The 221,956-nt window shown below is 70.7% G+C and carries 217 protein-coding genes, 1 tRNA gene and 1 pseudogene (1 of these 219 cut by a window edge); 96 read left to right on the plus strand and 123 right to left on the minus strand.

Features of this window, described 5'->3' with window-relative positions:
- Window positions 1-4: 4 nt before the first annotated feature.
- From ACFQZY_RS07445 to ACFQZY_RS07455, 3 genes are all read right to left on the minus strand, one after another.
- Complete coding sequence (locus ACFQZY_RS07445) at window positions 5-760, minus strand: electron transfer flavoprotein subunit beta/FixA family protein (RefSeq protein WP_377414565.1); 756 nt, start codon at window positions 758-760, stop codon at window positions 5-7.
- Window positions 761-890: 130 nt separating this feature from the next.
- Window positions 891-2,138, minus strand: a complete 1,248-nt coding sequence (locus ACFQZY_RS07450) for a mechanosensitive ion channel family protein (protein WP_377414567.1) — start codon at window positions 2,136-2,138, stop codon at window positions 891-893.
- 7 nt (window positions 2,139-2,145) lie between these two features.
- Window positions 2,146-3,105 (minus strand): histone deacetylase family protein, encoded by a 960-nt coding sequence (locus tag ACFQZY_RS07455; protein WP_377415239.1) that lies wholly within the window; start codon window positions 3,103-3,105, stop codon window positions 2,146-2,148.
- A gap of 47 nt (window positions 3,106-3,152) precedes the next feature.
- Between ACFQZY_RS07455 and ACFQZY_RS07460 the strand changes: the two genes are divergently transcribed.
- From ACFQZY_RS07460 to mltB, 4 genes are read left to right on the plus strand one after another with little or no spacing between them, the layout of a single operon-like run.
- Window positions 3,153-4,073: an AAA family ATPase gene (locus tag ACFQZY_RS07460; protein WP_377414569.1), complete on the plus strand. Its 921-nt coding sequence runs from the start codon at window positions 3,153-3,155 to the stop codon at window positions 4,071-4,073.
- Complete coding sequence (locus ACFQZY_RS07465; RefSeq protein WP_377414571.1) at window positions 4,070-5,023, plus strand: DUF58 domain-containing protein; 954 nt, start codon at window positions 4,070-4,072, stop codon at window positions 5,021-5,023. The genes ACFQZY_RS07460 and ACFQZY_RS07465 overlap by 4 nt, the downstream gene beginning before the upstream one ends.
- Window positions 5,017-7,053, plus strand: coding sequence for a transglutaminaseTgpA domain-containing protein (locus ACFQZY_RS07470; RefSeq protein ID WP_377414573.1), 2,037 nt, complete (start codon window positions 5,017-5,019; stop codon window positions 7,051-7,053). The genes ACFQZY_RS07465 and ACFQZY_RS07470 overlap by 7 nt, the downstream gene beginning before the upstream one ends.
- Window positions 7,053-8,165: a lytic murein transglycosylase B gene (gene mltB / locus ACFQZY_RS07475; protein ID WP_377414575.1), complete on the plus strand. Its 1,113-nt coding sequence runs from the start codon at window positions 7,053-7,055 to the stop codon at window positions 8,163-8,165. The genes ACFQZY_RS07470 and mltB overlap by 1 nt, the downstream gene beginning before the upstream one ends.
- 43 nt (window positions 8,166-8,208) lie before the next feature.
- Here mltB and ACFQZY_RS07480 read toward each other — a convergent pair whose 3' ends face one another.
- From ACFQZY_RS07480 to aroC, 3 genes are read right to left on the minus strand one after another with little or no spacing between them, the layout of a single operon-like run.
- Window positions 8,209-8,445 (minus strand): DUF167 domain-containing protein, encoded by a 237-nt coding sequence (locus ACFQZY_RS07480; RefSeq protein ID WP_377414577.1) that lies wholly within the window; start codon window positions 8,443-8,445, stop codon window positions 8,209-8,211.
- Window positions 8,442-9,632, minus strand: coding sequence for an MFS transporter (locus ACFQZY_RS07485; protein WP_377414580.1), 1,191 nt, complete (start codon window positions 9,630-9,632; stop codon window positions 8,442-8,444). The genes ACFQZY_RS07480 and ACFQZY_RS07485 overlap by 4 nt, the downstream gene beginning before the upstream one ends.
- Window positions 9,632-10,729 carry a chorismate synthase gene (aroC, locus tag ACFQZY_RS07490; protein ID WP_377414582.1) on the minus strand — a complete coding sequence of 366 codons (1,098 nt, stop codon included), beginning with the start codon at window positions 10,727-10,729 and terminating at the stop codon, window positions 9,632-9,634. The genes ACFQZY_RS07485 and aroC overlap by 1 nt, the downstream gene beginning before the upstream one ends.
- 96 nt (window positions 10,730-10,825) lie before the next feature.
- On the opposite strand from aroC, the gene ACFQZY_RS07495 reads away from it, so the two are divergent.
- A complete protein-coding gene (locus tag ACFQZY_RS07495; RefSeq protein ID WP_377414584.1) occupies window positions 10,826-11,248 on the plus strand; it encodes a cupin domain-containing protein in 423 nt (140 codons plus the stop codon).
- 3 nt (window positions 11,249-11,251) lie between these two features.
- Here ACFQZY_RS07495 and ACFQZY_RS07500 read toward each other — a convergent pair whose 3' ends face one another.
- Window positions 11,252-11,908 (minus strand): glutathione S-transferase, encoded by a 657-nt coding sequence (locus tag ACFQZY_RS07500; protein ID WP_377414586.1) that lies wholly within the window; start codon window positions 11,906-11,908, stop codon window positions 11,252-11,254.
- 117 nt (window positions 11,909-12,025) lie between these two features.
- On the opposite strand from ACFQZY_RS07500, the gene ACFQZY_RS07505 reads away from it, so the two are divergent.
- Window positions 12,026-13,237: a polyhydroxyalkanoate depolymerase gene (locus ACFQZY_RS07505; protein ID WP_377414588.1), complete on the plus strand. Its 1,212-nt coding sequence runs from the start codon at window positions 12,026-12,028 to the stop codon at window positions 13,235-13,237.
- 28 nt (window positions 13,238-13,265) lie between these two features.
- Here ACFQZY_RS07505 and ACFQZY_RS07510 read toward each other — a convergent pair whose 3' ends face one another.
- The gene (locus tag ACFQZY_RS07510) at window positions 13,266-13,730 is read right to left on the minus strand and encodes a CBS domain-containing protein (RefSeq protein ID WP_377414590.1); all 465 of its coding nucleotides are present in this window, start codon (window positions 13,728-13,730) and stop codon (window positions 13,266-13,268) included.
- 93 nt (window positions 13,731-13,823) lie between these two features.
- On the opposite strand from ACFQZY_RS07510, the gene ACFQZY_RS07515 reads away from it, so the two are divergent.
- The gene (locus ACFQZY_RS07515) at window positions 13,824-15,131 is read left to right on the plus strand and encodes an O-acetylhomoserine aminocarboxypropyltransferase (RefSeq protein WP_377414592.1); all 1,308 of its coding nucleotides are present in this window, start codon (window positions 13,824-13,826) and stop codon (window positions 15,129-15,131) included.
- An 11-nt stretch (window positions 15,132-15,142) separates the two neighbouring features.
- Entirely contained in the window at window positions 15,143-15,949 is an 807-nt protein-coding gene (locus tag ACFQZY_RS07520) for an alpha/beta fold hydrolase (RefSeq protein ID WP_377414595.1), read from the plus strand.
- A gap of 7 nt (window positions 15,950-15,956) precedes the next feature.
- Here ACFQZY_RS07520 and ACFQZY_RS07525 read toward each other — a convergent pair whose 3' ends face one another.
- Window positions 15,957-17,162, minus strand: coding sequence for a YihY family inner membrane protein (locus ACFQZY_RS07525; protein WP_377414597.1), 1,206 nt, complete (start codon window positions 17,160-17,162; stop codon window positions 15,957-15,959).
- Window positions 17,163-17,185: 23 nt separating this feature from the next.
- On the opposite strand from ACFQZY_RS07525, the gene ACFQZY_RS07530 reads away from it, so the two are divergent.
- From ACFQZY_RS07530 to ACFQZY_RS07550, 5 genes are read left to right on the plus strand one after another with little or no spacing between them, the layout of a single operon-like run.
- Window positions 17,186-17,593 carry a DUF2069 domain-containing protein gene (locus ACFQZY_RS07530; protein ID WP_377414599.1) on the plus strand — a complete coding sequence of 136 codons (408 nt, stop codon included), beginning with the start codon at window positions 17,186-17,188 and terminating at the stop codon, window positions 17,591-17,593.
- The gene (locus ACFQZY_RS07535) at window positions 17,590-19,002 is read left to right on the plus strand and encodes an FAD-binding oxidoreductase (protein WP_377414602.1); all 1,413 of its coding nucleotides are present in this window, start codon (window positions 17,590-17,592) and stop codon (window positions 19,000-19,002) included. The genes ACFQZY_RS07530 and ACFQZY_RS07535 overlap by 4 nt, the downstream gene beginning before the upstream one ends.
- 11 nt (window positions 19,003-19,013) lie before the next feature.
- A complete protein-coding gene (locus ACFQZY_RS07540) occupies window positions 19,014-19,832 on the plus strand; it encodes a thymidylate synthase (RefSeq protein WP_377414604.1) in 819 nt (272 codons plus the stop codon).
- Between the two features lie 51 nt (window positions 19,833-19,883).
- Window positions 19,884-20,378, plus strand: coding sequence for a dihydrofolate reductase (locus ACFQZY_RS07545; protein WP_377414606.1), 495 nt, complete (start codon window positions 19,884-19,886; stop codon window positions 20,376-20,378).
- Between the two features lie 5 nt (window positions 20,379-20,383).
- Window positions 20,384-20,971, plus strand: a complete 588-nt coding sequence (locus ACFQZY_RS07550; RefSeq protein ID WP_377414608.1) for a DUF4337 domain-containing protein — start codon at window positions 20,384-20,386, stop codon at window positions 20,969-20,971.
- A 51-nt stretch (window positions 20,972-21,022) separates the two neighbouring features.
- Here ACFQZY_RS07550 and ACFQZY_RS07555 read toward each other — a convergent pair whose 3' ends face one another.
- Window positions 21,023-21,355, minus strand: coding sequence for an ArsR/SmtB family transcription factor (locus ACFQZY_RS07555; protein WP_377414610.1), 333 nt, complete (start codon window positions 21,353-21,355; stop codon window positions 21,023-21,025).
- 72 nt (window positions 21,356-21,427) lie between these two features.
- Between ACFQZY_RS07555 and xth the strand changes: the two genes are divergently transcribed.
- Window positions 21,428-22,207 carry an exodeoxyribonuclease III gene (gene xth, locus ACFQZY_RS07560; protein WP_377414612.1) on the plus strand — a complete coding sequence of 260 codons (780 nt, stop codon included), beginning with the start codon at window positions 21,428-21,430 and terminating at the stop codon, window positions 22,205-22,207.
- A gap of 69 nt (window positions 22,208-22,276) precedes the next feature.
- Here the strand turns inward: xth and ntrC are convergent, their stop codons facing one another.
- The 14 genes from ntrC to ACFQZY_RS07630 form a co-directional block, all read right to left on the minus strand.
- On the minus strand, window positions 22,277-23,770 hold the full coding sequence (gene ntrC, locus ACFQZY_RS07565; RefSeq protein ID WP_377414614.1) for a nitrogen regulation protein NR(I): 1,494 nt from the start codon (window positions 23,768-23,770) through the stop codon (window positions 22,277-22,279).
- 34 nt (window positions 23,771-23,804) lie between these two features.
- Window positions 23,805-24,893, minus strand: coding sequence for a nitrogen regulation protein NR(II) (glnL, locus tag ACFQZY_RS07570; protein ID WP_377414616.1), 1,089 nt, complete (start codon window positions 24,891-24,893; stop codon window positions 23,805-23,807).
- Window positions 24,894-24,898: 5 nt separating this feature from the next.
- Window positions 24,899-25,417, minus strand: a complete 519-nt coding sequence (locus ACFQZY_RS07575) for a hypothetical protein (protein WP_377414618.1) — start codon at window positions 25,415-25,417, stop codon at window positions 24,899-24,901.
- Window positions 25,418-25,541: 124 nt separating this feature from the next.
- Window positions 25,542-26,960, minus strand: a complete 1,419-nt coding sequence (glnA, locus tag ACFQZY_RS07580; protein WP_377414620.1) for a type I glutamate--ammonia ligase — start codon at window positions 26,958-26,960, stop codon at window positions 25,542-25,544.
- 200 nt (window positions 26,961-27,160) lie between these two features.
- Window positions 27,161-27,994 (minus strand): competence/damage-inducible protein A, encoded by an 834-nt coding sequence (locus ACFQZY_RS07585; RefSeq protein WP_377414622.1) that lies wholly within the window; start codon window positions 27,992-27,994, stop codon window positions 27,161-27,163.
- A 10-nt stretch (window positions 27,995-28,004) separates the two neighbouring features.
- Window positions 28,005-28,961: a sterol desaturase family protein gene (locus tag ACFQZY_RS07590; protein ID WP_377414624.1), complete on the minus strand. Its 957-nt coding sequence runs from the start codon at window positions 28,959-28,961 to the stop codon at window positions 28,005-28,007.
- Window positions 28,962-28,973: 12 nt separating this feature from the next.
- Window positions 28,974-29,813 carry a polysaccharide deacetylase family protein gene (locus tag ACFQZY_RS07595; RefSeq protein ID WP_377414626.1) on the minus strand — a complete coding sequence of 280 codons (840 nt, stop codon included), beginning with the start codon at window positions 29,811-29,813 and terminating at the stop codon, window positions 28,974-28,976.
- Window positions 29,779-30,804 carry a YncE family protein gene (locus ACFQZY_RS07600; RefSeq protein ID WP_377414628.1) on the minus strand — a complete coding sequence of 342 codons (1,026 nt, stop codon included), beginning with the start codon at window positions 30,802-30,804 and terminating at the stop codon, window positions 29,779-29,781. The genes ACFQZY_RS07595 and ACFQZY_RS07600 overlap by 35 nt, the downstream gene beginning before the upstream one ends.
- A gap of 124 nt (window positions 30,805-30,928) precedes the next feature.
- On the minus strand, window positions 30,929-31,651 hold the full coding sequence (locus tag ACFQZY_RS07605; protein ID WP_377414630.1) for a pseudouridine synthase: 723 nt from the start codon (window positions 31,649-31,651) through the stop codon (window positions 30,929-30,931).
- A 37-nt stretch (window positions 31,652-31,688) separates the two neighbouring features.
- A complete protein-coding gene (locus ACFQZY_RS07610; protein WP_377414632.1) occupies window positions 31,689-32,285 on the minus strand; it encodes a hypothetical protein in 597 nt (198 codons plus the stop codon).
- A gap of 8 nt (window positions 32,286-32,293) precedes the next feature.
- Window positions 32,294-32,812: a carboxymuconolactone decarboxylase family protein gene (locus ACFQZY_RS07615; protein WP_377414634.1), complete on the minus strand. Its 519-nt coding sequence runs from the start codon at window positions 32,810-32,812 to the stop codon at window positions 32,294-32,296.
- A 10-nt stretch (window positions 32,813-32,822) separates the two neighbouring features.
- Window positions 32,823-33,818, minus strand: coding sequence for a Bug family tripartite tricarboxylate transporter substrate binding protein (locus tag ACFQZY_RS07620; protein WP_377414636.1), 996 nt, complete (start codon window positions 33,816-33,818; stop codon window positions 32,823-32,825).
- A gap of 33 nt (window positions 33,819-33,851) precedes the next feature.
- Entirely contained in the window at window positions 33,852-34,670 is an 819-nt protein-coding gene (locus ACFQZY_RS07625; protein WP_377414638.1) for an SDR family NAD(P)-dependent oxidoreductase, read from the minus strand.
- Entirely contained in the window at window positions 34,667-35,590 is a 924-nt protein-coding gene (locus tag ACFQZY_RS07630) for an amidohydrolase family protein (RefSeq protein ID WP_377414640.1), read from the minus strand. Before ACFQZY_RS07630 ends, ACFQZY_RS07625 begins: the two co-directional genes overlap by 4 nt.
- A 44-nt stretch (window positions 35,591-35,634) precedes the next feature.
- Here ACFQZY_RS07630 and ACFQZY_RS07635 point away from each other — a divergent pair, with 44 nt between their 5' ends.
- From ACFQZY_RS07635 to ACFQZY_RS07655, 5 genes are all read left to right on the plus strand, one after another.
- The gene (locus ACFQZY_RS07635) at window positions 35,635-36,522 is read left to right on the plus strand and encodes a LysR family transcriptional regulator (RefSeq protein ID WP_377414642.1); all 888 of its coding nucleotides are present in this window, start codon (window positions 35,635-35,637) and stop codon (window positions 36,520-36,522) included.
- 51 nt (window positions 36,523-36,573) lie between these two features.
- Window positions 36,574-37,383 carry a cyclase family protein gene (locus tag ACFQZY_RS07640; protein WP_377414644.1) on the plus strand — a complete coding sequence of 270 codons (810 nt, stop codon included), beginning with the start codon at window positions 36,574-36,576 and terminating at the stop codon, window positions 37,381-37,383.
- Window positions 37,384-37,567: 184 nt separating this feature from the next.
- Window positions 37,568-38,143, plus strand: a complete 576-nt coding sequence (locus tag ACFQZY_RS07645) for a hypothetical protein (RefSeq protein WP_377414646.1) — start codon at window positions 37,568-37,570, stop codon at window positions 38,141-38,143.
- 118 nt (window positions 38,144-38,261) lie between these two features.
- Window positions 38,262-38,624, plus strand: coding sequence for a PA2779 family protein (locus ACFQZY_RS07650; RefSeq protein ID WP_377414648.1), 363 nt, complete (start codon window positions 38,262-38,264; stop codon window positions 38,622-38,624).
- 7 nt (window positions 38,625-38,631) lie between these two features.
- A complete protein-coding gene (locus tag ACFQZY_RS07655) occupies window positions 38,632-39,600 on the plus strand; it encodes a PA2778 family cysteine peptidase (RefSeq protein WP_377414651.1) in 969 nt (322 codons plus the stop codon).
- Between the two features lie 48 nt (window positions 39,601-39,648).
- On the opposite strand, the gene ACFQZY_RS07660 is transcribed toward ACFQZY_RS07655, so the two are convergent.
- The 4 genes from ACFQZY_RS07660 to ACFQZY_RS07675 are packed head-to-tail and all read right to left on the minus strand — an operon-like array spanning window position 39,649 to window position 43,010.
- Window positions 39,649-40,629, minus strand: a complete 981-nt coding sequence (locus ACFQZY_RS07660) for a Bug family tripartite tricarboxylate transporter substrate binding protein (RefSeq protein ID WP_377414653.1) — start codon at window positions 40,627-40,629, stop codon at window positions 39,649-39,651.
- Window positions 40,626-41,297 (minus strand): RraA family protein, encoded by a 672-nt coding sequence (locus tag ACFQZY_RS07665; RefSeq protein ID WP_377414655.1) that lies wholly within the window; start codon window positions 41,295-41,297, stop codon window positions 40,626-40,628. Before ACFQZY_RS07665 ends, ACFQZY_RS07660 begins: the two co-directional genes overlap by 4 nt.
- Before the next feature lie 3 nt (window positions 41,298-41,300).
- Window positions 41,301-42,287 carry a Bug family tripartite tricarboxylate transporter substrate binding protein gene (locus tag ACFQZY_RS07670; RefSeq protein ID WP_377414657.1) on the minus strand — a complete coding sequence of 329 codons (987 nt, stop codon included), beginning with the start codon at window positions 42,285-42,287 and terminating at the stop codon, window positions 41,301-41,303.
- 33 nt (window positions 42,288-42,320) lie between these two features.
- The gene (locus tag ACFQZY_RS07675) at window positions 42,321-43,010 is read right to left on the minus strand and encodes an RraA family protein (RefSeq protein ID WP_377414660.1); all 690 of its coding nucleotides are present in this window, start codon (window positions 43,008-43,010) and stop codon (window positions 42,321-42,323) included.
- 87 nt (window positions 43,011-43,097) lie between these two features.
- Between ACFQZY_RS07675 and ACFQZY_RS07680 the strand changes: the two genes are divergently transcribed.
- The 3 genes from ACFQZY_RS07680 to dinG are packed head-to-tail and all read left to right on the plus strand — an operon-like array spanning window position 43,098 to window position 46,939.
- Entirely contained in the window at window positions 43,098-44,057 is a 960-nt protein-coding gene (locus ACFQZY_RS07680) for a LysR family transcriptional regulator (RefSeq protein ID WP_377414662.1), read from the plus strand.
- Window positions 44,054-44,770 carry a hypothetical protein gene (locus ACFQZY_RS07685; RefSeq protein ID WP_377414664.1) on the plus strand — a complete coding sequence of 239 codons (717 nt, stop codon included), beginning with the start codon at window positions 44,054-44,056 and terminating at the stop codon, window positions 44,768-44,770. Before ACFQZY_RS07680 ends, ACFQZY_RS07685 begins: the two co-directional genes overlap by 4 nt.
- Before the next feature lie 30 nt (window positions 44,771-44,800).
- A complete protein-coding gene (gene dinG / locus ACFQZY_RS07690) occupies window positions 44,801-46,939 on the plus strand; it encodes an ATP-dependent DNA helicase DinG (protein ID WP_377414666.1) in 2,139 nt (712 codons plus the stop codon).
- Between the two features lie 61 nt (window positions 46,940-47,000).
- Here dinG and ACFQZY_RS07695 read toward each other — a convergent pair whose 3' ends face one another.
- Window positions 47,001-48,104, minus strand: a complete 1,104-nt coding sequence (locus ACFQZY_RS07695) for an FUSC family protein (protein WP_377414668.1) — start codon at window positions 48,102-48,104, stop codon at window positions 47,001-47,003.
- Between the two features lie 110 nt (window positions 48,105-48,214).
- Between ACFQZY_RS07695 and ACFQZY_RS07700 the strand changes: the two genes are divergently transcribed.
- A complete protein-coding gene (locus ACFQZY_RS07700) occupies window positions 48,215-49,201 on the plus strand; it encodes a Bug family tripartite tricarboxylate transporter substrate binding protein (RefSeq protein ID WP_377414671.1) in 987 nt (328 codons plus the stop codon).
- Here ACFQZY_RS07700 and ACFQZY_RS07705 read toward each other — a convergent pair.
- Entirely contained in the window at window positions 49,188-49,613 is a 426-nt protein-coding gene (locus ACFQZY_RS07705; RefSeq protein WP_377414673.1) for a hypothetical protein, read from the minus strand. The genes ACFQZY_RS07700 and ACFQZY_RS07705 overlap by 14 nt on opposite strands.
- Before the next feature lie 286 nt (window positions 49,614-49,899).
- On the opposite strand from ACFQZY_RS07705, the gene ACFQZY_RS07710 reads away from it, so the two are divergent.
- Complete coding sequence (locus ACFQZY_RS07710) at window positions 49,900-50,295, plus strand: DUF2306 domain-containing protein (protein ID WP_377414675.1); 396 nt, start codon at window positions 49,900-49,902, stop codon at window positions 50,293-50,295.
- On the opposite strand, the gene ACFQZY_RS07715 is transcribed toward ACFQZY_RS07710, so the two are convergent.
- From ACFQZY_RS07715 to ACFQZY_RS07750, 8 genes are all read right to left on the minus strand, one after another.
- A complete protein-coding gene (locus ACFQZY_RS07715; protein ID WP_377414677.1) occupies window positions 50,289-52,376 on the minus strand; it encodes a TonB-dependent receptor in 2,088 nt (695 codons plus the stop codon). The genes ACFQZY_RS07710 and ACFQZY_RS07715 overlap by 7 nt on opposite strands.
- A 16-nt stretch (window positions 52,377-52,392) precedes the next feature.
- Window positions 52,393-54,726 carry a TonB-dependent receptor gene (locus tag ACFQZY_RS07720; protein ID WP_377414679.1) on the minus strand — a complete coding sequence of 778 codons (2,334 nt, stop codon included), beginning with the start codon at window positions 54,724-54,726 and terminating at the stop codon, window positions 52,393-52,395.
- 51 nt (window positions 54,727-54,777) lie between these two features.
- Complete coding sequence (locus ACFQZY_RS07725) at window positions 54,778-55,134, minus strand: DUF2946 domain-containing protein (protein ID WP_377414681.1); 357 nt, start codon at window positions 55,132-55,134, stop codon at window positions 54,778-54,780.
- Window positions 55,135-55,217: 83 nt separating this feature from the next.
- On the minus strand, window positions 55,218-59,036 hold the full coding sequence (locus ACFQZY_RS07730) for a CHASE domain-containing protein (protein WP_377414683.1): 3,819 nt from the start codon (window positions 59,034-59,036) through the stop codon (window positions 55,218-55,220).
- A 379-nt stretch (window positions 59,037-59,415) separates the two neighbouring features.
- Window positions 59,416-62,001, minus strand: coding sequence for a bifunctional aconitate hydratase 2/2-methylisocitrate dehydratase (locus ACFQZY_RS07735; RefSeq protein ID WP_377414685.1), 2,586 nt, complete (start codon window positions 61,999-62,001; stop codon window positions 59,416-59,418).
- A 29-nt stretch (window positions 62,002-62,030) separates the two neighbouring features.
- Window positions 62,031-62,570: a hypothetical protein gene (locus tag ACFQZY_RS07740; RefSeq protein ID WP_377414688.1), complete on the minus strand. Its 540-nt coding sequence runs from the start codon at window positions 62,568-62,570 to the stop codon at window positions 62,031-62,033.
- A gap of 2 nt (window positions 62,571-62,572) precedes the next feature.
- Window positions 62,573-63,553 carry an HpcH/HpaI aldolase/citrate lyase family protein gene (locus ACFQZY_RS07745; RefSeq protein ID WP_377414690.1) on the minus strand — a complete coding sequence of 327 codons (981 nt, stop codon included), beginning with the start codon at window positions 63,551-63,553 and terminating at the stop codon, window positions 62,573-62,575.
- A gap of 14 nt (window positions 63,554-63,567) precedes the next feature.
- Window positions 63,568-64,554: a malate dehydrogenase gene (locus ACFQZY_RS07750; RefSeq protein ID WP_377414693.1), complete on the minus strand. Its 987-nt coding sequence runs from the start codon at window positions 64,552-64,554 to the stop codon at window positions 63,568-63,570.
- A 165-nt stretch (window positions 64,555-64,719) separates the two neighbouring features.
- Here ACFQZY_RS07750 and ACFQZY_RS07755 point away from each other — a divergent pair, with 165 nt between their 5' ends.
- The 11 genes from ACFQZY_RS07755 to ACFQZY_RS07805 all read left to right on the plus strand — a co-directional run bounded on the left by ACFQZY_RS07755 (window position 64,720) and on the right by ACFQZY_RS07805 (window position 74,597).
- Window positions 64,720-65,505: a GntR family transcriptional regulator gene (locus ACFQZY_RS07755; protein ID WP_377414696.1), complete on the plus strand. Its 786-nt coding sequence runs from the start codon at window positions 64,720-64,722 to the stop codon at window positions 65,503-65,505.
- 100 nt (window positions 65,506-65,605) lie between these two features.
- Entirely contained in the window at window positions 65,606-66,040 is a 435-nt protein-coding gene (gene sdhC / locus ACFQZY_RS07760; RefSeq protein WP_377414699.1) for a succinate dehydrogenase, cytochrome b556 subunit, read from the plus strand.
- A gap of 22 nt (window positions 66,041-66,062) precedes the next feature.
- On the plus strand, window positions 66,063-66,428 hold the full coding sequence (sdhD, locus tag ACFQZY_RS07765; RefSeq protein WP_377414701.1) for a succinate dehydrogenase, hydrophobic membrane anchor protein: 366 nt from the start codon (window positions 66,063-66,065) through the stop codon (window positions 66,426-66,428).
- 16 nt (window positions 66,429-66,444) lie between these two features.
- Entirely contained in the window at window positions 66,445-68,253 is a 1,809-nt protein-coding gene (gene sdhA / locus ACFQZY_RS07770; protein ID WP_377414703.1) for a succinate dehydrogenase flavoprotein subunit, read from the plus strand.
- Window positions 68,254-68,280: 27 nt separating this feature from the next.
- Entirely contained in the window at window positions 68,281-68,982 is a 702-nt protein-coding gene (locus ACFQZY_RS07775) for a succinate dehydrogenase iron-sulfur subunit (RefSeq protein ID WP_377414705.1), read from the plus strand.
- Window positions 68,983-69,004: 22 nt separating this feature from the next.
- Entirely contained in the window at window positions 69,005-69,268 is a 264-nt protein-coding gene (locus ACFQZY_RS07780; RefSeq protein ID WP_377414707.1) for a succinate dehydrogenase assembly factor 2, read from the plus strand.
- 15 nt (window positions 69,269-69,283) lie between these two features.
- On the plus strand, window positions 69,284-70,594 hold the full coding sequence (locus tag ACFQZY_RS07785; RefSeq protein WP_377414709.1) for a citrate synthase: 1,311 nt from the start codon (window positions 69,284-69,286) through the stop codon (window positions 70,592-70,594).
- 224 nt (window positions 70,595-70,818) lie between these two features.
- On the plus strand, window positions 70,819-71,520 hold the full coding sequence (locus ACFQZY_RS07790; RefSeq protein ID WP_377414711.1) for a haloacid dehalogenase type II: 702 nt from the start codon (window positions 70,819-70,821) through the stop codon (window positions 71,518-71,520).
- Window positions 71,521-71,561: 41 nt separating this feature from the next.
- The gene (locus ACFQZY_RS07795; protein ID WP_377414713.1) at window positions 71,562-73,238 is read left to right on the plus strand and encodes an MFS transporter; all 1,677 of its coding nucleotides are present in this window, start codon (window positions 71,562-71,564) and stop codon (window positions 73,236-73,238) included.
- A gap of 65 nt (window positions 73,239-73,303) precedes the next feature.
- Window positions 73,304-73,990, plus strand: coding sequence for a GntR family transcriptional regulator (locus ACFQZY_RS07800; protein WP_377414715.1), 687 nt, complete (start codon window positions 73,304-73,306; stop codon window positions 73,988-73,990).
- Window positions 73,991-74,159: 169 nt separating this feature from the next.
- Window positions 74,160-74,597, plus strand: a complete 438-nt coding sequence (locus tag ACFQZY_RS07805) for a PACE efflux transporter (RefSeq protein ID WP_377414718.1) — start codon at window positions 74,160-74,162, stop codon at window positions 74,595-74,597.
- 94 nt (window positions 74,598-74,691) lie between these two features.
- Here the strand turns inward: ACFQZY_RS07805 and ACFQZY_RS07810 are convergent, their stop codons facing one another.
- Window positions 74,692-75,171 carry a MarR family winged helix-turn-helix transcriptional regulator gene (locus ACFQZY_RS07810; protein WP_377414721.1) on the minus strand — a complete coding sequence of 160 codons (480 nt, stop codon included), beginning with the start codon at window positions 75,169-75,171 and terminating at the stop codon, window positions 74,692-74,694.
- Window positions 75,172-75,315: 144 nt separating this feature from the next.
- Between ACFQZY_RS07810 and ACFQZY_RS07815 the strand changes: the two genes are divergently transcribed.
- The 3 genes from ACFQZY_RS07815 (at window position 75,316) to ACFQZY_RS07825 (ending at window position 78,436) form a co-directional block, all read left to right on the plus strand.
- A complete protein-coding gene (locus ACFQZY_RS07815) occupies window positions 75,316-76,224 on the plus strand; it encodes an alpha/beta fold hydrolase (protein ID WP_377414724.1) in 909 nt (302 codons plus the stop codon).
- 40 nt (window positions 76,225-76,264) lie between these two features.
- Complete coding sequence (locus tag ACFQZY_RS07820) at window positions 76,265-77,260, plus strand: Bug family tripartite tricarboxylate transporter substrate binding protein (RefSeq protein WP_377414727.1); 996 nt, start codon at window positions 76,265-76,267, stop codon at window positions 77,258-77,260.
- Window positions 77,261-77,686: 426 nt separating this feature from the next.
- Window positions 77,687-78,436, plus strand: a complete 750-nt coding sequence (locus ACFQZY_RS07825) for a GntR family transcriptional regulator (protein ID WP_377414730.1) — start codon at window positions 77,687-77,689, stop codon at window positions 78,434-78,436.
- A 76-nt stretch (window positions 78,437-78,512) separates the two neighbouring features.
- Here ACFQZY_RS07825 and ACFQZY_RS07830 read toward each other — a convergent pair whose 3' ends face one another.
- The 4 genes from ACFQZY_RS07830 to ACFQZY_RS07845 form a co-directional block, all read right to left on the minus strand.
- Window positions 78,513-79,511 (minus strand): Bug family tripartite tricarboxylate transporter substrate binding protein, encoded by a 999-nt coding sequence (locus ACFQZY_RS07830; protein WP_377414732.1) that lies wholly within the window; start codon window positions 79,509-79,511, stop codon window positions 78,513-78,515.
- A 47-nt stretch (window positions 79,512-79,558) separates the two neighbouring features.
- On the minus strand, window positions 79,559-80,260 hold the full coding sequence (locus tag ACFQZY_RS07835) for a fumarylacetoacetate hydrolase family protein (protein ID WP_377414735.1): 702 nt from the start codon (window positions 80,258-80,260) through the stop codon (window positions 79,559-79,561).
- Between the two features lie 80 nt (window positions 80,261-80,340).
- Complete coding sequence (locus ACFQZY_RS07840) at window positions 80,341-81,387, minus strand: cupin domain-containing protein (RefSeq protein WP_377414738.1); 1,047 nt, start codon at window positions 81,385-81,387, stop codon at window positions 80,341-80,343.
- A 39-nt stretch (window positions 81,388-81,426) separates the two neighbouring features.
- Entirely contained in the window at window positions 81,427-82,665 is a 1,239-nt protein-coding gene (locus ACFQZY_RS07845) for a 3-hydroxybenzoate 6-monooxygenase (protein WP_377414741.1), read from the minus strand.
- Between the two features lie 109 nt (window positions 82,666-82,774).
- Here ACFQZY_RS07845 and ACFQZY_RS07850 point away from each other — a divergent pair, with 109 nt between their 5' ends.
- The 13 genes from ACFQZY_RS07850 to accD all read left to right on the plus strand — a co-directional run bounded on the left by ACFQZY_RS07850 (window position 82,775) and on the right by accD (window position 96,361).
- Complete coding sequence (locus ACFQZY_RS07850; protein WP_377414744.1) at window positions 82,775-83,257, plus strand: MarR family winged helix-turn-helix transcriptional regulator; 483 nt, start codon at window positions 82,775-82,777, stop codon at window positions 83,255-83,257.
- Window positions 83,258-83,386: 129 nt separating this feature from the next.
- Window positions 83,387-84,322, plus strand: a complete 936-nt coding sequence (locus ACFQZY_RS07855) for a LysR substrate-binding domain-containing protein (RefSeq protein WP_377414747.1) — start codon at window positions 83,387-83,389, stop codon at window positions 84,320-84,322.
- Window positions 84,323-84,353: 31 nt separating this feature from the next.
- Window positions 84,354-85,775, plus strand: coding sequence for a 3-isopropylmalate dehydratase large subunit (gene leuC / locus ACFQZY_RS07860; protein ID WP_377414750.1), 1,422 nt, complete (start codon window positions 84,354-84,356; stop codon window positions 85,773-85,775).
- A gap of 11 nt (window positions 85,776-85,786) precedes the next feature.
- Window positions 85,787-85,909 carry an entericidin A/B family lipoprotein gene (locus ACFQZY_RS07865; RefSeq protein ID WP_377414753.1) on the plus strand — a complete coding sequence of 41 codons (123 nt, stop codon included), beginning with the start codon at window positions 85,787-85,789 and terminating at the stop codon, window positions 85,907-85,909.
- 5 nt (window positions 85,910-85,914) lie between these two features.
- Complete coding sequence (leuD, locus tag ACFQZY_RS07870; protein WP_377414756.1) at window positions 85,915-86,565, plus strand: 3-isopropylmalate dehydratase small subunit; 651 nt, start codon at window positions 85,915-85,917, stop codon at window positions 86,563-86,565.
- Window positions 86,566-86,571: 6 nt separating this feature from the next.
- Window positions 86,572-87,642: a 3-isopropylmalate dehydrogenase gene (gene leuB, locus ACFQZY_RS07875; RefSeq protein ID WP_377414759.1), complete on the plus strand. Its 1,071-nt coding sequence runs from the start codon at window positions 86,572-86,574 to the stop codon at window positions 87,640-87,642.
- A 314-nt stretch (window positions 87,643-87,956) separates the two neighbouring features.
- Window positions 87,957-89,087 (plus strand): aspartate-semialdehyde dehydrogenase, encoded by a 1,131-nt coding sequence (gene asd / locus ACFQZY_RS07880; RefSeq protein ID WP_377414762.1) that lies wholly within the window; start codon window positions 87,957-87,959, stop codon window positions 89,085-89,087.
- A 221-nt stretch (window positions 89,088-89,308) separates the two neighbouring features.
- Window positions 89,309-91,894 carry a FimV/HubP family polar landmark protein gene (locus ACFQZY_RS07885; RefSeq protein WP_377414765.1) on the plus strand — a complete coding sequence of 862 codons (2,586 nt, stop codon included), beginning with the start codon at window positions 89,309-89,311 and terminating at the stop codon, window positions 91,892-91,894.
- A complete protein-coding gene (gene truA / locus ACFQZY_RS07890) occupies window positions 91,891-92,721 on the plus strand; it encodes a tRNA pseudouridine(38-40) synthase TruA (protein WP_377414768.1) in 831 nt (276 codons plus the stop codon). Before ACFQZY_RS07885 ends, truA begins: the two co-directional genes overlap by 4 nt.
- Window positions 92,718-93,386, plus strand: a complete 669-nt coding sequence (locus ACFQZY_RS07895; RefSeq protein WP_377414771.1) for a phosphoribosylanthranilate isomerase — start codon at window positions 92,718-92,720, stop codon at window positions 93,384-93,386. The genes truA and ACFQZY_RS07895 overlap by 4 nt, the downstream gene beginning before the upstream one ends.
- Entirely contained in the window at window positions 93,383-94,648 is a 1,266-nt protein-coding gene (gene trpB / locus ACFQZY_RS07900; RefSeq protein ID WP_377414774.1) for a tryptophan synthase subunit beta, read from the plus strand. Before ACFQZY_RS07895 ends, trpB begins: the two co-directional genes overlap by 4 nt.
- The gene (gene trpA / locus ACFQZY_RS07905) at window positions 94,645-95,454 is read left to right on the plus strand and encodes a tryptophan synthase subunit alpha (RefSeq protein WP_377414777.1); all 810 of its coding nucleotides are present in this window, start codon (window positions 94,645-94,647) and stop codon (window positions 95,452-95,454) included. Before trpB ends, trpA begins: the two co-directional genes overlap by 4 nt.
- 34 nt (window positions 95,455-95,488) lie before the next feature.
- On the plus strand, window positions 95,489-96,361 hold the full coding sequence (accD, locus tag ACFQZY_RS07910) for an acetyl-CoA carboxylase, carboxyltransferase subunit beta (protein WP_377414780.1): 873 nt from the start codon (window positions 95,489-95,491) through the stop codon (window positions 96,359-96,361).
- Window positions 96,362-96,457: 96 nt separating this feature from the next.
- Here the strand turns inward: accD and ACFQZY_RS07915 are convergent, their stop codons facing one another.
- Window positions 96,458-97,003, minus strand: a complete 546-nt coding sequence (locus ACFQZY_RS07915; protein ID WP_377414783.1) for a YggT family protein — start codon at window positions 97,001-97,003, stop codon at window positions 96,458-96,460.
- A 59-nt stretch (window positions 97,004-97,062) separates the two neighbouring features.
- On the opposite strand from ACFQZY_RS07915, the gene ACFQZY_RS07920 reads away from it, so the two are divergent.
- Window positions 97,063-97,704: an LON peptidase substrate-binding domain-containing protein gene (locus tag ACFQZY_RS07920; RefSeq protein WP_377414786.1), complete on the plus strand. Its 642-nt coding sequence runs from the start codon at window positions 97,063-97,065 to the stop codon at window positions 97,702-97,704.
- A gap of 37 nt (window positions 97,705-97,741) precedes the next feature.
- On the opposite strand, the gene ACFQZY_RS07925 is transcribed toward ACFQZY_RS07920, so the two are convergent.
- From ACFQZY_RS07925 to ACFQZY_RS07990, 14 genes are read right to left on the minus strand one after another with little or no spacing between them, the layout of a single operon-like run.
- A complete protein-coding gene (locus ACFQZY_RS07925; protein ID WP_377414789.1) occupies window positions 97,742-99,547 on the minus strand; it encodes a polysaccharide biosynthesis protein in 1,806 nt (601 codons plus the stop codon).
- On the minus strand, window positions 99,534-101,048 hold the full coding sequence (locus tag ACFQZY_RS07930; protein ID WP_377414792.1) for an aminotransferase class I/II-fold pyridoxal phosphate-dependent enzyme: 1,515 nt from the start codon (window positions 101,046-101,048) through the stop codon (window positions 99,534-99,536). The genes ACFQZY_RS07925 and ACFQZY_RS07930 overlap by 14 nt, the downstream gene beginning before the upstream one ends.
- Window positions 101,045-101,665, minus strand: a complete 621-nt coding sequence (locus tag ACFQZY_RS07935) for an acetyltransferase (RefSeq protein ID WP_377414794.1) — start codon at window positions 101,663-101,665, stop codon at window positions 101,045-101,047. Before ACFQZY_RS07935 ends, ACFQZY_RS07930 begins: the two co-directional genes overlap by 4 nt.
- Window positions 101,666-101,680: 15 nt before the next feature.
- A complete protein-coding gene (gene neuC / locus ACFQZY_RS07940) occupies window positions 101,681-102,823 on the minus strand; it encodes a UDP-N-acetylglucosamine 2-epimerase (protein ID WP_377414797.1) in 1,143 nt (380 codons plus the stop codon).
- Window positions 102,820-103,851 (minus strand): N-acetylneuraminate synthase, encoded by a 1,032-nt coding sequence (gene neuB / locus ACFQZY_RS07945; protein WP_377414800.1) that lies wholly within the window; start codon window positions 103,849-103,851, stop codon window positions 102,820-102,822. The genes neuC and neuB overlap by 4 nt, the downstream gene beginning before the upstream one ends.
- Window positions 103,844-104,551, minus strand: coding sequence for an acylneuraminate cytidylyltransferase family protein (locus tag ACFQZY_RS07950; RefSeq protein ID WP_377414803.1), 708 nt, complete (start codon window positions 104,549-104,551; stop codon window positions 103,844-103,846). The genes neuB and ACFQZY_RS07950 overlap by 8 nt, the downstream gene beginning before the upstream one ends.
- A complete protein-coding gene (gene hisH / locus ACFQZY_RS07955; RefSeq protein ID WP_377414806.1) occupies window positions 104,548-105,186 on the minus strand; it encodes an imidazole glycerol phosphate synthase subunit HisH in 639 nt (212 codons plus the stop codon). Before hisH ends, ACFQZY_RS07950 begins: the two co-directional genes overlap by 4 nt.
- Window positions 105,183-105,950, minus strand: a complete 768-nt coding sequence (hisF, locus tag ACFQZY_RS07960; protein ID WP_377414809.1) for an imidazole glycerol phosphate synthase subunit HisF — start codon at window positions 105,948-105,950, stop codon at window positions 105,183-105,185. Before hisF ends, hisH begins: the two co-directional genes overlap by 4 nt.
- Window positions 105,951-105,964: 14 nt before the next feature.
- Window positions 105,965-107,281 (minus strand): N-acetyl sugar amidotransferase, encoded by a 1,317-nt coding sequence (locus ACFQZY_RS07965; RefSeq protein ID WP_377414812.1) that lies wholly within the window; start codon window positions 107,279-107,281, stop codon window positions 105,965-105,967.
- Window positions 107,282-107,331: 50 nt separating this feature from the next.
- Window positions 107,332-108,531 (minus strand): UDP-glycosyltransferase, encoded by a 1,200-nt coding sequence (locus tag ACFQZY_RS07970; protein ID WP_377414815.1) that lies wholly within the window; start codon window positions 108,529-108,531, stop codon window positions 107,332-107,334.
- A 5-nt stretch (window positions 108,532-108,536) separates the two neighbouring features.
- A complete protein-coding gene (asnB, locus tag ACFQZY_RS07975) occupies window positions 108,537-110,318 on the minus strand; it encodes an asparagine synthase (glutamine-hydrolyzing) (protein WP_377414818.1) in 1,782 nt (593 codons plus the stop codon).
- A gap of 1 nt (window position 110,319) precedes the next feature.
- A complete protein-coding gene (locus ACFQZY_RS07980; RefSeq protein WP_377414821.1) occupies window positions 110,320-110,874 on the minus strand; it encodes a sugar transferase in 555 nt (184 codons plus the stop codon).
- Window positions 110,871-111,695: an aldolase/citrate lyase family protein gene (locus tag ACFQZY_RS07985; protein WP_377414824.1), complete on the minus strand. Its 825-nt coding sequence runs from the start codon at window positions 111,693-111,695 to the stop codon at window positions 110,871-110,873. Before ACFQZY_RS07985 ends, ACFQZY_RS07980 begins: the two co-directional genes overlap by 4 nt.
- A 7-nt stretch (window positions 111,696-111,702) precedes the next feature.
- Window positions 111,703-113,238 (minus strand): lipid II flippase MurJ, encoded by a 1,536-nt coding sequence (locus ACFQZY_RS07990; RefSeq protein WP_377414827.1) that lies wholly within the window; start codon window positions 113,236-113,238, stop codon window positions 111,703-111,705.
- 80 nt (window positions 113,239-113,318) lie between these two features.
- Between ACFQZY_RS07990 and lysS the strand changes: the two genes are divergently transcribed.
- The 3 genes and pseudogenes from lysS (at window position 113,319) to ACFQZY_RS08005 (ending at window position 116,902) form a co-directional block, all read left to right on the plus strand.
- Window positions 113,319-114,863, plus strand: a complete 1,545-nt coding sequence (gene lysS / locus ACFQZY_RS07995; RefSeq protein ID WP_377414829.1) for a lysine--tRNA ligase — start codon at window positions 113,319-113,321, stop codon at window positions 114,861-114,863.
- A gap of 62 nt (window positions 114,864-114,925) precedes the next feature.
- Window positions 114,926-115,435 carry a M48 family metallopeptidase gene (locus ACFQZY_RS08000; protein WP_377414832.1) on the plus strand — a complete coding sequence of 170 codons (510 nt, stop codon included), beginning with the start codon at window positions 114,926-114,928 and terminating at the stop codon, window positions 115,433-115,435.
- A 618-nt stretch (window positions 115,436-116,053) separates the two neighbouring features.
- Window positions 116,054-116,902, plus strand: a pseudogene (locus ACFQZY_RS08005) (aldolase/citrate lyase family protein).
- Between the two features lie 24 nt (window positions 116,903-116,926).
- Here the strand turns inward: ACFQZY_RS08005 and ACFQZY_RS08010 are convergent.
- The 23 genes from ACFQZY_RS08010 to ACFQZY_RS08120 all read right to left on the minus strand — a co-directional run bounded on the left by ACFQZY_RS08010 (window position 116,927) and on the right by ACFQZY_RS08120 (window position 137,157).
- Window positions 116,927-117,979: a Gfo/Idh/MocA family protein gene (locus tag ACFQZY_RS08010; RefSeq protein WP_377414835.1), complete on the minus strand. Its 1,053-nt coding sequence runs from the start codon at window positions 117,977-117,979 to the stop codon at window positions 116,927-116,929.
- A 40-nt stretch (window positions 117,980-118,019) separates the two neighbouring features.
- Complete coding sequence (gene nagZ, locus ACFQZY_RS08015; protein WP_377414838.1) at window positions 118,020-119,102, minus strand: beta-N-acetylhexosaminidase; 1,083 nt, start codon at window positions 119,100-119,102, stop codon at window positions 118,020-118,022.
- Window positions 119,103-119,504, minus strand: a complete 402-nt coding sequence (acpS, locus tag ACFQZY_RS08020; protein ID WP_377414841.1) for a holo-ACP synthase — start codon at window positions 119,502-119,504, stop codon at window positions 119,103-119,105.
- Window positions 119,501-120,253 carry a pyridoxine 5'-phosphate synthase gene (locus ACFQZY_RS08025; protein ID WP_377414844.1) on the minus strand — a complete coding sequence of 251 codons (753 nt, stop codon included), beginning with the start codon at window positions 120,251-120,253 and terminating at the stop codon, window positions 119,501-119,503. The genes acpS and ACFQZY_RS08025 overlap by 4 nt, the downstream gene beginning before the upstream one ends.
- Window positions 120,250-121,002 (minus strand): DNA repair protein RecO, encoded by a 753-nt coding sequence (recO, locus tag ACFQZY_RS08030; RefSeq protein WP_377414847.1) that lies wholly within the window; start codon window positions 121,000-121,002, stop codon window positions 120,250-120,252. Before recO ends, ACFQZY_RS08025 begins: the two co-directional genes overlap by 4 nt.
- A gap of 26 nt (window positions 121,003-121,028) precedes the next feature.
- Window positions 121,029-121,976, minus strand: coding sequence for a GTPase Era (era, locus tag ACFQZY_RS08035; RefSeq protein WP_377415241.1), 948 nt, complete (start codon window positions 121,974-121,976; stop codon window positions 121,029-121,031).
- A gap of 71 nt (window positions 121,977-122,047) precedes the next feature.
- Window positions 122,048-122,743, minus strand: coding sequence for a ribonuclease III (gene rnc, locus ACFQZY_RS08040; protein ID WP_377414850.1), 696 nt, complete (start codon window positions 122,741-122,743; stop codon window positions 122,048-122,050).
- 11 nt (window positions 122,744-122,754) lie between these two features.
- The gene (locus ACFQZY_RS08045; protein WP_377414853.1) at window positions 122,755-123,117 is read right to left on the minus strand and encodes a DUF4845 domain-containing protein; all 363 of its coding nucleotides are present in this window, start codon (window positions 123,115-123,117) and stop codon (window positions 122,755-122,757) included.
- A gap of 37 nt (window positions 123,118-123,154) precedes the next feature.
- Window positions 123,155-124,123 carry a signal peptidase I gene (gene lepB, locus ACFQZY_RS08050; protein WP_377414856.1) on the minus strand — a complete coding sequence of 323 codons (969 nt, stop codon included), beginning with the start codon at window positions 124,121-124,123 and terminating at the stop codon, window positions 123,155-123,157.
- Entirely contained in the window at window positions 124,123-125,931 is a 1,809-nt protein-coding gene (gene lepA / locus ACFQZY_RS08055) for a translation elongation factor 4 (protein WP_377414859.1), read from the minus strand. Before lepA ends, lepB begins: the two co-directional genes overlap by 1 nt.
- A 516-nt stretch (window positions 125,932-126,447) precedes the next feature.
- The gene (locus ACFQZY_RS08060) at window positions 126,448-127,935 is read right to left on the minus strand and encodes a DegQ family serine endoprotease (protein ID WP_377414861.1); all 1,488 of its coding nucleotides are present in this window, start codon (window positions 127,933-127,935) and stop codon (window positions 126,448-126,450) included.
- 54 nt (window positions 127,936-127,989) lie between these two features.
- Entirely contained in the window at window positions 127,990-129,018 is a 1,029-nt protein-coding gene (locus ACFQZY_RS08065) for a MucB/RseB C-terminal domain-containing protein (RefSeq protein WP_377414864.1), read from the minus strand.
- Between the two features lie 11 nt (window positions 129,019-129,029).
- Window positions 129,030-129,611: a sigma-E factor negative regulatory protein gene (locus ACFQZY_RS08070; RefSeq protein ID WP_377414867.1), complete on the minus strand. Its 582-nt coding sequence runs from the start codon at window positions 129,609-129,611 to the stop codon at window positions 129,030-129,032.
- Between the two features lie 27 nt (window positions 129,612-129,638).
- On the minus strand, window positions 129,639-130,274 hold the full coding sequence (gene rpoE, locus ACFQZY_RS08075; protein ID WP_377414870.1) for an RNA polymerase sigma factor RpoE: 636 nt from the start codon (window positions 130,272-130,274) through the stop codon (window positions 129,639-129,641).
- Window positions 130,271-130,735 carry a hypothetical protein gene (locus ACFQZY_RS08080; protein WP_377414873.1) on the minus strand — a complete coding sequence of 155 codons (465 nt, stop codon included), beginning with the start codon at window positions 130,733-130,735 and terminating at the stop codon, window positions 130,271-130,273. The genes rpoE and ACFQZY_RS08080 overlap by 4 nt, the downstream gene beginning before the upstream one ends.
- Window positions 130,736-130,751: 16 nt before the next feature.
- On the minus strand, window positions 130,752-132,002 hold the full coding sequence (gene fabF, locus ACFQZY_RS08085; RefSeq protein ID WP_377414876.1) for a beta-ketoacyl-ACP synthase II: 1,251 nt from the start codon (window positions 132,000-132,002) through the stop codon (window positions 130,752-130,754).
- Window positions 132,003-132,009: 7 nt separating this feature from the next.
- Window positions 132,010-132,246, minus strand: a complete 237-nt coding sequence (acpP, locus tag ACFQZY_RS08090) for an acyl carrier protein (RefSeq protein ID WP_377414879.1) — start codon at window positions 132,244-132,246, stop codon at window positions 132,010-132,012.
- A gap of 131 nt (window positions 132,247-132,377) precedes the next feature.
- Window positions 132,378-133,127, minus strand: coding sequence for a 3-oxoacyl-ACP reductase FabG (fabG, locus tag ACFQZY_RS08095; protein ID WP_377414882.1), 750 nt, complete (start codon window positions 133,125-133,127; stop codon window positions 132,378-132,380).
- Window positions 133,124-134,074: an ACP S-malonyltransferase gene (gene fabD, locus ACFQZY_RS08100; protein WP_377414885.1), complete on the minus strand. Its 951-nt coding sequence runs from the start codon at window positions 134,072-134,074 to the stop codon at window positions 133,124-133,126. The genes fabG and fabD overlap by 4 nt, the downstream gene beginning before the upstream one ends.
- 60 nt (window positions 134,075-134,134) lie before the next feature.
- On the minus strand, window positions 134,135-135,112 hold the full coding sequence (locus tag ACFQZY_RS08105; RefSeq protein WP_377414888.1) for a beta-ketoacyl-ACP synthase III: 978 nt from the start codon (window positions 135,110-135,112) through the stop codon (window positions 134,135-134,137).
- Between the two features lie 9 nt (window positions 135,113-135,121).
- Window positions 135,122-136,171 carry a phosphate acyltransferase PlsX gene (plsX, locus tag ACFQZY_RS08110; RefSeq protein ID WP_377414891.1) on the minus strand — a complete coding sequence of 350 codons (1,050 nt, stop codon included), beginning with the start codon at window positions 136,169-136,171 and terminating at the stop codon, window positions 135,122-135,124.
- 117 nt (window positions 136,172-136,288) lie between these two features.
- Window positions 136,289-136,471 carry a 50S ribosomal protein L32 gene (gene rpmF, locus ACFQZY_RS08115; RefSeq protein ID WP_093376052.1) on the minus strand — a complete coding sequence of 61 codons (183 nt, stop codon included), beginning with the start codon at window positions 136,469-136,471 and terminating at the stop codon, window positions 136,289-136,291.
- 143 nt (window positions 136,472-136,614) lie between these two features.
- Entirely contained in the window at window positions 136,615-137,157 is a 543-nt protein-coding gene (locus ACFQZY_RS08120) for a YceD family protein (RefSeq protein ID WP_377414894.1), read from the minus strand.
- A 25-nt stretch (window positions 137,158-137,182) separates the two neighbouring features.
- On the opposite strand from ACFQZY_RS08120, the gene ACFQZY_RS08125 reads away from it, so the two are divergent.
- Together ACFQZY_RS08125 and ACFQZY_RS08130 are read left to right on the plus strand one after the other, a co-directional pair.
- On the plus strand, window positions 137,183-137,791 hold the full coding sequence (locus tag ACFQZY_RS08125) for a Maf family nucleotide pyrophosphatase (RefSeq protein WP_377414897.1): 609 nt from the start codon (window positions 137,183-137,185) through the stop codon (window positions 137,789-137,791).
- Window positions 137,788-138,546 (plus strand): SAM-dependent methyltransferase, encoded by a 759-nt coding sequence (locus ACFQZY_RS08130; protein WP_377414900.1) that lies wholly within the window; start codon window positions 137,788-137,790, stop codon window positions 138,544-138,546. Before ACFQZY_RS08125 ends, ACFQZY_RS08130 begins: the two co-directional genes overlap by 4 nt.
- Before the next feature lie 9 nt (window positions 138,547-138,555).
- On the opposite strand, the gene ACFQZY_RS08135 is transcribed toward ACFQZY_RS08130, so the two are convergent.
- Genes ACFQZY_RS08135 through ACFQZY_RS08150 form a run of 4 tightly spaced genes read right to left on the minus strand, consistent with a single transcriptional unit; the run spans window position 138,556 to window position 141,558 of the window.
- Window positions 138,556-139,557 (minus strand): S49 family peptidase, encoded by a 1,002-nt coding sequence (locus ACFQZY_RS08135; protein WP_377414903.1) that lies wholly within the window; start codon window positions 139,555-139,557, stop codon window positions 138,556-138,558.
- Entirely contained in the window at window positions 139,554-139,928 is a 375-nt protein-coding gene (locus ACFQZY_RS08140; protein WP_377414906.1) for a Rieske (2Fe-2S) protein, read from the minus strand. Before ACFQZY_RS08140 ends, ACFQZY_RS08135 begins: the two co-directional genes overlap by 4 nt.
- A 6-nt stretch (window positions 139,929-139,934) precedes the next feature.
- Window positions 139,935-140,597 carry an HAD family hydrolase gene (locus ACFQZY_RS08145; RefSeq protein WP_377414909.1) on the minus strand — a complete coding sequence of 221 codons (663 nt, stop codon included), beginning with the start codon at window positions 140,595-140,597 and terminating at the stop codon, window positions 139,935-139,937.
- A complete protein-coding gene (locus ACFQZY_RS08150) occupies window positions 140,575-141,558 on the minus strand; it encodes an RluA family pseudouridine synthase (protein ID WP_377414912.1) in 984 nt (327 codons plus the stop codon). Before ACFQZY_RS08150 ends, ACFQZY_RS08145 begins: the two co-directional genes overlap by 23 nt.
- Window positions 141,559-142,087: 529 nt before the next feature.
- Between ACFQZY_RS08150 and ACFQZY_RS08155 the strand changes: the two genes are divergently transcribed.
- Window positions 142,088-145,207: an Rne/Rng family ribonuclease gene (locus tag ACFQZY_RS08155; protein WP_377414915.1), complete on the plus strand. Its 3,120-nt coding sequence runs from the start codon at window positions 142,088-142,090 to the stop codon at window positions 145,205-145,207.
- Window positions 145,208-145,275: 68 nt separating this feature from the next.
- Here the strand turns inward: ACFQZY_RS08155 and ACFQZY_RS08160 are convergent, their stop codons facing one another.
- Genes ACFQZY_RS08160 through hemC form a run of 4 tightly spaced genes read right to left on the minus strand, consistent with a single transcriptional unit; the run spans window position 145,276 to window position 149,304 of the window.
- A complete protein-coding gene (locus ACFQZY_RS08160) occupies window positions 145,276-146,529 on the minus strand; it encodes a heme biosynthesis protein HemY (RefSeq protein ID WP_377414918.1) in 1,254 nt (417 codons plus the stop codon).
- 17 nt (window positions 146,530-146,546) lie between these two features.
- Entirely contained in the window at window positions 146,547-147,617 is a 1,071-nt protein-coding gene (locus ACFQZY_RS08165) for a uroporphyrinogen-III C-methyltransferase (RefSeq protein WP_377414921.1), read from the minus strand.
- Window positions 147,614-148,393 carry a uroporphyrinogen-III synthase gene (locus ACFQZY_RS08170; RefSeq protein ID WP_377414924.1) on the minus strand — a complete coding sequence of 260 codons (780 nt, stop codon included), beginning with the start codon at window positions 148,391-148,393 and terminating at the stop codon, window positions 147,614-147,616. The genes ACFQZY_RS08165 and ACFQZY_RS08170 overlap by 4 nt, the downstream gene beginning before the upstream one ends.
- A gap of 5 nt (window positions 148,394-148,398) precedes the next feature.
- On the minus strand, window positions 148,399-149,304 hold the full coding sequence (hemC, locus tag ACFQZY_RS08175; protein ID WP_377414926.1) for a hydroxymethylbilane synthase: 906 nt from the start codon (window positions 149,302-149,304) through the stop codon (window positions 148,399-148,401).
- 101 nt (window positions 149,305-149,405) lie between these two features.
- On the opposite strand from hemC, the gene ppc reads away from it, so the two are divergent.
- Complete coding sequence (gene ppc / locus ACFQZY_RS08180; protein ID WP_377414929.1) at window positions 149,406-152,228, plus strand: phosphoenolpyruvate carboxylase; 2,823 nt, start codon at window positions 149,406-149,408, stop codon at window positions 152,226-152,228.
- 84 nt (window positions 152,229-152,312) lie between these two features.
- Here the strand turns inward: ppc and ACFQZY_RS08185 are convergent, their stop codons facing one another.
- The 3 genes from ACFQZY_RS08185 to ACFQZY_RS08195 form a co-directional block, all read right to left on the minus strand.
- Window positions 152,313-152,792 carry a hypothetical protein gene (locus ACFQZY_RS08185; protein ID WP_377414932.1) on the minus strand — a complete coding sequence of 160 codons (480 nt, stop codon included), beginning with the start codon at window positions 152,790-152,792 and terminating at the stop codon, window positions 152,313-152,315.
- 67 nt (window positions 152,793-152,859) lie between these two features.
- Window positions 152,860-153,594, minus strand: coding sequence for a LytR/AlgR family response regulator transcription factor (locus ACFQZY_RS08190; protein WP_377414935.1), 735 nt, complete (start codon window positions 153,592-153,594; stop codon window positions 152,860-152,862).
- 8 nt (window positions 153,595-153,602) lie between these two features.
- Window positions 153,603-154,625, minus strand: coding sequence for a sensor histidine kinase (locus ACFQZY_RS08195; RefSeq protein ID WP_377414938.1), 1,023 nt, complete (start codon window positions 154,623-154,625; stop codon window positions 153,603-153,605).
- A gap of 32 nt (window positions 154,626-154,657) precedes the next feature.
- Here ACFQZY_RS08195 and argH point away from each other — a divergent pair, with 32 nt between their 5' ends.
- The 4 genes from argH (at window position 154,658) to ACFQZY_RS08215 (ending at window position 158,940) form a co-directional block, all read left to right on the plus strand.
- A complete protein-coding gene (gene argH, locus ACFQZY_RS08200; RefSeq protein ID WP_377414941.1) occupies window positions 154,658-156,055 on the plus strand; it encodes an argininosuccinate lyase in 1,398 nt (465 codons plus the stop codon).
- A 67-nt stretch (window positions 156,056-156,122) separates the two neighbouring features.
- Window positions 156,123-157,271, plus strand: a complete 1,149-nt coding sequence (locus ACFQZY_RS08205) for an L-lactate dehydrogenase (RefSeq protein WP_377414944.1) — start codon at window positions 156,123-156,125, stop codon at window positions 157,269-157,271.
- Between the two features lie 41 nt (window positions 157,272-157,312).
- Window positions 157,313-157,729, plus strand: coding sequence for a hypothetical protein (locus ACFQZY_RS08210; RefSeq protein WP_377414946.1), 417 nt, complete (start codon window positions 157,313-157,315; stop codon window positions 157,727-157,729).
- A gap of 29 nt (window positions 157,730-157,758) precedes the next feature.
- Window positions 157,759-158,940, plus strand: a complete 1,182-nt coding sequence (locus ACFQZY_RS08215; protein WP_377415243.1) for a Y-family DNA polymerase — start codon at window positions 157,759-157,761, stop codon at window positions 158,938-158,940.
- Window positions 158,941-159,028: 88 nt separating this feature from the next.
- Here ACFQZY_RS08215 and ACFQZY_RS08220 read toward each other — a convergent pair whose 3' ends face one another.
- The 6 genes from ACFQZY_RS08220 to ACFQZY_RS08245 form a co-directional block, all read right to left on the minus strand.
- Window positions 159,029-159,364 (minus strand): copper-binding protein, encoded by a 336-nt coding sequence (locus tag ACFQZY_RS08220; RefSeq protein WP_377414948.1) that lies wholly within the window; start codon window positions 159,362-159,364, stop codon window positions 159,029-159,031.
- A complete protein-coding gene (locus tag ACFQZY_RS08225) occupies window positions 159,361-159,852 on the minus strand; it encodes a DUF411 domain-containing protein (protein ID WP_377414950.1) in 492 nt (163 codons plus the stop codon). Before ACFQZY_RS08225 ends, ACFQZY_RS08220 begins: the two co-directional genes overlap by 4 nt.
- Before the next feature lie 27 nt (window positions 159,853-159,879).
- Window positions 159,880-161,289 carry a multicopper oxidase family protein gene (locus ACFQZY_RS08230; RefSeq protein WP_377414952.1) on the minus strand — a complete coding sequence of 470 codons (1,410 nt, stop codon included), beginning with the start codon at window positions 161,287-161,289 and terminating at the stop codon, window positions 159,880-159,882.
- A 19-nt stretch (window positions 161,290-161,308) separates the two neighbouring features.
- A complete protein-coding gene (locus ACFQZY_RS08235; RefSeq protein WP_377414954.1) occupies window positions 161,309-162,730 on the minus strand; it encodes a TolC family protein in 1,422 nt (473 codons plus the stop codon).
- Window positions 162,731-162,740: 10 nt separating this feature from the next.
- Window positions 162,741-163,058: a hypothetical protein gene (locus tag ACFQZY_RS08240; protein WP_377414956.1), complete on the minus strand. Its 318-nt coding sequence runs from the start codon at window positions 163,056-163,058 to the stop codon at window positions 162,741-162,743.
- Window positions 163,059-163,152: 94 nt separating this feature from the next.
- Window positions 163,153-163,557, minus strand: coding sequence for a hypothetical protein (locus tag ACFQZY_RS08245; RefSeq protein WP_377414959.1), 405 nt, complete (start codon window positions 163,555-163,557; stop codon window positions 163,153-163,155).
- 255 nt (window positions 163,558-163,812) lie between these two features.
- Between ACFQZY_RS08245 and ACFQZY_RS08250 the strand changes: the two genes are divergently transcribed.
- The 7 genes from ACFQZY_RS08250 to ACFQZY_RS08280 all read left to right on the plus strand — a co-directional run bounded on the left by ACFQZY_RS08250 (window position 163,813) and on the right by ACFQZY_RS08280 (window position 170,419).
- The gene (locus ACFQZY_RS08250) at window positions 163,813-164,181 is read left to right on the plus strand and encodes a type IV pilin protein (protein WP_377414961.1); all 369 of its coding nucleotides are present in this window, start codon (window positions 163,813-163,815) and stop codon (window positions 164,179-164,181) included.
- On the plus strand, window positions 164,178-164,672 hold the full coding sequence (locus ACFQZY_RS08255) for a GspH/FimT family pseudopilin (RefSeq protein WP_377414963.1): 495 nt from the start codon (window positions 164,178-164,180) through the stop codon (window positions 164,670-164,672). Before ACFQZY_RS08250 ends, ACFQZY_RS08255 begins: the two co-directional genes overlap by 4 nt.
- Window positions 164,666-165,262, plus strand: a complete 597-nt coding sequence (pilV, locus tag ACFQZY_RS08260; RefSeq protein ID WP_377414965.1) for a type IV pilus modification protein PilV — start codon at window positions 164,666-164,668, stop codon at window positions 165,260-165,262. The genes ACFQZY_RS08255 and pilV overlap by 7 nt, the downstream gene beginning before the upstream one ends.
- Window positions 165,262-166,353, plus strand: a complete 1,092-nt coding sequence (locus ACFQZY_RS08265) for a PilW family protein (protein ID WP_377414967.1) — start codon at window positions 165,262-165,264, stop codon at window positions 166,351-166,353. The genes pilV and ACFQZY_RS08265 overlap by 1 nt, the downstream gene beginning before the upstream one ends.
- Complete coding sequence (locus ACFQZY_RS08270) at window positions 166,350-166,931, plus strand: hypothetical protein (RefSeq protein ID WP_377414970.1); 582 nt, start codon at window positions 166,350-166,352, stop codon at window positions 166,929-166,931. The genes ACFQZY_RS08265 and ACFQZY_RS08270 overlap by 4 nt, the downstream gene beginning before the upstream one ends.
- Window positions 166,932-166,943: 12 nt before the next feature.
- Window positions 166,944-170,081 (plus strand): pilus assembly protein, encoded by a 3,138-nt coding sequence (locus ACFQZY_RS08275; protein ID WP_377414972.1) that lies wholly within the window; start codon window positions 166,944-166,946, stop codon window positions 170,079-170,081.
- 74 nt (window positions 170,082-170,155) lie between these two features.
- Window positions 170,156-170,419, plus strand: coding sequence for a hypothetical protein (locus ACFQZY_RS08280; RefSeq protein WP_377414975.1), 264 nt, complete (start codon window positions 170,156-170,158; stop codon window positions 170,417-170,419).
- A gap of 42 nt (window positions 170,420-170,461) precedes the next feature.
- On the opposite strand, the gene queF is transcribed toward ACFQZY_RS08280, so the two are convergent.
- The 4 genes from queF to ACFQZY_RS08300 are packed head-to-tail and all read right to left on the minus strand — an operon-like array spanning window position 170,462 to window position 173,241.
- Complete coding sequence (queF, locus tag ACFQZY_RS08285; RefSeq protein WP_377414977.1) at window positions 170,462-171,307, minus strand: NADPH-dependent 7-cyano-7-deazaguanine reductase QueF; 846 nt, start codon at window positions 171,305-171,307, stop codon at window positions 170,462-170,464.
- A gap of 13 nt (window positions 171,308-171,320) precedes the next feature.
- Window positions 171,321-172,175, minus strand: coding sequence for a 2OG-Fe(II) oxygenase (locus tag ACFQZY_RS08290; protein ID WP_377414979.1), 855 nt, complete (start codon window positions 172,173-172,175; stop codon window positions 171,321-171,323).
- Window positions 172,172-172,948 carry a peroxide stress protein YaaA gene (gene yaaA / locus ACFQZY_RS08295; RefSeq protein ID WP_377414981.1) on the minus strand — a complete coding sequence of 259 codons (777 nt, stop codon included), beginning with the start codon at window positions 172,946-172,948 and terminating at the stop codon, window positions 172,172-172,174. The genes ACFQZY_RS08290 and yaaA overlap by 4 nt, the downstream gene beginning before the upstream one ends.
- A gap of 14 nt (window positions 172,949-172,962) precedes the next feature.
- Complete coding sequence (locus ACFQZY_RS08300; RefSeq protein ID WP_377414983.1) at window positions 172,963-173,241, minus strand: hypothetical protein; 279 nt, start codon at window positions 173,239-173,241, stop codon at window positions 172,963-172,965.
- Between the two features lie 61 nt (window positions 173,242-173,302).
- Here ACFQZY_RS08300 and hemA point away from each other — a divergent pair, with 61 nt between their 5' ends.
- From hemA to ACFQZY_RS08325, 5 genes are all read left to right on the plus strand, one after another.
- Window positions 173,303-174,574, plus strand: a complete 1,272-nt coding sequence (hemA, locus tag ACFQZY_RS08305; protein WP_377414986.1) for a glutamyl-tRNA reductase — start codon at window positions 173,303-173,305, stop codon at window positions 174,572-174,574.
- A gap of 75 nt (window positions 174,575-174,649) precedes the next feature.
- On the plus strand, window positions 174,650-175,732 hold the full coding sequence (gene prfA, locus ACFQZY_RS08310) for a peptide chain release factor 1 (RefSeq protein WP_377414989.1): 1,083 nt from the start codon (window positions 174,650-174,652) through the stop codon (window positions 175,730-175,732).
- Between the two features lie 23 nt (window positions 175,733-175,755).
- On the plus strand, window positions 175,756-176,577 hold the full coding sequence (gene prmC, locus ACFQZY_RS08315) for a peptide chain release factor N(5)-glutamine methyltransferase (protein WP_377415245.1): 822 nt from the start codon (window positions 175,756-175,758) through the stop codon (window positions 176,575-176,577).
- 52 nt (window positions 176,578-176,629) lie between these two features.
- Complete coding sequence (gene grxD / locus ACFQZY_RS08320) at window positions 176,630-176,959, plus strand: Grx4 family monothiol glutaredoxin (protein WP_377414992.1); 330 nt, start codon at window positions 176,630-176,632, stop codon at window positions 176,957-176,959.
- A gap of 72 nt (window positions 176,960-177,031) precedes the next feature.
- Complete coding sequence (locus tag ACFQZY_RS08325) at window positions 177,032-178,030, plus strand: AAA family ATPase (RefSeq protein WP_377414995.1); 999 nt, start codon at window positions 177,032-177,034, stop codon at window positions 178,028-178,030.
- Between the two features lie 31 nt (window positions 178,031-178,061).
- On the opposite strand, the gene ACFQZY_RS08330 is transcribed toward ACFQZY_RS08325, so the two are convergent.
- Both ACFQZY_RS08330 and ACFQZY_RS08335 read right to left on the minus strand, forming a co-directional pair.
- On the minus strand, window positions 178,062-178,700 hold the full coding sequence (locus ACFQZY_RS08330) for a lytic transglycosylase domain-containing protein (RefSeq protein ID WP_377414998.1): 639 nt from the start codon (window positions 178,698-178,700) through the stop codon (window positions 178,062-178,064).
- Window positions 178,697-180,442 carry a proline--tRNA ligase gene (locus tag ACFQZY_RS08335; RefSeq protein ID WP_377415000.1) on the minus strand — a complete coding sequence of 582 codons (1,746 nt, stop codon included), beginning with the start codon at window positions 180,440-180,442 and terminating at the stop codon, window positions 178,697-178,699. Before ACFQZY_RS08335 ends, ACFQZY_RS08330 begins: the two co-directional genes overlap by 4 nt.
- 96 nt (window positions 180,443-180,538) lie before the next feature.
- Between ACFQZY_RS08335 and ACFQZY_RS08340 the strand changes: the two genes are divergently transcribed.
- Both ACFQZY_RS08340 and ACFQZY_RS08345 read left to right on the plus strand, forming a co-directional pair.
- On the plus strand, window positions 180,539-181,207 hold the full coding sequence (locus ACFQZY_RS08340) for an RNA pyrophosphohydrolase (RefSeq protein WP_377415002.1): 669 nt from the start codon (window positions 180,539-180,541) through the stop codon (window positions 181,205-181,207).
- Window positions 181,197-181,724, plus strand: coding sequence for a CNP1-like family protein (locus tag ACFQZY_RS08345; protein ID WP_377415005.1), 528 nt, complete (start codon window positions 181,197-181,199; stop codon window positions 181,722-181,724). Before ACFQZY_RS08340 ends, ACFQZY_RS08345 begins: the two co-directional genes overlap by 11 nt.
- Window positions 181,725-181,823: 99 nt before the next feature.
- Here ACFQZY_RS08345 and proB read toward each other — a convergent pair whose 3' ends face one another.
- The 4 genes from proB to rplU all read right to left on the minus strand — a co-directional run bounded on the left by proB (window position 181,824) and on the right by rplU (window position 184,769).
- Window positions 181,824-182,936: a glutamate 5-kinase gene (gene proB / locus ACFQZY_RS08350; RefSeq protein WP_377415247.1), complete on the minus strand. Its 1,113-nt coding sequence runs from the start codon at window positions 182,934-182,936 to the stop codon at window positions 181,824-181,826.
- A 53-nt stretch (window positions 182,937-182,989) separates the two neighbouring features.
- A complete protein-coding gene (gene cgtA, locus ACFQZY_RS08355; RefSeq protein ID WP_377415008.1) occupies window positions 182,990-184,105 on the minus strand; it encodes an Obg family GTPase CgtA in 1,116 nt (371 codons plus the stop codon).
- Between the two features lie 79 nt (window positions 184,106-184,184).
- Entirely contained in the window at window positions 184,185-184,445 is a 261-nt protein-coding gene (rpmA, locus tag ACFQZY_RS08360; protein WP_377415011.1) for a 50S ribosomal protein L27, read from the minus strand.
- Between the two features lie 12 nt (window positions 184,446-184,457).
- Window positions 184,458-184,769, minus strand: coding sequence for a 50S ribosomal protein L21 (gene rplU / locus ACFQZY_RS08365; RefSeq protein ID WP_377415013.1), 312 nt, complete (start codon window positions 184,767-184,769; stop codon window positions 184,458-184,460).
- Window positions 184,770-184,973: 204 nt separating this feature from the next.
- Here rplU and ACFQZY_RS08370 point away from each other — a divergent pair, with 204 nt between their 5' ends.
- The 3 genes from ACFQZY_RS08370 (at window position 184,974) to ACFQZY_RS08380 (ending at window position 187,648) form a co-directional block, all read left to right on the plus strand.
- A complete protein-coding gene (locus tag ACFQZY_RS08370; RefSeq protein WP_377415249.1) occupies window positions 184,974-185,903 on the plus strand; it encodes a polyprenyl synthetase family protein in 930 nt (309 codons plus the stop codon).
- A 31-nt stretch (window positions 185,904-185,934) separates the two neighbouring features.
- Window positions 185,935-186,011: transfer RNA gene (locus ACFQZY_RS08375), tRNA-Pro, on the plus strand.
- A gap of 119 nt (window positions 186,012-186,130) precedes the next feature.
- Window positions 186,131-187,648, plus strand: coding sequence for a S8 family peptidase (locus tag ACFQZY_RS08380; RefSeq protein WP_377415015.1), 1,518 nt, complete (start codon window positions 186,131-186,133; stop codon window positions 187,646-187,648).
- Window positions 187,649-187,691: 43 nt separating this feature from the next.
- On the opposite strand, the gene ACFQZY_RS08385 is transcribed toward ACFQZY_RS08380, so the two are convergent.
- From ACFQZY_RS08385 to ACFQZY_RS08395, 3 genes are all read right to left on the minus strand, one after another.
- The gene (locus ACFQZY_RS08385) at window positions 187,692-189,080 is read right to left on the minus strand and encodes an APC family permease (protein WP_377415017.1); all 1,389 of its coding nucleotides are present in this window, start codon (window positions 189,078-189,080) and stop codon (window positions 187,692-187,694) included.
- Window positions 189,077-189,928: a class I SAM-dependent methyltransferase gene (locus ACFQZY_RS08390; RefSeq protein ID WP_377415019.1), complete on the minus strand. Its 852-nt coding sequence runs from the start codon at window positions 189,926-189,928 to the stop codon at window positions 189,077-189,079. The genes ACFQZY_RS08385 and ACFQZY_RS08390 overlap by 4 nt, the downstream gene beginning before the upstream one ends.
- A 222-nt stretch (window positions 189,929-190,150) precedes the next feature.
- The gene (locus ACFQZY_RS08395) at window positions 190,151-191,995 is read right to left on the minus strand and encodes a methyl-accepting chemotaxis protein (protein ID WP_377415021.1); all 1,845 of its coding nucleotides are present in this window, start codon (window positions 191,993-191,995) and stop codon (window positions 190,151-190,153) included.
- Window positions 191,996-192,544: 549 nt separating this feature from the next.
- Between ACFQZY_RS08395 and pilB the strand changes: the two genes are divergently transcribed.
- Genes pilB through ACFQZY_RS08425 form a run of 6 tightly spaced genes read left to right on the plus strand, consistent with a single transcriptional unit; the run spans window position 192,545 to window position 197,993 of the window.
- Window positions 192,545-194,284, plus strand: coding sequence for a type IV-A pilus assembly ATPase PilB (gene pilB / locus ACFQZY_RS08400; RefSeq protein WP_377415023.1), 1,740 nt, complete (start codon window positions 192,545-192,547; stop codon window positions 194,282-194,284).
- Between the two features lie 32 nt (window positions 194,285-194,316).
- Window positions 194,317-195,534: a type II secretion system F family protein gene (locus tag ACFQZY_RS08405; RefSeq protein ID WP_377415025.1), complete on the plus strand. Its 1,218-nt coding sequence runs from the start codon at window positions 194,317-194,319 to the stop codon at window positions 195,532-195,534.
- Window positions 195,534-196,376, plus strand: coding sequence for a prepilin peptidase (locus ACFQZY_RS08410; RefSeq protein WP_377415027.1), 843 nt, complete (start codon window positions 195,534-195,536; stop codon window positions 196,374-196,376). The genes ACFQZY_RS08405 and ACFQZY_RS08410 overlap by 1 nt, the downstream gene beginning before the upstream one ends.
- Window positions 196,377-196,384: 8 nt before the next feature.
- A complete protein-coding gene (gene coaE, locus ACFQZY_RS08415) occupies window positions 196,385-196,984 on the plus strand; it encodes a dephospho-CoA kinase (RefSeq protein WP_377415251.1) in 600 nt (199 codons plus the stop codon).
- 10 nt (window positions 196,985-196,994) lie between these two features.
- Window positions 196,995-197,750 (plus strand): cell division protein ZapD, encoded by a 756-nt coding sequence (gene zapD / locus ACFQZY_RS08420; RefSeq protein WP_377415029.1) that lies wholly within the window; start codon window positions 196,995-196,997, stop codon window positions 197,748-197,750.
- Between the two features lie 27 nt (window positions 197,751-197,777).
- Window positions 197,778-197,993 (plus strand): DNA gyrase inhibitor YacG, encoded by a 216-nt coding sequence (locus tag ACFQZY_RS08425; protein WP_377415031.1) that lies wholly within the window; start codon window positions 197,778-197,780, stop codon window positions 197,991-197,993.
- 15 nt (window positions 197,994-198,008) lie between these two features.
- On the opposite strand, the gene ACFQZY_RS08430 is transcribed toward ACFQZY_RS08425, so the two are convergent.
- The 4 genes from ACFQZY_RS08430 to ACFQZY_RS08445 form a co-directional block, all read right to left on the minus strand.
- Window positions 198,009-198,488 carry an NUDIX domain-containing protein gene (locus ACFQZY_RS08430; RefSeq protein WP_377415033.1) on the minus strand — a complete coding sequence of 160 codons (480 nt, stop codon included), beginning with the start codon at window positions 198,486-198,488 and terminating at the stop codon, window positions 198,009-198,011.
- An 8-nt stretch (window positions 198,489-198,496) separates the two neighbouring features.
- A complete protein-coding gene (locus ACFQZY_RS08435; protein WP_377415035.1) occupies window positions 198,497-199,366 on the minus strand; it encodes an ATP-binding protein in 870 nt (289 codons plus the stop codon).
- Window positions 199,363-200,592: a bifunctional glutamate N-acetyltransferase/amino-acid acetyltransferase ArgJ gene (argJ, locus tag ACFQZY_RS08440; RefSeq protein WP_377415038.1), complete on the minus strand. Its 1,230-nt coding sequence runs from the start codon at window positions 200,590-200,592 to the stop codon at window positions 199,363-199,365. Before argJ ends, ACFQZY_RS08435 begins: the two co-directional genes overlap by 4 nt.
- Before the next feature lie 67 nt (window positions 200,593-200,659).
- Window positions 200,660-201,082: a rhodanese-like domain-containing protein gene (locus ACFQZY_RS08445; RefSeq protein WP_377415040.1), complete on the minus strand. Its 423-nt coding sequence runs from the start codon at window positions 201,080-201,082 to the stop codon at window positions 200,660-200,662.
- A gap of 199 nt (window positions 201,083-201,281) precedes the next feature.
- Between ACFQZY_RS08445 and ACFQZY_RS08450 the strand changes: the two genes are divergently transcribed.
- The 9 genes from ACFQZY_RS08450 (at window position 201,282) to ACFQZY_RS08490 (ending at window position 213,473) form a co-directional block, all read left to right on the plus strand.
- Entirely contained in the window at window positions 201,282-202,409 is a 1,128-nt protein-coding gene (locus tag ACFQZY_RS08450) for a TRAP transporter substrate-binding protein (RefSeq protein WP_377415042.1), read from the plus strand.
- A 75-nt stretch (window positions 202,410-202,484) separates the two neighbouring features.
- The gene (locus ACFQZY_RS08455; RefSeq protein ID WP_377415044.1) at window positions 202,485-203,063 is read left to right on the plus strand and encodes a TRAP transporter small permease subunit; all 579 of its coding nucleotides are present in this window, start codon (window positions 202,485-202,487) and stop codon (window positions 203,061-203,063) included.
- Window positions 203,060-205,324, plus strand: coding sequence for a TRAP transporter large permease subunit (locus ACFQZY_RS08460; RefSeq protein WP_377415046.1), 2,265 nt, complete (start codon window positions 203,060-203,062; stop codon window positions 205,322-205,324). Before ACFQZY_RS08455 ends, ACFQZY_RS08460 begins: the two co-directional genes overlap by 4 nt.
- A 121-nt stretch (window positions 205,325-205,445) precedes the next feature.
- Window positions 205,446-208,739 (plus strand): fused isobutyryl-CoA mutase/GTPase IcmF, encoded by a 3,294-nt coding sequence (gene icmF, locus ACFQZY_RS08465; protein WP_377415048.1) that lies wholly within the window; start codon window positions 205,446-205,448, stop codon window positions 208,737-208,739.
- Window positions 208,740-208,829: 90 nt separating this feature from the next.
- Window positions 208,830-209,603 carry an ABC transporter ATP-binding protein gene (locus ACFQZY_RS08470; RefSeq protein ID WP_377415050.1) on the plus strand — a complete coding sequence of 258 codons (774 nt, stop codon included), beginning with the start codon at window positions 208,830-208,832 and terminating at the stop codon, window positions 209,601-209,603.
- A gap of 1 nt (window position 209,604) precedes the next feature.
- On the plus strand, window positions 209,605-210,309 hold the full coding sequence (locus tag ACFQZY_RS08475; protein WP_377415052.1) for an ABC transporter ATP-binding protein: 705 nt from the start codon (window positions 209,605-209,607) through the stop codon (window positions 210,307-210,309).
- A 33-nt stretch (window positions 210,310-210,342) separates the two neighbouring features.
- Window positions 210,343-211,557 carry an ABC transporter substrate-binding protein gene (locus tag ACFQZY_RS08480; RefSeq protein WP_377415054.1) on the plus strand — a complete coding sequence of 405 codons (1,215 nt, stop codon included), beginning with the start codon at window positions 210,343-210,345 and terminating at the stop codon, window positions 211,555-211,557.
- Window positions 211,558-211,583: 26 nt separating this feature from the next.
- Window positions 211,584-212,471 carry a branched-chain amino acid ABC transporter permease gene (locus tag ACFQZY_RS08485; RefSeq protein ID WP_377415056.1) on the plus strand — a complete coding sequence of 296 codons (888 nt, stop codon included), beginning with the start codon at window positions 211,584-211,586 and terminating at the stop codon, window positions 212,469-212,471.
- An 18-nt stretch (window positions 212,472-212,489) separates the two neighbouring features.
- Window positions 212,490-213,473, plus strand: coding sequence for a branched-chain amino acid ABC transporter permease (locus ACFQZY_RS08490; protein ID WP_377415058.1), 984 nt, complete (start codon window positions 212,490-212,492; stop codon window positions 213,471-213,473).
- Here the strand turns inward: ACFQZY_RS08490 and ACFQZY_RS08495 are convergent.
- From ACFQZY_RS08495 to ACFQZY_RS08525, 7 genes are all read right to left on the minus strand, one after another.
- Complete coding sequence (locus ACFQZY_RS08495) at window positions 213,461-214,342, minus strand: carbohydrate kinase family protein (RefSeq protein WP_377415061.1); 882 nt, start codon at window positions 214,340-214,342, stop codon at window positions 213,461-213,463. The genes ACFQZY_RS08490 and ACFQZY_RS08495 overlap by 13 nt on opposite strands.
- 37 nt (window positions 214,343-214,379) lie before the next feature.
- Complete coding sequence (locus ACFQZY_RS08500) at window positions 214,380-215,474, minus strand: DUF3426 domain-containing protein (protein ID WP_377415064.1); 1,095 nt, start codon at window positions 215,472-215,474, stop codon at window positions 214,380-214,382.
- Between the two features lie 37 nt (window positions 215,475-215,511).
- Complete coding sequence (gene prmA / locus ACFQZY_RS08505; RefSeq protein WP_377415067.1) at window positions 215,512-216,393, minus strand: 50S ribosomal protein L11 methyltransferase; 882 nt, start codon at window positions 216,391-216,393, stop codon at window positions 215,512-215,514.
- Between the two features lie 7 nt (window positions 216,394-216,400).
- Entirely contained in the window at window positions 216,401-217,750 is a 1,350-nt protein-coding gene (accC, locus tag ACFQZY_RS08510) for an acetyl-CoA carboxylase biotin carboxylase subunit (RefSeq protein WP_377415070.1), read from the minus strand.
- A complete protein-coding gene (gene accB, locus ACFQZY_RS08515) occupies window positions 217,750-218,211 on the minus strand; it encodes an acetyl-CoA carboxylase biotin carboxyl carrier protein (protein WP_377415073.1) in 462 nt (153 codons plus the stop codon). Before accB ends, accC begins: the two co-directional genes overlap by 1 nt.
- Window positions 218,212-218,358: 147 nt before the next feature.
- Window positions 218,359-218,898, minus strand: coding sequence for a TlpA disulfide reductase family protein (locus ACFQZY_RS08520; protein WP_377415076.1), 540 nt, complete (start codon window positions 218,896-218,898; stop codon window positions 218,359-218,361).
- Window positions 218,885-219,490: a hypothetical protein gene (locus tag ACFQZY_RS08525; protein WP_377415079.1), complete on the minus strand. Its 606-nt coding sequence runs from the start codon at window positions 219,488-219,490 to the stop codon at window positions 218,885-218,887. The genes ACFQZY_RS08520 and ACFQZY_RS08525 overlap by 14 nt, the downstream gene beginning before the upstream one ends.
- 85 nt (window positions 219,491-219,575) lie before the next feature.
- Here ACFQZY_RS08525 and mpl point away from each other — a divergent pair, with 85 nt between their 5' ends.
- Window positions 219,576-220,958: a UDP-N-acetylmuramate:L-alanyl-gamma-D-glutamyl-meso-diaminopimelate ligase gene (gene mpl, locus ACFQZY_RS08530; RefSeq protein ID WP_377415082.1), complete on the plus strand. Its 1,383-nt coding sequence runs from the start codon at window positions 219,576-219,578 to the stop codon at window positions 220,956-220,958.
- Between the two features lie 126 nt (window positions 220,959-221,084).
- Here the strand turns inward: mpl and ACFQZY_RS08535 are convergent, their stop codons facing one another.
- Window positions 221,085-221,956 carry the 3' portion of a 3-deoxy-7-phosphoheptulonate synthase gene (locus ACFQZY_RS08535; RefSeq protein ID WP_377415084.1) on the minus strand. It continues 250 nt past the right edge of the window, so 872 of the gene's 1,122 nt are visible here — the last part of the coding sequence; the start codon falls outside the window, past its right edge — the gene reads right to left on this strand; the stop codon is at window positions 221,085-221,087.

The raw sequence follows: 221,956 nt of genomic DNA on the forward strand, positions 1-221,956 counted from the left end.
CATCTCAGATCACCTTGGCTTCGTTCTTGAGTTTGTCGACGAGGGTGGCCACATCCGGCACCTTGATGCCCGCGCCGCGCTTGGGCGGCTCGCTGACCTTCAGCGTCTTGATGCGCGGAGCCACGTCAACGCCCAGGTCCTCGGGCTTGAGCGTCTCCAGCGGCTTCTTCTTGGCCTTCATGATGTTGGGCAGCGTCACGTAGCGCGGCTCGTTCAGGCGCAGGTCGGTGGTGATCACCGCCGGCAGGCTCACCGCCAGCGTCTCCAGGCCGCCATCCACTTCACGCGTGACGTTGGCCTTGTCGCCGGCCACTTCCACCTTCGAGGCAAACGTCGCCTGCGGCAGGTCGGCCAGCGCCGCCAGCATCTGGCCGGTCTGGTTGCAGTCGTCGTCGATCGCCTGCTTGCCCAGGATCACGAGACCCGGCTGCTCCTTGTCCACCAGCGCCTTGAGCAGCTTGGCCACCGCCAGGGGCTGCAGTTCGAGGTCGGCCGGGGTCTCCACCAGGATGGCGCGGTCCGCGCCAATGGCCATGGCCGTGCGCAGCGTCTCCTGGCAGGCCGTCACGCCGCAGGACACGGCGATCACCTCGGTGGCCGCGCCCTTCTCCTTCAGGCGGACCGCTTCCTCCACCGCGATCTCGTCGAACGGGTTCATGGACATCTTCACATTGGCGATGTCCACACCCGTGTTGTCCGACTTCACGCGGACCTTCACGTTGTAGTCCACCACGCGCTTGACCGGTACCAGGACCTTCATTGCCAGGGGCTCCTCATGTCTTTGGAATTGACGTTTACGTAAACTGCGGATTCTAGGCCCCGGAGGCCCCGAAACGCAAAAAAGAACGACCGTTCGAAAAAGCGATTATAGGGTTCCGGCCGGGGCCGCCTCAGCGTGGCGGGGCCTCGCGGTGATGCACGACCCGTTGCGGATACGGGATCTCGATGCCCGCCTCCCGCAGCCCGCGCAGGATGCGAAGGTTCACGTCCGAGCGCACGTTGAGCTGGCCGTTGCCCGGGTCCGCGATCCAGAACAGCAGGCTGAACTCCAGGCCGTCGGCGCCGAAGCGCGCCAGCCGCGCCACCGGCCCCGGGTCGGCGAGCACGCGCGGCACGCCGGCCGCCGCCTCGACCAGGATCCGCTGGACCCGGTCCACGTCGCTGTCGTAGCCCACGGCCACGTCGCAGGAGAGCAGGATCAGCGGGTCGGCGAGGGAGAGGTTCTCGATGCGCTCGGTGATCAGCTTCTCGTTGGGCACCACCGACTCGCGCCCGTTGCTGGCGCGGATCAGGGTGTAGCGGGTCTTGATGTCCACCACCTCGCCCTCGAAGCTGTCCACGCGCACGGTGTCGCCGATGCGCAGGCTGCGCTCGAACAGGATGACGAAGCCGCTGACGTAGTTGGCCGCCAGCTTCTGCAGGCCGAAGCCCAGGCCCACGCCCAGCGCGCCGCCCAGCACCGACAGCGCGGTCAGGTCCACCCCCACCGCCGACAGCGCGAACAGCAGGCCCACCAGCAGCAGCAGCGCGCGCAGGGCATTGGCCGCCACCTTGCGCAGCGACAGGTCGGACACCGTCTGCCGCAGCACGCGCCGCTCCAGGGTCGCCGAGATCCACAGCGCCAGCACCAGCACCGCGCCCGAGGACAGCACGCCCTCGACGAGGTTCAGCAGGCTCACCTTGGTCTTGCCGAAGGTGAAGCGGATCGCGTCCATTTCCTCGGTGACCACCGGCAGCAGGCCCAGGATCCACAGCACCGCAGCGATCCAGGCCAGCCAGGAGAACAGGCGCTCGACCAGCCGCGCCGCGCCCGAGGCGGGGAAGACCACCGTGAGCACGCGCGCCAGGAAACGGATGCCGGCCAGCGACATCAGCACCGGCACCGCGATCCGCAGCAGCGGCACCGGCTGGTGGCGGGCCAGCGCCACCTCGGCGCTGTACACGAGCGCCAGCGCCAGCAGGGGGAACAGCAGGCCGTCGACGATGGCCCGGCCGAACCAGACCGACTCGCCCGCGTGCCGGCGCCCGGCGAGCCAGCACAGGCCGAAGGCCGCCACCAGGCTCGCGGCCAGGGCAGCGGCCTCCCAGCCGAGGCCGGCATGGGCCAGGCCCGACAGCAATCGCTCGAACACGTCCATCAGCGCCTCACAGGTCGGCCAGGGCCCGCACATGGGCCTCGACGCTGCGCGCCAGCGCACCCAGGTTGTAGCCACCCTCGAGGCAGGAGACGATGCGGCCCCGGCAGTGGCGCCGCGCGACCTCGCGGATGCGGCCGGTGATCCAGGCGTAGTCCTGCTCGACCAGGCCCAGCTGGCCCAGGTCGTCCTCGCGGTGGGCGTCGAAGCCCGCGCTGATGAAGATCATCTCGGGGCGGAATTCCTCCAGGCGGGGGATCCAGTGGGTCTCGATCAGCTCGCGCACCTGGGCGCCGCGGGTGTAGGCCGGCACCGGCACGTTGACCATGTTGGGGCCCAGCGGCTGCTCGCCGTTGAACGGGTACAGGCCGCTCTGGAAGATACTGACCATCAGCACGCGCTCGTCGCCGGCCAGGATGTTCTCGGTGCCGTTGCCGTGGTGGACGTCGAAGTCGACCACCGCCACGCGCGACAGGCCGTGGCGCTCCAGCGCGTAGCGCGCAGCCACCGCCACATTGTTGATGAAGCAGAAGCCCATGGCCTGCCCGCGGCAGGCATGGTGGCCCGGCGGGCGCACCGCGCAGAAGGCGTTCTCCAGCTCGCCCCCGATCACCGCGTCGGTCGCCGCGATGGCGGCGCCGGCGGCGCGCTGGGCCGCTTCCCAGGTGTGCAGGTTCATCGCGGTGTCGGCATCGAGGTGCGCATAGGACGGGCCGCCGGCCTGCACCTGCTCGGCGATCTCCAGCTCCATCCCGCGCAGGGCGGCGACGTGCAGCTTGTCATGCGCCAGCTCGATGTCGCCGAGGGCGGCGCGCGGCGCCTCGAAGCGCTCCAGGGCATCGGCCACGCCGGTGACCAGCAGGCGGTCCTCGATGGCATCGAGGCGCTGCGGGCACTCGGGGTGCCCCTCCCCCATCTCGTGCTTGCGGCAGTCCGCGTGGGTGAAATACCCGGTCTTGTTGGAAGTCATCATCACTGCGCTTCGGTGCCGCTGGGAATTCGGATAACGTTGCGCCGATGCAAGCGCAACGTGAACTGTCGGCACTCCTGGGCCAGCTTAACACGGTGATCGTGGGCAAACCGGCACAGGTCCGGGACTGCGTGGCCTGCCTGCTGGCGGGCGGGCACCTGCTGATCGAGGACGTTCCCGGCGTGGGCAAGACCACGCTGGCGCACGCCCTGGCCCGCGCCTTCGGGCTGCACTTCGCCCGGGTGCAGTTCACCGCCGACCTGATGCCCAGCGACCTCACCGGCGTGTCGGTGTACGACCGCGGCAAGGAGGACTTCGTCTTCCACCCGGGCCCCGTCTTCGCCCAGGTGCTGCTGGCCGACGAGATCAACCGCGCCAGCCCCAAGACCCAGAGCGCGCTGCTCGAGGCGATGGAGGAGAAGCAGGTCAGCGTCGAGGGCGAGACGCGGCCCCTGCCCGCGCCCTTCTTCGTCATCGCCACCCAGAACCCGCACGACCAGCTCGGCACCTTCAGCCTGCCCGAGTCGCAGCTCGATCGCTTCCTGATGCGGATCTCGCTGGGCTACCCCGACCGCGCCGCCGAGCGCGAGCTGCTGCGGGGCGAGGACCGGCGCGCCATGCTCGAGTCGCTCCAGGGCTCGCTCAGCCCGCTGGCGCTGGACGCGCTGCAGCGCCAGGTGCTGGCCGTGCATGCGTCCGACCCGCTGCTCGAGTACGTGCAGGACATCGTCGCCGCCACGCGCTCGGGCCGCTGGTTCGCGCAGGGCCTGTCGCCGCGCGCGGCGATCGCGGTGATCCGCGCGGCCAAGGCCCAGGCCCTGCTCGCCGGCCGGGACTATGTGGCGCCCGACGACGTGCAGGCCATCCTGCCGCAGACCATCGCGCACCGCCTCGTGCCGGTGGGCCATGCCGGGCGCGGCGCGGTCGAACAGGTGCGGGCCCTGCTCGAGGCCCTGCCCCTGCCGTGAGGGCGCTGGCGACACGGCTGCGGGCGTGGTGGCACTCGCGGCTGCCGCGGGCCGACACCGTGGCGCTCACCCACCGCAACGTCTACATCCTCCCCACGCGGCCCGGCCTGATGCTGGCCGCCACCCTGCTCGTGCTGCTGGTGGCCTCCATCAACTACCAGCTGAACCTGGGCTACCTCGTCACCTTCCTGCTCGGGGGCGCGGCGCTCGCCGCCATGCACGTGAGCCATGCCAACCTGCGTGGGCTGCAGCTGGCCCTGTCTGCGCCGGCGCCCCAGTTCTGCGGGGCCGCGGCGCCCTTGACGGTCACCTTGACGAACACCTCGCGGCGCGCGCGAGCCGGCGTGGCGCTGGCCGTCTCGCAGCCGGGCCAGCCGCCGCAGTGGGCCTGGTGCGACGTGCCCGCCCGGGGCAGCAGCCAGGTGCAGGTCACCGTCCCCGCCGGGCCGCGGGGCCTGCAGCCGCTGCCGCTGCTGGCGGCCGAGACGCGCTTTCCCCTGGGCACTTTCCGGGCCTGGGCGCTGTGGCGGCCGGCGGCGCGGATGCTGGTGTACCCGCAGCCCGAGGCGCTGCCGCCGCCGCTGCCGCCCGGCGAGGCCACGCGCGACGACGGGCGCGCCCGCCGCAGCGCCGCCAGCGGCGAGTTCGACGGCGTGCGCGCCTGGCGGCGCGGCGACCCGATGCGGCTGGTGGCCTGGAAGAAGGCCGCGCGCACCGGCGAGCTGGTCTCGCGCGACACGCAGCAGTCCGGCCGCCAGGTGCTGTGGCTGGACCTCGCCCAGGCCGGCGCCGGCGACACCGAGCGGCGCCTGTCCCGGCTCACGGCCTGGGTGCTGCAGGCCGACCGCCTCGGACTGGACTACGGCCTGCGCCTGCCGGGCCTGGCCCTCGCGCCGGGCCAGGGCGAGGCCCACCGCCTGCGTTGCCTGGAGGCCCTGGCCCTGTGCTGAATGCCCTGCGCGCCCGCCTCGCCGCCCTGCCCCGGGACAGCCGCGACACGCTGTTCCTGCTGCTGGTGATCGCCTGGGTGCTGCTGCCCCAGGCGACGCGCCTGCCCCTGTGGTGCAGCGCGCTCGCTGCCGGCGTGCTGGCCTGGCGCGGCTGGCTCGCCGCCACCGGCGCCCCGCTGCCCGGCCGGCTGTGGCGCGCGGCGCTGCTGGCGCTGACGCTGGCGGCGACGCTGTGGACGCACCGCACCCTGCTCGGGCGCGACGCGGGCGTGACCCTGGTCGTCGCCCTGCTGGCCCTCAAGACCCTGGAGCTGCGCGCGCGGCGCGACGCGTTCGTGGTCTTCTTCCTCGGCTTCTTCACGTTGGTGGTGAACTTCTTCTTCTCGCAGTCGCTGCCCACCGCGCTGGCGATGGGGGTGGCCCTGCTCGGGCTGCTCACCGCGCTCGTGAACGCGCACCTGCCGGTCGGCCGGCCTCCGCTGCGCCAGTCCGCCGGCATCGCGCTGCGGCTGGTGCTGTTCGGCGCGCCCGTGACCCTCGCGCTGTTCCTGCTGTTCCCGCGGCTGCCGCCGCTGTGGGGCATCCCGGGTGATGCGCTGACCGGGCGCAGCGGGTTGGCCGGCGACATGGAGGTCGGCCAGGTCGCCCGCCTGGCGCTGGACGACGGCATCGCGATGCGCGTGCGCTTCGAGGGGCCGGTGCCGCCGCGCCCGCAGCTGTACTTCCGCGGGCCGGTGCTGACCAACTTCGACGGCCGCGTCTGGCGCCCGCTGTATCCCTCGCCGCTGGCCCTGCCCTCGCCCGCGGTGGCGGCGCGGCGCGCGCCGCTGGAGGTGGCGGGCGAGCCGGTGCGCTACGTCGTCACGCTGGAGCCGGGCAGCCGCCCCTGGCTGCCGGTGCTCGACGCGACGGCCGTGCCGCCCGCCTCGGCCGCCTTCGCGGCCGGCCCGGGCCCGCTGCGCACGCCGGAGATGCAGTGGCTGATGCCGCGCCCGGTCACCGACCTGCTGCGGTACGAAGTCGCCAGCCACCTGGACTGGCGGCTGGGCCCGCTGCTGCGGGCCGAGGCCCTGCCCCTGGAGTACCGCGAGCTGCCGCCGGGCTTCAACCCGCGCACCCTGCAACTGGCCACCGACCTGATGCGCGCCAGCACCGCCCCGCCCGAGGACAAGGGCGCGCTGGTGGCGATGGCGCTGGAGCGCCTGCGCACCGGCGGCTACCGCTACACGCTGGAGCCGGGCACCTACGGCCAGCACACGGCCGACGAGTTCTGGTTCGACAAGCGCGCCGGCTTCTGCGAGCACATCGCCTCGGCCTTCGTGCTCCTGATGCGGGGCATGGACATCCCGGCGCGCGTGGTCACCGGCTACCAGGGCGGCGAGGTCAACCCGGTGGACGGCGCCTGGGTCGTCCGCCACAGCGACGCGCATGCCTGGGCCGAGGTCTGGCTGGCCGGCCGGGGCTGGGTGCGCGTGGACCCGACAGCGGCCGTCGCGCCCGCGCGCACCGGCACGCTGCAGCGCCTGCTGCCGCCGCCCGGCGTGCTGGCCACGGCCGTGGGCGCGCTCGACCCGGGCCTCGCCCTCGTCCTGCGCAATGCGTGGGAAGCCCTGAACAACGCCTGGAACCAGCGGGTCCTGAACTACACGCAGGGCCGCCAGCTGGACCTGCTGCGCGGGCTGGGCCTGGACGCGGTGGACTGGCGCGACCTGGTGCGCGCGCTGGCCGGCCTGCTCGCCGCCACGGCGGCCGCGGGCGCGCTGTGGGCGCTGCTGCCGCGGGGCCGGCAGGACCCGTGGCTGCGGCTGCTGGATCGCGCGCGCCGCCGGCTTGCACGCGGCGGCCTCGCCTTCGGCCCCGCGGCCGGGCCGCGCCAGATGGCCGAGGCGGTCATCGCGCGGCACGGCCCGGCCGCCCGCGCGGTGGCGGAGTGGCTGCTGCGGCTGGAGGCCCTGCGCTATGCGCCGCGGCCGGGCCTGCGCCTGTCCGACCTTCGGCGAGAATTCAGGCAACTGCCCTGGCCCTCCTGATGCTGCGTCGCCTCCTCCTGCCCCTGCTCCTCGCCGCTGTCGGCGCCCTCGCGGTCGTGCCCCTGCCGGCCGAGGCGAAGAAGCACGCCGCCAAGGGCGTGAAGAAGCCCAAGGCCACGCGGGTCTCCACCGCCGCCGCGCGCACCGGCACGCCGTACGCAGGCCGCGAGGACGCGATGCGCTTCGCCGACGAGATGGCAGCCCGCCAGGGCATGGACGCCGCCTGGGCCCGCCGCGCCGTCGGCCAGGCGCAGCAGCTGGCCCTGGTGCAGAAGCTGATGCAGCCGCCCCCGCCGGCCACGCGCAAGAACTGGGCGGTGTACCGCAGCCGCTTCATCGACCCGATCCGCATCGCCGCGGGTGTGCGCTTCTGGCGCGAGAACGAGGCGGCGCTGGCGAAGGCCGAGCAGCAGTACGGCGTGCCCGCCGAGATGGTGGTGGGCATCATCGGCGTGGAGACGATCTACGGGCAGCAGATGGGGGACTTCCGCGTGCTCGACGCGCTGGCCACCCTGGGCTTCGACCACCCGCCCCAGCACCCGCGCGCCGCCGAACGCAGCGCCTGGTTCCGCAGCGAGCTGGAGCATTTCCTCACCCTGGCCTGGCGCAGCGGCGGCGACCCGGCCGTGCCCCTGGGCAGCTTCGCCGGCGCGATGGGCCTGGTGCAGTTCATGCCGAGCAGCGCGGTGCGCTTCGCGGTCGATTTCGACGGCGACGGCCGCATCGACCTGCGCCGCAGCACCGCCGACGCGATCGGCTCCGTGGCCAACTACTTCAAGTCCTTCGGCTGGCAGACGGGCATGGCCACGCACTACCCGGTGCGCTTCGACACGGCCACGCTGGACCTGGACACCCTGCTCGCCCCCGACATCCTGCCCACCTTCGGCGTGCCGGCCTTCACCGCCAGGGGCGCGGTGCTCGAGGGCGAGGCGCTGCAGCACACCGGCCCGCTGGCGCTGGTCGAACTGCAGAACGGCGAGGCGCCGAGCAGCTACGTGGCGGGCACCGAGAACTTCTACGTGATCACGCGCTACAACCAGTCGTCCTACTACGCGATGGCGGTGATCGAGCTGGGACGCGAGGTTCGCGAGGCGATGCGGCGCCGCCACTGAGTCGCCCTGGAACCGCCCCACCGGGCTGCCGGCGCGGGGCCGCTCAGTCCACCCCGTCCACCTGCACGAGCTTCATCCGGCCGCCCGCGCCGGCCTTGATCCGCACCGCCGACCTCGGGCAGCCGAAGTGCCGCGCCACCAGGGCCACCAGTTCCTCGTTGGCCTTGCCGTCCACCGGCGGCGCCTTAAGCTGCGCGGTCCACGGCTCGCCGTTGGCGGCCGGCGGCGTCAGCACGCTCTGGCGGGCGCTGGGCTTGACCTTCAGCTGCAGCGTCTTCACGCGCCCGCCTCCGGCAGCCGCTCCTCGTGGCGCCGGACCTGCCAGGCGCAGGCCACGGCCAGCGCGCCGAGCGCGCCGGCCGCCAGGAACAGCGCCTCGTAGCCCACGGCGTCGACCAGGCGCCCGCCGGCCAGCACGCCCACCACCCCGCCGATGCCGTAGCCGACCACGGTGAACAGCGCCTGCCCGCGCGCCCGCAGCCGGCCGGGGAAGTGGTAGGTCACCATGGCGATGCAGGCGGTGTGGTGCGCGGCGAAGGTCAGCGCATGCAGCACCTGGCCGATGAACAGCACCAGCAGCCAGTCGCCCAGCAGGCCGGTGCCCGTCATGCGCAGCGCGGTGGCGGCGCCGCACAGCACCAGCCACTGCGGCATGGTGAGCAGGCCGACCAGCCGCCCCTGCCAGAAGAACCAGGCGATCTCCACCAGCACCGACACCGCCCAGAGCAGGCCGATGGTGGCCTTGCCGTAGCCATGGGCGTCGAGGTAGAGGGAGAAGTAGCCATAGATGGCGTAGTGCGCCATCACGTGGCACAGGAGCGAGGCGAAGAACCAGCGCACCACCGGCTGGCGCAGCACCGGGCCCACCGGCTCGCGGGCCTGCGCGTGCGCCTCGGGCCGGTCATGGGCGTCGGGCAGCCAGAAGGTGCAGGCGACCACCGCGGCCAGGGTCGCCGTGGTCCAGCCGGTGAAGTGGCCCATGCCGAAATGGTCGAACCAGGCCCCCGCCGCGACCACCGTGGCCATGAAGCCGGCCGAGCCCCAGAGCCGGATGCGGCCGTAACGGCCCCAGTCGCCGGCCACCAGGTGCGCCATCGCGGCCTCGGTGAGCGACATCATCGAGCTGGTGTGGGTGAAGACCACCAGCAGCACCAGACCGATCCACCACGGCCCGCCCGGCCACCAGAAGCCCAGCGCCGCGGCGAAGGCCACGCACGCGCTCCATCGCAGCAGGCGCACGCGCTCGCCGGTGTGGTCGCTGAGCATGCCCCACAGGTAGGGCGCGAAGACACGGGTGACGGACTGCACCGACGCCAGCAGCGCGATCACCGCGATCGGCAGCCCCAGGTGCTTGAGCCAGAGGGTGAGGTACGGGTTGAAGAACCCGATGTGCGCGAAGTAGCTGGCCGACAGCGCCGCGAACGGCGCGATCGCGCGGATGCCGCCTGCCCCGCCGCCCGCCGGCATCAGCCCGCGGCGCCGGCGATGGGAGGCAGCGGCGGCTGGACGTCGGCGTTCTGCGCGCGGTGGCGCAGCGCGTGGTCCATCACCACCAGGGCCAGCATGGCCTCGGCGATCGGCGTGGCGCGGATGCCCACGCAGGGGTCGTGGCGGCCCTTGGTGACCACCTGCATCGGCTCGCCGCTGAGGTTGATCGACTCGCGCGGCGTGATGATGGAGCTGGTCGGCTTGATCGCGATCGAAACCTCCAGGTCCTGCCCGGTGCTGATGCCGCCCAGCACGCCGCCGGCGTTGTTGGTGGCGAAACCGGCCGGGGTGAGGGAGTCGCCATGCACGGTGCCGCGCTGGGCCACGCTGGCGAAGCCGGCGCCGATCTCCACGCCCTTGACGGCGTTGATGCCCATCATCGCGTAGGCGATGTCGGCGTCGAGCTTGTCGAACAGCGGCGCGCCCAGGCCCACCGGCATGCCGGTGGCGGTGACGCGCAGGCGCGCGCCGCAGGAATCGCCCGACTTGCGCAGGGCGTCCATGTAGGCCTCCAGCGCCGAGACGTCGGCCACCGGCGCGAAGAAGGGGTTCTGCGGGACATGGTCCCAGCTCTCGAACGGGATGGCGACCTCGCCCACCTGCGTCATGCAGCCGCGGAAACGGGTGCCGTACTTCTGCGCCAGCCACTTCTTGGCCACCGCGCCGGCCGCCACCATGGGCGCGGTCAGGCGGGCCGAGGAGCGGCCGCCGCCGCGCGGGTCGCGCAGGCCGTACTTCTGGGTGTAGGTGTAGTCGGCGTGGCCGGGCCGGAAGGTCTGGAGGATGTCGCCGTAGTCCTTGGAGCGCTGGTCGGTGTTGCGAATCAGCAGGGCGATCGGCGTGCCGGTGGTGCGGCCCTCGTAGACGCCGGAGAGGATCTCGACCTGGTCGGGCTCCTGGCGCTGGGTGACGTGGCGGCTGGTGCCGGGGCGGCGGCGATCCAGGTCGGGCTGGATGTCGGCCTCGGACAGTTCCAGCCCCGGGGGGCATCCGTCGATGACGCAGCCGATGGCCGGGCCATGGGACTCGCCGAAATTGGTGACTGCGAACAGGGTGCCGAAAGTATTGCCGCTCATGGCAACGGATTATCCCAGAGCGCCTGCGCCCCACGGGAACGCTTCATGCATGGAGAAGCGGCGCGGGGCCATCCCGGCACCGAAGGAGAGCATCTGATGTTGGACACGACCGCCACCCGATTTTCCCTCGTGAGGCCCGAGGACACCGACTTCGAGTCGGGCGGCCTGCGGGACTTCTTCCTGTACCGGGACCTGGGCATCGCGCACGCCACGAACGGCCAGGTCATCGCGCACCTGGTGAAGGCGAACAAGGCACCGGAACAAGGCACGGGATGGCACCGGCATGAGGCGGACTTCCACATCGTGATCATGACCAAGGGGTGGGCCCGCTTCATGTACGAGGACCGGGAGACGCTGGTCAAGGCCGGCGACGTGGTCCACCAGCGTCCCGGCATCCGGCACTACCTGTTCGACTACTCCCCCGACATGGAGTACCTGGAGATCGTCTCGCCCGCCGATTTCAGGACGGTGGACGTGGAGCCGGTGTGCGACATCCCGCCGCCCACCCCCTGGGCCTGAGGCTCAGAACTCCGCGTCGAGCTCGTCGATCTCGGCGGGCTCCTCCTTCGCCGCCGCCACCCACTCCTGCATGGCCGGCAGCTCCATGATGCGGCGGCAGTACGCGGCGCAGGGCTTGTCCAGCGCCACGTCGTAGGTGAGGAACCGGGTCACCACCGGCGCGTACATCGCGTCCGCCATGGACGGCTGCTTGCCGAAAAGGAACGGGCCGCCGTAGCTCGCCAGGCACTCGCGCCAGATCTCGAGGATGCGGTCGATGTCGGCCTGCGCGCGCGACCAGACCTTGAAGCCCGGGAAATGCGCGCGGATGTTCATCGGCAGCGCGCCGCGCAGCGCGGCGAAGCCCGAGTGCATCTCGCCGCAGATGGCGCGGCAATGCGCGCGCGCCTTGCGGTCGGCCGGCAGGAGGCCTGCCCTGGGCCTGACCTCGTGCAGGTACTCGCCGATGGCCAGCGTGTCCCACACGTGCACGCCCTCGTGATCCAGCGAAGGCACCCGCATCGACGACGACAGCAGGAGCATCTCCGCCTTCATGGCCGGGTCGTCGGGCGGGATCACCTTCTCGGTGAAGGCCAGCCCGGCGAGCCGGGCCATCAGCCAGCCCCGCAAGGCCCAGGCGCCGTAGTTCTTGCTGCTGATGGTGAGGACCGTGCGGGCCATGGGGCGCTCCTTCGATGCTGCGATGAATGCCAGGACCAGCAAAGGCTGTGCCATCGCGCAGGGGCGCAACCGGCTTGGCGTGCAACTTGCAAACGCACCGCCAAGGAGCGCCGCGACATGCTTTACCAGGCCTACCAGACCCATTTCGACCTGACCTCCCCCCTGCGCCTCATCGCCCAGCACCAGGCCGCGGCCCTGTGGCTCGAGCGCACCGAGGGCACCGCTGCGCGCAAGCTGGCGGCGGCCTGCGAGGTGTTCTCGCGCCTGCGCCTGACGCACACGCGTCCCGCCTACGGCATCACTCAGGTGCGCTCGGAGGGCCGCGACGTACAGGTCATCGAGGAGACGGTCCTCAAATTGCCATTCGGCACGTTGCTGCATTTCCGCAAGCCGGGCGCGGCGCCGCAGCCCCGGGTGCTGCTGGCCGCGCCCCTCTCGGGCCACTTCGCCACGCTGCTGCGGGACACCATCCGCACCCTGCTGCAGGACCACGAGGTCTACGTGACCGACTGGCACAACGCGCGGGATGTTCCCCTGCGCGAGGGCGGCTTCGGACTGGACGACTACATCGACTACCTGATGCGGTTCATGCGGGCCGTGGGCCCGGGCGCCAGCCTGGTCGCCGTCTGCCAGCCCTGCGTGGCGGCGCTCGCGGCCACCGCCCTGCTCGCCGAGGAGGCCGACCCGGCCACACCGCGCGCCCTGGTGCTGATGGCCGGCCCGGTGGACTGCCGCGTCAACCCGACCGAGGTGAACCGCCTGGCCACCAGCAAGCCGATCGGCTGGTTCGAGGACAACCTGATCAGCCATGTGCCCCTGCCCCATGCCGGCTTCATGCGCAGGGTCTACCCCGGCTTCGTGCAGCTGTCGGCCTTCATGGGCATGAACCTGGAGCGTCACCAGCAGTCGTTCAAGGACCTGTACCGCCACCTGGTCGCGGGCGAACTGGAGAAGGCCGACACGATCCGCAGCTTCTACGACGAGTACCTGGCGGTCAATGACCTGCCCGCGGAGTTCTACCTGGAGACGGTGGAGAAGGTGTTCCAGACCTGCGACCTGGCGCTCGGCCGGCTGCGCTGGCGGGACCGCGCGGTGGATCCGGGGTCGATCCGGGGAACCGCCCTGCTCACGGTGGAGGGCGAGCGCGACGACATCTGCTCGGTGGGCCAGACCGTCGCGGCGCAGGACCTGTGCACCGGCATCCGGCCCTGGCGGAAGACCCACCACGTGCAGACCGGGGTGGGCCACTACGGCGTGTTCAGCGGCCGCCGGTGGCAGCAGCAGATCTACCCGCTGCTGCGTGACGTGATCCACGCGGCCCAGGGCTGAGCCGCCCCGGCCCGCGCCGCGCCGGGCCTCAGAGTTCGGCCGTGGGCTTGCTGTCCTCGGCGCTGGGCCAGTCGCGGATGTAGGCCTTGAGCATGCGGTTCTCGAAGTTCTGGCTGTCCACCACGGCCTTGGCCACGTCGTAGAAGCTGATCACCCCCATCAGCATGCGACGGTCCATCACCGGCATGTAGCGCGCGTGGCGCTCGAGCATCATGCGGCGCACCTCGTCGAGCTCGGTCTCGCCGGTGCAGGTGAGCGGGTGGTCGTCCATCGCGGTGCGCACCAGGGTGCCGCCGACCGCGCCGCCGTTCTTCACGAGGGCCTGGATCACCTCGCGGAAGGTGAGCATGCCCACCAGGTCCCCGTGCTCCATCACGACGAGCGAGCCGATGTCCTTGTCGGCCATGACCTCGATGGCGCGAGCCAGCGGCTCGTCGGGGGACGTGGTGTAGAGCGTGTTGCCCTTCACACGCAGGATGTCACTGACTTTCATGGGGTATCTCCTCGTGGCAGCCCTCTGGCGGTTGCAAACAATATAGCCCACATCCCCCACCCGCATCCACACGAACGTGGACCTTTTCCCCACATGCCCGGCTACTCCGATCCCGGCTTCGACACCCTCGCCCTGCATGCCGGCGCCGCGCCCGATCCGGCCACCGGCGCGCGGGCGGTGCCGATCCACCTGACCACCTCCTTCGTCTTCGACTCCAGCGAGCACGCCGCCTCGCTGTTCAACCTGGAACGGGCGGGCCATGTCTACTCCCGCATCAGCAACCCCACCAACGCGGTCCTGGAGCAGCGGGTGGCGGCGCTGGAGGGCGGCATCGGCGCCATCACCACCGCCAGCGGGCAGGCGGCCCTGCACCTGGCCATCGCGACCCTCATGGGGGCCGGCTCGCACATCGTGGCCTCCACCGCCCTGTACGGCGGCTCGCAGAACCTGCTGCACTACACGCTGCGCCGCTTCGGCATCGAGACCACCTTCGTGCGCCCCGGCGACATCGACGGCTGGCGCGCCGCGATCCGGCCGGAGACCCGGCTGCTGTTCGGGGAGACGGTGGGCAACCCCGGGCTGGACGTGCTGGACATTCCCACGGTGGCCGCCATCGCCCACGAGGCCGGCGTGCCCCTGCTGGTCGATTCGACCCTCACCTCGCCCTGGCTGGTCCGGCCGTTCGAGCTGGGCGCCGACCTCGTCTACCACTCGGCCACCAAGTTCCTCTCGGGCCACGGCACCGTCATCGGCGGCGTGGTGGTCGACGGCGGCAGCTTCGACTGGGAAGGCCCGGCCGCCCGCGGCCGCTTCGCCGGGCTGACCGCGCCCTACGAGGGCTTCCACGGCATGGTGTTCAGCGAGGAGTCCACCGTCGGCGCCTTCCTGCTGCGGGCGCGCCGCGAGGGCCTGCGCGATTTCGGCGCCTGCATGAGCCCGCACACCGCCTGGCTGATCCTGCAGGGCCTGGAGACCCTGCCCCTGCGCATGGAGCGCCACATGGCCAACACCCGCAAGGTGGTCGAATTCCTCGCGGCGCAGCCACTGGTTGCCAACGTGGGCCATCCCATGCTCGAGTCGCACCCGAGCCACGCCCTGGCGCAGCGCCTGCTGCCGCGGGGCGCGGGTTCGGTGTTCAGTTTCGACCTCGCCGGCAGCCGCGCCCAGGGCCAGGCCTTCGTCGAGGCGCTCAAGGTGTTCAGCCACCTGGCCAACGTGGGCGACTGCCGCTCGCTGGTGATCCACCCCGCCAGCACCACGCACTTCCGCATGTCCGACGACGCCCTGGCCGCGGCCGGCATCGGCCAGGGGACCATCCGCCTGTCGATCGGCCTGGAGGACCCGGACGACCTGATCGACGACCTGCAGCGCGCCCTGCGCGCCGCCGCCAGGGCCGCCTGAGGACGCCGCGCATGGAACTCACCGTCCAGGGCCACCGCACCTTCTGCTACACCGGCGGGCGCCCGTTCGACCCGGCGCTGCCGACCATCGTCTTCCTGCACGGCGTCCTCAACGACCACAGCGTCTGGATCCTGCAGACCCGCTGGTTCGCCCACCACGGCTGGAACGTGCTGGCGCCCGACCTGCCGGGTCACTGCCGCAGCGAGGGCGAGCCCCCGCGCAGCGTGGAGGAGGCGGCCGCCTTCGCCCTCGCCCTGATGGACGCCGCCGGCGTGCAGCGCGCCGCCCTGGTGGGCCACAGCTTCGGCTCGCTCGCCGCACTGGAGGCCGCCGCCCGGGCGCCGCAGCGCGTGAGCCACCTGGCCCTGGTCGCCACCGCGTTCCCGATGCGGGTCACCCCCGCGCTGCTGCAGGCCTCGCTGGAGGAGCCGCACAAGGCGATCGCCCTGGTCAACGTGTACTCGCACTCCAAGCTGGCGCCGCCGCCCTCGGCGCTGGGCCCGGGCACCTGGCTGTACGGCGGCCTGCGCGCGCTGATGCGCCGGGTGCTGGCGAGCAACCCGCGGGTGAATGTCTTCCACCGCGGCTTCCAGGCCTGCGACGCCTACGCCGGCGGCGAGGCCGCGATGGAGAAGGTGCAGTGCCCGGTGCTGTTCGTCCTGGGCAAGCAGGACGCGATGACGCCGCCCAGGGCGGCCCAGGCGCTGCGCGCCCGGTCCCCGCATGCGAAGGCCGTGCTACTCGATGCCGGCCACAGCCTCATGACCGAGGCGCCCGACGGCGTGCTGTTCGCGCTGCGGGATTTACTGCGCGGGTGAGGCGCCCTCAGAGCGCGTCGCGCAGCACCAGCCCCTCGAGGCGGCCGCTGCGCCACAGCGCGCTGGTGGCCTCGTTGGCCGGCAGCAGCAGCCGCTGCATCAGGGGCGCCAGCGCGGTGCTGGCGGTGTCGGCCAGCAGCACGTAGCGCGAGGCCTCGGCCTCCTCCACCTCGTTGAGCCGGCCGATCCAGTCCAGCGCCACCAGGTGCTCCAGCACCGGCTCGAGCTGGCGGTCGGTCACCTGCATCTCGCGGGCGAGCTCGGTGGTGGACAAGCCCCGGCGCGGCGCGGCGCGCGCCGCGTCCAGCGCCCGCACCGCCTCCAGCGCCAGCTGGAACTGCCAGCCCGGCCCGCCGGCGCGCCGGTGCGGACCGGCCAGGAGGCCGGGCAGGTAGGCGGCCAGCACCGCCCCCAGCAGGATCACCAGCCACAGCAGGTAGATCCACACCAGCAGGATCGGCACCGTGGCGAAGGCGCCGTATACCGCCGAATAGGTGGGGACGGCGCCGATGTACAGCGCCAGCAGCGCGCGTGCCCCTTCAATGCCCGCCGCGGAGAACAGCCCGCCGACCCAGGCATGGGCGGTGCGCACCGGCGTGTTCGGCACGAAGCGGTACAGGGCGGCAAGGCCGGCGGCCAGCATCAGGAATTCGACCGCGTCGATCACGACGACCAGCCCGCCCGGCACCGCCGCCACCAGGCCGCGCGAGGCTGAGACCAGGTAGGAGGTGACGCTCAGCGAGGCCGCCAGCAGCAGCGGCCCCAGGGTGATCACCGCCCAGTACACCAGCACCCGCTGCGCCAGCGGGCGCGGCCGGCGCACCCGCCAGATGCCGTTGAGGGTGCGGTCGATGGTGAGCACCAGCGACAGGGCCGTCACCACCAGCACGCCCATGCCCACCGTGCCCAGGCGGCTGGCCTTGGTGGCGAACTGGGTCAGGGCACCCAGCACCTGCCGCGAGATCGCGTCGGGCACCAGGCTCTGGACCAGCCAGGCCTGCACCGCCCCCTGCAGCTTGCCGAACACGGGGAAGGCGGTGAACAGCGCCAGCACCACGGTGAAGAACGGCACCAGGGCGATGGTGGTGGTGAAGGTCAGGCTGCCGGCCGACAGGGCCAGCCGGTCCTCGCGCACCCGTTCGCGCAGGGTCCGCAGCGCCGGCCCCCAGGGGAATTGCGCGAGGGACGTGATCAGGGACCGGGCGGCATTCATCGGCCGGTATCATGCCACCGCCCATGCACGCTCCCGTCCCGCCTCCGCCCGCCCCCGAAGCCGCCCGCCCCGCCCCGCCCGCCGTGGCCCTGTCACGCCAGCTCGCGGTGGGCAGCCTGCTGGGGCTGATCGTCCTGGGCCTGGCCTGGGAGCTGTGGCTGGCGCCGGTGCGCCCGGGCGGCAGCTGGCTGGCGCTGAAGGTGCTGCCCCTGTGCCTGCCGCTGGCCGGCCTGCTGCGCCATCGCATGTACACCTACCGCTGGGTCAGCCTGATGGTCTGGCTCTATTTCACCGAGGGCGTGGTGCGCGCCTGGAGCGACCGCCCGCCCTCCTCCTGGCTGGCAATGGCGGAAATCGCCCTGTGCCTGGTCCTGTTCGCCGCCTGCGTCCTGCAGGTGCGCACGCGCCTGAAGAAGAAGGTCGTCGAATGAATCCCCTGATCTCGCAACTGGCCGGCATCGTCGGCCCGGCCCATGTGCTGCATGAAGGCGACCTCGGCGCCTGGGAGCAGGACTGGCGCAAGCGCGTGCGCGGCAAGGCGCTGGCCGTGGTGCGCCCCGGCAATGCCGCCGAGGTGGCCGCCGTGGTGCGCGCCTGCGCCGCGGCCGGCGCCTCGATCGTCCCCCAGGGCGGCAACACCGGCCTGGTGGTGGGCAGCGTGCCCGACGACACCGGCACCCAGGTGGTGCTGTCGCTGCAGCGCCTGAACGCGGTGCGCGTGATCGACCCGGCCAACATGACGGTGACCGTGGAGGCCGGCTGCGTGCTGCAGACCCTGCAGCAGGCGGTGGCGGACGCGGGCTTCCTCTTTCCCCTGAGCCTGGGCGCCGAGGGCAGCTGCACCATCGGCGGCAACCTCTCCACCAACGCCGGCGGCACCCAGGTGCTCCGCTACGGCAACACCCGCGAGCTGTGCCTGGGGCTGGAGGTGGTGACCGCGCAGGGCGAGGTCTGGGACGGCCTGTCCGGCCTGCGCAAGGACAACACCGGCTACGACCTGCGCGACCTGTTCGTCGGCGCCGAGGGCACCCTGGGCGTGATCACCGCGGCGACGATGAAGATCTACCCCCAGCCCGCCGCCAGCCTCACCGCCTGGGCCGCCGTGCCCTCGATGGATGCCGCCGTGCGCCTGCTCGGGCTGGCCCGCGCCCGCCTGGCCGACGGCCTGACCGGCTTCGAGGTGATGGGCGACTTCGCCCTCTCGCTGGTGGGCAAGCATTTCCCGCAGCTGCGCGTGCCGTTCCTGGGCGCCAGCGCCTGGGGCGTGCTGCTGGAGCTGTCCGACGCGCAGTCCGAGGCCCGCGCCCGCGAGCAGCTGGAGTCGCTGCTCGAGGCGGCGCTGGAGGACGGCTGCGCCACCGACGCGGTGGTGGCCGAGAGCCTGGCCCAGGCCCACGAGCTGTGGCATGTGCGCGAGAGCATCACGATGGCCCAGGCCGAGGAAGGCCTGAACATCAAGCACGACATCTCGGTGCCGATCTCCGGCATCCCCGCCTTCTGCGCCGAGACCGACGCCCTGCTGGCCCGCGAGATCCCGGGCGTGCGCCTGGTCGATTTCGGCCACCTGGGCGACGGCAACCTCCACTACAACGTGCAGGCGCCTGAGGGCGTCGACCCGCAGGCCTTCCTGCGCGAGCACGAGGACCGGGTCAACACGCTGGTCTATGACCAGGTCCGCAAGTTCGGCGGCTCGATCTCCGCCGAGCACGGCGTGGGCTCCCTCAAGGTGGACACGCTGCCCGGCTACAAGTCGCCGGTCGCCCTGGGCCTGATGCGCGCCATCAAGCAGGCGCTGGACCCGCAGAACCTGCTGAACCCGGGCCGGGTGGTCCGCCGATAATCCACACCGCCATGACGCAACCCGCCCGCCCCGTCCGCTCGCAGTACGAAGACTTCATGCGCCATGTATACGCGCATGGCACGCCCAAGACCGACCGCACCGGCACCGGCACGCGCAGCGTGTTCGGCTACCAGATGCGGTTCGACCTGGCCGAGGGCTTCCCGCTGGTGACGACCAAGAAGGTCCACCTCAAGTCCATCATCCACGAGCTGCTGTGGTTCCTCGAGGGCTCGAGCGACAACAACAGGCTGCGTGAGCGCGGCGTGACCATCTGGGACGAGTGGGCCCGCGAAGATGGCGACCTCGGCCCGGTCTATGGCGTGCAGTGGCGCAGCTGGCCCACGCCCGACGGCGGCCACATCGACCAGATCGCCGAGGCAGTCAAGACGATCAAGGCGAACCCGGACTCGCGCCGCATCATCGTCAGCGCCTGGAACGTGGCCGACCTGCCCAAGATGGCGCTGGCCCCCTGCCACGCCTTTTTCCAGTTCTACGTGGCCGACGGCAAGCTCTCCTGCCAGCTCTATCAGCGCAGCGCCGACATCTTCCTGGGCGTGCCGTTCAACATCGCCAGCTATGCCCTGCTCACGCACATGATCGCGCAGCAATGCGACCTGGCCGTGGGCGACTTCATCTGGACCGGCGGCGACTGCCACATCTACAGCAACCACCACGAGCAGGTGGAGCTGCAGCTCTCGCGCCAGCCCTACCCCTACCCCACGCTGAACATCAGGCGCCGGCCGGCCTCCATCTTCGAGTACCAGTACGAGGACTTCGAAGTGGTGGACTACCAGTGCCACCCCGCCATCAAGGCCCCCGTGGCCGTCTGACACCCTGACCGTCTCACCACCTGGCCCCCAGAGGGAACAGGCACCCCACCGATGAAGCTCGGAATGATCTATGCGCGCGCCCGCAACGGCGTGATCGGCAACGAGGGCACCATGCCCTGGCACCTGCCCGAGGACCTGGCGCACTTCAAGGCCGTGACCCAGGGCAGCCCGGTGATCATGGGCCGGCGCACCTGGGACTCGCTGCCCCCGCGCTTTCGCCCGCTGCCCGGACGGCGCAACATCGTCGTGACCCGCCAGGCCGGCTGGCAGGCCGAGGGCGCCGAGCGCGCCGGCTCGCTGGAGGAGGCGATCGCCCTGTGCGAGGGCGCGGCGCAGGCCTGGGTCATCGGCGGGGCGCAGATCTATGCCCAGGCCATGGACCTGGCGCAGGTCGCCGAGGTCACCGAGATCGACCGCGACTACGAGGGCGACGCCTTCGCCCCCACCCTCGGCCTGTCCTGGCGCGAGGTGGGCCGCACCGCGCATGTCGCGGCCAGCGGCATTCCCTATGCATTCGTGACTTTCAACAACGACAACGGAGACTGAACCCAATGTCCGGAGGATCCTTCCACGTGCACGGCCCGCACGACCACGAGCTCGAGCACGCGGCCCAGCACGGCGCCCATGGCGCCGGCGACCGCATGACCAACCAGATCGCGATCTTCACCGCGGTCATCGCCACGGTCGGCGCCATCTTCTCGTACATGGGCGGGGCCACCCAGGCCAACGCCGGCCTGTACAAGAACAACGCCGCGATCAAGAAGACCGAGGCCTCGAACCAGTGGAATTACTTCCAGGCCAAGAGCACGAAACAGTCCCTCGCCGAGATCTCGCGCGACATGGCGCCCGCCGACCGGCGTGACGCCTACCAGGCCAAGATCGACCGTTACGAGAAGGAAAAGAACGAGATCAGGGCCGACGCCGAAAAGATCGAGGCGCAGGCCAAGGACTGGGACAAGAAGAGCGACGAGCAGATGCACCAGCACCATCGCTGGGCGCAGGCCACCACGGTGCTGCAGGTGTCGATCGCGCTGGCGGCCATCGCGCTGCTCACGCGCAAGAAGCCGATCGAGTGGCTGATGTTCGGCTCCGGCGCCGCCGGCGCGCTGCTCGGCGTGGCCGCCGCGCTGCACCTCTGAGGCAGGGCCGGGGCCTGAGCCCCCGTCGCGGCCGCCCCCCGGGCCGCGGCCTCAGGGATGGTGCAGCCCCGCCTCCGCCGCGATCGCGGCGCACAGCGTGCGGCACAGGGCGATGACCGGCTCGTTGGCCACGCGGTAGTAGATCTGCACGCCCTCGCGCCGGCGCGCCACCAGCCCGGCGCGGTACAGGGTGTTCAGGTGCTGCGACATGTTGGGCTGCGTGGTCTGCACCAGCTCGAGCAGCTCGGTCACGTTCTTCTCGCCCTCGCACAGGTGGCGGATGATCCGCAGGCGCAGCGGCGCCGACATCACGCGGAACGTCCGGGCCGCGAGCTCGAAGACGGCTTCTTCGTCCGCGACGGGATGGGGCTTGGGCGCGCGCATAGCAGAGAGTCTACGGCCTCGCCGCGGCCCCCGCCGTTATGATCGCCGCCGCTCCCACACGCGCCGCACGCCATGAAGATCACCACCTGGAACGTCAACTCCCTCACCGCCCGCCTGCAGCACGTGCTGGACTGGCTCGCCGCCAACCCGGTGGACGTCCTGTGCCTGCAGGAGCTGAAGATGACGGACGACAAGTTCCCGCTGATGGCGCTGCAGGAAGCCGGCTACGCGCACTGCGCGGTGTTCGGGCAGAAGACCTACAACGGCGTCGCGATCATCAGCCGCCACCCGCTGCGCGATGAAGTGCGCAACATCACCGGCTTCGACGACGAGCACTCCCGGGTGATCGCCGCCACCCTGGACCACCCCGAGGCCGGCGCGCTGCGCGTGGTCAATGGCTATTTCGTCAACGGCCAGGAGCCGGGCAGCGAGAAGTTCGCCTACAAGATGCGCTGGCTCGAGGGCCTGCAGCGCTACGTGGCGGCCGAACTCGCGCAGCACCCGAACCTGGTGCTGCTCGGGGACTTCAACATCGCCCCCGAGGACCGGGACTCCTACGACCCGGTGGGCCTGCGCGAGACCATCCACCACACCACCGAGGAACGCGAGCATTTCCGCCAGCTGCTGGCGCTCGGCCTGGTGGACGCCTTCCGCCTCTTCGAGCATCCGGACAAGACCTTCAGCTGGTGGGACTACCGCATGCTCGGCTTCCAGAAGAACCGCGGCCTGCGCATCGACCATGTCCTGGTCAGCGAGGCGCTGCGCCCGCGCGTGGCAGCCTGCGCGGTCGACCGCACGCCGCGCAAGTGGAAGCAACCCAGCGACCACGCGCCGGTGACGGTCGAACTCTGAAGCGCCCATGAAGAAAGGCCGGGGATCACCCGGCCTTCCTGCCTTTGCTCCCGGCGGCGCGGGGCGGCGTCACTCCAGGCCCAGCTCCTGGATCTTGCGAGTGATGGTGTTGCGGCCGATGCCGAGCTTCTGCGCCGCCTCGATGCGCCGGCCCCGCGTGTTGTTCAGGGCGGTGAGGATCAGGCGCGACTCGAAGCGCCGGGTCAGTTCGTCCCACACGTCGGTGCGGCCGGCCTGCAGCAGCGCGAGGGCCTCGGCCTCGAGGCCGGCCTCCCAGCCCGCCCCGCCCGGCGCGCCCACCAGCACCGGCGCCGCGGGTACGGCCGCCGCCACGGGCGCCGCCTGCGGGGCAGCCGGCGTGTCGGCCTCGGGCGCCGCGGCCACCGGCACCTCGGGCGTGGCCAGCGTCACCTCCGGCGGCAGGTCCTTGGGCTCGATCACCTGCGCCGGCGCCATGACCGTGAGCCAGTGGCAGATGTTCTCCAGCTGGCGCACGTTGCCGGGGAAGTTGAAGGCCATCAGGCGCGCCAGCGCGGCGTCGGCAATCCGCTTGGGCTCCACCCCGAGCTGCTTGGCGGACTGCTGCAGGAAATGGCGCACCAGCATCGGCACGTCCTCCTTGCGCTCGCGCAGCGCCGGCAGGCGCAGGCGGATCACGTTGAGGCGGTGGAACAGGTCCTCGCGGAACGCGCCGTCCTTGACGCGCTGCTCCAGGTCCTGGTGGGTGGCGGCGATCACGCGGACGTTGGCCTTCACCGCGCTGTGCCCGCCGACGCGGTAGAAGTGGCCGTCCGACAGCACGCGCAGCAGGCGCGTCTGCAGGTCGAAGGGCATGTCGCCGATCTCGTCGAGGAACAGCGTGCCGCCCTCGGCCTGCTCGAAGCGGCCGCGGCGCATGGTCTGCGCACCGGTGAAGGCGCCGCGCTCATGGCCGAACAGCTCGGACTCGAGCAGGTCCTTGGGGATGGCGGCGGTGTTGATCGCCACGAAGGGCCCGCCGGCGCGCGGCGAGTGCTTGTGCAGCGCGCGCGCCACCAGCTCCTTGCCGGAGCCGGACTCGCCGGTGATCATCACCGTGACATTGCTCTGCGAGAGCCGGCCGATGGCGCGGAACACGTCCTGCATGGCCGGGGCCTGGCCCAGCATCTCGGGCGTGGCGGCCATGCGCTCCTCGGCCACCTCCTCGCGCAGGCTCTCCTCGACGGCGCGGCGGATCAACTCCACCGCCTTGGGCAGGTCGAAGGGCTTGGGCAGGTACTCGAAGGCGCCGCCCTGGAAGGCGGAGACCGCGCTGTCCAGGTCGGAGAACGCCGTCATGATGATCACCGGCAGGCCGGGGTGCAGCTCCTTGACCTTCGTGAGCAGGTCCAGGCCCGAGCCGCCGGGCATGCGGATGTCGCTCACCAGGACCTGCGGGCCGTCCTCGTCGTTGGCCGCCTCCAGGGCCTGCAGCACCTCGCGCGGGCTGGTGAAGCTGCGCGTGGGCAGCTCCTCGCGCAGCAAGGCCTTCTCCAGCACGAAGCGGATGCTTTGGTCATCGTCAACGATCCAGATCGGCTTCATGGGGGCGTCCTACCTCGGGTGTTCGGTCGCTGCTTCAAGGCAGCGGAATCAATAGCTTGAAATCGGTCCGGCCCGGGACGCTGTCGCATTCGATCAAGCCATGGTGTTGCTGCACGAATGTCTGCGCCAGCGTGAGCCCCAGTCCCGAACCGCCCTCCCGGCCCGACACGAGCGGGTAGAAGATGCGGTCCTTGATGGACGGGGGCACTCCCGGTCCGTTGTCGATGACATGCAATTCCAGTGCCAGTCGATAGCGCTGCTTGCCGAAAGTGACCTGGCGCGCGATGCGGGTGCGGAAGGTGAGCATCGCGTCGCCCGCCGCGATGCGCTCGGCCAGCGCCTGGCAGGCGTTGTGCGCGATGTTCAGCACGGCCTGGATCAACTGCTCGCGGTCGCCGCGGAACTCGGGCAGCGAGGTGTCGTACTCGCGCACCACCTTCAGGCCCTTGGGGAACTCGGCCAGGATCAGGGAGCGCACGCGCTCGCACACCTCGTGGATGTTGACGTCGCCCACCACGTGCGGGCGGCGGTGCGGCGCGAGCAGCCGGTCCACCAGCGTCTGCAGCCGGTCGGCCTCGTGGATGATGACCCGCGTGTACTCCTTGAGGTCGCGCGACTCGATCTCCATCTCGAGCAACTGCGCCGCGCCGCGGATGCCACCCAGGGGGTTCTTGATCTCGTGCGCGAGGTTGCGAATCAGCTCCTTGTTCGCCTGGGCCTGGTCGATCAGGCGCTCCTCGCGCTCCTGCCGGGCCTGCTGCTCCACGGGCAGCATCTCCACCACCACCTCGCCGGCGCGCTCGGTCTGCGCCATCACCACCACATGCACCGGCATGGGCTCGGCGCCGGCGCGCACCAGCATGGCGTCATAACGCAGCACCGCGAACTGGTTGCTGTCCGCGCCCTTGAGGGCGCTTCGCAGCAACTCCGGCTCGGTGAAGGCATCGGGGAAGGAGGAGCCCTCGATCGCGCGCCGCGAGATGCCCAGGGCATCCTCGAGCGCCGCATTGGCGAAGACGACGGTCCCGTCGAGGGTGACGACCGCGACCAGGGTGGCCAGCAGGTCGAAGGCGTGGAGGCCGGCCGGGGACGCGGCGGCCGGGCGTGAAGTGGCTTGGGTCAAGCCGCCTATTTTGACCCAGCCGGCGCGCCGTTCGCGCCGCCGTTGCCGTGGCGCGCGAGCTCGCGGCGGATGCCGGCGATGTCGGCCTCGTTGCGCTCCAGGGCGGCCTTGAGTTCCGCCACGCGATCGAGGTACTTCTGGTAGTTGCGCTCGTCGCCGCGGCGCTCGGGCTCGCCGTTGTTGTATTCCTTGCGCAGTTCGGCCTGGCGGGCCTCGGCCTTCTTCAGTTCGGTCTCGAGGATGAGGCGGGCATCGGCGTCGCGGGCGCGCTGGTCCGCCTGCTCGACGCGCTGCGCGGACGTGCCCGCGGCCGGCGCCCCGGAGGCCGGGCGCGAGGCCGGGGCCTGCACCCGCGTGCCCTGGACCACCGTGACGTTGCCACCCTCGATCGGCTTGCAGCCCTTGGCCTGGGCTTCAGCCAGGTCGTTGGTGTAGGTATTGCCGCACCGGAAGATGCGGCTCTGGGCCTGCGCGCTGGCCGCCCCCAGGGCGGCGGCCAGCAGGAGGGGGACGGCGTACTTCATGGGGGCGTGTTCCTCCGCGGATCGATGCTTTAGTCAGCACGAGTATGGCGCAACTGACCTGAAATGAAAAAAGGGGCGGCTCGCGCCGCCCCTTTTCATGCAGGGACCGTGATCGTTTGCGGGATCACAGGCTGTAGTACATGTCGTATTCGACCGGGTGAACCGACATGCGATAGCGGGTGACTTCCTGCATCTTCAGGTCGATGTAGGCGTCGATCATCGAGTCGGTGAACACGCCGCCCTTGGTCAGGAAGGCGCGGTCCTTGTCGAGGGCTTCCAGGGCCTGGTCCAGGCTGTGGCAGACGGTGGGCACCAGCGCGTCTTCTTCCGGCGGCAGGTGGTACAGGTCCTTGGTGGCAGCCTCGCCCGGGTGGATCTTGTTCTCGACGCCGTCGAGGCCGGCCATCAGCAGCGCGGCGAAGCCCAGGTACGGGTTCATCAGGGGATCGGGGAAGCGGGCTTCCACGCGACGGCCCTTCGGGTTGGCCACGAACGGGATGCGGATCGAGGCCGAGCGGTTCTTGGCCGAGTAGGCCAGCTTCACCGGGGCTTCAAAGTGCGGGACCAGGCGCTTGTAGCTGTTGGTGCCGGGGTTGGTGATGGCGTTGAGCGCACGGGCGTGCTTGATGATGCCGCCGATGTAGTACAGGGCGAAATCGCTCAGGCCGGCATAGCCGTCGCCAGCGAACAGGTTCTTGCCGTCCTTCCACACGGACTGGTGCACGTGCATGCCGGAGCCGTTGTCACCGTGGTAGGGCTTGGGCATGAAGGTGGCGGTCTTGCCGTAGGCGTGGGCCACGTTGTGGATCACGTACTTCTGCAGCATGGTCCAGTCGGCGCGCTCGACGAGCGTGCTGAACTTGGTGCCGATCTCGTTCTGGCCGGCGCCTGCCACTTCGTGGTGGAACACTTCGACCGGGATGCCCAGGGATTCCAGGATCAGGGCCATCTCGGCGCGCATGTCCTGCGTGCTGTCGACCGGGGGCACCGGGAAGTAGCCGCCCTTGACGGAGGGACGGTGGCCCTTGTTGCCGCCTTCGACCTTGGCGCCGGTGTTCCAGGGCGCTTCGTATTCTTCGATTTCGTAGAAGGTGTTGTTCGGCTCGGTGCTCCAGCGCACGCCGTCGAACAGGAAGAACTCGGGCTCCGGACCGAAGTAGGCGGTGTCGCCCAGGCCGGAGGCCTTCAGGTAGGCCTCGGCGCGCTTGGCGATGGAGCGCGGGTCACGGTCGTAGGACTTGCCGTCGCTGGGGTCGACGACGTCGCAGGTCAGGACCAGGGTGGTCTCTTCGAAAAACGGGTCGATGACGGCGGACTTGGGGTCCGGCACCAGCAGCATGTCGGAGGCTTCGATGCCCTTCCAGCCAGCGATGGAGGAGCCGTCGAAGGCGTGGCCGGACGCGAATTTGTCTTCGTCGAAGTGCGAGACGGGGACGGTGGTGTGCTGCTGCTTGCCGCGGGTATCGGTGAAGCGGAAATCAACGAACTTGACTTCGTTGTCCTTCACCAGCTTCATCACGTCAGCGACGGTCTTGGCTGCCATCAAGGTTCTCCTGGTTTCGATGGTTGTTGATCAATGACGGGGGTTGGAGTTGCAGGTTCTGTGCCAAAGCTGGTGCATGGCCGCCGCCGCAAAAACACTCGATTGTCGCCTAGTTTCGGCGGAAAAATGCCCGCAGCGAGGCCCGCGGGCGCCCGTGGCTTCCCGCGAACGCACCTCATCGGTGCATCACTGGGGACGCACTATTCGGGTGCGCCGTTGCCGCGCACCAATTCGGGGCCGAGACGGGCATCCTGGGCGCGCAGGCCCTGGAGCAACTGGCCGTAGGCGGGGTCGACCGCCTGCGGATCGCCCTTGACGCCCAGGTCGATGTGGCGGCCCCACTGCGGGTGGTCGACGCTGGGCAGGCTGAACACCTTGACCTGCGGGTGGTCGGCCTCGATGCGCTCCATCAGGGGCGTGAGCGTGGCCTCCATCGCGCCGAACACGATCACCGACTTCTCCACGTAGGCCTGGCGGCGGAAGCGGTCGGCGTAGCGGGTGTCCAGCACCCACTCGATCATGGGCCAGGCCATGACCGGGAAGCCCGGGACGAAGTGGACGTCGGCGACGCTGAAGCCGGCGATCTTGTTGTACGGATTGGGGATGATGCGGGCGCCCCGGGGGAACACGCCCATGTTCAGCCGGTGGGCGTTGTCCGGGCGGTCCGGCTCGTAGGGCAGGCCCTGCTCGCGGGCCACGTCCTGCATGCGCTCGCGGATCAGGGCCGCGGCCTCGGGGTGCAGCTCGAGCTCCACGCCCAGGGCCTTGGCGGCGCACTGGCGGGTGTGGTCGTCCGGCGTGGCGCCGATGCCGCCGCAGGAGAACACCGGCAGGCCGCCCTCGAAGGCGCGGCGCAGCGTGGCGGTGATGCGCTCGGGCGAATCGCCCACGTATTCCGCCCAGGCCAGCTGCAGCCCGCGGGCGGACAGCAGCTCGATCACCTTGGGCAGGTGCTTGTCGGCGCGCTTGCCGGAGAGGATCTCGTCACCGACGATGACGAGGCCGAATTCGTTGCTCGGGGTTGCCTGGGTCATGGTGTGTCCGTCATGCCTTGCCGGCCAGGCGCTTGAGCCCCAGCCATTGCTGCGACCAGAAGCCCTGGCCGTATTCACGCCCCGACTCCACCTGGTCGCGGATGCCGGTGGGGTCGTAGCGCAGTTCGAAGTTCGCGGTGCCGAAAAGCTGGTCCCACCAGGGCAGCAGCACGCCGAAATTGCAGCCGCCCAGCGCGCGCGTGGCCGGCATCTCGTGCCCCACGCCGATGGCATGGTGGCGGCGGTGGAAACGCGGGCTGACCCACAGGCGCTCGCCCCAGCGCCCGAACCACAGGCGCAGGTTGGCGTGCTGCAGGCTCTCGCTCAATTGCGTGATGGCGACGATGGCCACGAACTGCCCCGGCGCCACGCCGACCGCCTGCGCCAGCACCACCAGCAGGCTGTCGCGCAGGAGGTCGTCGAGCAGGTGGTTGCGGTTGTCGCTCCACATCGTCATCTGCCGCTGCGAGTGGTGCAGCGCGTGCAGGCTCCACCACCAGTTCCACTGGTGCTGGCCGCGGTGGATCCAGTAGTCGGCGAAGTCGAAGACCACCAGGTAGATCAGCAGGCTCACCCAGCCGACGTCGGTGACGCCGGGCCACAGCTGGTCCAGGTGCAGGGTGGGCAGGCCGGCCACGCGCAGCAGGCCGAAGGCGTCGTCGAACAGCGGCTGCACGGTCAGGAACAGCGCCACGCGGAACAGGCCCAGGCGGTGGACCAGGGTGTAGAGGATGTCGATGCGGATGGCGCGGCGGTCGGTCACCGCCTCCACCGGGCGCCAGCGTTGCAGCGGGCCGATCAGGCCCACCATCACCACCAGCTGCGCCAGGCCCGCGATCAGCCAGCCGGCGGCGTCATAGCCGTCCTCCAGCAGGTTGCCCAGGCCGGCGGCGAACATCACCGGCTCGATGGCCCGCTCGAAGACCCATTGCTGCGCGTTGGAAAAGAGTTGCTCGATCCAGTTCATGTCGCCAAACGTTCAACCGCCATGGGCGGCGATCCAGTCCCGGTAGGCCGGGTGCTCGCGCAGGGTGCGGAAGCAGAAGCCGCGCTGTTTCAGGCCGGCCACCAGCGGCTCAAGCACCGCCGGCGCCCAGGGGTCGCGCCGCGACCAGATGCCCAGGTGCGCCACGAGGATATCGCCGGGGCGCACGCCCTGCAGGGCGCGCTCCAGCAGCACCGCGTTCGGGTGGGTCTCGCTGGGCAGCTCGTCACCGAGGAAGCCGGCGGGCGCCCAGGCCACGTGCGCGTAGCCGCACTGGCGGGCGGCCGCCAGCAGCGCGGGCGAGGTCTTGCCGCCGGGGGCGCGGAACAGGGGCAGCGGCTTGCGGCCGGTGACCTCCTGCAGGCGCTGCGCCGCGCGGGAGATCTCGCCGCAGTACTGCGCGGCGGTCCAGGTCTCGGTGACGCCGGGGCGCGGGCCGGCCGAGGCGCGCACGCGGAACGAGGGCGGCTGGCCGGGCAGGTCGGCGCGCCAGTAGACATGGTCGAAGGTGTGGGAGGCGAACTCGTGCCCCTCGGCCGCGCGGGCCTTCCACCAGCCGGCCCAGTGGGCGCCGAGGCTGCCGTCGCCGGCCTGGGTGGGCTCGTTGGCGGCAAAGAAGGTCACCCGCACCTGGTGGCGGGCCAGGACCTCGGCCACCAGGGGCGCCACGGCCATGTGCCCGGTGTCGAAGGTCAGGTACAGCGGTCGGGCGCAGGGCTCGACGGCCCGCACGGGGCCGGCCGGCAGCAGCAGCCCCGCCACCAGCACCGCGCCGGCGACGCCCGCGGCGCGGGCGCGGTCAGCGGCTCGCGTGGTCCAGCGTCCAGACGCCATGCGGAGACTTGCCGACCGGCACCTGCCGGACGATCTTCTTCGTTTCGGTGTCGATGACGGACATCTTCCGCACCCAGCGCGAGGAGACCAGCAGCAGCCGGCCGCCGGCCAGGACCTCCATGCAGTCCGGGCCGCCGGGCGCGGCGAAGGTGTCCACCACGGCGAGCGTCTGCAGGTCGATCTTGCTGATGGTGTCGGCCACGCGGTTGCTCACGAACACATGGCGCTTGTCGCCGGCGGCGCGGAAGGCATGGGCGCCCTTGCCCGTGGGGATGCGCTTGACCACCTTGGGCTCCTTGCCGCCCACGTCCCAGACCTCGACATGGTCCGAGCCGGTCATGCCGACCAGCAGGGTCTTGTCGTCCGGCAGGCCGAACAGGTCGGCGGGCAGCGAACCGGTCTTGGCGCGCCACTTCAGGGTCTGGGTGGCCAGGTCGATGGCGACGAGTTCGTCGCTGTCCTGCATGGTCGAATAGACCGTGGTGCTCTTGCTGTCGACCCACAGGTGGCTGGGCGTCTTGCCGGTGGGGATGCGCTTGGCCAGCTGCAGATCCTTGCCGTCCCAGCGGTAGATGTCGACGTGGTTCAGGCGGTTGGCCGCGGTGATGAACCACTTCATGTCCGGCGAGAAGCGCAGGTGGTAGGGGTCGAGGATGCCGCGCACCGTGCGCTGGACCTCGGCGGTCTTCGGGTCGATGAAGGTCAGGGAGTCGGCCAGGGCGTTGGCCACGATCACCGACTTCTCGTCCGGCGTGAGGTACAGGTGGTGCGGCTCCTTGCCGGTGGGCAGGCGGCGCGTCTCCGTCCAGGTGGACGGGTCGATCACGCTGACGCTGGCATCGAGCGAGTTCAGCACGAAGATGGGGCTCTTGGCCGGGACGGCGGCGGCGGCGGCGGCGGGAGCGGTGGCGGGGGCGGTCTGGGCCGCGGCAGCGGCGGCGAGTGCCGCGAGGGCCAGGCCGGCGGCGGCTTTGCGCAGGAATCGGGTCACGGAGCAGCTTTCCTAGTACTCCCGGCAGTTTAGCCCGCCGCCGCAGTTCCCGGCGCGCAAAGCGTCACACACGGTGCGCCGGCACGCGCCGGCGCATCGAGCCGGCCCGGTGCCGGGGGAGCCCTCAGGCCCGAAGCAGGGCCAGGTCGTCGGCCGACAGCCAGCGCCACTGGCCCGGGGCCAGGTCGGCGGGCAGCGCCAGCCCGCCGATGCGCGAGCGGTGCAGCGTCTCCACCCGGTTGCCGACGGCGGCGAGCATGCGCTTGACCTGGTGGTACTTGCCCTCGGTGAGCGTGAGGCGCAGGGCGCACTCGCCGGTGGCCTCGCAGGCGGCGGCCTTCACCGGTTTCGGGTCGTCGTCCAGCACCACGCCGGCAAGCAGGCGCTGGACCTGGCGCTCGTCGACCGGATGCTTCGTTCCCACCTCGTAGACCTTGGGCACATGGTGCTTCGGGGAGCTCATTTTGTGGATGAAGGCGCCGTCGTCCGTGAGCAGCAGCAGGCCGGTGGTGTCCTGGTCCAGGCGGCCGATCGCCTGTACGCCCTGCACCGCGCCCTTGTTCGGGCGCTGGCGCAGCGGCGCGGGCAGCAGGGTGTAGATGCTGGGCCAGGCCGAGGGCTTCTGCGAGCACTCGGTGCCGGCGGGCTTGTGCAGCAGCACGTAGGCCCGGGCCTGGTAGACCCAGGGCACGCCCTGCACGGTGAAGCGCAGGCCCTCGGGCTCGAACTCGGCGAGGGCGTCGGTGCAGGGCTGGCCCTCGACGGTGACGTAGCCTTGCTGCACGAGGCCGGCGCACACGCGCCGGGTGCCGAAGCCTTGGGAGAAGAGGAGGTCCTGGAGCTGCATGGGGGCCGTATCGTAAAGCCCCGCCGCGCCTGGCCTCTCAGGCGACGGCCCGCATCATCGTGCGCCGGGTGTTGCGGAAGTGCGGGCGGGCGATGTCGCTCCAGGCCGTGCCGCGCACCGCCAGCCAGGGCGGCGAGCCGAGCGTGTCCTCGGTGACCAGGTCGTAGCAGGCCAGCGACTGCGGGCCGCTGTCCAGGTTCCGCAGGCGGCGCGCGTGGATGCAGCCGGGGACCGCGGCCAGCCCGGGCATGTGCTCGGTGTCGTACCAGCGGTCGATCTCGCCGGCCCAGCCCTCCTCCGCGTCGGTCTCCACCACGTAGTGGTGCACCGGCGCCTCGGCGAGGGAGTAGCCCGGGGCGTCGAACAGCAGCGCCAGGCGCGCCACGTCCACCGCCTGCGCACCGGGGCAGGCCTGCTGCCAGCGCAGGGCGAGCGCCGCGCGCTGCGCGTCGTCCACCTCGGTGGCGGCCGGCAGGCGGGCATAGACATAGGCCTGCTGCGAGGCCTCGGCCCAGGCCGCGCGGTGCAGCGCCATCGGCCAGGGGCCGGTGTCGCAGAAGGCGCGGGCCGCGGCGGCCAGGGGAGCGGCGTCGCCGAGGCGGCACCGCACCAGGATGAAATCGGTCTTGGCCATGCGCGCCCTCAATGCCCGATGTGCAGCGCGCCGAGCAGGCGCGAGACCATGTTGTAGGCCGCCACCGTGGCCACCAGGTCCAGCTGGCCCTGGGCATTGAAGCGGGCGCGGACCTGCGCGTACAGCTCGTCGGGCACGTCGATGTCGCGGGTCATCGCGTCGGTCAGGCGCACCACCAGTCGCTGCAGGTCGTCCAGCGGCGCGTCGGCGGGCAGCGACTCGCTGCGGATCGCATCGACCACCGCCTGCGGCAGGCCGGCGGCCAGCGCGATCGGCGCGTGGGCGTCGAACTCGTAGGGCGCGCGATTGAGCACCGCCACCCGCAGGATCACGAGCTCGCGCAGGTCGGCGGGGATGGAGTTGCGGTTGCGGATCGCCGAGAGCATCTGCTCCCAGCCATGCGCGATCGGCGGGCTGTTCAACAGCACCTGGTAGAGCGGCGAGATGCGTCCGCGCTCGGCAAGGATGCGGGCCTCCTGCTCGGCGAGCTCGGGGCGGGTGCCGGGGGCGATCGGGTCGAGGCGCACGGCGGTCTCCTCAATCGGGCTTGATGTTCTTGGCCTTCACCACGCGCGCCCACTTGGCCGAGTCGGCCTTGAGCAGCGTCGCCAGTTCGGCCGGCGTGGAGGCGGCCGGCTCGGCGCCCGAGGCCACCAGCTTGGAACGCACCGCCTCCTGGGCCAGGGTGCGGCGCAGGGCCTGGCTCACCCGGTCGGCCTCGGCCGCCGGCGTGCCCTTGGAGGTGAACACCGCGTACCAGTTGTCCGAGTCCACGCCAGGGATGCCCATCTCGTCGAAGGTCTTGACGTCCGGGAAAGCCGGGTGGCGCTTGGGCGCGGCGATGCCGACGGCCTTGAGCTTGCCGCCCTTGATGTGGCCGATCAGGCCCGGGATGTCGCCGAAGAAGCCGTTGACGTGGCCGGCGATGACGTCGGTGATCGCCGGGGCCGCGCCCTTGTACGGCACGTGCAGCAGGTTGATCTTGGCGGCGTCGTTCAGCAGCTCCATCGCCAGGTGCGGCACGCTGCCGGTGCCCGAGGAGGCCATGCTCAGTTTCGCGCCCGGCTGCCTGGCTGCAGCCACCAGCTCGGCGCCGGTGTTGTACGGCGCGTTGGCCGGCACCACCAGGATCTCGACGTTCTTCACCACCAGGGACACCGGCGTGAGGTCGCGCGCCGGGTCATAGGGCAGCTTCTCGTAGAGCGCGGGGTTGATGGCCACCGCGCCCACGCTCGTGAGCCACAGGGTGGAGGCGTCGGGCGCGGCGTGCGAGACGAACTCGGCGGCGATGGCGCCGTTGGCGCCCGGCTTGTTCTCCACGATCACCTGGTGGCCCAGTTCCTTGCCCAGGCCTTCGGCCAGGGTGCGAGCGACGAAGTCCACCGGGCCGCCGGGCGGGAAGGCGACGATCAGGCGGGTGACCTTGGCGGGCGCCTGGGCGTGTGCAGCCAGGGGCAGCGCCAGGCCGGATGACAGGGCCAGGCCCAGGGCCGCGGCCAGCACGCGGCGGGTCAGGGAAGCGGGTGCGTTCATGGGAGTCTCCTCGGGTACTTGTCGGTGAAGGGGTCAGTCGCAGCGCGCGGACATGCCGCCGTCGACCACGATCTCGGTGCCGGTGATGAAGCGCGCCTCGTCGCTGGCCAGGAACAGCGCGGCGTTCGCGGTGTCGCGGCCGTCACCCATGAAGGGCAGCGGGATGCGGGACTGGCGCTGCTTCAGCAGGGCCTCGACGTCGCCGCCGGCGCGCTGGCCGGCAAGGCGGGCCTCCACCATCGGCGTGTGCAGCTGCCCGGGCACCACCGTATTCACGCGGATGCCCTGCTTGGCGTACTGCACCGCCAGCACCTTGGAGAACTGGATCACGCCGGCCTTGGTCGCGGCATAGGCGATCTGGGCCGCGCCGGTCCAGCGCATGCCGGAGGTGGAGGACAGGTTCACGATCGCGCCGCCGCCCTGCGCCAGCATGTGCGGCAGCACGTGCTTGCAGGTGAGGAAGACGCTCTTGAGGTTGTGGTCCACCTGGGCGTCCCACACGGCCTCGCTCATTTCCACCGGGCCGCCCTTGGCCGAGCCGCCCACGTTGTTCACGAGGATGTCGATGCGGCCGAAGCGCTCGATGCAGGCAGCCACCATCGCGGCCACCGACTCGCTGCTCGTGACATCGCAGGTGCCGCCCGCGAAGGTGCCGCCGGCGTCGGCGATGCGCTGCGCGGTCTCGGCCATTCGATCGAGCTCGCGGTCGACGCCGAAAACGCTGGCGCCCTCCTCGGCGAAGCGCACGGCCATGGCACGGCCGTTGCCCCAGCCGGGGCCGACGGAGCCGGCCCCGGTGATGAGGGCCACCTTGCCGGCCAGGCGGCCGGCGCTGTTCGTGGAAGTCGTCATGCGTCGAAACGGTAGAAGTCGCGGGGATTGGCCACCAGCAGCTGCTCGCGCAGGTCCGCGGTGGGGGCGATGGCGGCGAGCGCCTCCACGAGCACGGCGTCCGCCGGCACATGGGTGTGGTTCGGGTGCGGCCAGTCGGTGCCCCAGAGGCAGCGCTGCGGATAGGCCTCGACCAGCCGGCGCGCCAGGGCGATGCCGTGGGCGTAGGTGGGGGCCGGCTCCGGCGTGGCGTCGATCCGGTCGATGCCGCTGACCTTCACCCGGAACAGCGGGTTCTTCATCAGCGCGAACAGGGCGGCGAAATCCGCATGGTCGGCGCCGAGGCGGGCGTCGACGCGGCCCATGTGGTCGATCACCACCGGCACCGCGCTGCGCGCCAGGGCCGGCCCCAGGCCGTGGACCAGGCTGCTGTCGAAGTGGACCTGCAGGTGCATGCCCAGGGGCGCGAGGCGGCGGGTGAAGTCGACGATGGCGTCGACCGGCGTGCCGGGCAGGTGCTTCATGAAGTTGAAGCGCACGCCGCGGATGCCGGCCGCGGCCAGGCGCGCCAGCTCGGCGTCGGCCACGTCCACGGGCGCCAGGGCCACGCCGAGGTAGCGGCCGCCGCCGGCAGCGATGGCGTCTTCGACCACCCGATTGTCGAAGCCATGCACCGCCGACTGCACGATCACGCAGCGCCCGATGCCGAGCGTGCGGTGCAGCGCGAACAGGGCCTCCTTGGGCGCATCGACCGGCGTGAAGTTGCGGCCGGCGGCGTAGGGGAAGCGAGCGGCCGGGCCGAACACGTGGACATGGGCATCGCAGGCCCCCGCCGGCAGGGCCAGGGCCGGCGCGCGGGGCGACGGGTCGTAAGTGAGGGTGGGGGTGTGGAGGTCAGGCACGCCGCCGATTGTGGTGGCGCCGGGCCCGATCGCCTCCATGCCATGTTCGATAGCAGCTATAGCCCCAACGCATAATCCCGCCCATGAACCTCACGCGCCTGAAGTACTTCGTGTCGGTGGCCGAGGCCGGCAGCTTCAGCCGCGCGGCGGCGGCCCTGCACATGGCGCAGCCCTCCCTGAGCCGGCAGGTCCAGCTGCTCGAGGAGGAAGTGGGCCAGCGCCTGCTGGAGCGCACCGGCCGCGGCGTGGCCGCCACCGAGGCCGGCACCGCCCTGCTCGCCCACGCGCGGGCCATCTTCGAGCTCGCCGAGCGCGCCGACGCCGACATGCAGGAGCGCCTGCGCAACCCGCGCGGCCGCATCACCATCGGCCTGCCGCCGCGCGTGGCGCACGTGATGACGGCCGACCTCGTCGAGCGTTTCCACGCGAAGTTCCCGGACGCCGGCATCACCATCGCCGAGGGCCTGAGCATCCGACTGCGCGAGTGGCTGGTGGCCGGCCGGGTCGACGTGGCCATCGTCTTCGACCCGGCGCCCTCCCCCCAGGTCAGCTTCGAGACCCTGGTGCGCGAGCCGCTGGTGCTGGCCAGCGCGCAGCCCCTGCCCCCGCGCATCCGCCTGGCCGATGCCGCGGCGCGCCGGCTGGTGATGCCGGCCAGCCCGCACGCCCTGCGCCAGCTGCTCGAGGAGCACACGGGCAAGCACGGGCCGCTGGACCTGGTGGCGGAGGTCGACTCGGTGCAGACCGTGCTGTCGCTGGTGGCGCGCGGAGTGGCCGACACCGTGCTGCCCCTGAGCGCGGTACGGGCCTGGCGCTACCCGGAGCCGATCCACTGGGCCCGCATCCACGCGCCGGCGGTGAAGAACAAGCTGGTGCTGGCCGTGCCCAGCGCCCGGCCCGCGACCCGCCTGACCCGCTACGCCGGGCAGCTGCTGCGGGAACTGGTGCCGCGTCACTTCGGCGACGCCTGACCGGGGCTCGCCGCGGCTACAACCCCTCGATCCACCGACCGAGGAAGCCTGATGCCGCGCAAGTTCGTCGACCTGTCGATCTACCTGGAGAACGACGTTGCCTCCGACCCGCCCGGCTTCGAGCCGCGGATCGAGTACCACCGCCATGGCGAGACCGCCACGCAGATCGCGAACTTCTTCCCCGGCCTGCAGCGCGAGGAGCTGCCCGATGGCGAGGGCTGGGCGGTGGAGTGGGTGCGCCTGTGCACGCACAACGGCACCCACCTGGACGCGCCCTGGCACTACCACTCCACCATGAACGACAAGGCCGGCGGGCGCGAGCGCGCGATCGCCATCGACGAGGTGCCGCTGGAGTGGTGCTTCCAGCCCGGGGTGAAGCTGGACTTCCGGCATTTCGCGGACGGCTACGTGGTCACCGCCGCCGACGTGGAGGCCGAACTCGCCCGCATCGGCCACGTGCTGCAGCCGCTGGAGATCGTGGTGGTCAACACCCGCGCGGGCGGCCGCTACGGCCAGCCCGACTACGTGGCCAGCGGCTGCGGCATGGGCTACGAGGCCACGCTGTACCTGCTGGAGCGCGGCGTGCGCCTGACCGGCACCGACGCCTGGAGCTGGGACGCGCCCTTCGTCCACACCGCGAGGAAGTACGCGCAGACCGGCGACGCCGGCCTGATCTGGGAGGGCCACAAGGCCGGCCGCGACATCGGCTACTGCCACCTGGAGAAGCTGCACAACCTCGAGGCGCTGCCGCCCACCGGCTTCTACATCAGCTGCTTCCCGCACAAGATCCGCGGCGCCTCGGCGGGCTGGACGCGCGCCGTCGCGATCTTCGACGACGCGCTGATGCGGGCAGGCGCCTGAGCCCCGGGGCCTCAGGGAATGCACCAATAAGCTCCAACTTGCCCGGACGACAGAGATCATTTCGACTACTCTGCAGGCTCCCTCACCTTCTCAAGGAGCCAGCATGCGTCGAGTCGGTCCCTGGGTAGCCGCCGCGGGCGGAGCCCTCGTGCTCGCGGGGTGCGCGAGCCTCTACGGCAATTCCATGAGTTTCTTCATCACCAGCGTCAACCCCGGCAGGGGCGGCGACTTCGGCGGCCTGGCCGGGGCCGACCAGCACTGCCAGCGCCTGGCCGAAGCGGCGGGCGCCGGCGGCAAGACCTGGCGGGCCTACCTCAGCGCCCCCGCCACCGGCAGCGCCCCGGCGGTGCATGCCCGGGACCGCATCGGCAACGGGCCATGGGTGAACGCCAAGGGCGTGGTCGTGGCCCACAACGTCGCGGAGCTCCATGGCAACAACAACATCGGCCGGGAGACCGCGCTGGACGAGAAGGGCATCCGCATCCGGATGCGCCCGGACACGCCCAACCAGCACGACATCCTCACCGGCTCCAACGCCGACGGCACGCTGTCCACGCAGGCCGCCGACACCACCTGCCGCGGCTGGACCAGCAGCACCGACGGCTCGGCCATCGTGGGCCATGTGGACCGCACCGGCACCAACCCGGACCCGGTGCGCAACGTCTCCTGGAACGCCTCGCACGGAACGCCGGGCTGCAGCATGGAGGCCCTGGCCCGCGTGGGCGGCGGCGGCCTGCTGTATTGCTTCGCGGCCAGGTGAGGCGGGCATCCGCGTCAATTTGACGATGGTGCAAATTCAGACAACTGTTACCAGCGGCAGCCGGCGGGCAGGCCCGCGGCCTGCCTACGATTGCTGTTGACCCAAGGAGTCCCACACCATGAAGAACACACGCCTCCACCTCTCGCGCCTGCTCGCCGTCATCCTGTCGGCGGCCCTGGTGGCGCAGGCCCCGCTGGCCCGCGCCGAGATCGTCGACACCGAGACCCTCGCCAGCCAGAACCAGGCCGAGCAGGACCGCGCCAAGGTGCGCGCCTTCGTCGAGCGCGCCACCGTCAAGGAGCGCTTCGAGGCCATGGGCCTCGGCGGCCTGGCCGCCCAGGACCGGGTGAACGCCCTGAGCGAGGCCGAGGTCCATGCGCTGGCCCAGCGCATCGACGCCATGCCCGCCGGCGGCAACCTGAGCAACCAGGACCTGATCCTGATCCTGCTGATCGCCATCCTGGTCGCCATCGCCCTGTGACCCGCCGGTGACCGTGATCACCGGGCGCCGCCGGCTGCTCGCGGCTGCCGGCGCCCTGCTCGCCCTCGCGGGGTGCGCCTCGCTTCCCGTACCCGACTACCGCGCCGGCCTGGGCCCGCTGCCGGCCGGCCGGCCGGCCCGCGTCGAACTCACCGACGTGCCCTTCTTCCCCCAGGAGGATTACCAGTGCGGCCCCGCCGCGCTCGCCACCGTGCTCCAGGCCGCGGGCATCGCCCGCACGCCGGAGGAACTGGTGGAGCAGGTCTACCTGCCGCAGCGGCAAGGCAGCCTGCAGGTGGAGATGCTGGCGGGCGCGCGCCGCTCCGGCGCCGTGCCCTACGTGCTGCGCGGCGAGCCGGCCGACCTGGTGCGCGAGCTGGCGGCAGGCCATCCCGTCGTGGTGCTGCAGAACCTGCGCTGGCGCCTGCTGCCGCAATGGCACTACGCGGTGGTGGTGGGCGTCGACCTGGCCGAGGGCACCGTCACCCTGCGTTCCGGCACGGTGCGGCGGCTGGTGATGCCGCTCAATGAATTCGACCGCAGCTGGGCGCTGGCGGACCGCTGGGCCTTCGTGGCCCTGCCGCCCGATCGCCTGCCCGCCAGCGCGCGGGAGGCGGAATGGGTTTCGGCCGCCGCGAACTTCGAGCGCGTGGCGCCGGCCCTGGGACCGCGCGCCTACGAGACGGCGCTGGCGGCATGGCCCCGCAACCTGCTCGCACGGCTGGCGCTGGGCAATGCGGCCTACCGGCAGCGGCAGCTCGGGCAGGCCCGCGAGCACTATGCCCGCGCCACCCGGGAGCACCCCGAGGCCGGGGATGCCTGGAACAACCTGGCGCAGGTGCTGTTCGAGCAGGGCGAGCGCGACCCGGCCCTGCAGGCGGCCCGGCGCGCGGTGGCCCTGGGCGGTCCGCGCGCGGACCGCTACGCCGCCACCCTCGGTCGGATCGAGGCCGCCGGCGCACCCTCGTCCCGGTGAGCGCCGGCGCGAGCGCCCCGGCCCGCGCGGACAGCGCGGGCGGGCCGCTTACTCCTTCGGCGCGCCCGAGTCGCGCACGATGCCTTCGTAGCGCTTGATCTCGGCCACGGAGAAGCGGCCGAACTCCTGCGCCGTGCCGCCCAGGACGATCGCGCCCATGCCGGTCAGCTTGGCGTTGATCTCCGGGTTGCGCAGGATCTTGTTCACCTCGGCGTTCAGGCGCGCCACGGCGTCGGCCGGCGCGTTGGCCGGCAGCATCAGGCCGTACCAGGCGGAGGCGATCATGGGCGTGCCAGCCTCCTTGAAGGTGGGCACGTCCGGCAGCGCCGGCAGGCGCTTGTCGGAGGCCACCGCCAGCGGCCGCAGCAGGCCGCCGCGGATGCTGCCCAGCGAACCGGTGTCGATCATCATGTCGATGTGGCCGGCGATGAGGTCCTGGGCGGCCGGGCCGCTGCCCTTGTACGGCACGTGGCGCACGTCCACGCCCGAGGCCGTCTTGAACTGCGCGCCCGCCAGGTGCTGCGAGCCGCCGATGCCGGCCGAGCCATAGGTGTACTTGCCCGGCTCCTTCTTCGCGGCGGCCACCAGGTCCTTCAGCGAGGCCCAGGGGGACTTGGCGGGCACCACCATCACGTTGGGGATCTCGCACAGCGAGACCACCGGGGTGAAGTCGGTCACCGGGTCGTAGCCCAGCTTCGCGTAGAGGTGCGGCGCGGCGGCGTTGGTCGAGCTGGTGGCCAGGAGGATGGTGTGGCCGTCGGCCTTCTCCTTGACGAACTGCTGCGTGCCGAGCACGCCGCCGGCGCCGGCCTTGTTCTCCACCACCACCGGCACGCCCAGGGCCTGCGACAGCGGCTGCGACAGCATGCGGGCCACCTGGTCGGTGGCGCCGCCGGTGGGCCAGGGCACGAGGATCTTCACCGGGCGGTTGTCGCTAGGCCAGGCGGCCGCGGCGAGGCCGCAGGAGAGCGCCAGTGCGGCGCCGACGATCGCGCCGCGGCGCGAGAGCTTCAGGGAGTGCGCGTTCATTTGTCTTTCTGCGAGATCGCGGCGTCGACCCAGGCCGACGAGTACGTGCCGCCCAGGATGGCGGCGATGGTTTCCTGCTCGTGGGCGACCTTGGCCTGGGCCAGGCGCGCCACCTCGGCGGCCACCGCGCGCGGCACGGCGATGATGCCGTCGCCGTCGCCGACGATGATGTCGCCGGGGTTCACCAGCATGCCGCCGATGGTCACCGGCACGTTGATGCTGCCGGGGCCCTCCTTGTAGGGCCCGCGCAGGCTGATGCCGCGGGCCCAGCACGGGAACTGGTGCTGCTCGAAGGCGTCGGCGTCGCGGATGGCGCCGTCCATGACGAAGGCCACCGCGCGGCGCACCCGCGCCGAGGTCATCATGATCTCGCCGACCAGGGCGCGCGAGGTGTCGCCCTCGCCGTCGACGACCAGCACGTCGCCGGGCTCGAGCATGTCGAGCGCCTTGTGGATCAGGAGGTTGTCGCCGGCGCGCACGCGCACGGTGAGGGCGTTGCCGCAGGTGGAGACCGGCGAGCGGTTGATGGGGCGCAGTGCGGTGGTGCCGACCAGGCGGCCGCCCATGACGTCGCCGATGACGGAGGTGGGCAGGCCGCGCAGGGCCTCCACGGCCACCGTGTCGCCGTCGACGCGGGGCTGGATGATGATGCCGGTGAAAAGGGTCATGGTTCAGTCTACCTTGGCGCCGGAGCGCTTCACGACGGTCTCCCACAGGGGCAGCTCGCGCGCGATGAATTTCGAGAAGGCGTCGGGCGTGCCGTTGACGTCGCTGGACCCCATCTTGTCGAGGGTGGCCTGGACGTCCTTGCCATCGATCACCTTGTTCAGGGCCGCGTTCAGCCGCTGCACCAGGGCCGGCGGCGTCTTGGCGGCGGCGAACACGCCGTACCAGTTCTCGGTGACGAAGTCGGGCATGCCCAGCTCCTTCATCGTCGGCACGTCGGGCATGACCTTGGAGCGCACCGCGCCGGTGGTGGCCAGCGCGCGCACGCGGCCCGAGGCCACCTGCGGCGCGATGACCGTGGTCGTCTCGAACGCCATCTGCACCTGGCCGGCGACCACGTCCTGCATCGCCGGGCCCTGGCCCTTGTACGGGATGTGGGTGATGTCCAGCCCTTTCTCGAGCTTGAGGAGTTCGCCCATGAGGTGCTGCGGGCTGCCGCTGCCGCCGGAGGCGTAGCTGAACTTGCCGGGGCTCTTGCGCGCCAGGTCCACCAGCTGGCCCAGGTTGGCGGCGGGCACGCCGGCGTTGACGTACAGCACCAGCGGCACCGAGGCCACGGCGCCGACGGGGGCCAGCCCCTGCACCGGGTCCACCCGCAGCTTGTACAGGTTGCGGTTGATCACCACGCCGGTGTTGTTGCCAAGCAGGAGGGTGCAGCCGTCGGGCGCGGACGTGGCCACGAACTCGGTGCCGATGTTGCTGCTGGCGCCGGCCTTGTTCTCCACGATCACCGTGGTGCCCAGCTCGCGGGCCAGGCCCGGCTGCACCAGGCGGGCCAGGATGTCGGTGGTGCCGCCCGGCGGGTACGGCGAGATCAGCTTCACGGTGGCACACGGGTAGGCCGACTGGGCGGCGGCGCCGGTAGCGGCCAGGGCCAGCAGCAGGCCGGCGCAGAGCGCGGGAAGCGAGGACAGGGTACGCGGGGTCTTCATGGGAAATGTCTCCTGGCGTCGGTCGCGCGCGCCTCAGGCCCCCAGCGGGGAGGCCTCGGCGCGCTGCAGCGTGTGGTACTTGAACTTCTTGCGGGCCTCGGTGAGCGGCAGGCCCTCGAGGGCGGCCTGCAGGATCCGGTCCTCCACCGCGCGCGTGGCGAGCGCGCGGGTCAGCACCTCCTGCAGGCGCTGGCGCGGCACCACGACCACGCCGTCCGCGTCGCCCACCACGAGGTCGCCGGGGCACACGCGCACGTCGCCGAGCATGACCGGCTGCTCGTAGGCCTCCACCTGCACCCGGTCCTTGCCGGTGCGCATGAAGCGGCCGTTGGCATAGAGCGGGTAGCCGGCCTCGTCGGCCTCCGCGGTGTCGCGGCACACGCCGTGGACCACCGTGCCGGCGAGGCCCTTGTGCGCGGCCAGGCGGCTGAGGATGCCGCCCCACACGGTGCAGTCGAGCCGGCCGCCGTTGTCCAGGACGGCCACCGTGCCGGGCGCGAGGGTGTCGATGAAGTCGCCCACGGTGCCGGGGTTGAAGCGGTCGATGGGCGCGAAGCGCACGGTGAAGGCCAGGCCGAACAGGCGCGCCGGGCCGGCGATGGGACGGATGCCCAGTGCGCTGCCCGGCAGGCCGAGCGCGTCGAGCGCGTCGGAGACTTCGGCGGTGGAGAGCTGGCGGGCCTGCTGGAACCAGTCGGCCCGGAGGATGTCGTCGGTGGTCATGGGAGGGCGTTGGGGAACACGGGCGCCATCTTCTTGTGCCGTTAAACTGAATTCAACCGCCGATTTCTGAACATAGGATCAATCAAATTGAACTTAAGGCAATTGCGTTACTTCTGCGAGATCGTGGAAGCCGGCAATGCCCGGGCCGCGGCGCAGCGCCTGTTCGTCGCGCCCACCGCGATCAGCATGCAGCTGGCGCAGCTGGAGGACACCCTGGGCGGCCCCCTGTTCGACCGCGGTTCGCGCCCGATGGCGCTCACCGCGCTGGGCGAGTTCGTCTACCCCAAGGCGCGCGAGCTGCTGGCGGCGGCGAGCCGGCTGGAGCGCGAGGCGCGCGGCATGGCGGCGGGCAAGCTGGGGTGGCTCAGCATCGGCTTCACCCGCTCCACGATCTTCTCGGTACTGCCGGACGCGGTGCGGGCGATGCAGGCCGCCTTCCCGGACGTGCGCATCGAGCTGCTCGAGATCCTCACCGAGGACCAGGCCGCGAGCCTGCGCAGCGGCGCGATCCACCTGGGCGTGGCGCGCGTGCTCGGCGAGTTCGCCCGCGAACCGGACCTCGCCTATGCCGACCTGTTCGACGACCCGCTGGTGGCCGCCGTGCCCCTGCAGCACCCGCTGGCCGCGCGCGCGGCCCTGGTCCCGGCGGACCTCGACGCCCTGCCCTTCATCACCTACCCCGGCAGCGCCAACAGCCACTTCTCGCGCCAGGTGCTGGCGGCGCTGCAGGCCGCCGGCTCCATGCCCCGCATCGGCCACGAGGCCAAGGAGATCCACACCGCCCTGGGCCTGGTGGCGGCGGGCCTCGGGGCGACGGTGGTGGGCCGCAGCGTGGCGGCCAACAACCGCACCGACATCCGCTTCCTGCCGCTCACCGGCATCGCCGCGGCCAGCAAGGTGATCGCGGTGCGCAAGACCGGCAGCGCGAACCCGCTGGCCGATGCCTTCCTGGCGATCCTGCGCGGGCAGCTGGCCGCGCCGGCCCGGGCGACGCCGTTGGCGGTAGAGTCGGCGGCGCCGACCCCGCGCGAGACGAACGAACGATGAACCGACTGCAAGCCGAACTGCGCCGCCTCTACCTCGTGGACGATCCCGCCGCGCCAGCGGGCTCGGTCCGGGCGATGGTGCTCGAACTCGGCGGGCCGGAGGCCTGGAGCGGCCTCGCCCCGGTGTGGCAGGGGGTGCAGGCCGACCTGGAGCTGCCGGCGCCCGCCATCGCGGTCACGGGCGGTGAGGGCCTGCAGCTGTGGTTCTCCCTGGCCGCGCCGGTCGATGCGGGCCGGGCGGCGGCCTTCCTCGAGGGCCTGCGGCGCCGCTTCCTCGCCGGCCAGCCCGCTTCACGCGTGCGGGCCGCGCCGTCACCCGGCGCCAGCGCCCTGCCGGACTTCCCGCCCCAGCCGGTGGCCGCGGACCGCTGGTCCGCCTTCGTGGCGCGCGACCTCGCCCCCCTGTTCGACGACGAGCCGTGGCTCGACCAGCCCGCCGGGCCCGACGCCCAGGCCGACCTGCTCTCGCGTCTGGAGCCGATCCCGCTGCGCGGGTTCGAGCAGGCGCTCGCGCGCCTCGGCCAGGCACCGGCCGCGGCCGCCCCGGGCGCCGCGGCGGGACTGGCCGGCCCCGCCACGGCCACGGCCACGGCGTGCGAGGGCGAGACGCTGGCGCCGCGCGCCTTCCTGCGCCGGGTGATGAACGACCCTGCGGTGGAGATGGCCCTGCGGATCGAGGCCGCGAAGGCGCTGCTGCCGCACCTGGACGGCTGAGGCGGACGACGCCCGGGCGCCCCCGCCGCCATGAGAGACTCGGGCGTGATCGAGACAGGAAAAGCATCGGATTGGGAGGCCCTGGGCCTGGCCGCCTACGACGGCCTCATCGGGCGGCTCGAGGGCTTTCGCGCCCGCGAGGGCCAGCGCGCCATGGCGCAGGAGGTCGCGCGCACGCTGGCGCGCGGCGAACTGGGCGAGGTGGCCGGCGACCCGGACTGCGCCATCGCCGTGGTCCAGGCCGGCACCGGCGTGGGCAAGTCGGCGGCCTACATCAGCGCCGGTGCGGCGATTGCCAAGGCGCGTGGCACCCGGCTGGTGATCTCCACCAGCACCGTGGCCCTGCAGTCGCAGCTGCTCGAGAAGGACCTGCCCGCCCTCGCCGCCGTGGCGCCGGTGCGCTTCACCTTCGCCCTGGCCAAGGGCCGCGGCCGCTACGTCTGCCAGGACAAGCTGCTGCGCCACGCCCTCATCGAGACCGGCACGCAGGACCTGCTGGACTTCGGCGACGACCCGCCCGCACCCACCCCCTCGGGTGACGCGCACGAGGCCCGGGTGCGCTTCTACCGCGGCCTGGCCGACGCCGTCGCCGCCGGCTGGGACGGCGACCGCGACACCCTGCCCGCCCCGCCCCCGCCCGAGGACTGGGCGCCGGTGGCGGCCGAGCGCCACACCTGCACGGTCAAGGCCTGCGCGCACTTCGACGAATGCGCCTACTACCGCGCCCGCCGCAAGCTGGCCGATGCCGACGTGATCGTCGCCAACCACGACCTGCTCCTGGCCAGCATGAACGCGCGCGTGCTGCCCGAGCTCTCCGACAGCCTGCTGGTGATCGACGAGGCCCACCACCTGCCCCGCAAGGCGGTGGAGCAGTTCGCCGCGAGCATGGACCTGAGCCGGCTGCGCTGGCTGGACAAGGCGCCGCGCGCCCTGGCCGGCGTGGCGGCGGAACTCGAGGTCACGCTCACGCAGCCGGTGGAGCCCGCCGCGCGCGAGCTGCGCACCGCCCTCACCGAGCTGGCCCGCGTGCTGGTGGAGCACCTGGGCCGCGACGAGCCGGTGCCCACCGGCGCGCGCCGGCTCGACGAGGCCGAGGTGCAGGAGCTGCTGCGCGAGCCGCTGCGGCAGGTCGCCGCGCACGCGGCCACGCTGATGAATGCCGCCAACGCCCTGGCCACCGAGCTGCGAAGCCGCATGCGGGACAACCCCGGCGCCACCCGCCTGACCGCGATGTTCGCGGCGCTGGGTGGCTTCGCGCCGCACCTCACCGCCACCCGCGAGGCGGCCGAGGGCCTGCTCGCCGAGGGCGACGCCGCCCGCCGCACCGCCAAGTGGTGCTCGGTCGACACCGACGGCAGCTTCCTGGGCATCAAGCTGCATGCCTGCCCCATCCTGCCCGGCGACCTGCTGCGGCAGAACCTGTGGTCCCGCGTGCGCAGCGCGGTGCTGACCTCGGCCACCATCACCAGCTGCGGCAGCTTCGGCTTCTTCCTGTCCGAGGCCGGCCTCTCGCGCGACCCGGCGGTGACCTCGCTGGCGGTGAAGAGCCCCTTCGACTACGCGCGCCAGGGCCGCATCGTGGTGCGCCAGACGCGCGCCTCGCCCAAGGACCTGGCCGCCTTCAACGCCGAGGTGGTGGCCCTGCTGGTCCGCGAGATCGAGGCCCTGCAGGGCGGCGGGCTGGCCCTCTTCACCTCGCGCCGGCACCTGGACCAGGCCGTCGAGGCGCTGGGCGAGCGCCTGCGTGACCGCGTGCTGGTGCAGGGCGCGCGCCCGCGCGGCGCGCTGGTGGCGGAACACGCGCGCCGGGTGCGCGCCGGCCAGCCCAGCGCGCTGCTGGGGCTGGCCTCCTTCGGCGAGGGGCTGGACCTGCCCGGCGACCTGTGCCGCGAGCTGTGGATCACCAAGCTGCCCTTCGCCAGCCCGGACGACCCGGTGGGCGAGGCCCGCGCCGACTACGTCGAGGCCAACGGCGGCAACGCCTTCTCCGACCTGGTGGTGCCCGAGACCGGCGTGCGCCTGCTGCAGTGGACCGGCCGCGGCATCCGCACCGAGACGGATACCGCGCGCATCACCATCTTCGACCGGCGCATCACCGAGCAGGCCTACGGCCGCCGCATCCTGGCGGGGCTGCCGCCCTACCCGGTGGAGGTGGTGCCGGCGGGCTGAGGCGGCGCCCTGCCGCCGCCCGCGGGGCCCCGGGGACCCGCAGGCGAAGGCGGCCTCGCCGTCAGAGACCGGAGTACCTCGGCACCGCCTTGCGCAGCGCGGCGCCCACCACCGCACGGAAGCGGGCGTTGTGCAGGCACATGCCGCCGGCCAGGCCCACCGCGCAGCCGACCACGGTGTCGACCAGGCGCGCCATCATCAGCGCCTCGGGCGGCTGGCTCCCGAGCTGCGCGGCCTCGGCCAGCAGGATCGTCATCGGCGTGATGAACACCACGGCCAGGCCGTAGTGGCGCACCACCAGGGTCTCGACGATGAAGGCCAGCAGGGTCAGCAGGGCGGCGATGCCCCAGTCCCCCAGCGACAGCGTGGCCAGCGCCCCGAAGACCGCCAGGCCCGCCGCGGTGCCAAGGATGCGGTGGAACTGCCGCACCCACACCGCCCGCAGCGAGACGCCCTGGATCACCGACAGGCAGCTCACGGGCACCCAGTAGGGGCGGGGCAGCTGCAGCAGCTGCGCGAGGGCGAGCGAGAGGCCGACGAAGGCGCCGATCACCACCGCGTCGACGACCACGAAATCGAAGTCGGGCCGAAGCGGCGGCGCCGGCACGGGCGGCGCGCGCCGCAGCCGCAGCAGGCTGTAGGCGAAGGCGATGACCACGCCCAGCACGCAACCCATGGTGAGCAGGCCGATGTGCGTTTGCGCCTCGCGCAGGGAGCTGGGCGTGTAGGCGCCGATGGCCGCCGCCATCACGAAGAACAGGCCGCCCGGCGGCGGCACCGCGTAGAAGCGGCACACCATGGTCACCGCGATGGTGATCAGGGTCAGCAGGGGCAGCGTCAGCGGCGCATACAGGTGGCTCAGGACCCCCAGGGTGTAGCAGGCCACCAGGCCGAAGGCGCAGGCCATGAGCCAGGCCATGCGGTGCGCCAGCGGGGTGCCGGGCAGGTAGAGGAACACCAGGCCGCCGAGCGAGGCGACCAGGCCGTTGCCGAGGTGACCCGCCGCCGCGCCGATGAAGATCGGCAGGCCGGTGGCCAGGGCCGCGGCCAGCGGCATCGCCAGCGGGCGCTCGCTGGCCGTGAGCGTGGTGAGGTGGCGCCACTCGGCCGCCACCACGCCCCGGGCCCGACCGAGGGCGGCGCGCAGGCGAGGGAGGCGGTTCATCCGCGGGATTATCGGCGGGCCTCGCGTGTCACCTGCGCGGCGGCGCCCGGCGCGGGCGCCGCGTAGAGTCGCTGCCAACGCAACTTTCCCGGCCCGCGCCGGCCCGCCGCATGACCACTCGCCGCGCCACCCTCCAGGCCCTGGGGGCCGCCGCCCTCGCCGCCGGTGCGCCCTGGCCCGCGCGCGCCCAGGCCGCGTGGCCGCCGGCCAAGGGCATCCGCTTCGTCGTGCCCTTCGTGCCCGGCGGCACCTCGGACATCGTGGGCCGCGCCGTGGCCACCGAACTGACGTCGCAGCTGGGCGTGCCGGTGGTGGTGGACAACAAGGCCGGCGGCGGCGGCGTCCCGGCCATGCAGGACGTGGCGCGGTCGCCGGCCGACGGCAGCACCGTGATCCTGGGCCACGTGGGCTCGCTGGCGGTGAACCCGCTGATCTTCAAGGACACCGGCTACGACGTGAACCGCGACTTCGCGCCGGTGACGCTGCTGGTCAAGGTGCCCAGCCTGTTCGTCGTGCACCGCGACGTGCCGGTGCAGGACTTCAAGTCCTTCATCGCCTATGCGAAGGCGCGGCCCGGGCAGCTCAATTACGGCTCCGCGGGCAACGCCAGCGCGGGCCACCTGGCGATGGAGTGCCTGAAGCTGGCGACCGGCACCTTCATGACGCACATTCCCTACCGCGGCACCGGCCCCGCCCTCACCGACCTGCTCGCGGGCAGGCTGCAGGTGTTCTCGGCGGGCACGCCGGCGCTGCTGCAGCACATTCGCAGCGGCGCCCTGCGCTGCATCGCCACCGGCACCCGCCAGCGCGTGCCGGTGCTGCCCGACGTGCCCACGGTGGCCGAGATGGGCTACCCCGACTTCGAGACCGTGCAGTGGTACGGCATGCTGGCCCACGCGCGCACGCCGCCCGAGATCCTGGAGCGGCTGCAGCGCGAGTGCTTCAAGGCCCTGCGCATGCCGGCGGTGGCCGAGCGCTTCGCCGCGGAGAGCGCGGTCGTCGACGGCGGGCCGGGCACGCAGTTCGCGGCCTTCATCGCGAAGGAGCAGGCGCGGTGGAAGGACGTGGTGGTGCGGGGGAAGATCAGGCCGGATTGAGCGGGGCCGCGAGGCGCACGCGCCACGCCAGCGGCAGCGCCCCCCAGGTGACGCCCAGCACGGCCAGCCAGAGGTTCCCCGCGCGCCAGGCGTCCGGCGAATAGGCGGCCAGCATCTCGCCCATCGTGCGGTGCTGCACGAGCGCGCCGAAACCGAACTCGAAGGCCAGCGTCGCTGCCAGCCACAGGCTGCCCGCCGCCAGGGCCTGGCCGGCCGAGACCGGGCCGATCCACCGCACCGTGGCCAGCGCCACGCCCAGGATCGCCAGCGACAGGACGAGGCCGCTGGCCACCAGCGCACCGCGCGGCCCCATGACGGGGACCAGCGCCAGCTCGCGCAGGGCACCGTTCACGAAGGCCAGCGCCAGCACCGCACACCAGGCCACCAGGGCCCGCCCGCAGGTTCGAATCATGGGCGGAGTATGGCCTCCCGCGATGCCCGCCCGACGCAGGCGCGGCCTGCCCGTTTTTTAGGCATTGCGTGGAAGCCCAGCACCGGCGCGGCTTCCGAGGGTTTTCCCTGGGACTGTCCACAGCCTCGCCCACAGGCGCTGGGGGCAACTTCCGCGGACGCCGCCGGGGGCCTGACTGGCGGCTGCGGCGGCTCCGGCGGTCCGCCCCGCCGGCGTTGACGCACTGCGGCGCCAGGCAGGATCCTCGCCCCGCCAGCGGCCATCGACCGTCGCCCAGGCCCCACCCATGACAACCTCCCCCGCGTGGACCCCGCTGATCATTGCCCATGCCTCGGCCGCCGCCGCGGCGCTGCTGCTCGGTGGCGCCGTGCTCGCGCGGCGCAAGGGCACCGCGGGCCACCGCCGCCTGGGCTGGACCTGGGTCGTCCTGATGGCACTCGTCGCGCTCCTGTCCTTCGGAATCCGCGACCGCGGCTTCGGCTGGATCCACGCCTTGTCCGTGTTCACGCTGGCGATGCTGGCCACGGGCCTGGTGTTCGCGCACCGGGGGCAGGTGGCGCGCCACCGGGGGACGATGGTCACGCTCTACTTCGCCGCCCTGGTCGTCACCGGCCTGTTCACGCTGCTGCCGAACCGCCGGCTCGGCCAGGCCCTCCTCTCGGGCCTGGGCCTGCTTCAATAGGTCGTCGACACCGTCACGCGCACCGAGCGGGGCTCCACCGGGTGCAGGTGCAGGTCCTCCACGCCACCCGGCGCCTCGCCGCGGAGCCGGGAGGCGTAGAAGTACTCGACGTCGCTGGCCTTGCGGTTCAACAGGTTGAACACGTCCACCCGGAACTGCGTCTGCGGGGTGAGGCGGTAGGCGACACGGACCTGGGCCAGCGTGGACGGCGACGACCGCTGCGAGCCGTCCTCCACCAATGGGCGCGGGCCGACATGGCGCAGCTGCACATGGCCGGACCACGCGCCCGGCCCGCTGACCGTGGCGCCCAGCGATGCCACCCGCCCCGCCGCCCCGGGCACCGCGTCGCCCGCCGGGTCGGGCTGCGTGAAGCGCGCGCGGGACCACGCCATCGCCAGGTCCCACTGCAGCCATGGCACGACGCGCCAATGGATGTCCCACTCGAGGCCGCGCCGGCGGCTGGCGCGGCTGGGGGCGGTGTCACCGGCATCGCCGGAGAACACCAGCTCGGACGCCAGGCGCAGCTGCCACAGCGCCAGCGAGCTTTGCAGCCCCCGCAGCACCTGCGTGCGCAGCCCCAGCTCGGCCCCGCGCGAGCGCACCAGCGGCGTGACCGGCTCCACGGGCAGCCGCTCGCGCGGCGCCAGGCGGGCCACCGTGCCGCGGGCGTCGTTGCTGTGGAAGCCGGTGCCCGCGTTGACGAACACCTCGGTCGCCGACCACGGACCGAGCACCAGCGCCAGCCGTGGCGAGACGATGGACGCCGCACGGCGGCCGCTGTTGTCGGCCAGGGAGCTGGCCACATCGAAATCGAACCGGTCACCGCGCACGCCGGCCACCGCCCGCAACCACGGCAGCCATTGCGTGTCGTTGGCCAGGTGCACGCCCAGGGAGGACTGCCGCACTCGGCTCTCCTGGATCAAGGCCACCCGTTCGCGCGCCTCGGTGGCATGCAGGCCCACCGGGTCGATGCGGTCCCGGCGCACCTGCAGGCCCAGCGTGGTGGTGCCGTCGCGCCCGCCCGGCGCGGTGTCCCAGCGCCGGCTCACCGCACCGCCCAGGACGGCGCGCCGCTCGGACTGCGCGAACTGGTCGCCGCGCACGCCTGCGGCATCGACGCCGGGCAGGTCGGCCGGGTGCAGCAGCCACCCGGTGAAGTTGGAGTACAGGTCGAGGCGCGAGCGGATCGTGTAGGCGGAGGCCTGCCACTGCCCGTCGCGCACCTGGCGCTGCCAGTTCCAGGACAGGCTGGACCGCGCGGTCGTTCCGCCGTCGGTGGGGTCGAGCGTGCCGAAGCGGTCCACCCGGCCCGCGGCCAGCGCGCGCTGCGGCACCTGGTCGGTGGCGTACCAGCCGGCGCGGTAGCCCATGCCGGTGAGCGACCAGCGCTGCGGTCCGTCCGCCTCGCTGTAGCGAAGTACCGCGTTGCTGCGACGGGCCTGCTCGGGCCGCTGCCATGGGCCGTCGCCGTGCGAGCCCTCGAGCGCATGCAGCAGCTGCCCGCGCCCGAGCGCGCGGCTCTGCGCCAGCAGGACCCGCGCGTGGCGCCACGTGCCCCCGGTGACCTCGGCCACCGGGCGGGCCAGCGTGTCGCGCAGCTGCAGGCGGGCCGAGCCGGCGGAGGAGAAGTCACCGTCCTGCGCGTCGTAGGGGCCCTTGCGGAAGCCGATGCGGTCCACCAGCTCCGGCACCAGCCAGTTCAGGTCGGAGTAGCCCTGGCCGTGGGCATGCGAGGGCATGTTCACCGGCATGCCGTCGACCCAGGTCGCGAAGTCGGTGCCGTGGTCCAGGTTGAAGCCGCGCAGGAAATACTGGTTGGCCTTGCCGGCCCCGGAGTGCTGCGTCACCACCAGGCCGGGGACGAACTCCAGCACCTCGGCGGGGCGCAGTGTCGGCCGTCGCTCGATCAGCGTGGCGGTGGCGACGCCGGCGCTGGCCGCGTCGAACGCGCCGACCGCGGTGTCGTAGTGGCCCTGGATGGTGACCTCAGGCAACGAGGGCCCGGCCTGCGCGGACACGCCGGCGGCGGCCGCCGCGAACACGACCGCCACCGCGGGCCGCAGGCGCCGACCCGGCCTCATGCGCACGGGCGCGCCTTCAAAGGTCCACCTTCATCTCGGCGAACAGGCTGCGCTGCGGATAGGGATGGAAATTCCAGTACCGCTCGCCGGTGAGGTTGTCGATGCCGAAGGCCAGCGCGGTGGTCTTCGTCAGCTGGTGGCGCACGCGCAGGTCCAGCACCAGGAAGCGGCTCACGCCCATGTAGGTGAAGCCATTCACGTCGCTGTTGTTCAGGGTGCGGTACTGGGTGCCGCTGTAGCGGGCGGCCAGGGTCGTCGTCCACTCGGGCGTCCAGCGGTAGCTGGCGGTGGCGGCGGCGCGCCAGCGCGGGATGTTGGGCTGGCGCTTGCCGAGCGTGTCGCCCGGCACCGCGACGAAGCCGGCGTTCTCGCGGATCCGCGAGTCGGCCCAGGTGAGGCTGGCGGTGAGGTCCAGGCCGCGCGCGAGGGCGTCCCAGGCCGTGGCGGCCGCCTCCACGCCGCGCGTGGCGATGCGCCCCACGTTCTGCACGCGGGTGACGTTGAGGTTGGCCGCGGGGTCGAACAGCGCCTGCGAGTACAGCGCGTCGCGCGTGTCCTCGGCGAAGCCGGTCACGCGCAGCAGGCCCTGGCCCAGGTCCTTCTCGGCGCTCAGCTCGCCGGTCCACGAGCGCTCGGGGCGCAACGCGGGGTCGTTGATGTAGCGCGCGTTGGCGGTGGACGTCGCGCCATAGAGTTCGGCCACCGTGGGCATGCGCACCGCGCGGCCCAGGGCCGCCTTGAGCACGGTGCCGGGCTGCCACTGCCACGAGACGGCCGCCTTGGGCGAGAAGAAGGTCGCCTCGCGCGAGGGCCAGGCGGCATCCACCGCGGGCACCGCGCCCGGGATGCGCGTGCGCCCCGCCTCGGCGGACCACTGCTCCAGGCGCCCGCCCAGCACCGCCTTCCAGCGCGGCGCGAAGGCCCAGGTGTCCTGCGCCCAGGCACTGCGCAGGCGGGTGCGCCCGCCGGTGTCCGACACCAGCGGGCCGGGCTCGCCGTCGATCCACGAACCCGCCGTGCCGCGGGTGCGGTAGTCGAGCGCGAAGCTGTCCTGCTGCAGGCCGGCATCGACCACGTGGCGGCCCTGCGCGCCCACCGGCCGCCAGGTGCCCTTGACGGCCAGGGTGGTCCAGCCGGTGCCGCTGCCGTCGGCCACCGTGCCGGCGCCGCCCGCCTCGGCGGCGGGCAGCGGGTTGTTCGCCGCGTTCTGGCGCTTGAGGTCGCGCGCGTAGCGGTAGCGGCTGGCCGCCATCTCCCAGTCGAACTCGCCCTGGGTGTGGCGCTTGAGCGCCAGGCCCTGGCTCACGTGGGTGAGGGACTCGCGCGTGAGCGGGAAGTCGGCGCCCGAGAGGGGCGCGAAGCTGCGGCCGTCGATGTGGATGGGGCCGCTGGTGACCGGCCGGCCCGCGGCGTCGCGCAGCCAGGACGCCGGCCGCCCCTCGGCGTCGTTCTGCCAGGCGCCGACCGTGTAGGTGGCGCGCAGCGTCGGGCTGAAGTCGTAGGCCAGCCTGGCCTTGGCATGGTCCTGCCGCGAGGTGTACTGCGTGGCTGCCCCCAGGAGGTACCAGGGCGCGTTGGCGCCGTTGCGCCCGAGGACCGCGCCGGTCACCGGGGTGCCCGTGCCGCCCGGCGTGCCGCTGGCGAGCAGGCGCGTGGCGAAGGTCAGGGGCTGGCCCTCGGCCTCGGTGCGGTGCAGGTTGAACCACCAGGCCCAGTCGCCGGCGCGGCTGCCCGCCGAGGCGCTGGCCTGCCAGCTGCGGTAGGCGGCCTGCGTGCCGCCGTACTCGAAGGGCTGGCGGCTCAGGCCCGCCTTGCCATGCGCCTCGAAGCGCGTGGGCATGCGGGTGGTGTACTCCACGACCGCGCCCACCGAGTTGCCGGGGTAGGCGGCGGAGAACGGGCCGTACATCACGTCGACCCGCTCGATCTCCTCGGGCGTCACCAGGCCCCAGCGCGGGGGAAAGGACAGCCCGCCGACGCCGTTGCCCAGGAAGTTGGACAGCAGGATGCCGTCGGCATACACCGCCGAGCGCGCGCTGTTGCCGGTGCCGGAGGCGCGGCTGGAGAGGATGGCGTGGTTGTAGTCGCCGACGTAGCGCTTGCGCACCAGCAGGCTGGGGAGGTACTTGAGCGCGTCCCCGCTGTCGGTAGCGTTGATGTCACGCTCGATCTGGGCGCGGGTGATGCCCTCGACGGTGGCGGGAATCTGCGTGGGCAGCGAGGTGGGCGCGCCGCTGGTGATGGTGACCACGCCCAGGGACCGGGCGGGCTCGTCATTCGCCTGCGCGCGGGCGTGCGGCGCGAGGCATCCGGCCGCAGCCAGGGCGGCGGCCAGGGAAAATTTCTGCATGGGGGCTCCTGGATTCCAAGGAGCCGGCGCCTAGGCGCCGGCACGGCGGGATCAGGCGCGGGTGGGCGGGCCGCGTGGCGGCAGCGGCGCCCCGGCCCGCGGGCCGGTCGGCCGGTCGCCACGCCAGGCAAGGAAGCCGGGCGCGGCCGGTGCGACGCCATGCGCCGCAGCGACTGTCGGCGGCGGCGCCGCCACGGACAGGCACAGCGCACACTGAACGGAGTGCGCCTTGGCGGCAGCCGCATCGCCCTCCTCGTGGACGACCCAACGGCCATCGCCGCTGGCGGAGCAGACCCAATCCAGCGGCGGCGGGTGGACCGACGGCGCCGCCGCCGCCACGCCCAGCGCCACGACGAACCATGCCAACACGAGCAGGGTGAGGTGGCGAGCGCGCAGGCGGGAGAACATGGGAGGCGGGATTATGCCGGGGGTACGCAGGCCAGGCCGCGCTTGTCCCGCACGCGTGCGACGCCGGGCGCGCCCTCCCCGGCTCAGGCAGGCATGGCCGCCAGCGTCAGGTCGATGGCCTCGCCCAGCGCCTGCAGGGCCACGGTGGCGTCCTGGGGCGCATGCATGCGTGCCATCACGTCCTCGGTCTCCTTGCAGACGCGGGCCAGGTGCCGCGCGCCCACGGTGCCGGCCGTGCCCTTGAGCGTGTGCGCCAGGCGCACCGCGTCCTGCTGCGCGCCGCTGCGGCAGGCCTCCACCAGCATCGCCAGCGTGCGTGGGGCCTCGGCGCGGAACAACGGCAGCAGCTCGTCGTAGAGGGACTCGATGCCGCCCAGGCTCTCGACCGCGCCCGCCCGGTCCAGGAGCGCCTCCCGGGGCGCCGTCCCATCGCGCGCTTCGGTCGCGGCCGGCATGTCCGCCGAGCCAGGCGCCTCCTGCGGCGCCTTCGCCACGGGCACAGGCGCGGGGGCCGGCAGGTCGCCCCGCGGCGCGGCCGGCACCCCGGGGCGCGCATGGGCGCGCAGCACCGCCACCAGCTCGCGCAGCACGAAGGGCTTGGCCACATGGTCGGTCATGCCCGCCTCCAGGCACTCGCGGCGGTCGGACTCCATGGCGTTGGCCGTCATGGCCACGATCGGCAGGTCGGCGAAGCCCTCGATGCGGCGGATGGCCCGCGTCGCCTGCAGGCCGTCCATGCGCGGCATCTGCCAGTCCATCAGCACCAGGTCGTAGCCGCCGGCGCGGACCTTCTCCACCGCCTCGACGCCGTCCACCGCGATGTCCACGCGCGCCCCCTGCCGCGAGAGCAGCTCGCGGGCCACCATCTGGTTGTTCTCGTTGTCCTCGGCCACCAGCAGCCGCAGGCCCGCCAGGGGCAGGTCGTCCGGCTGCGCCGGGGCCTGGCGCGGCGCGCGCGGCGCATCGACGCACTGCGCCAGCAGCCGCGGCGTCACCGGCCGGGTGAGGCAGGCCGCGAGGTGCCGCCGCCGCTGCGGCTCGAGCTGGGCCACCAGCTCCTGGACCTCGGCCGTCCCCAGCACGATCACCGGCGGGCCGTCGTCGCCCAGCGCGTCGCCGATGCGGCGCGCGGTCTCCAGGGCGACCTCGCGGTCCATGAGCCAGTCGATGAAGACGGCATGCCAGCCGCCTTCCAGCGCGCGCGCGATTGCCTCGTCCGCAGTGCCCGCCTCCACCACATCCCAGCCCAGCGCGCGCAGCATCGCGGCATGGGCCTCGCGGGTGATGGCGCGCGGGTCTGCCACCAGCACGCGGCGGTGCGGCGGCGGCGCGGCGCCGTCGTCGGGCGCGGCCGGCAGGTCCAGGCGGAAGAAGAACCGGCTGCCCTCGCCGGCACGGCTTTCCACGCGCAGCTCGCCCCCCAGCAGGGCCACCAGCCGCCGGCTGATCGCCAGGCCCAGGCCGGTGCCGCCGAACCGCCGCGTGGTCGAGGCCTCGGCCTGCCCGAAGTCCTCGAACAGCCGCTGCAGCTGGCGCGGCGCGATGCCGATGCCGGTGTCGCGGATCGAAAACTCCACGCACACCGTGCTGCCGTCCCGCGCCACCGGCGCCACGGACAGCACCACCGAGCCCCGCTCGGTGAACTTGATCGCGTTGCCGGCCAGGTTGATCAGCACCTGGCGCAGGCGCATGTCGTCGGTTACCAGGCGCGCCGGCAGCTGCGGGTGCAGGTCGAACAGCACGTCGACCGGCTTGGCCCCGACCGCGGTCGCCAGGATCACCGAGAGGTCCCGCAGCAGCGCGTCGACCTCGAAGGCGCGCGGGTCCAGCGTCATCTTGCCGGCCTCGACCTTGGAGAAGTCCAGGATGTCATTGAGGACGCTGAGCAGGGCCTGGGCCGCGCCCTCGGCCTTGCGGATGTAGTCCTCCTGCTGCCCCGTCAGCGGGGTGTGCTGCACCAGCTGCAGCATCCCCAGCACCGCGTTCATGGGGGTGCGCAGCTCGTGGCTCATGTTGGCCACGAAGCGGCTCTTGGCCTCGCTGGCGCGCAGCGCGTCGTCGCGGGCCTGGCGGATCTCGGTGACGTCCAGGCCGATGGCGAAGAAGCCCTGGACGCGCCCGTCCGCCACGTCGGGGATGTAGTGGACCTGGCGGGTGCGCACCGGGCCGCCAGGGTCGGGCCCGGTTCTCTCGAAGGTCTGGCGCTCGCCGCCCAGGGCTGCGCGGATGCGGTCCGGCCGCTCGGGCTGGTCGGCGCAGTCGCCATACAGCTCGGTCCAGTGGCAGCCCGGCATGGGCAGCCCCTTGTGCGCGTGGCCGGCCAGGAACTCGGAGTTGGCAAAGCGGCAGCGGCCGGCACTGTCCCAGTACGCAACGCGCCCGGGGATGCTGTCGGTGACCAGCCGCATCAGGTTCTCGCTGGCACGCAGCGCGGCCTCGGCCTGGCGGCGCGCCGAGTGGTCCACGTAGGTGAGGATGAAGCCGCCGTCGGGCATCGGCCCGGCGTGGATCTCCAGCAGGCGTCCGTCGGGCAGCTGGCGCTCGAAGCGGTGCGCTTCGGTGATCGGGACCCAGGCCTCGGCATTCGCCGGTTCGCCGTCCGCCTCGACGCGGTACAGGAGCGTGGAGATGGCGAGGTCCGGCACCACCTCGCCCTCCGGCAATCCCAGCAGCCGGTGCAGGAAGGCGTTCTGCGCGACGACGCGCAGGTCCTTGTCGAACACGCTCAGGCCGCAAGGCAGGTTGTCCAGCACGGCGTGCAGGCGCTCGTTGCCGCGCGCCAGGTCGACAGAGGCGCGCTCGAGGTCCGCGGTCATGCGGTGCGCCAGGGCCAGGGCCCGGGCCCGGCCCTGGGCAATCAGGCCGGCGAGCATCGCCACCACCAGCGTGATGACGGTGCCGGCGACGGCCACCGTCACCGTGCCTGGCGACAGGCCCAGCACGGTGGGATGCAGGCGCGGCTTGGCCGCGGCCTGCAGCGTCATGAGGCGCTCCCCGACGCGGAACGAACGCTCGCCCTGCATCGTGCGGCCGGCATAGCCACCCTCGCCCCGCGTGAGCACCGCGGCGTCGACCAGGCCCTGCGAATCCGACATCAGCCGCCCCTCGGCGGGCAGGCCGTCGTAGAGACGGTAATCGAGCATGAAGTCGGTGAAGGCCTGCAGGTCGCCGAGGATCTCGCTGGCCACGATGGCGGCGTGCAGCAGGCCCACCAGCCGCCCGGAGCCGTCGGCGCTGTCCTCCCGCACCGGCAGCAGCGCCACCCATCCCGGGCCGCCCTGCTGGTCCTGCAGCAGCGTGACCCGGGGCGTGAGCGTGGTCAGCCCGCTGGACAGCGCCTGATCGATGGTGGTGCGGCGCACCGGGTCGGCGCCCAGGTCGAAGCCCAGGGCGGCCTCGTTGGCCGCCAGGGGCTCGATGTACTTCACCAGGTACAGGTCCGGCTGCGCGCCGCGGGATTTCACCTGGAAGGCCGGCCGGCCCGCCGCGTGCTGCGCGTCGACGAAGGCCTTCAGCCGGTCACGCTCCACCCGCACGACCAGCCCGAAGCCGCGGATGCCTCGGAACTCGTGCCACAGGTTGCGACGATCGAGGGCGCGGCGGAACTCGTCGGCGGTCATCCCCGGGCGCAGTGCCACCGCGCCGCTGAGCCCGCGCAAGCCGTTTTCCGCGCGCTCGATGCGTCGGACGATCTCGTGCGCAAGCCGGTCCACGTGGCCCTCGAAGGTCTGGACCGAGCGCACGCGGGCGGCGCGTTCGGTGGCCACGGCCACCCAGGCCGTCAGCGAGACGCCGAGCAGCAGGATCAGGGGAACGCCCCACGCGCCGAGGCGGGCGACGGCGCGCCGCAGGAGCATGGAGGGCGCGAGCCTGGCGGGCCCCTCCCCGGACGGCGTCGGCATGTCAGGGACCTCCGGGGCGCCAGTGGCGGGTGGGAACGGGGACGGCGCACAGGCTCATGGCCGTGCTTTCGGCAGGGCGCGCCGGAACTTGAAGTGGACGATGCGGCCGGCCCCTGCGCGGGCCGGCGGGCCCGCAGCGCCCGTAATCAGGCGCAGCGTGCGCGGCAGGCGGGTCTGGAGCACCGACATGCCGAACGGGGAGCGAGTACCTGCCCATTAATTGGGCATCGCGTGGAAACCCAAGCCTGGCGCGGCTTCCAGGGGTTCTTCATGAACCTGTCCACAGCCTCGCCCACAGGCGCCGGGGACAACTGCGCCGTGGCCGGCCGCCATGAAAAAAGCGGCCCGCAGGCCGCTTCTTCGCAAGGAGGAATGAGGCTTACGCCGCCACCTTGTCCGCCACTTCCTTGTACTCGCCGATCTGGTCGAAGTTCATGTACTGGTAGATCTTGTCGCCGTTGGCGTTGATCACGCCGATGTCCTCCAGGTACTCCTGCTTGGTCGGGATGCGACCCAGCTTGGAGCAGATGGCGGCCAGTTCGGCGGAGCCCAGGTACACGTTGGTGTTCTTGCCCAGGCGGTTCGGGAAGTTGCGGGTGGAGGTGGACATCACCGTCGCGCCTTCGCGCACCTGCGCCTGGTTGCCCATGCACAGCGAGCAGCCGGGCATTTCGGTGCGGGCGCCAGCCTGGCCGAACACGCCGTAGTGGCCTTCCTCGGTCAGCTGGTGCTGGTCCATCTTGGTCGGCGGGGCGACCCACAGCTTGACCGGGATGTCGCGCTTGCCTTCGAGCAGCTTGGAAGCGGCGCGGAAGTGGCCGATGTTGGTCATGCACGAGCCGATGAACACTTCGTCGATCTTGGCGCCGGCGACGTCGGACAGGGTCTTCACGTCGTCCGGGTCGTTCGGGCAGGCCACGATCGGCTCGGTGATCGTGTTCAGGTCGATCTCGATCACGGCGGCGTACTCGGCGTCGGCGTCGCCCTTGAGCAGCTGCGGGTCCTTCAGCCAGGCTTCCTGGGCGGCGATGCGGCGCTGCAGGGTGCGGGCGTCGGAGTAGCCATTGGCGATCATCCACTTCATCAGCGTGATGTTGCTGTTGATGTACTCGATCACCGGCTCCTTGTTCAGGTGCACCGTGCAGCCGGCGGCGGAGCGCTCGGCGGAGGCGTCGGAGAGCTCGAAGGCCTGTTCCACCTTCAGGTCCGGCAGGCCCTCGATCTCGAGGATGCGGCCGGAGAAGATGTTCTTCTTGCCCTTCTTCTCCACGGTCAGCAGGCCCTGCTGGATCGCGGCCAGGGGGATGGCGTTGACCAGGTCACGCAGGGTGACGCCGGGCTGCATCTGGCCCTTGAAGCGCACCAGCACGGACTCCGGCATGTCCAGGGGCATCACGCCCGTGGCGGCGGCGAAGGCCACCAGGCCGGAGCCGGCGGGGAAGGAGATGCCGATCGGGAAGCGGGTGTGCGAGTCGCCGCCGGTGCCCACGGTGTCGGGCAGCAGGAAGCGGTTCAGCCAGGAGTGGATCACGCCGTCGCCGGGGCGCAGGGAGATGCCGCCGCGGGTGGAGATGAAATCGGGCAGCTCGTGGTGCGTCTTGACGTCCACCGGCTTCGGGTAGGCGGCGGTGTGGCAGAAGGACTGCATCACCAGGTCGGCCGAGAAGCCCAGGCAGGCCAGGTCCTTCAGCTCGTCGCGGGTCATCGGGCCGGTGGTGTCCTGGGAACCCACGGAGGTCATGCGCGGCTCGCAGTAGGTACCCGGGCGGATGCCCTGGCCTTCCGGCAGGCCGCAGGCGCGGCCGACCATCTTCTGGGCCAGCGTGAAGCCCTTGCCCGTGTCCTTCGGGGCCTGGGGCAGGCGGAACAGCGTGGAGGGCGGCAGGCCCAGGGCCTCGCGCGCCTTGGCGGTCAGGCCGCGGCCGATGATCAGCGGAATGCGGCCGCCGGCGCGCACTTCGTCGAACAGGACCTCGGACTTGACGGTGAACTCGGCGATGACTTCGCCGTTCTTCAGGGCCTTGCCTTCATAGGGGCGCAGCTCGATGACGTCGCCCATGTCCATCTTGCTCACGTCGAGCTCGATGGGCAGCGCGCCGGCGTCTTCCATGGTGTTGTAGAAGATCGGGGCGATCTTGGAGCCCAGGCAGACGCCGCCGAACTTCTTGTTCGGGACGAAGGGGATGTCCTGGCCGGTGAACCACAGCACGCTGTTGGTGGCCGACTTGCGCGAGGAGCCGGTGCCCACCACGTCGCCGACATAGGCCACCAGGTGGCCCTTGGCGCGCAGGTCCTCGATGAACTTGATCGGGCCGCGCTTGCCGTCTTCCTCGGGGGTGATGCCGGGGCGGGCGTTCTTCAGCATCGCCAGGGCGTGCAGCGGGATGTCGGGGCGGCTCCAGGCGTCCGGGGCGGGCGACAGGTCGTCGGTGTTGGTTTCGCCGGTCACCTTGAACACGGTCAGGGTCAGGCTCTTGGGCACTTCGGGGCGGCTGGTGAACCACTCGGCGTCGGCCCAGGACTGCATCACGGCCTTGGCGTTGGCGTTGCCCTTGGCGGCCTTCTCCTGCACGTCATGGAACTGGTCGAACATCAGCAGGGTGTTCTTCAGGCCGTTGGCGGCCACCTGGCCGACTTCGGCGTCGTCCAGCAGGTCGATCAGGGGGCTGATGTTGTAGCCGCCCAGCATGGTGCCGAGCAGCTCGGTGGCCTTGGCGCGGGAGATCAGGGCGCACTTCTCGGTGCCGTGGGCCACGGCGGCCAGGTAGGAGGCCTTGACCTTGGCGGCGTCGTCCACGCCGGCCGGCACGCGGTGCGTGATCAGGTCGACCAGGACCTGCTCCTCGCCTGCGGGCGGGTTCTTCAGCAGCTCGATCAGTTCGGCGGTCTGCTTGGCCGACAGCGGCAGCGGCGGGATGCCGAGCTTGGCGCGTTCGGCGACGTGGTCACGATAGGCTTGCAGCATGGTTGCTCCGTTGGGATTGAAAGGGGTTGTCAGTTCTTCGGCGCCGGGTCCAGCAGGCTGGGCGGCGGGTTGGTCTTCAGGGCCTGGGCGAAGGTGACCTGCTCGGGGCTCTGGCACTCGTCGGCCAGGCGCTGGCCCAGCTTCTGGCTCATGAGCATGGACTTGTTCCCGAGCTGCAGCCACATCGCGCCGCGCTTGGGGTCCTCCAGGCGGATCGCGCCGGTGCGGCTCTCGGCCGGGTGCATGCGGAAACGCAGGCCCTTGTTGGTGGACACCAGGAAGTAGCCTTCGCGCTTCAGCGCCCGGACCGTGACCTTGCCGCCGAGTTCGCATTGCATCTCGCCGACATGCACGGCGCGTGCCACTTCGAGCTCCAGCGGGGAGAGGTCGTGGGTGGGCTCGTCCTCGATGGGCGTGCGCTCCTCGACGGCCTTGACCGCGCCGGGGGCCAGCGAGGCGGCGACCGGAGGCTTGATCGCGGGCCGTGCCGGCGCCTTGGGCGCGGCGGCGGACTGGGCCATCGCCAGCGCGGGCATGGCGGCGGCGAGCAACACGAGGATGGCCTTCATGGTCACGGCTCCTGGAACCACTGCCTCACGGATTCGGGCAGGGCGCGTCCGGTCTGGTGCGCCTTCTCGAGCACCTGCCAGTGGTAGCGGTAGCTCGCCCGGTCTTCGAGTTTGCCACCGTGGCTGATCGGTGCCCAGTCGGCGGCCACCGCGGCCGAGATGATCTGGCTGGCGGTGTCGATCTCGTCCTCGCCGGGGGCGAAGACCTCGAGCAGCACGCGGATCTGGTCCGGGTGGATGCTCCACATGCGGGTGTAGCCCAGCTCGCGCGAGGCGCGGCGCGCGGCCTGCGCGAAGGCGGCCTTGTCCTTGAACTCGGTGACCACGCAGTGGGAGGGCACCTTGCCGTGCGCGTGGCAGGCGGAGGCGATCTCCATCTTGGCGCGCAGCACCAGGGGGTGCGTGAACTGGCCGGCGACGCCCATGGCCTCGCCGGGGATGGCCCCGCCGTGGGCGGAAACGAAATCCATCAGGCCGAAGCTGATGGACTGCACGCGCGGGTGCGCGGCGATGTCGAAGGCGCGGTGCACCGCGGCGGGGGATTCCACCAGCGCATGCAGGGGCAGCGACGTGGCGCCGGCGGCATCGACGGCGCGCACCGCGCGCTCGATGTCGGCGACCGACTCCACTTTCGGGATCATGAGGTGGCACAGGCGGGAGCCGGCCCGGCTGGCGATGTGGTCGATGTCGGCCTCGAAGGCCGGATGGTCCACCGCGTGGACCCGGACCGCGACGCGCGCACCCGGTGCGCTGGCCAGGGCCAGCTCGGTCACCAGGGCGGCGTGGTCGGCCTCGCCTCCCACCGGCGCGCCGTCTTCGCAATCGAGCGTGACGTCGAAGACGCAGGCGCCGAACTCCTCGGCCATCTCGGCCTGGAGCTGGAGGCTTTTCCGCATCCGCGCCTCGACGCCGCTGTAGTGGTCACAGACCGGCAGGACGCCGGCACGCGCCTGGGCGCCGAGGAGGACGCTACGCGGATGCACTGCGGGTACGCGGTTTACAGCAGGTGGGCGACGCCGGCCTGCTCGTCCTGCAGTTCCTTCAGCGTCTTGTTGATGCGTTCCTGGCTGAAGGCATCGATTTCCAGGCCCTTGACGATCTCGTACTTGCCGTCCTTGGTGATGACGGGGAAGCCGAACATGACGTCCTTGGGGATGCCGTAGTCGCCGTTGGAGGGCACGCCCATGGTGACCCACTGGCCGTTGGAGCCCAGGGCCCAGTCACGCATGTGGTCGATGGCGGCGTTGGCGGCGGAGGCGGCGGAGGACAGGCCGCGCGCCTCGATGATGGCGGCGCCGCGCTTGCCCACGGTGGGCAGGAACACGTCGGCGTTCCAGACCTGGTCGTTGATCAGGTCCTTGACGGACTTGCCGCCGATGGTGGCGAAGCGGTAGTCGGCGTACATGGTGGGCGAGTGGTTGCCCCACACGGTCAGCTTCTCGATCTCGCCGACCTTGCCGCCGGTTTTGGCGGCGATCTGCGAGGCGGCGCGGTTGTGGTCCAGGCGCAGCATGGCGGTGAAGTTCTCGCGCGGCAGGTCCGGCGCGGACTTCATGGCGATGTAGGCGTTGGTGTTGGCGGGGTTGCCCACGACCAGGACCTTGACGTTGCGCGAGGCGACGGCGTTCAGGGCCTTGCCCTGGGCGGTGAAGATCTGGGCGTTGGCGGCCAGCAGGTCGGCACGCTCCATGCCGGGGCCGCGGGGACGGGCGCCGACCAGCAGGGCGTAGTCGGTGTCCTTGAAGGCGGTCATCGGGTCGGCGTGGGCTTCCATGCCGGCCAGCAGCGGGAAGGCGCAGTCCTCGAGCTCCATCATCACGCCGCGCAGGGCCTTCTGGGCCTTCTCGTCGGGGATTTCGAGCAGTTGCAGGATGACGGGCTGGTCCTTGCCCAGCATCTCGCCGGAGGCGATGCGGAACAGCAGGGCGTAACCGATTTGGCCGGCAGCGCCGGTGACGGCGACGCGAACGGGTTTCTTGCTCATGGAAATCTCCGGTGAAGTGATAAGAAATCAGGGCCGGCGCAAGCGGCGCCGGCGCAGGCGCGCGCGCACCTGCGACAGCCGGCGAGTGTAGCGCCGAAAACGCCGCAGGGTCAATTTGTCTTATGTCTTATATAAGATATGATTTGCGCTGTTCACGCACCGTCCATGGCATCCACCTCCTCCCAACCGGCCGACCCCGCCGCCCTGCCCCAGGACGGCGGCGCCACGCCCGCCTTCAGCCCCCTGTACCAGCAGATCAAGGGGCTGATCCTGCAAAGCCTGCAGGCCGGCGAGTGGAAGCCGGGCGAGGCCATTCCCAGCGAGATGGAGCTGGCCGCGCGCTACCGCGTGAGCCAGGGCACGGTGCGCAAGGCGATCGACGAGCTCGCCGCCGGCAACCTGGTGGTGCGCCGCCAGGGCAAGGGCACCTTCGTGGCCACCCACGCCGAGCACCAGGCGCAGTACCGCTTCCTCAAGCTGGTGCCCGACTCGGGCGACCAGGTCAGCGAGGGCCCGGCCGAGCGCACCATCGTGGAGTGCCGGCGGGTGCGCGCCACCGCCGACATCGCCCGCTCGCTGGCGATCCGCCCCGGCGACGCGGTGGTGCAGGTGCGCCGGGTGCTGGCCTTCGGCGGCACGCCGACCATCCTGGAAGACCTGTGGCTGCCCGGCGCCGCGTTCAAGGGCATCTCGGCCGAGCGCCTGGCCGAGTGGCGCGGCCCCACCTACGCGATGTTCGAGCTCGAATTCGGCGTGCGCATGCTGCGCGCCGAGGAGAAGATCCGCGCCGTCGCGGCCGACGCGCAGCAGGCGGCGTTGCTCCAAGTCCACAAGGGCAGCCCGTTGCTGTCGGTAGAACGTCTGGCTTTTACGTACAACGATGTTCCTATGGAGCTGCGCCGCGGCCTGTACCGCACTGATACGCACCACTACCGCAACGATCTGAATTGAAAAGACCTCGGCGAACTGTCGCGGGTCATGCCTGAAGGCTCCGCGTCAGCCTGTCGCGTTGAAATAGAATTTACGGTTGTCAAGAAAGCCCACCCCCGCCATGACAGAACTCACCAAGAAGCGGCCCGAATTCCGCAACATCAATGCCCTCTCGGACCTGCCGACCTACCGGCTGCCCGCCGCCGGCATCGTCTCCATCCTGCACCGCGTCAGCGGCGTCCTGATGTTCGTGCTCATGCCGTTCATCATCTGGATGTTCGACACCTCCGTGTCCTCCGAGATTTCGTTCGCCCGCTTCAAGGCCGCCTTCGAGGGCGGCCTTGGTTTTGTCCCGGGCTGGTTCCTCAAGCTCGTGGCCCTGTCCCTGATCTGGTCCTACCTGCACCACTTCATCGCCGGCCTGCGCCACATCCGCATGGACCTGAGCCACGCCGCCGTCGACAAGAAGTCCGGCGCCGCTTCGGCCAAGGTCGTCCTCGTGCTGAGCGTCGCCCTGACCGTGGTCCTCGGCGCCAAGCTGTTCGGCCTGTACTAAGTATTTCCAGGAGCAAACCAACATGTCCGTGAACTACGGCTCCAAGCGCATCGTCACCGGCGCGCACTACGGCCTGCGTGACTGGCTGGCCCAGCGCGTCACCGGCGTCGTGATGGCCCTCTTCACCCTGATCGTGCTGGCCCAGGTGCTGTTCACCGCCGGCCCGATCGGCTACGACAAGTGGGCCGGCATCTTCGCCGCCCAGTGGATGAAGGTCCTGACCTTCTCCGTCATCGTCGCCCTGCTGTACCACGTGTGGGTCGGCGTGCGTGACGTCCTCATGGACTACATCAAGCCGCTGGGCATCCGCCTGGCCCTGCAGATCTTCTCCATCGTCTGGCTGGTCGGCTGTGCCGGCTGGGCCATCCAGGTCCTGTGGCGCCTGTGATCCGGAGACAACGAGCATGACCTACTCCTCCAAGAACATCACCAAGCGCAAGTTCGACGTCGTCATCGTCGGTGCCGGCGGCTCCGGCATGCGCGCCTCGCTGCAACTGTCCCGCGCCGGCCTGAACGTGGCCGTCCTGTCCAAGGTCTTCCCGACCCGCTCCCACACCGTGGCGGCGCAGGGCGGCATCGGCGCCTCCCTGGGCAACATGTCCGAGGACAACTGGCACTACCACTTCTACGACACCATCAAGGGCTCCGACTGGCTGGGCGACCAGGACGCCATCGAGTTCATGTGCCGTGAAGCGCCGAAGGTCGTGTACGACCTGGAGCACATGGGCATGCCCTTCGACCGCAACCCGGACGGCACCATCTACCAGCGCCCGTTCGGCGGCCACACCGCCAACTACGGCGAGAAGCCGGTGCAGCGCGCCTGCGCCGCGGCCGACCGCACCGGCCACGCCATGCTGCACACGCTGTACCAGCAGAACGTCAAGGCCAAGACCAGCTTCTTCGTCGAGTGGATGGCCCTGGACCTGATCCGCGACGCCGACGGCGACGTGGTCGGCGTGACCGCCCTCGAGATGGAAACCGGCGACCTGCACATCCTGCAGGCCAAGACCGTGCTGCTGGCCACCGGCGGCGCCGGCCGCATCTTCGCCGCCTCCACCAACGCCTTCATCAACACCGGTGACGGTCTGGGCATGGCGGCGCGCGCCGGCATCCCGCTGGAAGACATGGAGTTCTGGCAGTTCCACCCCACCGGCGTGGCCGGCGCGGGCGTGCTGCTCACCGAAGGCTGCCGCGGCGAAGGCGCCATCCTGCTGAACTCGAACGGCGAGCGCTTCATGGAGCGCTATGCCCCGACGCTGAAGGACCTGGCCCCGCGTGACTTCGTCTCGCGCTGCATGGACCAGGAAATCAAGGAAGGCCGTGGCTGCGGTCCCAACAAGGACCACATCCTCCTGAAGCTGGACCACCTGGGCGCCGACACCATCCACAAGCGCCTGCCCTCGGTCTACGAGATCGGCGTGAACTTCGCCAACGTCGACATCACCCGCGAGCCGATCCCGGTCGTGCCCACCATCCACTACCAGATGGGCGGCATTCCGACCAACATCAATGGCCAGGTGGTGGTGCAGAACAGCAAGAGCGACAACGACATCGTCAACGGCCTGTACGCCGTGGGCGAGTGCTCGTGCGTGTCGGTGCACGGCGCCAACCGCCTGGGCACCAACTCGCTGCTGGACCTGCTGGTGTTCGGCCGCGCCGCCGGCAACCACATCGTCGAGTTCAACGACAAGAACAAGGAGCACAAGCCCCTGCCGGCCGACGCTGCCGACCGCACGCTGGAGCGCCTGAACCGCCTGGAAGCCGACTCCTCCGGCGAATACGCCCAGGACGTCGCCAACGACATCCGCGCCGCCATGCAGCAGCACGCCGGCGTGTTCCGCACCCAGGCCGGCATGGACGAAGGCGTCCAGAAGATCAACGCCATCCGCGAGCGCGTGGGCAAGATCGGCCTGAAGGACAAGTCCAAGGTGTTCAACACCGCCCGCATCGAGGCGCTGGAAGTCGAGAACCTGATCGAGGCCGCCCAGGCCACGATGACCTCGGCCGCCGCACGCCGCGAGTGCCGCGGCGCCCACACCGTGTACGACTACGAGCGTCCCGCCGATGACGCCGTCGCCCCGCTGGGCCGCGACGACGCCAACTGGATGAAGCACACCCTGTGGCACAGCGCGGACAACAGCCTGACCTACAAGCCGGTCAAGCTCAAGCCGCTGACCGTCGAGTCGGTGCCGCCCAAGGTCCGCACCTTCTAAGCCCGCAGAAGTACCCGAGAGATCACCATGAAACGCACCTTCCAGATCTACCGCTACGACCCGGACAAGGACGCCAAGCCGTACATGCAGACCGTCGAGATCGAACTCGACGGCAACGAGCGCATGCTGCTGGACGCCCTGATGAAGCTCAAGGCGCAGGACCCGACCCTGTCGTTCCGCCGCTCCTGCCGCGAAGGCGTGTGCGGCTCCGATGCCATGAACATCAATGGCAAGAACGGCCTGGCCTGCCTGACGAACATGAACACGCTCAAGGGCACGATCGTCCTGAAGCCGCTGCCGGGCCTGCCGGTGGTGCGCGACCTGATCGTGGACATGACGCAGTTCTTCAAGCAGTACCACTCGATCAAGCCGTACCTGATCAACGACACGATCCCGCCCGAGAAGGAGCGCCTGCAGTCGCCCGAGGAGCGTGAAGAGCTCAACGGCCTGTACGAGTGCATCCTGTGCGCGAGCTGCTCGACCAGCTGCCCCAGCTTCTGGTGGAACCCCGACAAGTTCGTCGGCCCTGCCGGCCTGCTGCAGGCCTACCGCTTCATCGCGGACAGCCGCGACCAGTCCACCGGCGAGCGTCTCGACAACCTCGAGGACCCGTACCGCCTGTTCCGTTGCCACACCATCATGAACTGCGTGGATGTCTGCCCGAAGGGCCTGAACCCCACGATGGCGATCGGCAAGATCAAGGAACTGATGGTCCGCCGCGCCGTCTGACGGCACGGGCGTGGATCTTGCAATGACCGACGAGCCAATCGATGAACGCGCGCTCAGCAAGCTCAAGTGGCGCTGCCGCCGGGGCCTGCTGGAGAACGACCTGTTCATCGAGCGGTTCTTCCAGCGCCACGAGCGCGGGCTGACGGTGCGGCAGGCCAACGCCCTCAACGGGCTGATGGACCTGTCCGACAACGACCTGCTGGACCTGCTGCTGCGGCGCAGGGAGCCTGACGGCGCACTCGACACCGCCGACGTGAGAGAAGTGCTCGAGATGCTGCGGACCTGATTTGAAGGAAGACTTATGAAACTCGCCGACAACAAAGCCACCCTGTCGTTCTCCAACGGCAGCCCCAGCGTCGAGATGCCCGTGTACCAGGGCACCATCGGCCCCGATGTGATCGACATCCGCAAGCTGTATGCGCAGACCGGCATGTTCACGTACGACCCGGGCTTCCTGTCCACCGCGTCGTGCCAGTCGGCGATCACCTACATCGACGGTGACAAGGGCGAGCTGCTGTACCGCGGCTACCCCATCGAGCAGCTGGCCACCCAGTGCGACTTCCTGGAAACCTGCCACCTGCTGCTGTACGGAGACCTGCCGGACGCCAAGGGCAAGGCCGACTTCACCCAGCGCGTGACCATGCACACCATGGTCAACGAGCAGATGCAGTTCTTCCTGCGCGGCTTCCGCCGTGACGCCCACCCGATGGCCGTGATGACCGGCCTGGTCGGCGCCCTGTCGGCCTTCTATCACGACAGCACGGACATCAACAACCCGGAGCACCGCGAGATCTCGGCCATCCGCCTGATCGCCAAGATGCCCACGCTGGTGGCGATGGCCTACAAGTACAGCGCCGGCCAGCCGTACATGTACCCGAAGAACAACCTGTCGTACACCGCGAACTTCATGCAGATGATGTTCGCCACGCCGTGCGAGGAGTACAAGCCCGACGACGTGCTGGTGCGCGCCCTGGACCGCATCTTCATCCTGCACGCCGACCACGAGCAGAACGCCTCCACCTCCACGGTGCGCCTGTGCGGCTCCTCCGGCACCAACCCGTTCGCCGCCATCGCGGCCGGCGTGGCCTGCCTCTGGGGCCCGGCCCACGGCGGCGCCAACGAGGCCTGCCTGACCATGCTGAACGAGATCCAGCAGGCCGGCGGCGTGGCCAAGATCGGTGACTTCATCAAGCAGGCCAAGGACAAGAACTCCAACGTCAAGCTGATGGGCTTCGGCCACCGCGTGTACAAGAACTACGACCCGCGCGCCAAGCTGATGCAGGAAACCTGCAAGGAAGTGCTGGGCCACCTGGGCGTGGAAAACGACCCGCTGCTGCAGATCGCCCAGGCACTGGAGAAGATCGCCCTGGAAGACGAATACTTCGTGTCGCGCAAGCTGTACCCGAACGTGGACTTCTACTCCGGCATCGTGCAGCGCGCCATCGGCATCCCCACCTCGCTGTTCACCGCGATCTTCGCGCTTGCCCGCACCGTGGGCTGGATTGCCCAGCTGAACGAGATGATCGGCGACCCCGAGTACAAGATCGGCCGTCCCCGCCAGCTGTTCAACGGCTCCGCCAAGCGCGACGTCAAGCCCATCGCCCAGCGCTGACCGGCTGCTTCGGCCCCCACGACAAAGCCCGCTTCGGCGGGCTTTTTCTTTTTCCGCGCCGCCCCCCCCTCGCAGACACCTGCCGCGGGAAAACCCGGGACTGGTGCTCGTTGATCTCCCCTATTCTCTGAAATCCAACTGAAATCCCAGCCGGATTTCAGGCACAAGGATTGCTTATTCGCTCCCATCAACGGAGCGCAACCGGTCTTAAACAGGAGAACCTCATGACGGAACTGACGGGAATCAAGGCGTTGGCATTCGACGCCTACGGCACTGTGTTTGATGTGCATTCGGTCGTCGCGCTGGCGGAACAGATGTTTCCGGGCAAGGGCCAGGCCCTCAGCCAGCTCTGGCGCGCCAAGCAGATCGAATACATGTACCTGCGCACCCTGATGGGGCGGTATATCCCCCACAACGAAAACACCGAGGCAGCCCTCAAGTACAGCCTGAAGTTCCTGCAGCTTCCCGGGGGGGAGAGCGAGCGACGCAAGCTGATGAGCGCCTACGAATCGCTCACGCCCTTCCCCGACGCAGCCGCGGCCCTGCCCCAACTGGCGTCCATCAAGCGCTCCATCCTGTCCGTTGGCACGCCGGACCTGATCAACGCACTGGTTAGGAATTCGGGCCTGGCAGACCAGTTCGACAAGCTGTTCAGCGTGGACGCGGTGAAGGTCTACAAGCCGCATCCGCAGACCTACCTGATGGCCATCGACCACTTCGGTGTCGAGCGCCATGAAGTGGGCTTCGTGACTTCCAATTTCTTTGATGTCGCCGGCGCCCGCGCCTTCGGCTTCAAGGTCATCTGGATCAACCGCAAGGCGGACTTGCCGGATGAACTGGGCCTGCTGCCCCACGTCGAGCTGCGAAGCATCGAGCAACTCCCGCAAGTGCTTGGAATCCGGTCCTCCGAGGCGGTCGCCGCCTGACCCTGCGAATCTTCCTTTCCACCCAACCTCAAGGGACGTACATGTCAGCCGTCATCACGCCAGCCAGCGCACTCCCGTCGCAGGCGCCTGCCCTCCAAAACTCGCACAAGAAAATTCTTTTTGCGTCTTCACTAGGCACCGTTTTCGAGTGGTATGACTTTTTCCTGTACGGGTCGTTGGCCGCTTTCATCGCCAAGCATTTCTTCGCAAAAGCGGATCCCTCCACGGGGCTAATCTTTGCCTTGCTGGCGTTTGCCGCAGGGTTCATCGTGCGGCCCTTCGGCGCGCTGGTGTTCGGCCGCCTCGGCGACATGATCGGCCGCAAGTACACCTTCCTGGCCACCATCCTGATCATGGGTGTCTCGACCTTTGGCGTCGGTCTCCTGCCCACCTATGACTCGATCGGGATCACCGCCCCCATCATCCTGATCACCCTGCGCCTCTTGCAGGGCCTGGCTCTGGGTGGCGAGTACGGTGGCGCCGCGGTGTACGTCGCTGAACACGCACCGCAGGGCCAGCGGGGCTTGTTCACTTCCTGGATCCAGACGACGGCCACCCTGGGCCTGTTTCTCTCGCTGATGGTCATCCTGGCCTGCCGGCTGAGCCTCGGCGAAGCGCAGTTCGCCGACTGGGGCTGGCGCATCCCGTTCCTGTTGTCCATCGTCCTGCTGGCCATCTCGGTCTGGATTCGCCTGGCCATGCACGAATCCCCCGTGTTCGAGCAGATGAAGAAGGAAGGGTCCATCTCCAAGGCGCCCCTGACCGAGTCGTTCCTGCGCTGGTCCAACCTCAGGTACGTCCTGATCGCCCTGTTCGGGATCACGGGGGGCCTGGGGTGCATCTGGTACGCCGGCCAGTTCTACGTGCTTCTGTTCCTCACGCAGACGCTCAAGGTCGAGGGCGTCACCTCCAACATCCTGGTGGCAGGTGGCCTGGCCCTGGCCACGCCCTTCTTCGTCTTCTTCGGCTGGCTCTCGGACAAGATCGGGCGGAAGAAGATCATCATGGCGGGCCTGGCGCTGTCGGTGCTGACCTACTTCCCGATCTTCCAGGCGATCACCCACTACGCCAACCCGGAACTTGAAAAGGCATTGGCCAACTCGCCGGTGGTGGTGATTGCCGACCCCGCGGAATGCCAGTTCCAGTTCAACCCGACGGGCACGAAGAAATTCACCTCGTCCTGCGACATTGCCAAGGCCCAGCTGGCCTCGTCTTCCGTGAACTACAAGACGGAGCAGGCGCCGAAGGGTGCCGTGGCCGTCATCAAGGTGGGCAACCAGGAGATTGCCTCGTTCGACGCCACCGGCCTGCCTGCCGCGGAAGCCAAGCAGAAGCAGGCGGCCTTTGCAAAGGAAGTCGCGGCGCTCATCACTAGCGCCGGCTACCCGGCCAAGGCAAACCCGGACCAGATCAACAAGCCCGCGGTGCTGGGCCTGATCTTCCTGCTTGTGTTCTATGTGACCATGGTCTACGGGCCGACGGCGGCGGCGCTGGTGGAACTCTTCCCGAGCAAGCTGCGCTATTCGTCGATGTCCCTGCCGTATCACATCGGCACCGGATGGCTGGGCGGCCTCCTGCCGACGACATCATTTGCCCTCGTGGCGCTGCATGGGGACATCTACTACGGCCTGTGGTACCCCGTGATCATCGCCGCGATCACGCTGGTGATCGGCCTGATCTTCCTGCCGGAGACCAAGGACGTCGACATCCGCGACTGAGCCGGGGCCCAGCGAAGGGCGCGTGATAGACTTTTTTCGCGCCCTTCGCACTTTGTTTTGCATCCGTGAATTCCCACCCCTCCTCGCAACCCGCCTCGCCATCAGCAGGGAACGCTTCCCGGCCAAGTCTTTCGGATCGGGTTTATGCGCAGTTGGAGGAGATGCTGGTGACCCTGGAGCTTCCGCCTGGCCATATCCTGTCCGAAGCCGAGCTGTGCGCCCGCCTGAACGTCAGCCGGACTCCGGTCGGGGAGGCGCTCCAGCGTCTGGCAAGGGAGGGCCTCGTTCACGTCCTGCCCCGTCGGGGCATCGTGGTCACCGATGTCAACCCTGTCGAGCACCTCAAACTCCTGGAAGTTCGTCGTGAACTTGCGGGCTACTCCTCTCGCTCGGCCGCCAGGCGCTCGAAGCCCGAGCAACGGCAGGCCATGCGCACGGTCGCGCAGCGGCTGCTGGATGCGGGAGAGGCCGACGATGGCCGAGCACTCCTGCTGGCCGACAAGGACTTCCACGACCTGTTTTCAGCGTGCATCCACAACGAATATGCCTGCCATGCGCTGGACGCACTGGACGCCCTGTCGCGCCGCTTCTACTTCGTCCATCACGCGCTGGATGACGCGCACAAATCGGCACAGCTCCACGCCGCCATTGCGATAGCGATTGCCGAGGGTGATGCCACAGCGGCACAGGCTGCCTCGGATGCGCTTTTTGATCACCTGGAAGCCTTCACCCGCTTGACGATCGAAATGTAAGGCTGCAAAGGAACGCCGCAGCGGCAACCCGCCGTGCTCCGTGCCCCGTGCGCCCACGGACAAGCCCGCTTCGGCGGGCTTTTCTCTGGCGGCCGGCGCAGGGGCCTCGGGCCCGGCCCTTCCCCGTCCTGTCCTGCCCCACGCCCACCGCCCTCCCCTGCACCCGCCCATGAGCCCCAGAACCCGCCGCATCGTCCAGGCCCTCCTCTACGAGGTGATCGCGATCGCCTTCGTCGGCCCCGTGCTGGGCTTCGCCTTCGACAAGCCGCAGGCCTCCACCCTGGGGCTGGCGGTGGTGCTATCGACCATCGCGCTCACCTGGAACTACGTCTTCAACTGGATGTTCGAGCGCTGGGAATCGCGCCAGGCGGTTCGCGGGCGCTCGTTCGCGCGGCGGCTGGCGCATGGCGTGGGCTTCGAGGGCGGCCTCACGGTCATCCTGGTGCCGGTGATGTCGCTGTGGCTCGACATCTCGCCGCTGGAGGCCTTCGTGGCGAACCTCGGCCTGCTGGTGTTCTTCTTCGTCTACGCCGTCGCCTTCACCTGGGCCTTCGACCGGGTGTTCGGCCTGCCGGCCTCGGCGGCCGCCAGCGATCCGGGGCGCTGACCCCGGGGGCGGCGGCACGACGCCCCGCCTCCACCGTCCGCGCGACCTTCCGCGCCGCGTGACGCAACCCGCGGCATGTCGGGCTAGGGTAACCCTAGACGTGTTCTTCCTTGCACCACCCGTCCACATGCGCGCACAGCTTGCGCAGCACGCGCTCGAGGTCCGCCTTCTCCTGGGCGTCGAGGCACGCCATCATGGCCGCCTCGCGCGCCTGCAGGCCCGGCATGAAGCGGTTGTGCATCTTGCGTCCGGCCGCCGTGATGTACAGGAGCTGGCGGCGCTGGTCCTTCGGGTCGGGCTCACGGCGCAGGAAGCCCTTGCCCTCCAGCGCGGTGACGGCGCGGCTGATGTTGTTCTTCAGGTGGCCGGACAGGTCGCAGATGTCGGTCGCGGAAATCCCGTCGCGGTGGAACAGGAAGATCAGGGTCAGGATCTCCGGCCGCGTCAGCCCGTACCGGGCCTCGATCGACCGGAACGACGGCTCCCGGTAGGAGTTGACCATGTAGCCCAGCTTGTACGCGAAGGGGATGGACACGCCGTCCAGGATGTCGCTCAGGGGCTGGGTCTCGGGCATGGGGAGTCGGGGTGGAAAATGCGCGCCCTGCGAGGCGGGCCGCACGATGGTACCGGCATCGCGCGCCCCCCGCCTCGCGCCGGCACGCGCCCCGGGAAATCCCTGAACCCCCAATTTGTTCCATATGGCACCATTTAGTCCCATATGGAACCACAGGCCGACCACCTGCTCGCCGGCACGCCGAGCCACCCGATGCACGTGGCGTTCGTGCCGCCGGCGGCCACGTCGGGCACGCGCCGGCTGCCGGTGGTGATGCTGCATGGCGGCTTCCACACCGGTGCGGCCTACCTCGCGCCGCCGGATGGCGGTACGGGCTGGGCGGCACGGTTCGCGCGGCGCGGCCACCCGGTCCATGTGCCGGACTGGCCGGGCCACGGCCAGTCCCCGGGCTTCGAGCGCCTGGCCGATCTGGGCACCGAGGACATCGCCCGCTCGCTGGCCGCCCTGCTCGCCACGACCGGCCCGGCCCTCCTGGTCGCCCACTCGGCGGCCGGTCCGCTGGCCTGGTGGCTCGCGGAGAACCATCCCGCGCAGGTGGCGGCCATCATCGGCATCGCGCCCGGCCCCTCGGCCGAACTCCTGCCCGCGCTGCCGGACGACCCGCAGGCCCTCGCCGCGTTGCGCGACGACGAGTCCGCGGGCTGCCCCGTCTACGCGCGGCCGGGCGAGCCCGTGCGGGTGGACCGCGACTTCATCCGCGCCTTCTGGGCCTCGAGCCCGCGCTTCCCGCAGCAGGCGTTCGAGGCCTACGCGGCGACGGTGGTGCCCGAGAGCCCGCGCCTGCTGAATGAACGCTTCAACATCGGCGGCCGCGGCCTGAAGCTGCGCGCGCCGTCGCGCGTCGGCGAGCGCCCCGTGCTGGTGGTCACCGGCGAGCACGACCACCGCCACCCGCGCGCCACCGACGAGGCCCTCGCCCGCCACCTCGGCGCCAGCTTCCTGTGGCTGCCGGACATCGGCATCCGCGGCAACGGCCACATGCTGATGCTGGAAGACAACCGCGAGGCGATCGCCGACGCGCTCGTGGCCTGGCTCGAATCGCGGGGCCTCTGAGCCCGCGAGCCCTTCCCCCCATTCACCCGAAGGAGTCCCGATGCAACACCCGATCACCCGCCGCACGGCCCTCGCGGGCCTCGCCGCCGCCCTCGGCGGCGCCGCCCCGCTGTCCGGGTTCGCCCAGGCGGCGAACAGCTTCCCGAACCACCCGATCCGCATCGTCATGCCCTGGGCCGCCGGCGGCGGCGGCGACGTGCTGGTGCGTGCCATGACCCCGGCGATCGCGCAGCGCCTGGGCCAGCCGGTGGTGGTGGACAACCGCCCCGGCGCCATCGGCACGATCGGCAGCCTGGCGGTCGCCCGCAGCCCGGCGGACGGCTACACCCTGGTGTACGGCACGGCGGACTCGCACTCGATCGCCCCCAACCTCCTCAAGACCTCGCCTTACGACTCGAAGAAGGACTTCGTCGCGGTGGCGCCGATCGGCTTCACGCCGCTGACCCTGGTCGTCCACGCCTCGCACCCGGCCAAGACCTTCGCGCAGTTCCTCCAAATGGCGAAGCAGGCCCGTGAGCCCCTGACCTACGGCTCCTGGGGCCAGGGCAGCTCGGGCCAGATCACGATGGAGGCGCTCAAGCAGAAGGCCCGGGTCGACCTGCTCCATGTCCCGTACAACGGCACGGCACCCCTGATGCAGGCCAGCCTGTCGAACCAGATCCAGTGCGCCATCGTTCCGGTGCTCGTCGCCGACCAGCATGTGCGCGCGGGCACGGTGCGCATGCTCGCCATCACCGCGCGCGAGCGCCTGGCCGCCTTCCCGGACGTGCCCCTGATGAAGGAGATGGGCGTGGAGATCGACATGGGCCCCTGGCTCGGCTTCCTCGCGCCGGCCGGCACGCCGGCCGACATCGTCGAGAAGCTCAATGCCGCGATCACCGGGGCCATCGCCGAGCCGCAGGTGGCCGAGGTCATGCGCAAGATGACCATGGTGATCGACAAGATGGGCCCCGCCGCCTACCAGCGCTTCGTCCACGCCGAATTCGACCGCTGGGGCAGCTACATCCGCACCGCGGGGCTGACGCTGGACCAGTGAGGCGGGCCGCACAGGCCCGGGGCCACAGGCCGGGAAGCCAGCCGGGAGCTGGGTCTCGGCCGGCCGCAGTCCGGCGCTGCCAGATCTCCCGCAAGGTCTCGATATCCTCGAACCCCGGCCTCGCATCCTCCCGCAGGATCGAGAGGATGCGCTCGCGCGCCAGCGCGGGGTAGCCGTCCACGCACGCCGCGTCGATCAGCGCGACGTGGCGCTCGCCGCTCCTGGTCGGATCGTTGTGCCGGACGGCTGCCCGAACAAGAAGGGAATAGGCCCGCCGGAGGGAGCCGGTCCCTCGCCCACCCGTCCTCGCACAGCGCCCCGAGGGGGCATGCAGGGCCGGAATTTCTTGTCCGGACAACCATACATCGCCAACCCGGCGGGCCGAAAACACGGACAATCACGCTCCGTGACACGCCGCAGGACACCATGCCTTCGTTGACGCCGCCCCCCACGACCAAGCACGGCCTGGTCAGCGCCGCGCTGTCCAACGACATCCGCAGCGGCCGCTACAAGATCGGCGACCACCTGCCCTCCGAGCCGGAGCTGAGCTTGCGCTTCGGGGTGAGCCGGCACACGGTGCGCGCGGCGCTGCGCACGCTGCACGAGCTGGGGCTGGTGACCAGCCAGCAGGGGGTGGGCACGATCGTCCAGGAGACGCGGCTGGTCTCGCAGTACAGCCATGCCTTCAGCTCGGCGCAGGACCTGATGCAGTACGCCACCACCACGCGGGTGCGCATCCTCGACCGCGAGGAGGTGGTGATCGACAAGGCGCAGGCCCAGGAGTTCGGCTGCAAGCCGGGCGAGCACTGGTGGCGCGTGCGCACGGTGCGGTCGGACCCGGCGCTGGGGTCGGCGGTGGCCTATTCCGAGATCTTCATCCCGCTGGCCTTCGGCGCGGTACTGGATGAAACCAACCGCAGCAAGCAGCCGATCTTCTCGCTGATCGAGAAGCGCTTCGGCCAGACCATCACCGAGATCCGCCAGGAGATCACCTGCGTGCCCTCGGTGGACGACGAGGTGGCCGCCCACCTGAAGGTGACCCCGGGCGCGCCGGCGATGCAGATCACCCGCTTCTACCTGGGCGAGGGCCAGCGCGTGCTGGAAGTGGCCCGGTCGCTGCACCCGAGCGGGGTGTTCAAGTACGCGATGCGCGTGCAGCTGCGGCACAAGGCCTGAGCGCTTCGCCGCCGAGGCCCCATGAAAAACGCCCGGCGGTGCCGGGCGTCAGGACGACAGCGGCGTCCGCCGCGCCTCAATCCAGCGAGATGTTCTTACGCTTGACCAGCTGCTCGTAGGTCTTGAACTTCAGGTCCGCGTTGCGGCGGATCTCGGCGGGCGACCAGTTCAGGATCTCGAAGGCGAAGGTGTCGAAGCGGGCCTTGATCTCCGGGTCGGCCAGCACCTTGAGCACGTCGGCGTTGATCTTGGCCGCCACCGCCGGCGGCAGGCCCTTGGGCGCGACCAGCGAGACGAACGAGTTCACCTCGAAGCCGGCCGGGCCGCCCGCCTCGGCCACGGTCGGCACGTCGGGCATCTGCGGGATGCGCCTGGGCGCCGCCACCGCGATGTAGCGGATCTTGCCGGCCTTGAACACGCCCGCGCTCGACGGGATGCTGCCGAAGGCCCACTGCACGTCGCCCGCGCCCACCGAGGTGTACAGCTGCGAGACCTCGCGGAAGGCCACGTGCGCCATCTCGGCCTGGGTGCGCAGCTCCAGCTCCTCGCCGCCCAGGTGGCCCGGGCTGCCGATGCCCCAGGAGCCGTAGCTGGTCTTGCCCGGCGCGGCCTTCGCGGCGGCGACCAGGTCCTTCATGTCCTTGACCTTGGAGTCGGTGGCCACCGCCACCAGGAAGGGCGTGCGGAACAGCGACACCACCGGGTCGAAGTGGTCCAGCGTGACGAAGTTCTTCGACTTGTACAGGAGCGGCAGCGCGGCGAGGTGCTCGCTGTCCAGTTGCAGCAGCGTGTAGCCGTCGGCCGGCACGCGGCGCACCGACTCGATGGCGATGAAGCCGCCGCCGCCCGGACGGTTGGCGATGGTGATCGGCTGGCCCCACAGCTTGGACAGCTTGTCGGACACCTGGCGCAGCACGGCGTCGGGGCCGCTGCCGGCGGCGAAGGGCGTGACCAGGGTCACGGGGCGGCTGGGAAAGCTCGCGTCGGCCTGCGCCTGGGCGGCGGTGCCGGCGCCCAGCAGGGCGAGGCCGGCGGCCGCCAGGGTGGCGCGGCGGGTCAGGCGGGAAAGGTTCATCGTTGTCTCCGGGTTGGCGCTGTGAAGGTCGATCTCGCGGGCGCGGCTCAGGCCGCTGGGCCGATGGTAAGCGCCACCTCGCCCACGCCGGCCACATGGCCGGTGATGCGGTCGCCGGGCACCACCGCGCCCACGCCCTCGGGCGTGCCGGTGTAGACCAGGTCGCCAGGCTGCAGGTGGTAGAAGAGGGACAGGTCCGCGATGATTTCGCGGATGTTCCAGATCAGCCTGTCGACGTCGGAGTGCTGCCGGGTCTCGCCGTTGACGGCCAGCGCGATCTCGCCCTTGTCGATCACCACGCCCTCCAGGGGCACGATCTCCGAGCACACCGAGGACTGCTCCACGTCCTTGCCCAGGTCCCAGGGGCGGCCCTTGTCGCGCGCCGCCAGCTGCAGGTCGCGGCGGGTCATGTCCAGGCCGGCGGCGTAGCCGTAGATGACCCGGTGCGCGTCCTCGGCCTTCACGCGAAAGCCCGCCTGGCCGATGGCCACCACCAGCTCCATCTCGAAGTGGAAGTTCTTCGTTTCCGGCGGGTAGGCCACGGTGGCGCCCGAGGGCGTGAGCGTCTGCGGCGCCTTGGTGAAGTAGAAGGGGCGCTCCACGGTCTTGTCGACCGGCTTGCCCATCTCGACGGCGTGCGCATGGTAGTTGCGCCCCACGAAGAACAGGCGGTTGATCGGGAAGCGCTCGGCCCGGCCGCGAATGGGCAGGGAGGGCGTGGCGGGCGGGGTGAACAGGTACTGGGTCACGAACGGCCTCGAAGGGGCAGGAGTCGATGAACGAAGGCCCGGGGCGCGGCTGGCAGCGCCCCGGGCCGCTGTGGAAGGCGTCAGCCGCGGTCCTCGTACACGCCGAGCTTGCGGTGCAGCGGGGATTCGTCGGCCATGAACAGGAAGGCCGGCTGGTCCGCCGAGAGGTTGCGCAGGGTCACCGCGGTGTACCCCGGGGCGCAGCAGGTGTCGGCCTCCGCCAGGGTGAAGGGCGCGCTGCCTTCCACGGTGACCTCGGCGCGGCCCTCGATCTGGTGGAACACCTGGGCCGGCGAGCGCGCGTTGAGGCGCAGCGCCTGGCCAGGGCGCAGCATCAGCGCATAGAAGCCCAGGATGTTCTCGGCATCCTCGCCGGTCTCCGGGTTGATGTAGGTGACCTGCACGCAGGCCTGGTCCGGCCGGTCCCGCGCCAGCGACTCCAGCGCGGCGCGGGCATCCGCCCAGGGATAGCGCAGCATCGGGTAGCGGTGGTTCTCCCGCTGGAACACGGTCGTGGGCGCCACGCCGCCGCGCGCATAGGCGCGCTCGCCGTGCGAGGCCTTGGTGGCCTGGCGCTTGCCGTCGCCGTTGATGTGGTAGCTGGCCTCCATGTAGTACACCAGCGGCAGGTCCAGCACGTCGAGCCAGACCACGGGCTGGTCGCCGTCATGGCCGTGCTCGTGCCACAGGCCGGTGGGGGTGAGGATCAGGTCGCCGCGCACCATGGGGCACTTCTCGCCTTCCACCGTGGTCCAGGCGCCCTCGCCCTCCACCACCATGCGCACCGCGTTGGGCGTGTGGCGGTGGCTGGGCGCCCACTCGCCGGGCAGCAGCAGCTGCAGGCCCAGGTACATCGCGGCCGAGGCCTGCATCTTCTCCAGGCCATGGCCCGGATTGGCCAGCACCAGCACGCGCCGCTCGGCCTTCTCGATCGGGGTCAGCTCGCCCGACTTCAGCAGCAGCGGCTTGATCGCCGCATACGGCCAGTGGGTGGGCCGGGTCTGGCGCGTCGGCACCTTCGGCGGCAGCACGCCGCGCAGGCTGGGCCACAGCGGCACCAGGTTCAGCTTGCGCAGGTCTTCGACGTACTCCTGGGGCAGGTCTTCCAGGCGTCCGAGTTCTTGCATGACGGGTCCTTCGTTCCGGGTTGTCTCTGGTCTCTGGGCTCAGTGAGGCGTGGCCAGGCAGTTGTCGACCTTCCAGCCGTACAGCCATTCCATCGCATCGTAGAAGCGCTCGGCCGAACGCCCCTTCCACAGGTCGTTGCGAACCAGGCGCTCCACGCCCTTGGCATGGTAGAGGCGGCCCATCTCGCGGCTGGACAGCACGATGCGCGCGGTGCGGGCCACCCGGGAACGCTGGTACAGGTCCAGCGCCCGGGTCCAGTCGTTGTCGTGCACGCGCAGGGCCTCGCCCAGCGTCACGCCATCTTCCATGGCCATGCAGGCCCCCTGGGCCATGTACTGCGTGGTGGGGTGGGCCGCATCGCCCAGCAGGGTCACGCGGCCGTAAGTCCACTGGCCGATCGGCTCGCGGTCCGCCGTGGCCCAGCGCTTCCAGCTCCGGGGGAGCTCGATCAGCTGGCGGGCCTTCGGGCAGATGCCCTGGAAGTAGCTCTGCACCTCCTCCTTGCTGCCCTCGGTGACGCCCCACACCTCCTCCTTGCTGCCCTCGGTGACGCCCCACACCTCCTCCTGGCGGCTGTGGAAGGTCACGACCACGTTGTACTGCTCGCCGCCGCGCAGGGGGTAGTGCACCAGGTGGCAGTTGGGGCCGACCCAGAGGCTGGCGGCGTTCCACTGCAGGTCCTCCGGGAAGTCCTTCTGCTCGACGACGGCGCGGTAGACCACGTGGCCGGTGACACGGGCCGGGTCGCCCACGTACTGCTCGCGCACCACCGACTTCACGCCGTCGGCGCCGATCAGGGCCTGGCCGCGGTGGCTCTTGCCGTTGGCGCAGTGCACGGTGACGCCGGCCTCGTCTTGCTCCACGCGCTCGACACGGGCGCTGGTGACGAACTCGACCCGGCCGGTCTCCACCGCGCCCTCGAGCAGCGAGGTGTGCACGTCGACGCGGTGGATCACCGCGTAGGGGTTGCCGAAGCGCTGGCGGAAGGCCTCGCCGGTGGGAACCCTGGCGACCTGGTACTCGTCGATCGCGTCGTGCATGACCATGTAGTCGGTGTACACGGCGCGGCCACGGGCCTTCTCGCCCACGCCCAGGGCATCGAAGGCGGCAAAGGCGTTGGGGCCGAGCTGGATGCCGGCGCCGATCTCGCCGATGCGCGCGGCCTGCTCCAGCACCAAGACCTGGAAGCCCCGACGCACCAGCGCCAGCGCGGCGGCCAGGCCGCCGATACCGCCGCCGGCGACGACGACCGGGAGGGACGTGGTTTGTGCGTTCATGCGCATCCGTGTCTATCGGGCGGGGTCACCAATTAATCAGCATACTGACGAAAAGTATAGGAATAATGAGTATTCGGTCTTCCAGGGTTAACCCCACACCCGGCTCAGAATGTCCAGCGACCCGACCCCAGGCAGCGCGGCCCCTCCCCGGCTGGAGGAGCTTCCCGGCCACTACATCCGCCGCATGCAGCAGATCGCGGTGGCGATCTTCCTGCAGGAGACGGAGTCCTTCGGCCTGACGCCGGTGCAGTACGCGGCGCTGGGCACGGTGCGCCGCACCCCCGGCCTGGACCAGCGCACGCTGGCGGCCAGCATCGGCCTGGACACCTCCACCACTGGCGGCGTGATCGACCGGCTGGAGGCCCGCGGCCTGGTGCGGCGCAACCCCTCCGAGCACGACCGGCGCGTGCGCCTGCTCACCCCCACCCCGGAGGGCCTGGCCCTGCTGGACGAGGTGGACCCGGCCATGCTGCGCGCCCAGGAGCGCATCCTCGCGCCCCTGCCGCCCGCGCAGCGCCAGGAGTTCATGCGGATGCTGCAGGTGCTGGTCAATGCGAACAACGAACTGAGCCGGGCGCCCAGCGGGGTGTGAGCGGCCCGGGAAGGCAGGCGGCCGGAGCGCCCCTGGCTTCGGCCTCCGCGTAGCCAGACTTCGCAAACAACGAAGCCTCAGCCGAGAACAGCCCCGATAATCGCCTCAGCCTTCGTCTGACGCGATTTCATGCACACCCCCGACCGCAGCTTCATGCGCCGCATCGACCTCACGTCGCTGCAGCTGTTCGTCGCGGCCAGCGAGTGCGGGAGCATCGGCCGCGCGGCGGAGCATGAATACATCGCGGCTTCGGCCGCCAGCAAGCGCATCGCCGACCTCGAGCAGGCGCTGGGCACCCCCCTGTTCTACCGGCGCGCCCGCGGCGTGGAGCTCACGCCCGCGGGCCAGTCCATGCTGCACCACGCCCGCTCGGTGCAGTTCAGCCTGGAGCGCATGCAGGCGGAACTCAGCGAGTACGCCGAGGGGGTTCGCGGCCATGTGCGGGTGCATGCCAACATCTCGGCCATCGTGCAGTTCCTGCCCGAGGACCTGGCCGGCTTCGCACGGCGCCACCCCGAGGTCAAGATCGACCTGAACGAATCCCTCAGCGCCGACGTGCTGGCGGCCGTGCGCGAGGGCGACTGCGACCTGGGCGTGTGCCACCTCGCCGGCGACCGCGCCGACTTCGCCGACCTCGCCGCCCGACCCTACCGCCAGGACCGCCTGGTGCTGGTGGTGCCCGCCGGCCACCCGCTGGCCCCCCTGCCGCAGGTGGCCTTCGTGGACACGCTCGACTGCGACCACATCGGCCTCCACAGCAACAGCTCCATCTACCTCGCCATGAGCCGTGCCGCCCACCAGGCGGGACGCGCCGTGCGGCTTCGCATGCAGGTGACAGGCCTGGATGCGATGTGCCGCATGATCGACAACGGCCTGGGCATCGGCCTGATGCCGGACCGCGCCTTCGCGCTGCTGAACCCCGTCGGCGCGCTGGCGGCCGTGCCCCTGACCGATACGTGGGCGGTGCGCGAGCTGCAGCTGGTGGCGCGCGACTTCGCCACCCTGCCCGTCACCGCGCGCCTGCTCGCCGACCACCTCGTCGGTGAGGCGATGCCCCCCCGATAAAATTCTTTTCCCCTCTCACAGGACCTGCCCCATGGGACGCACCCTCTACGACAAGATCTGGGACGAACACGTCGTCCACACCGAGGAAGACGGCACCGCCGTGCTGTACATCGACCGCCACCTGGTGCACGAAGTCACCAGCCCCCAGGCCTTCGAGGGCCTGCGCGAGGCGGGCCGCAAGGTCTGGCGCCTGAGCTCCGTGGTCGCCACCGCCGACCACAACACGCCCACCACCGGCTGGGAGCTGGGCTATGACGGCATCACCGACCCGATCTCCAAGGAGCAGGTCACGACGCTGGACAAGAACATCGCCGAGTTCGGCTCCGCCGCCTACTTCCCCTTCCTGCACAAGCGCCAGGGCATCGTGCACGTGATCGGCCCCGAGAACGGCGCCACCCTGCCGGGCATGACGGTGGTCTGCGGCGACTCGCACACCTCCACCCATGGCGCCTTCGGCGCGCTGGCCCACGGCATCGGCACCTCCGAGGTGGAGCACGTGCTGGCCACCCAGACCCTGCTGGCCAAGAAGGCCAAGAACATGCTGGTGAAGGTCGAGGGCCAGCTGGCCCGCGGCGTCACCGCCAAGGACGTGGTGCTGGCCATCATCGGCAAGATCGGCACCGCCGGCGGCACCGGCTACACCATCGAGTTCGCCGGCTCCGCCATCCGCGGCCTGACCATGGAAGGCCGCATGACCGTGTGCAACATGGCCATCGAAGCCGGCGCCCGCGCCGGCCTGGTGGCCGTGGACGACAAGACCATCGAGTACGTCAAGGGCCGCCCGCTGTCGCCCACCGGCGTGGAGTGGGACCAGGCCGTCGCCTACTGGCGCGGCCTGCACTCCGACGCGGATGCCAAGTTCGACGCCGTGGTCGAACTCGACGCCGCGCAGATCGTGCCGCAGGTCACCTGGGGCACCTCGCCCGAGATGGTGCTGGGCATCGACGGCCGCGTGCCCGACCCCGACAAGGAAAAGGACGCCACCAAGCGCGGCGCCATCGAGCGCGCGCTGACCTACATGGGCCTGGAGCCGGGCAAGCCGATCGACGACGTCTTCATCGACAAGGTCTTCATCGGCTCGTGCACCAACAGCCGCATCGAGGACATGCGCGAGGCTGCCGCCGTCGTCAAGAAGCTGGGCCAGAAGGTCGCCAAGAACGTCAAGGTGGCGATGGTGGTTCCCGGCTCCGGCCAGGTGAAGGAGCAGGCCGAGCGCGAAGGCCTGCACGAGATCTTCAAGGCCGCCGGCTTCGAGTGGCGCGAGCCGGGCTGCTCGATGTGCCTGGCCATGAACGCCGACCGCCTCGAGGCGGGCGAGCGCTGCGCCTCCACCAGCAACCGCAACTTCGAAGGCCGCCAGGGCGCGGGCGGCCGCACCCACCTGGTGTCGCCGGCCATGGCCGCCGCCGCCGCGGTGCACGGCCACTTCGTCGACATCCGCAAGTTCGCCTGAAAGGACCGACCATGAAACTGATCGCCACTGTGCTGGCCGCCGCCTTCGTGCTGGCCGGCTGCAACACCGTCAGGGGCCTCGGCGAGGACATCCAGAAGGCCGGCAACGCCATCGAGAACGCAGCGAAGAAGTAATCACCATGGACAAATTCACCGTGCACAAGGGCCTCGTGGCCCCGATGGACCGCGAGAACGTCGACACCGACGCCATCATCCCCAAGCAGTTCCTCAAGTCGATCCGCAAGACCGGCTTCGGCCCGAACCTGTTCGACGAGTGGCGCTACCTGGACCGCGGCGAGCCCGGCCAGGACCCGGCCAGCCGCAAGCCCAATCCGGACTTCGTGCTGAACCAGGCCCGCTACCAGGGCGCCTCCATCCTGCTGGCGCGCAAGAACTTCGGCTGCGGCTCCTCGCGCGAGCACGCCCCGTGGGCGCTGCAGCAGTTCGGCATCCGCGCCCTGATCGCGCCGAGCTACGCCGACATCTTCTTCAACAACTGCTTCAAGAACGGCCTGCTGCCCATCGTGCTGCCCGAGGCCGCCGTGGCCAAGCTGTTCGACGAGGTCGCGGCCTTCCCCGGCTACGAGCTCACCATCGACCTGGAGCGCCAGGTGGTGGTCAAGGGCCAGGGCGAGGAGCTGCCCTTCGACGTCCAGCCTTTCCGCAAGTACTGCCTGCTCAATGGCTTCGACGACATCGGCCTGACCCTGCGCCACAAGGACAAGATCCAGGCCTACGAAGCGCAGCGCCTGGCCACCAAGCCGTGGCTCGCCCACACCATGAACGGATAAACACAGATGAAGATTGCAGTCCTGCCGGGTGACGGCATCGGCACCGAGATCGTCGCCGAGGCGGTCAAGGTCCTGAAGGTCCTGGGCCTTCCCTTCGAGATGGAGCAGGCCCTGGTCGGCGGCGTCGCCTACGACGCCCATGGCCACCCGCTGCCCGAGTCCACCCTGAAGCTGGCCAAGGAAGCCGACGCCATCCTGTTCGGCGCCGTCGGCGACTGGAAGTACGACAAGCTGGAGCGCCAGTTCCGCCCGGAGCAGGCCATCCTCGGCCTGCGCAAGAACCTGGGCCTGTTCGCCAACTTCCGCCCCGCCATCTGCTACGAGCAGCTCACGCACGCCTCCAGCCTGAAGCCGGAACTGGTGTCCGGCCTGGACATCCTGATCATCCGCGAGCTGACCGGCGACATCTACTTCGGCCAGCCCCGGGGCCGGCGCGTGGCCACCGACGGCCACTTCCCCGGCGCCGAGGAAGCCTTCGACACCATGCGCTACTCGCGCCCGGAGATCGAGCGCATCGCCCATGTGGCCTTCCAGGCCGCGCGCAAGCGCAACAAGCATGTGACGAGCGTGGACAAGGCCAACGTGCTCGAGACCTTCCAGCTGTGGAAGGACGTGGTCACCGAGGTGGGCAAGGAGTACCCCGACGTGACGCTGGACCACATGTACGTGGACAACGCCGCGATGCAGCTGGTCAAGCAGCCCAAGTTCTTCGACGTGGTGGTCACCGGCAACATGTTCGGCGACATCCTCTCGGACGAAGCCTCCATGCTGACCGGCTCCATCGGCATGCTGCCCTCGGCCAGCCTGAACGCCGGCAACCAGGGCCTGTACGAGCCGAGCCACGGCTCCGCGCCGGACATCGCCGGCAAGGGCGTGGCCAACCCGCTGGCCACCATCCTGAGCGCCGCGATGATGCTGCGCTTCAGCCTGAACCAGGCCGAAGCCGCCGACCGCATCGAGGCGGCCGTCAAGAAGGTGCTGTCGCAGGGCCTGCGCACGCCCGACATCTACAGCGAAGGCACGACCAAGGTCGGCACGGTGCAGATGGGGGATGCGGTGGTGAAGGCGCTGGGCTGATACCCACGCCCCACGCCGGCAGCAACGCGCCTTCGGGCGCGTTGCCGTTTGCGGCCCGGGCCGCCTGCCCGGCCTCGCCTGTCAGGCCCGGATAAGCCCATCCGCTACAATCGGGCCCATGTTTGCCGTCCGCCCGTTCACCCTGAACACCGCTGCTGCCGCCATGGTGGCTGCCGGCGCACGTGCAATTTCCATCAAAACCACGACCATTACGGGCTGAACGGCTCCGGTTCGTCGTGCGCCCTTCCCGGCCAGACGAGCCGGGCAAGACAGTCAGGCGTGGACCTGTTTCTGACTTTTGAAAGGGCGATGAAATGAGCAAGTTGGTAGGCCTGGTCGGCTGGCGCGGCATGGTGGGCTCGGTCCTGATGGACCGCATGCAGGCCGAGCGCGATTTCGACCTGATCGAGCCGGTGTTCTTCTCCACCTCCAACGCCGGCGGCCCCGCCCCGGCCATGGCCAAGAACGAGAAGACGCTCAAGGATGCGAACGACATCCAGGCCCTGAAGAAGTGCGACATCATCATCACCTGCCAGGGCGGCGACTACACCAAGGAGGTGTACCCCCAGCTGCGCGCCGCCGGCTGGAACGGCCACTGGATCGACGCCGCCTCCGCCCTGCGCATGGCCGATGACGCCGTCATCATCCTGGACCCCGTCAACCGCAACGTCATCGACGCCTCCCTGGCCAAGGGCGGCAAGAACTGGATCGGCGGCAACTGCACCGTGAGCCTGATGCTGATGGGCCTGGGCGGCCTGTTCCAGCACGGCCTGGTCGAGTGGGTCAGCGCCATGACCTACCAGGCCGCCTCCGGCGCCGGCGCGCAGAACATGCGCGAGCTGCTGTCCCAGATGGGCGCGCTGCACGACGCGGTGAAGGACGACCTCGCCAACCCCTCGTCCGCCATCCTGGACATCGACCGCAAGGTGGCCGCCACCATGCGTGACGCCGCCTTCCCGACCAAGAACTTCCGCAACACCGCCCTGGCCGGCAGCCTGATCCCCTGGATCGACGTGCCCGTCGAGCACGGCCAGAGCAAGGAAGAGTGGAAGGGCGGCGCCGAGTGCAACAAGATCCTGGGCAACGCGCCGTTCCGCAGCGCCGGCTCGATCCCGATCGACGGCCTGTGCGTGCGCATCGGCGCCATGCGCTGCCACTCGCAGGGCCTGACCATCAAGCTGAAGAAGGATGTCCCGCTCGACGAGATCGAGGGCATCATCGCCGGCGCCAACGACTGGGTGAAGGTCGTGCCGAACCAGCGCGAGATCACCGAGCGTGAACTCACCCCGGCCGCCGTCACCGGCACCCTCACGGTCCCGGTCGGCCGCCTGCACAAGCTGGCCATGGGCAACGACTACCTGGGCGCCTTCACCGTGGGCGACCAGCTGCTGTGGGGCGCCGCCGAGCCGCTGCGCCGCATGCTGCGCATCCTGCTGGAAGCCTGATCGGCAGACACAACTGACAACGGCCTGTAACCCCGAGTTGCAGGCCGTTGTCACATGGCAACGGGCCACCGCGAGGGATCCGCCGCGGGCCATATATGCCTTCGGTCATTTCCCGACTCGTCTTGTCACTTCCAGTCATTTACTGCTATGGTCCCCGCAGTCCATTCAGTCTCAAGGCGAATCCCCGCATGATGAGAAAAAAGCTGCCTGCGTCCCGAGCAGTGCGGTCGCCTGAGCCGTCCTGGCGAGCCTCCGCCGTCGCGCTCGCCACCGCCCTGACCTTCGGGTTCGCGGCTGTCGATGCCCACGCCCTGGCGCTGGGCCGGGTCACGGTCCAGTCCACCCTCGGCGAGCCCCTGCGCGCCGAGATCGAGATCCCGCAGATCACCGCCGAGGAGGCCGCCAGCCTGCGCGCAGCCGCCGGCTCGGCCGAAGCCTTCCGCGCCGCCGGCGTCGAGCGCAGCGCCGCCCTGGCCGACCTGCAAGTCACACTCCAGCAACGCCCCAACGGCAGCTATGTGCTGCGCCTGTCCACCACCCGCGCCGTTTCCGAGCCCTTCGTCGACCTCGTCCTCGAAGCCACCTGGTCCGCCGGCCGCCTGGTGCGTGACTACACCCTGCTGTTCGACCCGCCGGCCACCCGCCAGGCCGCGCCCCAGGCCCCCGCGCCGCTGGCCCCGCAGGTCGGCACCGCCACCGCGCCCGGTTCGGTGCCTGCACCCGCCGCACCCGCCAGCCCGGCGCAGGCTGCCGCCCCGGCCCCCGGCTCGCGTGTGCCCGCCGCCGCCTCCGCCGCTGCGCCGGCGGAAGGCGGCCGTGTCACCGTGCGCGCCGGCGACACCGCCGCGCGCATCGCCGCCAGCCGCAAGCCGCCCACCGTCTCTCTCGACCAGATGCTGCTGGCGATGCTGCGCGCCAACCCGCAGGCCTTCTCCGGCGGCAACGTCAACCGCCTCAAGGCGGGCGCCGTGCTGGACCTGCCCAGCGAGTCGCAGGCCGCGGCCATCCCCTCGGGCGAGGCCCGCCAGGCCATCGTCGCCCAGAGCCGGGACTTCAACGAGTTCCGCCGCCGCCTCGCCGAGAGCACCACCACGGCCCCGCCGGCCCAGGCCCCCAGCCGCGAGGCCTCCGGCAAGGTCGAGGCCCAGGTGCAGGAAAAGCGCGCCACCGAGCCCACGCCCGATCGGCTCACGCTCTCCAAGGGCTCGGTCGAAGGCCGTGTCGACCCCAAGGCCGCCGAGGAGCGTATCGCCCGCGAGCGCGCCGCCCAGGACGCCGCCACCCGCATCGCAGAACTGAACAAGAACATCGCCGAGCTGAACCGCCTGGGCGCCGCGTCGACCGGCCCCGGTACGGGCGCGTCGGCTCCTGGCGTCGGCGTGCCGGCGGCTGCCCTGCCCGCCTCGGCCCCCGCCGCGGACGCCGCCGCCAGCGCCGCGCCCGCCCCCCCCGCCCCGGAAGCCACGGCCCTGCCGGCGCCGGTGGCCTCGGCCCCGGCCAGCGCCCCGGCGTCTGCCGCAAGGCCGGCCTCGAAGCCCGAGACGGCCGACAGCCCCAGCTTCCTCGACAGCCTGCTCGAGAACCCGATCATTCCCGCCGCCGCGGCCGGCCTCATCGCCGCCCTGGCGGCCCTCGTCGTCGCGCTGCGGCGCCGCAACGCCACCGGCGTCGACGACAGCGCCTTCATCGAAAGCCGCCTGCAGGCCGACTCCTTCTTCGGCGGCAGCGGCGGCCAGCGCATCGACACCGCGGAAGGCCCGGGCGGCCCCGGCAGCTCGATGGTCTACTCCCCCAGCCAGCTCGACGCGGCCGGCGACGTCGACCCGGTCGCCGAGGCGGACGTCTACCTCGCCTACGGCCGCGACCTGCAGGCCGAGGAGATCCTCAAGGAAGCCCTGCGCGCCAACCCGCAGCGCCTGGCCATCCACGTCAAGCTGCTCGAGATCTACGCCAAACGCCAGGACGCCCACGCCTTCGAGGACCTGGCCCGCGATGCCCGCGCCCTCACCCAGGGCCGCGGCCCCGAGTGGAACCACATCGCCAACCTCGGCCAGGACCTGGACCCGTCCAACCTGCTGTACCAGCCCGCCGACTGGCTCTCCACCAGCGCCAGCGACACGCAGGCCGAGGGCCCGGACACCTTCGCCGGCGACAGCACCGGCCCGTCCACCGAGCCGCAGGCCCGCCCTGGCGACGAAGCCGCCATCGACACCGCGGCCGGCCGCCCGCTGGACCTGAACCTCGACGAGATCGACCTCGACCTGCCCGCCCTGCAGCCGGTGCAGGCCACGGCTACGACCGCTCCCGCCGCGCCCCGCCTGCCCGAACCGCTGCCGGCCGACGACGACGAGCTCGCGCCCCTGCCCCCGGTGGCCGAGGCCCCCGCCCCGGCCGCGCCGCCGCTGCCGCAGGCGCTGATGGACCTGGACCTGAACATTCCCTCGTTCACGCCCGCCGCACCGGCCCAGGCGCCGGTTGCGCCGGCAGCCGCTGCCACGGCGGCGCCCTCCGAGGCGGCTGCGGCGCGCCCGGCCCCGCCCTCCGGCGGCATGATCGACTTCGACCTCTCCGGCATCTCGCTGGACCTGGACCCGCCGCCCCGGCACACCGGCCCGGTCGCCTCGACCCCGACGGCGCCGCCGGAGGACGAAGCCGGCGACCCGCTCGCCACCAAGCTCGCCCTGGCCGAGGAGTGCGCCACCATCGGCGACACCTACGGCGCCCGCGCCCTCGCTTCCGAGGTGCTGGCCGAGGCCTCGGGTGAATTGCGCCAGCGGGCCCAGCGCCTGCTGGACGAGCTCGGTTGACCGCCGCCACGCCCGCCCACCTGGACTCCGCGGGCCGTCCCCTCCAACGCTGGGCGCTGGGCGTGAGCTACAGCGGCCAGGGCTATGCCGGCTGGCAGAGCCAGCCTTCGGGCAATACCGTGCAGGACAAGCTCGAAGCGGCGCTCGCGCAGTTCGCGGCGCAGCCCGTGTCCACCGTCTGCGCCGGCCGCACCGACGCCGGCGTCCACGGCCTCATGCAGGTGGTGCACTTCGACACGCCGCTCACGCGCGAGCCCTTCTCCTGGGTGCGCGGGACCAACCGCTTCCTGCCGCCGGACATCGCGGTGCAGTGGGCCCAGCCGGTGCCGCATGAATTCCACTCGCGCGCCAGCGCCACGGGGCGGCGCTATGCCTATGTGCTGCTCGAGTCGGCGGTGCGGCCCAGTGTGGATGCCGGCCGCGCCGGCTGGATCTTCCGGCCGCTGGACCAGCAGGCCATGCTGCAGGCCGCGGCCCACCTCCTGGGCGAGCACGACTTCACCAGCTTCCGGGCCTCGGAGTGCCAGGCCCGCACGCCGGTCAAGGACATGCGCCGCATCGACATCACCCGCCGCGGCGCCTACTGGCGCTTCGAGTTCGAGGCCGACGCCTTCCTGCACCACATGATCCGCAACATCATGGGCTGCCTGGTCGTCGTGGGCCAGGGCCTGCAGCCGCCCGACTGGATGCGGCAGGTGCGCGAGGCCCGCAGCCGCGACGCCGCGGCGCCGACCTTCTCGCCCGACGGGCTGTACTTCCTGGGACCGGTCTACGACGAGCGCTGGGGATTGCCCAGCCGCACCGCCGCCTATGATTGGCTCCCATGACCCGCACCCGCCTCAAGATCTGCGGCCTGACGCGCGAGCAGGACGTTGATGCCGCCGTCGCCGCCGGCGCCGACGCCGTCGGCTTCGTCCTGTACGAGAAAAGCGCCCGCTACGTCACGCCCCAGCGCGCCGCCGAACTGGCGCGGCGCCTGCCGCCCTTCGTGACCCCGGTGCTGCTGTTCGTGAACGCCCCGCTGGACAGCGTGCGCGCCGCCTGCGAACGCGTGCCCGACGCCCTGCTCCAATTCCACGGCGACGAGTCGCCTGCCGCCTGCGAGGCAGCCGGCCGCCCCTTCATGCGCGCGGCCCGCATCCCCCTGGATCCGGCCGTGCCTTTCGATTTGCTAGCATTCGCCTCTGAGTTCTCCGGCGCCCAGGCCATCCTGCTCGACGCCCATGTCGAGGGCTTCGGCGGCGCCGGCAAGGCATTCGATTGGTCACGCATTCCAACAAACGTCAACGCTCACCTCGTCTTGTCTGGTGGGTTGACACCTGCAAATGTGGGCGATGGCATCGCCCAGGTGCGGCCACGCGCGCTTTCGCTGGCCGTTGACGTGAGCTCCGGCGTCGAGGCCTCCAAGGGCCTCAAGGACGCCGACAAGATTTTCCAGTTCGTCGCCGCCGTGCGCGCCGCCGACGAACGCCTTGCAGGACCCGCATCATGATCGCCTATGACCAACCCGATGCCGCCGGCCACTTCGGCATCTTCGGCGGCAGCTTCGTCAGCGAGACGCTGACCCATGCCATCGCCGAACTGCGCGAGGCCTACGCCCGTTACCAGAACGACCCCGAGTTCCTCGCCGAATTCCAGTACGAGCTGAAGCACTTCGTCGGCCGCCCCTCCCCCATCTACCACGCGGCCCGCATGAGCCGTGAAATGGGCGGCGCCCAGATCTACCTCAAGCGCGAGGACCTGAACCACACCGGCGCCCACAAGATCAACAACGTGATCGGCCAGGCCATGCTCGCCAAGCGCATGGGCAAGCCCCGCGTGATCGCCGAGACCGGCGCCGGCCAGCACGGCGTGGCCACGGCCACCATCTGCGCCCGCTACGGCCTGGAGTGCGTGGTCTACATGGGCGCCGAAGACGTCAAGCGCCAGAGCCCCAACGTCTACCGCATGAAGCTGCTGGGCGCCACCGTGGTGCCGGTGGAACTGGGCTCGCGCACCCTGAAGGACGCCCTCAACGAGGCCATGCGTGACTGGGTCACCAACGTCGAGAACACCTTCTACATCATCGGCACCGTGGCCGGCCCGCACCCCTACCCGATGATGGTGCGCGACTTCCAGAGCGTGATCGGCAAGGAGGCCATCGAGCAGATGCCCGAGATGGCCGGCCGCCAGCCCGACGCCGTCATCGCCTGCGTGGGCGGCGGCAGCAACGCCATGGGCATCTTCCACCCCTACATCCCCTTCGAGGGCACGCGCCTGATCGGCGTGGAAGCCGCCGGCGAGGGCCTGGACACGCCGCGCCACTCGGCCTCGCTGCAGAAGGGCCACCCCGGCGTGCTGCATGGCAACCGCACCTACGTGCTGCAGGACGACAACGGCCAGATCACCGAGACCCACAGCGTCTCCGCCGGCCTGGACTACCCCGGCGTCGGTCCCGAGCATGCCTTCCTCAAGGACATCGGCCGCGCCGAGTACGTCGGCATCACCGACGCCGAGGCGCTGGACGCCTTCCACTACCTGTGCCGCACCGAGGGCATCATCCCCGCCCTCGAGTCCAGCCATGCCGTAGCCTACGCGATGAAGCTGGCCAAGACCCTGAAGCCCGACCAGCACATCCTGGTGAACCTGTCCGGGCGCGGCGACAAGGACATCGGCACCGTGGCCGACCTGTCCAACGCCGATTTCTATTGCCGCCCCTCCTGCCGGGGCCAGAGCGTCAAGGGCGAAGTGCGTCCCGTGGAGTTCAAGTCGTGAGCCGCATCGCCAAGACCTTCGAGAAGCTGAAAAGCGAAGGCCGCAAAGCCCTCATTCCCTACGTCACCAGCGGCTTCCCCTACGCCGACATCACGCCCGCCCTCATGCAGGGCATGGCCGATGCCGGCTGCGACGTGATCGAACTGGGCGTGCCCTTCTCCGACCCCATGGCCGACGGCCCCGTGATCCAGAAGGCCGGCGAGCGCGCCCTGGCCCAGGGCGTGGGCATGGCCCAGGTGCTGGCGGCGGTGAAGGCCTTCCGCCAGGGCAACGACAGCACGCCGGTGGTCCTCATGGGCTATGCCAACCCGGTCGAGGCCTATGACATCAAGCACGGCAAGGGCGGCTTCATCCGCGACTGCGCCGCCGCCGGCGTCGACGGCCTGCTGATCGTGGATTACCCGCCCGAGGAGTGCGAGCAGTTCGCCGCCGACCTGCGCGCCCACGGCATGGACCTGATCTTCCTGCTGGCCCCCACCAGCACCGACGCCCGCATGCAGCAGGTGGCCCGCGTGGCCAGCGGCTACGTCTACTACGTCTCGCTCAAGGGCGTGACCGGCGCCGGCCACCTGGACACGGGCGCTGTCGAACAGATGCTGCCCCGCATCCGCCAGCATGTGCACATCCCGGTCGGCGTGGGCTTCGGCATCCGCGATGCCGCGACGGCCCAGGCCATCGGCAAGGTGGCCGACGCCGTGGTGATCGGCACCAAGCTGATCCAGGTGATCGAGAACGAACCGCGCGAGCGCGTGGTGCCGGCGGCGGCCGACTTCCTGCGCGGCATCCGCCAGGCGCTCGACGCATAAAATCCCGGGTTAACCCCGCACCAAGGAACACCCCATGTCCTGGCTCGAGAAACTCCTGCCCCCCAAGATCCAGCCCACCGACCCGACCGAGCGCCGCAGCGTGCCCGAAGGCCTGTGGATCAAGTGCCCGAGCTGCGAGACGGTCTTGTACAAGACCGACCTGGAGCAGAACCAGAACGTCTGCCCCACCTGCACCCACCACCACCGCATCGGCGCGCGCGCGCGCCTCGACGCCTTCCTCGACGCCGAGGGCCGCTACGAGATCGGCCAGGAAGTGGTGCCGGTCGACGCCCTGAAATTCAAGGACAGCCGCAAGTACCCCGAGCGCCTCAAGGAGGCCATGGACAACACCGGCGAGACCGACGCCCTGGTGGTCATGGGCGGCGCGGTCCACAGCATCCCGCTGGTGGCCGCGTGCTTCGAGTTCGACTTCATGGGCGGCAGCATGGGCTCGGTCGTGGGCGAGCGCTTCGTGCGCGGCGTCGAGTCGGCCATCGAGCAGAAGGTGCCGTTCCTGTGCTTCACCGCCACCGGCGGCGCGCGCATGCAGGAAGGCCTGCTCTCGCTGATGCAGATGGCCAAGACCAACGCGGCCCTCACCCGCCTGGCCAAGAAGGGCCTGCCGTACATCAGCGTGCTGACCGACCCCACCATGGGCGGCGTCAGCGCCGGCTTCGCCTTCGTGGGCGACATCGTGATCGCCGAGCCCAAGGCCCTGATCGGCTTTGCCGGCCCGCGCGTGATCGAGTCCACCGTGCGCGTGAAGCTGCCCGAGGGCTTCCAGCGCGCCGAGTTCCTGCAGGAAAAGGGCGCGGTCGATTTCATCTGCGACCGCCGCGAGCTGCGCAAGACCGTCGCCAGCGCGCTGGCCATGCTGCAGCGGCAGCCGGCGGACGCGGTGAGCTGAGCCCCCGGCACGGCGCACACCGCACATGAAAACGGCCTCCCGCGCGGAGGCCGTTTTTCATGGCGCCGGAGGGCGCGGACGCGTGCCGCCCGCCCCTCAGAGCACCGACGCCTGCAGGGCGGCCAGCATGATCCCCGCGACCTGCAGCAGCAGCAGCAGCACCAGCGGCGACAGGTCGATCCCGCCCACCAGGGGAATCACGCGGCGGAACGGGCGCAGCAGCGGCGCGCACAGGCGCTCGATGATGTCTGCCACCAGCGAGTCGGAACGCACCCACGACAGCAGCACCGCCACGATCACCAGGCCGGTGAGCGAGGAGATCACCAGCCGCGCCAGCCCGAACAGCGCCAGCAGCGGCAGCACCGCGGCGGACTCGCGGGCGCCGAGCAGGCCCCACAGCAGCGCCATGTGCAGCAACTCGATCAGCCAGGCCCCCACGAGGCTGGCGGTGTCGATGCGGCCCAGCGCAGGCAGCACGCGCCGCAGCGGCAGCACCAGCCAGTCGGTCAGCGCGAAGACGAAGCGGCCCACCGGGTTGCCGAAGGGGATGCGCTGGTGCTGCATGTACAGCCGCAGCAGGCAGGCGCCTCCGAGGAGGCCGGCAGCCACATCGAGCAACAGGGAGATGATCTGGAACAGCATGTCACGAGGGAGGATTGAGGCTCGTGGGATGATAGCGGCCCGCCCTGCCCGACGACCGCGTGACTTCGCCCCCGACCCTGCACGACCTGCCGCTGTTCCCCCTGGGGACGGTGCTGTTTCCCGGCGGCCTGCTGCCGCTTCGCATCTTCGAGGTCCGCTACCTGGACATGATCCGCCGCTGCCAGGCGGCGGGCACGCCGTTCGGCGTGGTCTGCCTCACGCAGGGCCACGAGGTGCGGCAGGCCGGCGCGCCGCAGGAGCGCTTCGCCGAAGTGGGCACGCTGGCCCGCCTGCTCGAAGTGGAGGCGCCGCAGCCCGGGCTGCTGATGATCCGCGCCGAGGGCCTGCAGCGTTTCCGCCTGCGGCGCAGCGGGCAGTTGAAGCACGGACTGTGGGTCGGCGACGCCGAGCTGCTGCCCGACGACCTGCCCGTGCCGGTGCCCGACGACCTGAAGGACACCGGCCTCGCCCTGGCGCAGGTGCTCGAACGCCTGCGCGCGCAGGCGGCCCGCGCCGGCGCCCTGTCCCCGGTGGCCGAGCCCTGGCACCTGGAGGACTGCGGGTGGGTGGCGAACCGCTGGTGCGAGCTGCTGCCGCTGGCGCCGGCGCTCAAGCAGCAGCTGCTGGAGCTGGACACGCCGCTGCTGCGGCTGGAGCTGGTCGGGGATGTGCTCTCACGCCACGGGCAGGCGGGCGACTGAACGCGCCGGCCACGCCGGGCTGAGAGGCTGAGCGCGCCTACCGCGCCTGGTACTCCGGCACATACCCCCGCAGCCAGGCGCGGATGTGCGCCTCGGTCGGCGCCGGGCCGGCCTCCTCGACCCAGCGCTCCACCTGCGCCAGGTCCAGCGTCTGCAGGCCCGAGGCGCGGGCCACCCGCAGCTTGGGATGCGGCGTGGGCACGGTGGTCTCGTCGTCGGCGAGCAGCTCCTCGTACAGCTTCTCGCCCGGGCGCAGGCCGCTGTAGGTGATGGGGATCTCGTCCTCGGTGTGGCCGGACAGGCGAATCAGCATGCGCGCGAGTTCGGCGATCTTCACCGGCTCGCCCATGTCCAGCACGAAGATCTGACCCGACTGCCCCATCAGCCCCGCCTGCAGCACCAGCTGCGCCGCCTCGGGGATGGTCATGAAGTAGCGCACGATGTCCGGGTGCGTCACCGTGACCGGGCCACCCTTGGCGATCTGCGCGGTGAACAGGGGCACCACCGAGCCGCTGGAGCCCAGCACGTTGCCGAAGCGCACCGAGACGTACTGCGTGCCGGTGTACTGCGCGGCGACGCCCTGCACCACGAGCTCCGCGAGGCGCTTGCTCGCGCCCATGATGTTGGTCGGGTTGACCGCCTTGTCGGTGGAGATCATGACGAAGCGGCGCACGCCGCACTCGCCCGCCACGCGCGCCGCGTTGAGCGTGCCCAGCACGTTGGTGCGCAGGGCCTCGACTTCATTGAGCTGCTCCATCAGCGGCACGTGCTTGTAGGCGGCGGCATGGAACATCACCGTGGGCTCGTTCGCCTGCACGATGGCGCGCAGGCGCGCGGCCTCGCGCACGTTGGCGGTGTAGTAGGCGCCCCGCATCTGCGGGTGCGCACCGCGCAGCTCCTGCTCCAGGGCGTAGATGGCGTACTCGGAGACGTCCACGCACACCAGCTTGGCCGCGCCCAGGCGGGCGATCTGGCGGCACAGCTCGGAGCCGATGGAGCCGCCCGCGCCGGTGACCAGCACGGTCTGGCCGGAGATCATCTCGGACAGGCCCTGCACGTCCAGCTGCACGGGGTCGCGCCCGAGCAGGTCCTCCAGCTCGATCTTGCGCGGCGCATTGCCGTCGGCGGCGAGCCACTGGTCCGGGCGCGGCAGCGTGAGCAGGGTCAGGCGGGCCATGTTGACCCCGAGCAGCGCGTCGCGCCGCGCCGGCGAGCCGGGCGGGCTGGCCACCAGGGCGGTGCTGGCGCCCTCGTCGGCGCAGATCTCGGCGAGCTCCCCCAGGGTGCCGAGCACGCGCAGGTCCTGCAGCGTGCGGCCGACCTCGGCGGGGTCCGGCGAGGCGATGCCCACCGGCTCCCACTGCTGCGAGCCGCGCAGCGCGCGCAGGGCCTCGGCGGCGTCGTCCAGCGAGCCCACGATCAGCAGCCGGCGCCCGCCGGTGCTGTGGTACCGGCGCTCCTGGCGCGAGCGCCAGACGGCGCGCGCGCCGGCCATGAGCAGCAGGGCCACCAGGGGCTGCAGCAGCAGCACCGAGCGCGGGAAATTCGGCAGGCGCAGCATCAGCACCGCGGCCGCCGTCACCACGCCGCCCACCACCACGGCCTGGGCCAGCTGCTGCAGCTCGCGCAGGCCGGCGAAGCGCCACACCTGCCGGTGCACGTGGAAGAACACCAGGGCGCCGGCGTACAGGGCCAGCGGCAGGGGCGCGGCCGCCACCGCCAGCGACTCGAACTCGGCGGGAACCTCGAAGTTGAAGCGCAGCCAGAAGGCGGCCAGCCAGGCCACCCCCACCAGCAGCAGGTCGGTCGCCAGGACGGCGAGCGTGTGCTTACGAAACAGCATGGGTCTCCAGGGCGGCCGCGTCCTGCGCCAGCAGGCGGCGCAGGTGGCCGATGACGCGCTCGATCTGCGCGTCGGTCATGTTGGAGCCGGAAGGCAGGCACAGGCCGCTGTCGAACAGGCGGGCCGAGACATCGTCGCCTTCGGCATGGGGGAAGTACGGCGCGCCCGCGAACAGGGGCTGCAGGTGCATCGGCTTCCACACCGGGCGGGCCTCGATCGCGTGGCGCTCCAGCGCCCGCAGCAGGCGGTCGCGGCGGGCCTGGGCGCCGGCGCCGGCCAGGGCGAAGCAGGTGAGCCAGCGGGTGGCGCGGTGCCCCTGCGGCTCGGGCATCCACTGCACCTCGGGGTGGTCGGCCAGCGCCGCGCGGTAGGTGTCGAAGACGTGGCGGCGCTGGTCCACGCGCTGGTCCAGCACCTGGAGCTGGCCCCGGCCGATGCCGGCGAGCACGTTGCTCATTCGGTAGTTGAAGCCCATCTCCACATGCTCGTAGTGGGCGGCGGGCTCGCGCGCCTGCGTGGCGAGCTTGCGGGCATGGGCCATCAGGCCGGCGTCGGCCGACACCAGCATGCCGCCGCCCGAGGTGGTGATGATCTTGTTGCCGTTGAACGAGAAGACGCCGATGCGCCCGAAGGTGCCGCTGGGGCGGCCCTGGTAGGTCGCGCCCAGGGACTCGGCGGCGTCTTCCAGCACGGGCACGCCGTAGCGGTCGCAGATCGGCATCAGGGCGTCCATGTCCGCGCTCTGGCCGTACAGGTTCACGATGACCACCGCCTTGGGCAGCCGGCCCTCGGCCTTCGCCCATTCGAAGGCGCGCTCCAGCGCCGCGGGCGACATGTTCCAGGTCTGCGGCTCGGAGTCGATGAAGACCGGCTTCGCGCCGCAGTACAGGATCGGGTTGGCGCTGGCGACGAAGGTCAGCGAGGAGCAGAACACGGTGTCGCCGGGCTTCACGCCGAGCAGCACCAGGCCCAGGTGGAGGGCGGCGGTGCCCGAGCTCACGGCCGCGGCATGGCCGCCGCCGAGGTAGGCGGCGATCTCGCGCTCGAAGCCGTCCACGTGCGGGCCCAGCGGCGCGATCCAGTTGGTGCGGAAGGCCTCCTCGACGAAGGCGGTCTCCTCCTCGCCCAGGTGCGGCGAGGAGAGCCACACGCGCTGCGAGAGCTCGCGGCGCATCACCAGGTCCACCGGGCGGCCGGCGGCGTCGACCACGGGGACATGGTCGATCTGGTGCTTGTCCAGGAGCGCGAGGGCGGCGGCGGTGCCGGCCTCGGCGTCGAGGGTGATGGGGGTGCCGGCGGGCAGCTGGGACAGCGGCGCGGTCTCGGCCACATGGGCCAGGGCGGCGCGGCGCAGGTCGCCGTCGGTGACGGTGCGCAGCAGCGTGCCGTCGTCGCGCAGCACGAGCAGCACGCCGCAGGCGGTGGCATCGAGGCGGGCCAGCGCGTCGCGCACGCTCAGGGTGGGCGGCACGCACAGCGCCGCGAACTGGTCGGCGGTCATGGAATCCTCCGGGCGGGAACGCCGACCCAGGTGCCGGCCTCCGTGATGTCTTGGGTGACGACCGCGCCGGCGCCGACGGTGGCGCCATCGCACACCGCCACGCCGGGCAGCAGGCGGGCGCCAGCGCCCACCAGCACGCCCTCGCCCACCGTCACCGCGCCGGCGAGGCTGGCGCCGGGGGCGATGTGGGTGAAGGCGCCGACGCGCACGTCGTGGTCGACGACGGCGCCGTGGTTGACGATGACGCCGGCCGCCAGGCGCGCCAGCGGCGCGACCACCGCCTGCGCGGCGACGAAGCAGCCGGGGCCGATCTCGGCATGGGGCGAGACGCTGGCCTGCGGGTGGACGACGCTGGCGAGGCGGGCCAGGCCCGCGGCCTCGCCCTCGCGGCGTCGGGCGGCGTTGTCGCCGATGGCCACGTGCACCGGGCCGCCGGGACCGGCGGACGCCAGGGCCGGCTCGCGCGCCACCAGCGGCACGCCGGGCAGCAGCTCGCCGCCGGCGCGGGCCGGGTCGCGGTCGCTGGCGGCGACGCCGGGCCAGGCGGCCTGGCGCAGCGCCGCATCGGCGACCACGCGGGCGTGGCCGCCGGCGCCCAGGATCAGCAGGCTCGGCACGGCGTCTTTCTCTCGCTAGTAGGTATTGGTCTTTTCGAGCAGGGCCGGGTCCAGCGGCAGGCTGGCCAGCAGGCCCGCGATGCGCGCGGCGGCCTGCCCGTCCCCGTAGGGATTGTCCCATGCGCCCCGGCCCAGGGCCCGCACGCGGGCCAGGCCTTCGGCCAGCGCGGCGGGCTGCGCCGCGGCGTCGACCACGTTGGGCGCGCGCTCGCGCAGGCGCTGGCGGTCGCCCACGTTCAGCACCGGCGTGCCGAAGGTGGCGGCCTCGATGATGCCGGCCGAGGAATTGCCCGCCAGCAGCTCGCAGTGGGCCATGGCGGCCACGAACAGCGGACGCGGCAGGTGGGTGACGCGGCGCGAGCCGGCCGGCAGCGTGGCGGCGTCCAGGGCCGCGAGCACGCCCAGCGCGCCGGCGTCGGCATTGGGCTCCAGCCAGACCAGGGGCAGCCCGGTCGCGGCAAGCGCGCCGGCCAGGGCCGCGGCCTGGCGCTGGGCATCGGCCGCCTGCTGCACCACGGGGTGGAAGGCGACCAGGATGAAGCGGGCATCGGCCGCCAGGCCCAGCGCCTGCAGGCAGTCGGCGCGCGGCATGGCGCCGAGCTCGCGCAGGCCGTCCAGCCCCGGCGCGCCGGTGACGTGGATCCGGGCCGGGTCCTCGCCCATGGCGATCAGGCGTTCGCGCGAGCCGGGGGTGGCGACGAAGTGGTGCGTGGCGAGCTTGCTGATCGCGTGGCGCACCGGCTCGTCCACCGTGCCGGAGCGCTCGCCGCCGTGCAGGTGCACGCAGGGGATGCCCAGGTGCAGGGCGGCGATGGCGCCGGCCAGCATCTCGCCGCGGTCGCCCAGGAGCAGCAGCAGGTCGGGCTTCAGGCGGGCCAGGTGTCCGGTCACGCCCTTGAGGCAGTCGGCAATGCCCAGGGACATGCTCTCGCCGGTGCGGGTGCGCATGTCCAGCGGGATCTCGCCGGCGATGGCGAAGCCGGCGGCGCGGATCTCGTCGACGGTGCGGCCATGCTCGGGGCTCAGGTGCATGCCGGTGACCAGCACCTGCAGCGACAGGCCCGGCGTGGCGGCGACGCGCGCCAGCGTGGCGCGCATGAGGCCGAAGTCGGCCCGCGTGCCGGAGAGGTAGACGACGCGCCGCATCGGGGAGGTCACGCCCCGTCCCCGCGTTCGAGCTGCGCCCACTGCAGCACCGTCATCGCCGGGATGGCCTCGCGCGCGACGGCGCCGACCACCAGGCCGAGGTCGCGCGGCGCGATGCCGGTGGCGGGGCGGCGGCAGACCAGCATGTCGGCGGTGATCTGCGCGCCGGCCGGGATGTCGCGGGCCGCGGCCACGCTGCGGCGGGCGACGCGGGCCGTGTCGCGCTCGGCGGCGGTGGGCTCCTTCACCGCCACGCCGCGCATGGCGGCGACGCGGCGGATGCCGGCCACCATCTGGCCGAAGGGGCCGGGCTCCAGCGAGGCCGCATGGTCGGGGCCAGGCAGCGTGCGGTCCAGGGTGATGTGCTTCTCGATGACGGCCGCGCCCAGGGCCACGGCGGCCAGCGCGGCCTCGATGCCTTCGCTGTGGTCGGAGTAGCCGAGGGTGACGCCCAGGTCCTGCTGCATCCGCGGGATGGCGGCGAGGTTCAGGGCCTCGTCGGGCGCCGGGTAGGCCGAGGTGCAGTGGAACACCGTGACCTCGCCCAGGTCGCCGCGCACCGCGCGCACCCAGTCCAGCGCCTCGCGGATCTCGTCCATCGTGGCCATGCCGGTGGACAGCAGCAGCGGCAGGCCGGTGCGGGCGGCGTGCTCGACGAGCGCGCGGTGCGTCAGCTCGCCGGAGGACAGCTTGAGGCGGCGCACGCCCAGGCGCACCAGCAGGTCCACCGCGTCCACCGAGAACGGGGTGGAGAAGAACTCGATGCCGATGGCGTCGCAGTGGGCCTTGATGGCGCGGTGCTGGTCCTCGGACAGCTCCAGCGCCTCGAGCATGGCGTACTGGTCCTGCGCCCCGGTCTGCCTCTGCTGGTACTGGGCAGTGGGCGCGCCGGGGACCACCAGGTCCCGGGCGCGGAAGGTCTGGAACTTCACCGCGTCGGCGCCGGCGGCGCGGGCGGCGTCGCACAGGCGCAGGGCCAGGGACAGGTCGCCGTTGTGGTTGACGCCGGCCTCGGCGATGACGAAGGTGCGATCAGTCACGGGATCCTCCGGCGTGGCGCGCATGGAGCCACTGGGCGTATTCGAAATCCTCGAGGTCGTCCACGTCCACCGACTTCCAGCGCGGCATCACGTAGGGCGCGATCGGCACGCTCCACAGGCCGCGCACCGCCGCCTGGGCCAGCGCGGCGCGCTGCCAGACGTAGATCGCGCCGTTGAGGGCGTACACCGCCGGCATGTCCTGGCGGCGCGCGCCGCCCGCGCCCTTGCTCAGCGTGACCAGGCCATCGGCCTGCTGCTCGACGAGGTTGAAGTAGGGGTTGTCGCGGGCCTCGCAGACGCTGACCACCAGCGGGGCGCGGTCCTTCAGGGCCAGCGCCGCGGCGATGTCCGAGGCCTCGCGCAGCGGCGAGGTCGGCTGCAGGTCGACCACGGTGTCGATCACCTGGCCCTGGGCCTCGAGGTGGCGCACCAGGTGCTCGATGACGGGCAGCTTGCCCGCCTCGTCGGTGGCGAGTTCGGCGGGACGCCGGTAGGGGACGATCGCGCCGGCGGCGCGGGCTGCATCGGCGATGGCCTCGTCGTCGGTGGAGACGTAGACGCCGGCGATGCCCGGGCAGGCCAGGGCCTGGGTGATGGAGCGGGCAATCAGCGGCTGGCCTGCGAAGTCACGGATGTTCTTGCCGGGAAGGCCCTTGCTGCCGCCGCGGGCGCAGACCGTGGCGATGGTGACGCCGGTCACAGCGCGAGGAAGCGCCGCAGCATGCGAAGGCCCGCATCCGCGCTGCGCTCGGGGTGGAACTGGCAACCATAGAGGTTGTCGCGGTGGATCGCGGCGCAGATGCGGCGACCGTCGTAGTCGACATCCGCCAGGCGCACGGCCTCGTCGACCGGGTGGCCGGAGAAGGAGTGCACGAAGTACACGCGCTCGCCAGGCGTGGCGTCGGCCAGGATGGTGCCCTGCCACTCGCCCGCGGCCTGCAGCGGCCGCCAGCCGATGTGGGGCACGCGGTGCGGCGCGCCGTCGGCGCCGGTGGCCGGCACGGCCAGCACGCGGCCCGCCACCAGGCCGAGGCCGGCATGCTCGCCCATCTCCTCGCTGGCGTCGAACATCATCTGCATGCCGACGCAGATGCCCAGGAAGGGCCGGCCGGTCTGGGCGAAGCGACTGACGAGATCGTCGAAGCCGCGGGCCTTCAGCTCGCGCATGCCGTCGCCGAAGGCGCCGACGCCGGGGAGGATCAGGCGCTCGGCGTTCGCATCGTCGGCGCTCGCCTTGTCGATCACCTTCACCGCGGCGCCGCAATGCTCGAGGGCGCGAACCGTGTTCAGCAGGTTGCCGATGCCATAGTCGATCAGCGTGACGGGCGTACTCATTCCGGCGTTCCTTCGCGCACGTCCAGCCCCGCGGCGCGCGCGTGCTGCTTGATCTCGGCCAGGGTCATGCGCGTCCAGTGCAGGGCGTCGGCCACCGCGATGCCGGAGACGCCGGTGGGCGCGATGGCCGCCATGTCCGCGGCCTGGCCGAAGCCGCCGCTGGCGGTCACCGGCACGTTCACCGCGTCGCAGACCTGCTGCACCAGCGGGATGTCGAAGCCCTTGCGCGTGCCTTCCTGGTCCACCGAGGTGAGCAGGATCTCGCCGGCGCCGCGGTCCACGGCCTCCTTGACCCACTGCACCACGTCCTTGCCGGTGCGCTCGCGGCCGTTGTCGGTGTAGGCCTCCCAGCGGCCCTCGCCCTGGCGCTTGGCTTCGACGCCCAGCACCATGCACTGCGCGCCGTAGCGGTTGGCGACCTCGGTGATCAGCCCGGGGCGGGCAATGGCGGCGGTGTTGATCGCCACCTTGTCGGCGCCCGAATGCATCAGGGTGCTCACGTTGTCCAGCGAGCGGATGCCGCCGCCGACCGTGATGGGCACGTAGACCTGGTTGGCCGCGCGCTTGATGATGTCGGTGAGGTTGTTGCGCTGGTAGAGGCTGGCGACGATGTCGATGAACAGGAGTTCGTCGGCGCCCTCGCGGTAGTAGCGCAGGGCGTGCTCGTGCGGGTCGCCGACCACGCGCAGGCCTTCGAGGTGGATCCCCTTGATCAGGTTCGGACCCTTGATGTCCAGCCTCGCGATGATCCGGGCGTGCCGCATGCCGTGCGCGCCCTTCAGCCTTGCTGCCAGACGGTGGAACGCAGCTTCCACTCGCCGCCTTCGCGCGTCCACAGGTGGGGCGAGCGGAAGGTGTCGGCCAGGCGCATGAAGTAGTCGCGGTCCATGATCGGCTGCTCGAACATCTTGGTGGCCTGCGGGAATTCCTTGGCCGGGATGCTCAGGTACTGGAAGATTTCCTCGGCGAAGCGCTCGGGGAATTCGCCGTCGTAGCGGCGCACCAGGGCCACGCCCTCGTCACGGGTGATGTCGCCGGAGCGGATCTCCTGCGCCGCGTCATACGTGGCCCGGCCGATGCCGAACTTGGTGAACGTGGTGTAGTAGTGGAAGTCGTCGATGCGGTCGTCGATGCTGTTGTACTTGCTGTACGTGCCCGGCGTGCGCTCCGGCGAGGCCTCGAAGCCGCCGTGTTCCACCGCGTAGTAGTAGCAGCTTTGCGGGTGCCACTTCAGGTAGTAGCCCAGGTAGTGCACCTCGACGTTCTTGCGCTCGATCTCGGCGGGGTTGGCCGGCAGGTAGGGCAGCAGGTCCTGCTCCTCGAGGCCGTAGTCCTCGTACAGGCTCTTGACCGAGGTGCCGCCCAGGAAGATCTTGGACTTGTCGTTGGCGGTGAAGTACGACCAGTCACGCTTGGCGCTGGTGGTGTCGCCGATCGGGTTGCCGTACTCGGCCTCGTTCTCGCCGTAGATGACAAAGGGGATGTCGTGCAGCAGCGCCATCTTGGGCGCCAGCGACTTCTGGCCGAAGATGAAGGGCTGGAACGGGTGGAACAGGTTCTCCACCGCCAGGCGCGTGAGCAGGCGGTGCACCCGGCCGTTGGGCGTGGTCAGCTCGTTGTCGAAGCCGGCGTGCAGCCAGGACTGGAAGTTCTTCCAGCCCCAGGGCGTGTAGATGTGGGGCGCCCAGGTCACCGTCAGCGGGTGCATGCCGAAGCGGGTCTTGAGGACGTGCGAGGCGTAGAAGCTGTCCTTGCCGCCCGAGCCGGGGACCAGGCAGTCGTAGCCGCTCTTGCTGCGGAACTTGTCGCACAGCGCGGCGAGCTGGTCCTCGCGCTCCTTCCAGTTGATGGTGCCCTGCTTCTGCTCGGCGAAGCGGCAGGCATCGCAGATGCCTTCTTCGTCGAAGTTGATGGTGGCCTTCTTGCTCGCCTTGGTGTGCTCGTATTCCACCGCCGAGTTCGGGCGCTGGTTGGAGATCACGCAGCGCTTGCAGAAATGCACGTACCGGGGCAGGCCGTACTTGATGTCCGCATCGTCTTCGGACTTGTCGAACGCGGCGAGGTCGACCTTCGCGGGTTGGGGAATGAGCGACATGGGAGGAGGAAAAGAAAGGGGGCGCCCGCGGCTGGGGCGCAACCCCGGGATTATAGAAATTCGGCCACGACCCCGGCCACGCGCCGGGTGGCGCAGGCGTCGCCGGCCGCGGCCTCGCGCCGGCCCAGGCGGGTGCAGCGGTCCACGGCCTGGACGAGGCCCTCCACCGGCGCCACCTGGTCGGCGATGCCGAAGCGGCCCAGGGGCATGGCCTCGTCGAAGACCGAGCCGCTCACCTGCACCAGCCGGGCGCCGGCCAGGTGGCCTTCCAGGCCGACGGTGGACGTGAGCGTGACCACCGCGTCCACCGCATGCAGCAGGGGCGCCAGCGGCCAGTCCTGCCCGGTCAGGCGGACCTGGGGCGAGTCGGGCAGCGGCGGCGGCGCGTCGCCGGCGCGGGGGCGCACGCACAGCACGGCGTCGGGGTTCAGGGCCACCCAATCGAGCAGCGCCTCGCGGGCGCGATCGGGCAGCGTGGGGTCGCCAGGGCGGCCGTCGAACGGGTGCAGCGCAGGCTCGGCCTGCTCGGGCCACAGCACCACGCGGCGGCCCTCCCAGCCCTGGGCGCGGCGAAGCTCGGCGCCGGCCTGGACCTGGGCCGCATCGTTCAGGCGGTCGAAGGCGGGGTTGCCGGTGACGCGGATCTCCTCGGGCCGGCGGCCGGCGGCCACCAGGAAGCGGCGCACTTCCTCATTGAGCACGCAGACGGCGTCGGCATACCCGGGCTGGCCGATCCAGCGCACCTCGTCGACGGCGAACAGGTCCACCAGGCACACCGAGGGGATGCCCAGGGTGCCGGCGGCGGCGATGGCGGCGCGCTCGGCGCGGGGCGAGTTGGTGGCGAAGACCACGTCGGGCCGGACCTCGCCGACGATGCGTTCCAGCAGCTTCAGGGGCAGGAAGGCCTGGCGGCCGTCGCGGGCGTAGCGGCGGGCGGCTTCCTCGGCGCCGACCGCGTCCTCGAGCTCGGCATACGACAGGCCCAGGTAGGCGGCGGTCTCGTCGGGGTCGGCCACCTGACCCATCGCAGCGCACAGGCGCCGGCCGTGTTCCAGGGCGCGCTCGTCGCCGGGGCGCACGAAATCCTTCACCTGCAGCAGAGGCAGGCCCGCCTCGCGGATCACGCCGGCGGCGGTGGTCAGGCCCAGCACCTGGACCTCGGCCAGGCCCTGGTCACGCAGGGCGCGCGCCACCGGCACGACCATCTTCACGTGGCCGCTGCCGTAGCAGGCGAACAGCACCTTCTTCATGCCGCTCAGGCCCCCGCCTGGTCGGCCCACAGCGCCAGGGCCACCACGGCGCGCAGCTCGCGGGTGAAGTTGGCGGCGCCGTCGCGGTGCCGCTCCAGCATCGAGGCCACGGCCTCGGGGCGGAACAGGCGCGCCACCAGGTCGCTGCCCGCCAGCGTGCGCTGCAGCCAGTCGTAGCTTTCCTTGCGGAACCACTCGCCCACCGGCACGGTGAACATCTGCTTCTTGCGGTAGGCCAGGTCCTGGCCAATGAGCGGGGTGACGGCCTTCTTGTACCAGTGCTTCTTGTCGCCCTCGGCAGAGAGCTTGGTGCGGCCGCGGGAGCGGAAGGCCAGCTCCATCATCCGCCAGTCCAGGAACGGGGTGCGCGCCTCGATGGAGACGGCCATGCCCATGCGGTCCGGCTTGACCAGGTTGTTGCCCGAGAGCAGCAGCTGCATGTCCAGGTACAGGGCCTGGTTGATGCGGTCGAAGTGGGCGGCCTCGTCGAACCAGGGGCGGGCCGCGGCCTCCAGGCTGTCGATGCCGGCCAGCTGCGCGGCCACCTCGGGGCGGTACAGCGCGGCGCGGGCCTGCGGCGTGAACAGCGAGATGGAGTCGAAATAGCGCTGGCGGAAGCTGGCGTCGTCCAGGGCGTCGACGCCGGGCTGGGCGAAGAAGGCCTCGTACTTCTCGTAGCCGGCGAAGAGCTCGTCGCCGCCGTCGCCGGTGAGGACCACCTTCACGTGCTTCGCGGCCAGCTCGCTCACGCGCAGCGTGGGCATGAAGGAGGCGTCGCCATGCGGCTGGTCCAGGTGGTGCAGCACCAGGGGCCAGCGATCGAGCATGTTCAGCTCGGCGATCTCCATGGTGTGGTCGCAGCCGAAGCGCCTGGCGGCATCGGCGGCGAAGGGCGACTCGTCGAAGCGCGGGTCGGCGAAGCCGATGCAGAAGGTCTTGACCGGCTGCTGCACATGGCGCGCCATCAGGGCCACGATGGTGCTGGAGTCCACGCCGCCGGAGAGGAAGGCGCCCCAGGGCACGTCGGCGCGCAGGCGGATGCGGGTGGCGTCGTCGAGGATGGAGAGGAACTCCTCGGACCAGGCGCCGAAATCGTGGTCCTGCTCGCGCTGGTCGGCGAGGTTCCACCAGCGCTGCGCCTGCACGCCGGCGCGGGTGAACTTCATCCAGGTGCCCGGCATCACGTGCTTCACGCCCTGCCAGATGGTCCAGGGCGCGGGGATGTAGTTGAAGGCCAGGTAGTGGTGCACCGCCTCCAGGTCGACCTGGGGCCGGGCCATCGCCGGCAGCAGGGCCTTGATCTCGGAGCCGAAGGCCACGCGCGCGCCGTCGTCGTGCAGGTACAGCGGCTTGACGCCGATGCGGTCGCGCGCGAGGTACATGGCATCCTCGCGCGCGTCGTCGATGGCGATGGCGAACATGCCGTTCAGGCGCTTCAGGCAGGCGATGCCCTCGCGCTCGTACAGCCGCAGGATCACCTCGGTGTCGGAGTGCGTGTCCAGGCGCACGCCCTGGGCGCGCAGTTCGGCGGCCAGCTCGACGTGGTTGAAGATCTCGCCGTTCTGGACGACGGCGATGCGGCCGTCATCCGAGACGAAGGGCTGGTGGCCGCCGGCCAGGTCGATGATGGACAGGCGCCGGTTGCCCACCGCCACGCCGCGCTGCGGCTGGTGCCACACGCCCTCGTCGTCCGGGCCGCGGTGCACGATGCTGCGGGCCATGGCGGTCAGCGTGGCCGCGTCCAGCGCCTGCGAGCGGCGGTCCCAGTAGCCGAAGATGCCGCACATATCAGTTGCTCCCCTTGCCCGTCAGGCGGCCCGCTGTCCACAGCATGATCTTGAGGTCCATCAGGACCGAGTGCTCGCGCACGTACTGCAGGTCCAGCGCCAGGCGCTGGGCCTCGGTGGCCTCCGAGCGCAGCAGGGCCTGGGCCAGGCCGGTCACGCCGGGACGCACGCTGCAGCGGGCGGCCCAGTCGGCCTCGGTGTAGAGGGCGCGCTGCGCGGGCACGTCGGGCCGCGGGCCGACCAGGCTCATGTCGCCGGCCAGCACATTCAGCAGCTGCGGCAGCTCGTCGAGGCTGGTGCGTCGGATGAAGCGGCCGGTGCGCGTGATGCGCGGGTCGTTGGCGCTGGTGTGGTACGGGCCGATGGCGGCCGCGTTCTTCACCATGCTGCGGAACTTGTACATGCCGAACTCACGCCCGCCCCGGCCCACGCGGACCTGGCGGAACAGGATGGGACGGCCGTCCTCCAGCCATACCGCGATCGCAGTGCCCACGAGCAGGGGCGAGAGGGCCACGAGCGCCGCCAGCGACAGCGCGATGTCCAGCAGCCGCTTCATCGCGCGGCGGCCGCGATGCCGGCGGCGATCTCGCGGATGCGGGCCGCGGTGGCCTGGGCGTCGGCCGCGATCTGGGCGGCGCCGCGGGCGGCCAGCGAGCGCTCGGCCTCGCGCAGGGCGGCAACCTCGGTCTCGAAGACGGCGTCGCTGTCCTCGCGGTGGAAGGTGCGCGAGAGGATCACGGCCTGCGACCCCAGGCGCAGGTGCTCGCCCAGTACGGCGCGCCCGGGCAGCAGGCCCTCGTCGAGGCGGGCGATGCCGCCGAAGCCGAAGCGCAGGCCCTGGGCGCGGGCCAGGCCGGCGATGGTGTCGAGGTGACCCGAGGCCAGGGGCTCGAACATGAAGCGCAGGCCCATGGACAGGTGCAGGTCGTTCAGGCCCACATAGACCTCCCACAGGCCGGGCGTGGCGATCCACTCCGGGGCCGAGGCCAGCGCGCCGGCGGTCTCCACCAGCGGCACGACCGGGCGGCGGCCGTCGACGATGCGGACGAACTCGCGCAGGGTGGCGGCGTCCTGGAAGATCGGGAGCATCAGCAGGTCGGCGCCCTGGGCGATGGCGCCATCGACCTCGGCCGGCGTGTCCGCGTTCAGCGGGTTGACGCGCACCATCAGGCGCGAGCGCGTCACGGCGGCGCGGATGCGGCCCACGTCCTCGAGGGTGTGGGTGCTGATGAAGGTGTTGCGCCCCGCCTGGCGTTCGGCCTTGCCGAGGCGCTCGAGGTCGACGAACAGGCGCATGCCGTCGAGGGCGTCGCAGCGGCGCGCGAGCGCGGGGTCGTTGGTGATCTGGATCAGGTCGAGCATGGCGGCGTCGGGCAACCCGCGATTATCGCCGCAGGGCCCGGCGCAGGCCGTGCTCGCCCGGCCAGGCCGCGGCCAGCACCGCGAGGGCCGCCGCCCCCGCCAGGGCGAAGCCCGCCGCCACGTGCCAGGCGGCCCAGGGTGCCAGCAGCGGCCGCAGCGCCGCCACCACGGCCAGGGCCGCCAGCGGCAGGGCCATGGCCCGCACCGGCAGGCAGGCCCGCCCTGTCCCGCCCAGGCCGGCGACCAGGGCGAGGGCGATGCCGGCGAAGACCGCATTGAGCGCCAGCATCAGCGCCGCGCCCTCGCGCGGGAGCACCGAGGCCGCTGCCAGCAGGCCGGCCAGCGCGATCGCATGGACCACCGCCGCCGGCCGCAGGCGCTGCTGCGAGGCGAGCACCGTGAGGGCCACGGCGGCCAGGGCCTGCGGCAGCAGCCCCCAGGCCGCCACCCGCCCCCACTCGGCGACCCGGGCCAGGGCCGCGGCGTCCATGCGGCCCCAGCCGAAAAGGAGCTGGGCCACCGCGTCGGCGCCCACCAGCAGGCCGGCGGCCGCGGCGCAGCCCAGGGCCCAGGCCAGGGTGAAGGCGTGGCGCACCGGGGCGCGGGAGGCCTCCTCCCGCAGGCCGCCGGCGACAGCCGCCGCGACGGCGGGGAAGGCCAGCGTGGCCACCAGCTGGATCGCCAGCATCAGGGGCAGTTCGACCAGCTTCCAGGCGTAGTTGAAGGCGGCCAGGGCGCCCTCCCCCTGCAGCGAGGCGAGGGAGCGGGCCGCGAAGGGCAGCGCCAGCGGCAGGCCGGCGCTGAGGGCGGCCCAGAGCCAGGCGCTCACCGGGAGGACGGCCGGCTCAGGCGCCGGCGCGGGCGAGACGCAGCGGCCCGCCCCGTCCGCCTGGGGCGCCGTCGCGGCGGCCCCGGCACCCCGGGAGCCAGCCCCCGCGCCCACGCGCCCGATCCGCAGCTGCTGCCACAGCAGCCGCAGCCCCATCGCCGCCATCAGCCCACCGCCCAGCCAGGCCACCGCCTGCCCGCCGGCCACCTGCCAGCCGGCCAGGCCGATGCCCGCGATCAGCGCCGCATTCACCACGAGGTTGGCGCCGTACAGGCCGACGAAATCCCGCTCATGCTGCAGGCGGGTGGCCCACAGGGCCGCCAGCAGCGCCAGCGGCAGCGCCGCCCCGCTCCAGGCCAGCCCGCCGGCGGCGGCCTGGGCCAGGGCCGGCGGAAGACCGCCGGCCAGCCACGCCACGACCTGCTCGCCGCCCAGCGCCAGCGCCAGCCCCGCGACGACCCCGCCCGCCAGCAGCACCCGCGCCACCCGCCGCTGGCTGCGCGCCACGGCGGCGGCGTCCCGCCCGGCCCAGGCCGGCACCAGCACATAGGCCAGCGCGCCGCTGGCGGCCACGCCGGTGAGCCAGTCAGGCAGGGTGAGCAGGAGGACGGCCACGTCGGCCAGGCCCGAGGTGCCGAAGGCGGCGGCCTGCGCGGTCTCACGCGCCAGCCCCAGCAGGCGGCTGGCGAGCAGGAGGGCAAGGGAGAGCGCGCCAGCCTTCAGGAACATGCCGCGGATTATCCCCGGCAGGAAAATTTAGAATCTCGGGTTTGGCCACGCCGGCCTGCTGCCCCGATTGCGACCCCACCATGTCTGACCAAGCCCCCCAAGCCGCCGCCCCCGCTGCCCCCGCAACGGACGACAACCAGCTGATCGCCGAGCGCCGCGAGAAGCTCAAGGCCCTGCGCGAAGTCCAGAAAAATGGCGGCGCGGTGGCCTTCCCCAACGACTTCAAGCCCTCGCACCACGCCCTGCCCCTGCAGGAGGCGCATGGCTTCAAGGAAGCCGAGACCCTGGAAGGCGAGACGATCATCGTCTCCATCGCCGGCCGCATGATGCTCAAGCGCGTCATGGGCAAGGCCAGCTTCGCCACGCTGCAGGACGTGTCGGGCCGCCTGCAGATCTACGTCACCCGCGACAGCGTGGGCGAGGAGGTCTATGCCGCCTTCAAGCACTGGGACCTGGGCGACATCGTGGCCTGCGAGGGCAAGCTGTTCAAGACCCGCACCGGCGAGCTGTCGGTGCATGCCTCCTCCGTGCGCCTGCTCACGAAGAGCCTGCGTCCCATGCCGGACAAGTTCCACGGCGTGGCCGACCAGGAGGTGAAGTACCGCCAGCGCTACGTGGACCTCATGACCGACGAGGACGCCCGCAAGCGCTTCGTGGCCCGCAGCCGCGCCATCACCGGCATCCGCGAGTTCATGGTGCAGCACCACTTCCTGGAAGTGGAGACGCCCATGCTGCACCCCATTCCCGGCGGCGCGAACGCGCGCCCCTTCATCACGCACCACAACGCGCTGGAGCAGGAGATGTTCCTGCGCATCGCGCCCGAGCTCTATCTGAAGCGCCTGATCGTGGGCGGCTTCGAGCGGGTGTTCGAGATCAACCGCAACTTCCGCAACGAAGGCATCTCGGTCCGCCACAACCCCGAGTTCACGATGATGGAGTTCTACGCGGCGTACTGGAACTACCGCGACCTGATGGACTTCACCGAGGCCCTCATTCGCGACGCCGCGATGAAGGCCGCCGGCACGCTGCAGCTCACGTACGCCGGCAAGCCGGTGGACCTGGCCGAGCCCTTCCAGCGCCTCACGATCCGTGAAGCCATCGCCAAGTACACCGAGGCCGGCGCCGGCGCGGACGACCGCGAGTGGCTGATCCCGGCCCTGAAGAAGCTGGGCCTGAGCGAGGAGAAGCATCGCCTGTCGACCCGCTCGCTGGCCAGCCTGCAGGTGCTGTACTTCGAGGAGACGGTGGAAGAGAAGCTGTGGCAGCCCACCTTCATCATGGAGCACCCCACGGAGATCTCGCCGCTGGCCCGTGCCAACGACCAGCGCCCCGAGGTGACCGAGCGCTTCGAGCTGTACATCACCGGCCGCGAGTTCGGCAACGGCTTCTCCGAGCTGAATGACGCCGAGGACCAGGCCGCGCGCTTCATGGCGCAGGTGGACGCCAAGGACGCCGGCGACGACGAGGCCATGTTCTTCGACCACGACTTCGTGCGCGCGCTGGAGTACGGCATGCCCCCCACCGGCGGCTGCGGCATCGGCATCGACCGCCTGATGATGCTGCTCACGGACAGCCCCAGCATCCGCGACGTGATCCTGTTCCCGGCGCTGCGCCGCGAGGCCTGACGCACAGGTACCGAAGGGGCGGCGCGAGCCGCCCTTTTTTGCTTCTGGCGACGCCTTCTTTAATGGGACCCTTGAACTACCTGGCGGGCTACCCGCCGCAGCTGCTGGCGCAGGTGGAGCCCCTGCTGGCCGAGGGCCGCATCGGCGAGCGCCTGCTGAAGAAATACCCCGTGGCCCACGGCGTGCGCTCGGACACCGCGCTGTACGAGTACGTGACCGACCTGAAGGCCCGGTACCTGCGCAGCGCGCCGCCGCTGTCCAAGGTGCAGTGGGACAACAAGCTGCACGTGGTGCGGAATGCCCTGGGCACGCACACCACCGTCTCACGCGTGCAGGGCAGCAAGCTCAAGGCCAAGCGCGAGATCCGCATCGCCACCGTGTTCCGCGAGGCGCCGGAGGCTTTCCTGCGCATGATCGCGGTCCACGAACTGGCGCACCTGAAGGAGTCCGACCACGGCAAGGCGTTCTATGCCCTGTGCACGTGGATGGAGCCCGACTACCACCAGTTCGAATTCGACCTGCGGCTGTACCTCGCGCACCGGGAGCTGCACGGCGCGGTGGACTGGGGCTGAGCGCCCTGGCGCGACTGCCCTTTTTTTAGGCATCGCGTTGCAGCCCAATGCTGGCGCGGGTTTGCGGGGTTGTCCTGCGAGCTATCCACAGCGTGGCCCACAGGAGGCGTGGGCAACTCGGCCAGGAGGGGCGCCCGGCGCTACCGGCGCACTTGTGCGGCGTCGAGGCGGCTCGCCGTTCTCCCTGTAAGGGGCCGTAGGAACCGGCCTGCTGGCGCGGGGTACGCCGGCGCCTTTGGCATCCCGCGCAGAGGCAAGCCCATGTGGACGATCTTCAACTTCCCCGCCCTCTTCGGAGCGGTCACCCCGGACCGCAAGTCGCAGGCCGCCCTGCCCCTCCCCGCGGGCCGCGACGCCCGGGGCCAGGCCGTCCAGGACGGGCCCGGCCAGGTGACCGCCCGAGCCACGTTCCGCGCCCATTCGACGGCCAATTCATCGAGCGCCTGCGTCGAGACCCGCCCCTTGCAAGCCAGCCTCCCGCCCGCGCGCGAGTCCAAGGGCGACACACCCGACGCCCTCCCGCTGACCGGCAGCCGCAAGCGTCACCACAGCGAGGTCGCGCCCGGCTTGCCGGCGCTCTCCGAGCCGCGCTCCGTCCCCGTGGGCACGCACCGGTCGCTGGCCGACGCCCGCAGCCACGGCAAGGCCGCATCCACGCCGGCCTCCCTCAACCCTTTCAAGGAAGCCCTCGCCGCGCGCCAGCCGCAGGTGGGCCTGTGGCTTTCGATGGCCGATCCCTACCTGGCCGAGGTCAGCGCCACTGCCGGCTTCGACTGGCTGCTGGTCGATGGCGAGCATGCGCCCAACGACCTGCGCTCCACCCTCGCCACCCTGCAGGCCGTGGCGCCCCACCGCTCGCAGGCCGTGGTGCGCGTGGTCAGCGGCGACGTGCACCTGATCAAGCAGATGCTGGACATCGGCGCGCACAACCTGCTGGTGCCCATGGTGGACACCGCCGACCAGGCCCGCGCCCTGGTGCAGGCCACGCGCTACCCGCCGCGGGGCATTCGCGGCGTGGCCGGCGCGGTGGCGCGCGCCTCGCAGTGGAACCTGCAGGCCGACTACCTGCAGAAGGCCGACGACACGGTCTGCCTGCTGGTGCAGGCGGAAACGGTGAAGGCGCTCGAGAACCTGGAGGCGATCTGCTAGGTTGACGGGGTGCATGGGGCGTTCATCGGGCCGGCGGACCTGTCCGCCTCCATGGGCCACCGGGGCCGGCCCGACCACCCCGCGGTGCAGGCGGCCATCGATGGCGCGCTGCGCACCATCATCGCCGCGGGCAAGGCGGCAGGCACGCTGACCACCGACCCCGCGCAGGCGCGCCGCTACCTCGACATGGGCTGCACCTTCGTCGCCACCGGCGTGGACCTGCTGCTGTTCGCGAATGCGGCGCGCAAGCTGGCGTCGCAGTTCGTCGGCGCAGGCGCCGGGAAGACCGGCACGGGCAAGCCCACGGCCGGTGACTGAACGCGCGCCGGGCGCAGGCGCCCCTCAGGCCTGCGCCTGCCGCACGTCCACCCAGGTCCCCGAGCTCGCGCTGATACGCAGCGCCTCCAGCGTCGCCGCGATGTCCAGGCTGGCCTGGGCCGCGCGGTCGATGGCGGCCTGGTCGCCGGCGCGCACCACCCGGGCGAAAGCCTCAGCCGCGAAGCGGAAGCCGCTGCCGGTGCCCGACACCACCTCCTCGAACGGCACCGTGTTGGCCGTGCCTCGGCGCACCCGCAGGCTGCTCGGGAGGTAGCCGAAGGGATGGCCCTGGGTGGAGGGCGCGGTGTGATTGAGGTACTCGGTCTCGATCGTGCCCTGGCTGCCGGCGATGACGGCGCGGCGGTGGTTGGCCGCATCCATCGCGCAGGACAGCGAGGCCTGGCGGCCGTCGGCGAAACGAAGCAGCGCCGTCATGGCCACGTCGACGCCGGTGTCCGACCACTTCGCGTCGGCCAGCACGCGGGCCGGCGCCGCGCCCATGACCAGGCGGATCAGGCTCAGCGGATAGGAGCCGGCATCCAGCAGCGCGCCGCCGCCCGCCTCGGGCTGCCAGCGGATGTTGCCGGTGCCGGTGGGCAGCGAGAAGCCGAACGAGGCCTGCACCGTGCGGACCTCGCCGATCGCGCCGCCCCGGAGCAGGGCCAGCATGTCGCCGGTCTGCGGCTGAAAGTAGTAGGGGTAGGCCTCCAGCAGCATCACGCCATGGCGGCGCGCGGCGTCGAACATGCCGCGGGCGTCGTCCAGGCCCAGCGTCAGCGGCTTCTCGCACAGCACGTGCTTGCCGGCCTCGGCGGCGCGGATCGCCCAGGCCGCATGCAGGTGGTTCGGCAGCGGGATGTAGACCGCGTCGACCCCGGCATCGGCCAGCAGGCCCTCGTAGCTGCCGTGCGCGCGCTCGACGCCGAACTGCGTGGCGAAGCCTTGCGCCTTCTCCAGCTGCCGGCTGGCCACGGCGACGATGCGCACCGCGGGACTGTCGGCGACGTCACGGGCGAACTGCTTGGCGATGTTGGCGCAGCCGAGGATGCCCAGGCGCAGGGGGGAGGTGGTGGTCATGGTCGATGTCTGTCGCAGGGTTGCAGGGCCCGGGCGCCTCTCAGGGCAGCAGGTCCAGCGCCCGCATGTAGCGCGGCTCCGCCATCAGCGCGTCCCACGAGTGCGCGGGGCGCTGCGGCAGCAGGTCGAGGCGGCGCAGCTCGCTGGCCTCGCTGGGGCGCCACTTGGCCTGGCGGCGGGCCTTGTCCAGGCCCGCGATGAGTTCGTCGATCGCCGCCCCGCCCTCGGTCTCCACCGACTGGTTGCAAAGCAGGACCATGTCGCAGCCCGCGTTCAGGGCCACGGTGGCGGCCTCGGTGTACGAGACCTCGCGGCCGTCGATCAGGCGCGCGCCGGCCATGCTCAGGTCGTCGCTGAAGACCGCGCCCTGGAAGCCGAGCTTGCCGCGCAGGATCTCGTTCAGCCAGCGGCTGGAGAAGCCGGCGGGCTTCGAGTCCACCTTCGGGTAGATCACGTGCGCCGGCATCACGCTGGTCAGCGTGGCGCTAAGCCACTCGTAGGGCGCGGCGTCGTCAGCCAGGATCGCCTTGAGCGAGCGCTTGTCAACCGGGATCTCGGTGTGCGAGTCGGCCTTGACGAAGCCGTGGCCGGGGAAGTGCTTGCCGCAGTTGGCCATGCCGGCCTGCAGCAGGCCGTGCATCACCGCCTTGGCCAGCACCGTGGCCACGCGCGGGTCGCGGTCGAAGGCGCGGTCGCCGATGACGCCGCTCTCGCCGTGATCGAGGTCCAGCACCGGCGTGAAGCTGAAGTCCACGCCGCAGGCGCGCAGCTCCGAGGCCAGCACGTAGCCGCAGGCAGTGGCGGCATCCTGGGCCTGCATGGCGCTCTTGCCGGTGCCGCCGTCCTTCATCCACAGCTCGCCCAGCGCGCGCATGGGGGGCAGGCGGGTGAAGCCGTCGGTGCGGAAACGCTGCACGCGGCCGCCTTCGTGGTCCACGCAAATCAGCAGGTCCTCGCGCACCGCCTTGATCTCGGCGCACAGGGCCGAGAGCTGCTCGCGGTCCTGCCAGTTGCGGCCGAACAGGATGATGCCGCCCACCAGCGGGTGGGCCAGGCGGGCGCGGTCGGTGTCGGTCAGCGCGAGGCCGGCGACGTCGATGATCAGGGGCGCGTGTTCAGTCATTCAGGGGTTCTCTTTCTTCTCGACGACGACGAAGCTCGCCGCGTAGTCGGTTTCATCGGTCACGCTCACATGGGCGGTGAGGCCCTGGGCCTCGAACCAGTCCTTCAGCCCGCCGTGCAGCACGATCACCGGCTGCCCGCTGGGCAGCTTGGCCACCTCGCACAGGCGCCAGGTCATGGGCATGCGCATGCCCAGGCCCACCGCCTTGGAGAAGGCCTCCTTGGCCGAGAAGCGCGTGGCCAGGTAGCGGATGCCGCGCTCGGGCCAGCGCGCGCTGCGCGCCTTCCAGGTGGCCAGCTCGCCGTCGGACAGCACCTTCTGCGCGAAGCGCTCGCCATGGCGCTCCAGCGAGGCGCGGATGCGCCGCACGTCGCAGACGTCGGTGCCGATGCCGAAGATCACGCGAAGGCCCGGTCGATGGCCGCGAGGTAGCCGCGGATGGTGGCGTCGTAGCCCAGCTCGAGGGCGTCGGAGATGAGCGCGTGGCCGATCGAGACCTCCTGCACGCCGGGGACGGTGCGCAGGAAGTCGGTGAGGTTGTCACGATTGAGGTCGTGGCCGGCGTTCACGCCCAGGCCCGCGTCCAGCGCCGCCTGCGCCGCGGCGCGGAAGCCCGCCAGCACCTCGGCCTGCCGGGGCGTGCCCCAGGCCGAGGCATAGGTCTCGGTGTACAGCTCGACGCGGTCGGCGCCAGCCGCCTTGGCGGCGGCCATCATCTCCGGGCGCGGGTCCATGAACAGGCTCACGCGCACGCCCAGCGCCTTGGCCTCGGCGATGAGGGGCTTCAGGCGCTCGGCATCGGCGGGAAACTCCCAGCCATGGTCGCTGGTGAACTGGCCCTCGCTGTCCGGGACGAAGGTGGCCTGATGCGGACGCAATTCGCGCACGAAATCCATCAGGTTGTGGAAGGGGTTGCCCTCGATGTTGAACTCCACGCCAGGGCGTCGCGCCACCAGGTTCGAGAGCGCGTGGACATCGTCCGCACGGATGTGGCGGGCGTCGGGCCGCGGGTGGACGGTGATGCCGGCTGCGCCGGCGTCCAGGCACAGCGTGGCGGCGCGCTCGACGCTGGGGATGCCGAGGTGGCGGGTGTTGCGCACCAGGGCGACCTTGTTCAGGTTCACCGACAGCGCGGTCTTGGAATGGGTCATAGGGCCTGCAGGTCGATCATGAGCTGCCGGGTGCGCAGCGTGGTGACCCCGCAATGGTAGTGGAGCAGCGTGCGCAGCAACGGCTTGAGTTCGCCCAGCATGTTCGCGGCCTCGCGCAACGTGGGGCCGAAGGGCGCGGGCTGGTCCAGCGCCTGCTCCAGCGCCAGCCACTGGCCCGCCTCCAGGCTGGGCCGGCCCTCGTCGCCGCGCACGCGCACCAGGCCGCCCTCGGGCACCAGGGTGTAGCGCGCGCCCGCCTCCAGCGGCGTCTGGGTCGTGGCCTGCACGTCCAGCGCAGGCAGGTAGCCCGTCTCGCGCAGCAGCATCAGCTCGAAGGCGCGCAAGGCGGGCTGCAGCGCCTCGCCGTGCTCGCTGGCCAGCACCCGCATGGCCGCCGCGTAGGCGTCGAACAGCGGCAGGTGCGTGTCGTCACGCGCCAGCAGGCGGATCAGGAGCTCGTTCAGGTAGTACCCTGACATCAGCGCGTCGCCGGTGGGCATCACGTGGCCGCCCACCCACTCGGCCTCCTTGAGCGTGCGGATCTCGGCGTCGCCGCCGAAGGTCACGCGCAGGGGCTGCATCGGCAGCAGCACCGGGCGGAAGTTGGAGCTGGGCTTCTTCGCCCCCTTGGCCACCAGCGCGATACGCCCGTAGTGGCGGGTGAAGACCTCCAGGATCAGGCTCGATTCGCTCCAGTCGTAGCGATGGAGCACATAGGCCGGCTCATGGCTGATCCGCTTGGCAGCCACGGTCAATCAGCCCCCACGCCCGACGCTCACTCGTAGCCGAAGCTGCGCACGCGCGCCTCGTCGTCGGCCCAGCCGGCGCGCACCTTGACCCAGATTTCCAGGAAGACCTTGGCGCCCATGAGCTTCTCCAGCTCCTGGCGAGCCTCGGTGCCGATGCGCTTGAGGCGCTCGCCCTTCTCGCCGATCACCATCGCCTTGTGGCTGTCACGCTCGACGACGATGGTCGCGGCGATGCGCACCATGCGGCCATGCTTGGGGCTGGGCTCCTCGTCGAACTTGTCGATGACGACGGTCGACGTGTAGGGCAGCTCCTCGCCGGTGAAGCGGAACAGCTTCTCGCGCACCGTCTCGCTGGCCAGGAACTTCTCGCTGCGGTCGGTCAGTTCGTCCTCGGCGTACCACCAGCCCTGCTCGGGCAGGTACTTCTCGATGATGCCGAACAGGCGCTCGACGTCCTTGGGGTTCTTGGCCGACATCGGCACGAACTCGTTGAACGGGTGGCGCTCCTGCATCTCGCGCAGCCAGGGCGCCAGCTCGCCGCGGCGGTGCACCTCGTCGAGCTTGTTGGCGACCAGCAGCACCGGGATGCCCGGCTTGAGCAGGGACAGCACCTTGGCGTCGGCCAGGGTGAACTTGCCGGCCTCGACCACGAACATCACCAGGTCCACGTCGCCCACGGCGCCCATGACGGTCTTGTTCAGGGACTTGTTCAGGGCCTTCGCGTGGCGCGTCTGGAAGCCCGGCGTGTCCGCGAACACGAACTGCGTCGCGCCCCGCGTCCGGATGCCGGTGATGCGGTGGCGCGTGGTCTGGGCCTTGCGGGAGGTGATCGAGATCTTCTGGCCCACCAGCGCGTTGAGCAGGGTGGACTTGCCCACGTTCGGCTTGCCGACGATGGCCACCAGGCCGCAGCGCTGGCCCGGGATGGCGGCCGCCGCGCCCGGCACGGGCGGAATGGGCGGCAGGCCCGGCATGTCCGGGAGCTCCCCCGGCAGGTCGTCGGGCTCGGGGAGGTCGGGGGTCTGGGGTGTGTCGGGGGTATCGTTCATCGCGGGTGTCGGGTCTTGAGCGCCAGCAGCATGGCGGCGGCGGCGGCCTGTTCGGCGGCGCGGCGCGAGGCGCCGATGCCACGCTCGATGGCGGCCAGGTCGGGGATCTCGCACTCCACGTCGAAGGTCTGCTTGTGCGCGGCACCCAGCGTGCCCGCGACGCGGTAGACGGGCAGCTTCATGCGCCGCCCCTGGAGCCACTCCTGCAGCTCGGTCTTGGGGTCCTTGGCCGCGGCCTTCATCTCGGGCTTGATCTCGACGTCCTTGAACAGGCGCCGCACCAGGGCCTCGGCGGCCACGAAGCCGGCGTCGAGGTAGACCGCGCCGATCACGGCCTCGAGCGCGTCGGCCAGGATGGAGGGGCGCTTGTGGCCGCCGGAGCGGGCCTCGCCCTCCCCCAGCCGCAAGACCTCGGGCAGGCCCAGGCCGACGGCGAGCTCGTGCAGGGTCTCCTGCTTGACCAGGTTGGCACGCACGCGGGACAGGTCGCCCTCGGGCAGGTCCTGCAGACGCTCGTACAGCAGGCCCGCCACGGCGAGGTTCAGGACCGAGTCGCCCAGGAATTCCAGGCGCTCGTTGTGCTCGGAGGAAAAGCTGCGGTGGGTGACGGCCCGGGAGATCAGGCGCGGGTCGGCGAAGCGGTGGTGCAGCCGCTGCTGCAGGGCCACCAGGGCGGGAGAGGCAGGGGTCACGCGGGAGGGGTCTAGGGCTTGGCCTGCGCCCGGCCGGAATACTTCATGGTCAGGTAGGCGGGGCCCACCAGGTGCAGTTCACGCTGGTAGGCGTAGGAGACGGTCCAGCGGTCGTCGACGCGGCCGACCTCGAGGTCCTTGCCGGTGATGGAGCTGATGTCGTCGACCTGCGCGGCGCGGTCGAAGAGCGAACGGATCTCGGCCGGCGAGCCGCCGGCGGCGGCGCGCACCGCAGCACGCTGCACGGCCACCGACTCCAGCATCACGGGCACCAGCTGCACGGCCAGGATGGCGCCGCAGGCGATGATGGCCAAAAGGACCACCAGGCCGATGAAGGACAGGCCGCGTTGGCCGCGTGCTCGACGTTCGTTCATGCGCTCACCTCCTCGCGTTGCGGGGCCCGGCCCCTGGTCATTCGAAACTGCCGATGCGCTTCAGGTCGGAGAAATTCATCCAGACGAAGAAGGCCTTGCCGACGATGTTGCGGTCCGGCACGAAGCCCCAGAAGCGCGAGTCGAGCGAGTTGTCTCGGTTGTCGCCCATCACGAAGTAATGGCCTGGGGGCACCTTGCAGATCACGCCTTCGACACTGTAGCGGCAGTTGTCGCGGTAGGGAAAGTCCTCCACGCCCTGCACGAACGCGGGGCGGTCGTCGTCATTGAGGATGCTGTGGCGCCGCCCCAGCAGGTTCTCGTCGAACTGCTTGGAGTAGCGCATGGTGTCCTTGTCGAAGTAGTCGTCGCGCGGCTGCTTCTCCACGGGCTGGCCGTTCACGGTCAGGCGCTTGTTCAGGTACGCCACTTCATCACCCGGCAGGCCGACCACCCGCTTGATGTAGTCCATGCTGGGACGCGGGGGGTAACGGAACACCATCACGTCGCCGCGCGCCGGGGGCGTGCCTTCGGTGACCTTGGTGTTCACCACCGGCAGGCGCACGCCGTAGGTGTACTTGTTCACCAGGATCAGGTCGCCCACCAGCAGGGTCGGAATCATGGAGCCGGAGGGGATCTTGAACGGCTCGAACAGGAAGGACCGCAGCAGGAAGACGCACACGATCACCGGGAACAGGCCCGCGGTCCAGTCCAGCCACCAGGGCTGGGCGAGGATGCGGTCACGCGCGCCCGACAGGTCGACGTTGTCGGTCTGGGTGATGCCCTGGGCCGACAGGCTGGCGCGGCGGGCGGCGGCCTCGGCCTCCATGCGCGCGGCGGCCTCGCGGCGGCGAGGCAGGAAGTGCAGGCGCTCGGCGACCCAGTAGACGCCGGTGACGACCGTGGCCATGAACAGCAGCAGCGCGAAGTTGCCCTCGATCGCGCCGATGTACCAGGCGCCGGCATAGCCGATGAAGGCCGCGAGGACCGCGGCGGTCAGCGTCGGCATCAATCCTCCACCTGCAGGATGGCCAGGAAAGCTTCCTGGGGGACCTCGACCGAGCCGATCTGCTTCATGCGTTTCTTGCCTGCCTTCTGTTTCTCGAGGAGCTTGCGCTTGCGGGTGATGTCACCACCGTAGCATTTTGCCAGCACGTTCTTGCGCAGCGCCTTGATGGTCTCGCGGGCGATGATGTTGGCGCCGATGGCCGCCTGGATCGCCACGTCGAACATCTGGCGGCTGATGATCTCGCGCATCTTCGCCGCCACCGCGCGGCCGCGGTACTGGGCCTGGGTGCGGTGGACGATGATGGACAGCGCGTCGACCTTCTCGCCATTGAGCAGGATGTCGACCTTGACCACGTCGGAGGCGCGGTACTCCTTGAACTCGTAGTCCATCGAGGCGTAGCCGCGGGACACCGACTTCAGCTTGTCGAAGAAGTCCAGCACGATCTCGCCCAGGGGCAGCTCGTACGTGAGCATCACCTGGCGGCCGTGGTAGGCCATGTTGATCTGGACGCCGCGCTTCTGGTTGGCCAGCGTCATCACCGGGCCCACGTACTCCTGCGGCATGTACAGGTGCACCGTCACGATCGGCTCGCGGATCTCCTGGATGCGGCCCTGTTCCGGCATCTTGGCGGGGTTCTCCACCATGATCACCTCGCCGTCGCCCTTGACCACCTGGTAGACCACGCTGGGCGCGGTAGTGATCAGGTCCTGGTCGAACTCGCGCTCCAGGCGCTCCTGCACGATCTCCATGTGCAGCAGGCCCAGGAAGCCGCAGCGGAAGCCGAAGCCCAGCGCCTGGCTCACCTCGGGCTCGAAGTGCAGCGAGGCGTCGTTCAGCTTGAGCTTCTCCAGGCTGTCACGCAGGGCGTCGTACTGGTTCGCCTCGGTGGGGTACAGGCCGGCGAACACCTGCGGCTGGATCTCCTTGAAGCCGGGCAGCGCCTCCTCGGCGGGGCCGGCGTTGTTCGGGAGCTTCTTTTCCAGGGTGACGGTGTCGCCCACCTTGGCGGCCTGCAGCTCCTTGATGCCGGCGATGATGTAGCCCACCTCGCCCGCCTGCAGCGACTCGCGCGGCTGGTTGGCAGGCGTGAACACGCCCAGGCTGCCGGCCTCGTAGGCGGCGCCGGTGGCCATGAGCTTGATGCGCTCGTTCTTCTTCAGGCTGCCGTCGACCACGCGCACCAGCATCACCACGCCCACGTAGCTGTCGAACCAGCTGTCGATGATCATGGCGCGCAGCGGCGCGTCGGGATTGCCGCGCGGCGCGGGCACCTTGGCGACGATGGCCTCGAGGATCTCGTCGATGCCCATGCCGGTCTTGGCCGAACACGGGATCGCGTCGGAGGCGTCGATGCCGATCACGTCCTCGACTTCGGCCTTCGCGTTGTCGGGGTCGGCCTGCGGCAGGTCCATCTTGTTGAGGACCGGCAGCACCTCGACGCCGAGGTCCAGCGCGGTGTAGCAGTTGGCCACCGTCTGCGCCTCCACGCCCTGGCTCGCATCCACCACGAGCAGCGCGCCCTCGCACGCAGACAGCGAACGCGAGACCTCATACGAGAAGTCGACGTGTCCCGGCGTGTCGATCAGATTGAGGTTGTAGACGTGACCATCGCGCGCCTTGTACTGGAGCGCCGCGGTCTGCGCCTTGATGGTTATCCCACGCTCTTTCTCGATGTCCATCGAGTCGAGGACCTGTTCTTCCATCTCTCGATCCGAGAGGCCGCCGCAACGCTGGATCAAGCGGTCGGCGAGCGTCGACTTGCCGTGGTCGATGTGCGCGATGATCGAGAAGTTTCTGATGTGATTCATCAACGGGAGCACTTAAGTGATTGAATTCAAACGGGCGCGCGCAAGAAAAAAGGGCGCGTCGAGTGGCGACGCGCCCTGAACCAACAATCTATGGCAACTGCGATAGTTGGAGCTTCATTGTAGGCAAAAAGCCCCGGCCGTACAGCCGCGGGGACGCCGCTCGAAGGGAGTTGCAGGGCAGCAACAGGGTTTTTATACACAGGTTATCAACACGATCGGTTGACGGCTCTTGGGACAACATGTGGGCTGTCTGTGGACGAGCAGTGGTTATCCCAAAGCCATCCCGCATGGTGAGCCGTGAGGCGGCTTTTATGCGCGAATCAGCCGATGGACAGCCCCGATTCTATCGAAAAGGCGTTTAGGCCTTGGGCGAGTCAGCGCCCACCCACCTGTCCATCCACCCGTCGACCCAGCCAGAAAAAATTTCTTTCGGCGGCTCCCGGGCCTCCGGATGGCCGAAAAAACCGGCATTCCCGACCACCCGGCGGGGGCTTTTCAGCCCGCCGCCAGGCCGGTTCAGCGGGTCGGCCGGATCACCACGTAGGTCGCCAGCTCGCCACGGCGCACCAGCAGCGGCACCGGCCGGGAGCGGTCGATGCGGCCCACGGCAGCCTCGAATTCGCGCACGCCGGCCACCTCGGTGTTGCCCACGGCGACGATCACGTCCCCTTCGCGCAGGCCCGCGCGGGCCGCGGCCTCGGTAGCCGATTCGACGCGCACGCCGCCCTTGACCTTGAGCTCGCGCTTCTGCGCCTCGCCCAGTTCCGCGACCGCCAGGCCCAGGGACTGCAAGGCCGGCGAGGCGCCCTGCGGGCGCTCCTGCGGCGCGGAGGCGCGGCGGGCCGGCCGCTCGGCCTCGATCTCGGCGACCTGCACTGCGAGGTCACGCGTGGCGCCGCGGCGGAACACGGTGACCGAGGCCCGCGTGCCGGGCCGGGTGTTGCCGACCAGGCGCGGCAGGTCGCTGGCGCGTTCGATGGCCTTGCCGTCGAACTTCACGATGATGTCGCCGGCCTCGACGCCCGCCTTCTCGGCAGGTGAGCCCGACTCGACGCTGCGCACCAGCGCACCCTGCGGCCGGCCGAGGCCGATGGACTCGGCCACGTCCTTGGTGACCTGGTCGATCTGCACACCGATGCGCCCGCGGGTGACGCGGCCACCGGGGCCGCGCAGCTGGTCGGCCACACGGATCGCCTCGTCGATCGGGATGGCGAAGGAGATGCCCATGAAGCCGCCCGAGCGCGAGTAGATCTGGCTGTTGATGCCCACCACCTCGCCGCGCAGGTTGATCAGCGGGCCGCCGGAATTGCCGGGATTGATGGCCACGTCGGTCTGGATGAAGGGCAGGTAGTCGCCGGTGTCGCGCTGCTTGGCGCTGACGATGCCGGCAGTGACGGTGTTCTCCAGGCCGAAGGGCGAGCCGATCGCCATCACCCACTCGCCGACCTTGAGGCGGTTCACGTCGCCGATGCGCACCGCCGGCAGGCCGGTGGCCTCGATCTTGATCACCGCGACATCGGTGCGCTTGTCGGGCGTACCGACCACGCGGGCCTTGAATTCGCGCTTGTCGGCCAGGGTGACCAGCACCTCCTCGGCGCCGTCGACCACGTGGGCGTTGGTCATGATGTAGCCGTCCGCGGTGATGACGAAGCCCGAGCCCACGCCGCGCGGACGGGCCTCCTCGTCCTGCGGCGGCCCGGAGCGCGGGCCCTGGCGGGGCACGTTGGGCAGGGGCTGGCCGAAGAAGCGGCGGAAGAACTCCTGCATCTCGTCGTCCATGCCAGGCCCCTGCGGCGCGGAGCGGGCGCGCTCCAGCGTACGGATGTTGACGACCGCAGGGCCGACCTGCTCGACGAGTTCGGTGAAGTCGGGCACGCCGCGCTGGGGCGCGGATTGGGCGAGCGCCGCGGGCGCAGGCGCGAGGGTGGCCAACGCGGTCACGGCGGCCAGGGCGAAGGCGCCGGCCGCGGAGCGCAGGCGCTGGTTCCAGTCGATCAGGAGCATGTGGACCTCTGAGGTAGGGAGTGGGCGGATTCTGCAGCCGCCGAGATGGGGGCGTCAGCGGCGCCGCTCAAGACCCTGGACAAATGCCCGCAATGTCTGGGGCGGGACCTCGCCCACCGCGGTGACCCAGCTGTCCTGGACGCGACGCGTGAGCGTCTGCGTGGCGCCGGAGGACATCAGCCCCTCCTGCACATGGCGCTGGCGGTCGAAGGGTTCGAGGAACAGGGAGACCGAGGCCAGACCGTCCGAAAACACCCACTGCAGGGGCCCCTCGCCACCCGGCCCGCGACGGCGCTGGCTGCCCACCGCCTTGAAGCCGGGGACCGGCGCCTTCAGGGTCCAGCCCTCGTCGCCGGCGTTGATCTTCACCGATTCGATGCGCTCGACCCGCCAGCCCTCGGGCGCGGTCATGGCCTGCGCAAGGCGCTCGACCCGCAGCGGCGCGTCGAGTTGCAGCTCCGAGAAGGCCGACTGCTCGAGCACCTCGCCTTCGGGCCCCAGCGTCTGCAGCTTGACGACCAGCCCGGTGCGGCGCTCGCTCCAGATGCGGTAGCCATAACGCAGCGCGTCGCGCGGCGACAGCAGCACCACGTCGGCATCGAACCCGGCCACGCGGTCGGTGCCGGCCTGGCGCGCCGAATAGAAGTCCGCGATGGCGGCCTCGCCGGACTTGAGCAGGTCGGGGAAGCGGCCGGGCACTTCGCGCCGCTCGACGCGGGCCAGGCGCTGCTCGGGCAGCAGCGTGAGCTGCTCGCCGTCGCGCCGGAACGTCGAGCGGGGCGCCCCGGTGAGGTTCTCGAGCCGGTCCACCTGGCGCTGGCCGTCGCAGGCGTGCCAGATGCGCGCGCTCGACATCGCGCCGCCGCTGGACGAGACGACGAAGGTGCCGACGTAGTTGTGCCGCAGGGCCGCGCCATGCATGCGCTCGAGCCATTCGCCGAGGCTGCGCTCGGCCGCAGGGCGCGAACCGGCCGCTGCGCTGGCCGGCGGCTGCGCGGAGGCGAATGCGGCGGCGAACAGCAGGCCCATCGCCAGCAGGCGCCGGCCGAGAGTGGGCAGGGAATGGGACGTCACGACAGGCATGCTCGGGGGACTCAGCGCCCGGGCGCCTCGAAGGACGCGTTGTGCAGGCCGCCCGCCGTCGCCTGCAGCGCGGTGGCGCCGCCGAGTTGGCGGTGGGCCTGGAGCAGCTCGTCGAGGCGGGGGTCGCGCAGCATGGGGCCGTTGGCGCTGGGCGTGACCGTGCCACCCGCCAGTTGCGGCTGCGCCGGCGTGAACTGCGCGCCGACCACGCTCCAGCCCACGGCGACCACTGCCGCCAGCGAGGCCAGGCCAGCCACCAGCTTCCAGCGGAACACGCTGTCGTTGGCGGCGGGGCGCTGCGCCGGGGGGACGAAGGCGGCACGCGCCGCTGCCTGCACGCTGGCCTGCGGCTGCGGAACCGGCTCCTGCGCGATCCGTTGCGCAAGCCGCCCGATGAAGTCGGGCGCGGGCGTTCCCGCCGCCAGCGCAGGCTGGCGCAGCACATCGCCAATCAGGTGGTAGGCCTGCCAGGCCTCGCGGGCCAGGGGGTCGGCCTCCAGGGCCCGCAGGCCCCGGGCCAGGTCCTCGCCCTCGAGCTGCCCGTCCACCAGGGCGGAGACCAGTTGCTTGTTGTCGTCCGTGTCGGTTGTCATTGCGTCGCCATCCATCAGGGTGCCCGCCTACCAGCGCTTGCCGGTCTGGTTCGCGAGCAGCGGTCGCACCCGGGCCGAGATCGCCTCGCGCGCGCGGAAGATCCGTGACCGCACCGTGCCGATCGGGCAGTTCATCGCCTCCGCGATCTCCTCGTAGCTCAAGCCCTCGATCTCGCGCAGGGTCACGGCCTGGCGCAATTCCTCGGGCAGGGCCTCCATGGCCATGTTGACCGCCGCCGCGATCTCCTTGGCGGCCAGCTCTGTCTCAGGTGTTTCCGCTGTGGTTAGTTCGTTCTCCACGGCGGAAGTTTCTTCGTCATCGTCACCGCCCTTGAGCGCCGCCTCGGTCACGAGGGGGTCACGGCGCAGGTCGACCAGGGCCTTCTTCGCGGTGTTGACGGCAATGCGGTACAGCCAGGTGTAGAACTGCGCCTCGCCCCGGAACTGGGCCAGGGCGCGGTAGGCGCGGATGAAAGTCTCCTGAGCGATGTCCTCGACCAGGTCGGTGTCGCGGACCATGCGGCCGATGAGGCGCTCGATGCGGCGCTGGTACTTCATGACCAGCAGCTCGTAGGCCCGGGGCTCGCCGTCCAGCGTGCGGCGCACCAGGACCAGGTCGGTGTCCTGGGCGCTGGGCGGGGCGGGAGGCGGGGTGGCGGTCATGGCGTGGTGGCCGGCCCCTCGGGCTGCGCGTCCGGCGTGGCGGGCGAATATACCGCACGGCGCAGGGCCAGCCAGTCGGCAGGGTCTGCGCCCGCCTCGAGCCACAGCCACCGCGCGCCAGTCCCCGGGCGACCCGTCGGGCACAGGCGCACGAGGATCCAGCGTTGCAGGTCGCAGGCCACGGACAGGGCCACCTCGCGCGACACGCCGCGCACGCTCCAGGACCAGACCGCGCCGTCCCATGCCAGGCGGCCCTCGGGCTGGCGCCGGGCGCCGAGCCAGGCCAGCGCGCCACAGGCCGCAAGGACCACGCCGGTCAGGGCCTGCGGCATCCCCGGCCGAGGGTCCGCCACGCACCAGTAGGCCAGGTCCGCCAGGCCCAGGCCCCAGCCCCCCAGCACGAGCAGTCCCCAGAAACGCGAACGCCCCACCGGGACGTTGACCGATGGGGCGCTGCGCATGGGGTTCGCGTGGGGATCAGACCCGCTTGAACACCAGCGTGCCGTTGGTGCCGCCGAAACCGAAGTTGTTCTTCACGGCCACGTCGATCTTCAGGTCCCGCGCCGTGTTGGCGCAGTAGTCCAGGTCGCACTCGGGGTCCTGGTTGAAGATGTTGATGGTCGGAGGGCTCTTCTGGTGGTGGACAGCCAGCGCGGTGAACACCGACTCGATGCCGCCCGCGCCGCCCAGCAGGTGGCCGGTCATGGACTTGGTCGAGTTGACCACGGTCTTCTTCGCGTGCTCGCCCAGCGCCAGCTTGATGGCGTTGGTCTCGTTCACGTCGCCCAGGGGCGTCGAAGTGCCGTGCGCGTTGACGTAGTTGACCTCGTCGGGGTTGACGCCGGCGTTGCGCAGGGCCGAGACCATGGCGCGGCGGGGGCCGTCGACATCGGGCGCGGTCATGTGGTGCGCGTCGGCGCTCATGCCGAAGCCGGCGATCTCGGCGTAGATCTTGGCGCCGCGGGCCTTGGCATGCTCGTACTCCTCGAGCACCAGCACGCCGGCGCCCTCGCCCAGCACGAAGCCGTCGCGGTCCTTGTCCCAGGGGCGGGACGCGGTCTTGGGGTCGTCGTTGCGGGTGGACAGGGCACGCACCGCGGCGAAGCCGCCGATGCCCAGGGGCGACACGGTCGACTCGGCGCCGCCGGCGACCATGATGTCGGCGTCACCGTACTCGATCATGCGGGCCGACACGCCGATGGCATGCAGGCCGGTCGTGCAGGCCGTCACCACGGCGATGTTCGGGCCCTTGAAGCCGTGGATCATCGACACGTGGCCGGAGATCATGTTGATGATCGAGGCCGGCACGAAGAAAGGGGAGATGCGGCGGGGGCCGCGATTGACCAGCTCGGTGTGCGTGGCCTCGATCATCGGCAGACCGCCGATGCCCGAGCCGATGTTGCAGCCGATGCGCACGGCCAGGTCGGGGTTGGCCTGCAGGGCTTCGCCCGTGGGCAGGCCGGCGTCGGCCACGGCCTGCGCGGCCGCCGCGATGCCCAGGTGGATGAACCGGTCCATGTGCCGGGCTTCCTTCTCGGGGATGTAGTCCCCGATGTTGAAGCCCTTGACCTCACCCGCGAACTTGCAGGCGAAGGGCGAGGCATCGAACTGGGTGATCAGGTCGATGCCGGACTGGCCGGCCAGCAGGTTGGCCCAGGATTCCGCCACCGTGTTGCCAACGGGGCTCACGCACCCCAGGCCGGTGACGACAACGCGGCGACGGCTCATTTGGCGATCAGCCCTTCTTCTTCAGGGCGTAGTCGATGGCGGCTTGCACCGTGGTGATCTTCTCGGCGTCCTCGTCCGGGATCTCGATCTGGAACTCGTCTTCCAGCGCCATCACCAGCTCGACCGTGTCCAGCGAGTCCGCGCCCAGGTCGGCCACGAAGGCCTTTTCGTTGGTGACTTGGGACTCTTCGACGCCGAGTTGCTCGGCGATGATTTTCTTGACACGTGCTTCGATATCGCTCATGGATTCCCTCAGAGGGTTGTAAATGAATCCGCGATTTTAACGGCCACGGGCCCCTGCCCTGCGGCCCGGCGTCCGGGCGGATGTTTCCGGCGTTGCCGCCATTCCTTGGAATTCGGTCGTTGGGGTCGGCGTCAGGCCATGAACATGCCGCCGTTGACGTGCAGTTCCTGGCCGGTGATGTAGCGGGCTTCGGGCGAGGCGAGATAGGCCACCGCATGGGCGATGTCCTCGGGCTTGCCCAGTTCGCCCACGGGGATCTGCGCCATGAGCGCCTTGTGCTGGTCCTCGCCGAGCACGGCGGTCATGTCGGTGGCGATGAAGCCGGGGGCCACGCAGTTGACGGTCACGCCGCGGCTGCCCAGTTCACGCGCCAGGGCGCGTGTCATGCCGGCGACACCGGCCTTGGCTGCAGCGTAGTTGGCCTGGCCCGGGTTGCCCGAGGCGCCCACCACCGAGGTGATGTTGACGATGCGGCCGTAGCGCTGCTTCATCATCGTGCGCATCACGGCGCGGCTCATGCGGAAGACGGCCTTGAGGTTGGTGTCGAGCACCGCGTCCCAGTCGTCGTCCTTCATGCGCATGGCCAGGGTGTCGCGCGTGATGCCGGCGTTGTTCACCAGCACGTGCAGGCCGCCCGCCTCCTTGGTGATCGAATCGACCACGGCCTCGGCCTGGGCGGCGTCGTTCACGTCGAGCTTGACGCCGCGGCAGCCGGCGAACTGGGACAGCGCCTGCGAGATGCGGGCGGCGCCGTCATCGGTGGTCGCGGTGCCCACGACCTTCAGGCCGCGGGCGGCGAGTTCGGCGGCGATGGCGGCGCCGATGCCGCGCGAGGCGCCGGTGACCAGGGCGACCTGGCCGGCAAACGGGAGGGAGCTCATTGCAGCAGGCCTTTCACTTCGCCGAGGGTGGCGGGGTCGTACAGGGCGGCGCCGGTGAGGGCCGCGTCGATGCGCTTGGCCATGCCGGCCAGCACCTTGCCGGGACCGCACTCGACCAGGGTGTCGATGCCGCGGGCCTGGATGGCGCGCACGCACTCGACCCAGCGCACCGGGCCGAAGGCCTGGCGGTACAGGGCGTCGCGGATGCGGTCGGCATCCGTCTCGACGGCTACGTCGATGTTGTTCACCACCGGGATCTGCGGGGCGGCCAGCGGGGTGGCGGCCAGCTTCTCGCGCAGGCGGTCGGCGGCCGGCTTCATCAGGCTGGAGTGGAACGGGGCCGAGACCGGCAGCGGCAGCGCGCGCTTGGCGCCATTGGCCTTGAGCACCTCGCAGGCCTTCTCGACGGCAGCCTTGCTGCCGGCGATCACGGTCTGCGCCGGGTCGTTGAAGTTGACGGCCTCGACCACCTCGCCGGAGCCGGCGGCGAACTGGGCCTGCGCCTCGCGGCAGCCCTCGATCACCTTGGCGGCTTCCATGCCGAGGATGGCGGCCATCGCGCCGGTACCCACGGGCACGGCTTCCTGCATGGCCTGGGCGCGAAAGCGCACCAGCGGAGCAGCCTGGGCCAGCGTCAGCACGCCGGAGGCGACCAGCGCGGAATACTCGCCCAGCGAGTGGCCCGCGACGGCGGCGGGCGTGGCGCCGCCCTCGGACTGCCAGGCACGCCAGGCGGCGACGCCGGCGACCAGCATCACGGGCTGGGTGTTGGTGGTCAGCGCCAGGGCCTCCTTGGGGCCTTCGTGAATCAGCTTGGCGACGTCTTCGCCCAGGGCCTCGGAGGCCTCGGCCAGCGTCTGCTGCACGGCGGGGTGGTCACCCCAGGCATCGAGCATGCCCACGGCCTGGGAGCCCTGGCCGGGGAAGACGAATGCGAACGGTTTCATTGTCATTGTTCCGTCGTGGTGGATGGAAAGGCTGGAAGGGCGGCCCCTCGGGGCCGCCGTTCAGAAGTCGAGGAGCACGGCGCCCCAGGTGAAGCCGCCGCCCACGCCCTCGAGCATGAGGGTGTCACCGCGCTTGACCTTGCCTTCGCGGACCGCGGCGTCCAGCGCCAGCGGGATCGAGGCCGCCGAGGTGTTGCCATGCTGGTCCACGGTGACGACCAGCTTGTCCAGCGGCATCTTCAGCTTCTTGGCGGTGCCCTGCATGATGCGGATGTTGGCCTGGTGCGGGATCAGCCAGTCGATGTCGCTGTCCTGCCGGCCGGCCTTGGCCAGCGTGGCACGGGCCGCGTCCTCGAGCACGCCCACCGCCAGCTTGAAGACGGCCTGGCCGTCCATCTGCAGCAGCGGGTTGCCCTTGACCTGGCCGCCCGAGACGGTGCCCGGCACGCACAGGATGTCCACGTGCTTGCCATCGGCATGCAGGTCGGTGGCCAGGATGCCCGGGGTGTCCGAGGCCTCCAGCACCACGGCGCCAGCGCCGTCGCCGAACAGCACGCAGGTGGTGCGGTCGTTGAAGTCCAGGATGCGCGAGAACACCTCGGCGCCGATCACCAGCGCCTTGCTGGCGGCGCCGGTCTTGATCATGGAGTCGGCAACGGTCAGCGCGTAGACGAAGCCGCTGCACACGGCCTGCACGTCGAACGCCGGGCAGCCGGCGATGCCCAGCTTGTGCTGGAGGATGCAGGCAGCCGAGGGGAACACCATGTCCGGCGTGGACGTGGCAACGATGATCAGGTCGATGTCGGAGGGGGCGGCGCCGGCGGACTGCAGGGCGCGACGCGCGGCCTCGGCCCCCAGGTCGCTGGTGGTCATCTCGGGCGCGGCGAAGTGGCGCGCGCGGATGCCGGTGCGCTCGACGATCCAGTCGTCCGAAGTCTCGATGCCGCGCTGGGCCAGTTCGGCGGCCAGGTCGGCATTGGTCACGCGGCGCGGGGGCAGGAAGCTGCCGGTGCCGGCGATGCGGGAATAGCGTGTCATGTCTCTCCGTCAGGAGGCCGACGGGGCCTCGGCGCTTTGCGCGCTGGCTTCGCCCACCAGCAGCGGGCGGGCGTGCGCGATGCGGGCCTGGACCCGCTCCAGCAGTTGGTTTCGGGCCGCATCATACGCGCGGTTGAGGGCCTGGCTGAACGCGAAATCGTCCGCCGATCCGTGGCTCTTGAAGACGAGGCCACGCAGTCCCAGGAGGGCCGCGCCGTTGTAGCGGCGGTGGTCGACACGGTGCTTGAAGGCCTTGAGCACCGGCATCGCCACCAGGGCGGCGAGCTTGGTGAGGGCATTGCGCGAGAACTCCTCGCGCAGGAACCCGGCCACCATGGCCGCCAGGCCCTCGCTGGTCTTGAGGGCGACGTTTCCCACGAAGCCGTCGCACACGACGATGTCGGTCGTGCCCTTGAAGATGTCGTTGCCTTCCACGTTGCCGCGGAAGTTCAGGTCGCCGGACTGGCCCGCCGCGCGCAGCAGCTCGCCGGCGCGCTTGATCACCTCGCTGCCCTTGATCTCCTCCTCGCCGATGTTGAGCAGGCCCACGCTGGGTGCGTCATCGTTGTTGAGGGCGGACACCAGGGCCGAGCCCATCACCGCGAACTGCAGCAGGTGCTGCTCGGTGCAGTCGACATTGGCGCCCAGGTCGAGGACGGTGGTGGCGCCGCCCTTGGCATTGGGCATGGGGTAGGCGATGGCCGGGCGGTCGATGCCATCCACGGTCTTGAGCAGGTAGCGCGCCAGCGCCATCAGCGCGCCGGTGTTGCCGGCCGAGACGGCGGCATGCGCCGCCCCCTGCTTGACCTGCTGGATGGCCACGCGCATGGACGAATCCTTCTTGCGGCGCAGGGCCACCTCGACCGCGTCGTCCATGGCCACCACCTCGGAGGCGGGCACGATGCGCGCGCGTTCATGCACGAAGCCTTTCAGGGCCTCGGGCTGGCCGACCAGCAGGAGCTGGACGTCGGGGTGCTGGTCGAGGAATCGGCGGCAGGCGGGAAGCGTGATGCGGGGGCCGTGGTCACCCCCCATGCAATCGACAGCCAGAATCGTCATGGGATCAACTCCAGAGCGTCCGCCGGCCTCGGCGTGAGGCCGCGGACGCACCGGCAAAACAAAGGGCCCGACATGCCGCGCGAGCGGCACCGGGCCCTTCGGGATTCAGGAAGAAGCTCAGGCTTCGTTCTTGGTCTTGAGGACCTGGCGACCACGGTAGAAGCCGTTCGGGCTGATGTGGTGACGCAGGTGGGTTTCGCCCGTGGTGGGCTCGACGGCGATGCCCGGCACATTCAGGGCGTTGTGCGAGCGGTGCATGCCCCGCTTGGAGGGCGACTTCTTGTTCTGCTGAACGGCCATGACGGGCTCCTGGAAAAATACGCGCTGCCCCGGGGGCAGAAACGTGAATAGGGTGGGTGAAAAAGCAACGCCCCCGGCTCAACTTCACCAGGTCAGTCGCACAAAAGCCCACGATTATAGCCCAAGTCCCGCCGGCCGGCCAGTCACGACTTGCCGGGCTTGAGCTTGCTCAGCACGGCGAAGGGGTTGGCACGCGGACTTTCGTGTTCGAAATCCGCATCTTCGGCGCTGAACCTGACCGGCTCCGGGCACACCGCGTGGTGGGGGACCAGGGGCATCTCCATGAGCAGTTCGTCCTCGACCAGCTCCAGCAGGTCGAAGCTGCGGGCGAGGACCAGGAGGTCCTCCTCGCTCTCGTCGTCCTCGGCGAGGGCGGTGGCCTCGTCGGCGACGAAGCGGAAGGAGCGGTCGACCGAGACGGCCACGTCCACCGGCGCCAGGCAGCGCTGGCAGGCCAGGGGCAGCGTGGCGCTGGCCTGCAGGTGCAGCCAGACCTCGGGCTTGACGCCGCGCGGGTTGCGCAGCTCGCCACGGGCGGACCAGTGCAGGGGCAGCTCGGCGCCGCGCCCCTCGGTCTCGGCCAGCAGGCGCTCGTGCGCGCCGAGGGTGCTGGCGCCGCTCAATTGGGCGCCCTCCTCGGCGAAAGCCTTGATGTCGAGGCGCTGGGCAGTGAACTCCTTGGGCATCCGGGCAGTGTAAGAGAATCGCCGCATGCCCGAGACCCCTGACCTGACCCCGAGCCGCGAAGTCGTGCTCGGGTCGACGTCGCGCTACCGGCGCGAACTGCTGTCGCGCCTGAACATTCCCTTCGGCGTCGCCTCGCCCGAGGTCGACGAGACGCCCCTGCCCGGCGAACCGCCCGAGACACTGGCACGCCGCCTGGCCCTGGCCAAGGCCCGCGCCGTGGCGGCAAAGTTCCCGGACGCCGCGGTGATCGGCTCCGACCAGGTGGCCGACCTCGACGGTGAGCCCCTCGGCAAGCCCGGCACCCACGAACGCGCCGTGCACCAGCTGCAACGCATGCGCGGTCGCACCGTCGTCTTCCAGACCGCGCTGGCCGTGGTGTGCCAGGCGACCGGCTTCGAGCAGGTGGACCTGGCGGCCGTGAAGGTGCGTTTCCGCGACCTGGGCGACGCCGAGATCGAGAACTACCTGCGCGCCGAGCAGCCCTACGACTGCGCCGGTAGCGCCAAGAGCGAGGGCCTGGGCATCGCCCTGCTCGAATCCATCAACAACGACGACCCCACGGCACTGGTGGGCCTGCCGCTGATTCGCACCTGCCGCATGCTGCGCGCTGCGGGCGTGAGGCTGCTCGGATGACGCGCGCACGCCTGTTCCTCGTGCCGGCGCCGCTGGACTTCGGCTGCGACAGCCAGGCGCCGATCGGCGACGTGCTGCCGCAGGCCACGCTGTCGGCCGCCGCCGCCCTCACCCACTGGATCTGCGAGAACGCCAAGACCGCACGCGCCTGCCTCAAGCGCATCGGCGAGCTGCATCCGCTGGCCGCGCCCCTGCAGCAGCAGCAGATCGTGGAGATGCCGCGCGAGCTGCACAAGAAGGGGGACACCGGCGCAGGCTTCGACGCCCGCCCGCTGCTGCAGCCCGCGCTGGCCGGCCACGACATGGGCCTGATCAGCGAAGCCGGCATGCCGGCGGTGGCCGACCCGGGGGCCTCGGTGGTGCGCGCCGCCCACGACCTCGGGCTGGAGGTGATCCCGCTGGTGGGCCCCTCCTCCCTGCTGCTGTCGCTGGCCGCCAGCGGCCTGAACGGGCAGAACTTCGCCTTCGTCGGCTACCTGCCGCAGGACGCGGCGCAGCGCACGCAGCGCATTCGCGAGCTGGAGGCGCTGGCGATGAAGACGGGCCAGTCGCAGCTGTTCATCGAGACGCCCTATCGCAACGCGGCGCTGTTCGGGGCGCTGCTGCAGGCCCTCAGGCCGGAGACGCGCCTGGCAGTGAGCACCGGCCTCACGCTGCCCACCGCCCGCACCCGCAGCCTGCCGGTGCGTGGGTGGAAGCAGGCCGGGCAGGAAGGCGTGGGCGACGGCCCCGCGGTGTTCGCGATCGGCCGCTGAGGCCCCGCCTCAGCGAAGCTGCGCGCCCTCCCGCAAGGCCTGGATGGCGCCCTGCCCCATCGCGGCGCCGAACTTCTTGGCCAGGCGCTCGGCGACGTTGTCGCGGCGGGTGTAGTCCACCAGGTCCTCGGCCTTGATCACCTCGCGGGCGACGAAGTCGAGGTTGCCCAGGCGGTCGGCCAGGCCCAGCTCGATGGCCTGCTGGCCGGTCCAGGCCAGGCCGCTGAAAAGCTCCGGTGTCTCCTTCAGGCGATCGCCGCGGCCATGCTTGACCACGTCGATGAACTGCTGGTGCACCTGGTCCAGCATGCCTTGCGCGAACAGCCGATGCTGCTGCGTCTGCGGGCTGAAGGGGTCGAGGAAGCCCTTGTTGGCGCCGGCCGTCATGAGGCGGCGCTCGATGCCGAGCTTGTCCATCAGGCCGACGAAGCCGAATCCATCCATCAGCACGCCGATGCTGCCGACGAGGCTGGCCTTGTCCACGAAGATCTGGTCGGTCGCCGCGGCGATGTAGTAGGCGGCCGAGGCGCAGGTTTCCTCGACCACCGCATAGACCGGCTTGCGGTGCTTGGCGCGCAGGCGGCGGATCTCGTCGTTGATGATGCCGGCCTGCACCGGGCTGCCGCCGGGGGAGTCGATCAGCAGCACCACGCCCTGGGCGCCGATATCCTCGAAGGCGGCGCGCAGCGAGGACACCACGGATTCGGCGCTGGCGTCCGAGCCCGAGGCGATCTCGCCGCGGATCTCCACCACCGCGGTATGCGGCATTGCCTTCTCGGCGGCGCTGGGGCCGCCGCGGTACAGGGCCACCCACGCGATCACCACGAAGAAGGCCAGCCAGGCCAGGCGCACGAAGGTCCGCCAGCGGCGGGCCTGGCGCTGCTCGTGCAGCGTGGCGAACATCAGGCGCTCGAGTGTGTCGCGCTCCCAGCCACTGGCGGGCGAGTTGGTTTCGGGCGCAGGGCTGCGCGAAGGCGGAGCCGCCTCGTCGGGCGGCAGGGGGTCGTTCATACGTCGAAAGTGACCGGTTGCAGGTTCCAGGCAGTATGCCAGCGCACCACGCCATCCTGCTCGCTCAGCGCGATCTTCACCAGGCCGCCGCGGCAGGGCCCGCCGCCGCACTGCCCGCTGTCGGGCCGGTACGCCGCCCCGTGCGTGGCGCACAGGAGCCAGTCCCCGGTGTCGTCGAAGAAGCGATCGGGCTGGTAGTCCATCTCCATCGCCACATGCGTGCACCGATTGAGGTAGGCATGGACCTGGCCGCGGTAGCGGATCGCGAAGGCGCGGCAGGTCTGGCCGGCAAAGACCACGTCGAAGGGCACCGCCAGGCCGCTGTCCACCAGGTCACCGGAATTGCACAGGGCGATGGCGACGCTGTCCATGGCGCCTCAGGCGTTGTCCTCGAGCCACTGGTGCAGGTCGCGCACCGAGTGGGCGATGTGCAGAGGCCCCAGCTCGTGGAAGGCGTCCGGCTCGTGCGCGCCGTAGCTCACGCCGACGCTGGCGCAACCGGCGTTGCGCGCCATCTGCAGGTCGTGGGTGGTGTCGCCGATCATGAGGGTGCGCTCCGGGTCCACGCCGAACTCGCGCATCAACTCGTGCAGCATCCGCGGATGCGGCTTGCCCGCGGTCTCGTCCGCGGTGCGGCTGCCGTCGAACATGCCCTGGAGCTCCACGGTCCGCAACACCTCGTTGAGCCCCTGGCGCGACTTGCCGGTGGCCACCGCCAGCCAGTGGTGGCGCTCGCGCAGCTGCGACAGCAGCGGCAGCACGCCCTCGAACAGGCTCAGGTCGTCCTGGTGGACTCCGTAGTGATGGCGGTAGCGGGCCGACAGCTCGGGGTATTTCTCGGGCGGCACGTCGGGCGCCGCATGGGCCAGGGCCTGGGTCAGCGCCATGCCGATCACGTAGGCCGCGGCCTGGTCGGAAGGCTTCCGGCCCCCGACGTCGACCACCGCGCGCTGGATGCAGCGCACGATGATGGCCGTGGAATCGAACAGCGTGCCGTCCCAGTCGAAGGCGATGAGGTCAAACCGGCGCGGACGCGTCATGGGGTGCGAAGCTGTGGAGGTCGGGGGGCAGCGGCGCGAGCAGTTCGATGCGCTCGCCCGAGGCGGGATGGTTGAACTGTAAACGCCAGGCGTGGAGGAACATCCGCTTCAGGCCCTGCTTCTGAAGGGACTTGTTCAACTCGAAGTCCCCGTACTTGTCGTCCCCCGCGATCGGGTGGCCCTGCGAGGCCAGGTGGACGCGGATCTGGTGGGTGCGGCCGGTCTTGATGGTCACCTCCAGCAGCGAGAAGCCCGGCAGGCGCCGCGCCACCTTCACCAGGGTGATGGAACGCATGCCGTCCGGGTCGTCCTTGGCGACCACCTTGACGCGGCGCTCGCCGTCGGCCTGCAGGTACTTGTGCAGGGGCACGTCGATCACCTTCTTGCTCGCGGGCCAGTCGCCCACGGCCAGGGCCAGGTAGGTCTTGCCGGTCTCGCGCTCGCGGAACTGGTCCTGGAGCTTCGTCAGGGCCGAGCGGCGCTTGGCCACCAGCAGGATGCCCGAGGTCTCGCGGTCCAGGCGGTGCACCAGCTCCAGGAATTTCGCGCCCGGGCGGGCCTGGCGCAGTTGCTCGATGACGCCGAAGCTCACCCCGCTGCCGCCATGCACCGCCACGCCGGCGGGCTTGTCGATGGCGAGCAGATGGTCGTCCTCGAACAGCACCGGGAAGTCGCGCGCGGGCACCGGCTTGTCCTTTTTCAGTACAGCCTGCTGCGACACGCGCACCGGCGGCACGCGCACGACATCGCCGGCCTCGACGCGGGTGTCCGCCGCGGCGCGGCCCTTGTTCACCCGCACCTCGCCGGAGCGGATGATGCGGTAGACGTGGGTCTTGGGGACGCCCTTGAGGTGGCGGATCAGGAAGTTGTCCAGACGCTGGCCGGCCGATTCGTCGTCGACGATGACGCTGCGAACCTGGGCCGTCGGCGCGGGGTTTTCGGCCCCTATAATGTGTTTCACTAGCGCGATGCCGTAAGTGGTTGATTTTTCTTGGAAGTTTAGTCCACCCACCACTTCGGCCCGCTGGCAGGTCGATGCCACTGGCGTTTGACGGGCGGGAGAATCCCAGGCCAGAGCCTGCGATGGCCCCCCGCAGCACCGGAAGCGGCAAGACTTCGAAGCACCGATACGGAATACCCAAGGCCGCCAGCCTCCTGGCTTGCGGCCGGATTGAAACGAGAACACCTGTGTTGATGGCGATCTTGCGGATCCTGTGGCTGGCGCTGTGGCGCCCGGCCGCCGGCGTGCCGCCCGCCGTCGCCCGCGCCACCCGCGCGGGACCTGCCCGGGCCCGCGCCCTGGCGTACCAGGGGCGCCAATGCGGCCGCCACCCTCTCGTGCCCATCCACGCGCCCTGGACCCGCCCGCCGAGATAGTTCTCCCGGCCCGCGCACGTCCCTCCGGCAATTCCTTCTCGCTTCGAAGCCTCGCCAGGCATCGTGGACCCCCATGGGGTCGCATGGATGTTTGACATACAAAAGGTGACGCGATGAAGCGTATGCTGATCAACGCCACGCAGGCAGAAGAACGCCGCTTGGCCATCGTCGACGGGCAGAAGCTCCTCGACTACGAAATCGAGATCGAAGGGCGCGAGCAGCGCAAGGGCAACATCTACAAGGCCGTCGTCACGCGCGTCGAGCCCTCGCTGGAGGCCTGCTTCGTCGACTACGGCGAAGACCGCCACGGCTTCCTGCCGTTCAAGGAAATCTCCCGCCAGTACTTCGCCCCCGGCGTCTCCGTCTCCCAGGCCAAGATCAACGACGTGATCAAGGAAGGCCAGGAACTGCTGGTCCAGGTCGAGAAGGAAGAACGTGGCAACAAGGGCGCCGCCCTGACCACCTTCATCTCCCTGGCCGGCCGCTACGTGGTGCTGATGCCGAACAACCCGCGTGGCGGTGGCGTGAGCCGCCGCATCGAGGGTGATGACCGCGCCGAGCTCAAGGAGGCGATGGACCAGCTGGAGTACCCCAACGGCATGTCCATCATCGCGCGCACCGCCGGCATCGGCCGCAGCGCGCCCGAGCTGCAGTGGGACCTCAACTACCTGCTGAAGCTGTGGACCGCCATCGACGGCGCCGCCAAGGGCGGCAAGGGCGCCTTCCTGATCTACCAGGAGTCCTCGCTGGTCATTCGCGCCATCCGCGACTACTTCAACGGCGACATCGGCGACATCCTGATCGACACCGACGACATCTACGAGCAGGCGCAGCAGTTCATGTCGCACGTGATGCCGGAGCATGCGGGCAAGGTCAAGCGCTATCGCGATGACGCCCCGCTGTTCTCGCGCTTCCAGATCGAGCACCAGATCGAGTCGGCCTACGCCCGCGAGGTCAAGCTGCCCTCGGGCGGCGTGATCGTGATCGACCACACCGAAGCCCTGGTCTCGGTGGACGTGAACTCGGCCCGCGCCATCAAGGGCGGCGACATCGAGGAAACCGCCACCCGCACCAACCTGGAGGCCGCCGACGAGGTGGCCCGCCAGATGCGCCTGCGTGACCTGGGCGGCCTGATCGTCATCGACTTCATCGATATGGAGGAGTCGAAGAACCGCCGCGAGGTGGAGAACCGCCTGCGCGACGCCCTGCGCCAGGACCGCGCCCGCGTTCAGTTCGGCACCATCAGCAAGTTCGGCCTGATGGAAATGAGCCGCCAGCGCCTGCGCCCGGCCCTGTCGGAAGGCGCGTCGATCCCCTGCCCGCGCTGCGGCGGCCACGGCCACATCCGTGACACCGAGAGCTCGGCGCTGCAGATCCTGCGCATCATCCAGGAAGAGTCCATGAAGGACAGCACCGCCGCCGTGCACGTGCAGGTGCCGGTGGAAGTCGCCTCCTTCCTGCTCAATGAGAAGCGCACCGAGATCGCCAAGATCGAGCTGAAGCAACGCATCAGCGTGATCATGATCCCGAACAAGTCGCTGGACACGCCGCACTACAAGCTCGAGCGCCTGAAGCACGACGACCCGCGCCTGGACAGCCTGGCGGCCAGCTACAAGATGGCCGTGGAGGTCGAGGACCCGACGACGGTGACCCGCCGGTCGCAGGAGCGCACCAACAAGCAGGAGCCGGTGATCAAGGGCGTGCTGCCCGACGCGCCCGCCCCGGTGGTGCCGCCCAAGCCGGAGCCCGTGGCCAAGGCCCCGGCGCCGGCCCCCGCACCGGCCCCGGCGGTGCCTGCCGAGACCGGCTTCCTGGCCTGGCTGAAAGGCCTGTTCGGCGTGGCGCCTGCCGCCGCGCCCGCGCCGGCGCCGGCCGAGCCCGCCAAGGCGGCCCAGGAGGACAAGCGCGAGGGCCGCGGTGACCGCGGCGATGGCCGTGGACGTGGCCGCGGCCGAGGTGGCCGCGGTGGCGAAGGCCGTGGCGGTGAAGGCCGTGGCCGCGACGGCGACCAGCGCCGCGAAGGCGCGCCCGCAGCCGAAGGGGCCGAGGGCACGCAGCAGCCGGCGCGTGAAGGCCGCGGTGACCGCGGTGAGCGTGGCCGCGGCCGTGGCGAACGCGGCGAAGGCCGCGGTCGTGAGGGTGGCGAGGCCCGCGAAGGCCGGGAGCCGCGTGAGTCCCGCGAAGGTCGCGAAGCCCGCGAACCGCGCGAGGGCCGCGAACCCCGGGAAGCCCGCGAGCCGCGTGAACAGCGTGAGCCGCGCGAAGGCCGTGAGCCGCGCGAGGCCCGTGAGCCGCGCGAGGCCCGTGAGCCCCGCCAGCCACGTGAAGCCCGCGAGCCGCGCGAGGCCCGTCCGCCGCGCGACGGCGTGCCGGCCGACGCCGCAGCCCTGACCGAGGGCACGCCGGTGGCCGAGACCGCGTCCGACGCCAACGCCCCCGAGGCCCGCGCACCGCGCGGCGAGCGCGGTGAAGGCCGCCGCGAGCGTGGCGAGGGCCGTCGTGAGCGCGGCGAGCGCCGCGAGCGCCCGGCACGTGACGATGCCCCCGCTGCAGAAGGCGAGCTGCCCCAGGCTGACGCCATGGCGCCGGTGGACGCCGCTGCGACCCCGTCCGACGAGGCCGTGACCGCCCGCCCCGAGGCCGAAGGCGCCGAGGGCGGCGAAGGCCGCCGCCGTTCGCGTGACCGCTACGGCCGTGACCGCCGCGAGCGCGGCGAGCGTGCCCCGCGCGACGAGTCGGCCGCCCCGGCGCCCGCGCAGGCGGACGCCGCCGAGGGCGACGGCGACGAACCGCGCCGCCCGCGCTACCCGACCGGCTTCGTCGCCGAGGAAGAGGCGGCCCCGGCAGCCGCCGCTGCGGCGCCCGTCGCGCCTGTCGAAGCCGCCGCGCCGGCGCCCGCACCCGCACCCGTTGCAGCCCCCGCCCCTGTGGCTGCCCCTGTGGCCGCCGCCGCAGCAGCGCCGTCCACCGGCGGCCTGCCGCGCGTGAGCCGCTTCGAGCTGCCGGTCAGCGAGCTGGTCCAGGTGGCGGAGCAGTCCGGCCTGCAGTGGGTCAACTCCGACGCCGGGAAGGTCGCCGCCGTCCAGGCCGCCATCGCCGCCGAGCCCAAGCCGGTACACGTGCCGCGCGAGCGCCCGCCCGTCGTCGTGGTCGATGAGGGCCCGCTGGTCCTGGTGGAAACCCGCCGCGACCTCACCCAGGTGAAGCTGCCCTTCGAAGCCGCGAACGGCTGACCCCCCCTGAGGATGGAAAAAAGCCCGGCGCTGCCGGGCTTTTTTCTTGCTCGCTCAGGTCGACAGCCTCACTCGGTGGCGGCCCGCTTCCACGCCTGCGCCGCGGTCACGCCGTCGCCGCGGTCCTCGGCGAGCAGGGCCAGGGCACGCCAGGCACTGCGATGCAGCTCGGCGTCTTGCAGGCCGAGGGCCGCCTGCGTGAGCAGCTGCTGCGCCTTGCCCCAGAGCTGTCGCTTCATGCAGGCCATGCCCGCCAGGTACTGCAGGGTGGCATCGCGCGGGTTGGCGCGCTGCGCCGCTTCGAAGCGGGCGAGCCAGGCGCCGTCGATGGAGTCGAGGCCAGCCTCCAGGGCGCGCACCAGGCGCACCTTGAGCGGTTCGGACAGGTGTTCCTGCTGCTCCCACACCGGCAGCAGCCAGTCGCGCGCGAGCTGCGCGTCCCCCTGGAGCGAGGCCATGCGCAGGGCCGCGTGGATGGCGAGCTCGGGCATCTGCCGCTCGGCCGGCTCCAGCGACTCCCAGGCGCGCTGGAGCTGCGCCACGTCATGCGCGTCGTTCAGCAGGTCGGTCGCCAGGCCGCGCACGATGCTCTGGGCTGCAGCCGGCGAGAAGGCGTGGTGCTTGGCGAGCAGGCGCGCGGTCTCGAGCGCGTCCGAGGACTGGCGCTCGAGGCGGGCGGCCTTGAGTTTCATGCGCAGGGCCAGCGTACGCCGGGCAGCGCCCTGCGGCAGTTCGGCGAGCCAGGCGCTGGCGGCCTGCGGCTCCCGGTCGTCGAGGGCCCAGCGGGCAGCCCGCATGAGGGCGCCCTCGCGCATGGCCAGGGCCTCGCGCGAGTTCGAGGGCGCGAGCGCCAGTTGCAGGTGCTGCTCGCGCGCCGCGCGGTCCTGAAGGGCCTGAGCGCTCTCGGCGACCAGCAGGTGCGCCATCGCGCGAAGCGGCTCGGCATGCGGCAACCGCACGCCGGAGGCCGCCAGTGACTGCTCCTGGGCCAGGGCGGCCTCGGCCAGCCTGCGGGCCCGCAGGAAGCGGCCGGCGAGCAGGTGGGCGGTGGAATCGACCACCAGGCCATGCAGGTCGCGCTCCTTGCGCTGGTTGCGCCAGCGCAGCGCCTGGCGCGGGAGGTCGAACAGCGCGGCCAGCGCCCGCAGCGCCGCGTGCAGGAACACGAAGGCCGCGACCAGCAGCAGCAGCACGAGGTTGAGGGAAAGGTCGATCCGGTAGGGCGGCCAGAACAGGGTCACCGTGCCCTGGTTGTTGCCGGCGAACAGGGCAATGGCCACGGCGACGCCGAACAGGGCCAGGAACCAAAGGGCTGCGCGCATGGGCGTCGTGCCTCGGGTCAGCGTCCGCCGGCCGTGGCTTCCAGCAGGGCCAGGGTCTCGTCGATGCGGGGAAGGTCCACGGAGCGCAGCTGCGCCTGCAGCTGCTGCAGCACGGCGGCGGCGGCCTGGGTGCGGCGGGCGGAGGGGTCGAAGTAGCGTGCCAGCGCCGCCGCCGCGGTGGCGAGGTCGGCGCGGGCCAGGTCGGTCTGGCGGGCCATCAGGGACAGGCGCGCGTTGAGCAGCTTGAGCTTGAGGTTCTCGCGCAGGAAGAAGGACTCCTCGGGCGAGACCAGCATGGCCTCGGGCTGGTCGATGCGGCTGACACGCACCAGGCCGCGGGCCTCCTCCCACACCGTGCCCAGCGCACGCTCCCACCAGGTTCGCGGAGCGGCGGGCGCGCCCTCGCGGCGCGCCTGGGCCGCCGCAGCGCCCGGGCCGACGGCATTGGCCACGGGCAGGTCGTCGAGGCTGCGGGCGAGTTCGTCGATGCGTATCAGGAGGGCCGGCACGTCGGCGACCGCGGCGGCCTTGATCCGGTCCATGTCGCGGGCGATGGCGGCGCGCACGCGCGCCAGCCGGGGCTGGCTCACGCGGGCCAGGCGCTGGTCGGCGGCGCGCAGGGCGGCGAGCAGCGGCTCGGGACTGAGCGTGAGCTGGGCCTGCTGCTGCGCGAGGCGAAGGCCGGCCTCGATGTCCACCACCAGGTTCTCGTCGCGGGAGCGGCTGAGGCTCTGCATCAGATCCTCGAGCTGGGCGCGCTGGAGCGAGACCTCACTGAGCTTGGTGTCGGCAACCGCCTGGCGAGCGGCGAGTTCGCGCACCTGCTCCTGGGCCTGGCGTGCCAGCGTGCGCGCCTCGATGGAGGTGGCGCCGGAATCCGCGCTCTGGCGGGCAAGTTGCTCCTGGATGCTCCCCAGCCGCTGCCACAGCAGCCCGGCGGCCGCGAGGGCCGCCACGACCAGGACCACCAGCGCGTAGAGCAGCGGACGGGGAACCGGCACCCCCTCGCGCGCGGCGGCAGGCTCCGGCACGGGCCGGGCGGCGACGTCGGCGGCGGGCGCGCCTTCGCTGGGGGTCGGGTCGGTCATGCGTTCGATTGTAGGAAGCCCGCCACCGACTCGACGACGGGCCGTGTCTGCGCCACCACACCGAAGCCTGCTTCCTGCGCCGCCTGCGCGATCCGCGGGTGCGTGCACAAGGCGCGGCCCGCGCCGAACGACTCACCGGGCAGCAGCTGGCGCAGGTTGCCCACCGCCTCCGAGCTGCTGAAAAGCCACCAGCCGGCGCCCCGGACGGCCTCCCGCGCCAGCGCGCGCTGCGCGTGGTCCCAGGCCGGCATCCGGCGCACATAGGCGACCACGGTATCGACCCGGGCGCCGGCATCGGCCAGTTGCCCGGCGAGCCACGGGCGTCCTGTGGCCTGCCCCTCGGCGTCGCCGCCACGCACGACCAGGGCGCGCGTGCCGCGGGTCGCCTGACCCCGCACCTGCTGCCACAGCGTTTCGGAATCGAACTGGGCGGCGTCGCCCGCGGGAGCGTCGACCTGGGCAGCCGGCACGCCCGCCGCCAGCAGGGCGGCGCGGGTCCCCGGGCCGGTGGCCCAGGCCCGCGTGCCCGCAGGCCAGGCGACCCGGTCGCCGAGCAGCCCCTGCACCGCATTGGCGCTGACGAACATGGCGATGGCGTATCCAGGCAGCGCCGCACGGGCGTCCGCCAGGGGCGCAGCATCCGGCGGCGGCGCGATCTCGATCAGGGGCAGGGCACGGGCCGGCAGCCCCTGAGCCTGCAGCGCCGCCACCCAGCGACCCGCGTCCTGCGCGGGCCGGGTGACCAGCACAGGGCCGGGCGTGGCGGGCCCGCTCACGACGCTCAGCGCGCGCCGCCGGCGCGCAGTTGCGCGGCGACCTGCTCGCCCAGGCGGGCGGCAGCCTCCAGGGTCGCGACGGACTCGCTCGCCTCCACGCGCACCAGCGCGGCACCGCCCTCGGGATCGCCCCAGGCGGCGCGCAAGTGCAGGGTGTCACCGCCGGTGAAGACCGCGTGCGCGGCCAGCGGCATCGAGCAGCTGCCGCCCATGGCGCGGCTGACGGCGCGCTCGGCCGACACGGCCAGCCACGTGGGCATGTGCGCCATCGGCGCGACGGCGCCGGCCACCTCGGGGCGGCTGGTGCGCGTCTCGATGCCCAGGGCGCCCTGGCCCGCGGCGGGCAGCATCTCGGACGGGTCGAAGACCTGGCGGATGCGGCTGGCCAGGCCCAGGCGCTTGAGGCCCGCGGCCGCCAGCACGATGGCTTCGTACTGCCCGTCGTCGAGCTTGCGCAGGCGGGTGTCGAGGTTGCCTCGCAGGGGCTCGATGCGCAGGTCCGGACGCAGGGCACGCAGCAGCACGACGCGGCGCAGGCTGGAGGTGCCGACCACGCTGCCCGGGGGCAGCTCGGACAGGCTCTGGAAACGGTTGGAGACCAGGGCATCGCGCGGGTCCTCCCGCTCCATCACGCAGGCGAGCGTGAAGCCCTCGGGCAGGTCCATCGGCACATCCTTCAGGGAGTGCACGGCCAGGTCGGCACGGCCCTCCTCGAGGGCCACCTCGAGCTCCTTGACGAACAGGCCCTTGCCCCCGACCTTGCTCAGGCTGCGATCCAGGATCTGGTCGCCCTTGGTGGTCATGCCCAGGAGGCCCACCTGGTGGCCGCGGGCCTGCAGCAGCGACTGCACATGTTCGGCTTGCCAGAGTGCCAGGCGGCTCTCACGGGTGGCGATGACCAGCTTGCTCAACGTCGTAACCTGTTCGGAACTGTTCGGGGATGGGGAGGTGAACGGGCGATGCTAGCATGGCGACTGCCAAAAAAATAAGCAGCCACTCCCGGAGGAATTCCATGCCTGCCAGCGCCCCGCCCTCGCCCGTCGCCTCGGCCAGCCGCCGCGCCCGCGACAACGAGAAACCCCTGGTCGAAGACATCCGCCTGCTCGGTCGAATCCTGGGCGACGTGATCCGCGAGCAGGAGGGCCTGGACGCCTTCGAGCTGGTCGAACGGATCCGGAAGCTGTCGGTCTCGTTCCGGCGCGACGCCGACCACGAAGCGGACAAGGCGCTGAAGACGCTGCTCAAGTCGCTCTCCGGCGAGCAGGCGGTGAGCGTGATCCGCGCCTTCACCTACTTCAGCCACCTGGCCAACCTGGCCGAGGACCGGCACCACATCCGCCGCCGCATCATCCACGAGCGCGCCGGCGACGCCCACGAGGGCAGCATCGACGTGGCGCTGGCCCGCCTGCGCTGGGCCGGCATCAGCCCGCGCACCATTGCCCAGACACTGGCCCACAGCTATGTCTCTCCGGTGCTCACGGCCCACCCCACCGAGGTCCAGCGAAAGAGCATCCTCGACGCGGAACGCGACATCGCGCACCTCCTGACCGCACGCGACGAGATCAAGGCACGCGCCCTGCCCAAGGACGCCCTGGCACCGCGTGAGCTGGCTGCCAACGAGGCGCAGATCCGCGCCCGGGTCATGCAGCTGTGGCAGACGCGCCTGCTGCGATTCACCAAGCTCACGGTGGCAGACGAGATCGAGAACGCGCTGTCCTACTACGAAGCCACGTTCCTGCGCGAGATCCCCAAGCTCTATGCCAGCCTCGAGCGCGAGCTGGGTCAGAACGAAGTGGCCAGCTTCCTTCGCATGGGCATGTGGATCGGCGGCGACCGCGACGGCAACCCCAACGTGAGCGCGCAGACCCTGGAGCTGGCGCTGCGCCGGCAGTCCGAGGTGGCCCTGCGCCACTACCTGACCGAGGTGCACTGGCTCGGCAGCGAGCTGTCGCAATCGGCCATGCTGGTCACGCCCACGCCGGCGATGCAGGCCCTCGCCGACAGCTCGCCGGACACCGACGAACACCGCAAGGACGAACCCTATCGGCGCGCCCTCGCGGCAATGTACGCGCGCCTGGCCGCCACCCTCAAGCAGTTCACCGGCGGCGACGCCGCGCGCCACGCGCTGGCCCCGCAGAACCCGTACCTGCGCGCCGAGGACTTCCTGGCCGATCTGCGCACCATCCGCGACTCTCTGCTGGCCGCCCACGGCGCGGCGCTGGTCGACCAGCGCCTGGCGCCCCTGATCCGCGCGGTGGAAGTCTTCGGGTTCCACCTGGCCACCATGGACCTGCGCCAGAGTTCAGACCAGCACGAGTCGGTGGTCGCCGAGCTGCTGGCCGCCGCCCGCGTCGAGCCCGCGTACGCCAAGCTGGAGGAACAGGCACGCCGCGCCTTGCTGGTCAAGTTGCTCTGCGATGCACGCCCGCTGCGTGTGGTGGGCGCCACCTACTCGCCCCACACCCAGGCCGAACTGGCCATCTTCCAGATGGCCCTGCAGATGCGCGGGCAGTACGGCCCGCAGGCGATCCGCCACTACATCATCAGCCACACCGAGACGGTGAGCGACCTGCTCGAAGTGCTGCTGCTGCAAAAGGAAGTGGGGCTGCTCACGGGCACGCTGGACGACAAGGCGTTGGCGCAACTGATCGTCGTGCCGCTCTTCGAGACCATCGAGGACTTGCGCAACGCCGCGCCGATCATGCGCGAGTTCTACGGCCTGCCCGGCATCGCCGCCATGGTGCGCCGCTCCGGCGGCGAGCAGGACATCATGCTGGGCTACAGCGACAGCAACAAGGACGGCGGCATCTTCACCAGCAACTGGGAGCTCTATCGCGCCGAGATCGCGCTGGTGCAGTTGTTCGACGAGCTCGCCAACAGCCATGACATCCAGCTTCGGATGTTCCATGGCCGCGGCGGCACGGTGGGCCGCGGGGGCGGCCCCAGCTACGAGGCCATCCTGGCCCAGCCCCCGGGCACGGTGCGCGGGCAGATCCGCCTGACCGAGCAGGGCGAGGTGATCGGCTCCAAGTACGCCAACCCCGAGATCGGCCGGCGCAACCTCGAGACCCTGGTGGCCGCCACCCTGGAGGCCACGCTGCTGCAGCCCACCAAGCCGGCGCCTCGCGCCTTCCTGGCGGCGGCGGAGTCCCTGTCGCAGGCCAGCATGCGCAGCTACCGCGAACTGGTCTACGAGACGCCCGGCTTCACCGATTTCTTCTTTGCCGGCACACCGATCCGCGAGATCGCCGAGTTGAACATCGGCTCGCGCCCGGCCTCGCGCAAGTCGAACCAGCGCATCGAGGACCTGCGGGCCATTCCGTGGGGCTTCAGCTGGGGCCAGTCCCGGCTGACGCTGCCGGGGTGGTATGGCTTCGGGTCGGCGGTGCACGCCTTCCTGCACGAGACCGAAGGCCAGACCCGGAAAGAGGGCCTCGCCCTGCTGCAGAAGATGTACAAGCAGTGGCCGTTCTTCCGCGCCCTGCTGTCGAACATGGACATGGTGCTCGCCAAGAGCGACCTGGCCCTGGGTTCACGCTATGCCGAACTGGTGGGCGATGCCCGCCTTCGCAAGCGGGTGTTTGCCACAATCGAAGCCGAGTGGCACCGCACGGCGGACGCCCTGGCCCAGATCACCGGGGAGAAGCAGCGGCTGGCGAACAACCCGGCGCTGCAACGCTCGATCCGCCACCGCTTTCCCTACATCGATCCCCTGCACCACCTGCAGGTGGAGCTGGTGCGCCGCTACCGCGAGGGCAAGGCGGATGCGCGGGTGCAGCGGGGCATCCACATCTCGATCAACGGGATCGCGGCGGGGCTGCGGAACACGGGTTGACTTCGTGTTCCCGCCAGCGGGCTGGTCACGCTCACTCGAGCATCACCAGGCCCGCATCGCCCTTGGGTGAGGAGGGGGGAGGTGCTACGACTCCTTGATCCAGCCGGGAAACGACGTCATCGCAACCGAACGGATCACCTGTCCCGCGGCAGCCGAGTCGACGCCCTCCGAACTGCCCTGGAACCGTCGCAGGACATTGCCCAGAACCTCCTCGAAGTCCTTGCGGTCCACGACCTCGTTCCCGTTGGACGCGAGAAGGGCTTCCAGGCGGTCGGCCAGGGCATTGATTTCGGGCTTCTTGAATCCGAAGCGCGCGCCCGACTCATACAGGACATGGCGCTCGGTCAGGGGCTTTCCCGGATTTCCCGTCCCACGTTCGTTCGTCAGCCGCAGATACGATGTCGGCGTCGCCTGGACGCCGGGCAGTTGGCCCGCGACTCCGAGTTGTGGATGCGGCTTGGCGGCCTTGACCGCCGCCTGCGGGGTGGAAACACCCTTCGCGTCCGACGAAGCATGGCCGGAACCGAAGTTTCTGAAGAACTGGGTGATGGACGACAGGGGCATGGCCGACACCTTCCGCGATGCGCGCGGTCAGCCCCTGAGTCGCAACCGGAACTGATGAGTTCCCCGTTCAGCGTGTCAGGGCGTCCCGTACCGCCGCCAACTGGCGCCTCGACACCGCCAGACGCTCCGGCACCCCATCGATCCGCACAGCCCAACCCTCCCCCTCCTCCGGATCGAGCTGCCGCTCCAGGGCGCGCAGGCAGCGCAGGGCAACCAGGGCATTGCGGTGGATGCGCAGGAACTGGCCGGGATAGCGCTCCTCGAGCTCGGTGAGTGCACCGTCGAGGATGTAGCTTCGGCCCGCCGTGCGTACGGTCACGTACTTCAGTTCGGCCTTGAAGTAGAGGATCTCGTGCAGCGGCAGCCGCACCACGTGCCCACGGTCCTGGATCACCACGTGGTCGAACGGAGTCTCCACCGGCGCCACCCGGGCGGACTGCGCCACGCGCTCCACTTTCTGCAGCGCCTGCTGCAGTCGCTCCAGGCGCACGGGCTTGGTGAGGTAGTCCACCGCGTCGACCTCGAAGGCCTCCACCGCATGGTCCGCATGCGCGGACACGAACACCACCGGCGGCGGCTCCGGCATGCCTCGCAGCGCCTGGGCCAGGGCCACGCCGTCGGCGCCGGGCATGCGCACGTCCAGCAGCAGCAGGTCGAAACGCTGGCGGCGCAGCATTTCCATGGCCTGGGTGGCGTTGCCGGCCTCGCCGGCCACCGCGGCTGCCGGGGTGCGGCAGTCCTCCAGGAGCGTGCGCAGGCGCGCGCGCGCCAGCGTTTCATCATCCACCACAAGTACTTGCATAGCGGTCTTCATGCCGGTATCTCCATCCTCACCTGATAAGAGCCTTCCCTTCGCGTGACCCGGAACTGGGCACGCACGTCATGCAGCAGCGCCAGGCGTCGCCGCACGTTCTCTTGTGCCAACCCGTTTCCCTGCGGGCCGGGACCCGCGGGCACGGTGTTGGCCACCTCGATCACCACCGAGTCGCCCCGGCGCTCGGTCCGCACCCGCACCTGGGCGCCGCAGTCGCTGGGCTCGACGCCGTGCTTGACGGCGTTTTCCACCAGCGGCTGCAGCAGCAGGTGCGGCACCCGGGCGTCGCCCGCCCGCGGGTCCAGCACCCACTCGACCCGCAGACGCTCGCCGAAGCGGACCTCCTCGATCGCCAGGTAGCGCCGCGCCAGCGCGACCTCCTCGGACAGGGTGACGGACTCGCCGAGATCGGCCAGCGCCTGACGGAACAGGTCCGCCAGGTCCTCCAGCACCGCCTCGGCGCGCGCGGGGTCCTGGCGGACCAGGGCGACGGCAGTGTTCAAGGTGTTGAACAGGAAATGTGGCCGGATGCGGGCCTGCAGTTCCGCGAGCCGGGCCGCGGTGTCAGCCGGCGTACGGCCTCGGGCCCGCCACTCCAGGGCAGCGACCAGCAGCGCCGACAGCAAGGCCCCCGCGCAGGCCGTGGACAGCCAGGGCGCCGGCCCCCCCGGGTCGGCCAGCGCCAGCATCGCGCCGCCCCACAGGCCGGCCAGCGCCCCGAGGCCGACGCCGCAGGCGTGCTGCGCCGGGGCCGGCAGGCGGGCCAGCACCCGCTTGAGGCTGCAGGCCGCGAGCAGCCACACGAGAGTGGCCGGCAGCGCGCTGCCGCTGGCCAGGGCCAGCCGCGAGACCCAGTCGAACGGTCCCTGCGCGCCGAACATGACGGCGACGCCCACCGCCGCCTCGACGAACAGGACGGCACGCAGCACCACGCCGACATGGCAGGCATCGAAGACCAGCACGCGGCCACGGCGGGCCGGCGGATCGTTGAAGGTCGATAAAATTTGGGGTTCCTCCATCGGCATCGCTTGGTGCCGCATCGCCCGCGTTTATGTCCCACAACCAACTCGATCACAAGTCCCAGGCCTGGTCCGCGCTGTTCTCCGAACCCATGAGCGACCTCGTCAAGCGCTACACGTCCAGCGTGTTCTTCGACAAGCGCCTGTGGAAAGCCGACATCCAGGGCTCGCTGGCCCACGCCGGCATGCTCGCCGCCCAGGGGATCATCAGCGCCGACGACCATGCCGCCATCGAGCGCGGGATGGCCCAGATCTCGCAGGAGATCGCCGCCGGCCAGTTCGAGTGGAAACTCGACCTCGAGGACGTCCACCTGAACATCGAGGCGCGCCTGACGGCCCTGGTCGGCGACGCCGGCAAGCGCCTGCACACCGGCCGCAGCCGCAACGACCAGGTGGCCACCGACGTGCGCCTGTGGCTGCGCGAGGAGATCGACCTGATCTCCGGCCTGCTGACCGAACTGCAGAAGGCCCTGCTGGGCCTGGCCGAGCAGCATGTGGAGGTGATCCTTCCCGGCTTCACCCACCTGCAGGTGGCCCAGCCGGTGAGCTTCGGCCACCACATGCTGGCGTACGTGGAGATGTTCGCCCGGGACGCCGAGCGCATGGCCGACGTGCGCAAGCGGGTGAACCGCCTGCCCCTGGGCTCCGCCGCCCTGGCCGGCACCAGCTACCCGCTGGACCGCGAACTCGTGGCCCGCACCCTGGGCATGGAGGGCGTGTGCCAGAACTCGCTGGACGCGGTGAGCGACCGCGACTTCGCCATCGAGTTCACCGCCGCGGCCTCGCTGGCCATGGTGCACATCTCGCGCTTCTCCGAAGAGCTGATCATCTGGATGTCGCAGAACTTCGGCTTCATCAAGCTGGCCGACCGCTTCACCACCGGCTCGTCGATCATGCCGCAGAAGAAGAACCCGGACGTGCCTGAGCTCGCCCGCGGCAAGACCGGCCGCGTCGTCGGCCACCTGATGGGCCTGATCACCCTGATGAAGGGCCAGCCCCTGGCCTACAACAAGGACAACCAGGAGGACAAGGAGCCGCTGTTCGACACCGTCGACACGCTCAAGGACACGCTGCGGATCTTCGCCGAGATGGTGGGCGGCATCACCGTGGTGCCGCAGGCCATGGAAAGTGCGGCCCTCAAGGGCTATGCCACGGCCACCGACCTGGCCGACTACCTGGTGAAGAAGGGCCTGCCGTTCCGCGATGCCCACGAGACGGTGGCCCACGCGGTGAAAGCCGCCGTGTCCCACGCCTGCGACCTGTCCGAATTGCCGCTGGCGGTGCTCCAGGGCTTCCACCCCTCGATCGAGAAGGACGTCTACGACGTGCTGTCCCTGCGCGGCTCCCTGAACGCCCGCAACACGCTGGGCGGCACCGCGCCGGCCCAGGTCCGGGCCCAGATCGAGAGGCACCGGGTGCGCCTGGCGTGACAGCCTTTTGACGGCTTGTGGCTTACTGTAGAGCTACGATAAAAAAAACCCGAGGAGACGACAAGCCGTGCCAGTGATCACCCACATCGAGGACCTGCGGGTCCTCGCGAAGAAGCGCGTGCCGCGCATGTTCTACGACTACGCCGACTCCGGCTCGTGGACCGAAGGCACCTACCGCGCCAACGAATCCGACTTCCAGAAGATCCTGCTGCGCCAGCGCGTGGCGGTGAACATGGAGGGCCGCACCACGCGCACGCAGATGGTCGGCCAGGACGTGGCCATGCCCGTGGCCATCGCGCCCACTGGCCTGACCGGGATGCAGCATGCCGATGGCGAGATCCTGGCGGCGCGGGCGGCCAAGAAGTTCGGCATCCCGTTCACGCTCTCGACCATGAGCATCTGCTCGATCGAGGACGTGTCCGCCGGCACCGGCGGACACCCGTTCTGGTTCCAGCTGTACGTGATGCGGGACCGCGCCTTCATCGAAAGCCTGATCGACCGCGCCAAGGCCGCCGGCTGCTCCGCGCTGGTGCTGACGCTGGACCTGCAGATCCTGGGACAGCGGCACAAGGACCTGCGCAACGGCCTCTCGGCCCCGCCCAAGCCCACCCTGGCGAACATCATCGACCTCATGACCAAGCCGCGCTGGTGCCTGGGCATGCTGGGCACACCGCGCCGGCAGTTCGGCAACATCGTCGGCCACGTCAAGGGCGTGGAGAACATGGGCTCGCTGGCCGAGTGGACGGCCAAGCAGTTCGACCCGGCGCTGTCCTGGGCCGACGTGGAATGGATCAAGAAGCGCTGGGGCGGCAAGCTGATCCTCAAGGGCATCCAGGACGTGGAAGACGCGAAGCTCGCGGCCGACTCCGGCGCCGACGCCCTGATCGTCTCGAACCACGGCGGCCGCCAGCTCGATGGCGCGCAGTCCTCCATCGCGGCCCTTCCCGCGATCGTGGACGCCGTGGGCGACCGCATCGAGGTGCACATGGACGGCGGCATCCGTTCGGGCCAGGACGTGCTCAAGGCTGTGGCCCTGGGCGCCCGGGGCACCTACATCGGCCGCGCGTTCCTGTATGGCCTGGGCGCCATGGGCGAAGCCGGCGTGACCAAGGCGCTGGAGATCATCCACAAGGAACTGGACCTGACGATGGCGTTCTGCGGCCGCACCGACATCCGCCAGGTCGACACCTCGATCCTGCTGCCCGGAACCTACTGATAATCGGGCGATCGGGCGCGGTTGCCCGCGGAGTTGTCTCGATGCGATGGAGTCGTTGGTGGCTGCTTCCCCTGGCGCTGGTCGCCCTCGCGGGGGTGTACTTCGCCGTGGTGCTGCAATGGAGCTATTCCACCGGCGAGCGCGCGGGCTGGGTCCAGAAGCTCTCGAAGAAGGGCTGGGTCTGCAAGACCTGGGAGGGCGAGCTGGCCATGGTGTCCACGCCGGGCGCCGTGCCGGAGAAATTTCCCTTCACCGTGCGTGACGAGGCCATCGCGGCGCAGATCAATACGGTCATGGGCAAGCGCGTCGCGCTGCACTACGAGGAGAAGGTGGGCCTGCCCACCTCCTGCTTCGGGGAGACCCGCCACTTCGTGACGGCGGTGCGCGTGCAGGACGAGATCTCGATTTCCCCCGGCGTGGTCGTGCCGGTGCCGCCGGCCTCGGCGGCGCCCCGGTGAGCCCTGCGCGCCGCATCGCCCACCTGGACATGGACGCGTTCTTCGCGTCCGTGGAGCTCCTTCGCTTCCCGCAGCTGAAGGGCCTGCCCGTCGTCATTGGCGGGGCCAAGCGCCGCGCCGACGAGGCGATGCGCGAGCGCTTCGGCGACCTGCCGCTGCACGAGATCCCGGTCGACGCCTTTCCGCGGCTCGCGGACTACGTGGGCCGCGGCGTCATCACCACCGCCACCTACCCCGCACGCCAGTTCGGCGTGGGCTCGGCCATGGGCATGATGAAGGCCGCCCGCCTGTGCCCGCAGGCCATCGTGCTGCCGGTGGACTTCGAGGAGATCCGCAAGTACTCCCGCGCCTTCAAGGACACCATCCGCGAAATCGCCCCGGTCATGGAGGACCGCGGCGTCGACGAGGTCTACATCGACTTCACCGAGGTGCCAGGCGGCCAGCGCGAAGGCGGCCGCGTGCTGGCGCGCCTGATCCAGAAGGCCATCTTCGATCGCACCGGCCTGACCTGCTCGATCGGGGTCGCGCCGAACAAGCTGGTCGCCAAGATGGCCAGCGAGTTCGACAAGCCCAATGGCATCTCCATCGTCCATGAGGGCGACCTGCAGGCGCGCATCTGGCCGCTGCCGGTACGCAAGATCAATGGCATCGGGCCCAAGGCCGGCGCAAGGCTGCAGGCGCTGGGCCTGGAGACCATCGGGCAGATCGCGGCGCAGCCGCGCGAGTGGCTGGTGGAGCACTTCGGCCGCTCCTACGGCGCCTGGATGCACGACGCGGCCTGGGGCCGCGACGAGCGCCCGGTGGTGACCGAGAGCGAGCCCGTCTCCATGAGCCGCGAGACCACCTTCGAGCGGGACCTGCACGCGGTGCGGGACCGCGCGGAGCTTGGCGCGATCTTCACCGACCTGTGCGAGCGCGTCGCGGCCGACCTGCAACGCAAGGGCTACGTCGGCCGCACCATCGGCATCAAGCTGCGGTACGACGACTTCCGCATCGCCACCCGGGACATCACGATCGGCAGCTTCACCGCCGACGCGAAGGCGATCCGGCAGGCCGCCGGCCAATGCCTCAAGCGCGTCGACCTGTCACGGCGGCTGCGACTGCTCGGGGTCCGGGTGGGCAAGCTGGCCCGGGCCGGCTCGCCACAGGCCCAGGCGGCCGAGAACGCCCCGGCGGCCGAGGCGGCGGCCCGCAGCCTCGACCTGTTCTGAGTGCCGCGCGGCGTCCCGGGCGCCGCCGCGGGTCGCTTCCCAGCCGCGGTCCCGGGAGGGCGGCGGGATGTCCTTCCGCGCCCCCGCGTCACTGCGCCGGCTTCAACTCGATGACCCGGTAGACGCCCCCCTGCTGGTCGGCCCGGAACTGGACCTTGTCGCCGACCTTGACCGTATCCAGCATCGCCGGGTCGCTGGCCACGAAGACCATGGTCATCGGCGGCATCTGCAGGCTGGCGATCTCGCCGTGGCGCAGCGTGAGCTTGCCGGCCGGCTTGTCGATGCGGCGCACCTCGCCGGTGGCGAAGCCGGCGGCCGGCGCCTCGGCGGCCGGGTGGTGGGCCGAATGGTCGGTGGCCTGGGACCAGGCCGGCAGGGCCAGGGACAGCAGGCCCGCCAGGGCCAGGGTGTTCAGCGTCGTCATGCGGACTTTCCAGCGGGATAGGACTCGAAGACACGAGCGCCGCCGTCACGCGTGAGGAGCATCACGCGGTAGGCGTCGCGGCGGTTGCCGTAGGCCGGGCCGTCCATGCCCGGCGAGCCGACCGGCATGCCCGGCACGGACAGGCCGATGGCCTGCGGCTTCTCGCGCAGCAGCCGGCGGATCTCGCGGGCAGGCACATGGCCCTCCACCGCGTAGCCGCCGACCAGCGCGGTGTGGCAGGAACCGTACTTTGCGGCATCGATGCCGAGCTTCGTGCGGATCGCGGCGTTGCCGGTCTCGTTGACCTTGACCTGGAAGCCGTTGGCTTCCAGGTGCTTGACCCAGTCGCCGCAGCAGCCGCAGCTCGGGTCCTTCCAGACCTCGACGAGCACGGGCGATGCGGGGGCCTGCGCCAGGGCGGCCAGGGGCGCGGCGGCCAGGGCCGCGAGCAGCGCGCGACGGCGCAGGGGAGGTGCGGGGTGAGCCATGTCGATCTCCTGTCTTGATCGGAACGTTCAGTGGGAATGGCCGCCATGCCCGGAGGGCTTGCGGACCTTGACTTCAGTATCGGCGGGCCTGCGCATCGGCATCGAGGCGCCGCCCGCGGCGCCGGTGCGCGGCGGCGGCGGCACCTCGCCGGTGAACTCGCGGGCCACGGTGCCCGGCGGGTGCCGGAACCAGCCCGGGTCCGCATAGTCGCCCGGCTTCTGCTCGCGGCGCACCTTGAGCACGCTGAACATGCCGCCCATCTCGACCCCGCCGAAGGGGCCGCGGCCGGTCATCATCGGCACGGTGTTCTCGGGCAAGGGCATCTCCATCTCGGCCATGTCGGCCATGCCGCGCTCGCCCATCACCATGTAGTCGGGGACCAGGCCGGTGATCTTGCGCACCACCTCGCGGTGGTCCACCCCGATCAGCGTGGGCACGCCGTGGCCCATGGCGTTCATGGTGTGGTGGCTCTTGTGGCAGTGGAACGCCCAGTCGCCCTCCTCGTCGGCGAGGAACTCGACCTGCCGCATCTGGCCCACCGCGATGTCGGTGGTGACCTCGGGCCAGCGCGCGGCCTTCGGCACCGGCCCGCCGTCGGTGCCCGTCACGGCGAACTCGTGGCCGTGCAGGTGGATCGGGTGGTTGGTCATGGTCAGGTTGCCGATGCGGATGCGGACCTTGTCGCCGAGGCGCACGTTCAGCGAGTCGATGCCGGGGAAGACCCGGCTGTTCCACGTCCAGAGGTTGAAGTCCAGCATGGTCATCACCTTCGGCGTGTACGCGCCGGGCTCGATGTCGAAGGCCGACATCAGGAAGGCGAAGTCGCGGTCCACCCGGTCGATCAGGGGATGGCGGCCCTTCGGGTGCGTGATCCACAGGCCCATCATGCCCATGGCCATCTGCACCATCTCGTCGGCGTGCGGGTGGTACATGAAGGTGCCGGGGCGGCGGGCCTCGAACTCGTAGACGAAGGTCTTGCCGGAAGGGATTCCCGGCTGGGTGAGGCCGGTGACGCCGTCCATGCCATTGGGCAGGCGCTGGCCATGCCAGTGGATGCTGGTGTGCTCGGGCAGCCGGTTGGTCACGAAGATGCGCACGCGGTCGCCCTCGACCACCTCGATCGTGGGGCCGGGGGACTGGCCGTTGTAGCCCCAGAGGTGGGCCTTGAAGCCCGGCGCCATCTCGCGCACCACCGGCTCGGCGACCAGGTGGAACTCCTTGACGCCCTGGTTCATGCGCCAGGGCAGGGTCCAGCCATTGAGGGTGACCACGGGGTCGTACGGGCGGCCGTTGGGCGGCACCAGGGGCGCCATGGTGTCGGGCCGCGCCTGCAGCACCGGTTCGGGCAGGGCCGCCATCGCGACGCGGCTGACGCCGGCCGCGGCGACGGCGCCGGCCAGGGCGGCGCCGGAGAGGAACTGTCGTCGTTGGGTCATGTGAATCCTTTGCGCGCGGTCAATGGCCCGCGGGGGCGGCAGCCGCCGCGGCGGGCACGCTCGCGAGGGTGGCCTGCGCGGGCCGCCCCACGAGCGAGGCCGAGAGGGCCGCGTCGGCCAGCCAGAACTGCTGCTGCGCCTCTATCGCGGCGATCACGCTGGTGACCTGCTCGCGCATGTCCGCGAGCAGCTCGAAGACGCCGATCAGCATGCCGTTGTAGCGAAGCTGGTTCTCCTCGGACATGGCCTTGCGCAGGGGCACGACCTCGTCGCGCCAGTGGCGCGCGAGCTCGTACGCCGTGCGGTACGCGGAGTAGCTCTCGCGCAGCTGGGAGGAGGCGCCGCGCACGACGGCGTCGTAGCGGTGCGCGGCCGCCAGCGAGGCCGCGTCCATCTGCGCGCGGCGGGCCGAGCCCCAGTCGAAGACCGGCAGGCGGATCGCCAGCTCCCAGCCGCGCGCCGTGCCGCGCTCGCCGGAGGCGTCGTCGAAGCGGGTGTCGCGGCGCGCACCCACCTCGGCATCGACCAGGCTCTCGAGCAGCTCCAGGCGCTGGGCGCGGCCCGCCGCCTGCAGCTGCAGGCGGGCGAGCTGCCAGTCCAGCCGCTGCTCGCGTGCGGCCTGGGCGATGTCGCCCGGCTGGCGCGGGCTCGCGGGCAGGTCCGGCAGGCGGTCGGGCAGGCGCAGGCGCGCGGCCTGCGCGTCGTCCAGCCCGAGCAGGCGCACCAGCGCCTCGCGCGTGGCGGTGGCCTGGTGGCGGGCGCCGGCCAGGCGGGTGGTGGCATCGGCGTAGAAGGCCTGCTGGCGGGCGCGCTCCAGGCGCGTGAAGTTGCCGGTCTGCTGCATGCGGCGTGCCAGTTCGGCGCTGGCGTCGGCGGCCTGCTGGACCTGGGCCGCGTAGGCCAGGGCCTGCTGCGCCGCGACCGCGCGCACCCAGGCCTGGCGCACCGCGCCGACCTGGTCGACCACGGTGCCCGCCAGCTCGACGCGGGCCTGGGCCTGCAGCTGCCCGGACAGGGCCTGCCGCTGCGGCAGCGTGAGCAGGTCCAGCAACCCGACGGACAGGAGCCGGCCGATCTCCAGCTCCGGGCCGGAGCGCACGCGCTCGAGGCCCAGCACCGGGTTGGCGATGCGGCCCCGCTGGGCCGCAGCGGCCAGGTCGGCGCCGTGCTGGGCGACCAGGGCCTGCAGCGCGGGGCTGCGCGCCAGGGCGAGCTGCACGGCGGCATCCATCGACAGCGGGCCTGCCAGCAGGCCGGCGGCGGCCTGCTCGCCGGCGGACGGGCCGCGGGCCAGCGCGAGCCCACCCTGGGTGAAGGCACGCTGGCTGTCGTTGACGGCGGCCACCTCGCGCTCGAGGTCCACCGAGGCGCAGCCTGCCAGGGCGAGGCCCAGGACGGCCAGCGCGGCGGGCTTGCGGGGAAGGGAAAGATCGAAGCTCATCGCCGGTCCCTCAATGCCGGTGGCCCGCGGCCGGCGTCCGTGCGGGCGGTGGCGGGGGCACCGTCGGCGCGACGGGCGCCGAGGTCGAACCGGTCGCCGGCGGGGTCGGCGCAGGCGCCTGCGCCTCCCGCGCATAGGCCCGCCAGCCGCCGATGCGGCCGACGTTGTCATTGGCGGCGCGCCAGGGCTGGACGCTCACCTCGTCGAAGGGCCGGTAGCCCTCGAAGGCGGAACGCCAGGCGCCGGGCGCCTCGGGCTGGGCCTGGGCGGCGCCGGCCAGGACGGCGGCGGCCAGGGCCGGCCACCGGGGAAGGGAAGGGAACTGCATGCGCATCTCTCGCTGCCATGAAGGGAAAGCACCACGCCGGCGGGGCGCGGTCCAGGGCCTGGCCGGCCTCGGTCTCGGGGCCGGCGCGCGGGGGTCAGGCGCGGGGAGGCTTGTCGGGGACGGGCAGGCCCCGCGAGGCCACGCGGGCCGGGGGGACGCTGGCATGCGCGGGCGGCGCGGCGCCGGGGAGGGCGAGCATGGCGTCGGCAGGCTGGGCCAGGGCATGGCCGCAGAAGGCACAGGAGGCGCAGCGGTGGCCGTCATCGGCGGCGGACGCCGGGTCCCCGTGGCTGGACGCCCCGTGATGGCCGGCCGCCGCGTGGTCGGCGATGGCGTGGTCGGCAGCCATGGCATCGGCAGTGGCAGCGCCAGGCCCATGGCCTTGCGCCGCGGAATGGCCCTGCAGGGGACCGCACAGCGACATCGACACCGACGCCATGGCCTGCAAGGGCAGGGCCACGAAGATCAGCCAGGCGACGATGCGGCGGAAGCGGGACATCACGAAAACATTCTATCGAGCCGACGGCCGGGAAATCCGCTCAGCAATTGCTGGCCCGTTCGGGCGATTTCAATACCACAAAAACATAAAACCAAAATACTATTCCATAACCATCCATCAACCGAGAAGCGCCTGCAATCTTTGTAACAACTCTTCAGTACAGTCTGGCGCCTAACTTCCGGGGCGAGAAGCTGCCCATCCGGGCGGCCAGGAACGAAGGAAGTACGGATGGCCCGGCGCCGGATCCCGCGGGGTGTGACCCTGATCGAGCTGCTGGTGGCCGTGGCCCTGGTGGCGATCCTGGCCGGCGTGGCCTACCCCGCCTACACCCGCCACCTCGTGCGCAGCCACCGGGCCTCGGCCCAGACGGTGCTGTCCGACATCGCGCAGCGCCAGCAGCAGTACCTGATGGACAACCGCGCCTTCGCCACGACCCCGGCGGCCCTGGGCGTGAACGTGCCCGGCGACCTGGCCGGCCGCTACAGTTTCCAGATCACGGCGGATGCCTCGATGCCGCCGTCCTACACCGCGACGGCCACGCCCGTGGCCGGCTCGCCGCAAGCCGTCGACGGCCCGCTGTCGATCACCAGCGAGGGCACGCGCCTGCCCCCCGACAAATGGTGACCGCCCGGCCCGCCCCGGCGCACCGCGCGCCGGGCTTCACCCTCATCGAGCTGCTGGTGGTGGTGAGCCTGGTCGCCATCCTGGCGGCGCTGGCCGCGCCCGGGATGCGCTCGCTGGTGGCCTCGCAGCGGGTGCGCACGACCGCATCCGACCTGCACCTGGCCCTGGTCAAGACCCGCTCGGAGGCCCTCAAGCGCAACGCGCCGGTGACGCTGCGCCCCGCGAACGCGGGCGACTGGGCCAGCGGCTGGCAGATCGTGGCCACGGTCGACGGCACGCTGCGGGTGGTCGACGTCACCCCGGTGCGGGGCTCGGTGCAGGTGCAGTCGACCCCGGCCATCGCCTCGGTGGTGTTCGGCTACGACGGCCGCACCAGCGCCGCGGCCGGCGGCGTGCAGTTCTCGGTGAGCGATGCGGGAACCTCGCAGGCACGCTGCGTCTCGATCGACCCGGCCGGCCGCCCCTACACGCGGGAGGGCGCGACATGCTGAGGCGGCAGGCAGGGCGGCCCGCGGGCCTGGCCCAGCGCGGCGCGCTGCTGATCGAGGCGCTGGTGGCGATCCTGATCGTCTCGTTCGGGATGATGGCGCTGGCCGGCCTGCACACCACCATGAATGCGGCCGTGTTCGAGTCGTACCAGCGCACCCAGGCGCTCTCGCTGATGCAGGACATGGCCAACCGGATGGATGCCAACCAGTCCCAGGCCGCCAGCTACGTGACCGCGTCGGCCCTGGGGACCGGCGATGGCCAGCCCACGGCGTGCGCCGTGCCGGGCGCCACGCGCGCGCAGGTCGACCTGTGCGAGTGGAGCAACCTCCTCAAGGGCGCGAGCGAGACCACGCCCTCGGCCACCACCGTGGGCGCGATGCTCGCCGGCCGCGGCTGCGTCGAGCAGTTGCAGCCGCCCCTGCCGGCCGCGGGCGTGTGCCAGCCAGGCATCTACCGCATCACCGTCGCCTGGCAGGGATTCCAGGCCACCGTCGCGCCGCCCCAGGCCTGCGGCCAGGGGCTGTATGCCCGCGAGGCCCTGCGCAAGACGGTGTCCACCCAGCTTCTCGTGGCCCTACCGGCCTGCTCCTGATGGAACGCCTCGCCCCGCCCCCCGCCCCCGCGCGCCACCAGCGCGGGCTCACCCTGGTCGAGGTGATGGTCGGCATCGCCATCGGCCTGGTGATCCTGGCCGCGATGTCGGTGCTGTTTGCCACCAGCAGCCGCACCCGGGTGGAGACCGAGCGCGCGGGCCTGAAGATCGACAACGGCCGCCATGCGCTCGACACCCTGGCGGGCGAGCTGCAGCATGCCGGCTTCCTCGCCGAGTTCGACCCGCGCACGCTGCCGGCGCCGCCCGCCCGGCCCGCCGCCTGCGAGACCTCGGTCGCCGCCCTGCTCGCGGCCCTGCCGCTGGCGGCGCTGGGCCAGGACAACGTGGCCGCCGGCGCGCTGGCCTGCCTGGGCGGCGACCTGGCGCCCGGCACCGACGTGGTCGTCGTCCGCCGCGCCGCCACCTGCACCAACGGCAGCGCCGACTGCACGCCGCTGGCCGCCGGCATGCCCGCCTTCCAGGCCTCCTCGTGCAGCGACCCGTCGGAGCTGGGCGGCGCGGACATCAACAACCACTACCGGTTCGCCGCCTTCCCGGCGGCGGGCGCCTTCACGCTGCGCCAGCGCGATTGCGCCACGGCGGCCGGCCTGCGCCGCTACGTCGTGCGCATCTACTTCGTCGCCCGCAACGACCGCGATGGCGACGGCATCCCCAGCCTCAAGCGCGTGGAACTGGGCGCGGCCGGCTGGAGCGCGCCGCTGACCCTGGTGCAGGGCGTGGAGAACCTGCAGGTCGAGTGGGGGCTGGACACCAACGGCGACGGCACGCCCGAGCTGTACGCCACCGACCCCGACCGCTACTGCGCCTCGGCCACGCCGCCGGTGCCCGCCGGCAGCTGCTGGGGCCTGCCGGTGGCGGCCCGCCTGTACGTGCTGGCCCGCAACCCCGAGGCCTCGCCCGGCCACACCGACACCCGGCGCTACGCCCTGGGCAAGCAGGGGGACGCGGCCACGGGCGTGACCACGGCGGCCGACGCGAGCGCCGGCCCCTTCAACGACGCGCGCCGCCGCAACGTCTACACACGGACCGTGGCCCTGCAGAACGTGACCGCGCGGAGGTTCTCGCCATGACCGCGCGCGCCCAGCGGGGCTCGACCCTGGTCGTGTCCCTGATCATGCTCACGCTGCTCACCATCCTGGCGATGGCGACGCTGAACATCGGCCGCGGCAGCCTGCAGGCCGGGGCCAACGCCCAGGCCCGCGCCGTCACCCAGGCCGCGACGCAGCAGGTCATCAACCAGGTGATCAGCAACCGCACGTTCGCCGAGTCGCCGAACGACGTCCTGGACAACTCGAACTGCCCGCCGGCGATGAACGCCCCCGCCAACAGCCGCTGCGTGGACGTGAACGGCGACGGCAAGACCGTGGTGCTGGTGCGGCTGTCGCCCGCGCCGCGCTGCATCCAGATGCGGCCGATCCCGACCAGCGAGCTGAACCTGCTGGACACCGAGGACCTGGGCTGCACGCAGGGCATGAACAACCAGAGCAGCGGCATCGTGGGCGCGGGGGCGATGGCCTCGCTGTGCGCCCGCACGCTGTGGGAAATCACCGCCGTCGGCAGCGACCCCGTCACCGGCGCGCAATCCACCCTGGTGCAGGGCGTGAGCATGCGCGTGTCCAGCGATTCCGCCACCACCTTCTGCCCCTGAGGAAGCGCCGCCATGACCGCCCTCCCCCGCCTGATCCTGGCCGCCACCGCCGCGGCCCTGCTCGCCGCCGCCGCGCGCGCCGACGACATCGACATCTTCCTCACCCGCACCAGCAGCGGCGGCGTCAAGCCGAACGTGATGATCCTGGTGGACAACACCTCGAACTGGGCGCGCCAGGCGCAGCAGTGGCCGGACAACGGCGGCACCCAGGGCGCGGCCGAACTCGCCGCGGTGCGCAACGTGCTGGCCACCACCACCGGCATGAACATCGGCCTGGCGGGCTACACCGCGGCCGGCGCGGGCGGCGGCTACATCCGCTTCAGCGCGCGCGACATGGACGTGCCCGCCAACAAGTCCGCGATGACCGGGATCCTGAACTACATCACCGCCGGCAACACCATCAACAGCCCCACCGAGAAGGTCAACGCGGGCTCCTACGAGACCTCGGCGATGTACGAGGTCTACAAGTACTTCAAGGGGCTGCCGGTGTTCCGCGGCGGCCTGCAGGCGGGCAACGACCCGGCGCGCAACGTCGACATCGACGGCAACGCCGGCGCGGCCCCCAATGCCACCGGCTGGCGCCAGAACAGCGCGCTGGGGCACTGGGCCTACAGCGGCTCGACCTACAGCCCGCCCGCCGGCTCGACGACCTGCACGAACAACGCGCTGATCCTCGTGATCAACAACGCCCAGGGCACCATCCCCGCGGGCGACCCGAGCTACGAGGGCGTGAGCGCGGGCGCCGCCCTGCCCCAGATCCCCGGCGTGACCGACCCGAGCTGGACGGACGAGTGGGCGCGCTTCCTGTACCAGAACGGCATCAGCGTCTACGTGCTGGACGCCTACAACGCGCAGCAGAACGTCTCGCACTCGAAGACGCTGGAGCGCGCGGCGGCCGTGGGGGGCGGCACCTACCACGCGGTGAAGAACCAGGCGCAGATCGAGATCGCGCTGGGCAAGATCCTGGCGGAGATCAATGCGCGCGACTCCACCTTCGCCTCCGCGGCGCTGCCGGTGAGCGCGAGCAACCGGTCGCAGTACCTGAACCAGGTGTTCATCGGCATGTTCCGCCCCGACCCGGCGGCGCAGCCGCGCTGGCTCGGCAACCTCAAGCAGTACCAGCTCGGGCTGACCGCTTCCGGTGACGTGCAGCTGCGCGATGCCGCCGGCGCCAACGCGATCAACCCGCAGACCGGCTTCATCCACGAGTGCGCGGTGAGCCAGTGGACCAGCGACAGCGGCAGCTACTGGCAGGACATCAAGGGCCTGTCCATCGGCGCGAGCAGCTGCACCGCCTTCCCCACCGTGGGCGGGGTGGCCGGCAGCGCCTGGTCGGACCTGCCCGACGGCCCCACCGTCGCCAAGGGCGGCGTCGCCGAGGTGGTGCGCAAGGGCAACAACCCGCCGGGGACCAACGCCAACCCGCAGCCCTGGGCCGCGGGCCAGCGCCGGCTGCTCACGTACGACGCCGGCGCGGCGACCCGCCTGGCGAACCTGGGCACGGGCAACACCGGCTGGACCCAGTCCCTGCTGGACTGGGTCGCCGGGCGCGACGACGACACCACGGTGGAGGGCACCCGCCCCTTCACCGAGTACATCAGCACCTCGTCCAGCCCGCGCCCGCGCGCCTCGATCCATGGGGACGTGGTGCACTCCAAGCCGCTGCCGGTGAACTACGGCGGCACCACCGGCGTGACCGTGTACTACGGCGCCGGCGACGGCCTGCTGCGCGCGGTCGACGCCGCCACCGGGCGCGAGCGCTGGGCCTTCGCCGCGCCGGAGCACTTCGGCCGCTTCCAGCGGCTCAAGGACAACACGCCGGCCGTGGCCTTCCCCGGCCTGGTGACCTCGCCGGCGCCCCAGCCCAAGGACTACTTCTTCGACGGCGGCATCGGCCTGTTCCAGGACGCGGGCAACAGCCGGGTCTGGATCTACCCCTCGCAGCGGCGCGGCGGCCGCATGCTCTATGGCTTCGACGTCACCACGCCGGAGTCGCCGCAGCTGATGTGGCGCGTGGGCTGCCCGCGGCCCGCGCCGGACGACACCGGCTGCACCGCCGGCCTGTCCGCCCTGGGCCAGACCTGGTCGCAGCCGACCGTGGTGCGCCTCAAGGGCTACCCCAGCGCCGGCGCCGAGACCCCGCTGGTGCTGGTGGGCGGCGGCTACGACACCTGCGAGGACGCGAACGCGCCCGCCCCCGCCTGCGGCAGCCGCAAGGGCAACGCGGTGTTCCTCCTCGACGCCGCCACCGGCGCGGTGGTGCGCAGCTTCACCGGCCTGTCCGGCAGCGTGGCCGCCGACATCGCCGTGGGCGACCGCAATGGCGACGGCTTCGTCGACGTCGCCTACGCCGTCACCACCACCGGCGACGTCTACCGCCTCTACTTCAGCGACGCCGGCTTCGGCGCCATCGCCAGCGGCTCCTGGGGCATCCGCCGCGTGGGCGCCACCGCCGGCGGCGGGCGCAAGTTCCTGAACTCGCCGGCCCTGCTGTCCTCGGGGACCAAGATGTACGTGGCCCTGGGCTCGGGCGACCGGGAGAAGCCGCTGATGGGGCACTACCCCTACGCCAACCCGGTGACCAACCGCTTCTACGTGCTGATGGACGACCTCGCCGATCCCACCGCCAACCCCGGGGTGGCGGCCCTGGACGACACCAGCGTGATGCGCGACTTCAGCGCCCCGACCACCTGCGAGACCGCGGGCGTCACGCCCGGCTCCACCGCCCGCGGCTGGTTCATGGACCTGCCGGGCCGCGGCGAGCAGACGGTGACATCGGCGGTGACCGTCGGCGGCATGGTCACCTTCAGCACCAACCGCGCCACCGCCGGCAGCCTCAACACCTGCGCCGCCAACGCCAACCTGGGCGAGGCGCGCGGCTACTGGCTGAACATCCTCAATGGCAGCGGCGCCATCGGCTCGGGCAACGCGTCCTGCGGCGGCGACCGGTCCGGCGTCTTCGTGCAGGGCGGCATCGTGCCCTCGCCCACCCTGGCGACGGTGCAGATCGGCAACGTGGTGCAGACCGTGGCCATCGGCGCGATCCAGCGTTCCGGCGGCGCCAGCTCCGGCGTCGGGCCCCAGGCGATCAAGCCGCCGGTGAAGGCCAAGCGCCGCACGATCTACTGGCGATCGAACCAGGCCGAATGACGCACTGCGCCATTGACCGCAGGCGCTTTCAGGCATAGATTTTTCGTAACGCCACCGGCGGGTGGGAGGTTGCGATGTCGCTCGACGAACTCTATCGGATCAGGCTCTGGCACCTGGCGCACCGGCGCGAGCACCCGGTCGAAAGCCACCTCTGGGATGGCGTTCTCACCTTGTGGATCCTCGGTTGGATGGGATGGCTGCCGGCGTTCGCCACCGGCGAGGCGATCTGGTTCGCCCCGTTGGGCCTGCTGGCGATGCGCCTGCCCGACGCCTACCGCAGCTGGCGCTCCCGCGCCCACCAGTCGCACCGCTTGCGCTGCGACTGGCTGGACGACTGAACACGCCGCCGCCGCGGAGACCTTGCGGGTCCCGCCTGCGCCCTACTGGCGGGCGTTGCGCAGGTTGGCGGGCAAGGCGCCGGGGTGGCTGGTGCGCAGCGGGTTGATGTCCAGCCCGCCGCGGCGCGTGTAGCGCGCGTACACGGTCAGACGCGTGGGCCGGCACCGTTCGCGGATGTCCATGAAGATCCGCTCCACGCACTGCTCGTGGAATTCGTTGTGGTTACGGAAGCTCACGAGGTAGCGAAGCAGCTGGCCCTGGTCGATCTGCGGGCCGCTGTAGCGGACCTGCACGCTGCCCCAATCGGGCTGGCCGGTGACCAGGCAGTTGCTTTTCAGCAGGTTCGACACCAGCACCTCCTCGACCGGCTGCTCGTCGAAGGCGGCGGTGAGCAGGGTGGGATCCGGCTGGTACTGCGTGCACTCGATGTCCAGGCGGTCCAGGCTCACGCCCTCGAGCTCCTCGATGCGCTCGCGCTCGAAGTCCTCGGGCAGCAGCAGCTTCACGCCCACCGAGGAGGCCGCCGGCGCGCCGCGCCAGACCGCTTCGCTGATGTCGGCGCGGATGCGGTCACGCACCTCGTCGGCCGAGGCGAAGGACGTGTTGTTGAAGCTGTTCAGGTACAGCTTGAACGACTTGCTCTCGACGATGTTGGGCGTCTCGCAGGGCACGGTGATGCGGGCGATCGCCACCTGCGGCTTGCCGCGCGGCGTGAGCCAGGACAGTTCGTAGGCGGTCCACAGGTCGGCGCCGAAGAAGGGCACCGCGCCGGGCAGCCCCAGCTCCTCGCGCTTGGCGAGGCGGGGGATGGGAAACAGCAGCGTGGGGTCGTAGCGGTCGCTGTAGGCCGCGGCCTTGCCCAGGAGGGATTGTTCGGGGGTGGACATCGGGCTGGGGGATTCAGTCGAAACGGCGCTCGCGCAGCCACTTGGTGGCGATCCACTTTTCGCCGGCGATCACGGGCGCGCCGCCATGCAGGGTGCGGGTCGAGGGGTGGGGACGCTCGTAGGCGAAGAACACCGCGTTGCCCCGCTTGGGCGCGACTTCCAGGCCCACGTCGGGAAAGGTGGTGCCGCCGCCCTGCTCGGGCTCGGACAGGTACACCACCACCGTGCCCACGCGCTGCCCGCCCCGCCGGAGGATGGTGGGCGTGCCGGGCTCGTTCGGGTCGAAGTAGTCGTAGTGGGGCTTGTACTCGGCGCCCGGGCGGTAGTTCAGGATCTGAAGGCCCTCGCCGTTCTCCAGCGGCCAGTTCACCAGGCGCGCCAGCCGCTGCTCCAGGCGGGCCACCACCGGCGTCTCCCCGCGGCGGAAGAACATGCCGCTGCTGGTGCGGTCCTCATTGAGCTCCTCGCCGCCGGTGCGGGTGGCCACGGTGAGCGAACGGGCCAGCCGCGGGCGGGCCTGCGCGATGAGTTCGTCGCACTCCTCGTCGGACAGCACGTCGCCGAACACCACGATGCGCGGACTCTCCTTGGACAGGATCACGTGCACGCGGCGGTCACCGGCATCCAGGTACAGCGGCGAGCCGGCCAGGTCGGGGCCGGGCACCGGCACCGCGGGCGGCAGGGCCTGGGCCGCGGGGCGCCCGGCCAGGTGCGCCTGCAGGGTGCTTTCCATCGCGGCGATGGCGGTGTCCTCGGTCCAGCCCGAGGCGCGCATGGCAGCGAGCACCGTGTCCGGCGGGTGACCGGCCTCGGCCTGCGCAATGATCCACTGGCGAAGCTCGGGGGTGATGGTCTGGGTCGCGGTCATGGCTCCATCCTGCGTCGGAACACCAGGCGGTCCGGCTTGGAGGCGGCAGCGTCGAAGGCGTAGCCCTCGAGGTCGAACCCTTCCAGCTTCGACGGGGCATCGATGCGGTGGGTGATGGCCCAGCGGGCCATCAGCCCGCGGGCCTTCTTGGCAAAGAAGCTGATGATCTTGTACTGCCCGCCCTTCCAGTCCTCGAACACGCATTCGATGACCCGGGCCTTCAAGGCCTTGCGGTCCACCGCTTTGAAGTATTCCTGGGAGGCCAGGTTCACCACGACCGGCGTCTTTTCGTCGGCCAGCTGCCCGTTGAGGCACTCGGCGATGCGCGAGCCCCAGAACTGGTAGAGGTTGGCCGCCTCGCCCACCGGCAGCGAGGTGCCCATTTCCAGGCGGTACGGCTGCATCCGGTCCAGCGGCCGCAGCACGCCGTACAGGCCGCTGAGGATGGCGACATGGCGCTGGGCCCAGTCCAGGTCGGACGCCGACAGCGTGCGGGCGGCCAGGCCGTCGTACACGTCGCCGTCGAAGGCCAGCACGGCCTGGCGGGAGTTCTTGGCGGTGAAGGAGGTCGACCAGGCCTCGTAGCGGGCCGCGTTCAGCGCGGCGAGCTTGTCGCTCAGGTCCATCAGGCTGGCGATCTGCTGGGGCGACTTCGCGCGCAGCACCTCGATCAGCTGCGCCGACGCCTCGATGAACCGCGGCCGGGTGTGCGGCAACTCGGCGACGGGCGTTTCATAGTCCAGGGACTTGGCGGGGGACAGCAGATACAGCATGGGTGGAGGGTGAGTCAGCGGCGCCAGCCTGCGGCCAGCAGCCATTGCGCCAGGGCGGCCACCGCCACGAGCGCGGCGTACGAGGCCATCTTGCCGTCGCGCCCGAAGAACCACAGGCCGGCCAGCAGGGCGGCGGTGCCGGCGGCAGCCACCAGGGCCGCCTGCGGCCAGTAGCGGGTCACCCGCCCGCCCGCAGGCAGCGCCCAGCGCGCGGCCAGGGGCAGCAGCAGGCCCAGGGCGAGGGCCGGCGCGACGAAACCGAGCAGGTGGAGCAGGGATTGGAAGAAGCCCATCGCAGCGCGGGCCGGGCCGCAAGATCTTGATAAACCGCCGGATTTTATAATTCCCAACCATATGGCAGTCTGGGCCCTCGGCATCAACCACACGACGGCCCCCGTCGACATGCGGGGCCGCTTCGCGTTCGCCATCGACCAGATCGCGCCGACGCTCTCCGCCTTGCGGCAGAACCTGCACGGCCACGGCGGCCCGGCGCCGGAAGCGGCCATCCTCTCCACCTGCAACCGCACCGAGATCTACTGCGCCGGCGAGCAGCCGGCCATGGAGCCCACGCTCGAGTGGCTGGCCCGCTCGGGCGGCGTGTCGCCGTCGCAGCTGCGCTCGCATGCCTACGTGCTCGAGGAAGGCTCGGCCGCCCGCCACGCCTTCCGCGTCGCCAGCGGCCTGGACTCCATGGTGCTCGGCGAGGCCCAGATCCTCGGCCAGCTCAAGGACGCCGTGCGCGTGGCCGACCAGGCCGGCGCGCTGGGCACCACGCTGAACCAGCTGTTCCAGCGCTCCTTCGCCGTGGCCAAGGAGGTGCGCACCGCCACCGAGATCGGCGCGCACTCCATCAGCATGTCGGCCGCCGCGGTGCGCCTGGCCGGGCAGCTGTTCGAGGACCTGACCCGCATCAAGGTGCTGTTCGTGGGCGCCGGCGAGATGATCGAGCTGGCTGCGACCCACTTCGCGGCCAAGAACCCCAGGCACATCGCCATCGCCAACCGCACCCTGGAGCGCGGCGAGAAACTGGCCTCGCGCTTCGGCGGCGAGGTCCTGCGCCTGGCCGACCTGCCGGACCGCCTGCATGAATTCGACGCGGTGGTCTCCTCCACCGCCAGCCAGCTGCCCATCATCGGCCTCGGCGCCGTGGAGCGCGCGCTCAAGCTGCGCAAGCACCGCCCCATGTTCATGGTGGACCTGGCCGTGCCACGCGACATCGAGCCTGAGGTCAAGGACCTGGAAGATGTCTTCCTCTACACCGTGGACGACCTCGCCCACGTGGTGCAGACCGGCCAGGCCCAGCGCCAGGCGGCCGTGGCCCAGGCCGAGGCCATCGTCGACGCCGGCGTCCAGAGCTTCCTGCACTGGATGGACCAGCGCCGGGCCGTGCCCCTGATCCGCCAGCTCAATGCCCAGGCGGACGAGTGGCGCGCGCACGAACTGGCACGCGCCCGCAAGCTGCTCGCCAAGGGCGAGGATGTCGACGCCGTGCTCGAGGCCCTGTCCCGGGGGCTGACGCAGAAGATGCTGCACGGCGCGCTCGCCGAGCTGCATGCCGGCGACGCCCAGGCGCGCCAGCGCGCCACCAGCGCGATCGAGCATTTCTTCCTGCGCAAGGAGCGTTAGCGGGCCTGTGCCCGCCGTGCCGTCCGACCGGGCGGCGCGCGTCCCGCACCCGTCTCCCCCAGCTTCCTCGCGCCCATGAAACCCTTCCTCCGCCAGCAACTCGATCGCTACCCCGTGCGCCTGCAGGAGCTCGACTTCTTCCTGCAGCAGCCCGAGATGGCCAACGACATGGACCGCCTGCGCGCACTGACGCGCGAACATGCCGAGGTCAGCGAGGTCGCCGGCCTGTACGGCCAGTTCCGCCAGCGCGAGGCCGACCTCGCCGCCGCGCGCGAGATGCTGGCCGACCCGGACATGGCCGACCTGGCGAAGGAGGAGATCGCCCAGCTCGAGGCCGACCTGCCCCGCCTGGAGGACGAGCTGCAGAAGCTGCTGCTGCCCAAGGACCCGGACGACGTGCGCAACGTCTTCCTGGAGATCCGCGCCGGCACCGGCGGCGACGAGTCGGCGCTGTTCGCCGGTGACCTGCTTCGCATGTACACCCGCTACGCCGACCGCCAGGGCTGGCGCTGCGAGCTCGTGAGCGAGAGCCCCGGCGAGGTCGGCGGCTACAAGGAAGTCGTGGTGCGCGTGGTGGGCGACGGCGCCTACGGCAAGCTCAAGTTCGAGTCCGGCGGCCACCGGGTGCAGCGCGTGCCGGCCACCGAGACCCAGGGCCGCATCCACACCAGCGCCTGCACCGTGGCCGCCCTGCCCGAGCCGGACGAGGCCCAGGCGGTGCAGATCAACCCGGCGGACCTGCGCATCGACACCTTCCGCGCCTCCGGTGCGGGCGGGCAACATATCAACAAGACCGATTCGGCGGTGCGGGTCACGCACCTCCCCACCGGCATCGTCGCCGAGTGCCAGGACGACCGCTCCCAGCACCGCAACAAGGCCAAGGCGCTGCAGGTGCTCGCCGCGCGCATCCACGAGGCCGAGCGCGCCGCCCGCGCCGCCAAGGAGGCGGCCACGCGCAAGGGGCTGATCGGCAGCGGCGACCGCAGCGACCGCATCCGCACCTACAACTTCCCACAGGGCCGCATCACCGACCACCGCATCAACCTCACGCTGTACAAGCTCGGCGCGGCGATGGAGGGCGAGATCGACGAAATGGTCGAGGGCCTGCTGCTGGCGCGCAAGGCCGAACAGCTCGCGGACCTGGAGGCGGCCTCGTGAGCGGCGGGCCGCCCGCGGGCGCGATGAACCTGGCCCGGGCCCTCGCCCGCGCCGCCGCCCTCGGCCTGGACCGTTTCGACGCGCAGCTCCTGCTGCTGCACGCGCTGGGCCGCCCGGCCCACGACCGCGCCTGGCTGATCGCCCACGACACCGACGACCTGCCGCCCCCGGCGCAGGCGGCCTACGAGGCGCTGTGCCTGCGCCGCGCCGCCGGCGAGCCGGTGGCCTACCTGGTGGGCGAGAAGGAGTTCTTCGGCCTGCCGCTGGCGGTGGATCGGCGCGTGCTCGTTCCTCGCCCCGACACCGAGACCCTGGTCGAATGGGCACTCGAAGTCCTGGCGGGCCGGCCCGGGCCCGCCGCCATCGACCTGGGCACCGGCAGCGGCGCGATCGCCCTGGCCATCGCCCACCGCCGCCCGCAGGCGCGCGTGGAGGCGGTGGACCGCAGCGAGGACGCCCTGGCCGTGGCCCGCGCCAACGCGCAGCGGCTCGGGCTGGCGGTGGACTTCCGCGCCGCCAGCTGGCTCGAAGGGGCGGGCCGCGGCTACGACCTGGTCGTGAGCAACCCGCCCTACATCGCCAGCGACGACGAGCACCTCGCCGCCCTGGTCCACGAGCCGCTGTCGGCACTCGCCTCCGGGGCCGACGGCCTGGACGACCTGCGCGCCATCGTGCGGCAGGCGCCCGCCCACCTGGCCCCCGGCGGCTGGCTGCTGCTGGAGCACGGGTGGGACCAGGCCGGCGCGGTACGCGCACTGCTCGAAGGCGCCGGCTTCACGCAGGTGCAAAGCCGGCGCGACCTCGCCGGCATCGAACGGGCCTGCGGCGGGCAATGGCTTGGCTGATTTCGGATAATCGACGGCACCGCGGCGCCTCGCCGCCACAAGGAAAGACACCATGGACGACACCCAGCAGCGCATCGACCAGCTCGTGAAGAACAGCGAGGTCGTGCTTTTCATGAAGGGCACCGCCTCCTTCCCGCAGTGCGGCTTCTCCGGGCGCGCCGTGCAGATCCTCAAGGCCTGCGGCGTCGACCCGCGCGGCCTGGCCACCGTCAACGTGCTCGAGGACCCGGCGATCCGCCAGGGCATCAAGGAGTACAGCAACTGGCCCACCATCCCGCAGCTTTACATCAAGGGCGAGTTCATCGGCGGCTCCGACATCATGATGGAGATGTACGAGAGCGGCGAGCTGCAGCAGATCCTGGGAACAGGCAGCAACACCTGACCCTTTTCCGGGTTCACCTCCCGCATGTGATGTGCTGGAATGGGTGCCATGCGTTGTTGAGGGGAAAACACCATGCCATCCAACCAACTCGTTCGCCACGACCCCCACGGGTTCCAGCTGCCCATCGCCCAGGTGCGGCACGTGTTCCAGCCGCAGGATGTGGAGCGCAAGCTCGCCAAGCTGTCCGCGCACGAACACGAGCACCTGCGTACGACCTATGAGCGCATGCTGGAGCGGGGGCCGGAGCGCTTCCAGGTCAAACCCGCAGGCATCCCCGACATGGCGCGCCTCTACGAGGAGCTGCCCAATTTCACCGAGGCGCTGGACGACGTGAGGCGACACGTCGCGCTCGCCCAGGACAGCCGGGACGGCCTGGAGGTCACCCCCATGCTGCTGCTCGGCCCGCCCGGCATCGGCAAGACCCATTTCGCGCGGCGCCTGGCCGACCTCCTGGGCACCGGCATGAACCTGGTTCCCATGAGCGCGATGACCGCGGGATGGCTGCTCTCGGGCGCCTCCTCCCAGTGGAAGGGATCCAAGCCGGGCAAGGTGTTCGAGGCCATCGTCGACGGCCAGTACGCCAACCCGGTGATCGTGGTCGACGAGATCGACAAGGCCAGCGCCGACGCGCAGTACGACCCCCTGGGCGCCCTCTACGGCCTGCTGGAGCACGACACCGCGGGCAGCTTCATCGACGAGTTCGCCGAGGTGGCCATCGACGCCAGCCAGGTGATCTGGATCATGACCGCCAACGACGAGCGCGGCATCCCCGAGCCGATCCTCAATCGCATGAACGTGTTCGAGGTCGAGCCGCCCTCTCACGAGGCGGCGCGCCAGATCGCACGCAACCTCTACGCCTCGATCCGCGGCGAGCATGGCTGGGGCAGCCGCTTCGACCCCGAGCCCGCCGACGACCTGCTGGACCTGCTCGCCGCGCTGGCGCCGCGCGAGATGCGCCGCGCCCTCATGACCGGCTTCGGCAACGCCCGCCTCGACGGGCGCGGATGCATCCAGCCCGAGGACCTGCCCCGCGCCGGCAGCGGCAAGGCGAAGCTCGGGTTCCTGCAGTAGGGGCAAGGCGACCCCGCAGGCTGCGCGCCGGTCAGCGCGGCTCGACGTGGTGGGGGTCCTTGAACTCCCACCGGCGCGCCGCGGCGAACACCGCATCCGGGTACTCGCGCCGGCCGCGGCTGCCGTTGTAGCGGCCCAGGGCCATGAACAGGTCGCCGCGCTCGCGGTCCAGGTAGTGGCGCAGGATCACGCAGCCGAATCGCAGGTTGGTCTGCATGTGGAACAGGCGGCCCGGGTCGCCGTCGCCGATCAGGCGGCTCCAGAACGGCATCACCTGCATGTAGCCGCGCGCGCCGGCCACGCTCACCGCGAACTTGCGGAACGCGCTCTCGACCTGGATCAGCCCCAGCACCAGGCCCGGGTCCAGGCCCGCGCGCTTGGCCTCGTACCAGGCCGTCTGCAGGAATTCCTTGCGCTCGCGCCAGTCCACCTTGTGGCGCTGCAAGCGCACCGTCATTTCCACCAGCCAGCGCAGGTAGGCCAGGCGGGCCGCCGTGGTGGCGAACTCGGGCACCGGCGGCGCCGCGTTGGCGATGGCGGAACTCAGGGCCGAGCGCACCGAGTCGGCCAGCGGCTCCTCGACCTGGGTGCCGGCCCAGGCGGGCCGGCCGGCCGCCAGCGCCCCCAGCCCGCCGAGGCCAGCCAGGAGGCACTGCCGGCGCGAGGTCACGACGTGAGCTTGCCCTTGAGGAAGTCGAGGATGCCGTCGGCGGCGACCTTGGTGGCCGCGGTGTCGCGACGGTGCTGGTACTCCAGCTGGCCCTCCTTGAGGCCGCGGTCGGAGATGACGACGCGGTGCGGCACGCCGATCAGCTCCCAGTCGGCGAACATCGCACCGGGGCGCTCGCCGCGGTCGTCGAGCATCACGTCCACACCCAGGGCGGCGAGCTCGTCGTGCAGCTTCTCGGCGGCCGCCTTGACCTCGGCGCTGCGGTCCATGCCGATGGGGCACACCACCACGGTGAACGGGGCGATCGCGTCGGGCCAGATGATCCCGCGCTCGTCGTGGTTCTGCTCGATGGCGGCGGCCGGCAGGCGGGTGATGCCGATGCCGTAGCAGCCCATCTCCATCGGCTGCGGCTTGCCGTTCTCGTCGAGGAAGTTGGCCTGCATGGCCTTGCTGTACTTGGTGCCCAGGTAGAACACGTGGCCCACCTCGATGCCGCGCTCGATGGCCAGCCGGCCCTTGCCGTCGGGGGAGAGATCGCCTTCGACGATGTTGCGGATGTCGGCCACAGCGTCGGGCTCGGGCAGGTCGCGGCCCCAGTTCACGCCGGCGATGTGGAAGTCTTCCTCGTTGGCACCGCAGATCCAGTCGGCCATCAGGGCGACCTCGCGGTCGGCCACGACCTTGACCGGCTTCTTCAGGCCGATCGGGCCCAGGTAGCCGGGCTTGGCGCCGAAGTGCTCGAGGATTTCGGGCACGGTGGCGAAGCGGAAGCCGGCGTCCAGGCCCGGCACCTTGCCGACCTTGACTTCGTTCATGTCGTGGTCGCCGCGCACCAGCAGCAGCCAGACCTGGCTCTTGACGACCTCGCCGGCCTCATTGAGCTGGTCGGTCGCCAGGACCAGGGACTTCACCGTGGTCTGCAGCGGCACACCGAGCAGCGCCGCGACGTCCTCGCAGGTGCTCTTGCCCGGGGTGGGCACCTTCTCCATCGCCTTGGCGGGCGCCGGGCGCGGGCCCTGCGGCGCGAGCGCCTCGGCCTTCTCGATGTTGGCGGCGTAGTCGCTGTCCGGGCAGTAGACGATGGCGTCCTCGCCAGTGGCGGCGATCACCTGGAACTCCTCGGACAGGTCGCCCCCGATGGCGCCGCTGTCCGCCGCCACCGCGCGATAGCGCAGGCCGAAGCGGTCGAAGATGCGGCGGTAGGCCTGGGCCATCACCTGGTAGCTGGCCTTGGCGGACGCCTGGTCGCGGTCGAAGGAGTACGCGTCCTTCATGATGAACTCGCGGCCACGCATCAGGCCGAAGCGCGGGCGGCGCTCGTCACGGAACTTGACCTGGATCTGGTAGAGGTTCTTGGGCAGCTGCTTGTAGCTGCGAAGCTCCTGGCGGGCGATGTCGGTGACGACTTCCTCGCTGGTGGGCTGGATGATGAAGTCGCGGTCGTGGCGATCCTTGATGCGAAGCAGCTCGGGGCCCATCTTCTCGAAGCGGCCGGTCTCCTGCCACAGCTCCGCGGGCTGCACGATCGGCATGGTGCACTCCACCGCGCCGGCCCGGTTCATCTCCTCGCGCACGATGGCTTCCACCTTGCGGATCACGCGCAGGCCCATGGGCATGTAGGTGTAGATGCCTGCGCCCAGCTTCTTGATCATGCCGGCGCGGGTCATCAGGCGATGGCTCGCGACCTCGGCGTCGGCGGGTGCTTCCTTGAGCGTGGAAATGAGAAACTGGGATGCTTTCATCGGTGCGCGGGGGCGGGGGGACTAGAACGGCCGAGTTGCTTGTGGCACGCGCGACGGCGTGCATAATGAACTCAGTTCAAGAATTGGGGTTTGATTATGCTTGACCGGGACGGCTTCAGGCCCAACGTCGGCATCATCCTGCTCAATCAGAAAAACCAGGTGTTCTGGGGCAAGCGCATACGCACCCACAGCTGGCAGTTCCCGCAAGGGGGCATCGATCGCGGCGAGACGCCGGAGCAGGCGATGTACCGGGAGCTCCACGAGGAGGTCGGCCTCCGTGCCGAGCATGTGCGCATCGTTGCCCGCACCCGGGACTGGTTGCGCTACGAGGTGCCGGACCGCTACATCCGCCGCGACGCACGCGGCCACTACAAGGGACAGAAGCAGATCTGGTTCCTGCTGCAGTTGACGGGCGCCGACTGGAACCTGAACCTGCGCGCCACCGACCATCCCGAATTCGACGCCTGGCGCTGGAATGACTACTGGGTCCCGCTGGATGTGGTGGTCGAGTTCAAGCGCGGCGTCTACGAGATGGCGCTGACGGAGCTGGCGCGCTTCCTGCCCCGCACCGAGCACCACCGCAACCGCTTCCTGCGAGGCGGCATGCGCCCGCGCGATGGCGATCACCATGACCATCACCACCATGCGGCCCCGCCGCATGGCCTGCCCAGTCCCGATTTCGAGCTCCCGCCGGGCGCCACCTTCGAGCCCGACCCGCAGGCCGGGCTGAACCGCCAGGCCCCGGGGGGGCGGCGTGCTTCGTAAGGCAGCCCTGCTGCTGGCGCTGGGCGGTTGCACGCTGGCCGGGGCCCAGGGCTACGACCCGGTCACTGGCCTTCCCCGGCCGAACGAGAACGCGGCCGAGCGCCCCGACTGGCGGGAGGAGGCCACCGCCCTGCCCCAGGGCCTTCGTACCGAGGGCCTGGTTCCCGTGGAGGTCCGCACCTCCGAGCTGCGCTTCGGCGTGGACCCCGCTTCCATCGTGGTGGGCGGCGACGGGGTGATCCGCTATGTGGTCGTGGCCACCAGCGCCAGCGGCGCGGTCAATGCCATGCAGGAAGGCGTGCGCTGCATCCCGGGTGAAGCCAAGGTCTACGCGCGCTACACGCCGGGTTCGGGCTGGCGGCCCGTCGGCAGTGCGGCGTGGCAGCCGCTGGCGGCCAGCCCGCGCCACACCCAGGCCCTGGCAGGCGCCGGGCTGTGCGGTGAAGTGACGCAGGCCCGTCGCAGCGCAGAGGACGTGCGCCGCGCACTGGCCACACGGGAAGGCACCCTGCGCTAGGGCTGCCAGCGAATTCCCCGGGCCGTCGCAACGAACGCCCCCGCCGGGCCTGGGCAGGCCCCGGAGCCTGCCGGGAGGCCCGCCCTCCGCGCCGCGCGCTCAGCGCGTGACGACCAGGTTGGTGCGGTGGATCATCTCGGGTTCGGCCACGTACCCGAGCAGCTTCTCGATGTCGGCGGACGGCCTGCGGCACAGGAGGCGCGCCTCCGCGCTGGCGTAGTTGGCCAGCCCGCGTGCGATCTCGGTGCCGGACGGGTCGCGCACCGCGATCACCTCGCCGCGGGAGAAGTCACCCTCGACCGAGACCATGCCGATCGGCAGGAGGCTCTTGCCCTCCTCGCACACCTTGGCAGCCGCCCCCTGGTCGACGGTGACCGCGCCCCGCATCTGGAGGTGGTCCGCCATCCAGCGCTTGCGCGCCTGGCTCTTCTGCGTGGGCGCGACCAGCAGCGTGCCGACCGGCTCGCCGCCGAACAGGCGGATCAGGGCGTCGGGCTCCCGGCCCCAGGCGATCACCGTCGAGGCGCCCGAGCCGGCGGCGCGCTTGGCCGCCAGGATCTTGGTGATCATGCCGCCCTTGCCGATGCTCGAGCCCGCGCCGCCCGCCATCTGCTCCAGCACCGGGTCGCCGGCGCGGGCCTCGTGGACGAAGGTGGCCGCCGGGTCCTTGCGCGGGTCGGCGGTGTACAGGCCCTTCTGGTCGGTGAGGATCACGAGCACGTCGGCCTCGACCAGGTTGGCCACGAGCGCGCCCAGCGTGTCGTTGTCGCCGAACTTGATCTCGTCGTTGACGACGGTGTCGTTCTCGTTGATCACCGGCAGCACGCGCAGCCCCAGCAGGGTCAGCAGCGTGGAGCGGGCATTGAGGTAACGCTCGCGGTCTGCCAGGTCGGCGTGCGTGAGCAGCACCTGGGCCGAGCCCAGGCCGTTCTGGCGCAGCTTGGTCTCGTACATCTGGGCCAGGCCCATCTGGCCGACCGCGGCTGCGGCCTGCAGCTCACGCAGCTCGTGGGGGCGGGTGCTCCAGCCCAGGCGCTTCATGCCTTCGGCGATGGCGCCGCTGGAAACCATGATCACCTCGCGGCCGTCGCGGGCCAGCGCGGCCAGCTGGCGGCTCCACTCGCCGATCGCTGCTTCATCCAGGCCCCGGCCCTCGTTGGTCACGAGGCTGGAGCCGACCTTGACGACGATGCGGCGTGCACTGCGCAACATCTGCGCGGCCGGCGCGGAAATCGTGGAAGCGGGTGAAGCCGGGGTTTGCGTCATCAGGATTCGTTGTCGGGGGCCGGCGCGGCGAAGCGGGGATCGTCGACCGTGCCCGTGGCGGGATCGAACCGGGGATCGACCTCGACATGCGGTTGCTCGGCCACCTGCTGCGCCTTGACCTGCTGGTAGACGGCCTTGATCAGGTCCTCACAGCCCTCGCGGGTCAGGGCCGAGATTTCGAAGACGGGGCCCTTGTACTTGAAACGCTTGACGAAGTCCTTGACGCGCGCCTCGCGCTCGTCGGCCGGCACCATGTCCAGCTTGTTCAGGACCAGCCAGCGCGGCTTGTCGTACAGGGCCTTGTCGTATTTCTTCAGCTCGCCCACGATGGCCTTGGCCTGGGCGACCGGATCGACGCCCTCGTCGAAAGGAGCGATGTCCACCAGGTGCAGCAGGATGCGGGTGCGCTGCAGGTGGCGCAGGAACTGGTGACCCAGGCCCGCGCCCTCCGATGCGCCCTCGATCAGGCCAGGCACGTCGGCGACGACGAAGCTCTGCTCGGGGCCGACGCGCACCACGCCCAGGTTGGGGTGCAGCGTGGTGAAGGGGTAGTCGGCGATCTTGGGGCGCGCGTTCGAGATGGCGGCGATCAGGGTGGACTTGCCCGCGTTGGGCATGCCCAGCAGGCCGACGTCGGCCAGCACCTTGAGCTCGAGCTTCAGGCTCTTGCGCTCGCCGGGCCAGCCCGGGGTCTTCTGGCGCGGGGCGCGGTTGATCGCGCTCTTGAAGCGCATGTTGCCGAAGCCGCCGTCGCCGCCCTTGGCGATGGTGATCACCTCGCCGGGCGTGAGCAGTTCGTACAGCACCTCGCCGGTCTCGGCGTCGGAGATGATGGTGCCCACCGGCATCTTCAGCGTGATGTCGTCGCCGGCGGCGCCGAACATGTCCGAGCCCATGCCGTGCTCGCCGCGCTTGGCCTCGTGGCGGCGCGAGTAGCGGTAGTCGACCAGGGTGTTGAGGTTGGGGTCCGCAACGGCGTAGACATGGCCGCCACGGCCGCCATCGCCGCCGTTGGGTCCGCCGAACTCCTTGTACTTCTCGTGCCGGAACGACACGCAGCCATTGCCTCCGTCACCGGCGGCAATGTCGATATAGGCTTCGTCGACGAACTTCATGGGGGCTATTCTAGGAAGAGCGCCAACAAAAAAGCCCTGCGCAATGACGCAGGGCCTTCTTGCGGCAATGCCAGGGCGATCAGGCCGCCGGCGTCACATTCACGGTGTGCTTGTTCAGCTCACCCTTCACGGCGAACGACACGTGGCCATCCACCAGGGCGAACAGGGTGTGGTCCTTGCCCACGCCGACGTTCACGCCGGGATGGAACTTGGTGCCACGCTGGCGCACGATGATCGAGCCGGCGGAGATCAGCTCACCGCCGAAGGCCTTCACGCCGAGCATCTTGGGCTTGGAATCACGCCCGTTTCGCGTAGAGCCGCCGCCTTTTTTCTGTGCCATGTCCGTTGCTCCTTAGGCTGCAATCGCGCCGATTTGCAGCTCGGTGAACTGCTGGCGATGACCCTGGCGCTTCTGGTAGTGCTTGCGACGACGCATCTTGAAGATGCGAACTTTGTCGTGCTTGCCGTGCGCCACGACCGTGGCTTTGACAGTTGCACCGGACACCAGGGGGGTGCCGACCTTGAGTTCAGCGCCGTTGCCGACTGCCAGAACCTGGTCGATCACGATTTCCTGGCCAACGTCCGCAGCAATCTGTTCTACTTTGATTTTCTCGCCGATGGCAACGCGATACTGCTTGCCGCCGGTTTTTATGACCGCGTACATATAGACCTCTGAAGTGAAGCTCTCCAGGACGTATTTCCGGGAGAGCCCGCGACTGTAGCATAGTTTGGGCTTAACGTCCAGAGCACCGCCGTTCGGGGTCGGCAGCCTGCCTATAATCGCGCGCAACTTCCTGCGCCTGCCTTGACCGCTCCCGCCGACTCCCCCAACTCGACCGCCGCCACGCTGGCGCTCATCGCCGACGACATGCGTGAGATGGACGCCGTGATCGCCCGGCGCCTGGACTCCGGCGTGCCCCTGGTGGGCGAGGTCGCGCGCTACATCATCTCGGCCGGCGGCAAGCGCCTGCGCCCGGCCCTGCTGCTGCTGGTGTCCGGCGCGCTGGGCTACGGCGGCGCGCAGCGCTTCAACCTGGCGGCCGTGGTGGAGTTCATCCACACCGCCACGCTGCTGCATGACGACGTGGTCGATGCCTCCACGCTGCGCCGCGGCCGCGCCACCGCCAACGAGAGCTTCGGCAACCCGGCCAGCGTGCTGGTGGGCGACTTCCTCTACTCCCGCGCGTTCCAGATGATGCTGGACGCCAAGGACATGCGCGTCATGGAGATCCTGGCTGAGGCGACCAACGTGATCGCCGAGGGCGAGGTGCTGCAGCTGATGAACATGCACGACGCCTCGCTCGACGAGGCCGGCTACCTGCGCGTGATCCGCTCGAAGACCGCCAAGCTGTTCGAGGCCTCGACCCGCCTGGCAGCGGTGCTGGCCGGCAGCGACGCCACGATCGAGCAGGCCTGCGCCGACTACGGTCAGGCCCTGGGCACCGCCTTCCAGGTGATCGATGACGTACTCGACTACGACGGCGACGCCGGCGAGATGGGCAAGAACCTCGGCGACGACCTGCGCGAGGGCAAGGCCACGCTGCCCCTGATCGCCGCCATGCAGCGCGGCACACCCGAACAGCGGGACACAATCCGCCGCGCGATCGAGAACGGCTCGGTCGAGGAACTCGAGGCCATCGTCGCGATCGTGCGCTCCACCGGCGCGCTCGATGTGGCCCGCCAGGCCGCCGCCGCCGAGGCGCAACGCGCAATTGATTGCCTTTCGATGCTCCCGCGAAATAAACACAGCGAAGGTTTGCTACAATTAGCGTCTTCGCTGCTTGAGCGACGGCACTGAGAGATCAGGAGTCCGGCGATTCCAAGCACATCGGGGTGTAGCTTAGCCTGGTAGAGCGCTACGTTCGGGACGTAGAGGCCGGAGGTTCGAATCCTCTCACCCCGACCAGAATTCTGGTTATCCAAACAAAGACCTCGTTGCTCACGCAACGGGGTCTTTTGCTTTGGAGCGCGGGCAAGTGCAAGATGGCAGTCATCAATGAAACTTGCGGTCACGCCGAGGCGCCCATGATCTGCCTGCCCACGTTCCCGAAGAACCGCGCGCTCCTGGCCGCAGCCTGGCTGGCCGCCGCCGCGCCCGCGGCCCTGGCCCAGGGCGCCACGCACACGCTGCCCGAGGGACAAGCCATCCCCGACCGCTACATCGTCGTCTTCAAGCCGACGGTGGCCCATGCCGCACAGGAAGCCGACCGGCTGGTGCGCGCCGCCGGCGGCCAGGTCCACCGCCGCTACACCCACGCCCTCAAGGGCTTCGCGGCCACCCTGCCGGCGGCTGCGCTGCCCGGCATCCGCGCCAACCCGAATGTCGACGCCGTCGAGGCCGACCACGCCATCCGCCTCAACCAGGCCACGTCGCCGCAGAACCAGGCGACCTGGGGCCTGGACCGCATCGACCAGCGTGACCGGCCGCTCGATACGCAATACGCCTTCAACCACACCGGCCTGGGCGTGACCGCCTTCGTCATCGACACCGGCATCCGGGCCGACCATGCCGAGTTCGGCGGGCGTGTCCAGGGCGGCCACACCGAGGTCGCCGACGGCAACGGGACCCGTGACTGCAACGGCCACGGAACCCATGTGGCCGGCACGCTCGGCGGCTCGACCTGGGGCGTGGCCAAGGCGGTCCAGCTGGTCCCGGTACGCGTGCTGGATTGCAGCGGCTCCGGCACCTACAGCGGCGTCATCGCCGGCATCGACTGGGTGGCCGGCACCACGGCCCGGCCCGCGGTGGCCAACCTCTCGCTGGGCGGCGTCAAGTCCACCACCGTGAATGCCGCCGTCGCGGGCGCATCCAGCCTGGGCGTGACCATGGTCGTCGCCGCGGGCAACAGCAACGCCAATGCCTGCCGCTACTCCCCCGCCAGCGAGCCGACCGCCCTCACGGTGGGCGCCACCACCAGCAGCGACGCGCGGGCCTCCTACTCGAACTACGGCAGCTGCGTGGACCTGTTCGCGCCGGGCTCGGGCATCACCTCGGCCTGGCACACGAGCGCCACCGCCACCCACACCATCAGCGGCACCTCCATGGCCAGCCCGCACGTGGCCGGCATCGCCGCGCTCGCACTCAGCGCGAACCCGAAGGCCACGCCGGCCGAGGTGGCTCGCTTCCTCCTGGACAACGCGACACCGGACCGGCTCGCCTCCATCGGCACAGGCTCGCCGAACCGGCTGGCGTACTCGCTGGCTGCCGGCGCGCCGGTCGCGATGCCACCCCAGGCCGTGGCCGTCAGCGGCCTCACGGGCACCTGGCGCAAGGTCGGCAAGAGCTGGCAGGCCGTCGCGACCGTCTCGGTGCGAAACGTGACCACGAACACCGCGGTGCCCCATGCGACGGTGGCCGGCACCTTCGCCCCGGGCGGTTCGGCAAGCTGCGTGACCTCGAGCGACGGCAGCTGCTCGATGGCCAGCGGCTCGCTCGCGTCGACGGTGACGTTGAGCGATTTCACCGTCGACGGCATCACCGGCTCGGGCCTGGACTACGACGCCTCGCAGAACTCGGCGACCCGCATCACCATCAGCCGCTGAACGGGCGCGCGGCGCCCGACCCGCAGGCGCCGGCCCAGGCCGCTCAGCCCCGCTTTCGCCGGCCCCGCTCGCGCCAGCGCAACACCGCCAGCGCGAGCAGCCCGGTGGCGAGCAGGCCGAGCGAGACATGGATGGCCTTCTGGCTGATCGCGTAGGTGATGCTGGACCAGGTGAGCCAGCCGCAGGCGGCGCAGAACACCAGCGGCAGCACCGGGTACAGCGGCACGCGGAAGGGGCGCGGCGCCAGTGCGTCACGGTGGCGCAGGCGGACCAGGGCGAGGCCCACGAGGAACAGGAAGCCCCAGAACACCGGCGCGGTGAATTCCACCATCGCGGAGAAGCCGTCCCCCTCCCCCATCCCCAGCAGGACCAGGGCCGCGCTGATGGCGGCCTGCGTCCACAGCGCCGGCGTCGGGCTGCCCGCCTGGGCGCGCCAGCGCCCCAGCAGGCGCAGGGAGGCCCAGTCGCGGCCCAGGGCGAAGTTGGTGCGGGCGCCGACGATCATGGTGGCGTTGATGCTGGTCAGCGCGGCAATCGCCACGAACAGGCCCAGCGCCTTCTGCGCCCACGGGCCGAAGGCCAGCCCCAGCAGGTCGCCTGCGGCGGTCTTGCTGTCGGCAAGCCCGCGCAAGCCCAGGCCCTGCAGCAGCGCCAGGTTCACCAGCAGGTAGATGGCGGTGAGCGCCGCCATGCTGGCAATGATCACCCGCACCATGGCGCGCGGCCCGCCGCGGATCTCGGCCGAGACATACGCGGCCTCGTTCCAGCCGCCAAACGTGAGCAGCACGAACACCAGGCACAGGCCCCACTGCGCGGGGGCCGGCGCCTTCTCGAACCACACGAGCGGTCCGGAAGCGGGCACATCCATCGAGAAGCCGGCCGCCGCCACCGCCAGCAGCCCGCCGACCTCGAGCAGCAGCAGCAGCGACTGCACCCGCGAAGAGGCATGGATGCCGATGGTGTTGACCACCGTGAGCAGGATGATCACGATCAGCGCCCAGACCGTGCTCGACTGGGACCCCAGCGGCGCGAGCGTGCTGATGTAGTCGCCGAAGACGAAGGCCAGCAGCGCGATGGAGCCGGTGTTGATGACGGTGGCCCGCGCCCAGGCATACAGGAAGGACAGGTCGCGCCCGAAAGCCCGGCGCAGGAAGTGGTAATCCCCGCCTGCGTGCGGGTAGGCCGTGCACAGCTCGGCGTAGCACAGCGCGCCCGCCACCGAGACCAGCGCGCCCGCGGCCCACAGGACCAGCGCCCAGCCCGCGTCGCCGCTGATTCCCGCGACGAGCGCCGGGGTCTTGAAGATGCCGGCGCCGATGACGATGCCGACGATCAGCGCGATCGCCGCGCCGGGATGCAGCAGCCGCAGCGGCTGCGCGGTCGCCTGCGCAGAGTCACGCACGAGGGACGCGCCCTGCAATGCCTCGCTCACAGGCGCACCAGGTCGACCGGCACCGACTGGCCGCCCGGCGAGGTCACCGTGCCGGTGATGCGGCCGCCGTCCACGCGGCCGCTGAAGCTGTGCAAGGTCCGGTCGGGGCCGCTGAACTGGAAGCTGAGTTCTACGCCGCGCAGCCGCGCCCCCACCAGCGGCTGGGTCGCGCTGGTGCGCGTCATGAGGCCGCCGATCGACTGGAAGCTCTGGCGGAAGCTCAGGCGCGCCGGACCGCCCTCGAGGCCGGACAGCATCCAGTCGCCCTCGACGCGCGCAGGCACGACCCACAGGTAGGCGCGGGCGTTCTCGTGGGCCAGCACCTCGTCGGCCTCCCACTCGCCCATGGTGAAGGCGTGCGACACGACGCGGGTGCCGGGCTTCATCGCCAGGATCGTCGGGCGCAGGCGCAGGTTCAGGTCAGGCAGCAGGTAGAGCGTGACCACGCTCGCCGAGCTGAAGTCCTCCTTGAAGATGTCGCCGGTGATGATGCGCACCTTGTCGGCCACGCCCGCCTCGCGCACCTTGCGCCGGGCGAACTCGGCCATCTGGGGGTTGTATTCGATGCCGACCGCCGTGGCACCGAACCGCTTCGCGGCGGTGATGGCGATGACGCCGTCGCCGGCGCCCAGGTCGAAGACCCGGTCATCCTGGCTGACCCGGGCGGCAGTGAGCATCTTCTCGATCAGGGGCTCGGGCGTGGGAATCCAGATCACGTCCTTGCCGGCCTGCCCGCGCATCGGCTCGTAGTTCTGCGCGGCGCCGGCCGGCTGGGCCAGGCTGGCGCTGCCGCCGAACGAGAGGGCCGCCGCGAGGGCGACGAGGATGAAATGGCGTAGGGCTCGCACGATGCATCTCCAGGCAAGGGCCATGAAACGAAAGGCCGTGGGACAGCCTCCGGGTCACCGGAGGAGGACGCTCCCCCCGCGGGGGGCCGGGCATCAATCTAGGCAAATCCGCCGCTCCGCGCAGCCCATCGGGCACAGAAACCCGGCGGGGCACCCCCGAGGAATTACCCTAGTCTTGAAATAAGTCGCAAAAACGTGCACGCACCCGATGCCCCGGCGGCGTCAGGTCCTGAAGCGCTCGACCTCTTCCCGGGTCGCGTCCGCGATCCGCGACAGGCCGACGATGGTGGCGGTGATCTGCTCGGACGCGGCGGCGTTGCTGCGGGCGATGCTGTCGACGTTGGAGAGGTTCATGTTGATCTCCTCCATCGCCGAGCTTTGCTGCTCCAGCGCGGCGGCGATGCGCTCGAGCATCGAGTCGGTCTGCCGCGAGCCCTGCTCGATGCGCGCCATTTCCTCGTTCACCAGGCCGACGGTGCCGACCGCACGGCGCGCCTCGGCCACCGCCTCGGTGACCAGCGTCGCGATCTCCTGCGAGCTCTCCGCGCTGCTCTGGGCCAGCTTGCCGACCTCGTCGGCCACCACGGCGAAGCCCTTGCCATGCTCGCCCGCCCGCGCCGCCTCGATGGCCGCATTGAGCGCCAGCAGGTTGGTCTTGTTGGCGATCTTCTCGATCACCTCGGTGATCCTGGAAATCTTCTCTGAGTTGCCGGCGATGCTGTTGACGACCTGCACCATCTCCGCCATCCGGGCCATGCTGGAGCGCACCGCCTCGAAGGAGGCGCGCGACTGCTGGCTGGCCGCCTCGGTGTTGCGCGACACCTCGGTGACCGAGGTGACGGTCTGGCGCACCGCGGTCGAGACCTGGCTGATCGCATGGGTCTGGTTCTGGGCGCCATCGGAAATCTGGGCAATCGCCTGGCTGGTCTGCCCGGACGCCGCCGCCACCTGCTGGGTGTTGCCGCTGATCACGCGCATGGCGCCCCCCAGGGCGTCCAGCGAGGCGTTCATGTTGGCCTTGAGCGCCTCCAGGTCGCCGAGCGCCGCCACCGTCATGCGCTGGGCGAGGTTGCCCTGGGCCACCGCGTTCATCACGCCGCTCAGGTCCCGGAAGAAGGCCTGCTGCGCCTCGATGCTCTGGTTGACGTTGCGCTTGAGCGCGTCCAGGTCGCCCCGGGCCTGTACCCGCACCCGCTCGCCCAGGCGCCCCTGGGCGATGCCTCCCATGACCCGGGTGATGTCCTGGAACACGGCCTGCTGCGCGTCCAGGCTCTGGTTGACGTTGCGCTTGAGCGCATCGAGGTCGCCCCGGGCAGCCACGGTCACCCGGCGCGAGAACTCGCCCTGGGCCACCGCGGTCATGACCGCGGTGATGTCGTTGAGGGTGGAGTCCAGCGACTGCTGCATGCCGGCGACCTTGCGCAGCAGGGGGAAGCCGTCGCCCAGCGACAGGGCGTCGCGGGCGGCGAAGTCCCCCTCGCTGATGCGGCCGGCCAGGTCGGCGACGAGCGCCGACTCCACCGCCTCGCGCTGCAGGATCACCGACATGAAGACCAGCACTGCGGCCTCGAACACCACATAGGCTGCATGGAGCGCGACCAGTTCCAGGCTGACCGAGCCCGCCAGCACGTACAGCCCGGCGCCGGCAGCCTGCGCCACGGCGAAAGCCACGTGGTGCACGGCGATCACGCCCGCGGCCGCGACGATCGGCCGCCAGTCCCGGTAGTACAGCAGGAACGCCAGCAGGGCGAAGATGCCGAAGTGCATCTCGGTCATGCCGTGGGCCTGCTGGATCATCAGGGCCGAGTCGACCATCAGCGCGCAGGCGATCGCCAGACGGGAGACCAGGCTGCCCGGCGCCGCGCGGTGGATCAGGAAGGGCACGGCGAAGGCCGGCACGCCGACCAGGAGGGCCAGGCCCCAGGTCTGGGTGAAGGCCGCGATGCCCAGGCTGATCAGGGCGAGGAAGGCGAGCGTGGCGAGCAGGACACGGTCCGCGGTAGCGCGCTGCGGCTGCAGCATCTGCTCGGTGTTCACGGACAGGCGGGACGTCGGCTGGGCGGTCATGGGGCGATGGAGCTGCAGATGGACTGGAGTCGCGAGGGATCCTGCGCCACCCACCAGGCCAGGCACCCGGCGCTGTAGGCCAGCCACGCGGCCAGGCCGAACCAGGCCAGGCGCGGCACTGGCGTCGGGAGCCGGTCACGGCGGCTTACGGTGGCATGCGCGGTCATGCTGGGGCGGTCGCAGGCACGCGGCGGAGCCGGTGCCTCAGATACATGCAAAAGCGTGATCGTAACCAGTTGTCCGAGGCCGGTCGGGCCAAGGGCTACTTTGAAGCAACAGTCGTCACCAGCAAGCTACAGGGGAGAACAAGCCCCCATGAATCATGATTAAGAACGTACTATCCGAGAATCTTCCGGCGTAGCCGGCCACCGTCTGCAGCAACTGGCGTGGCTGCGACCCAACGCCGGCGGGACGCCTTCCCCGTATAGACCCTTTGCATGATGCGAGCGCCGAAATACCACGTTTACACTAACCCGGCTTTCGGCGATGATGCCCGCATCGCCAGGCTTCGCCCGGGTGGCCCCGCACACCCCATGACCAGACCGACTGATGGCCGTTGTTGACACCCTCACTGCCGACGCCTCCCAGGTGGCCCTTCCGGGCCTGGCACGGGCACTGATCTCGGCCGGCAAGCTGGGGCAGAAGTCGGCCGAGGACCTCTACGGCAAGGCGCTGGCCAACCGCACCAGCTTCATCGCCGAGCTCACCGGCTCCGGCGCGGTGTCGCCCGCCGACCTGGCCCACACGATGTCCGCCGCCTACGGCGCGCCCCTGCTGGACCTGGACGCCATCGACACCCAGCGCCTGCCCAAGGGCATCCTCGATACCAAGACCTGCCAGTCCTTCCGCGTGGTGGTCCTGGCCAAGCGCAACAACCGGCTGACGGTGGCCACGGCCGACCCGTCCGACCAGCAGGCCGCCGAAAAGATCAAGTTCGCCACCCAGATGGGGGTCGACTGGATCATCGCCGAGTACGACAAGCTCACGCGCATGGTGGAGGCCAACGCCACCACCGCCGCGGAGGCGATGGACAACCTCATCGGCGAGGACTTCCAGTTCGACGAGTCCACGCTCGACTCGGCCATGGCCGACGACGACGACCGCGGCATGAACGCCGAGGTCGATGACGCCCCGGTGGTCAAGTTCCTGCACAAGATGCTGCTGGACGCCATCAGCATGCGCGCGTCGGACATCCACTTCGAACCCTACGAGCACAACTACCGCGTGCGCTTCCGGGTCGACGGCGAACTGCGCGAGATGGCCGCCCCGCCGGTGGCCATCAAGGACAAGCTGGCCTCGCGCATCAAGGTGATCTCGCGCATGGACATCGCCGAAAAGCGGGTCCCGCAGGACGGTCGCATGAAGCTCAAGGTCGGCCCCGAGAAGGTGATCGACTTCCGCGTCAGCACCCTGCCCACCCTCTTCGGCGAGAAGATCGTGATCCGTATCCTGGATTCGTCGGCTGCCAAGATGGGCATCGACGCCCTGGGCTACGAGCCCGAGGAGAAGCAGCGCCTGCTCGACGCGATCCAGCGCCCCTACGGCATGATCCTGGTCACCGGCCCCACCGGTTCGGGCAAGACGGTCTCGCTGTACACCTGCCTGAACCTCCTGAACAAGCCGGGCGTGAACATCGCCACCGCCGAGGACCCGTCGGAAATCGTGCTGCCCGGCGTCAACCAGGTCAACGTCAACGAGCGTGCCGGCCTGACCTTCGCCACCGCCCTGCGCGCCTTCCTGCGCCAGGACCCGGACATCATCATGGTGGGCGAGATCCGCGACCTCGAGACCGCGGACATCGCCATCAAGGCCGCCCAGACCGGCCACCTGGTGCTCTCGACCCTCCACACGAACGACGCGCCCACCACGCTCACGCGCCTGCGCAACATGGGCATCCAGCCGTTCAACATCGCCTCCAGCGTGATCCTGATCTCGGCCCAGCGCCTGGCGCGGCGGCTGTGCGTGAACTGCAAGCAGCCCGCCGAGATCCCGCGCGAGAACCTGATCGAGGCCGGCTTCCGCGAGGAGGAGCTCGACGGCAGCTGGAAGCCCTACCGCGCGGTCGGCTGCAACGCCTGCCTGGGCGGCTACAAGGGCCGCGTGGGCATCTACCAGGTCATGCCGATCAGCGAGGAGATCCAGCAGATCATCCTGCGCGACGGCAACGCGGTGGAGATCGCGCACCAGTCCGAGCTCGAGGGCGTGAAGAGCCTGCGCCAGTCCGGCCTTCAGAAGGTGCGCCTGGGCGTGACCTCGCTCGAGGAAGTCCTGAGCACCACCAACACCTGACCCAGCAAAGAACGAACAGGGAGTCCGCCCGCATGGCCACGGCAGCATCCAGCAAGGTCAACGAATTCGTCTTCGAGTGGGAAGGCCGTGACCGCAATGGCAAGCAGGTGCGCGGAGAGACCCGCGCCGCCGGCGAGAACCAGGTCCAGGCTTCGCTGCGCCGCCAGGGCGTCACGCCCGTGAAGATCCGCAAGCGCCGCCTGGGCCGGGGCCAGCGGATCAAGCCGCGCGACATCGCGATCTTCACCCGCCAGCTGGCCACCATGATGAAGGCCGGCGTGCCGCTGCTGCAGGCCTTCGACATCGTGGGCCGGGGCAACACCAACACCAGCGTCTCGCGCCTGCTGGCCGAGATCCGCACCGACGTGGAGACCGGCACGTCGCTGTCGGCCGCCTTCCGCAAGCACCCGCTGTATTTCAGCAGCCTCTACTGCAACCTGGTGGAAGCCGGCGAGGCCGCCGGCATCCTGGAGTCCATCCTGGACCGGCTGGCCACCTACATGGAGAAGATCGAGGGCATCAAGTCCAAGATCCGCTCCGCGCTGATGTACCCGGTGGCGGTGATGGTGGTGGCAGTGGTCGTGGTCTCGGTGATCATGATCTTCGTGGTGCCCGCCTTCCGCGACGTCTTCACCTCCTTCGGCGCCGACCTGCCCGGCCCCACCCGCTTCGTGATCGCCATGAGCGAGGCCTTCGCGGCGTACTGGTGGATCATCTTCGGCACCCTGGGCGCGGGCCTCTACTTCTTCCTTCAGGCCTGGCGACGCAGCGAGCGCGTGCAGCACACGATCGACCGCCTCGCCCTGAAGATGCCGATCTTCGGCGACCTCGTCTACAAGGCCGTCGTGGCGCGCTGGACCCGCACCCTGTCCACCATGTTCGCCGCCGGCGTGCCGCTGGTGGAGGCCCTGGACTCCGTGGGCGGCGCCTCCGGCAACTCGGTCTACGTGGCCGCCACCGAGCGGATCCAGCAGGAGGTGGCCACCGGCACCAGCCTGACGACTGCCATGACCAATTCCAAGGTGTTTCCCTCGATGGTGCTGCAGATGTCCGCCATCGGCGAGGAATCCGGCGCCCTGGACCACATGCTCTCCAAGGCCGCCGACTTCTACGAGGCCGAGGTCGACGACATGGTCGCCGGCCTGTCCAGCCTGATGGAACCCATCATCATCGTCATGCTGGGCACCATCATCGGCGGCATCGTGATCGCCATGTACCTGCCGATCTTCAAGCTGGGACAGGTCGTCTGATGCTCGTGTCCCCCGCCGCGGACGTCGCCCTCGCCGCCGTCCTCGGGTTGCTGATCGGCAGCTTCCTGAACGTCGTCATCCATCGGCTGCCGCGCATGCTCGAGCGGCAGTGGGACGCCGAGTGCGCCCACCACCTCGGCCAGCCCGCGCCCGAGCAGCCTGCCTACAACCTGCTGCGCCCGGCCTCCGCCTGCCCGCACTGCGGCCACGCGATCCGCTGGTGGGAGAACATCCCGGTGGCCAGCTGGCTCGCCCTGCGCGGGCGCTGCTCGGCCTGCGGCAAGGGCATCAGCGCGCGCTACCCGCTGGTGGAAGCCGCCACTGCGGCGCTGTTCGCCTTCAGCGCCTGGCAGTGGGGCATCACGCCGGCCGGCGCGGCCTGGGCCGCCTTCTGCGCCGCCCTGCTGGCCCTGGCCCTGATCGACTGGGACACCACCCTGCTGCCCGACGACATCACCCTGCCCCTGGCCTGGGGCGGCCTCATCGCCGCGGCCCTGGGCTGGAGCGGCACGCCGCTGCCCGACGCGCTGTGGGGCGCGGTGGCCGGCTACCTCTCGCTGTGGTCTGTCTACCAGGGCTTCAAGCTGCTCACCGGCAAGGAGGGCATGGGCTTCGGCGACTTCAAGCTGTTCGCCGCCCTGGGCGCCTGGTTCGGCTGGGCCGCGCTGATCCCGCTGATCCTCGTCGCCTCGGTGCTGGGTGCCGTCATCGGCATCGCCATGAAGCTCGGCGGCAACCTGCGCGAAGGCGGCTACGTGCCCTTCGGGCCCTTCCTCGCCTTCGCCGGCCTGGTGGCCCTGGTGCTGGGCCCGGCCCGCATCCTCGGGATGCTCGGGCTGTGAGCGCGCCGATGCAGCGCATCGGGCTGACCGGGGGCATCGGCAGCGGCAAGAGCACCGTCCTGGAGACCCTGCAGGCGCTGGGCGCCGCAACCGCCGACGCCGATGCCATCGCACGCGGCGTCACCGCCGCCGGGGGCGCGGCCATCCCGGCCATCCGCGAGCGCTTCGGCGCCGGCTTCATCGCCGCCGACGGCAGCATGGACCGCGCCCGCATGCGTGCCCACGCTTTCGCCGAGCCGGCCGCGCGGCGCGAACTCGAAGCCATCATCCATCCGCTGGTGTCCGCCGCCATCCGCGAGCGCGAGGCCCTGGCCCGCGCCGAGGGCCGGGCCTGCCTGGTGTTCGACATTCCCCTGCTGGTGGAGTCCGGCCGCTGGCGCGCGCAGCTCGATCGCGTGCTGGTGGTCGACTGCCGGCCCGAGACTCAGGTCGCGCGCGTGATGGCCCGCAGCGGGCTGGCCCGCGAGGAGGTGCAGGCCATCATCGACGCGCAGGCGCCGCGCCGCCTGCGCCTGGCGGCGGCCGACGTGGTCGTCTTCAATGAGGGACTGTCGCTCGCGCAACTGGCACAGACCGTGACGCAGGCGGCCCGGGGCTTCGGGCTATGATCGCACTGCCGTGATCCTTTACGAATACCCGCTCAACGAGCGCATCCGCACCTACCTGCGCCTGGAACACCTCTTCCGCCGCCTGGCCCTGCTGGTGCCCCGCGAGCACCCGATGGACCACCACTTCGCGCTGGCCACCCTCTTCGAAATCATCGACGTCGCCGCCCGCGCCGATCTCAAGTCCGACGTCATGAAGGACCTGGAGCGGCAGAAGACCACCCTCGCCGGCTACCGGGGCAACCCCGCCATCGCCGAGGCCGTCCTGGACCATGTCATCGGCCGCCTCGACGCCTGCTTCGAGGCCATGAACAACCAGCCCGGCAAGGCCGGCCAGGCCCTGACCGACAACGAGTGGCTGATGGGCATCCGCAGCCGCATCGCCATCCCGGGCGGCACCTGCGAATTCGACCTGCCGGGCTACCACGCGTGGCAGCAGATGGACGCGGCCCGCCGCCGCGCCGACCTCGGCCGCTGGGCGTCCACGCTGGCGCCGCTGGCCGAGTCGCTGCAGATGCTGATGCAGCTGCTGCGGGACTCCGGCGCGCCGCAGAAGGTGCTGGCCACCGCCGGCCAGCTGCAGCAGAACCTGCCGCAGGGCCGCAGCTTCCAGCTGCTGCGCCTGCGCATCGACCCGGCCCTGAACCTGGTGCCCGAGATCAGTGCCAACCGCCTGCTGGTGTCCGTGCGCCTGATGAAGCACGAACCGGCCGAGCGCCTGCAGGCCAGCACCGAGGACACGGCCTTCGAGCTGACCCTGTGCGCCTGAGGCCGCACGCCTTCCGACCCGATTGCCATGACCGCGAAGAAAGCCGCCGACCCGGCCGCCCGCATCGTGCCCTGCCCGCAATGCGGCGGCGACAGCGTGTACGCGCCCTCCAATCCCTACCGCCCGTTCTGCAGCGAGCGCTGCAAGCAGATCGACCTCGGCGCCTGGGCCAGCGAGAGCTTCCGCGTCGAGAGCGAGGCCCCGCCGGACGACCAGCCCTACGGCGACCCGCGGCTGCAGTGAGCGGCTGGCGCAGGCTCAGGCCTGCGGCGGGTGCGTGGGCCCGGTGAAGCCCCGCTCCTGCGCGAACCAGGCCAGCACCGGCACCGTGCCCGGAAGCACCGGCTGGCTGCGCACCGGCAGCGTCTCCCAGGCGAAGGACTGGCCCTCGTGCATGTGGAGCTCACCGTCCCAGTCGTAGACCTTGCAGAAGTGCAGCCGCACCAGGGCGTGCGGGTAGTCCACGACCTCCACCTTCCACGGGTGCGCCGGGCCGATCGTCACGCCGATCTCCTCGACCAGCTCGCGCCGCAGCGCCTGTTCCACGGTCTCGCCCGCCTCGAGCTTGCCGCCCGGGAATTCCCAGTAGCCGGCGTAGACCTTGCCCGGCGGGCGCGAGGTCAGGAGGAACCGGCCGTCCGGGCGAATGAGCACGCCCACGGCCACCTCGACCGGCGGCCGGTCGGCCCCACCCTCACGCGGGCGGTCGCCATCGGCCACCAGCACGGGGGTGGTCACGCCAGCGCTCACGCGTGGCGGCCCGCGTAGTCGCGGGCGAACTGGTAGGCCACCCGGCCCGAGCGCGAGCCGCGCTCCAGGGCCCACACCAGCGCCTCGGGCCGCGCGGCCTCGATGCGGTCAGGCGTGACACCGAAGGAAGCGAGCCACTGGGCGACGATGGTGAGGTACTCGTCCTGGCTGAACGGGTAGAAGCTGACCCACAGGCCGAAGCGTTCGGACAGCGAGATCTTCTCCTCCACCGCCTCGCCGGGATGGACCTCGCCGTCCTCGGTATGGGTGTAGGAGAGGTTCTCCTTCATGTACTCGGGCAGCAGGTGGCGGCGGTTGCTGGTGGCGTAGATCAGCACGTTGGGCGTGGAGGCCGCCACCGAGCCGTCGAGGATGGACTTGAGCGCCTTGTAGCCGGCCTCGCCGTCCTCGAAGCTCAGGTCGTCGCAGAAGACGATGAATTTCTCGGGGCGGTCGGCGACCACGTCGATGATGTCCGGCAGGTCGGTGAGATCGGCCTTGTCGACCTCGATCAGGCGCAGGCCCTGGTCCTTGTAGGCGTTCAGGCAGGCCTTGATCAGGGAGCTCTTGCCGGTGCCGCGCGCGCCCGTGAGCAGCACGTTGTTGGCGGGCTGGCCCTTCACGAACTGCTCGGTGTTGCGCTGGATCCTCTCCTTCTGGCCATCGATCTCCTGCAGGTCGCCCAGCGCGATGGTGGCCACGTGGCGCACGGCCTCCAGGCTGCCGTGGCCGCTGGAGCGCTTGCGGTAGCGGAAGGCGATGCCGGCCTTCCAGTCGGGGGCCGACAGGGGCTGGGGCAGGACGGATTCGATGCGCGAGATCAGGTGCTCGGCGCGAATGAGGAAGGATTCGAGGCGGTCGCTCATGAACGGTAATCGGCGTTGATGGTCACGTAGTCGTGGCTGAAGTCGCAGGTCCACACGGTGTCGGCGGCGGCGCCGCGGCCCAGGCCCACGCGCACGGTGATCTCGCTTTGCTTCATCACGCGCTGGCCGTCCTCCTCGCGGTAGGCCGGGTTGCGGCCGCCGCCGACGGCCACGTGCACGTCGTCGAGGAACAGGTCGATCTTCGTCTGGTCCAGGTCCTCGATGCCGGCATAGCCGACGGCGGCGAGGATGCGGCCCAGGTTGGGGTCGCTGGCGAAGAAGGCGGTCTTGACCAGCGGCGAATGGGCGATGGCGTAGGCCACCTGGCGGCACTCCTCGCCGGTTCTGCCGCCCTCGACGCGCACGGTGATGAACTTGGTCGCGCCCTCGCCGTCACGCACGATGGCCTGCGCCAGCAGGCGGGCCACCTCCAGCATCGCCTCGCGCAGGGCGCGGCCGGCGGGGCTGTCCAGGTCGGTGATGACCGGGTTGCCAGCCTTGCCGGTGGCGATGACGATGAACGAGTCGTTGGTGGAGGTGTCGCCGTCCACCGTGACGCGGTTGAACGAGCCCTCGGCCAGCTCCAGGGCCAGCTGCTTCATCAGGCCCGGCGCCACCGCGGCATCGGTCGCCAGGTAGCCGAGCATGGTGGCCATGTTCGGGCGGATCATGCCGGCGCCCTTGCTGATGCCGGTGACGGTGACGGCCCGGCCGTCGAGGGTGCCCCGGCGGCTGAAGCCCTTGGGCACCGTGTCCGTGGTCATGATGCCCTCGGCTGCGCGGGCCCAGTGGTCCTCCTTCGCATCGGCCAGGGCGGCGGGCAGGCCGGCCTGGATGCGGTCCACCGGCAGCGGCTCCATGATCACGCCGGTCGAGAACGGCAGCACCTGCGCCGGGGCGATCCCGAGCAGGCCGGCCAGCGCGACGCAGGTCGAGCGGGCGCGGGCCAGGCCGTCCTCGCCGGTGCCGGCGTTGGCATTGCCGGTGTTGATCACGATGGCGCGGATGCCATCGCCCGCGGCCAGGTGCTCGCGGCACACCTGCACGGGCGCGGCGCAGAAGCGGTTCTTCGTGAACACGCCGCCGACCGCGGCGCCCGGCTCGAGCAGCATGACGGTCAGGTCCTTGCGGCCTTGCTTGCGCACGCCCGCTTCGGCGACGCCGATGCGCAGGCCGGGCACGGGCAGGAGGTCTTGCGCGCGCGGCGCGGACAGGTTCACGGGCATGGAGGCTTCCTCTGGAAGGAGAAGAAAGGGACAGGAAAAGGAAGAGGGAAAGGAGCGGGGCGCCGTCTCAGTTCTGCGCCCAGGGCAGCCCGCGGAAGCGCCAGCCGCCGACCGTACTGCGGTGGGCCTGGCCATCGGGGTTGCCCTCGAAGCCCTCGAGGATGTTGTAGGCCTGCAGCCCGAGTTCCGTCGCGCGGCGCGCCGCGGCGATGGAGCGCACGCCGCTGCGGCACAGGAGCAGCGCCTTCTTGCCGGCCGGCACGGCCGCCTGCAGCTGCGCGTCGAACGCGGGGTTGAGGGCCATGCCGGGCCACTGCTTCCAGGCGACATGGGCCGCGCCGGGCACGTAGCCCACCCACTCCAGCTCGGCGCCGGTGCGGATGTCGACGAGGACCGCATCGCCCGCCTGCCACCATGCGAAGGCGGTCTGCGGCGAGATGTCGCCGGCATAGCCGTCGGCAGGAAGGATGGAGTCGGCAGAGGCAGTCATGACCCCGATTTTGCCAGCGCGGCAAGTCACGCCTGCGACAGGGGAATCGCCCCGCCGCGGGCGCGTGCGAGCACCTGCACGGGGCGTGCATTTCCTCATGGGTTTTCCCTTGCGTGAAAACCCTCTTTTGAGAGCTCCGCCGTTGGCCGAGAGTGACGGTGTCCTATCCGTGAAACACAGAGAGTCAGAGGAGACACCCATGACCGAACCCAAGACCCCCCGCCGCCGCAGCCTGCTCAAGGGCGCCGCGGTTGCCGCCGGCGCCGCCGGCGGCATGGCTGCCCCGATGATCGCCGTCGCGCAGACCACGACCCTGCGCTTCCAGAGCACCTGGCCGGCCAAGGACATCTTCCACGAGTACGCCAACGACTTCGCGAAGAAGGTCAATGACATGGCGGGCAACCGCCTGAAGATCGAGGTCCTGCCGGCCGGCGCCGTGGTGCCGGCGTTCCAGCTGCTCGACGCCGTGAACAAGGGCACGCTGGACGGCGGCCATGGCGTGGTGGCCTACCACTACGGCAAGAACACGGCCCTGGCGCTGTGGGGTTCGGGCCCGGCCTTCGGCATGGACCCCAACATGGTGCTGGCCTGGCACTACTACGGCGGCGGCAAGGCCATGCTGGAGGAGATCTACAAGAGCCTCAACATCGACGTGGTGTCCTTCCTGTACGGCCCCATGCCCACCCAGCCCCTGGGCTGGTTCAAGAAGCCGATCGCCAACGTCGAACAGCTCAAGGGCCTGAAGTACCGCACGGTCGGCCTGGCGGTGGACGTGTTCAAGGAACTCGGCGCTGCCGTGAACCCGCTGCCCGGCGGCGAGATCGTGCCGGCGCTGGACCGCGGCCTGCTGGACGCGGCCGAGTTCAACAACGCCTCCTCCGACCGCGTGCTGGGCTTCCCCGACGTGGCCAAGAACTGCATGCTGCAGAGCTTCCACCAGAGCGGCGAGCAGTTCGAGATCCTGTTCAACAAGGGCAAGTACGACGGCCTGCCGTCCGAACTGAAGTCCATCATCGATTACGCCGTGCAGGCAGCCAGCGCGGACATGAGCTGGAAGGCCATCCACCGCAACTCGCAGGACTACAACGAGCTGAAGACCAAGGACAAGGTCAACTTCTACAAGACGCCCGACAGCATCCTGCGTGCCCAGCTCGACGCCTGGGACAAGGTGACCAACGAGAAATCCAAGGAGAACCCGCTGTTCAAGAAGGTGATGGACTCGCAGCGCGCCTTCGCCCAGCGCGCAGGCTCCTGGCAGAACGACTACATGGTCGACTTCAAGATGGCCTGGAACCGCTATTTCCGCCAGCCTGCCAAGAAGGCCTGATGACGCACGCATGACAAGGGGCTGCCGGTCACCGGCGGCCCCTTTTCGCATGGGTCCATTTCCGAGGGAGTAAGAGTGAAAGATTTGCTGATGGCGGTGGACAAGGCGTCCACCCGCCTGGGTCAGGCCTTCGCCTGGCTCATCGTCCTGCTGACGTGCCTGATCTCGTGGGAGGTCTTTTCCCGGTACGTCCTCAACAACCCGCATGACTGGGCGCTCGACGCCCAGATCATGATGTACGGCACGCTGTTCATGCTTGCGGGCGCGTACACCCTGGCCAAGAACGGCCATGTACGCGGTGACGTGCTCTATGGCTTCTTCCTGCCGCGCACGCAGGCCTGGGTCGACCTGGTGCTCTACGTGCTGTTCTTCCTGCCCGGCATCGTCGCCCTGACCTGGGCCGGCTGGAGCTTCGCGCAGGACTCGCTGGCGATCCGCGAAAGCACTTTCTCGGCCACGCCGCTGCCGCTGTACCCCTTCAAGTTCATGATCCCGGTCGCCGGGCTGATCCTGCTGCTGCAGGGCCTGGTGGAGATCGTGCGCTGCGTGCAATGCATCCAGGCCGGTGAATGGCCCTCGCGCGAGGAGGATGTCGAAGAGGTCGACGTCGAGAAACTCAAGGAGATGGTCAAGGCCGAGGGGGGTGCACGATGATCAGCAAGATCCGCAAGGAGCTCTGGTTCGGCTTCTCCCTGATGGCGCTCATCATCGCGGGCACCGCGGTGATGCTGGTGTCCGCCGACACCATCACCCGGGGCCACATGGGCCTGATGATGCTGGCGCTGGTCGTCGTGGCCATCATGCTCGGCTTTCCCACCGCGTTCACGCTCATGGGCATGGGCATGATCTTCACCTGGCTCGCCTACGACCGGGACACAGGCAAGACGCTCACGCTGATGGTGCAGTCGGCCTTCAAGGTCATGGGCAACGACGTCCTGATCTCGATCCCGCTGTTCGTCTTCATGGGATACCTGGTCGAGCGGGCCAACCTGATCGACAAGCTGTTCCGCAGCCTGCACCTCGCCCTGGCGCGGGTGCCCGGCTCGCTGGCGGTGGCCACGCTCTTCACCTGCGCGGTGTTCGCCACGGCCACCGGCATCGTCGGCGCCGTCGTCACGCTGATGGGCCTGCTGGCGCTGCCGCAGATGCTCAAGGGAGGCTATGACATCAAGGTCTCGGCGGGCGCCATCACCGCCGGCGGCTGCCTGGGCATCCTGATCCCGCCCTCGGTCATGCTGATCGTCTATGGCGCGACCGCGGGCGTGTCGGTGGTGCAGCTGTATGCCGGCGCCTTCTTCCCGGGCCTGATGCTGGCCGGCCTGTATGTCCTGTACGTCGTCATCCTGGCGAAGATCAAGCCCGCGCTGATGCCCCCGCTCTCCGCCGAGCAGCGCTTCGTGCCGCTGCCGCCGGTGCTCGACCGGATTTCGCAGGGCGTCTCGAAACTGGCCCTGCCCGGCCTGCTGCGTGGCGGCTCCGTGGCGGCCGGCCAGGGCGCCTACCTGCGCAAGCAGCTGGCGGTGACCCTGCTGCCGCTCGCCGTGTTCCTGCTGTTCGCCCTGGTGTCCTGGCACCTGAACACGCGGCCGTCCGAACAGGCGGTGAGCGAGATGCCCGTGGCCGCAGCCAATGGCGGCGTCGCCGAGCCGGCCGGTGCGGCGGGTGGCGTGCAGGAGCCCCCCGGGGCCTCCGGCGGGGTGTCCGAACCGCCCGGGGCAAGCACGCTGCGTGAGCCCGCCGGCGCCTCCGGCGGCCTGTCCGAGCCCCCGGGCGCGTCGTCGGGCGTGAGCGAACCGCCTGGCGCCGACGCTGGCGTCAAGGAGCCGCCCGGCGCCGGCGGCGGGGTGATGGAGCCCCCGGGCGCCGATGGCGGCGTGAAGGAACCCGCAGGCGCGACCGCCTCGGTGCAGGAGCCGCCCGCGGCCTCCGGCGCCTCGGGGGCCACCCCCGCCAAGCTCGAACGCACGCCCGCCACGCGCGGCTTCTGGATCGGCCTGGGGGTCGGCGCGGTGGCCCTGGCGGCCTTCTACGGCCTGCTCACCTTCCAGCGGCTGGAGATCTTCAAGATGCTCCTGTCCAGCTTCTTCCCGCTGGTGGTCCTGATCCTCGCGGTGCTGGGCTCCATCGTGATGGGCCTGGCCACGCCGACCGAGGCGGCCGCCGTGGGTGCCTTCGGCGGCTACCTGCTGGCGGCGATTTACGCCGTCATCGCCAAGCGCAAGGAGGGGCGAGGACGCGTCTTCGGGCTGTGGCTGCTGCTGTGGGCACCCGCCCTGGCCGCGATCGGCTGGTTCATCCTGCATGACGAAGGCCTGGTGGCCGCGCGCGTACCGAGCCTGCTCGGGACCGCCGGCGCCATCGGCGTGGCGGCCTGGCTCCTGGTCGCCTACCGCCAGTCCGGCCTGCAGTCCGAGGTGAAGGAGTCGGTGCTCCTGACCGCCAAGACCAGCGCCATGGTGTGCTGGCTCTTCGTGGGCAGCGCCATCTTCTCCGCCGCCTTCGCCCTGCTGGGTGGGCAGGAGCTGGTGGAGAAGTGGGTGATGTCGATGAACCTCACCAAGACCCAGTTCCTGATCCTGTCGCAGGTGATCATCTTCATCCTGGGCTGGCCGCTGGAGTGGACCGAGATCATCGTGATCTTCATGCCGATCTTCATCCCCCTGCTGGACAACTTCGGTGTCGACCCGCTGTTCTTCGGCCTGCTGGTCGCCCTGAACCTGCAGACCGCCTTCCTCAGCCCCCCGGTGGCGATGGCGGCCTTCTACCTCAAGGGCGTGAGCCCGCCGCATGTCACCCTGAACCAGATCTTCGCGGGCATGCTGCCCTTCATGGGGATCCAGGTCCTCGCGATCTTCATGCTGTACATCTTCCCGGAGATCGGGATGTGGCTGCCGCAGGTGCTGTACGGGCGCTGAGGCCCGCCGCCAACGGCCCAAGGGCGCCCTGCGGGGCGCCCTTTTCACTGGTACGGCCCGTCCGTAGTTGACGTTAACGTAAACGTCAATTATCGTCACGGATCCAGGAGACACCCCGCCCATGACCGACCTGTCCGCCGAATTCAAGGCGCTCGCCGACTACCGCCCCACGAACAAGGTTCGCTTCGTCACCGCCGCCAGCCTGTTCGATGGCCATGACGCCGCCATCAACATCATGCGGCGCATCCTCCAGGGCATGGGGGCCGAGGTGATCCACCTGGGCCACAACCGCTCGGTCGACGAGGTCGTCACCGCCGCCCTGCAGGAAGACGTGCAGGGCATCGCGGTCAGCTCCTACCAGGGCGGCCACGTCGAGTACTTCAAGTACATGGTGGACCTGCTGCGCCAGCGCGGCGGCAGCCACATCCAGGTGTTCGGCGGCGGCGGCGGCGTGATCGTGCCGGCCGAGATCCGCGAGCTGCAGGCCTACGGCGTCACCCGCATCTACAGCCCGGAGGACGGCCAGCGCATGGGCCTGCAGGGCATGATCGGCGAGATGGTCATGCGCTGCGACCAGGACCTCAGCGCCCACGCGCCGAAGTCCGTCGAGGCGATCCAGGGCCATGGCGAGATGGCCTGGCGCGCCCTCGCCCAGCTGGTCACCGCGATCGAGAACGGCCAGGTCGACCCCGCCATGGTCAAGCAGCTGCACGCGGCCGCCGCGCAGCGCCAGGTCCCCGTGCTGGGCATCACCGGCACCGGCGGCGCCGGCAAGTCCTCCCTCACCGACGAACTGATTCGCCGCCTGCGCCTGGACCAGGACGACCGCCTGCGCATCGCGGTGATCTCCATCGACCCCTCGCGCCGCAAGAGCGGCGGCGCGCTGCTGGGCGACCGCATCCGCATGAACGCGATCAACCCCTGGAGCCAGGGCCCGCGCGTGTTCATGCGCTCGCTGGCCACGCGGGACTTCGGCAGCGAGATCTCCGCCGCCCTGCCCGACGTGGTGGCCGCCTGCAAGGCCGCCGGCTTCGACCTGGTGATCGTCGAGACCTCGGGCATCGGCCAGGGCGACGCCGCCATCGTGCCGCACGTGGACATCCCGATGTACGTGATGACGCCGGAGTTCGGCGCCGCCAGCCAGCTCGAGAAGATCGACATGCTGGACTTCGCCGAGTTCGTGGCGATCAACAAGTTCGACCGCAAGGGCGCCTCCGACGCCCTGCGCGACGTGGCCAAGCAGGTGCAGCGAAACAAGGAAGCCTGGACCACGCCCACCGAGCAGATGCCGGTGTTCGGCACCATGGCCGCCCGCTTCAACGACGACGGCGTGACCGCCCTGTTCCAGGCGCTCAAGCCGCGCCTGCAGGAACTGGGCGTTGCCTTCGCCGACGGCCGCCTGCCCCGCGTGGACGTGCGCCACAGCACCAACCAGACCCCGATCGTGCCGCCGGCGCGCACCCGTTACCTGGCCGAGATCTCCGACTCGGTGCGCGGCTACAAGAAGCGCGCTCGCGCCCAGGCGGCCCTGGTGCGCGAGATCCAGCAGCTCGAGGCCGCTGCCGCCATGCTGAAGGTGGACAAGCCCGGCCGCGCCCCTGCCGCCGAGGCCGCCCTGGACCTGGCCCGCCAGCGCCAGGAGCGCGTCGACGCCGACGCCCGCAAGCTGCTGGCCCAGTGGCCCGACATGCGCAAGGCCTACGCCGGCGACGAGTACGTGGTGAAGATCCGCGACAAGGAGATCCGCACCGCGCTGACCACCAAGTCGCTCTCGGGCACCACCATCCGCAAGGTGGTCCTGCCGAACTACGAGGACCACGGCGAGATCCTCAAGTGGCTGATGCTGGACAACGTGCCGGGCAGCTACCCCTACACCGCCGGCACCTTCGCCTTCAAGCGCGAGAACGAGGACCCGACCCGCATGTTCGCCGGCGAGGGCGACCCGTTCCGCACCAACCGGCGCTTCAAGCTGGTCTCCGAGGGCATGCCGGCCAAGCGCCTGTCCACTGCCTTCGACTCGGTCACGCTGTATGGCAACGACCCGGCCGAGCGCCCCGACATCTATGGCAAGGTGGGCAACTCCGGCGTGAACGTGGCCACGCTGGACGACATGAAGGTGCTGTACGACGGCTTCGACCTGTGCAACCCCACCACCTCGGTGTCCATGACCATCAACGGCCCGGCGCCGTCGATCCTGGCGATGTTCATGAACACCGCCATCGACCAGAACCTGGCGAAGTTCAAGGCCGAGAACGGCCGTGAGCCCACCGACACCGAGGCCGCCAAGATCCGCGAATGGGTGCTGGCCAACGTGCGCGGCACGGTGCAGGCCGACATCCTCAAGGAAGACCAGGGCCAGAACACCTGCATCTTCTCCACCGAGTTCAGCCTCAAGGTCATGGGCGACATCGCCGAGTACTTCGTGCACCACAACGTGCGCAACTTCTACTCGGTGTCGATCTCCGGCTACCACATCGCCGAGGCGGGCGCCAACCCGATCTCGCAGCTGGCCTTCACGCTCTCGAACGGCTTCACCCTGGTGGAGGCCTACCTGGCGCGGGGCATGCACATCGACGATTTCGCGCCCAACCTGAGCTTCTTCTTCTCCAACGGCATGGACCCGGAGTACACCGTGATGGGCCGCGTGGCGCGCCGCATCTGGGCGGTGGCCATGAAGGAGAAGTACGGCGCCAACGAGCGCTCGCAGAAGCTCAAGTACCACATCCAGACCTCGGGCCGCAGCCTGCACGCGCAGGAAATCCAGTTCAACGACATCCGCACCACGCTACAGGCGCTGATCGCGATCTACGACAACTGCAACTCGCTGCACACCAACGCCTTCGACGAGGCCATCACCACGCCCACCGAGGACAGCGTGCGCCGCGCCATGGCGATCCAGCTGATCATCAACCGCGAGTGGGGCCTGGCCAAGAACGAGAACCCGAACCAGGGCGCCTTCGTGATCGAGGAGCTGACCGAGCTGGTGGAGGAGGCGGTGCTGGCCGAGTTCGAGCGCATCGCCGAGCGCGGCGGCGTGCTGGGCGCGATGGAGACCGGCTACCAGCGAGGCCGCATCCAGGACGAGTCCATGCACTACGAGATGCTCAAACACACCGGCGAGCTGCCCATCATCGGGGTCAACACCTTCCGCAACCCCAAGGGCGACACCATCCCCGAGAAGCTGGAGCTGGCCCGCTCCACCGAGGAGGAAAAGCAAAGCCAGCTCGCCCGCTTGCAGGACTTCCACCAGCGCCACGCCGGCGAAGCGCCGGCGATGCTGAAGCGGCTGCAGCAGGCCGTGATCGACAACGGCAACGTGTTCGAGGTGCTGATGGACGCGGTGCGCGTGTGCTCGCTGGGCCAGATCACCAATGCCCTGTTCGAGGTGGGCGGGCAGTACCGCCGCAACATGTGAAACCCTCCCGGTAATTACCTAGGGGCTTTCCCCCCTGTTGCGCCGCAGCGGGCCCACCTACAGTGGGCCCGTCTGTTTTGGGAGCGCAACTTGTCGACGGAGTACATCCTCGAGACGCAGGGCCTGACCAAGGAATTCAAGGGATTCGTGGCGGTCAACAACGTCGACCTGAAGGTCCGGCGCGGAGACATCCACGCGCTGATCGGCCCCAACGGCGCCGGCAAGACCACCTTCTTCAACCTCCTGACCAAGTTCCTGCCGCCCACGCGGGGCACCATCACCTATCGCGGCCAGGACATCACCCACGAGAAGCCCGCGCAGACCGCGCGCCGCGGCATCGTGCGCTCCTTCCAGATTTCGGCCGTCTTCCCGCACATGACGGTGCTGGAGAACGTGCGCGCCGCCCTCCAGCGCGGCGAGGGCACCTCCTTCCACTTCTGGACGCCCGAGAGCTCCCTGTACCACCTGCATGACCGCGCCCGCCAGCTGCTGGACGACGTGGACCTGCTCGATTTCCAGGACGAACTCACCGTCAACCTGCCCTATGGCCGCAAGCGCGCCCTGGAGCTGGCCACCACCATGGCCCTGGAGCCCGACCTGATGCTGCTGGACGAACCCACCCAGGGCATGGGCCACGAGGACGTGGGCCGGGTCACGCAGTTGATCAAGAAGGTCTCCATCGGCCGCACCATCCTGATGGTGGAGCACAACATGAACGTGGTGTCGTCCATCGCCGACCGCATCACCGTGCTGCAGCGCGGCTCGGTGATCGCCGACGGTCCCTATGCCGAGGTCTCCCGCGACCCGCAGGTGATCGAGGCCTACATGGGCTCCGCCGACACCGAGCTGCAGGGAGCCCACTGACATGGCCCAGGAGCTGCTGGAGATTCAGGACCTGCACGCCTGGTACGGCGAGTCCCACGTGCTGCATGGCGTGAACCTCACGGTGAACGAGGGCGAGGTGGTCTCGCTGCTGGGGCGCAACGGCGCAGGCCGCACCACCACCCTGCGCGCCATCATGGGCCTGACCGGCCGGCGCACCGGCTCGATCCGCGTGGCCGGGCGCGAGGCCATCAAGCTGGCGCCGCACAAGGTGGCGCGCCTGGGCCTGGGCTACTGCCCCGAGGAGCGCGGCATCTTCGCCAGCCTCTCGGCGCAGGAGAACCTGCTGCTGCCGCCCACCCTGGCCGCCGGCGGCATGAGCGTGGCCGAGATCTACGAGATGTTCCCCAACCTCAAGGAGCGCGCCGCCAGCCCCGGCACGCGCCTGTCCGGCGGCGAGCAGCAGATGCTGGCGGTGGCGCGCATCCTGCGCACCGGCGCGCGACTGCTGCTGCTCGACGAAATCTCCGAGGGCCTGGCCCCGGTGATCGTGCAGAAGCTCGCCGAGACCATCCGCACGCTCAAGGCCAAGGGCTACACCATCGTGCTGGTGGAGCAGAACTTCCGCTTCGCCGCGCCCCTCGCCGACCGCTTCTACGTGATGGAGCACGGCAAGATCGTCCGCGAATTCGCGCAGCACCAGTTGCAGGGCAACATGGCCATGCTGCAGGAGTACCTCGGCGTGTGAGCGCCGCCCTTTTCGATGATGAAGGAGACCCCCATGAAACTCAGGAAGACCGTCGCAGCCTGCACCCTCGCCTTCGCCGGCCTCGCCGGACTGTCCGCCCCGGCCCAGGCGCAGTTCTCGGGTGACGTGATCCGCATCGGCATCATCACCGACATGTCCAGCGTCTACGCCGACATCGATGGCCCCGGCGGCGTCGAGGCGGTGCGCATGGCCATCGCCGACATGGGCGGCGCCATCAACGGCAAGAAGATCGAGGTCCTCTCGGCCGACCACCAGAACAAGCCCGACGTGGCCGCCACCAAGGCCCGCGAGTGGTTCGACACCCAGGGCCTGGACATGCTGATCGGCGGCACCAACTCCGGCGTGAACCTGGCCATGGCCAAGGTCGCCGCCGAGAAGAAGCGCCCCTTCATGGTGGTGGGCGCCGCCACCTCCGCGCTGACCAACGACCAGTGCACGCCCTACACCCTGCACTGGGCCTATGACACCACCGCCCTGGCCAAGGGCACGGGCGCCGCGGTGGTCAAGCAGGGCGGCAAGTCCTGGTACTTCCTCACCGCCGACTACGCCTTCGGCCACCAGCTGCAGGCCGACACCACCAAGGTGGTCGAGGCCAACGGCGGCAAGGTGGTGGGCTCGGTGCGCGCCCCGCTCAACGCCAGCGACTTCTCCTCGTTCCTGCTGCAGGCGCAGGGCAGCAAGGCGCAGATCCTGGGCCTGGCCAACGCCGGCGGCGACACCATCAACTCCATCAAGGCGGCCAACGAGTTCGGCATCACCAAGTCGATGAAGCTGGCCGGCCTGCTGGTGTTCATCAACGACATCCACTCGCTGGGCCTGAAGACCACCCAGGGCATGTACCTCACGGACAGCTGGTACTGGAACCAGAGCCAGGAGACCCGCGCCTGGTCGCGCCGCTTCTTCGAGAAGATGAAGCGCATGCCCTCCTCGCTGCAGGCCGCCGACTACTCGGCCGCCACCCAGTACCTGGCCGCCGTCAAGGCCACCGGCACCGACGACCCCGAGAAGGTGCTGGCCCACCTGAAGAAGGCCAAGTTCAACGACATCTTCATGAAGGGCGGCTACGTTCGCGCCGACGGCCGGGTGATCCATGACATGTACCTGATGCAGGTGAAGTCGCCCGACAAGTCCACCGAACCCTGGGACTACTACGAGGTCAAGCAGGTCTTCAAGGGCGAGGAGGCCTGGACCACCAAGGCCGACTCCAAGTGCCCCCTCTGGAAGTGACGCACGCGCCCCGCTGACCGGACCCCATGACTGAAATCTTCGGCATTCCCATCCAGGCCTTCCTCGGGCAGCTGATGCTCGGGCTGGTGAACGGCGCGTTCTACGCCATGCTCTCCCTGGGCCTGGCGGTGATCTTCGGCCTGCTGGACATCGTGAACTTCGCGCATGGCGCGCTGTACATGGTGGGCGCCTTCGCCGCCTGGATCATGCTGGACAAGTGGGGGATCGGTTACTGGTGGTCGCTGCTGCTGGCGCCGCTGATGGTGGGCACGCTCGGCGTGCTGATCGAGCGGAGCTTCCTCAAGCGGCTGTACGGGCTGGACCCGTTGTACGGGTTGCTGCTCACCTTCGGCCTGTCGCTGATCCTGGAGGGCATCTTCCGCGACCAGTACGGCGTCTCGGGCCAGTCCTACTCGGTGCCCGAGGAACTGGCGGGTGCGACCAACCTCGGGTTCATGATCCTGCCCAATTACCGGGCCTGGGTGGTGCTGGCGTCCGTCGTCGTGTGCCTGGGCACCTGGTGGCTGATCGAGCGCACGCGGCTGGGCGCCTACCTGCGGGCCGGCACCGAGAACGCGAAGCTGGTCCAGGCCTTCGGCGTGAACGTGCCGATGATGGTCATGCTGACCTACGGCGCCGGCGCCGCACTGGCCGCCCTCGCGGGCGTGCTGGCAGCGCCGGTGATCCAGGTCACGCCGCTCATGGGCTCCAACCTGATCATCGTGGTCTTCGCGGTGGTGGTGATCGGCGGGATGGGCTCCATCCTCGGTTCGGTGGTCACCGGCCTGGGACTGGGCGTGATCGAGGGCTTCACCCGGGTGTTCTACCCCGAGGCCTCCAGCATCGTCGTCTTCGTGATCATGGCCATCGTGCTGGTGCTGCGCCCCGCCGGCCTCTTCGGCAAGGAAACATGACCCGCCCGTCCTCGAGCCATGCTGTCTAAACTTTCCCGCCTCATCTACCTCGCGCTGCTGGCGCTGGCGCTGGCCGCGCCCCTGGTCGGCCTGTACCCGGTGTTCATGATGAAGCTGCTGTGCTTCGCCCTGTTCGCCTGTGCGTTCAACCTGCTGCTGGGGTTCACCGGGCTGCTGTCCTTCGGCCATGCGGCCTTCTTCGGCGGCGCAGCCTACGCGGCCGGCTGGCTCATGAAGTCCGGCGGCTTCACCCCCGAACTGGGCCTGCTGGCGGGCACGGTGATCGGCGGCCTGCTGGGGCTGGTGGTGGGCCTGATCGCCATCCGGCGCCAGGGCATCTACTTCGCCATGATCACCCTGGCGCTGGCGCAGATCGTCTTCTTCATCGCGCTGCAGGCGCCCTTCACCGGCGGCGAGGACGGCCTGCAGGGCGTGCCGCGCGGCCAGCTGCTGGGCCTGCTGCCGCTGGACTCGGACACCGTCCTGTACTACCTGGTGCTGGCGGTGTTCGTCGCCTGCTACCTGGGAATCCAGCGCATCGTCAGCTCGCCCTTCGGCCAGGTGCTGAAGATGATCCGCGAGAACGAGCCGCGCGCCGTCTCGCTCGGCTACGAGGTGGACCGCTACAAGCTGCTGGCCTTCGTGCTGTCGGCCGCCCTGGCCGGCCTGGCCGGCTCGCTCAAGACACTGGTGCTGGGCTTCGCCTCCCTGTCGGACGTGCACTGGTCGATGTCCGGCGAGGTCATCCTCATGAGCCTGCTGGGGGGCGTGGGCACCTTCTTCGGCCCGGTCCTCGGCTCGGCCATCGTGATCGGCCTGCAGAACATGCTGGCCGACAAGGTGGGCGCCTGGGTCACGGTGATCATCGGCGTGATCTTCGTGGTGTGCGTGCTGTCCTTCCGCAAGGGCCTGGTCGGCGAGCTGCTCGCGTGGATCGAGCGGCGCCGCGCGCGCGGCGCCGCGCCGGCGCAGCGGCCGGCCGCCGACGCTCAGAGCGTGTAGTTCTGCGGGCCCTTGCTGGCGATCTTGATCGCGCCGACGCGGTTGCCCAGCTCCGCGCACTTCGCCAGCGACCAGCCCTGCTCCAGCCCGTGCAGCAGCGCGCCGCGCCAGGCGTCGCCGCAGCCGGTGGGGTCGACCACGTCCTTCGCGGAGACCGGGGGCACGTGGGTCTTCTCGCCGTCGACCCAGACCTCGCAGCCCTCGCCGCCCAGCGTGATCACCAGGCCCTGCACGCGGCGCGAGATCTCGGCCGGCGTCCAGCCGGTGCGCTCGCACAGCATCTTGCCCTCGTAGTCGTTGACCGTGACCCAGGTGGCCTGGTCGACGAAGTTCGCCAGCTCGTCGCCGCCGAACATGGGCAGGCCCTGGCCCGGGTCGAACACGAAGGGGATGCCGGCGGCCTTGAACTGCTCGGCGTGCTGCAGCATGGCGTCACGGCCGTCGGGCGAGATGATGCCCAGCTTGATGTCGGCGCGCGGCTCGATGCGGGTGATGTGGGCCTGCATCATCGCGCCCGGGTGGAAGGCGGTGATCTGGTTGTTGTCCAGGTCCGTCATGATCATCGCCTGCGCGGTGTAGGTGTCGTCCACCTGGCGCACGAACTCGGTGCTGATGCCCAGCTTCCTCATGCGCTCGAGGTAACCGGCGCCGTCGCTGCCGACGGTGGCCATGGGCAGGGGCGTGCCGCCCAGGAGCTTGAGCGCGTAGGCGATGTTGCCGGCGCAGCCCCCGAAGTCGCGGCGCAGCGCCGGGACCAGGAAGGACACGTTGAGGATGTGCAGTTGCTCGGGGAGGATCTGCTGCGAGAACTTGCCCTCGAAGTTCATGATGGTGTCGAACGCGAGGGATCCACAGATCACGGCGGCCATGGTGTCGTCTGCCTTGTAGGAAAGAAAGGGAAAGGGGTCAGGGGTAGAAAGCCAGCAGCCGGTAGCCCGCGATGCGCGCGGTCGCCGGGCCGGGGGCCACGGCGAGGGTGAGCGTGGCGGTCCACTCGGTGCTGGCGGCCAGGACGGCCGGGGCCTCGGGGCCGAGGTCGGCGGGCTGCAGCACGCGCCGCAGCACGGGCTGGTCCTGGGTATCGGTGAGGGTCAGCTCCAGCGCCGGCAGGGCCACGGCGGCCGAGGACGGGTTGGAGAGCGTGACCGTGAGCCGGTAGGCGTCGGGCCGCAGTCGGCTGAAGCTCGAGCCGTCGATGGCGACCGCATCGATCTGGCGCGGCGGGCCGATGCGGCACTGGGGCGGCTGGCACAGGAGCTCGAGCGCCGGCTTCAGGACCGGGAAGGCGTTGGCCAGCCGGTCGCGGTGGTGCAGCGCGAGCTGGGCGGACAGCACCGCCAGCAGGGCCAGGGCCAGCAGGCCGAGCGCAGCCCGCACCACGGGCCGGCGCCAGAGCGCGCGGCGGCGGGCCTGGCGGACGAAGGAAATGTCCTCGAGCCGGGACGGGCCGGCGGCCTCGGACGCGGGCCCGGGGGCGTCGTCAGGCGTGCCGGCTGCGGCAGCGGGGCGCGTCTCCTCCGGCTGCAGCGATGCGGATGCCGCGCCGGGGGACGGCAGCTCGGGCCCGGCGGGGGCATCGAGCGTGGGCTCGATGCGGCCTTCGGCGGACGGATGCGGTTCGTGCGGTTCGGCCGGGCCGCCTGGCGCATCCGCCGAGGGCTCGCTGGCCCAGGGCGGAAGCTCGACGACCGTGTCCTGCGCCTCGGGCGCCGGCAGGTCCTCGACCGCGACGGTGGCTTCGAAGCCCGCGTCGGCTGCCGTATCCCGCGGCTCGCTCGGCGGCGCGGCGTGCGCCGGGGACGGGGCGAAGCGGCTGGCGTCAGCAGCGACGGAGGACGGGAGCGAGGCTGGCGCCAGGTCCGGCACCGACTGCACCACGGCCGAGGCATCGAACACCTCGCTGCACTGGCCGCAGCGCACCCAGCCATCGGAAATCTTGAGCTGATCGGGCACCACCCGGAACCGGGTTCCGCAAGCGGGGCAACGGGTGATCAGGCTCATGCGAAGGGCATTGTAGACAGGCCCGACGCGGCGCGAATCAGAAGCGCGCGGTCATGAGGATCCAGCCGTCCTCGGTGTCCGAGACCTCGAGCGAGGCATAGGGCGCGTAGGCTTCCTTGAGCTCGTCGGCCTGGCGCGCCAGGATGCCCGCGAGCACCAGCGAGCCGCCCGGGCGCACATGGCCGCACAGCAGCGGGGCCAGCACCTTCAGCGGCGTCGCCAGGATGTTGGCGAGCACGGTGTCATAGGTGCCTTGCGCCTTGTCCGGCAGGCCGGCGCGCAGGGAGGCCTCGTTGGCCTGGGCATTGTCCAGCGTGGAGCGCACCGCGGCCTCGTCGATGTCGACCGCGTCGATGTCGGTGGCGCCGAACTTGGCCGCGCCGATCGCCAGGATGCCCGAGCCGCAGCCGTAATCGAGCACGCGCTGGCCGGCCACCGGGTGGGTGGCGATCCAGCGCAGGCACATGCGCGTGGTCGGGTGGGTGCCGGTGCCGAAGGCCAGGCCCGGGTCCAGGCGGATCACCCGGGTGGCCTGCGCCGGCGGCTCGTGCCAGGTGGGCACGATCCAGAACTCGGGCGTGATCTCCACCGGCTCGAACTGGGACTGCGTCAGGCGCACCCAGTCCTGGTCCGGCACGGCGGCCACGCCCAGCAGGCGGCAGCCGCCGAAGAAGTCCTGCACCTGCAGCAGGCGCGCCGCCTCCTGGGCTGCGGCCTCCGTGGGGAACAGGGCGACCACGCGCGAGCGCTGCCAGCCCTCCTTGGGCGGCGGCATGCCCGGCTCGCCGAACAGGGCCTGCTCGGCCTCGGTGTGGGCGTCGGCGTCCTCGACGGACACGCTCAGCGCGTCCAGCGCGTCGAGCGCATCGGAGAGGACCTCGACGCGGTCCTCGGGGCACAGCAGGCTCAGTTCGAACATCAGGGGCTCAGCGCTTGTGGTGGCCCAGCCACTCTTCGAGGTAGTGGATGTTCGTGCCGCCGGTCATGAACTTGGCGTCCACCATCAGCTCGCGGTGCAGCGGGATGTTGGTGTTGATGCCCTCGACCACCGTCTCCAGCAGCGCGGTGCGCATGCGGGCCAGCGCCTGGTCGCGGGTGTCGCCGTGGACGATGATCTTGCCGATCATGCTGTCGTAGTTGGGCGGCACGAAGTAGTTGTTGTAGACGTGCGAGTCGACGCGCACGCCCGGGCCGCCGGGGGCGTGCCACTGGGTGATGCGGCCGGGCGACGGCACGAACTTGAACGGGTCCTCGGCGTTCACGCGGCACTCGATCGCGTGGCCGCGGATCTGGATGTCGCGCTGAGAGAAGGGCAGCTTCTCGCCGGCGGCCACCATGATCTGGGTCTTGACGATGTCCACGCCCGTGATCAGCTCGGTCACCGGATGCTCCACCTGCACGCGGGTGTTCATCTCGATGAAGTAGAACTCGCCGTTCTCGTACAGGAACTCGAAGGTGCCCGCGCCGCGGTAGCCGATCTTCTTGCAGGCGGCGACACAGCGCTCGCCGATCTTGTCGATCAGCTTGCGCGGGATGCCGGGGGCCGGCGCTTCCTCGATCACCTTCTGGTGGCGGCGCTGCATGGAGCAGTCGCGCTCGCCGAGGTAGACCGCGTTGCGGTGCTTGTCGGCCAGGACCTGGATCTCGATGTGGCGCGGGTTCTGGAGGAACTTCTCCATGTACACCGCCGGGTTGCCGAAGGCGGCGCCGGCTTCGGCGCGCGTCATGGCGACGGCATTGATCAGCGCGGCTTCGGTGTGGACCACGCGCATGCCGCGGCCGCCGCCACCGCCCGCCGCCTTGATGATGACGGGGTAGCCGATGGACTTGGCGATGCGGCGCACCTGCACCGGGTCTTCCGGCAGCTCGCCCTCGGAGCCGGGCACGCAGGGCACGCCGGCCTTGATCATGGCCTGCTTGGCCGAGACCTTGTCGCCCATGATCCGGATGGATTCAGGCGTGGGGCCGATGAACTGGAAGCCGCTCTTCTCGACGCGCTCGGCGAAGTCGGCGTTCTCGGAGAGGAAGCCGTAGCCGGGGTGGATGGCTTCCGCGTCGGTCACCTCGGCCGCCGAGATGATGGCGGGCACGTTCAGGTAACTGAGCGGCGACGGCGCGGGGCCGATGCAGACGGCCTCGTCGGCCAGCTTCACATATTTGGCTTCGCGGTCGGCCTCCGAATAGACCATGACCGCGGTCACGCCCAGCTCGCGGCAGGCGCGCTGGACTCGCAGGGCAATCTCGCCTCGGTTGGCGACGAGGATCTTCTTGAACATCACTCGATCACGAACAGCGACTGGCCGTACTCGACGGCCTGGCCGTTCTCGCACAGGATCTTGCTGATGGTGCCGGCCTTGTCGGCCTCGATCTCGTTGAGGATCTTCATCGCCTCGATGATGCAGATCGTGTCGCCGGCCTTGACCTGCTGGCCGACCTCGACGAAGGGCTTGGCACCCGGGCTGGAAGCCCGGTAGAAGGTGCCGACCATGGGCGACTTGACGGCGTGGCCGGCAGGCTCGGCCGGGGCGGCGGCCGGCGCGGGCGCGGCGGCGGCAGGAACGGCAGCGATCGCGGGGGCAGCGGCAGCGGCCACGACGGCCGGGGCGGCAGCCACCTGCACCACGGCAGGCTGGCCCTTGACGATGCGGACCTTGCCTTCAGCCTCGGTGATTTCCAGTTCGGAGACGTTGGAGTCCGACACCAGGTCGATCAACGTCTTGAGTTTGCGCAAGTCCATGAGGGTCTCCAGGGATCCTTGAATACGGTCTAAAGGGTGGAATGTACCGAATATTTCGCCAATTTGCGGCATTTTTCGGCATCTGGCGCTATTTTTCTTTTTCTAGCGGCCATTTGAGCGACTGGCGGAGCGGTGTCCGCCCTTGTCTCAGGTTCCGGCGGCGGCCTTCCAGGCCGCCAGCTCGGCAGTTGTCACCTGCCCCATTTTACGCTGCCTCACGGAACCGTCCGGCCCGAGCACGACAGTGAACGGCAATCCGCCTGAGGAATTTCCGAGGGCCTTGCCCAGTTCCGTGCCTTCAAGTCCGGCGAAGCCGATGGGAAAAGTCACGGGCGTGCGCTCCAGGAAACGCCGTACCGAACTGGGCTGGTCGATCGCCAATCCGATCACTTGCCAGCCGGATGCCGAATTTTCCCGGAAGAAGGCGTCCAGCATCGGCATTTCCTCGACGCAGGGCGGGCACCAGGTGGCCCAGAAGTTCACGAGCAGCGGGCGGCCGCGCAGGCTGGCCAGCGCCAGGGGGGGGCCGGCGGGGGTTTCGAAGGTCCTGCTCCACAGGCCCTCCGCGGCGGCATCCGCCAGCGGGGCGGGCTGCAGCCGCTTCCAGGCGATCAGGGCGCCGGCACCGGCGGCAGCGGCGGCGACACCGCCGACCAGCAGGCGGCGGCGCATTTCAGGGCTGGCCATCGGTCACCTCCTGGGCCATCAGGGCCCGCAGGTCGGCCAGGTCGCCGCGCGGCTGCCGGCCGCGGGCATCGCGGCGCAGGGCCCCGCGCAGGTCGTCATGGTCGTGAATGAGCAGGTGCAGGCCGATCATCTCGCCCAGCTCGGCGCAACGCACCGACAGGCTCAGGGCATCGACCGGCTCGCCCTGGAAGCCGGGGACGCTGCGGGCCTCGAAGTCGACGCCCTTGTCGATCAGGGTGATCTCGGCGGACTTGGGGTCGTCGCAGAACAGCTGCAGGTAGATGTCGGACAGGCGGGTGGCCGTGCCGTGCCAGACCGCCCCGCCCAGGTGCGGGCGGAACTCCGCGAGCCGCTCCATCCAGGTCGCGGCCAGGCGGCGCAGGGCCGCGAGCTCGGCCGGCTGGGTATCGGCGCAGAAGAGTTGAAGGTATTCACGGACCGAGGCCTCGACGGCGTCGTTGTCCGGGAGCGCGGTGCGCGCGGGCAGCCCGAGCTGCCGCACCGCACGGCGCTTGGCCGGGCCGTATTCCAGGCCCTCCTCCACCACCAGGCGGGCGGCGGTGGCGGCGATCTCCAAGGTGGCGCTTTGCATGACCGCGCGATTGTGCGCCTTCCCGGCGTCCGGCCCTGCGGCGCGGGCCCAAAGGCCACGGCCGGCCCCACGATAATCGGCGCCCATGCACATTCATATCCTGGGCATCTGCGGCACCTTCATGGGTGGCGTGGCCGCCCTCGCCCGCGAGGCGGGCCACCGGGTCACCGGCTGCGACGCCGGCGTCTACCCCCCCATGAGCGACCAGCTGCGCGCCCTGGGCATCGACCTGATCGAAGGCTTCGGCGCGGAGCAGATGGCCCTGCGGCCGGATGTCTGGGTGGTCGGCAACGTGGTCTCCCGCGCCCGGCTGCCCGACGGCTCGCCCAAGTTCCCCCTGATGGAAGCCATCCTGGATGCCGGCGCGCCCTACACCAGCGGCCCGCAGTGGCTGCTGGAGAACGTGCTCCAGGGCCGCCACGTGCTGGCGGTGGCCGGCACGCACGGCAAGACCACCACCACCTCCATGCTGGCCTGGGTGCTGGAGCAGGCGGGGCTGGAGCCCGGCTTCCTGGTGGGCGGCGTGCCGGTGAATTTCGGCGTGTCGGCCCGGCTCGGGAAGGGTCCCTGCTTCGTCATCGAGGCCGACGAGTACGACACCGCCTTTTTCGACAAGCGCAGCAAGTTCGTCCACTACCGCCCGCGCACCGCGATCCTGAACAACCTGGAGTTCGACCACGCGGACATCTTCGACAACCTGACGGCGATCGAGCGCCAGTTCCACCACCTGGTGCGCACGGTGCCGCCGTCGGGCCGCGTGGTGGTGAACGGGCTGGAGGAGAGCCTGGCGCGGGTGCTGCACCAGGGCTGCTGGAGCGAGGTGCGCAGCTTCGGCGCCGCGGTGAGCGACTTCACCGCCGAGGGCGAGCCGGGCGCGTTCGACGTGCTGCAGCACGGCCGCAAGGTGGCGCGGGTGGCCTGGTCGCTGGGCGGGGTGCACAACCAGCTCAACGCCCTGGCGGCCATCGCGGCTGCTGACCATGTGGGCGTGGCGCCCGAGGTCGCGGCGCGGGCGCTGGGCGCATTCGAGAACGTCAAGCGCCGCATGGAGCGGCGCGGCACGGTGCGCGGCATCTCGGTGTTCGACGACTTCGCGCACCACCCCACCGCGATCCGCACGACGGTGGACGGCCTGCGCCGCCAGCTGCAGCCGGGCCAGCGCATCCTCGCGGTGTTCGAGCCGCGCAGCAACACGATGAAGCTGGGCACCATGAAGTCCCAGCTGCCCTGGAGCCTGGAGCAGGCCGACCTGGCCTTCTGCCACGCCGGCGGGCTGGACTGGGATGCGCGCGAGGCCCTCGCTCCGATGGGCGCGCGCGCCCAGGTGGGCGACACCATCGACGCACTGGTGCAGCAGGTCGTCGCCGCCGCGCGCGAGGGCGACCAGGTCCTGTGCATGAGCAATGGCGGCTTCGGCGGGATCCACGCCAAGCTGCTGGCGGCGCTGGAGGCGGCGGGCCGGGGTTAATCCGCACCCCCCGGGCGGAAGGGCTTCAGAGTCCCTTCGGAAGCCCGGTGCTGGCCCTGGAAGTCCGGTCCACGGGGCGGCCGCTGGAGGAGCGGACGCCCCAGGCGTCCGCCAGCCCCCGGAGGGTCAACCGCGGCGGCGCTTCACCGCCTCGGCCAGCACGTCCAGCACCTCGACCGACTGGTCCCAGCCCAGGCAGGCGTCGGTGATGCTCTTGCCGTAGGCGAGCTTGTTCACGTCGTCCTTGCCCGGCGTGAACTTCTGCGCGCCGGCCTCGATGTGGCTCTCGACCATCACGCCGAAGATGCTACGGGAGCCGCCCTGGATCTGGCCGGCGATGTCCCGCGCCACGTCCAGCTGCTTCTCGTGCTGCTTGCTGCTGTTGGCGTGGCTGCAGTCGACCATCAGCGTGGCCGGCAGGCCGGCGGCCTCCAGGTCCTTGCAGGCGGCGGCGACGCTCGCCGCGTCGTAGTTCGGCGCCTTGCCGCCGCGCAGGATCACGTGGCAGTCCTTGTTGCCCTGGGTCTGCACGATGGCGACCTGGCCGTTCTTGTGGACGGACAGGAAGTGGTGGCCGCGGGCCGCCGCCTGGATGGCGTCGGTGGCGATGCGGATGTTGCCGTCGGTGCCGTTCTTGAAGCCGATCGGGGCCGACAGGCCCGAGGCCAGCTCGCGGTGCACCTGGCTCTCGGTGGTGCGCGCGCCGATGGCGCCCCAGGCGATCAGGTCGCCGATGTACTGCGGCGAGATCACGTCCAGGAACTCGCTGCCCGCGGGCAGGCCCAGGCGGTTGATCTCGATCAGCAGCTGGCGGGCAATGCGCAGGCCCTCGTCGATGCGATAGCTCTCGTCGAGGTAGGGGTCGTTGATCAGGCCCTTCCAGCCCACCGTGGTGCGCGGCTTCTCGAAGTACACGCGCATCACGATCTCCAGCGAGTCGGCGTACTTCTCGCGCAGCGGCTTGAGGCGGCGGGCGTAGTCGATGGCGGCAGCCGGGT

The organism is Ramlibacter sp. GCM10027632 (assembly GCF_042675325.1).
Taxonomy (GTDB): Bacteria; Pseudomonadota; Gammaproteobacteria; order Burkholderiales; family Burkholderiaceae_C; genus Ramlibacter.

Excerpts from the sequence above, each read along its gene's own strand:
- ACFQZY_RS07445 (WP_377414565.1), bottom strand. The coding sequence starts at position 760 with ATGAAGGTCCTGGTACCGGTCAAGCGCGTGGTGGACTACAACGTGAAG.
- ACFQZY_RS07450 (WP_377414567.1), bottom strand. The coding sequence starts at position 2,138 with ATGGACGTGTTCGAGCGATTGCTGTCGGGCCTGGCCCATGCCGGCCTC.
- ACFQZY_RS07455 (WP_377415239.1), bottom strand. The coding sequence starts at position 3,105 with ATGACTTCCAACAAGACCGGGTATTTCACCCACGCGGACTGCCGCAAG.
- ACFQZY_RS07460 (WP_377414569.1), top strand. The coding sequence starts at position 3,153 with ATGCAAGCGCAACGTGAACTGTCGGCACTCCTGGGCCAGCTTAACACG.
- mltB (WP_377414575.1), top strand. The coding sequence starts at position 7,053 with ATGCTGCGTCGCCTCCTCCTGCCCCTGCTCCTCGCCGCTGTCGGCGCC.
- ACFQZY_RS07485 (WP_377414580.1), bottom strand. The coding sequence starts at position 9,632 with ATGCCGGCGGGCGGCGGGGCAGGCGGCATCCGCGCGATCGCGCCGTTC.
- aroC (WP_377414582.1), bottom strand. The coding sequence starts at position 10,729 with ATGAGCGGCAATACTTTCGGCACCCTGTTCGCAGTCACCAATTTCGGC.
- ACFQZY_RS07495 (WP_377414584.1), top strand. The coding sequence starts at position 10,826 with ATGTTGGACACGACCGCCACCCGATTTTCCCTCGTGAGGCCCGAGGAC.
- ACFQZY_RS07500 (WP_377414586.1), bottom strand. The coding sequence starts at position 11,908 with ATGGCCCGCACGGTCCTCACCATCAGCAGCAAGAACTACGGCGCCTGG.
- ACFQZY_RS07505 (WP_377414588.1), top strand. The coding sequence starts at position 12,026 with ATGCTTTACCAGGCCTACCAGACCCATTTCGACCTGACCTCCCCCCTG.
- ACFQZY_RS07510 (WP_377414590.1), bottom strand. The coding sequence starts at position 13,730 with ATGAAAGTCAGTGACATCCTGCGTGTGAAGGGCAACACGCTCTACACC.
- ACFQZY_RS07515 (WP_377414592.1), top strand. The coding sequence starts at position 13,824 with ATGCCCGGCTACTCCGATCCCGGCTTCGACACCCTCGCCCTGCATGCC.
- ACFQZY_RS07520 (WP_377414595.1), top strand. The coding sequence starts at position 15,143 with ATGGAACTCACCGTCCAGGGCCACCGCACCTTCTGCTACACCGGCGGG.
- ACFQZY_RS07525 (WP_377414597.1), bottom strand. The coding sequence starts at position 17,162 with ATGAATGCCGCCCGGTCCCTGATCACGTCCCTCGCGCAATTCCCCTGG.
- ACFQZY_RS07530 (WP_377414599.1), top strand. The coding sequence starts at position 17,186 with ATGCACGCTCCCGTCCCGCCTCCGCCCGCCCCCGAAGCCGCCCGCCCC.
- ACFQZY_RS07535 (WP_377414602.1), top strand. The coding sequence starts at position 17,590 with ATGAATCCCCTGATCTCGCAACTGGCCGGCATCGTCGGCCCGGCCCAT.
- ACFQZY_RS07540 (WP_377414604.1), top strand. The coding sequence starts at position 19,014 with ATGACGCAACCCGCCCGCCCCGTCCGCTCGCAGTACGAAGACTTCATG.
- ACFQZY_RS07545 (WP_377414606.1), top strand. The coding sequence starts at position 19,884 with ATGAAGCTCGGAATGATCTATGCGCGCGCCCGCAACGGCGTGATCGGC.
- ACFQZY_RS07550 (WP_377414608.1), top strand. The coding sequence starts at position 20,384 with ATGTCCGGAGGATCCTTCCACGTGCACGGCCCGCACGACCACGAGCTC.
- ACFQZY_RS07555 (WP_377414610.1), bottom strand. The coding sequence starts at position 21,355 with ATGCGCGCGCCCAAGCCCCATCCCGTCGCGGACGAAGAAGCCGTCTTC.
- xth (WP_377414612.1), top strand. The coding sequence starts at position 21,428 with ATGAAGATCACCACCTGGAACGTCAACTCCCTCACCGCCCGCCTGCAG.
- ntrC (WP_377414614.1), bottom strand. The coding sequence starts at position 23,770 with ATGAAGCCGATCTGGATCGTTGACGATGACCAAAGCATCCGCTTCGTG.
- ACFQZY_RS07575 (WP_377414618.1), bottom strand. The coding sequence starts at position 25,417 with ATGAAGTACGCCGTCCCCCTCCTGCTGGCCGCCGCCCTGGGGGCGGCC.
- glnA (WP_377414620.1), bottom strand. The coding sequence starts at position 26,960 with ATGGCAGCCAAGACCGTCGCTGACGTGATGAAGCTGGTGAAGGACAAC.
- ACFQZY_RS07585 (WP_377414622.1), bottom strand. The coding sequence starts at position 27,994 with ATGACCCAGGCAACCCCGAGCAACGAATTCGGCCTCGTCATCGTCGGT.
- ACFQZY_RS07590 (WP_377414624.1), bottom strand. The coding sequence starts at position 28,961 with ATGAACTGGATCGAGCAACTCTTTTCCAACGCGCAGCAATGGGTCTTC.
- ACFQZY_RS07595 (WP_377414626.1), bottom strand. The coding sequence starts at position 29,813 with ATGGCGTCTGGACGCTGGACCACGCGAGCCGCTGACCGCGCCCGCGCC.
- ACFQZY_RS07605 (WP_377414630.1), bottom strand. The coding sequence starts at position 31,651 with ATGCAGCTCCAGGACCTCCTCTTCTCCCAAGGCTTCGGCACCCGGCGC.
- ACFQZY_RS07610 (WP_377414632.1), bottom strand. The coding sequence starts at position 32,285 with ATGGCCAAGACCGATTTCATCCTGGTGCGGTGCCGCCTCGGCGACGCC.
- ACFQZY_RS07620 (WP_377414636.1), bottom strand. The coding sequence starts at position 33,818 with ATGAACGCACCCGCTTCCCTGACCCGCCGCGTGCTGGCCGCGGCCCTG.
- ACFQZY_RS07625 (WP_377414638.1), bottom strand. The coding sequence starts at position 34,670 with ATGACGACTTCCACGAACAGCGCCGGCCGCCTGGCCGGCAAGGTGGCC.
- ACFQZY_RS07630 (WP_377414640.1), bottom strand. The coding sequence starts at position 35,590 with ATGGAGGCGATCGGGCCCGGCGCCACCACAATCGGCGGCGTGCCTGAC.
- ACFQZY_RS07635 (WP_377414642.1), top strand. The coding sequence starts at position 35,635 with ATGAACCTCACGCGCCTGAAGTACTTCGTGTCGGTGGCCGAGGCCGGC.
- ACFQZY_RS07640 (WP_377414644.1), top strand. The coding sequence starts at position 36,574 with ATGCCGCGCAAGTTCGTCGACCTGTCGATCTACCTGGAGAACGACGTT.
- ACFQZY_RS07645 (WP_377414646.1), top strand. The coding sequence starts at position 37,568 with ATGAGTTTCTTCATCACCAGCGTCAACCCCGGCAGGGGCGGCGACTTC.
- ACFQZY_RS07650 (WP_377414648.1), top strand. The coding sequence starts at position 38,262 with ATGAAGAACACACGCCTCCACCTCTCGCGCCTGCTCGCCGTCATCCTG.
- ACFQZY_RS07660 (WP_377414653.1), bottom strand. The coding sequence starts at position 40,629 with ATGAACGCGCACTCCCTGAAGCTCTCGCGCCGCGGCGCGATCGTCGGC.
- ACFQZY_RS07665 (WP_377414655.1), bottom strand. The coding sequence starts at position 41,297 with ATGACCCTTTTCACCGGCATCATCATCCAGCCCCGCGTCGACGGCGAC.
- ACFQZY_RS07670 (WP_377414657.1), bottom strand. The coding sequence starts at position 42,287 with ATGAAGACCCCGCGTACCCTGTCCTCGCTTCCCGCGCTCTGCGCCGGC.
- ACFQZY_RS07675 (WP_377414660.1), bottom strand. The coding sequence starts at position 43,010 with ATGACCACCGACGACATCCTCCGGGCCGACTGGTTCCAGCAGGCCCGC.
- ACFQZY_RS07685 (WP_377414664.1), top strand. The coding sequence starts at position 44,054 with ATGAACCGACTGCAAGCCGAACTGCGCCGCCTCTACCTCGTGGACGAT.
- dinG (WP_377414666.1), top strand. The coding sequence starts at position 44,801 with ATGAGAGACTCGGGCGTGATCGAGACAGGAAAAGCATCGGATTGGGAG.
- ACFQZY_RS07695 (WP_377414668.1), bottom strand. The coding sequence starts at position 48,104 with ATGAACCGCCTCCCTCGCCTGCGCGCCGCCCTCGGTCGGGCCCGGGGC.
- ACFQZY_RS07700 (WP_377414671.1), top strand. The coding sequence starts at position 48,215 with ATGACCACTCGCCGCGCCACCCTCCAGGCCCTGGGGGCCGCCGCCCTC.
- ACFQZY_RS07705 (WP_377414673.1), bottom strand. The coding sequence starts at position 49,613 with ATGATTCGAACCTGCGGGCGGGCCCTGGTGGCCTGGTGTGCGGTGCTG.
- ACFQZY_RS07710 (WP_377414675.1), top strand. The coding sequence starts at position 49,900 with ATGACAACCTCCCCCGCGTGGACCCCGCTGATCATTGCCCATGCCTCG.
- ACFQZY_RS07715 (WP_377414677.1), bottom strand. The coding sequence starts at position 52,376 with ATGAGGCCGGGTCGGCGCCTGCGGCCCGCGGTGGCGGTCGTGTTCGCG.
- ACFQZY_RS07720 (WP_377414679.1), bottom strand. The coding sequence starts at position 54,726 with ATGCAGAAATTTTCCCTGGCCGCCGCCCTGGCTGCGGCCGGATGCCTC.
- ACFQZY_RS07725 (WP_377414681.1), bottom strand. The coding sequence starts at position 55,134 with ATGTTCTCCCGCCTGCGCGCTCGCCACCTCACCCTGCTCGTGTTGGCA.
- ACFQZY_RS07730 (WP_377414683.1), bottom strand. The coding sequence starts at position 59,036 with ATGCCGACGCCGTCCGGGGAGGGGCCCGCCAGGCTCGCGCCCTCCATG.
- ACFQZY_RS07735 (WP_377414685.1), bottom strand. The coding sequence starts at position 62,001 with ATGCTGCAAGCCTATCGTGACCACGTCGCCGAACGCGCCAAGCTCGGC.
- ACFQZY_RS07740 (WP_377414688.1), bottom strand. The coding sequence starts at position 62,570 with ATGAAGGCCATCCTCGTGTTGCTCGCCGCCGCCATGCCCGCGCTGGCG.
- ACFQZY_RS07750 (WP_377414693.1), bottom strand. The coding sequence starts at position 64,554 with ATGAGCAAGAAACCCGTTCGCGTCGCCGTCACCGGCGCTGCCGGCCAA.
- ACFQZY_RS07755 (WP_377414696.1), top strand. The coding sequence starts at position 64,720 with ATGGCATCCACCTCCTCCCAACCGGCCGACCCCGCCGCCCTGCCCCAG.
- sdhC (WP_377414699.1), top strand. The coding sequence starts at position 65,606 with ATGACAGAACTCACCAAGAAGCGGCCCGAATTCCGCAACATCAATGCC.
- sdhD (WP_377414701.1), top strand. The coding sequence starts at position 66,063 with ATGTCCGTGAACTACGGCTCCAAGCGCATCGTCACCGGCGCGCACTAC.
- sdhA (WP_377414703.1), top strand. The coding sequence starts at position 66,445 with ATGACCTACTCCTCCAAGAACATCACCAAGCGCAAGTTCGACGTCGTC.
- ACFQZY_RS07775 (WP_377414705.1), top strand. The coding sequence starts at position 68,281 with ATGAAACGCACCTTCCAGATCTACCGCTACGACCCGGACAAGGACGCC.
- ACFQZY_RS07780 (WP_377414707.1), top strand. The coding sequence starts at position 69,005 with ATGACCGACGAGCCAATCGATGAACGCGCGCTCAGCAAGCTCAAGTGG.
- ACFQZY_RS07785 (WP_377414709.1), top strand. The coding sequence starts at position 69,284 with ATGAAACTCGCCGACAACAAAGCCACCCTGTCGTTCTCCAACGGCAGC.
- ACFQZY_RS07790 (WP_377414711.1), top strand. The coding sequence starts at position 70,819 with ATGACGGAACTGACGGGAATCAAGGCGTTGGCATTCGACGCCTACGGC.
- ACFQZY_RS07795 (WP_377414713.1), top strand. The coding sequence starts at position 71,562 with ATGTCAGCCGTCATCACGCCAGCCAGCGCACTCCCGTCGCAGGCGCCT.
- ACFQZY_RS07805 (WP_377414718.1), top strand. The coding sequence starts at position 74,160 with ATGAGCCCCAGAACCCGCCGCATCGTCCAGGCCCTCCTCTACGAGGTG.
- ACFQZY_RS07810 (WP_377414721.1), bottom strand. The coding sequence starts at position 75,171 with ATGCCCGAGACCCAGCCCCTGAGCGACATCCTGGACGGCGTGTCCATC.
- ACFQZY_RS07815 (WP_377414724.1), top strand. The coding sequence starts at position 75,316 with ATGGAACCACAGGCCGACCACCTGCTCGCCGGCACGCCGAGCCACCCG.
- ACFQZY_RS07820 (WP_377414727.1), top strand. The coding sequence starts at position 76,265 with ATGCAACACCCGATCACCCGCCGCACGGCCCTCGCGGGCCTCGCCGCC.
- ACFQZY_RS07825 (WP_377414730.1), top strand. The coding sequence starts at position 77,687 with ATGCCTTCGTTGACGCCGCCCCCCACGACCAAGCACGGCCTGGTCAGC.
- ACFQZY_RS07830 (WP_377414732.1), bottom strand. The coding sequence starts at position 79,511 with ATGAACCTTTCCCGCCTGACCCGCCGCGCCACCCTGGCGGCCGCCGGC.
- ACFQZY_RS07840 (WP_377414738.1), bottom strand. The coding sequence starts at position 81,387 with ATGCAAGAACTCGGACGCCTGGAAGACCTGCCCCAGGAGTACGTCGAA.
- ACFQZY_RS07845 (WP_377414741.1), bottom strand. The coding sequence starts at position 82,665 with ATGAACGCACAAACCACGTCCCTCCCGGTCGTCGTCGCCGGCGGCGGT.
- ACFQZY_RS07850 (WP_377414744.1), top strand. The coding sequence starts at position 82,775 with ATGTCCAGCGACCCGACCCCAGGCAGCGCGGCCCCTCCCCGGCTGGAG.
- ACFQZY_RS07855 (WP_377414747.1), top strand. The coding sequence starts at position 83,387 with ATGCACACCCCCGACCGCAGCTTCATGCGCCGCATCGACCTCACGTCG.
- leuC (WP_377414750.1), top strand. The coding sequence starts at position 84,354 with ATGGGACGCACCCTCTACGACAAGATCTGGGACGAACACGTCGTCCAC.
- ACFQZY_RS07865 (WP_377414753.1), top strand. The coding sequence starts at position 85,787 with ATGAAACTGATCGCCACTGTGCTGGCCGCCGCCTTCGTGCTGGCCGGC.
- leuD (WP_377414756.1), top strand. The coding sequence starts at position 85,915 with ATGGACAAATTCACCGTGCACAAGGGCCTCGTGGCCCCGATGGACCGC.
- leuB (WP_377414759.1), top strand. The coding sequence starts at position 86,572 with ATGAAGATTGCAGTCCTGCCGGGTGACGGCATCGGCACCGAGATCGTC.
- asd (WP_377414762.1), top strand. The coding sequence starts at position 87,957 with ATGAGCAAGTTGGTAGGCCTGGTCGGCTGGCGCGGCATGGTGGGCTCG.
- ACFQZY_RS07895 (WP_377414771.1), top strand. The coding sequence starts at position 92,718 with ATGACCCGCACCCGCCTCAAGATCTGCGGCCTGACGCGCGAGCAGGAC.
- trpB (WP_377414774.1), top strand. The coding sequence starts at position 93,383 with ATGATCGCCTATGACCAACCCGATGCCGCCGGCCACTTCGGCATCTTC.
- accD (WP_377414780.1), top strand. The coding sequence starts at position 95,489 with ATGTCCTGGCTCGAGAAACTCCTGCCCCCCAAGATCCAGCCCACCGAC.
- ACFQZY_RS07915 (WP_377414783.1), bottom strand. The coding sequence starts at position 97,003 with ATGCTGTTCCAGATCATCTCCCTGTTGCTCGATGTGGCTGCCGGCCTC.
- ACFQZY_RS07925 (WP_377414789.1), bottom strand. The coding sequence starts at position 99,547 with ATGCTGTTTCGTAAGCACACGCTCGCCGTCCTGGCGACCGACCTGCTG.
- ACFQZY_RS07930 (WP_377414792.1), bottom strand. The coding sequence starts at position 101,048 with ATGACCGCCGACCAGTTCGCGGCGCTGTGCGTGCCGCCCACCCTGAGC.
- hisH (WP_377414806.1), bottom strand. The coding sequence starts at position 105,186 with ATGAGTACGCCCGTCACGCTGATCGACTATGGCATCGGCAACCTGCTG.
- hisF (WP_377414809.1), bottom strand. The coding sequence starts at position 105,950 with ATGCGGCACGCCCGGATCATCGCGAGGCTGGACATCAAGGGTCCGAAC.
- ACFQZY_RS07965 (WP_377414812.1), bottom strand. The coding sequence starts at position 107,281 with ATGTCGCTCATTCCCCAACCCGCGAAGGTCGACCTCGCCGCGTTCGAC.
- ACFQZY_RS07970 (WP_377414815.1), bottom strand. The coding sequence starts at position 108,531 with ATGAAGAAGGTGCTGTTCGCCTGCTACGGCAGCGGCCACGTGAAGATG.
- asnB (WP_377414818.1), bottom strand. The coding sequence starts at position 110,318 with ATGTGCGGCATCTTCGGCTACTGGGACCGCCGCTCGCAGGCGCTGGAC.
- ACFQZY_RS07980 (WP_377414821.1), bottom strand. The coding sequence starts at position 110,874 with ATGAAGCGGCTGCTGGACATCGCGCTGTCGCTGGCGGCGCTCGTGGCC.
- ACFQZY_RS07990 (WP_377414827.1), bottom strand. The coding sequence starts at position 113,238 with ATGTTCCTGAAGGCTGGCGCGCTCTCCCTTGCCCTCCTGCTCGCCAGC.
- lysS (WP_377414829.1), top strand. The coding sequence starts at position 113,319 with ATGTCTGACCAAGCCCCCCAAGCCGCCGCCCCCGCTGCCCCCGCAACG.
- ACFQZY_RS08000 (WP_377414832.1), top strand. The coding sequence starts at position 114,926 with ATGGGACCCTTGAACTACCTGGCGGGCTACCCGCCGCAGCTGCTGGCG.
- ACFQZY_RS08010 (WP_377414835.1), bottom strand. The coding sequence starts at position 117,979 with ATGACCACCACCTCCCCCCTGCGCCTGGGCATCCTCGGCTGCGCCAAC.
- nagZ (WP_377414838.1), bottom strand. The coding sequence starts at position 119,102 with ATGACTGAACACGCGCCCCTGATCATCGACGTCGCCGGCCTCGCGCTG.
- ACFQZY_RS08025 (WP_377414844.1), bottom strand. The coding sequence starts at position 120,253 with ATGACCCATTCCAAGACCGCGCTGTCGGTGAACCTGAACAAGGTCGCC.
- era (WP_377415241.1), bottom strand. The coding sequence starts at position 121,976 with ATGCCGGGCCTGCCGCCCATTCCGCCCGTGCCGGGCGCGGCGGCCGCC.
- ACFQZY_RS08045 (WP_377414853.1), bottom strand. The coding sequence starts at position 123,117 with ATGAACGAACGTCGAGCACGCGGCCAACGCGGCCTGTCCTTCATCGGC.
- lepB (WP_377414856.1), bottom strand. The coding sequence starts at position 124,123 with ATGCCGACGCTGACCGCCGCGGTCCTCGCGGCCTTCATCGGCTATGCC.
- lepA (WP_377414859.1), bottom strand. The coding sequence starts at position 125,931 with ATGAATCACATCAGAAACTTCTCGATCATCGCGCACATCGACCACGGC.
- ACFQZY_RS08060 (WP_377414861.1), bottom strand. The coding sequence starts at position 127,935 with ATGCTCCTGATCGACTGGAACCAGCGCCTGCGCTCCGCGGCCGGCGCC.
- ACFQZY_RS08065 (WP_377414864.1), bottom strand. The coding sequence starts at position 129,018 with ATGCCTGTCGTGACGTCCCATTCCCTGCCCACTCTCGGCCGGCGCCTG.
- ACFQZY_RS08070 (WP_377414867.1), bottom strand. The coding sequence starts at position 129,611 with ATGACAACCGACACGGACGACAACAAGCAACTGGTCTCCGCCCTGGTG.
- rpoE (WP_377414870.1), bottom strand. The coding sequence starts at position 130,274 with ATGACCGCCACCCCGCCTCCCGCCCCGCCCAGCGCCCAGGACACCGAC.
- ACFQZY_RS08080 (WP_377414873.1), bottom strand. The coding sequence starts at position 130,735 with ATGCGCAGCGCCCCATCGGTCAACGTCCCGGTGGGGCGTTCGCGTTTC.
- fabF (WP_377414876.1), bottom strand. The coding sequence starts at position 132,002 with ATGAGCCGTCGCCGCGTTGTCGTCACCGGCCTGGGGTGCGTGAGCCCC.
- acpP (WP_377414879.1), bottom strand. The coding sequence starts at position 132,246 with ATGAGCGATATCGAAGCACGTGTCAAGAAAATCATCGCCGAGCAACTC.
- fabG (WP_377414882.1), bottom strand. The coding sequence starts at position 133,127 with ATGAGCTCCCTCCCGTTTGCCGGCCAGGTCGCCCTGGTCACCGGCGCC.
- fabD (WP_377414885.1), bottom strand. The coding sequence starts at position 134,074 with ATGAAACCGTTCGCATTCGTCTTCCCCGGCCAGGGCTCCCAGGCCGTG.
- ACFQZY_RS08105 (WP_377414888.1), bottom strand. The coding sequence starts at position 135,112 with ATGACACGCTATTCCCGCATCGCCGGCACCGGCAGCTTCCTGCCCCCG.
- plsX (WP_377414891.1), bottom strand. The coding sequence starts at position 136,171 with ATGACGATTCTGGCTGTCGATTGCATGGGGGGTGACCACGGCCCCCGC.
- rpmF (WP_093376052.1), bottom strand. The coding sequence starts at position 136,471 with ATGGCCGTTCAGCAGAACAAGAAGTCGCCCTCCAAGCGGGGCATGCAC.
- ACFQZY_RS08120 (WP_377414894.1), bottom strand. The coding sequence starts at position 137,157 with ATGCCCAAGGAGTTCACTGCCCAGCGCCTCGACATCAAGGCTTTCGCC.
- ACFQZY_RS08125 (WP_377414897.1), top strand. The coding sequence starts at position 137,183 with ATGCCCGAGACCCCTGACCTGACCCCGAGCCGCGAAGTCGTGCTCGGG.
- ACFQZY_RS08130 (WP_377414900.1), top strand. The coding sequence starts at position 137,788 with ATGACGCGCGCACGCCTGTTCCTCGTGCCGGCGCCGCTGGACTTCGGC.
- ACFQZY_RS08135 (WP_377414903.1), bottom strand. The coding sequence starts at position 139,557 with ATGAACGACCCCCTGCCGCCCGACGAGGCGGCTCCGCCTTCGCGCAGC.
- ACFQZY_RS08140 (WP_377414906.1), bottom strand. The coding sequence starts at position 139,928 with ATGGACAGCGTCGCCATCGCCCTGTGCAATTCCGGTGACCTGGTGGAC.
- ACFQZY_RS08145 (WP_377414909.1), bottom strand. The coding sequence starts at position 140,597 with ATGACGCGTCCGCGCCGGTTTGACCTCATCGCCTTCGACTGGGACGGC.
- ACFQZY_RS08155 (WP_377414915.1), top strand. The coding sequence starts at position 142,088 with ATGAAGCGTATGCTGATCAACGCCACGCAGGCAGAAGAACGCCGCTTG.
- ACFQZY_RS08160 (WP_377414918.1), bottom strand. The coding sequence starts at position 146,529 with ATGCGCGCAGCCCTTTGGTTCCTGGCCCTGTTCGGCGTCGCCGTGGCC.
- ACFQZY_RS08165 (WP_377414921.1), bottom strand. The coding sequence starts at position 147,617 with ATGACCGACCCGACCCCCAGCGAAGGCGCGCCCGCCGCCGACGTCGCC.
- ppc (WP_377414929.1), top strand. The coding sequence starts at position 149,406 with ATGCCTGCCAGCGCCCCGCCCTCGCCCGTCGCCTCGGCCAGCCGCCGC.
- ACFQZY_RS08185 (WP_377414932.1), bottom strand. The coding sequence starts at position 152,792 with ATGCCCCTGTCGTCCATCACCCAGTTCTTCAGAAACTTCGGTTCCGGC.
- ACFQZY_RS08190 (WP_377414935.1), bottom strand. The coding sequence starts at position 153,594 with ATGCAAGTACTTGTGGTGGATGATGAAACGCTGGCGCGCGCGCGCCTG.
- ACFQZY_RS08195 (WP_377414938.1), bottom strand. The coding sequence starts at position 154,625 with ATGGAGGAACCCCAAATTTTATCGACCTTCAACGATCCGCCGGCCCGC.
- argH (WP_377414941.1), top strand. The coding sequence starts at position 154,658 with ATGTCCCACAACCAACTCGATCACAAGTCCCAGGCCTGGTCCGCGCTG.
- ACFQZY_RS08210 (WP_377414946.1), top strand. The coding sequence starts at position 157,313 with ATGCGATGGAGTCGTTGGTGGCTGCTTCCCCTGGCGCTGGTCGCCCTC.
- ACFQZY_RS08215 (WP_377415243.1), top strand. The coding sequence starts at position 157,759 with ATGGACGCGTTCTTCGCGTCCGTGGAGCTCCTTCGCTTCCCGCAGCTG.
- ACFQZY_RS08220 (WP_377414948.1), bottom strand. The coding sequence starts at position 159,364 with ATGACGACGCTGAACACCCTGGCCCTGGCGGGCCTGCTGTCCCTGGCC.
- ACFQZY_RS08225 (WP_377414950.1), bottom strand. The coding sequence starts at position 159,852 with ATGGCTCACCCCGCACCTCCCCTGCGCCGTCGCGCGCTGCTCGCGGCC.
- ACFQZY_RS08230 (WP_377414952.1), bottom strand. The coding sequence starts at position 161,289 with ATGACCCAACGACGACAGTTCCTCTCCGGCGCCGCCCTGGCCGGCGCC.
- ACFQZY_RS08235 (WP_377414954.1), bottom strand. The coding sequence starts at position 162,730 with ATGAGCTTCGATCTTTCCCTTCCCCGCAAGCCCGCCGCGCTGGCCGTC.
- ACFQZY_RS08240 (WP_377414956.1), bottom strand. The coding sequence starts at position 163,058 with ATGCAGTTCCCTTCCCTTCCCCGGTGGCCGGCCCTGGCCGCCGCCGTC.
- ACFQZY_RS08245 (WP_377414959.1), bottom strand. The coding sequence starts at position 163,557 with ATGTCCCGCTTCCGCCGCATCGTCGCCTGGCTGATCTTCGTGGCCCTG.
- pilV (WP_377414965.1), top strand. The coding sequence starts at position 164,666 with ATGCTGAGGCGGCAGGCAGGGCGGCCCGCGGGCCTGGCCCAGCGCGGC.
- ACFQZY_RS08265 (WP_377414967.1), top strand. The coding sequence starts at position 165,262 with ATGGAACGCCTCGCCCCGCCCCCCGCCCCCGCGCGCCACCAGCGCGGG.
- ACFQZY_RS08270 (WP_377414970.1), top strand. The coding sequence starts at position 166,350 with ATGACCGCGCGCGCCCAGCGGGGCTCGACCCTGGTCGTGTCCCTGATC.
- ACFQZY_RS08275 (WP_377414972.1), top strand. The coding sequence starts at position 166,944 with ATGACCGCCCTCCCCCGCCTGATCCTGGCCGCCACCGCCGCGGCCCTG.
- ACFQZY_RS08280 (WP_377414975.1), top strand. The coding sequence starts at position 170,156 with ATGTCGCTCGACGAACTCTATCGGATCAGGCTCTGGCACCTGGCGCAC.
- queF (WP_377414977.1), bottom strand. The coding sequence starts at position 171,307 with ATGTCCACCCCCGAACAATCCCTCCTGGGCAAGGCCGCGGCCTACAGC.
- ACFQZY_RS08290 (WP_377414979.1), bottom strand. The coding sequence starts at position 172,175 with ATGACCGCGACCCAGACCATCACCCCCGAGCTTCGCCAGTGGATCATT.
- yaaA (WP_377414981.1), bottom strand. The coding sequence starts at position 172,948 with ATGCTGTATCTGCTGTCCCCCGCCAAGTCCCTGGACTATGAAACGCCC.
- ACFQZY_RS08300 (WP_377414983.1), bottom strand. The coding sequence starts at position 173,241 with ATGGGCTTCTTCCAATCCCTGCTCCACCTGCTCGGTTTCGTCGCGCCG.
- hemA (WP_377414986.1), top strand. The coding sequence starts at position 173,303 with ATGGCAGTCTGGGCCCTCGGCATCAACCACACGACGGCCCCCGTCGAC.
- prfA (WP_377414989.1), top strand. The coding sequence starts at position 174,650 with ATGAAACCCTTCCTCCGCCAGCAACTCGATCGCTACCCCGTGCGCCTG.
- prmC (WP_377415245.1), top strand. The coding sequence starts at position 175,756 with ATGAACCTGGCCCGGGCCCTCGCCCGCGCCGCCGCCCTCGGCCTGGAC.
- grxD (WP_377414992.1), top strand. The coding sequence starts at position 176,630 with ATGGACGACACCCAGCAGCGCATCGACCAGCTCGTGAAGAACAGCGAG.
- ACFQZY_RS08325 (WP_377414995.1), top strand. The coding sequence starts at position 177,032 with ATGCCATCCAACCAACTCGTTCGCCACGACCCCCACGGGTTCCAGCTG.
- ACFQZY_RS08335 (WP_377415000.1), bottom strand. The coding sequence starts at position 180,442 with ATGAAAGCATCCCAGTTTCTCATTTCCACGCTCAAGGAAGCACCCGCC.
- ACFQZY_RS08340 (WP_377415002.1), top strand. The coding sequence starts at position 180,539 with ATGCTTGACCGGGACGGCTTCAGGCCCAACGTCGGCATCATCCTGCTC.
- proB (WP_377415247.1), bottom strand. The coding sequence starts at position 182,936 with ATGTTGCGCAGTGCACGCCGCATCGTCGTCAAGGTCGGCTCCAGCCTC.
- cgtA (WP_377415008.1), bottom strand. The coding sequence starts at position 184,105 with ATGAAGTTCGTCGACGAAGCCTATATCGACATTGCCGCCGGTGACGGA.
- rpmA (WP_377415011.1), bottom strand. The coding sequence starts at position 184,445 with ATGGCACAGAAAAAAGGCGGCGGCTCTACGCGAAACGGGCGTGATTCC.
- rplU (WP_377415013.1), bottom strand. The coding sequence starts at position 184,769 with ATGTACGCGGTCATAAAAACCGGCGGCAAGCAGTATCGCGTTGCCATC.
- ACFQZY_RS08370 (WP_377415249.1), top strand. The coding sequence starts at position 184,974 with ATGCGTGAGATGGACGCCGTGATCGCCCGGCGCCTGGACTCCGGCGTG.
- ACFQZY_RS08380 (WP_377415015.1), top strand. The coding sequence starts at position 186,131 with ATGATCTGCCTGCCCACGTTCCCGAAGAACCGCGCGCTCCTGGCCGCA.
- ACFQZY_RS08395 (WP_377415021.1), bottom strand. The coding sequence starts at position 191,995 with ATGACCGCCCAGCCGACGTCCCGCCTGTCCGTGAACACCGAGCAGATG.
- pilB (WP_377415023.1), top strand. The coding sequence starts at position 192,545 with ATGGCCGTTGTTGACACCCTCACTGCCGACGCCTCCCAGGTGGCCCTT.
- ACFQZY_RS08405 (WP_377415025.1), top strand. The coding sequence starts at position 194,317 with ATGGCCACGGCAGCATCCAGCAAGGTCAACGAATTCGTCTTCGAGTGG.
- ACFQZY_RS08410 (WP_377415027.1), top strand. The coding sequence starts at position 195,534 with ATGCTCGTGTCCCCCGCCGCGGACGTCGCCCTCGCCGCCGTCCTCGGG.
- coaE (WP_377415251.1), top strand. The coding sequence starts at position 196,385 with ATGCAGCGCATCGGGCTGACCGGGGGCATCGGCAGCGGCAAGAGCACC.
- ACFQZY_RS08425 (WP_377415031.1), top strand. The coding sequence starts at position 197,778 with ATGACCGCGAAGAAAGCCGCCGACCCGGCCGCCCGCATCGTGCCCTGC.
- ACFQZY_RS08435 (WP_377415035.1), bottom strand. The coding sequence starts at position 199,366 with ATGAGCGACCGCCTCGAATCCTTCCTCATTCGCGCCGAGCACCTGATC.
- argJ (WP_377415038.1), bottom strand. The coding sequence starts at position 200,592 with ATGCCCGTGAACCTGTCCGCGCCGCGCGCGCAAGACCTCCTGCCCGTG.
- ACFQZY_RS08445 (WP_377415040.1), bottom strand. The coding sequence starts at position 201,082 with ATGACTGCCTCTGCCGACTCCATCCTTCCTGCCGACGGCTATGCCGGC.
- ACFQZY_RS08450 (WP_377415042.1), top strand. The coding sequence starts at position 201,282 with ATGACCGAACCCAAGACCCCCCGCCGCCGCAGCCTGCTCAAGGGCGCC.
- ACFQZY_RS08460 (WP_377415046.1), top strand. The coding sequence starts at position 203,060 with ATGATCAGCAAGATCCGCAAGGAGCTCTGGTTCGGCTTCTCCCTGATG.
- icmF (WP_377415048.1), top strand. The coding sequence starts at position 205,446 with ATGACCGACCTGTCCGCCGAATTCAAGGCGCTCGCCGACTACCGCCCC.
- ACFQZY_RS08475 (WP_377415052.1), top strand. The coding sequence starts at position 209,605 with ATGGCCCAGGAGCTGCTGGAGATTCAGGACCTGCACGCCTGGTACGGC.
- ACFQZY_RS08480 (WP_377415054.1), top strand. The coding sequence starts at position 210,343 with ATGAAACTCAGGAAGACCGTCGCAGCCTGCACCCTCGCCTTCGCCGGC.
- ACFQZY_RS08485 (WP_377415056.1), top strand. The coding sequence starts at position 211,584 with ATGACTGAAATCTTCGGCATTCCCATCCAGGCCTTCCTCGGGCAGCTG.
- ACFQZY_RS08490 (WP_377415058.1), top strand. The coding sequence starts at position 212,490 with ATGCTGTCTAAACTTTCCCGCCTCATCTACCTCGCGCTGCTGGCGCTG.
- ACFQZY_RS08495 (WP_377415061.1), bottom strand. The coding sequence starts at position 214,342 with ATGGCCGCCGTGATCTGTGGATCCCTCGCGTTCGACACCATCATGAAC.
- ACFQZY_RS08500 (WP_377415064.1), bottom strand. The coding sequence starts at position 215,474 with ATGAGCCTGATCACCCGTTGCCCCGCTTGCGGAACCCGGTTCCGGGTG.
- prmA (WP_377415067.1), bottom strand. The coding sequence starts at position 216,393 with ATGTTCGAACTGAGCCTGCTGTGCCCCGAGGACCGCGTCGAGGTCCTC.
- accC (WP_377415070.1), bottom strand. The coding sequence starts at position 217,750 with ATGTTCAAGAAGATCCTCGTCGCCAACCGAGGCGAGATTGCCCTGCGA.
- accB (WP_377415073.1), bottom strand. The coding sequence starts at position 218,211 with ATGGACTTGCGCAAACTCAAGACGTTGATCGACCTGGTGTCGGACTCC.
- ACFQZY_RS08520 (WP_377415076.1), bottom strand. The coding sequence starts at position 218,898 with ATGGCCAGCCCTGAAATGCGCCGCCGCCTGCTGGTCGGCGGTGTCGCC.
- ACFQZY_RS08525 (WP_377415079.1), bottom strand. The coding sequence starts at position 219,490 with ATGCAAAGCGCCACCTTGGAGATCGCCGCCACCGCCGCCCGCCTGGTG.
- mpl (WP_377415082.1), top strand. The coding sequence starts at position 219,576 with ATGCACATTCATATCCTGGGCATCTGCGGCACCTTCATGGGTGGCGTG.